198 protein-coding genes and 2 pseudogenes (1 of these 200 cut by a window edge) are annotated in these 230,686 nt (G+C 72.1%); 89 read left to right on the plus strand and 111 right to left on the minus strand.

All coding sequences use genetic code 11. From position 1 onward, the window contains the following. Positions 1 to 1,597: 1,597 nt before the first annotated feature. On the minus strand, positions 1,598 to 2,308 hold the full coding sequence (locus PWG71_RS15385) for a hypothetical protein (protein ID WP_274810408.1): 711 nt from the start codon (positions 2,306 to 2,308) through the stop codon (positions 1,598 to 1,600). A gap of 45 nt (positions 2,309 to 2,353) precedes the next feature. Further along, the gene (locus PWG71_RS15390) at positions 2,354 to 2,977 is read right to left on the minus strand and encodes a helix-turn-helix domain-containing protein (RefSeq protein WP_274810409.1); all 624 of its coding nucleotides are present in this window, start codon (positions 2,975 to 2,977) and stop codon (positions 2,354 to 2,356) included. A gap of 243 nt (positions 2,978 to 3,220) precedes the next feature. Here PWG71_RS15390 and PWG71_RS15395 point away from each other — a divergent pair, with 243 nt between their 5' ends. After that, positions 3,221 to 3,940 (plus strand): Clp protease N-terminal domain-containing protein, encoded by a 720-nt coding sequence (locus tag PWG71_RS15395; protein WP_274810410.1) that lies wholly within the window; start codon positions 3,221 to 3,223, stop codon positions 3,938 to 3,940. A 44-nt stretch (positions 3,941 to 3,984) separates the two neighbouring features. On the opposite strand, the gene PWG71_RS15400 is transcribed toward PWG71_RS15395, so the two are convergent. Beyond that, positions 3,985 to 4,755: a MerR family transcriptional regulator gene (locus tag PWG71_RS15400; RefSeq protein ID WP_274810411.1), complete on the minus strand. Its 771-nt coding sequence runs from the start codon at positions 4,753 to 4,755 to the stop codon at positions 3,985 to 3,987. A gap of 338 nt (positions 4,756 to 5,093) precedes the next feature. On the opposite strand from PWG71_RS15400, the gene PWG71_RS15405 reads away from it, so the two are divergent. Further along, positions 5,094 to 5,609 (plus strand): GNAT family N-acetyltransferase, encoded by a 516-nt coding sequence (locus tag PWG71_RS15405; protein WP_274810412.1) that lies wholly within the window; start codon positions 5,094 to 5,096, stop codon positions 5,607 to 5,609. A gap of 68 nt (positions 5,610 to 5,677) precedes the next feature. Here PWG71_RS15405 and PWG71_RS15410 read toward each other — a convergent pair whose 3' ends face one another. Beyond that, positions 5,678 to 7,051 carry an FAD-binding oxidoreductase gene (locus PWG71_RS15410; RefSeq protein WP_274810413.1) on the minus strand — a complete coding sequence of 458 codons (1,374 nt, stop codon included), beginning with the start codon at positions 7,049 to 7,051 and terminating at the stop codon, positions 5,678 to 5,680. A 261-nt stretch (positions 7,052 to 7,312) separates the two neighbouring features. On the opposite strand from PWG71_RS15410, the gene PWG71_RS15415 reads away from it, so the two are divergent. Together PWG71_RS15415 and PWG71_RS15420 are read left to right on the plus strand one after the other, a co-directional pair. After that, positions 7,313 to 7,723 (plus strand): DNA-binding protein, encoded by a 411-nt coding sequence (locus PWG71_RS15415; RefSeq protein WP_274810414.1) that lies wholly within the window; start codon positions 7,313 to 7,315, stop codon positions 7,721 to 7,723. A 165-nt stretch (positions 7,724 to 7,888) separates the two neighbouring features. Next, positions 7,889 to 8,098: a hypothetical protein gene (locus PWG71_RS15420; RefSeq protein ID WP_274810415.1), complete on the plus strand. Its 210-nt coding sequence runs from the start codon at positions 7,889 to 7,891 to the stop codon at positions 8,096 to 8,098. 79 nt (positions 8,099 to 8,177) lie between these two features. Here the strand turns inward: PWG71_RS15420 and PWG71_RS15425 are convergent, their stop codons facing one another. Then, positions 8,178 to 8,720, minus strand: coding sequence for an MOSC domain-containing protein (locus PWG71_RS15425; protein WP_274810416.1), 543 nt, complete (start codon positions 8,718 to 8,720; stop codon positions 8,178 to 8,180). Between the two features lie 456 nt (positions 8,721 to 9,176). Here PWG71_RS15425 and dnaE point away from each other — a divergent pair, with 456 nt between their 5' ends. Then, positions 9,177 to 12,305: a DNA polymerase III subunit alpha gene (gene dnaE / locus PWG71_RS15430; RefSeq protein ID WP_274810417.1), complete on the plus strand. Its 3,129-nt coding sequence runs from the start codon at positions 9,177 to 9,179 to the stop codon at positions 12,303 to 12,305. Positions 12,306 to 12,429: 124 nt separating this feature from the next. Here the strand turns inward: dnaE and PWG71_RS15435 are convergent, their stop codons facing one another. The 4 genes from PWG71_RS15435 to PWG71_RS15450 all read right to left on the minus strand — a co-directional run bounded on the left by PWG71_RS15435 (position 12,430) and on the right by PWG71_RS15450 (position 15,203). Beyond that, positions 12,430 to 12,837: an arsenate reductase ArsC gene (locus PWG71_RS15435; RefSeq protein ID WP_274810418.1), complete on the minus strand. Its 408-nt coding sequence runs from the start codon at positions 12,835 to 12,837 to the stop codon at positions 12,430 to 12,432. A gap of 279 nt (positions 12,838 to 13,116) precedes the next feature. Then, entirely contained in the window at positions 13,117 to 13,761 is a 645-nt protein-coding gene (locus tag PWG71_RS28700; RefSeq protein WP_342455982.1) for an arsenate reductase ArsC, read from the minus strand. Next, positions 13,758 to 14,438, minus strand: coding sequence for an arsenate reductase/protein-tyrosine-phosphatase family protein (locus PWG71_RS15445; RefSeq protein ID WP_274810419.1), 681 nt, complete (start codon positions 14,436 to 14,438; stop codon positions 13,758 to 13,760). Before PWG71_RS15445 ends, PWG71_RS28700 begins: the two co-directional genes overlap by 4 nt. A gap of 135 nt (positions 14,439 to 14,573) precedes the next feature. Further along, a complete protein-coding gene (locus tag PWG71_RS15450; RefSeq protein WP_274810420.1) occupies positions 14,574 to 15,203 on the minus strand; it encodes a hypothetical protein in 630 nt (209 codons plus the stop codon). Positions 15,204 to 15,606: 403 nt separating this feature from the next. Between PWG71_RS15450 and PWG71_RS15455 the strand changes: the two genes are divergently transcribed. Then, positions 15,607 to 16,332: a Mut7-C RNAse domain-containing protein gene (locus PWG71_RS15455; RefSeq protein WP_274810421.1), complete on the plus strand. Its 726-nt coding sequence runs from the start codon at positions 15,607 to 15,609 to the stop codon at positions 16,330 to 16,332. Positions 16,333 to 16,841: 509 nt separating this feature from the next. Here the strand turns inward: PWG71_RS15455 and PWG71_RS15460 are convergent. Then, positions 16,842 to 17,903 (minus strand): DUF6924 domain-containing protein, encoded by a 1,062-nt coding sequence (locus PWG71_RS15460; protein ID WP_274810422.1) that lies wholly within the window; start codon positions 17,901 to 17,903, stop codon positions 16,842 to 16,844. A 207-nt stretch (positions 17,904 to 18,110) separates the two neighbouring features. On the opposite strand from PWG71_RS15460, the gene PWG71_RS15465 reads away from it, so the two are divergent. Together PWG71_RS15465 and PWG71_RS15470 are read left to right on the plus strand one after the other, a co-directional pair. Then, on the plus strand, positions 18,111 to 18,503 hold the full coding sequence (locus PWG71_RS15465) for a DUF4158 domain-containing protein (protein ID WP_274810423.1): 393 nt from the start codon (positions 18,111 to 18,113) through the stop codon (positions 18,501 to 18,503). Positions 18,504 to 18,650: 147 nt separating this feature from the next. Next, positions 18,651 to 19,190 carry a pyridoxamine 5'-phosphate oxidase family protein gene (locus tag PWG71_RS15470; protein WP_274810424.1) on the plus strand — a complete coding sequence of 180 codons (540 nt, stop codon included), beginning with the start codon at positions 18,651 to 18,653 and terminating at the stop codon, positions 19,188 to 19,190. A 174-nt stretch (positions 19,191 to 19,364) separates the two neighbouring features. On the opposite strand, the gene PWG71_RS15475 is transcribed toward PWG71_RS15470, so the two are convergent. After that, positions 19,365 to 20,270, minus strand: a complete 906-nt coding sequence (locus PWG71_RS15475; protein WP_342455983.1) for a recombinase family protein — start codon at positions 20,268 to 20,270, stop codon at positions 19,365 to 19,367. A 550-nt stretch (positions 20,271 to 20,820) separates the two neighbouring features. After that, the gene (locus PWG71_RS15480; protein ID WP_274810426.1) at positions 20,821 to 21,810 is read right to left on the minus strand and encodes a YihY/virulence factor BrkB family protein; all 990 of its coding nucleotides are present in this window, start codon (positions 21,808 to 21,810) and stop codon (positions 20,821 to 20,823) included. A 576-nt stretch (positions 21,811 to 22,386) separates the two neighbouring features. Between PWG71_RS15480 and rox the strand changes: the two genes are divergently transcribed. The 6 genes from rox to PWG71_RS15510 all read left to right on the plus strand — a co-directional run bounded on the left by rox (position 22,387) and on the right by PWG71_RS15510 (position 27,810). Next, positions 22,387 to 23,829: a rifampin monooxygenase gene (gene rox / locus PWG71_RS15485; RefSeq protein ID WP_274810427.1), complete on the plus strand. Its 1,443-nt coding sequence runs from the start codon at positions 22,387 to 22,389 to the stop codon at positions 23,827 to 23,829. 228 nt (positions 23,830 to 24,057) lie between these two features. After that, positions 24,058 to 24,702 carry a TetR/AcrR family transcriptional regulator gene (locus PWG71_RS15490; RefSeq protein ID WP_274810428.1) on the plus strand — a complete coding sequence of 215 codons (645 nt, stop codon included), beginning with the start codon at positions 24,058 to 24,060 and terminating at the stop codon, positions 24,700 to 24,702. 112 nt (positions 24,703 to 24,814) lie between these two features. Next, positions 24,815 to 25,972 (plus strand): alpha-hydroxy-acid oxidizing protein, encoded by a 1,158-nt coding sequence (locus PWG71_RS15495; RefSeq protein ID WP_274810429.1) that lies wholly within the window; start codon positions 24,815 to 24,817, stop codon positions 25,970 to 25,972. Positions 25,973 to 26,052: 80 nt separating this feature from the next. Beyond that, the gene (locus PWG71_RS15500) at positions 26,053 to 26,982 is read left to right on the plus strand and encodes a ribonuclease Z (RefSeq protein WP_274810430.1); all 930 of its coding nucleotides are present in this window, start codon (positions 26,053 to 26,055) and stop codon (positions 26,980 to 26,982) included. A gap of 124 nt (positions 26,983 to 27,106) precedes the next feature. Continuing rightward, on the plus strand, positions 27,107 to 27,469 hold the full coding sequence (locus PWG71_RS15505; protein WP_274810431.1) for an ArsR/SmtB family transcription factor: 363 nt from the start codon (positions 27,107 to 27,109) through the stop codon (positions 27,467 to 27,469). Between the two features lie 149 nt (positions 27,470 to 27,618). Beyond that, positions 27,619 to 27,810: a hypothetical protein gene (locus tag PWG71_RS15510; protein WP_274810432.1), complete on the plus strand. Its 192-nt coding sequence runs from the start codon at positions 27,619 to 27,621 to the stop codon at positions 27,808 to 27,810. Between the two features lie 22 nt (positions 27,811 to 27,832). Here the strand turns inward: PWG71_RS15510 and PWG71_RS15515 are convergent, their stop codons facing one another. Then, complete coding sequence (locus tag PWG71_RS15515) at positions 27,833 to 27,967, minus strand: hypothetical protein (RefSeq protein WP_274810433.1); 135 nt, start codon at positions 27,965 to 27,967, stop codon at positions 27,833 to 27,835. Between the two features lie 296 nt (positions 27,968 to 28,263). Between PWG71_RS15515 and PWG71_RS15520 the strand changes: the two genes are divergently transcribed. Beyond that, positions 28,264 to 28,623 carry a hypothetical protein gene (locus PWG71_RS15520; RefSeq protein ID WP_274810434.1) on the plus strand — a complete coding sequence of 120 codons (360 nt, stop codon included), beginning with the start codon at positions 28,264 to 28,266 and terminating at the stop codon, positions 28,621 to 28,623. 499 nt (positions 28,624 to 29,122) lie between these two features. Here PWG71_RS15520 and PWG71_RS15525 read toward each other — a convergent pair whose 3' ends face one another. Then, on the minus strand, positions 29,123 to 30,091 hold the full coding sequence (locus PWG71_RS15525) for a phosphotransferase family protein (protein WP_274810435.1): 969 nt from the start codon (positions 30,089 to 30,091) through the stop codon (positions 29,123 to 29,125). 264 nt (positions 30,092 to 30,355) lie between these two features. Between PWG71_RS15525 and PWG71_RS15530 the strand changes: the two genes are divergently transcribed. After that, the gene (locus PWG71_RS15530) at positions 30,356 to 31,090 is read left to right on the plus strand and encodes a class I SAM-dependent methyltransferase (RefSeq protein WP_274810436.1); all 735 of its coding nucleotides are present in this window, start codon (positions 30,356 to 30,358) and stop codon (positions 31,088 to 31,090) included. Positions 31,091 to 31,137: 47 nt separating this feature from the next. On the opposite strand, the gene PWG71_RS15535 is transcribed toward PWG71_RS15530, so the two are convergent. The 4 genes from PWG71_RS15535 to PWG71_RS15550 all read right to left on the minus strand — a co-directional run bounded on the left by PWG71_RS15535 (position 31,138) and on the right by PWG71_RS15550 (position 33,671). Beyond that, on the minus strand, positions 31,138 to 31,524 hold the full coding sequence (locus PWG71_RS15535; RefSeq protein ID WP_446725034.1) for a pyridoxamine 5'-phosphate oxidase family protein: 387 nt from the start codon (positions 31,522 to 31,524) through the stop codon (positions 31,138 to 31,140). A gap of 25 nt (positions 31,525 to 31,549) precedes the next feature. Continuing rightward, complete coding sequence (locus PWG71_RS15540; RefSeq protein ID WP_274810437.1) at positions 31,550 to 32,401, minus strand: transglutaminase-like domain-containing protein; 852 nt, start codon at positions 32,399 to 32,401, stop codon at positions 31,550 to 31,552. A gap of 5 nt (positions 32,402 to 32,406) precedes the next feature. After that, the gene (locus PWG71_RS15545; RefSeq protein WP_274810438.1) at positions 32,407 to 33,213 is read right to left on the minus strand and encodes a MerR family transcriptional regulator; all 807 of its coding nucleotides are present in this window, start codon (positions 33,211 to 33,213) and stop codon (positions 32,407 to 32,409) included. 104 nt (positions 33,214 to 33,317) lie between these two features. Further along, complete coding sequence (locus tag PWG71_RS15550; protein WP_274810439.1) at positions 33,318 to 33,671, minus strand: hypothetical protein; 354 nt, start codon at positions 33,669 to 33,671, stop codon at positions 33,318 to 33,320. Between the two features lie 120 nt (positions 33,672 to 33,791). Between PWG71_RS15550 and pip the strand changes: the two genes are divergently transcribed. Both pip and PWG71_RS15560 read left to right on the plus strand, forming a co-directional pair. Beyond that, positions 33,792 to 34,721, plus strand: coding sequence for a prolyl aminopeptidase (pip, locus tag PWG71_RS15555; RefSeq protein ID WP_274810440.1), 930 nt, complete (start codon positions 33,792 to 33,794; stop codon positions 34,719 to 34,721). 476 nt (positions 34,722 to 35,197) lie between these two features. Beyond that, entirely contained in the window at positions 35,198 to 36,172 is a 975-nt protein-coding gene (locus PWG71_RS15560) for an adenosine deaminase (protein WP_274810441.1), read from the plus strand. 124 nt (positions 36,173 to 36,296) lie between these two features. Here the strand turns inward: PWG71_RS15560 and PWG71_RS15565 are convergent, their stop codons facing one another. Then, positions 36,297 to 37,262, minus strand: a complete 966-nt coding sequence (locus PWG71_RS15565; RefSeq protein ID WP_446725038.1) for a DUF2332 domain-containing protein — start codon at positions 37,260 to 37,262, stop codon at positions 36,297 to 36,299. 567 nt (positions 37,263 to 37,829) lie between these two features. Then, entirely contained in the window at positions 37,830 to 38,399 is a 570-nt protein-coding gene (locus PWG71_RS15570; RefSeq protein ID WP_274810443.1) for a TetR/AcrR family transcriptional regulator, read from the minus strand. Positions 38,400 to 38,501: 102 nt separating this feature from the next. On the opposite strand from PWG71_RS15570, the gene PWG71_RS15575 reads away from it, so the two are divergent. Beyond that, a complete protein-coding gene (locus PWG71_RS15575) occupies positions 38,502 to 39,413 on the plus strand; it encodes an alpha/beta hydrolase family protein (protein ID WP_274810444.1) in 912 nt (303 codons plus the stop codon). A gap of 284 nt (positions 39,414 to 39,697) precedes the next feature. On the opposite strand, the gene PWG71_RS15580 is transcribed toward PWG71_RS15575, so the two are convergent. After that, positions 39,698 to 40,846 (minus strand): Tn3 family transposase, encoded by a 1,149-nt coding sequence (locus tag PWG71_RS15580; RefSeq protein ID WP_274810445.1) that lies wholly within the window; start codon positions 40,844 to 40,846, stop codon positions 39,698 to 39,700. 19 nt (positions 40,847 to 40,865) lie between these two features. Continuing rightward, positions 40,866 to 41,816, minus strand: coding sequence for a GlxA family transcriptional regulator (locus PWG71_RS15585; protein ID WP_274810446.1), 951 nt, complete (start codon positions 41,814 to 41,816; stop codon positions 40,866 to 40,868). Positions 41,817 to 41,964: 148 nt separating this feature from the next. Between PWG71_RS15585 and PWG71_RS15590 the strand changes: the two genes are divergently transcribed. Further along, positions 41,965 to 42,684 carry an ABC transporter ATP-binding protein gene (locus tag PWG71_RS15590; RefSeq protein WP_274810447.1) on the plus strand — a complete coding sequence of 240 codons (720 nt, stop codon included), beginning with the start codon at positions 41,965 to 41,967 and terminating at the stop codon, positions 42,682 to 42,684. 37 nt (positions 42,685 to 42,721) lie between these two features. After that, positions 42,722 to 43,210: a redox-sensitive transcriptional activator SoxR gene (soxR, locus tag PWG71_RS15595; protein WP_274810448.1), complete on the plus strand. Its 489-nt coding sequence runs from the start codon at positions 42,722 to 42,724 to the stop codon at positions 43,208 to 43,210. A gap of 53 nt (positions 43,211 to 43,263) precedes the next feature. Here soxR and rnhA read toward each other — a convergent pair whose 3' ends face one another. Further along, entirely contained in the window at positions 43,264 to 43,719 is a 456-nt protein-coding gene (gene rnhA, locus PWG71_RS15600; RefSeq protein ID WP_274810449.1) for a ribonuclease HI, read from the minus strand. A gap of 205 nt (positions 43,720 to 43,924) precedes the next feature. Here rnhA and PWG71_RS15605 point away from each other — a divergent pair, with 205 nt between their 5' ends. Next, complete coding sequence (locus PWG71_RS15605; RefSeq protein ID WP_274810450.1) at positions 43,925 to 44,272, plus strand: VOC family protein; 348 nt, start codon at positions 43,925 to 43,927, stop codon at positions 44,270 to 44,272. A gap of 58 nt (positions 44,273 to 44,330) precedes the next feature. Here PWG71_RS15605 and def read toward each other — a convergent pair whose 3' ends face one another. After that, positions 44,331 to 44,990: a peptide deformylase gene (gene def / locus PWG71_RS15610; RefSeq protein WP_274810451.1), complete on the minus strand. Its 660-nt coding sequence runs from the start codon at positions 44,988 to 44,990 to the stop codon at positions 44,331 to 44,333. Positions 44,991 to 45,081: 91 nt separating this feature from the next. After that, positions 45,082 to 45,525, minus strand: a complete 444-nt coding sequence (locus PWG71_RS15615) for an SMI1/KNR4 family protein (RefSeq protein WP_274810452.1) — start codon at positions 45,523 to 45,525, stop codon at positions 45,082 to 45,084. A gap of 207 nt (positions 45,526 to 45,732) precedes the next feature. Here PWG71_RS15615 and PWG71_RS15620 point away from each other — a divergent pair, with 207 nt between their 5' ends. After that, positions 45,733 to 47,004 (plus strand): sensor histidine kinase, encoded by a 1,272-nt coding sequence (locus PWG71_RS15620; protein WP_274810453.1) that lies wholly within the window; start codon positions 45,733 to 45,735, stop codon positions 47,002 to 47,004. After that, complete coding sequence (locus PWG71_RS15625; RefSeq protein ID WP_274810454.1) at positions 46,956 to 47,603, plus strand: response regulator; 648 nt, start codon at positions 46,956 to 46,958, stop codon at positions 47,601 to 47,603. The genes PWG71_RS15620 and PWG71_RS15625 overlap by 49 nt, the downstream gene beginning before the upstream one ends. 46 nt (positions 47,604 to 47,649) lie before the next feature. Here the strand turns inward: PWG71_RS15625 and PWG71_RS15630 are convergent, their stop codons facing one another. The 5 genes from PWG71_RS15630 to PWG71_RS15650 all read right to left on the minus strand — a co-directional run bounded on the left by PWG71_RS15630 (position 47,650) and on the right by PWG71_RS15650 (position 53,457). Next, on the minus strand, positions 47,650 to 49,617 hold the full coding sequence (locus tag PWG71_RS15630) for an AMP-binding protein (protein ID WP_274810455.1): 1,968 nt from the start codon (positions 49,615 to 49,617) through the stop codon (positions 47,650 to 47,652). Between the two features lie 207 nt (positions 49,618 to 49,824). After that, positions 49,825 to 51,096, minus strand: coding sequence for a multidrug effflux MFS transporter (locus PWG71_RS15635; protein WP_446725035.1), 1,272 nt, complete (start codon positions 51,094 to 51,096; stop codon positions 49,825 to 49,827). Positions 51,097 to 51,266: 170 nt separating this feature from the next. Then, positions 51,267 to 51,707 (minus strand): DUF3037 domain-containing protein, encoded by a 441-nt coding sequence (locus tag PWG71_RS15640; protein ID WP_274810456.1) that lies wholly within the window; start codon positions 51,705 to 51,707, stop codon positions 51,267 to 51,269. Continuing rightward, the gene (locus tag PWG71_RS15645) at positions 51,704 to 52,369 is read right to left on the minus strand and encodes a HipA family kinase (protein WP_342455985.1); all 666 of its coding nucleotides are present in this window, start codon (positions 52,367 to 52,369) and stop codon (positions 51,704 to 51,706) included. Before PWG71_RS15645 ends, PWG71_RS15640 begins: the two co-directional genes overlap by 4 nt. 371 nt (positions 52,370 to 52,740) lie before the next feature. Further along, entirely contained in the window at positions 52,741 to 53,457 is a 717-nt protein-coding gene (locus PWG71_RS15650) for a hypothetical protein (protein ID WP_274810458.1), read from the minus strand. A gap of 154 nt (positions 53,458 to 53,611) precedes the next feature. On the opposite strand from PWG71_RS15650, the gene PWG71_RS15655 reads away from it, so the two are divergent. The 5 genes from PWG71_RS15655 (at position 53,612) to PWG71_RS15675 (ending at position 58,283) form a co-directional block, all read left to right on the plus strand. After that, complete coding sequence (locus PWG71_RS15655; protein WP_274810459.1) at positions 53,612 to 54,676, plus strand: AAA family ATPase; 1,065 nt, start codon at positions 53,612 to 53,614, stop codon at positions 54,674 to 54,676. 7 nt (positions 54,677 to 54,683) lie between these two features. After that, a complete protein-coding gene (locus PWG71_RS15660; protein ID WP_274810460.1) occupies positions 54,684 to 55,652 on the plus strand; it encodes a DUF58 domain-containing protein in 969 nt (322 codons plus the stop codon). A 34-nt stretch (positions 55,653 to 55,686) separates the two neighbouring features. Beyond that, positions 55,687 to 56,634, plus strand: a complete 948-nt coding sequence (locus PWG71_RS15665) for a VWA domain-containing protein (RefSeq protein ID WP_274810461.1) — start codon at positions 55,687 to 55,689, stop codon at positions 56,632 to 56,634. A gap of 141 nt (positions 56,635 to 56,775) precedes the next feature. Further along, positions 56,776 to 57,504, plus strand: a complete 729-nt coding sequence (locus PWG71_RS15670; RefSeq protein WP_274810462.1) for an HAD family hydrolase — start codon at positions 56,776 to 56,778, stop codon at positions 57,502 to 57,504. Continuing rightward, positions 57,501 to 58,283, plus strand: coding sequence for an NUDIX hydrolase (locus tag PWG71_RS15675; RefSeq protein ID WP_274810463.1), 783 nt, complete (start codon positions 57,501 to 57,503; stop codon positions 58,281 to 58,283). The genes PWG71_RS15670 and PWG71_RS15675 overlap by 4 nt, the downstream gene beginning before the upstream one ends. Before the next feature lie 40 nt (positions 58,284 to 58,323). Here the strand turns inward: PWG71_RS15675 and PWG71_RS15680 are convergent, their stop codons facing one another. Continuing rightward, complete coding sequence (locus tag PWG71_RS15680) at positions 58,324 to 59,595, minus strand: APC family permease (protein ID WP_274810464.1); 1,272 nt, start codon at positions 59,593 to 59,595, stop codon at positions 58,324 to 58,326. Between the two features lie 237 nt (positions 59,596 to 59,832). After that, positions 59,833 to 60,339: a dsRBD fold-containing protein gene (locus PWG71_RS15685; RefSeq protein ID WP_274810465.1), complete on the minus strand. Its 507-nt coding sequence runs from the start codon at positions 60,337 to 60,339 to the stop codon at positions 59,833 to 59,835. Positions 60,340 to 60,477: 138 nt separating this feature from the next. Between PWG71_RS15685 and PWG71_RS15690 the strand changes: the two genes are divergently transcribed. The 4 genes from PWG71_RS15690 (at position 60,478) to PWG71_RS15705 (ending at position 64,508) form a co-directional block, all read left to right on the plus strand. After that, on the plus strand, positions 60,478 to 61,128 hold the full coding sequence (locus PWG71_RS15690; protein WP_274810466.1) for a class I SAM-dependent methyltransferase: 651 nt from the start codon (positions 60,478 to 60,480) through the stop codon (positions 61,126 to 61,128). 163 nt (positions 61,129 to 61,291) lie between these two features. Next, positions 61,292 to 61,852, plus strand: a complete 561-nt coding sequence (locus tag PWG71_RS15695) for a TrmH family RNA methyltransferase (protein WP_274810467.1) — start codon at positions 61,292 to 61,294, stop codon at positions 61,850 to 61,852. 266 nt (positions 61,853 to 62,118) lie between these two features. Further along, positions 62,119 to 63,501, plus strand: coding sequence for a hemolysin family protein (locus tag PWG71_RS15700; RefSeq protein WP_274810468.1), 1,383 nt, complete (start codon positions 62,119 to 62,121; stop codon positions 63,499 to 63,501). Then, positions 63,498 to 64,508 carry a hemolysin family protein gene (locus tag PWG71_RS15705; protein WP_274810469.1) on the plus strand — a complete coding sequence of 337 codons (1,011 nt, stop codon included), beginning with the start codon at positions 63,498 to 63,500 and terminating at the stop codon, positions 64,506 to 64,508. The genes PWG71_RS15700 and PWG71_RS15705 overlap by 4 nt, the downstream gene beginning before the upstream one ends. A gap of 183 nt (positions 64,509 to 64,691) precedes the next feature. Here PWG71_RS15705 and PWG71_RS15710 read toward each other — a convergent pair whose 3' ends face one another. The 3 genes from PWG71_RS15710 to amaB all read right to left on the minus strand — a co-directional run bounded on the left by PWG71_RS15710 (position 64,692) and on the right by amaB (position 67,329). Beyond that, the gene (locus PWG71_RS15710) at positions 64,692 to 65,120 is read right to left on the minus strand and encodes an organic hydroperoxide resistance protein (protein WP_274810470.1); all 429 of its coding nucleotides are present in this window, start codon (positions 65,118 to 65,120) and stop codon (positions 64,692 to 64,694) included. 60 nt (positions 65,121 to 65,180) lie between these two features. Continuing rightward, positions 65,181 to 65,648 carry a MarR family winged helix-turn-helix transcriptional regulator gene (locus PWG71_RS15715; protein WP_274810471.1) on the minus strand — a complete coding sequence of 156 codons (468 nt, stop codon included), beginning with the start codon at positions 65,646 to 65,648 and terminating at the stop codon, positions 65,181 to 65,183. Between the two features lie 136 nt (positions 65,649 to 65,784). Further along, complete coding sequence (gene amaB, locus PWG71_RS15720) at positions 65,785 to 67,329, minus strand: L-piperidine-6-carboxylate dehydrogenase (RefSeq protein ID WP_274810472.1); 1,545 nt, start codon at positions 67,327 to 67,329, stop codon at positions 65,785 to 65,787. A gap of 192 nt (positions 67,330 to 67,521) precedes the next feature. On the opposite strand from amaB, the gene PWG71_RS15725 reads away from it, so the two are divergent. Further along, a complete protein-coding gene (locus tag PWG71_RS15725) occupies positions 67,522 to 68,583 on the plus strand; it encodes a pyroglutamyl peptidase (protein WP_274810473.1) in 1,062 nt (353 codons plus the stop codon). Positions 68,584 to 68,666: 83 nt separating this feature from the next. Here PWG71_RS15725 and PWG71_RS15730 read toward each other — a convergent pair whose 3' ends face one another. After that, entirely contained in the window at positions 68,667 to 69,125 is a 459-nt protein-coding gene (locus PWG71_RS15730; protein ID WP_274810474.1) for a hypothetical protein, read from the minus strand. Between the two features lie 167 nt (positions 69,126 to 69,292). Between PWG71_RS15730 and PWG71_RS15735 the strand changes: the two genes are divergently transcribed. Both PWG71_RS15735 and PWG71_RS15740 read left to right on the plus strand, forming a co-directional pair. Next, positions 69,293 to 70,831 (plus strand): polysaccharide deacetylase family protein, encoded by a 1,539-nt coding sequence (locus PWG71_RS15735; RefSeq protein WP_274810475.1) that lies wholly within the window; start codon positions 69,293 to 69,295, stop codon positions 70,829 to 70,831. 133 nt (positions 70,832 to 70,964) lie between these two features. Beyond that, positions 70,965 to 71,699, plus strand: a complete 735-nt coding sequence (locus PWG71_RS15740) for a polysaccharide deacetylase family protein (protein WP_274810476.1) — start codon at positions 70,965 to 70,967, stop codon at positions 71,697 to 71,699. A gap of 1 nt (position 71,700) precedes the next feature. Here PWG71_RS15740 and PWG71_RS15745 read toward each other — a convergent pair whose 3' ends face one another. Continuing rightward, positions 71,701 to 73,158 (minus strand): aldehyde dehydrogenase family protein, encoded by a 1,458-nt coding sequence (locus PWG71_RS15745; protein WP_274810477.1) that lies wholly within the window; start codon positions 73,156 to 73,158, stop codon positions 71,701 to 71,703. 55 nt (positions 73,159 to 73,213) lie between these two features. Here PWG71_RS15745 and PWG71_RS15750 point away from each other — a divergent pair, with 55 nt between their 5' ends. The 7 genes from PWG71_RS15750 (at position 73,214) to PWG71_RS15780 (ending at position 78,699) form a co-directional block, all read left to right on the plus strand. Further along, positions 73,214 to 73,834, plus strand: a complete 621-nt coding sequence (locus PWG71_RS15750) for a TetR/AcrR family transcriptional regulator (RefSeq protein ID WP_274810478.1) — start codon at positions 73,214 to 73,216, stop codon at positions 73,832 to 73,834. Positions 73,835 to 74,309: 475 nt separating this feature from the next. Beyond that, positions 74,310 to 75,521 carry a hypothetical protein gene (locus tag PWG71_RS15755; RefSeq protein ID WP_274810479.1) on the plus strand — a complete coding sequence of 404 codons (1,212 nt, stop codon included), beginning with the start codon at positions 74,310 to 74,312 and terminating at the stop codon, positions 75,519 to 75,521. 267 nt (positions 75,522 to 75,788) lie between these two features. Beyond that, on the plus strand, positions 75,789 to 76,898 hold the full coding sequence (locus PWG71_RS15760) for a helix-turn-helix domain-containing protein (RefSeq protein ID WP_274810480.1): 1,110 nt from the start codon (positions 75,789 to 75,791) through the stop codon (positions 76,896 to 76,898). Positions 76,899 to 76,914: 16 nt separating this feature from the next. Next, complete coding sequence (locus tag PWG71_RS15765; protein ID WP_274810481.1) at positions 76,915 to 77,436, plus strand: hypothetical protein; 522 nt, start codon at positions 76,915 to 76,917, stop codon at positions 77,434 to 77,436. 413 nt (positions 77,437 to 77,849) lie between these two features. Continuing rightward, positions 77,850 to 78,026 carry a hypothetical protein gene (locus PWG71_RS15770; protein WP_274810482.1) on the plus strand — a complete coding sequence of 59 codons (177 nt, stop codon included), beginning with the start codon at positions 77,850 to 77,852 and terminating at the stop codon, positions 78,024 to 78,026. Beyond that, positions 78,023 to 78,262 carry a hypothetical protein gene (locus tag PWG71_RS15775; protein ID WP_274810483.1) on the plus strand — a complete coding sequence of 80 codons (240 nt, stop codon included), beginning with the start codon at positions 78,023 to 78,025 and terminating at the stop codon, positions 78,260 to 78,262. Before PWG71_RS15770 ends, PWG71_RS15775 begins: the two co-directional genes overlap by 4 nt. 119 nt (positions 78,263 to 78,381) lie before the next feature. Further along, on the plus strand, positions 78,382 to 78,699 hold the full coding sequence (locus tag PWG71_RS15780; RefSeq protein WP_274810484.1) for a hypothetical protein: 318 nt from the start codon (positions 78,382 to 78,384) through the stop codon (positions 78,697 to 78,699). A gap of 298 nt (positions 78,700 to 78,997) precedes the next feature. On the opposite strand, the gene PWG71_RS15785 is transcribed toward PWG71_RS15780, so the two are convergent. Then, positions 78,998 to 79,552 (minus strand): AAA family ATPase, encoded by a 555-nt coding sequence (locus PWG71_RS15785; RefSeq protein ID WP_274810485.1) that lies wholly within the window; start codon positions 79,550 to 79,552, stop codon positions 78,998 to 79,000. Positions 79,553 to 80,140: 588 nt separating this feature from the next. Continuing rightward, on the minus strand, positions 80,141 to 80,497 hold the full coding sequence (locus PWG71_RS15790; protein ID WP_274810486.1) for a hypothetical protein: 357 nt from the start codon (positions 80,495 to 80,497) through the stop codon (positions 80,141 to 80,143). Between the two features lie 527 nt (positions 80,498 to 81,024). On the opposite strand from PWG71_RS15790, the gene PWG71_RS15795 reads away from it, so the two are divergent. The 6 genes from PWG71_RS15795 (at position 81,025) to PWG71_RS15820 (ending at position 85,878) form a co-directional block, all read left to right on the plus strand. Continuing rightward, positions 81,025 to 81,417: a hypothetical protein gene (locus PWG71_RS15795; RefSeq protein ID WP_274810487.1), complete on the plus strand. Its 393-nt coding sequence runs from the start codon at positions 81,025 to 81,027 to the stop codon at positions 81,415 to 81,417. A gap of 361 nt (positions 81,418 to 81,778) precedes the next feature. Continuing rightward, positions 81,779 to 82,609: a SecDF P1 head subdomain-containing protein gene (locus PWG71_RS15800; protein ID WP_274810488.1), complete on the plus strand. Its 831-nt coding sequence runs from the start codon at positions 81,779 to 81,781 to the stop codon at positions 82,607 to 82,609. A 166-nt stretch (positions 82,610 to 82,775) separates the two neighbouring features. Continuing rightward, the gene (locus PWG71_RS15805; RefSeq protein ID WP_274810489.1) at positions 82,776 to 83,153 is read left to right on the plus strand and encodes a VOC family protein; all 378 of its coding nucleotides are present in this window, start codon (positions 82,776 to 82,778) and stop codon (positions 83,151 to 83,153) included. Positions 83,154 to 83,415: 262 nt separating this feature from the next. Further along, a complete protein-coding gene (locus PWG71_RS15810) occupies positions 83,416 to 84,054 on the plus strand; it encodes a CHRD domain-containing protein (RefSeq protein WP_274810490.1) in 639 nt (212 codons plus the stop codon). A 349-nt stretch (positions 84,055 to 84,403) separates the two neighbouring features. After that, a complete protein-coding gene (locus tag PWG71_RS15815) occupies positions 84,404 to 85,204 on the plus strand; it encodes a metal-dependent hydrolase (RefSeq protein ID WP_274810491.1) in 801 nt (266 codons plus the stop codon). A 263-nt stretch (positions 85,205 to 85,467) separates the two neighbouring features. Beyond that, positions 85,468 to 85,878: an ester cyclase gene (locus PWG71_RS15820; protein ID WP_274810492.1), complete on the plus strand. Its 411-nt coding sequence runs from the start codon at positions 85,468 to 85,470 to the stop codon at positions 85,876 to 85,878. Positions 85,879 to 86,088: 210 nt separating this feature from the next. On the opposite strand, the gene PWG71_RS15825 is transcribed toward PWG71_RS15820, so the two are convergent. The 9 genes from PWG71_RS15825 to PWG71_RS15865 form a co-directional block, all read right to left on the minus strand. Continuing rightward, positions 86,089 to 86,724, minus strand: a complete 636-nt coding sequence (locus tag PWG71_RS15825; RefSeq protein ID WP_274810493.1) for a maleylpyruvate isomerase family mycothiol-dependent enzyme — start codon at positions 86,722 to 86,724, stop codon at positions 86,089 to 86,091. Positions 86,725 to 86,983: 259 nt separating this feature from the next. After that, positions 86,984 to 89,560, minus strand: coding sequence for an FtsX-like permease family protein (locus PWG71_RS15830; protein ID WP_274810494.1), 2,577 nt, complete (start codon positions 89,558 to 89,560; stop codon positions 86,984 to 86,986). After that, positions 89,557 to 90,375, minus strand: a complete 819-nt coding sequence (locus PWG71_RS15835; RefSeq protein WP_274810495.1) for an ABC transporter ATP-binding protein — start codon at positions 90,373 to 90,375, stop codon at positions 89,557 to 89,559. The genes PWG71_RS15830 and PWG71_RS15835 overlap by 4 nt, the downstream gene beginning before the upstream one ends. A gap of 506 nt (positions 90,376 to 90,881) precedes the next feature. Beyond that, positions 90,882 to 91,157, minus strand: coding sequence for a hypothetical protein (locus PWG71_RS15840; RefSeq protein ID WP_274810496.1), 276 nt, complete (start codon positions 91,155 to 91,157; stop codon positions 90,882 to 90,884). 269 nt (positions 91,158 to 91,426) lie between these two features. Then, the gene (gene fahA, locus PWG71_RS15845) at positions 91,427 to 92,647 is read right to left on the minus strand and encodes a fumarylacetoacetase (RefSeq protein WP_274810497.1); all 1,221 of its coding nucleotides are present in this window, start codon (positions 92,645 to 92,647) and stop codon (positions 91,427 to 91,429) included. A 76-nt stretch (positions 92,648 to 92,723) separates the two neighbouring features. Then, on the minus strand, positions 92,724 to 93,569 hold the full coding sequence (locus PWG71_RS15850; RefSeq protein ID WP_274810498.1) for a hypothetical protein: 846 nt from the start codon (positions 93,567 to 93,569) through the stop codon (positions 92,724 to 92,726). Then, a complete protein-coding gene (locus tag PWG71_RS15855) occupies positions 93,566 to 94,771 on the minus strand; it encodes a homogentisate 1,2-dioxygenase (protein ID WP_274810499.1) in 1,206 nt (401 codons plus the stop codon). Before PWG71_RS15855 ends, PWG71_RS15850 begins: the two co-directional genes overlap by 4 nt. 31 nt (positions 94,772 to 94,802) lie before the next feature. Beyond that, complete coding sequence (locus tag PWG71_RS15860) at positions 94,803 to 96,479, minus strand: FAD-dependent monooxygenase (RefSeq protein ID WP_274810500.1); 1,677 nt, start codon at positions 96,477 to 96,479, stop codon at positions 94,803 to 94,805. A 170-nt stretch (positions 96,480 to 96,649) separates the two neighbouring features. Beyond that, positions 96,650 to 97,612 carry an MBL fold metallo-hydrolase gene (locus tag PWG71_RS15865; protein ID WP_274810501.1) on the minus strand — a complete coding sequence of 321 codons (963 nt, stop codon included), beginning with the start codon at positions 97,610 to 97,612 and terminating at the stop codon, positions 96,650 to 96,652. A gap of 475 nt (positions 97,613 to 98,087) precedes the next feature. On the opposite strand from PWG71_RS15865, the gene PWG71_RS15870 reads away from it, so the two are divergent. Together PWG71_RS15870 and PWG71_RS15875 are read left to right on the plus strand one after the other, a co-directional pair. Beyond that, positions 98,088 to 98,627: a MarR family winged helix-turn-helix transcriptional regulator gene (locus tag PWG71_RS15870; RefSeq protein WP_274810502.1), complete on the plus strand. Its 540-nt coding sequence runs from the start codon at positions 98,088 to 98,090 to the stop codon at positions 98,625 to 98,627. A gap of 121 nt (positions 98,628 to 98,748) precedes the next feature. Beyond that, the gene (locus PWG71_RS15875) at positions 98,749 to 99,801 is read left to right on the plus strand and encodes an aminotransferase class V-fold PLP-dependent enzyme (protein WP_274810503.1); all 1,053 of its coding nucleotides are present in this window, start codon (positions 98,749 to 98,751) and stop codon (positions 99,799 to 99,801) included. A gap of 60 nt (positions 99,802 to 99,861) precedes the next feature. Here PWG71_RS15875 and PWG71_RS15880 read toward each other — a convergent pair whose 3' ends face one another. Genes PWG71_RS15880 through PWG71_RS15890 form a run of 3 tightly spaced genes read right to left on the minus strand, consistent with a single transcriptional unit; the run spans position 99,862 to position 103,721 of the window. Then, entirely contained in the window at positions 99,862 to 101,136 is a 1,275-nt protein-coding gene (locus PWG71_RS15880) for a GNAT family N-acetyltransferase (RefSeq protein WP_274810504.1), read from the minus strand. 42 nt (positions 101,137 to 101,178) lie between these two features. Beyond that, the gene (locus tag PWG71_RS15885; protein WP_274810505.1) at positions 101,179 to 102,426 is read right to left on the minus strand and encodes a GNAT family N-acetyltransferase; all 1,248 of its coding nucleotides are present in this window, start codon (positions 102,424 to 102,426) and stop codon (positions 101,179 to 101,181) included. A gap of 17 nt (positions 102,427 to 102,443) precedes the next feature. Beyond that, on the minus strand, positions 102,444 to 103,721 hold the full coding sequence (locus PWG71_RS15890; RefSeq protein WP_274810506.1) for a GNAT family N-acetyltransferase: 1,278 nt from the start codon (positions 103,719 to 103,721) through the stop codon (positions 102,444 to 102,446). A gap of 358 nt (positions 103,722 to 104,079) precedes the next feature. Here PWG71_RS15890 and PWG71_RS15895 point away from each other — a divergent pair, with 358 nt between their 5' ends. Beyond that, entirely contained in the window at positions 104,080 to 105,087 is a 1,008-nt protein-coding gene (locus PWG71_RS15895) for an N-acetylglucosamine kinase (RefSeq protein WP_274810621.1), read from the plus strand. 300 nt (positions 105,088 to 105,387) lie between these two features. On the opposite strand, the gene PWG71_RS15900 is transcribed toward PWG71_RS15895, so the two are convergent. The 3 genes from PWG71_RS15900 to PWG71_RS15910 all read right to left on the minus strand — a co-directional run bounded on the left by PWG71_RS15900 (position 105,388) and on the right by PWG71_RS15910 (position 110,653). Further along, a complete protein-coding gene (locus tag PWG71_RS15900) occupies positions 105,388 to 106,746 on the minus strand; it encodes a dihydrolipoyl dehydrogenase family protein (RefSeq protein ID WP_274810507.1) in 1,359 nt (452 codons plus the stop codon). A gap of 81 nt (positions 106,747 to 106,827) precedes the next feature. Continuing rightward, positions 106,828 to 107,352 carry a pyridoxamine 5'-phosphate oxidase family protein gene (locus tag PWG71_RS15905; protein ID WP_274810508.1) on the minus strand — a complete coding sequence of 175 codons (525 nt, stop codon included), beginning with the start codon at positions 107,350 to 107,352 and terminating at the stop codon, positions 106,828 to 106,830. 34 nt (positions 107,353 to 107,386) lie between these two features. Next, positions 107,387 to 110,653 carry an AfsR/SARP family transcriptional regulator gene (locus PWG71_RS15910; protein ID WP_274810509.1) on the minus strand — a complete coding sequence of 1,089 codons (3,267 nt, stop codon included), beginning with the start codon at positions 110,651 to 110,653 and terminating at the stop codon, positions 107,387 to 107,389. 124 nt (positions 110,654 to 110,777) lie between these two features. On the opposite strand from PWG71_RS15910, the gene PWG71_RS15915 reads away from it, so the two are divergent. After that, the gene (locus PWG71_RS15915; RefSeq protein WP_274810510.1) at positions 110,778 to 112,352 is read left to right on the plus strand and encodes an MFS transporter; all 1,575 of its coding nucleotides are present in this window, start codon (positions 110,778 to 110,780) and stop codon (positions 112,350 to 112,352) included. Positions 112,353 to 112,525: 173 nt separating this feature from the next. After that, positions 112,526 to 113,158 carry a trimeric intracellular cation channel family protein gene (locus tag PWG71_RS15920; RefSeq protein WP_274810511.1) on the plus strand — a complete coding sequence of 211 codons (633 nt, stop codon included), beginning with the start codon at positions 112,526 to 112,528 and terminating at the stop codon, positions 113,156 to 113,158. Between the two features lie 9 nt (positions 113,159 to 113,167). Here PWG71_RS15920 and PWG71_RS15925 read toward each other — a convergent pair whose 3' ends face one another. Then, positions 113,168 to 114,088 (minus strand): LysR family transcriptional regulator, encoded by a 921-nt coding sequence (locus PWG71_RS15925; RefSeq protein WP_274810622.1) that lies wholly within the window; start codon positions 114,086 to 114,088, stop codon positions 113,168 to 113,170. A gap of 97 nt (positions 114,089 to 114,185) precedes the next feature. On the opposite strand from PWG71_RS15925, the gene PWG71_RS15930 reads away from it, so the two are divergent. From PWG71_RS15930 to PWG71_RS15945, 4 genes are all read left to right on the plus strand, one after another. Then, on the plus strand, positions 114,186 to 115,106 hold the full coding sequence (locus PWG71_RS15930; RefSeq protein ID WP_274810512.1) for a threonine/serine dehydratase: 921 nt from the start codon (positions 114,186 to 114,188) through the stop codon (positions 115,104 to 115,106). 187 nt (positions 115,107 to 115,293) lie between these two features. After that, positions 115,294 to 115,791, plus strand: a complete 498-nt coding sequence (locus PWG71_RS15935; RefSeq protein WP_274810513.1) for an ASCH domain-containing protein — start codon at positions 115,294 to 115,296, stop codon at positions 115,789 to 115,791. Between the two features lie 464 nt (positions 115,792 to 116,255). Next, entirely contained in the window at positions 116,256 to 118,112 is a 1,857-nt protein-coding gene (locus PWG71_RS15940) for an FHA domain-containing protein (RefSeq protein WP_274810514.1), read from the plus strand. Positions 118,113 to 118,269: 157 nt separating this feature from the next. Next, on the plus strand, positions 118,270 to 118,938 hold the full coding sequence (locus tag PWG71_RS15945; protein ID WP_274810515.1) for a lysophospholipid acyltransferase family protein: 669 nt from the start codon (positions 118,270 to 118,272) through the stop codon (positions 118,936 to 118,938). 510 nt (positions 118,939 to 119,448) lie between these two features. On the opposite strand, the gene PWG71_RS15950 is transcribed toward PWG71_RS15945, so the two are convergent. Continuing rightward, on the minus strand, positions 119,449 to 120,009 hold the full coding sequence (locus PWG71_RS15950) for a TIGR03086 family metal-binding protein (protein ID WP_274810516.1): 561 nt from the start codon (positions 120,007 to 120,009) through the stop codon (positions 119,449 to 119,451). A 174-nt stretch (positions 120,010 to 120,183) separates the two neighbouring features. Next, positions 120,184 to 121,659 carry an MDR family MFS transporter gene (locus tag PWG71_RS15955; protein ID WP_274810517.1) on the minus strand — a complete coding sequence of 492 codons (1,476 nt, stop codon included), beginning with the start codon at positions 121,657 to 121,659 and terminating at the stop codon, positions 120,184 to 120,186. Positions 121,660 to 121,886: 227 nt separating this feature from the next. On the opposite strand from PWG71_RS15955, the gene msrA reads away from it, so the two are divergent. After that, the gene (msrA, locus tag PWG71_RS15960; RefSeq protein ID WP_274810518.1) at positions 121,887 to 122,393 is read left to right on the plus strand and encodes a peptide-methionine (S)-S-oxide reductase MsrA; all 507 of its coding nucleotides are present in this window, start codon (positions 121,887 to 121,889) and stop codon (positions 122,391 to 122,393) included. A 142-nt stretch (positions 122,394 to 122,535) separates the two neighbouring features. Here msrA and PWG71_RS15965 read toward each other — a convergent pair whose 3' ends face one another. From PWG71_RS15965 to PWG71_RS15975, 3 genes are all read right to left on the minus strand, one after another. Next, complete coding sequence (locus PWG71_RS15965; RefSeq protein ID WP_274810519.1) at positions 122,536 to 123,036, minus strand: hypothetical protein; 501 nt, start codon at positions 123,034 to 123,036, stop codon at positions 122,536 to 122,538. Between the two features lie 282 nt (positions 123,037 to 123,318). Continuing rightward, complete coding sequence (locus tag PWG71_RS15970; protein ID WP_274810520.1) at positions 123,319 to 123,765, minus strand: hypothetical protein; 447 nt, start codon at positions 123,763 to 123,765, stop codon at positions 123,319 to 123,321. A 222-nt stretch (positions 123,766 to 123,987) separates the two neighbouring features. Further along, positions 123,988 to 125,685, minus strand: a complete 1,698-nt coding sequence (locus PWG71_RS15975; protein ID WP_342455984.1) for a LamG domain-containing protein — start codon at positions 125,683 to 125,685, stop codon at positions 123,988 to 123,990. A gap of 587 nt (positions 125,686 to 126,272) precedes the next feature. Here PWG71_RS15975 and PWG71_RS15980 point away from each other — a divergent pair. After that, positions 126,273 to 126,950, plus strand: coding sequence for an IS5 family transposase (locus tag PWG71_RS15980; protein ID WP_274810522.1), 678 nt, complete (start codon positions 126,273 to 126,275; stop codon positions 126,948 to 126,950). Then, complete coding sequence (locus tag PWG71_RS15985; protein WP_274810523.1) at positions 126,947 to 127,108, plus strand: hypothetical protein; 162 nt, start codon at positions 126,947 to 126,949, stop codon at positions 127,106 to 127,108. Before PWG71_RS15980 ends, PWG71_RS15985 begins: the two co-directional genes overlap by 4 nt. Before the next feature lie 312 nt (positions 127,109 to 127,420). On the opposite strand, the gene PWG71_RS15990 is transcribed toward PWG71_RS15985, so the two are convergent. After that, the gene (locus PWG71_RS15990; protein ID WP_274810524.1) at positions 127,421 to 128,305 is read right to left on the minus strand and encodes a hypothetical protein; all 885 of its coding nucleotides are present in this window, start codon (positions 128,303 to 128,305) and stop codon (positions 127,421 to 127,423) included. Between the two features lie 768 nt (positions 128,306 to 129,073). Beyond that, complete coding sequence (locus tag PWG71_RS15995) at positions 129,074 to 129,517, minus strand: polymorphic toxin-type HINT domain-containing protein (protein WP_274810525.1); 444 nt, start codon at positions 129,515 to 129,517, stop codon at positions 129,074 to 129,076. Positions 129,518 to 129,610: 93 nt separating this feature from the next. On the opposite strand from PWG71_RS15995, the gene PWG71_RS16000 reads away from it, so the two are divergent. Beyond that, a complete protein-coding gene (locus tag PWG71_RS16000) occupies positions 129,611 to 130,099 on the plus strand; it encodes a winged helix-turn-helix domain-containing protein (protein ID WP_274810526.1) in 489 nt (162 codons plus the stop codon). Positions 130,100 to 130,145: 46 nt separating this feature from the next. Next, positions 130,146 to 130,667, plus strand: coding sequence for a transposase (locus tag PWG71_RS16005; RefSeq protein ID WP_446725036.1), 522 nt, complete (start codon positions 130,146 to 130,148; stop codon positions 130,665 to 130,667). Between the two features lie 7 nt (positions 130,668 to 130,674). On the opposite strand, the gene PWG71_RS16010 is transcribed toward PWG71_RS16005, so the two are convergent. The 3 genes from PWG71_RS16010 to PWG71_RS16020 all read right to left on the minus strand — a co-directional run bounded on the left by PWG71_RS16010 (position 130,675) and on the right by PWG71_RS16020 (position 142,411). Further along, positions 130,675 to 130,932: a hypothetical protein gene (locus tag PWG71_RS16010; protein ID WP_274810527.1), complete on the minus strand. Its 258-nt coding sequence runs from the start codon at positions 130,930 to 130,932 to the stop codon at positions 130,675 to 130,677. A 675-nt stretch (positions 130,933 to 131,607) separates the two neighbouring features. Then, positions 131,608 to 138,834 carry an RHS repeat-associated core domain-containing protein gene (locus tag PWG71_RS16015; RefSeq protein ID WP_274810528.1) on the minus strand — a complete coding sequence of 2,409 codons (7,227 nt, stop codon included), beginning with the start codon at positions 138,832 to 138,834 and terminating at the stop codon, positions 131,608 to 131,610. Positions 138,835 to 138,928: 94 nt separating this feature from the next. Further along, a complete protein-coding gene (locus PWG71_RS16020; protein ID WP_274810529.1) occupies positions 138,929 to 142,411 on the minus strand; it encodes a LamG-like jellyroll fold domain-containing protein in 3,483 nt (1,160 codons plus the stop codon). Between the two features lie 526 nt (positions 142,412 to 142,937). On the opposite strand from PWG71_RS16020, the gene PWG71_RS16025 reads away from it, so the two are divergent. Continuing rightward, positions 142,938 to 144,218 (plus strand): alpha/beta hydrolase family protein, encoded by a 1,281-nt coding sequence (locus PWG71_RS16025; protein WP_274810530.1) that lies wholly within the window; start codon positions 142,938 to 142,940, stop codon positions 144,216 to 144,218. A gap of 66 nt (positions 144,219 to 144,284) precedes the next feature. Here PWG71_RS16025 and PWG71_RS16030 read toward each other — a convergent pair whose 3' ends face one another. Continuing rightward, the gene (locus PWG71_RS16030; RefSeq protein WP_274810531.1) at positions 144,285 to 145,283 is read right to left on the minus strand and encodes a LacI family DNA-binding transcriptional regulator; all 999 of its coding nucleotides are present in this window, start codon (positions 145,281 to 145,283) and stop codon (positions 144,285 to 144,287) included. Between the two features lie 160 nt (positions 145,284 to 145,443). Between PWG71_RS16030 and PWG71_RS16035 the strand changes: the two genes are divergently transcribed. From PWG71_RS16035 to PWG71_RS16055, 5 genes are all read left to right on the plus strand, one after another. Next, positions 145,444 to 145,983: a TRAP transporter small permease gene (locus PWG71_RS16035; RefSeq protein ID WP_274810532.1), complete on the plus strand. Its 540-nt coding sequence runs from the start codon at positions 145,444 to 145,446 to the stop codon at positions 145,981 to 145,983. Then, positions 145,980 to 147,254, plus strand: a complete 1,275-nt coding sequence (locus tag PWG71_RS16040; RefSeq protein WP_274810533.1) for a TRAP transporter large permease — start codon at positions 145,980 to 145,982, stop codon at positions 147,252 to 147,254. Before PWG71_RS16035 ends, PWG71_RS16040 begins: the two co-directional genes overlap by 4 nt. Positions 147,255 to 147,291: 37 nt before the next feature. Further along, entirely contained in the window at positions 147,292 to 148,296 is a 1,005-nt protein-coding gene (locus PWG71_RS16045; RefSeq protein ID WP_274810534.1) for a DctP family TRAP transporter solute-binding subunit, read from the plus strand. Between the two features lie 68 nt (positions 148,297 to 148,364). After that, a complete protein-coding gene (locus PWG71_RS16050) occupies positions 148,365 to 150,251 on the plus strand; it encodes a sugar phosphate isomerase/epimerase and 4-hydroxyphenylpyruvate domain-containing protein (RefSeq protein ID WP_274810535.1) in 1,887 nt (628 codons plus the stop codon). Continuing rightward, positions 150,248 to 151,132 (plus strand): shikimate dehydrogenase, encoded by an 885-nt coding sequence (locus PWG71_RS16055; protein WP_274810536.1) that lies wholly within the window; start codon positions 150,248 to 150,250, stop codon positions 151,130 to 151,132. Before PWG71_RS16050 ends, PWG71_RS16055 begins: the two co-directional genes overlap by 4 nt. A gap of 15 nt (positions 151,133 to 151,147) precedes the next feature. Here the strand turns inward: PWG71_RS16055 and PWG71_RS16060 are convergent, their stop codons facing one another. From PWG71_RS16060 to PWG71_RS16090, 7 genes are all read right to left on the minus strand, one after another. Further along, positions 151,148 to 152,152 (minus strand): hypothetical protein, encoded by a 1,005-nt coding sequence (locus PWG71_RS16060; protein WP_274810537.1) that lies wholly within the window; start codon positions 152,150 to 152,152, stop codon positions 151,148 to 151,150. 42 nt (positions 152,153 to 152,194) lie between these two features. Further along, entirely contained in the window at positions 152,195 to 153,364 is a 1,170-nt protein-coding gene (locus PWG71_RS16065; RefSeq protein ID WP_274810538.1) for a PP2C family protein-serine/threonine phosphatase, read from the minus strand. Positions 153,365 to 153,775: 411 nt separating this feature from the next. Next, positions 153,776 to 154,588 (minus strand): ABC transporter ATP-binding protein, encoded by an 813-nt coding sequence (locus PWG71_RS16070; protein ID WP_274810539.1) that lies wholly within the window; start codon positions 154,586 to 154,588, stop codon positions 153,776 to 153,778. After that, positions 154,585 to 155,664, minus strand: coding sequence for a FecCD family ABC transporter permease (locus tag PWG71_RS16075; protein WP_274810540.1), 1,080 nt, complete (start codon positions 155,662 to 155,664; stop codon positions 154,585 to 154,587). Before PWG71_RS16075 ends, PWG71_RS16070 begins: the two co-directional genes overlap by 4 nt. After that, a complete protein-coding gene (locus PWG71_RS16080) occupies positions 155,661 to 156,704 on the minus strand; it encodes a FecCD family ABC transporter permease (protein ID WP_274810541.1) in 1,044 nt (347 codons plus the stop codon). Before PWG71_RS16080 ends, PWG71_RS16075 begins: the two co-directional genes overlap by 4 nt. Further along, complete coding sequence (locus PWG71_RS16085; protein ID WP_274810542.1) at positions 156,701 to 157,726, minus strand: iron-siderophore ABC transporter substrate-binding protein; 1,026 nt, start codon at positions 157,724 to 157,726, stop codon at positions 156,701 to 156,703. The genes PWG71_RS16080 and PWG71_RS16085 overlap by 4 nt, the downstream gene beginning before the upstream one ends. Before the next feature lie 211 nt (positions 157,727 to 157,937). Beyond that, complete coding sequence (locus PWG71_RS16090; RefSeq protein ID WP_274810543.1) at positions 157,938 to 158,747, minus strand: helix-turn-helix domain-containing protein; 810 nt, start codon at positions 158,745 to 158,747, stop codon at positions 157,938 to 157,940. Between the two features lie 330 nt (positions 158,748 to 159,077). Here PWG71_RS16090 and PWG71_RS16095 point away from each other — a divergent pair, with 330 nt between their 5' ends. Next, on the plus strand, positions 159,078 to 160,286 hold the full coding sequence (locus tag PWG71_RS16095) for a cysteine desulfurase-like protein (protein WP_274810544.1): 1,209 nt from the start codon (positions 159,078 to 159,080) through the stop codon (positions 160,284 to 160,286). Between the two features lie 175 nt (positions 160,287 to 160,461). Here PWG71_RS16095 and PWG71_RS16100 read toward each other — a convergent pair whose 3' ends face one another. The 9 genes from PWG71_RS16100 to PWG71_RS16140 all read right to left on the minus strand — a co-directional run bounded on the left by PWG71_RS16100 (position 160,462) and on the right by PWG71_RS16140 (position 170,114). Continuing rightward, positions 160,462 to 161,094 carry an MBL fold metallo-hydrolase gene (locus tag PWG71_RS16100; RefSeq protein WP_274810545.1) on the minus strand — a complete coding sequence of 211 codons (633 nt, stop codon included), beginning with the start codon at positions 161,092 to 161,094 and terminating at the stop codon, positions 160,462 to 160,464. After that, the gene (locus PWG71_RS16105; protein WP_274810546.1) at positions 161,091 to 162,173 is read right to left on the minus strand and encodes an S-(hydroxymethyl)mycothiol dehydrogenase; all 1,083 of its coding nucleotides are present in this window, start codon (positions 162,171 to 162,173) and stop codon (positions 161,091 to 161,093) included. Before PWG71_RS16105 ends, PWG71_RS16100 begins: the two co-directional genes overlap by 4 nt. Before the next feature lie 55 nt (positions 162,174 to 162,228). Beyond that, complete coding sequence (locus PWG71_RS16110) at positions 162,229 to 163,431, minus strand: cytochrome P450 (protein ID WP_274810547.1); 1,203 nt, start codon at positions 163,429 to 163,431, stop codon at positions 162,229 to 162,231. A gap of 22 nt (positions 163,432 to 163,453) precedes the next feature. Next, positions 163,454 to 164,443: a PDR/VanB family oxidoreductase gene (locus PWG71_RS16115; RefSeq protein ID WP_274810548.1), complete on the minus strand. Its 990-nt coding sequence runs from the start codon at positions 164,441 to 164,443 to the stop codon at positions 163,454 to 163,456. 167 nt (positions 164,444 to 164,610) lie between these two features. After that, positions 164,611 to 165,420 carry an IclR family transcriptional regulator gene (locus tag PWG71_RS16120; RefSeq protein WP_274810549.1) on the minus strand — a complete coding sequence of 270 codons (810 nt, stop codon included), beginning with the start codon at positions 165,418 to 165,420 and terminating at the stop codon, positions 164,611 to 164,613. A 76-nt stretch (positions 165,421 to 165,496) separates the two neighbouring features. Beyond that, positions 165,497 to 166,714, minus strand: coding sequence for an MFS transporter (locus PWG71_RS16125; RefSeq protein WP_274810550.1), 1,218 nt, complete (start codon positions 166,712 to 166,714; stop codon positions 165,497 to 165,499). Positions 166,715 to 167,127: 413 nt separating this feature from the next. Next, positions 167,128 to 168,372, minus strand: coding sequence for an ABC transporter substrate-binding protein (locus PWG71_RS16130; RefSeq protein ID WP_274810551.1), 1,245 nt, complete (start codon positions 168,370 to 168,372; stop codon positions 167,128 to 167,130). Between the two features lie 63 nt (positions 168,373 to 168,435). Continuing rightward, positions 168,436 to 169,260 carry a carbohydrate ABC transporter permease gene (locus PWG71_RS16135; protein ID WP_274810552.1) on the minus strand — a complete coding sequence of 275 codons (825 nt, stop codon included), beginning with the start codon at positions 169,258 to 169,260 and terminating at the stop codon, positions 168,436 to 168,438. Beyond that, positions 169,257 to 170,114, minus strand: a complete 858-nt coding sequence (locus PWG71_RS16140; protein ID WP_274810553.1) for a carbohydrate ABC transporter permease — start codon at positions 170,112 to 170,114, stop codon at positions 169,257 to 169,259. Before PWG71_RS16140 ends, PWG71_RS16135 begins: the two co-directional genes overlap by 4 nt. Before the next feature lie 486 nt (positions 170,115 to 170,600). Here PWG71_RS16140 and PWG71_RS16145 point away from each other — a divergent pair, with 486 nt between their 5' ends. After that, positions 170,601 to 173,198, plus strand: a complete 2,598-nt coding sequence (locus PWG71_RS16145; protein ID WP_274810554.1) for a glycoside hydrolase family 78 protein — start codon at positions 170,601 to 170,603, stop codon at positions 173,196 to 173,198. 140 nt (positions 173,199 to 173,338) lie between these two features. Next, positions 173,339 to 174,313 (plus strand): LacI family DNA-binding transcriptional regulator, encoded by a 975-nt coding sequence (locus PWG71_RS16150; protein ID WP_274810555.1) that lies wholly within the window; start codon positions 173,339 to 173,341, stop codon positions 174,311 to 174,313. 70 nt (positions 174,314 to 174,383) lie between these two features. Here the strand turns inward: PWG71_RS16150 and PWG71_RS16155 are convergent, their stop codons facing one another. Then, positions 174,384 to 175,325 carry a LysR family transcriptional regulator gene (locus PWG71_RS16155; RefSeq protein WP_274810556.1) on the minus strand — a complete coding sequence of 314 codons (942 nt, stop codon included), beginning with the start codon at positions 175,323 to 175,325 and terminating at the stop codon, positions 174,384 to 174,386. Positions 175,326 to 175,439: 114 nt separating this feature from the next. On the opposite strand from PWG71_RS16155, the gene PWG71_RS16160 reads away from it, so the two are divergent. The 6 genes from PWG71_RS16160 to PWG71_RS16185 are packed head-to-tail and all read left to right on the plus strand — an operon-like array spanning position 175,440 to position 181,415. Then, positions 175,440 to 176,432, plus strand: a complete 993-nt coding sequence (locus PWG71_RS16160) for a fumarylacetoacetate hydrolase family protein (RefSeq protein ID WP_274810557.1) — start codon at positions 175,440 to 175,442, stop codon at positions 176,430 to 176,432. After that, positions 176,432 to 177,391 carry a cyclase family protein gene (locus PWG71_RS16165; protein ID WP_274810558.1) on the plus strand — a complete coding sequence of 320 codons (960 nt, stop codon included), beginning with the start codon at positions 176,432 to 176,434 and terminating at the stop codon, positions 177,389 to 177,391. Before PWG71_RS16160 ends, PWG71_RS16165 begins: the two co-directional genes overlap by 1 nt. Positions 177,392 to 177,401: 10 nt before the next feature. Continuing rightward, positions 177,402 to 178,529 carry an FAD-dependent monooxygenase gene (locus PWG71_RS16170; protein ID WP_274810559.1) on the plus strand — a complete coding sequence of 376 codons (1,128 nt, stop codon included), beginning with the start codon at positions 177,402 to 177,404 and terminating at the stop codon, positions 178,527 to 178,529. Next, positions 178,526 to 179,524 carry an amidohydrolase family protein gene (locus tag PWG71_RS16175; protein ID WP_274810560.1) on the plus strand — a complete coding sequence of 333 codons (999 nt, stop codon included), beginning with the start codon at positions 178,526 to 178,528 and terminating at the stop codon, positions 179,522 to 179,524. Before PWG71_RS16170 ends, PWG71_RS16175 begins: the two co-directional genes overlap by 4 nt. A 2-nt stretch (positions 179,525 to 179,526) precedes the next feature. Then, the gene (locus PWG71_RS16180) at positions 179,527 to 180,465 is read left to right on the plus strand and encodes a VOC family protein (protein ID WP_274810561.1); all 939 of its coding nucleotides are present in this window, start codon (positions 179,527 to 179,529) and stop codon (positions 180,463 to 180,465) included. A 14-nt stretch (positions 180,466 to 180,479) separates the two neighbouring features. Beyond that, a complete protein-coding gene (locus PWG71_RS16185) occupies positions 180,480 to 181,415 on the plus strand; it encodes a fumarylacetoacetate hydrolase family protein (RefSeq protein WP_274810562.1) in 936 nt (311 codons plus the stop codon). 101 nt (positions 181,416 to 181,516) lie between these two features. On the opposite strand, the gene PWG71_RS16190 is transcribed toward PWG71_RS16185, so the two are convergent. The 6 genes from PWG71_RS16190 to PWG71_RS16215 all read right to left on the minus strand — a co-directional run bounded on the left by PWG71_RS16190 (position 181,517) and on the right by PWG71_RS16215 (position 188,953). Then, complete coding sequence (locus tag PWG71_RS16190) at positions 181,517 to 181,921, minus strand: cupin domain-containing protein (protein ID WP_274810563.1); 405 nt, start codon at positions 181,919 to 181,921, stop codon at positions 181,517 to 181,519. A 319-nt stretch (positions 181,922 to 182,240) separates the two neighbouring features. Continuing rightward, positions 182,241 to 184,037: an ABC transporter ATP-binding protein gene (locus PWG71_RS16195; protein WP_274810564.1), complete on the minus strand. Its 1,797-nt coding sequence runs from the start codon at positions 184,035 to 184,037 to the stop codon at positions 182,241 to 182,243. Positions 184,038 to 184,072: 35 nt separating this feature from the next. Next, positions 184,073 to 185,845: an ABC transporter ATP-binding protein/permease gene (locus PWG71_RS16200; RefSeq protein ID WP_274810565.1), complete on the minus strand. Its 1,773-nt coding sequence runs from the start codon at positions 185,843 to 185,845 to the stop codon at positions 184,073 to 184,075. Positions 185,846 to 186,000: 155 nt separating this feature from the next. Continuing rightward, positions 186,001 to 187,029, minus strand: coding sequence for an ABC transporter substrate-binding protein (locus PWG71_RS16205; protein ID WP_274810566.1), 1,029 nt, complete (start codon positions 187,027 to 187,029; stop codon positions 186,001 to 186,003). After that, a complete protein-coding gene (locus PWG71_RS16210) occupies positions 187,026 to 187,838 on the minus strand; it encodes an ABC transporter ATP-binding protein (protein ID WP_274810567.1) in 813 nt (270 codons plus the stop codon). Before PWG71_RS16210 ends, PWG71_RS16205 begins: the two co-directional genes overlap by 4 nt. Continuing rightward, complete coding sequence (locus tag PWG71_RS16215) at positions 187,835 to 188,953, minus strand: FecCD family ABC transporter permease (protein WP_274810568.1); 1,119 nt, start codon at positions 188,951 to 188,953, stop codon at positions 187,835 to 187,837. The genes PWG71_RS16210 and PWG71_RS16215 overlap by 4 nt, the downstream gene beginning before the upstream one ends. A 237-nt stretch (positions 188,954 to 189,190) precedes the next feature. Here PWG71_RS16215 and PWG71_RS16220 point away from each other — a divergent pair, with 237 nt between their 5' ends. Genes PWG71_RS16220 through rpsN form a run of 4 tightly spaced genes read left to right on the plus strand, consistent with a single transcriptional unit; the run spans position 189,191 to position 191,142 of the window. After that, a complete protein-coding gene (locus tag PWG71_RS16220) occupies positions 189,191 to 190,300 on the plus strand; it encodes a CobW family GTP-binding protein (protein ID WP_274810569.1) in 1,110 nt (369 codons plus the stop codon). 2 nt (positions 190,301 to 190,302) lie between these two features. Then, entirely contained in the window at positions 190,303 to 190,563 is a 261-nt protein-coding gene (rpsR, locus tag PWG71_RS16225) for a 30S ribosomal protein S18 (protein WP_274810570.1), read from the plus strand. 35 nt (positions 190,564 to 190,598) lie between these two features. Continuing rightward, positions 190,599 to 190,835: a 50S ribosomal protein L28 gene (gene rpmB, locus PWG71_RS16230; protein WP_274810571.1), complete on the plus strand. Its 237-nt coding sequence runs from the start codon at positions 190,599 to 190,601 to the stop codon at positions 190,833 to 190,835. A 1-nt stretch (position 190,836) separates the two neighbouring features. Further along, on the plus strand, positions 190,837 to 191,142 hold the full coding sequence (gene rpsN, locus PWG71_RS16235) for a 30S ribosomal protein S14 (protein WP_274810572.1): 306 nt from the start codon (positions 190,837 to 190,839) through the stop codon (positions 191,140 to 191,142). Between the two features lie 129 nt (positions 191,143 to 191,271). On the opposite strand, the gene PWG71_RS16240 is transcribed toward rpsN, so the two are convergent. The 15 genes from PWG71_RS16240 to PWG71_RS16310 all read right to left on the minus strand — a co-directional run bounded on the left by PWG71_RS16240 (position 191,272) and on the right by PWG71_RS16310 (position 217,617). Continuing rightward, on the minus strand, positions 191,272 to 191,583 hold the full coding sequence (locus tag PWG71_RS16240; RefSeq protein WP_274810573.1) for a threonine dehydratase: 312 nt from the start codon (positions 191,581 to 191,583) through the stop codon (positions 191,272 to 191,274). A gap of 299 nt (positions 191,584 to 191,882) precedes the next feature. Further along, positions 191,883 to 193,298: an ABC transporter ATP-binding protein gene (locus PWG71_RS16245; protein ID WP_274810574.1), complete on the minus strand. Its 1,416-nt coding sequence runs from the start codon at positions 193,296 to 193,298 to the stop codon at positions 191,883 to 191,885. Further along, entirely contained in the window at positions 193,285 to 194,103 is an 819-nt protein-coding gene (locus PWG71_RS16250) for an ABC transporter permease (protein WP_274810575.1), read from the minus strand. The genes PWG71_RS16245 and PWG71_RS16250 overlap by 14 nt, the downstream gene beginning before the upstream one ends. Continuing rightward, on the minus strand, positions 194,100 to 195,098 hold the full coding sequence (locus tag PWG71_RS16255) for an ABC transporter permease (RefSeq protein ID WP_274810576.1): 999 nt from the start codon (positions 195,096 to 195,098) through the stop codon (positions 194,100 to 194,102). The genes PWG71_RS16250 and PWG71_RS16255 overlap by 4 nt, the downstream gene beginning before the upstream one ends. Next, positions 195,098 to 196,612, minus strand: a complete 1,515-nt coding sequence (locus PWG71_RS16260) for an ABC transporter substrate-binding protein (protein WP_274810577.1) — start codon at positions 196,610 to 196,612, stop codon at positions 195,098 to 195,100. The genes PWG71_RS16255 and PWG71_RS16260 overlap by 1 nt, the downstream gene beginning before the upstream one ends. A 35-nt stretch (positions 196,613 to 196,647) precedes the next feature. Next, positions 196,648 to 196,911, minus strand: coding sequence for a ferredoxin (locus tag PWG71_RS16265; protein ID WP_274810578.1), 264 nt, complete (start codon positions 196,909 to 196,911; stop codon positions 196,648 to 196,650). Further along, positions 196,908 to 198,140, minus strand: coding sequence for a cytochrome P450 (locus PWG71_RS16270; RefSeq protein ID WP_274810579.1), 1,233 nt, complete (start codon positions 198,138 to 198,140; stop codon positions 196,908 to 196,910). The genes PWG71_RS16265 and PWG71_RS16270 overlap by 4 nt, the downstream gene beginning before the upstream one ends. A 43-nt stretch (positions 198,141 to 198,183) precedes the next feature. Beyond that, positions 198,184 to 199,929: an ABC transporter ATP-binding protein gene (locus tag PWG71_RS16275; protein ID WP_274810580.1), complete on the minus strand. Its 1,746-nt coding sequence runs from the start codon at positions 199,927 to 199,929 to the stop codon at positions 198,184 to 198,186. Next, positions 199,926 to 201,743: an ABC transporter ATP-binding protein gene (locus PWG71_RS16280; RefSeq protein ID WP_446725037.1), complete on the minus strand. Its 1,818-nt coding sequence runs from the start codon at positions 201,741 to 201,743 to the stop codon at positions 199,926 to 199,928. Before PWG71_RS16280 ends, PWG71_RS16275 begins: the two co-directional genes overlap by 4 nt. Further along, positions 201,740 to 202,474: a class I SAM-dependent methyltransferase gene (locus PWG71_RS16285; protein ID WP_274810581.1), complete on the minus strand. Its 735-nt coding sequence runs from the start codon at positions 202,472 to 202,474 to the stop codon at positions 201,740 to 201,742. Before PWG71_RS16285 ends, PWG71_RS16280 begins: the two co-directional genes overlap by 4 nt. A 27-nt stretch (positions 202,475 to 202,501) precedes the next feature. Next, entirely contained in the window at positions 202,502 to 203,287 is a 786-nt protein-coding gene (locus PWG71_RS16290; RefSeq protein ID WP_274810582.1) for a thioesterase II family protein, read from the minus strand. Continuing rightward, on the minus strand, positions 203,284 to 204,396 hold the full coding sequence (locus PWG71_RS16295; protein WP_274810583.1) for a Gfo/Idh/MocA family oxidoreductase: 1,113 nt from the start codon (positions 204,394 to 204,396) through the stop codon (positions 203,284 to 203,286). The genes PWG71_RS16290 and PWG71_RS16295 overlap by 4 nt, the downstream gene beginning before the upstream one ends. Then, entirely contained in the window at positions 204,393 to 205,523 is a 1,131-nt protein-coding gene (locus PWG71_RS16300) for a saccharopine dehydrogenase NADP-binding domain-containing protein (RefSeq protein WP_274810584.1), read from the minus strand. Before PWG71_RS16300 ends, PWG71_RS16295 begins: the two co-directional genes overlap by 4 nt. Then, positions 205,520 to 211,012: a non-ribosomal peptide synthetase gene (locus PWG71_RS16305; RefSeq protein WP_274810585.1), complete on the minus strand. Its 5,493-nt coding sequence runs from the start codon at positions 211,010 to 211,012 to the stop codon at positions 205,520 to 205,522. The genes PWG71_RS16300 and PWG71_RS16305 overlap by 4 nt, the downstream gene beginning before the upstream one ends. Before the next feature lie 74 nt (positions 211,013 to 211,086). Then, positions 211,087 to 217,617 (minus strand): non-ribosomal peptide synthetase, encoded by a 6,531-nt coding sequence (locus tag PWG71_RS16310; protein WP_274810586.1) that lies wholly within the window; start codon positions 217,615 to 217,617, stop codon positions 211,087 to 211,089. A gap of 187 nt (positions 217,618 to 217,804) precedes the next feature. Between PWG71_RS16310 and PWG71_RS16315 the strand changes: the two genes are divergently transcribed. Further along, a complete protein-coding gene (locus tag PWG71_RS16315) occupies positions 217,805 to 219,412 on the plus strand; it encodes a (2,3-dihydroxybenzoyl)adenylate synthase (protein ID WP_274810587.1) in 1,608 nt (535 codons plus the stop codon). A gap of 42 nt (positions 219,413 to 219,454) precedes the next feature. Here the strand turns inward: PWG71_RS16315 and PWG71_RS16320 are convergent, their stop codons facing one another. The 3 genes from PWG71_RS16320 to PWG71_RS16330 are packed head-to-tail and all read right to left on the minus strand — an operon-like array spanning position 219,455 to position 221,354. Further along, the gene (locus tag PWG71_RS16320) at positions 219,455 to 220,099 is read right to left on the minus strand and encodes an isochorismatase family protein (protein ID WP_274810588.1); all 645 of its coding nucleotides are present in this window, start codon (positions 220,097 to 220,099) and stop codon (positions 219,455 to 219,457) included. A 42-nt stretch (positions 220,100 to 220,141) separates the two neighbouring features. Further along, complete coding sequence (locus PWG71_RS16325) at positions 220,142 to 220,921, minus strand: 2,3-dihydro-2,3-dihydroxybenzoate dehydrogenase (RefSeq protein WP_274810589.1); 780 nt, start codon at positions 220,919 to 220,921, stop codon at positions 220,142 to 220,144. Next, a complete protein-coding gene (locus PWG71_RS16330; RefSeq protein WP_274810590.1) occupies positions 220,908 to 221,354 on the minus strand; it encodes a Fur family transcriptional regulator in 447 nt (148 codons plus the stop codon). Before PWG71_RS16330 ends, PWG71_RS16325 begins: the two co-directional genes overlap by 14 nt. Positions 221,355 to 221,716: 362 nt before the next feature. Here PWG71_RS16330 and PWG71_RS16335 point away from each other — a divergent pair, with 362 nt between their 5' ends. Beyond that, positions 221,717 to 222,451 carry a class I SAM-dependent methyltransferase gene (locus tag PWG71_RS16335; RefSeq protein ID WP_274810591.1) on the plus strand — a complete coding sequence of 245 codons (735 nt, stop codon included), beginning with the start codon at positions 221,717 to 221,719 and terminating at the stop codon, positions 222,449 to 222,451. 4 nt (positions 222,452 to 222,455) lie between these two features. After that, entirely contained in the window at positions 222,456 to 223,667 is a 1,212-nt protein-coding gene (locus PWG71_RS16340) for a GTP-binding protein (RefSeq protein ID WP_274810592.1), read from the plus strand. A gap of 260 nt (positions 223,668 to 223,927) precedes the next feature. Here the strand turns inward: PWG71_RS16340 and PWG71_RS16345 are convergent, their stop codons facing one another. Further along, positions 223,928 to 224,845, minus strand: coding sequence for an alpha/beta fold hydrolase (locus PWG71_RS16345; RefSeq protein ID WP_274810593.1), 918 nt, complete (start codon positions 224,843 to 224,845; stop codon positions 223,928 to 223,930). After that, positions 224,842 to 226,341: a flavin-containing monooxygenase gene (locus tag PWG71_RS16350; RefSeq protein WP_274810594.1), complete on the minus strand. Its 1,500-nt coding sequence runs from the start codon at positions 226,339 to 226,341 to the stop codon at positions 224,842 to 224,844. The genes PWG71_RS16345 and PWG71_RS16350 overlap by 4 nt, the downstream gene beginning before the upstream one ends. A 91-nt stretch (positions 226,342 to 226,432) precedes the next feature. On the opposite strand from PWG71_RS16350, the gene PWG71_RS16355 reads away from it, so the two are divergent. Together PWG71_RS16355 and PWG71_RS16360 are read left to right on the plus strand one after the other, a co-directional pair. Further along, positions 226,433 to 227,674 (plus strand): PucR family transcriptional regulator, encoded by a 1,242-nt coding sequence (locus PWG71_RS16355; RefSeq protein ID WP_274810595.1) that lies wholly within the window; start codon positions 226,433 to 226,435, stop codon positions 227,672 to 227,674. A gap of 297 nt (positions 227,675 to 227,971) precedes the next feature. Beyond that, positions 227,972 to 228,386: pseudogene (locus PWG71_RS16360) on the plus strand (transposase); the annotation flags it as partial. On the opposite strand, the gene PWG71_RS16365 reads toward PWG71_RS16360, so the two are convergent. Further along, positions 228,387 to 228,899 carry an AAA family ATPase gene (locus tag PWG71_RS16365; RefSeq protein ID WP_274810596.1) on the minus strand — a complete coding sequence of 171 codons (513 nt, stop codon included), beginning with the start codon at positions 228,897 to 228,899 and terminating at the stop codon, positions 228,387 to 228,389. 285 nt (positions 228,900 to 229,184) lie between these two features. Here PWG71_RS16365 and PWG71_RS28820 point away from each other — a divergent pair. Both PWG71_RS28820 and PWG71_RS16380 read left to right on the plus strand, forming a co-directional pair. Then, positions 229,185 to 229,355 (plus strand): annotated as a pseudogene (locus PWG71_RS28820) (IS5/IS1182 family transposase); the annotation flags it as partial. A 194-nt stretch (positions 229,356 to 229,549) separates the two neighbouring features. Then, positions 229,550 to 230,017 carry a carboxymuconolactone decarboxylase family protein gene (locus PWG71_RS16380; protein ID WP_274810597.1) on the plus strand — a complete coding sequence of 156 codons (468 nt, stop codon included), beginning with the start codon at positions 229,550 to 229,552 and terminating at the stop codon, positions 230,015 to 230,017. Positions 230,018 to 230,101: 84 nt separating this feature from the next. Here PWG71_RS16380 and sigJ read toward each other — a convergent pair whose 3' ends face one another. Further along, positions 230,102 to 230,686, minus strand: the 3' portion of a protein-coding gene (gene sigJ, locus PWG71_RS16385) for an RNA polymerase sigma factor SigJ (protein WP_274810598.1). 300 nt of this gene lie beyond the right edge of the window; the window shows 585 of its 885 coding nt (coding positions 301-885); its start codon lies beyond the right edge, outside the window; it ends in the stop codon at positions 230,102 to 230,104.

Consider the following 230,686-nt stretch of genomic DNA (forward strand, 5'->3'; position numbering starts at 1 on the left):
CTTGGTCGCACCACGCACACCTTCATGCCGCTTGACACCAAACGACATGGGGTGTCTGACCCGCCGGCGGCCCCGGGGCCGCCCCCCGCGACCGGCCGTCGGAGCGGCGGCGGAATCCCGTGCGGTCGCGATCGCGCACCGACCGGGCACGTGAGGGGCGGACGGATCCGGCGGCGTCCCCTGGCAGGCCCCGCGTGTTCGCCGCCTTCGGGCGGGGCGCCCCGCCCGAAGGCGGCACGGGCGCCACCGCACGGGCGACCTACAGGCATACGGAAAGGTCCCCGCACGACGAATCGTCGTGCGGGGACCTTTCCGTATGCCGCCGGACCCTGCGAATCCCCCGATATCGGCGGTCCGGCGCGGGCCGCGCGCCATCCCCCGGGCGCTCGACCCCGCACCCGCGCCGTCGTCTCCTCGGGCCGTGCGGCCTTGGCGGCCGCCCCCGTGGCCCTCGGGCCGTGCGGGTGCTCATCGGGACTTCTACCCGATCCGTCGCGGGTAAACGTCGGATCCGCCCCTTGTCCCCGGCGGGCACCGCCGCAAGGCGGGCCGAGGAGGCTCTTCCCCCGAACTCGCGTCCCCGGGGCGCGCGGCCCGCGCGCGGGTCCGACACCTCCGCGGCCCAGGGCCACGGAGGTGTCGGTGTCCTCACGGTTCCCCGCGTCGGCGATCGGTCCGCCGACGGTGTGAGGGGGCGGCCCTGGGGTCGCGCCGCGGCGTGGGCCGAGGCGTTGCGAGCGGACGGGGACCCGGGGCGGGGTCTTCGACGCGCCTTTGGACCGCGATGACCCTTCCTCGACGGAAGCCGGTCCGTTACCCCCGAAGCGCCTTACGGAGAGCCCACTCGAACAAAGAGGGATTAATACATCATGCGGGGGTAGTAGGCCATAGAACAAGAAAAAAGTGTTCGATTCGTGATCATCGACTGGGTTTTCCAGACCGAACACCACTCGTGTTCCGAGCCGGTCGCGCGAGGTCCCGGTGCCGCCCACGCCAGGTGACGGCGAGGGCCGCCGGGCCGACGACCGTGCCGCGCACGGGAGTCGCGCAGGACACGGACTTTGACATCGACGAGGAGATCGACATGAGGAACCCTCTGAAAAAGGCACAACGCCTGGCGAAGTCCCCTTCGACGAAGGGGCGCTCCAAGCCCGGGAACCCCCTGTCGGGAGGCCGGCGAGCCGCTGGACCCAAGGGCGGGGGGAACCCGCTCACGGGCCCCGGCGGCGGAAGCGGAAACCCCCTGAAGAGGCTGGCGAGCGGCAAGGACCCGTTGAAGGGCCCGGGCGGCCGGACCTCCCCGGGAGGCCGACGGAACCGCAAGAACCCCCTTCAGTGGCTCGGCGACCTGGGCAGGAAGCGCAAGACCCTCTGATCCCCGGACGGGATCGGACCTGAAGGAGAGGGGCCGGGGCGGACCGAGCGAACCCGAAAGGGGCGGTGCCCGACCCCGGGCCATGATGAAGGCCCTCACCCCGGCAAGCGGGGTGAGGGCCTTCAACGTCGTCCGTGGACGCGGCGCGCGACCAGCCCCCGTAGGGGCGGATCCGTTCGTACGGGATGGCCTCGGCGCCGTGGGCGCGGGTGTCCGGCGGGGTCAGCCGAGGGTGTCGTGGCGGTCGCGCCAGGCGGTGTCGGGGACCCGCTCCAGCAGATCGATGAGGGCGTCGGCCCGACCCACCACCCGTTCGGGGTCCAGTTCCCGGTCGTCCCACGACAACAGGTGGGTGCCGGCGAACCGGAACGGCACCGGCGCGTCGGCACCGCGTTCGGACAGTGCGGCCCGGACCCGCTCGCCCAGCACCGCGCGGGCGAAGTCCGCGTCGTCGGTGGCGATGAAGAACCTCCCGTCGAAAACGGGATCGCCCACCTTCAGGTCGCGCACCCCCACGGCCCCCAGGTGCAGGTGCCCCACGTCCTCGGTGCGCACCTCCACCATCGGGGAGCGCGCGGGCAGGGCCACCGCCACGATGGTGTGGACGTGGTCGGTCGTGGTGGTCCGCCGGCCGTCGTGGTGGGAGGTGTTGTAGGAGTACTCGTAGGCCATCACCCGGCGGCCGCGCACCTGGGCGCACAGCACGTGCCGGGTGTGGGCGTTGGAGCGGCGTTCCACGAAGGGGTGCCCCGCGAACCGGTCCACCAACTCGGGGCGTTCGCGGTCGTAGCTCCACCCCTGACGGCGCGCCCGGGCGGCCAACTTCTCGCAGTGCCTGCGCTCGGGGACCGTCCCCACGACACGGAAGGCGATGACGGCGACGGCCAGGACGACCACCGTCCCCAGAACGACGGCCTCCACGACGATATCCACGGGGAACTTCCTTCCACCCAACGGCTCTTGTCAGTGAGACGACCGTCACCGCCCTTCCGGTTCCCGTTCGTTCTCCCCCCGCTTGCGAGAGGACTCGGTGGGCCGCACCCGGACATGGGCACGTTCCCCTTGCGGACCGAACAGGCCCAGGTAGGAGACCGGCCCCGGCCCGGGGTTGAAGAAACCGTGCGGGATGCGGGTGTCGAACTCGGCGACCTCCCCGGCGGTGAGGACCATGTCGTGCGGTCCCAGCAACAACCGCAGCCGCCCCTCCAGCACGTAGACCCAGTCGTGCCCCTCGTGGCTGCGCTGCTCGGCCTCGACGTACCCCTTGGGCGGCGGGATGGTGATGCGAAAGGCCTGGATGCCACCGGGGTTGCGCGACAGCGGCAGGTACTCGACGCCGTCGCGGGTGAAGGGCGGGGTCCGCACCCGCGGGTCCCCCGTTCGGGCGCCGACCAGTTCGTCCAAGGGCACCCCGTGCACCTTGGCCAGCGGCAACAGCAGTTCCAGGGTGGGGCGCCGCCCGCCGGACTCCAGCCGGGACAGGGTGCTCACCGAGATGCCGGTGGCCTCCGACAGCCGGGTCAGGGTGACGCCGCGTTCGCGCCGCAGCTCGCGCAGCCGCGGTCCGACCGAGGCCAGCACCGGGGCGAGTTCATCGTCCATGGGCGCCAATGTGCCACAGACCGTCCCTTCCCCGAAGGACGGACGGGGCGGGTGGCGGGCCTCGGGTCACCGGGGGCGTCCCCACGGTGTGAACGGCCCCTTCGACGGGGACCGCGCGCGGCATCTCACGGGCGCGCGATCGACGGCATACGACAACCCCCACTGGGGGTGCAAGGGGGTTAGCCGGAACCCAGTGGGGGTAGTGCGGGGTTACAGCATACCCCCCCATAAAAGGGCGATTCGATGCCGAAGATCAACGTCTACCTGCCCGAAGACCTCGCCGACGCCGTGCGCGAGAGCGGGATCCCCGTCTCGGCCGTGTGCCAGCGCGCCCTGGAACAGGCGGTGCGCCGCCTCCTCGCCGCCCGCGAGGCCGTGCGCGGCCCGATCCGCGCCGAGGACCTCGACGCCCTCTTCCCCCTGTTCACCGCCCCCGCCCGCACCGTACTGCGCCTGGCCGCCGCGCGCCGCGACCGGGACGCCCACATCACCACCGCCGACCTGCTGGCCGCCCTGGTGGAGCAGGGCGGCGACCTCGCCCTCCAGGTGCTGCGGGCCATGGAGATCGACCCCTCCCACATCACCCACGTCCTCACCGGCCGAGGCGCGGCCGAGGCGCCCGGCCCCAGCGCCCCGCCCGCCTTCAGCGCCCCCGCCACCCGCGCCCTGGAGGCCACCCTGGGCGAGGCCACCGCACTGGGCCACAACCACGTGGGCTGCGAGCACCTGCTGCTCGGCCTGGTCGCCGAGGAGGAGGGGGCGGGCGGTGACGTCCTGCGTTCCCTGGGCGCCGAGTCCCGGCTCACCCGACGCGCGGTCACCGCCGCCCTGGCCGGGTACCACTCCCGTTCACCCCGGGCCGACCCCGGGCCGGGCGCCCCGGCCGACGCGCTCGACTCCCGGCTGGCGCCCCTCCTGGCGCGGATCGAACGCCTGGAGGAGCGGCTCGACGCCCGGGACTGAGCGGGGCCGGGCCGCACCGCGACCCCGGACGGCCGCCGGGACGCTCAGACCTCCTCCGGGCGGGCGAGCAGGTCCAGGTACTCCTGTAGGCGCGCCACCCCCTCGGTCAGGGTGCGCGCCCGCGCCCGCAAGGCCTCCTCCCTGCGGTGGAGCGCCTCCAGCGGGCCACGGCCGCCGCCCTCCCCGCGCAACTCCTCCATCACCGGCCCGATCTGTTCCAGCCCGTACCCGCTGCGCCGCAGCTCCCGCACCACCCGCACGTCGCGCACCTGCTCGGGCCCGTACACCCGGTACCCCGTGCCCGCCTCGCGCACCGGCACCACCAGACCGGCCCGCTCCCACACCCGCAACGTCGAGGGACGCACCCCCACCAGCCGCGCCACCCGACCGATCCGCAGCGCGTCCGACCCCGCCCGCGGCACCCGCACCCCCGCCAGCAGGTCCCCGGACTCACGGGCGGCCGCCCCCTCCTCGGAGACGGCCGCGGCCACCACCGCCAACGCCCGAGCCGCCTCCCGCACCGCCCGACGCTGTTCGTACGCCCGCGCGTAGGCCGCCTCCACCGACTCCAGGGCCCGATCCACCCCGGCGGTGTGCAGCGTCCGCATCACCTCCCCGGCCGCGGCCACCCCCATGCCCGACGCCAGCGCCCGGTAGGCCACCAACGCCGCCAGATGCCGACGACCGAACCGACGCTGCCCCGACTCCGTCCACCGCGCCGGCGGCACCACCCCCGAGGCCTCGCAGTCGCGCACCGACTGGGTGGAGACCCCCACCGCCCGCGCCAGGTCCACCGGCCGCAACCGTTCGACCACTCCCCCGCCCCCGTCCCGAAGAACCGCACCAGAGAACCCATGATCACGCAGCCGGGCCCGGACGCCCACCCCGCGACCGCCGCCCAGGAGCGGGTCCGCCGCCCGAAGTGATACCGCGACCGCGCCCACCGGTGTTAAAATCCCGACCGTTCCCACGGACACGAGGCGAAACGGGAGGTGGGGTCGATGACCGTGGTGCGAACCGCCATCGCGAGCGGTATCCCCCACACCCACTTCTCCCGGGTCCCCGTCCGACCGCATCCGCACGCGCGGCACCCTCCGCGCGCCCGAAGCGCCACCGCCGTCGGACCGGACCCCCGCTCCTCGGAGGGTTCCCCGTGAACACCACCCGCCTGTGGAACACCCGCGTCGAGACCGACGCCGACATCACCGCCGTGCACGCCGTCAACACGGCCGCGTTCGACACCCCGGCCGAGGCCGACCTCGTCGACGCCCTGCGCGCCGACCCGGCCTGGATCGACGGCCTGTCGATGGTCGCCGTCACCGACGACGACACCGTCATCGGACACGCGCTCATCACCCGCTGCCACATCGGCGAGGTCCCGGCCCTGTGCCTGGCCCCGTGCGCCGTCCTGCCCGGGTACCGGCGCACCGGCGCCGGATCGGCCGCGATCCGCGCCGTGCTGGACGCCGCCCGCGCCCGGGGCGAACGTTGGGTCACCGTCCTGGGGCACCCGACCTACTACCCGCGCTTCGGGTTCGGCCGCGCCTCGCGGTACGGGATCGGGCTGGGCATCGAGGTCCCCGACGAGGCCCTCATGGTCCTGTCGTTGGACCCCGACGACGTTCCGCCCGCCGGCACGATCCGCCATCCCGCACCGTTCGGCATCTGAGACGGTAGGGCCCCATGGAGGTCCGACCACAGGGGGTGTGCGGGGACGCGAACGTCCCCGCACACCCCCTACCCGAAGACCTTGCCGGGGTTGAAGACGCCCGCCGGGTCCAGCGCGTTCTTGACCGCGCGGTGCATGTCCAGCACGTCCGGACCCAGCTCCCGGGCGGCCCCGCCCCTCTTCAGCAGGCCCACGCCGTGCTCACCGGTGACCGTGCCGCCCAACGCCAACGCCTCGTCCACGATGACCTCGAACGCCTCCTTGGCCCGCTTCTTCGCCTCCTCGTCCCCGGCCGGGACGATGAACAGCGGGTGCAGGTTGCCGTCACCGGCGTGGGCGATGTTGGCGATGTGGACCCGGAGGCGGCGCCCCGTCTCCTCGATGCGCTCCAACATGTGCGGGACCAGCGCCTTGGGCACGCACACGTCCTCGGTCAGCAACGGGCCGAGCCGCTCCAGGGCCGGGTAGGCCAACCGGCGCGCGGCGAACAGGGCCTCGGCCTCCTCGGCGTCGGTGGAGCGCACCGCGTAGCCGGCGCCCTCGGCCTCGAAGCAGGCCAGGATGGCGTCGGCCTCCTGCTCCCCGGCCGCGCCCGGCTGGTCGCTGCGGGCCAACAGCAGCACCTCGCCCTCCGCGGACAGACCCATGTTCTTCCACTCGTCGACGGCCTGGAGGCAGAACCGGTCGATGAGTTCCAGGGCGGAGGGGATCACCCCCGACGCGGCCACCGCAGCGACCGCGCGCCCGGCGTCGGTGAGGGAGTCGAAGTAGCCGATCACGGTGTGCTCCACACCGGAGCGCAGCGGGCGCATCCGCAGGGTCACCTCGGTGATCAGGCCCAACGTGCCCTCCGAACCCACCATCAGCCCGGCCAGGTCGTAGCCGGTCACCCCCTTGGCGGTACTGCGGCCCAGGCGCACCACCCGTCCCCGGCCCACCACCGCCTCCATGCCCAGCACGTAGTCGCGGGTGACCCCGTACTTGACGCAGCACAGGCCGCCGGCGTTGGTGGCGACGTTGCCGCCGATGGTCGACCAGGGGGCCGAGGCCGGGTCCGGCGGGTACCACAGGCCGTCCTCGGCGACCCGTCGACGCAGGTCGTCGTTGACCACCCCGGGTTGGACGACGGCGCTCTGCTGAACGGGGTCGACCCTCAGCACCCGGTCCATCCGCTCGAAGGAGACCACCACCCACCCGTCGACGGCGTTGGCCGCGCCGGACAGGCCGGTCCCGGCACCACGCCCCACCAGCGGGACGCCGTGCTCGGCGCACAGGGACACCACGGCGGCCACGTCGGCGGTGTCCCGGGGGCGGACCACCGCCTCGGGCCGCCCGTGGGGGGCCCACTCGGCCTCGTCGTGGGCGTACCCCTCCATGATCTCGGGGTCGGTGACGACCTGGTCGGCGCCGATCGCGGCGACCAACCTCTCGGCGATGGACATGGTCCTCCTCGATGCGATGGGCCGGCCCCGGGATGGACGCCGCCGACCAGCACCCTAACGATCACCCCGGCGGGGCCCGCCGCGCACCCGGGAGGGAGCGGACGACGGTCCCGGTCACCGGTGGCACGGGTGGGGTCTTTCGGCGGTGTCCCACCCGGACGGGCGGACTCGGTCGGCCGCGGACGGACCGCGCACCTCTTGTAAACATTTCGTTGAAAATTTTATGTTGACAACCTTGGGTTGTGCTTCGATGCTGGAGGCATGACCTCGACCGGACTCACCCCGCCCGACCCCGACCAGGCCCGCAAACGGCGTACCCACCAGGCCCTGACCCGCATCACCGAACGCCACGCCACCGGCGAGGACCGCGCCCGCTGGGAATCGCACTCCCGACCCATGGCACCCCTGGACGCCCTGCGCCGCGTCTGCGACCTGGCCGCCGGCAGCGCCATCCCCGACGAGGACCGCCCCGGTGTCGACACCGAGGACCTGATGGCCGCGCTCACGCTGCTGCCCCTGGCCCGCGCCGAATTCGACCAACTCGAACTCGGCCTGCTCCAGATGACCAAGGGACGCGACATGACCTGGCAGGACATCGCCTTCGGCCTGGGCCTGGGATCGGCCCAGGCCGCCCGCCAACGCCACGACCGCCTCACCCGACGCACCCCGTGAACCGGTGCGGGCCCCCTCGGGAGCGGTCCCCGCCCCCCGCTCACCCCAGGACCGGGTGAGCGGCCCGCACCACCCCGCCCACCGCGACCCGGTGGTGGAGACGGTCCTGTCCGCTTCCCGGGGCGGCGACCGTCCCGGACCCCGACGTGACCCGCCCGCGCCGACGTGTCCACCCGTCTGCGCGGGGACACCGGAGCCCACCCGCGGGGGCGCCGCCGCCGGGCAGGCCCTCCCCTCGCCCGCCCCGCCCAGGACACCCGTCCCGTCGTCGACGGCCCACCCGGATTCGTCCCCCGCCCCGGGGGCGGCCCCGCGCCGCTGTTCACCGTCGCCGACGGCAGGATCCTCGGCACCGACATCCGGGCCCCCACCTGATCGCCGCCCCGGCCCGAGGACGGCGGTGGCCGCACCCCCACCGGGGTACGGCCACCGCCCCTCGGAAGCGAAGACGTCCTCAGACGCGCTCCAAGGGCAGGTGCGGACCCTCGGGGGCCACGGCCTCCACGGCCATCCCCGGTTCGACGACCCCGCCCGCCACCACGATCCCCATGATCCCGGCCCGACGCACGATCCCCCCGTCCGGGCCGCGCCCCACCACCTTCTTCAACAACCCCGGGGAGAACGCGTCGATCTGCGCGCACGGGTTGCGCAACCCCGTCACCTCCACCCGCGCCCACGGCCCCAGACACAGGACCGTCCCCCGGGACAGCCCCAACAGGTCGATACCGCGCGTGGTGACGTTCTCCCCCAGTTCCCCCGGAGCGACCGCGAACCCGGCGGCGGCCAGTTCCTCCAGCAACTCGGCGTGGATCAGGTGCACCTGGCGCAGGTTGGGCTGCGTCGGGTCCACCGCCACCCGGGACCGGTGCTTGACCCTCACCCCCAAGTGCGCGTCGCCCTCCACACCCAGCCCGGCCAGCAACCGCACCCGTTCGCGCACCGGCTTGCCGAAGGTGTGCTTCGCGCCGCTGCTCACCGATTCCACGATCGCGCCCACACGCCCCGCCCTTCGCCGTCCCGACATCCGAACGCCACCCTAGACCCGCCCGGTGTCCCCCCACCGGGCCGACCGTCCCCCGGGGGAACCCGCCAACGGTCCCGGAGCGGACTTCCACGGTGATGGGGGCCGCCGGCGGGGGGCCGGGCGTGTGCGGTTCCGGCACCCGCCATCGTCCCGGCGACCGGACGGCGCACCGACATCAGGATCCGGCGGGTGGGCACGGCGGCCCCGCGTCCGCACTGGAGACGGGCACCGACGAACCACCGGAGATGTTCGACGTCCCCTCGGCGTCCGTGAGCCCCCACCCCGCAAGGGATCCCTGTGCGATCAGGGGCTCCGGTGCAGGTCACCGGGTTTTCCCCGAGTCCGGACAGCGCTATGGTTTTCGAACACAGATTCGATTTCTGCGGCGTTCTTCCCCGGGACGCAGCATGGGAGGGGAGGGGTGTCGGCGTGCACCTGCGGGTCGCCTCGCACTACTCGTTGCGGCACGGCACCGCCGCCCCGGCCGCGCTGGTGGCCGCGGCGGCGGCCGCCGGACACACCACGGCGGCCCTGACCGACCACGACACCCTCATCGGCGCCACCGAACACATCGCCGCGTGCCGCGAGAGCGGGCTCGGCCCGGTACTGGGCGCCGACCTCGCGTTGGCGGTGCCCGGCGGAGGACGGGCCACCGTGCTCGCCCGCGGCGGCACCGGGTGGACCGGACTGTGCCGCCTGGTCACCGCCGCCCACCACGGCCCCGCCCCCGCCGCCATCACCCCCACCATGGCGGGCGAACACCCCGACGGCCTGGTGGTGCTCCTGGGACCGGACTCCGACGTGGGCCGCGCCCTCGCGCACCGCGCCCCCACCCGCGCCCGCACCGCCCTGGACGCCTGGACCGCGACCGGCGCCGAGATCGCCCTGGCCGTCCACGACCACGGCGCTCCGGGACAGCGGCAGACCGCCCGTGCCCTGCTGCGCCTGGGCGATGAGACCCGGACCCTGGTGGTGGCCGCCAACGCCGTCCGCTACCCCACCCCCGACGGCGCCCCGCTCGCGGCCGCCCTGGACCGCATCCGCCGCCACGCCCCCGGAACCCCCGACCTGGAGCCGGAGACCGGCCGCGCCCACCTGTCCACCCCCGACGAGCTGCACGAGAGGGCGGTGGAGGTCTGCGCCGGCGACACCGCCCGGGCCCGCCGTCTCATCGCCCACACGAAGGCCGTGACCACCTCCTGTGTCCTGGACCCGGCCGCCGACCTCGGTATGGGACGGGCCCACCTGCCCCGGCGGGCCGACGCCCGCGCCGAACTGCGGGCCCGCGTCGCCGACGGCGCCGCCCGCCTGGGCCTGGACCGCTCCCCCCGCGCCCGGGAACGCGCCGCCTACGAACTGTCCGTCATCGACCGGCTCGGGTACTGGTCCTACTTCGTCTCGGTGGACGACGCCGCCCGCGCCATCGGGGAGAAGGGGATCCGGTGCGCGGCCCGCGGGTCGGCCGTGGGGTCCCTCATCGTGCACCTGTTGGGGATCAGCCCCGTGAACCCCCTGGAGCACGACCTGCTGTTCGAGCGGTTCCTCACCCCGTCCCGCGCCGCACTACCGGACATCGACCTGGACGTCGAATCCCACCGCAGGTCGCAGGCCTACGACGCGGTGCTGGCCTCCCACCCGGGCCCGGCCGGGGCGGTGGCGATGGTGGACACCTACCGCGCCCGCTCCGCCCTGCGCGACGCCGGGACGGCCCTGTCGATGCCCGCCGCGGAGGTCGACCTCATCGCCTCGACCATCCCCCCTGTGCGCGCCGACAGGATCCGGCGGACCGTCGCCGAACTGCCCGAGCTGCGCACCGTCCGGGGTATCACCGGCCCCCTGGTCGCATCGCTCTACGATCTGGCCGAACGTCTCGCCGGACTGCCCCGGCACCTGGCGATGCACCCCTGCGGGCTCGTCCTGGGCGGTGCGGACCTCGCCGATCGGGTGCCCTCCCAGCCCTCCCGCGCCGGTCACCCCCTCCTCCAGGCCGACAAGCACCACGTCGAGGCCTGGGGCCTGCTCAAACTCGACGTGCTGGGGGTGCGCACACAGTCCGCGATCGGCCACGCCCTGGACCAGATCCAGGCCACCACCGGCACCGCCCCGGACCTGGACGCCATCCCCGACGACGACCCGGCCACCCTGCGCCTGCTCGCCACCTCCACCACCCTCGGCTGCTTCCAGGTCGAGTCGGGCGGCCAGCGGGAACTGCTGTCACGCCTGCGCCCCCGGAACACGGCCGACCTCATCGCCGACATCAGCCTGTTCCGCCCCGGCCCGGTGGGGGTGGACATGGTGGGCGCCTACCTGGACGGCCGTGCGGGCCGCCCCCGCCCCGCGCCCCATCCCGACCTGGACCCCGTCCTGGCCGAGACCGGCGGCGCCGTCCTCTACCACGAACAACTCCTGCGGGTACTGGACGTGTTCACCGGGTGCGGGCTGGACACCGCCGAGGCGATGCGCCGCGCCCTGTCCACTCCCCCGGGCCTGGAACAGGTACGGCAGCAGTTCCACGCGGCGGCCGCCGAACGCCACCGTCCGCCAGAGGCCACCGCGCGGGTATGGGAGATCGTCGACGGCTTCCGGTCCTACGGGTTCTGCCGCGCGCACGCCGCGGCGTTCGCGATCCCGGCCCTCCAGACGACCTGGCTCAAAGCCCATCACCCCGCCGCGTTCTTCGCCGGGCTGCTCACCCACCACCCGGGCATGTACCCGCGGCGCACCTTGATCGCCGAGGCCCGCCGGATGGGCGTGCGCGTCCTGCCCCTGGACCTGCACGCCTCCGGAACCGCCTGGCGGGTGGAACGGGTCGGCGACCTGGTGTGGGGCGTGCGCCCCCCGCTCGGCGACGTCGGATCCCTGATCGACGCCGACCTCGACCGGATCCTCACCGAGCGCCCCTACACCGACCTGCGCGACGTCATCACCCGCACCCGCCTTCCCGTACGGGCCCTGGACGACCTGATCACGGTCGGCGCCCTGGACGATCTGTGCGGGGTGGGGGTCCCCGGCGGGCCCGGGCGGCGCGACGTCCTGTCGCACGCCCACACCCTGATCCGCGCCCGCGGCCGCACCACCACCGCGGGGGAAGGCCAGTTGGCCTTGGGCGCCGCCCCCGCCCCCATCCCGCGGGGACGGGCCGATCCGCCGAGCCACGCCGATCGGCTCACCGAGGAGGCCCGTGTCCTGGGGTACGAGATCAGCGGTCACCTGCTGGACGCGCACGTGGAGCGGCTCGGCGCCCTCGCCGCCTCCCCCGGCGGGCTGGTGCACGCCCGCGACCTGCACCGCTGCCCCGACGGCTCCCGGGTGACCGTGGCCGGGAGCCGGATCGGCTACCAGACCCCGCCCACCCGCAGCGGCCGCCGGGTCGTGTTCTTCTCCGTGGAGGACCGCACCGGCCTGGTCGAGTGCGCGATGTTCGCCGACACCGCCGTCCACGCCGCCCACGTGCTGGCGTCGGAGAAGCCGGTGGCCGTGCGCGGGCGGGTGCGCCGCTCCGCGCCCGGAGCGCTGCCCACGCTCACCGTGACCGGGGTGCGCCCCCTGTCCGGGTGATCCCGAACGGCCCTCGCGCCCGGCGGCGCAGGCCGGACGGCGGTCACGGTCCGGTCGGTGTCCGGGAGGACCCCGTCCCGGGATCGTCCGCTCGGCGCCGGCCCCGAGCGGACCCGGGGCGGGCTCAGACGGTGACGCCCAGTTCCTCCAGGAGCGTGCGGACGCGCTTCTCGATGTCGTCCCGGATCGGGCGGACCGCGTCCACACCCTGCCCGGCGGGGTCGGTCAGGGTCCAGTCCAGGTAGCGCTTGCCGGGGAAGACCGGGCACACGTCACCGCAGCCCATGGTGATGCACACGTCGGAGGCCTCGACGGCGTCGATGGTGAGGATCTTGGGCTTCTGGTCGGTGATGTCGATGCCCACCTCCTTCATGGCCTCGACCACGGCGGGGTTGACGGTCTCGGCCGGGGCCGAACCCGCCGAGCGCACCTCCACGCGGTCGCCGGCCAGATGCCGAAGCCAGGCGGCGGCCATCTGGGAGCGGCCCGCGTTGTGAACGCAGACGAAGAGCACGGACGGGGTGTCGGCCATGGGGGTTCCACCTTCTCTTACGGGTCCGACCCGGTCGTCGGTCCGGGGCGGCGAACGATTCGCATCAGCCTCGAATGATATGGCATCATCAGTGGGCGCTGACATCAGTGAATGCTGATCTGATCGGGGTGTCGGGCGACCCGCCGTGGATCCGGGAACGCGCCGAACGCACCCGTCCGACCATCCACGCGCCCCGCCCGGGGCCGGTGTACGTGTCGCCGGCCCTTTCCCGGGCGGGGGTCCGTCCGGCCCGGGAGCCGGACGGACCCCCGCCCTGTTTCAGACGGTGATCTCCAACTCGGCCAGCAGGGCGCGGACCCGCTCCTCGATGTCGTCACGGATCGGCCGCACGGCGGCCAGGTCCCGGCCGTCGGGGTCGTCCAGGGTCCACTCCTCGTAACGCTTGCCCGGGAAGATGGGGCAGGCGTCCCCGCAGCCCATGCTGACCACCACGTCGGCGGCGCGCACCACCTCATCCGTCCACGGCTTGGGGAACTCGGTGGAGATGTCGATGCCGACCTCGTTCATGGCCGCCACCGCGGCCGGGTTGACCTCCCTGCCCGGCTCGGACCCACCCGACCAGGCGATGGCCCGGTCCCCGGTCAGGTGCCGGAAGAAGCCCATGGCCATCTGGCTGCGCCCGGCGTTGTGCGTGCACAGGAACAGCACGACCGGACGACCGTCGTTCACCTTGTTCTCGACCCGCGCCAGCGCGCCCAGCCGCTGGCGGGCGAACCGCTCGGCCAGCAGGGGCAGGAACTGGGCGATGGTGGCCCGGGCGGCGAACTGGTCGTAGCTGGAGTGCAGGAACCGTTCGATGGTCTCGGTGTTGAACACCCCGGCGAACTCTTCGGCGAGCCTGCGTGAGGCCACTCCCAGGGCGTACTGCTGGTCGACGGTGAACTGGCGGGGCTGGGCGGTCATGGTGTTCCTTCCGGGTGGACGGCGGGGGCGAGCCGCTCGACGCGGTCGCTGATCTGGGAGAAGGCGTCGTCGAAGGCCGCCTCGGTGCCGGCCCGCACGGGGTCGGGGACCGACCAGTGCAGGCGGGCGCGGGTGCGGGGCAGCTCCTCATGGGCGCTGTCGCAGACCGCCACGACCAGGTCGTCCTGACGCAGCACGTCCTGGACGTGGGCGGTGTTCTCGGCCTTCAGGTGCAGGCCGTGGCGGTGGGCGACGGCGACGGCGCCCTCGTGCACGCGCTCACCGGGACGGGTCCCGGCCGAGACCGCGGGCACCGGGCTGCGGTGCCGCCACAGGGCGGCGGCCAACTGGGAACGGGCCGAGTTGCGGGTGCACACGAACACCACACGCGGGGCGCGCAACAGAGAGGTCGGGACCAGGGCCCCGAACGCCTCGGGCAGCAGGCGGATGTAGACGCGGCGGTGGTCGGCCTCGGAACGGGTACGGGTGGTGAGCCCGGCCTCGGCCAGGACCCGCAGGTGGTGGGCGATGAGGTTGGAACGCATCCCCAACCGTTCGCCCAGCTCCGAAGGCGAGGCGTCCCCGGTGCACAGGGCGTCGGTGATGGCCAGGCGGGCGGGATCGGCCAGGGCGGCGTGGAGCGCGGCCCTCCGCTCCAAAGAAAACTCAGCGTTCATTGACTCAATGATCACTGAGTAAAATCGGGTGGTCAACCGCCTTCACCGCGAATACCTCCCGTGTTCACGCACGGGTCACTTCGACCCGCCGACGCGAACGACCCGAAGAGACCCACACCCCCCCGACCCACCTCATCACGGGAACCGCCAAGCCCCCCGCCACGGACCGGCCTGAGCGGACCAGACCACCACGGCACCCGCCACCAGGGCCGCCTGATAGGGACGGACGGCAACGCCCTCGGCCAGGACCTCCAACGGCGAGGTGTCGCGCAACCGGACGTGGGCGGTGGAGCACAACCCCGCCTGAGCCGCCAACGGATCGGCGTCCGCGCGCACGGACAACAGGTGCGCCCACCGGGCCGCGTCCGGCGCCCCGGGCAGGGGTTCGCGCCAGGCCCGGTACAGGACCACCCCGCCATGAGCGGGCGCCACCTCGGCCCACACCCCGCTCAACGGCCCCGGATCGGGGGCATCGGCCGGACCACGGGGAGCGAACCGGTAGAACGGCCCCGGGGCCCGCTCCACGTGAGGGACCCGCGCCAGATCGGCCAGACCGTCCGGGTCCAGGGTGGGCGCCAGCAGAGCGCGTTCGGCCCCGGTCAGACCGATGCCCTCATAGGCCAGGGTCAGCACCAACGCGGATTCGGCCAGGTAGGGCTCACCGCAGGCGTAATGGGTGCGCACCGTCTCCAACAGATCGTCACCGACCCGCCCCGCCAACCGGGCGCACAGGTCGGTGATCGCCGCGTAGGTCGCCGTGTCCACCGCCGCACCCTACCGGCCCCGAGGAACCGGGCGACGGCGGCGACCGAGCCACCGAGGAGTACCCGTTCGCGACCGCCCTGTTCGACGACCGGGGCCCGCACTACCGTGGGGGATCGCCGATCGATGAGCAGTGGATGCTCACCGCCGCGACTTCGACCCGCTCCAGAGCGAGAACGTGTCCGTGCGCGTGGGCAGCGACGACTCGGCGAAGGACGGATACCGCGCTGCCCGATCGCCCCGAGCACGGTCGGTTCCGCGGGCATCACCCCCACACCGGTGTTCCAGCGCCGGCACACCAGGCGGCCCCGACCGGCGGGACGTCGCCTCCACCGCAGCCCACGAACCCCGGCGCCGGCGAAAAAAAGGGGAGTGGCGGAGCACGCACGATGGCATACTCAGGCCGATGGAAACCACCCTGGAACTGCGCTTCGCGCCAGAACTACGGTTCTTTCTGGCCCCGCGCCACCGGAACGGAACCCTGCACGCGCGCGCCGACTCCACCTCCACCCTGGCCCACCTGGTCCAGTCGCACGGCGTGCCCATGACCGAGGTCGGCACCCTGCTCCTGGACGGCCTGCCCGTGTCGCCCGGCACCATCCCCGCTCCCGGACAGACCGTGGACGTCGCTCCCCCGGACCCGCCCCAGGCCGTCCCCTTCCCCTTGCGCTTCCTGCTGGACGTGCACCTGGGCACCCTGGCCCGGCGACTGCGCCTGCTGGGCCTGGACACCGCCTACGACAACGACCGTGACGATCCCTCGCTGTTCCGGCAGGCCAACGCCGAGGAGCGGGTGCTGCTCACCCGTGACCGCGGACTGCTCAGCCGCACGGGCCTGCGCGCAGGCGCCCACGTCCGGCACACCCGCCCCGACGACCAACTGCGCGAGGTGCTGCACGGGTTCGCACCGGACCTGGACCCCTGGACGCGCTGTCCGGCCTGCAACGGCGTGCTGGTCCACGCCGAGAAACAACAGGTCACCGGCGACCTGGAGGCGGGCACACGCGCCGCCTACGACGCGTTCGCCCGCTGCCCGGACTGCGATCGGGTGTACTGGCCCGGGGCCCACCACTCCCACCTGGCCCAGATCGTGCGCCTGGCGCAGGAGACGGTCTGCGCCCACCGGCCCTGAACCCATCCCGCCGCCCGGGAGAACACCGTCCAGCAGATCGCCGACCTGTTCAAAGTGCCCCGTTCGACCCCCGGTCACGGTGTGCGCGTTCACCACCCCTGGTCGAAGAGGACCGACGGTGACCTCACAGGACACGTTCTCGGTACTCGACTCCGAAGAGGTGACCACGACCGAACCGGCACAGCGGCTCCTGCCCGGCGCCCGGACGTTCCCCCGGATAATGGGCATCTCCGAGGACCAGGCCCGGCCTCCCTCCCGGCCGGGCAGCGCGCCCCCCGCATCCGCACGGCCTCGCCGACCTGATCCCCGGACCAGCGGTGCGCACCTGCGCACCGCGCCGGCCCGTGCTCCAGGCCCCGCACCGGTCATCGCCCAGGCGCCGGGGCACCACGACAAGACCACCACCCGGGTCGTTGCCCAGTCCGGGGGGAACCGGGAACCGCTACGCCCCCGGCGACCGCTCACCGTGATCGCGGTGGCGGAAGCCACGGAGAACACGGATCACTCGATCACCGGCTCCACCAGGACCGCCTCTCCCTCTCCGTCATGACCGCCGGCCCGTCCGGCGAGCCCTGACGCATCCAGTCCGAGATGTCGTTGTTGCCGATGAAGAGGTTGGCCGCCATGCTCCGCACCTTGTCCGGGGGCAGGCGGAAGGACCACCCGACGTTGTCCTCCAGGGGCACGACCAGGACGGTGCGGTCGGAGCCGCCCATGGAGGCCTGGTCGGCGATCACCACCACTGCCTCGCCCGTCTCCTCTTCTTCGTCCTCGTTCGGGCGGACGATTGCCATCACCTGTTCCGGTGTGGCCCCCGCAAAGGCCGGGTCGTCCACGATCTGCACGTAGGGCTGGTGGTCCTCGGGGGTCTCGATCCGGGGGTCGAGGCGGTCCGCGTCCGCCGCGAGCGCGGCCCACGCGCGGTCGTCGCTGAAGTCGGTGCGCACGAGCAGCCCCCAGTTGTTCTGGGTGATCACGGGCAGGGGCGCGGCGGGCGGCTGGTAGCAGGGCGGGTGGTCCGCGGTCTCCAGGACATCGCCCATCACGTCGGGGGAGCCGTCCAACCAGTCCTCGTAGGACTCGCCGGGTTCGAGTTCGACCTCGGCGGCGCCGCACTCCTTGTGGTGATCCAGGGTGTCTTCGATGCCGGGGCGGTGCATGACCAGGTAGGTCATGGCCACCTGGCGGGGCGTGATGCGAAATCGGTAGAGGTCGTCGTCGCTGGGGAGGAAGGCCGTGAGCGGGCGCAGGGCGGGATCGCGGGTGGTGCCGCGGTCGGCGATCAGGACCAGGTCGGGCAACCAGGCGCCCTCGCCGCTCAGGGCCTGGGACACCTCCACGGGGACGGCGCCCCGCCAGGCGGGGTCCTGGGCCACGAGCAGGCGCCGGGGGATGGGCCCCCGGGCCGGGGGCAGGGGCTGTCCGGGGGTGTGGGCGACCATGCCGGGCAGTGCGCCCATACGAGAGAGCACGTCGTTCCAGGTGGTGTCGTCGCAGTCGCCGCGGACCAGCAGCGCGCCGGGCACGCGCCCGGTCTCGCCGTCGGGGGGCAGGGGCAGGGCGGGGTGCATCAGGGGGCCTCTTCACGGTCGCGGTGTGCGGTCCGTCCCCTTTTACCGGGCGGGCCCGACAAACCGGCGCCCCCGCGGGGTCTGGGAGCGCACGACCACCGAGCCGCGTTCGTTGGGGTGCCGTTAACGAACGTGTCACCAGCCGCAAACGAGGCCGGTTTTGCTGATTGACCCCCGCGAACCGCGAGCGTTCGGCATGATGCGGTCATGGCGCGCCGATCCGTGGGCATGGACGAACTGGTCGAGCACTGGACCCTGCTGGACGAAGAGCAGCACCTGCTCTTGGGCAAGCGCGACGCGACCCGGCTCGGGTTCGCCCTGCTGCTGAAGTACTTCACCGGCAACGGCCGCTTCCCCCGCGGCCGGGTCGAGTTCGGAGACGAGGTGGTCGCCTTCGTCGCCCGGCAGGTCAAGGTGCCCGCCGCTGACCTCGGGTTCTACGAATGGTCCGGGCGCACGATCGAGTACCACCGCGAGTGCGCGCGCTGCTGGTCGAGCGCGAACGCGAGGCGACTGTTCTGGAGCCACGTGCGCCCCTACGGGGAGGTCCGCCTCGACCTGCGATCGCGCCTGGACATCGGCCAGACGGTATCGGGGTGAAAGCGGGTCCGCCGCGGGGATCCTCAGGCGGCCTTGAGTGCGGTGGGTGCGCGCCCGGCACGCCGTCGAGCGGTACCGGCTGGCGGCGACCGGTCGGCGACTGCGCACTGAGCCGACACTGTCAGTGGGAGCCGATTAACTAGCCCAATGTTCGAAACTCCCGACGAGCTCCACAGCCTCCAAGTCCTGCTCGACACCTCTTTGGCTGGCTCCAGCAGCCACCTCAAATCGATCATCCGGCCAGGTGAAAGCACCTTGGACGCCGATCAGGTTGTCCGAGTCCGCCAAGGCATGTGCACCCTGGCCATCGCCACAGTAACCCGGCGCGGTGAGCCACGCATCAGCGGCGTCGACGGGCACCTCCTGCACGGCCGTTGGATCGTCGGCACCCACCGCCAGGCCGCTAAAGCCCGTCATCTCGCGGCGCGGCCCGGCATCAGCGCGACCTTCATGCGCGGCGAGCAGCTCGGCATTTTCACGCACGGACACGCCGTTCCGCTGAACCCCGAGGGGACGAGCAGCGACCCGACTTGGCCGAGCGTCCGTGACTACCTCGTCAACCACTACGACGGCGACGGCGATGATCCGTTCTGGGACGAGAACGTGTGGTATCGCATCGACCCCAGCTGGATGGTCGCCTACAGCGCCGACCCCGTCGGGCTGTTCGACCAACAACCGTCAGTCTGAAGAGAGCTCGCGCGGGTCCACCTCAGGCCGTCACGGGGCTTGAGCAGCAACCGAACGGCCAGTGGCGATTGGCCGCGCCCCGACGGTTCACTAACGCCACTGGCCGTTCTGATCCAGGCGGCCGCGCGCAACCGCTGGCCGTGAGGCACGAACTCCTCCGGCGGCACACGGTCCTCAGCGCGCGCCCGGATCCTTCCCCGCGGTCAGGGCGGCGCGGCCGCCGGACAGCTCTGGGACGTTCTTGTAGATCGTGGAGCGCGATACCCCGAGCAGGCGGGCGATGGAGGCGACGCTGTTGTCGGGGCGGGTGAGCAGGTCGCGGGCGTGGCGGACCTGCTCGGCCGTCAGGGCCGGCGGGCGGCCCAGCCGCTTGCCCGCGTCGCGTGCGGCCTCCAGGCCCTCGTGGGTGCCCTCCACGATGAGTTCGCGGATGAACTCCGCGAGCGCGGCGAAGACGTGGAAGATGAGGCGGCCGCCGGGGGTGGTGGTGTCCAGGGCCTCGTGCAGGGAGCGGAACCCCACCTGCTCGCCGCGCAGTTCGCCGACCAGGGCGATGAGGTCGGCCAGGGAGCGGGCCAGGCGGTCCAGGGCGGGCACCACCAGGGTGTCACCGGGGCGCAGGTAGGCCCGGCACGCCTTCAGTTCGGGGCGGTGGGCGTCCTTGCCGGACTTCTTGTCGGCGAAGATCCTGGCGCACCCGGCGGCCTCCAGCGGATCTGGCGGTCGAGCTTCTGATCGCGGGTGGAGACGCGGGCGTAGCCGATCAGCGCACCACCGCCGTGGGCGGGCGCGGGGGCCAGCGGGTCGTCGGGGAGGATGCGAGCGCGGTCCATCCCGGAAGCGTAGGGAAAACCCCGTGGCGCGAGTTGGTGAACACCGCAGGTTTCCACCACGTTTTTGCGACAGGAATCCGCCGGACGGGCCCCTCCGGCGACCCTCTGGGCGACCTGTCTGAAAAACGTTGGTTTTCTGAAGACCCCGGACGCTCACCGGTCCGTCGGCGGAGCCGTGTCCACCCCACGGTTCATGACACTCTCCTCGTTGACCGCGCCCGGCCTTCGCCCGGACCGGACCCCGCACAATATCGTTTCGTTGTAAACGTTAGTACTAAAACGTATTTGATTACGTTGACCCCAGGGGGCTCCGAGAACCCCGGAATCCTGACCCACGATAAGTGGGCCTTATAATGATGTACATCTTGTATTGCTACATAGATGGCACACAGCGACCGGATTACGTTGGCGCCCCCACCCCACCCCTCGCGCGAAGGGGCGAAAACGAGATGGGTACAGCCACTGCTGTACCCATCGGGGCGGGGTCCGGTCACCGCCCGCCGAGGGCGGCCCGCACGCGCCGTGGTCGCGGGGGCCGACCCGTGCTCACGGCGGGCGCCCCCTGGAAACCGGCCCTGACGGGTCCGCCCCCGGTGCGCGGTCGGCGTCGCCCGCGCACCGGCCGCCTCCACGGCCCGCGCCCCCGCGACCACGGCGGAGAGCGACCGCCGGGGCGAACGGCCGCCCCGGAGCGGCGCGCCGTCACCGGGCGTCGCGTGAAGCGGATCGCCGGCCCGGCCCGCGCGGTGACACCACCCCGCCCGCACCGACCGCACACGGCCCGTGGTGCGCGACGCCTACACCGAGCGCTGCCTCCCCGGGGCGGGACGGCGCTGCTCGGGCACATCGCGCATCTCGACGTAGGGTTCCTCGCCCTCCGGCAGGCCCGCCTCCACGGCACGGCCCCGCTCGACCTCGGCGTTGAACTCCTCGCCCAGCAGGATCGCGATGTTGGTGATCCACAGCCAGACCAGGAAGATGATCAGCGCCGCCATGCTCCCGTAGGTCCGGTCGTAGTTGCCGAAGTTGGCGACGTAGACGGCGAACAGGGCCGAGGCGACCAGCCAGATCCCCACCGCCAGCAGGCTGCCGGGGCTGAACCAGCGGAACCCGTGCCGGGCGTTGGGGGAGGCCCAGTACAGCAGCGCGATCATGAAGACCACGATCAGCAGGAGCACCGGCCACTTCGCGATGTCCCACACCGTCGCCACGACCGGCCCCAGACCCAGCACCTGCCCGATCCTCTGCGAAACGACGCCCGTCGCCGCGATGGCCAGCACCGTGAACGTCAGCAGGACGACCAGCAGCAGGGTGACGCCGACGCGGACGGGCAGCGTCTTCCAGACGGGCCGCCCCTCGGGGACGTCGTAGACGATGTTGGACGCCCGCATGAAGGCGGCGATGTACCCGGAGGCCGACCACAGGGCGATGGCCAGGCTGATCAGACCGACGATCCCGGCCGCGGCCGGGTTGCCCTGGAGGTTCTGGATCGCGGAGGTCACCACCTCGGCGACGTCCGCCGGGAGGACCGCTTCGGCGTTGTCGGTCAGGGTCCGCGTGGCCCCCGGACCGGCCAGGCCGAGCAGGGACACCAGGACCAGCAGGGCCGGGAAGAGGGCCAAGAGCCCGTAGTAGGTGAGTCCCGCCGCCAGGTCGCTCAGGTTGTCCTCCCGGAACTCCCGGAACGTCCGCTTCAGGGCCTCCCACCAGGAGAACGTCGCCGTCCCGGTCGGGGCCGCCGCCGGCTCCGGCGCACCGGCGTTGTGCTCGTTCGACTGTCGCGTCATCGGTCGCTCCCTTCCTCTCGCCGCCCCACGCCCCGCCGCACGGGCGCCGACGCATCGCGCCCCCGACCGGGACGACGGGCGCCGGGGCGGACCTCGCGGATCGTGGCCCTGTGCCGGGAGGTCCGCCCCGACCCCGCCCACCAGTGCTGTGGGCGCATGCACGACCCGCCCGGTCCCGATCGGCGCCCTCCCTGTGCCGCGCCGTACCCCGCACGACGCCACGGAAGCGGCCGGACACGCCCCGGTGCCCAATGATGGGAACGCCTTTCCCCCGCCTTGGGGTCCTCCCGGCCCACCGGCGTCGCTCCGACCGGGACCACGGACCCCGACCGCACCGCAGCGACCCTCACGACGGCGGCTCCCCCGCGCGCACCGGGCGCACACCGCGCCCCGGGTCCGGGAACGACGAAGGCGAGGGGTTCTGGGAACCTCTCGCCTCTCTCAATCTATAGCGCACCCCGGGGCTTGCGGCAAGACCCCGGTCAGGGCGCACAATCGTCGATCGTGACCGTCGTCCGCGCAGATCAGGACCCTGCGGGGACCGACCGCCACACGAACCGAGAACGGGGAGGCTTCATGATCGACGTGATCATCACCGGCGGGGGACCGACCGGCATGATGCTGGCCGCGGAACTGCGGCTGCACGGCGTGCGCACGCTCGTGCTGGAGAAGGAGACGGAGCCGACCACCCAGGTCCGCGCCCTGGGACTGCACGCGCGCAGCATCGAGATCATGGACCAGCGCGGCCTCCTGGAACGCTTCCTCGAACACGGCCGCGAGTACCCGCTCGGCGGTTTCTTCGCGGCCATCCCCGCACCCCCGCCGGACGGGCTGGACAGCGCGCACGCCTACGTCCTGGGCATCCCCCAAACGACCACCGACCTCCTGTTGTCCGAGCACGCCGCCCGGGCCGGCGCCGAGATCCGGCGCGGCGTCGCACTGGTCGGTCTGGACCAGGACGAGGAAGGGGTGACCGTGGAGCTGTCCGACGGCGCACGGCTGCGCTCGCGCCACCTGGTCGGCTGCGACGGCGGCCGCAGCACGGTGCGCGGTCTCCTGGGCGTGGGTTTTCCCGGCGAACCCACCACGACCGAGATGCTGCTGGGCGAGATGGAGGTGACCGCGCCGCCGCAGGAGGTGGCCGCCGTCGTGGCCGAGATCCGCAAGACCCACCTGCTGTTCGGCCTGGGCCCCTTGGAGGACGGGGTGTACCGGGTCCTCGTACCCGCCGAGGGTGTGGCCCCCGACCGCACGGTCCCGCCGACCCTGGACGACTTCCGGCGGCGGTTGCGGGTGTTCGCCGGCACCGACTTCGGCGTGCACTCACCACGCCGGATGTCCCGGTTCGGCGACGCCACCCGTCTGGCCGACCACTACCGGGTCGGCCGGGTGCTGCTGGCCGGGGACGCCGCGCACATCCACCCCCCGGTCGGCGGGCAGGGCCTCAACCTCGGCGTCCAGGACGCGTTCAACCTCGGCTGGAAGCTCGCCGCGCAGGTCCGGGGGTGGGCGCCCGAAGGACTGCTGGACAGCTACCGGGCCGAACGCCGCCCGGTGGCCGCCGACGTGCTCGACAACACCCGCGCCCAGATGGAGCTGATGTCCTCCGAACCGGGACCGCGGGCGGTACGCCGGCTGCTGTCGGAGCTGGTGGTCTTCGAGGAGGTGAACCGGCACCTGACCGAGAAGATCATCGCGACCGGCCTGCGCTACGACTTCGGTGAGGGCCACGACCTGCTGGGGAGGCGGTTGCGGGACATGGAACTGGCGCGGGGCGGGCGCCTGTACGAACTGACGCGCGGTGGCCGCGGGCTGCTGCTGGACCCGACCGGACGCCTCTCGGTGACAGGGTGGCGGGACCGGGTCGACCACGTCGCCGACACCGCCCGGGAGCTGGAGGAGCGGGGTGTGCCCGCCGTGCTGCTGCGCCCGGACGGCCACGTGGCGTGGGTCGGCGACGACCAGCGGGACCTGCTCGCCCACCTGCCCACCTGGTTCGGAGCCGCCCGGGCCGGGTGAGCGGCACCCCTGGTCGGTTCTTCGGCGCCGGCACCGAAGAACCGACCAGGGGCCGGGCGCGTCGTCCCCGGAGCACGGACACCGCACCCGTTGACCCGCTCACGGAACCGGGGCCCGCCCGGCCCCGCGACCGGTGACGGGCGACGAGGGGAAAAGGACGGCGGACCCCCGCACCGGCCCCGGCCCGATACGCCCCACCGACGCGGCGGCGCCCGCTACCGTGAGGGCATGACACGACCCCGGGTGGAACTGGTGCGCCCCTGGCGGGGGATGACCCCGCACGAACGCCAACAGGCCCGACGCCACCGCCTGCTGGAGGCCGCGCTGGAGGAGTTCGGCACCGTCGGGTTCCGGGCCGCGACCGTCGGCGCGATCTGTGTCCGCGCCGAACTCACCAACCGCTACTTCTACGAGCACTTCGCCGACCGCGAGGCCGCCCTGCGCGCCGTCTACGACGACCTGCTGACCCGCGCCCTGGAGCACATGGGCGCCGCGTTGGAGGGCGGGGGCGACTTCCAGGAGCGGATCATGGCCGCCCTGGACGCCTACCTGTCCTTCGTCATGGCCGACCCGCGCCGCCCCCGGGTGATCTCGGTGGAGAGCGTGGGCGTCAGCCCGGCCATGGAGGAGCGCCGCCGCGCCGCCCGCCACACCATCGCCGACCTGGTCGACACCCACTACGCGCGCGGCGTCGCGGCGGGGGACCTGGTGGACCGGCCCTTCCGCAAACAGGCCCTGGCCCTGGTGGGGGCCGCCAACGAACTGGTCATCGACTGGGTTCTGGGCGAGCGCACCGCCACCGTCGCCGAGGTGTCGGCCGACATCGCCGAGGTGTACCTGCCGCTGCTGCGCTCGCGCCGCGCCCGCCCCTGACCCCCGCCCGCCCCCGGGGCCGCCCCGCCCCACTCTTGACACACCATCATGTCAACTTGCAGGCTGTGAGCCACGCCATACCCGCCCCGCATCGACCCCCGAGGGGACCCCCATGAGCCCGCGCTACGGCGACCACCAACTCGAAATCCACCTCAACGGCCTCACCGGGGTCGTCCCCGAGCACCCCATGGCCTTCGCCGACCTGGCCGAACGCGCCTCCCACGCCCTACCCCCGGGCCTTTGGTCCTACGTCGCCGGCGGCGCCGGAGACGAGAACACCCAGGACGCCAACGCCCGCGCCTTCACCGACTGGGGCCTGTACCCGCGCATGTTCGTCGGCGCCGTCGAACGCGACCTGTCGGTGGACCTGTGCGGCATCCCCCTGGCCTCACCCCTGCTCATGGCCCCCGTCGGCGTCATCGGCCTGTGCTCCACCGACGGCCACGGCGACATCGCCACCGCCCGAGCGGCCGCCGCCACCGGGGTGCCCATGATCGCCTCCACCCTCACCCAGGACCCCATGGAGGACGTCGCCCCCCACCTGGGCGACACCCCCGGCCTCTTCCAGCTCTACACCCCCACCGACCGCGACCTGGCCGCCAGCCTGGTGCACCGCGCCCAACGCGCCGGATTCAAGGCCATCGTCGTCACCCTGGACACCTGGATCACCGGGTGGCGCCCCCGCGACCTGGCCACCGCCAACTTCCCCCAACTGCGCGGCCACTGCCTGGCCAACTACACCTCCGACCCCGTCTTCCAGAGCATCGTGGGCCCCGACCCCACCCCCGACCGCGTCGTCGCCACCTGGGCCGGACTCTTCGGCAACCCCCTGACCTGGGACGACCTCCCCTGGTTGCGGTCCCTCACCGACCTTCCGCTCATCGTCAAGGGCATCTGCCACCCCGACGACGCCCGCCGCGCCACCGACGGCGGCGTCGACGCGATCTACTGTTCCAACCACGGAGGCCGCCAGGCCAACGGCGGCATCCCCGCCCTGGAGTGCCTGCCCGAGGTCGCCGCCGCCACCGACCTGCCCGTCATCTTCGACTCCGGGGTGCGTTCGGGCTCCGACATCGTCAAGGCCCTGGCCCTGGGGGCCACCGCGGTCGCGGTGGGCCGCCCCTACGCCTACGGGCTGGCGGTGGGCGGCACCGCCGGACTGGTGCACGTCCTGCGGTCCCTGTTGGCCGAGGCCGACCTCTTGATGGCCGTCAACGGTTACCCCTCCCTGGCCGACCTGACCCCCGACGCCCTCAAACGCCTGCGCTGACCGCCCCCGCCGCGGCGGGCCCCGGCGCGGCGGAAAAAAGGGTTCCGCCACAGGCCACGTCCCATGACAGGATCCACCCCATGTCGGTACGCGAACTCGTCGTCCTGGGCACCTCCAGCGCGGTGCCCACCCCCAGACGCAACCACAACGGGTACTTCCTGCGCTGGGACTCCCACGGCGTCCTGTTCGACCCCGGCGAGGGCACCCAACGCCAGATGCGCCTGGCCGGACTCTCGGCCACCGACATCACCCGCATCTGCCTCACCCACTTCCACGGCGACCACGCCCTGGGCCTGCCCGGCACCATCCAGCGCATCGCCCGCGACAGGGTCGCCCACCCGGTGCGCGTCGCCTACCCCGCCCAGGGCCGGGAGTACTGGGAACGGCTGCGCCACGCCACCCCCTTCCACGACACCGACGTCATCGTGCCCCAACCCGTCGCCGGCACCGGCGCCTGCCCGCTGGGCGAGGACGACCTGCGCCTGACGGCGCTGCCGCTGCGCCACTCGGTCGCCGCCTACGGGTACCGACTCGCCGAACCCGACGGGTGGCGGATGCTCCCCGACCGGCTCGCCGAACACGGCGTCACCGGCCCCCTCATCGGGGCCCTGCACCGCCGGGGGTGGGTGGACGCACCCGACGGCCACCGGGTGGACCTGACCGACTGCGCCCTGCCCCGCCCCGGCCAGACGCTGGCGTTCGTCATGGACACCGCGTACTGCCCACAGGCCGTGGAACTGGCCCGCGACGCCGACATGCTGGTCATCGAGTCCACCTACCTGGACTCCGAGGAGCACCTGGCCGACCCCCACGGTCACCTCACCGCCCGCCAGGCCGGGCGCGTCGCCGCCGAGGCGGGCGCCCGCACCCTGGTGCTCACCCACATCTCCGAACGCTACGACGCCGACCGTGACGCCGACTTCCTCGCCCAGGCCGCCGCCGAGTTCGACGGGCCCATCACCCTGGCCCAGGACCTGGACCGGATCCCGCTGCCGCCCCGGAGCCGTTGACCCCGGGCGGTCTCGGGGCGCCGGCGACGACCGATGTACGTTCAATGTCGTACTGCGTCGCTTGTCGAACTACGACGATCTTCGTACATTGTGGTGGGAGCCGCACGGCAAGGAAGGTCGGAGCATGACCAGGACCACCCGCACCACCCCTGCGCGACACCCGGAACACCCCGAGACCGCCCGGATCCGCCTGGAAGAGGTGCTCAGCGCACTGTCCGACCCGATCCGACTGCGCATCGTGCACGAACTGGGCCGGGGCCACGACGACATGGCCTGCATCGCCTTCGAACTCCCGGTCAGCAAGTCGACATCGACCCACCACTTCCGGGTCCTGCGCGAAGCCGGAATCATCCACCAGTACTACGAGGGCACCTCCCGCATGAGCCGACTGCGCACCCAGGACCTGGAAGAACGCTTCCCCGGACTGCTGCCGGCCGTGCTGCGCGCCCGAGCCATGGACACGACGGAACCCGACCGGACCACCTGAGCGACGGCCCCGAACGGGCACCCCTCGACGCATCGGCCGGACCGCTCACCCCCAGGACCCGCCTCAACGACCGCGACGGGCTCCGAACAGCGTCACCGTCAAAGGCCGGAGAACCGACGCCCCGCCCCCGGCCCGGTGCCGAAAACGCCATGGCGGAACCCCCGCGCATCGACGCCACCGTGACCCGACTCCGGACGGACGTGTTCCCCGCCACCGAGGAGGGATGCGCCCGCCCCTTCCCGCCGGGCCTTGACCACATCGACCCCCCGTGCTCCCCCACCGACCCCATCGTGGAGAACCTGCGACCGCCGCCGGACCCCGGCCGGGCGGAGGTCGGGTGACCGGACGCCACCGAGGCGGTGTTCAGGCGCGGACCCGAGCACCGCGCACGGCCTGCCGTGTGGCCATGATCAGACCGTCCAAGGTAGGGCGTGCGCGGGCGGGCTCCTCCACCTGGGCGTCGATGTGTCCGCGTTCGGCGGCGAGTTGACGCAACACGGCCGGCGGACGACGTTCCCCGAATCCTTGAGGTGGGCGGCAACGCGACGATGGCCTCGCCGCTCATCGCCGAGCGGTTCCCGCCCCTTCACCGCCCCCCGGCCCACCGAGGCACCGCTCGGCCATGAGCCACGGATCCCGACCACCGCGAAGCCGTGACGAGAACGTTCAGCGAAATCAGGACCGATTACAGGGACAACGGAAAGTGACCGAAATCGGACATCTGCTCGCTTTGAGCGACCACATCGGCGAAACTTTCCCACGCCATTCACGAAGAAGACGAAGGTTGGTCCCACATGAACACCATGGTCCGCCGTGTGGGCGGTGCCGCTTCGGCACTGCTGCTGTCCGCCGGTATCGTCCTGGGCTCGGCACCGGCGGCGGGTGCCGAGGTCGAGGCACAGGTGAACCGCAAGAGCGTGAGCTGCTCCAGCCCGTCCGGGAACAAGGTGAACTTCTCCTGGGACAACGGCGGCCTGGTCACCACCACGCTCTACTACAACAACCACTGCAACCACGATCAGAGGGTCACCGTCAACCTGAAGAACGCCGCGTTCGACCGGGTGTGTCTGGTGACGAAGAAGAAGACCAAGACCAACATCCGCTACAACGCCAGCTCCATCAGCAGCGTGACGAAGGGCTGCCCCTGGCTGTAGGAGGCGTTCGCCTCTACGACCGGCCCGGCCCTGCGGGAAACCCACCGCGGGGCCGGGCCGCTGCCCACACCTCACCGGAGCCCCCACCGCCCCTCGGGAAAGAAACGTCTCCGCGACCCGGACCCCACCGGCCTCGGTGTCGTACAGGTGGAACGTCACCCGGGTGCGACCCCCGCGCACGGCACTGACGACCCCCGCCCGCGCCGACCGCGCACATGCGCTCGCCCACCACCGGGGCCGACCACCCCGGCCCCTCGGGAAGGGACACCGCGACGGCGCCCGACAACCGGAGACCGCCGCACCCAAGACGACATCACCGGCGGGCGCACCCGACAGGGCGCTCGACCCGACCCGCGCCGCCTCGATGGTCACCGACCAACGGCCCGGCACCCATGGCACGCGCCCAGGAACCCAGGTGCTCGGTGAGGGCGTCATGCGCGGTGTTGCGCCGAACGGCGTCGGTGCGCCACAGACAGCGGAGACCATCCACGGGACCGCCCTACCGGAAAGTCGTGGCCGACACCCGGCGCAGAGCGTGCTCGACGATGCCGAGCATGACGTCGCGCTCGGGACAGGGACCGTCCAACAACCGCAACGGCCCCGCCACCAGGGACAGACCCAACGCCAGGTCGTACAACCTCACCCGATGCGGATCCAAGGGAAAGGTCGCCAAACGCCGATGGCGGTCACCGAACCGCAACCGCACGAAGACGTGCTCCCACTCGACATCGAAGAACATGAGCCCCTCGATGTCGATGAGCACCCCCTCATCGTCACCGGTGACCAGAACGTGGTCGGGCCCCAACTCGCCGTGGATCAGACGGTGCCCGCCCTCGCGGGGCTCCACGCGCGCGGCGAACGCGTACAACATCTCGGCCAGACGGTCACGGTCGACGCGCACCCGCTCCTCACGGCGCGCCGCCTCCTCCAGGTCGACCAACGCCCGCCCCAGGACGACTTCATGACAGCTCCCACCATGGGGGCCACCGCCCGACGCCAGATGGGCGACCTTACCGAAAGAGGCATGGGTGCGCCCGTGCAGGGTGCGCAGGGTCCCCGCCAGATGGTCCAGCGCCCTGACGGCGCGGGCCGGGTCGGTGACCATGAGGTGTTCCAGGGTGGGCCCGACGTCCTCCACCACCGCCAACGCCCCCGGACCGTGGGCACCGGTGGCGTCCAACGCGAGCAACTCCGGAACACGCACCCCCTCCCGCACCAACAGGGAATGGGCGGCCGTGAACAGGTCCGGCCCGCTGGCGTTGGAGAACGGGTCGGCCGGGTCGGGCGGCGCCTCCCCCACGGGCCAATGGTCATGGTCGGGGTGCCACCGGTAGGCGACGACGCAACCGCCGTCCGGCAAGGTGACACGCCAGACGCCCTTCTTGGTACCACCGCGCAACGGACGCACCTCCAAGGGCGGGCGGGGGATCCCCAACAACGCGGTGACGGCTCGGCCGACGGGGTGCATACGAGACCTCCTGTGGTGGGAAGGAGACATCCTTCCACGGCCCTCCCCGGCTGGCCCACGGCACGAGGGGTCACTCCGCCTTCACCCGACGCACGTCCCCGCGACCGCCAACGCCACAAACCGGTGCCGCCCCTGACGGCGCTCCACCCACACCCCACCCTCGACCAACCGGCCCGGACGCGCGCTCATCGTGGACGCCGCCACGTTTCGTCACCCACCCGAACACCCGATGCGCGCCCCACCCCGCACCGCCATACTGCGCCGATGCACAACCCCTACGACGACCCCGCCGTCGCCGCCCTCTACGACCTCCTCAACCCCTGGGCCGCCTGCGACGACTTCTACCTCGACCTGGTCATGGCCGCCCCCACCGCCCTGGACGTCGGCTGCGGCACCGGCCTCCTCCTGCGCACCGCCCGCGCACACGGCCACACCGGACACCTCCTCGGCCTGGACCCCGCCGACGCCATGCTCGACATCGCCCGCGCCCACGCCACCGACGTCACCTGGACCCGCGGCGACCTGACCACCCACACCTGGGACGGCGCATTCGACCTGGTCACCATGACCGGCCACGCCTTCCAGGAACTGCACACCGACCACGACATCGTCCATGCCCTGACCGCCATGCGCACCGCCCTCACACCCACCGGCCTGATCGCGTTCGAGACCCGCAACATCACCGCCCGCGCCTGGGAGAACCGGACCCCCGACCACCCCTGGACCGGCACCCTGCCCGACGGCACCCCCCTCACCGACGTCAACGACGCCCACCCCATCACCCCCCAAGGCCTGGTGACGTTCACCTCCACCACCACCTCCCCCTCCTGGGACACCCCCCTCACCACCCACAGCACACTGCGGTTCCTCACCCCCGACCACCTCGACACCCTCCTGGCCGCCGCCGGACTCAAAACCGTCCAACGCCACGGGAACCGGGACCGCACCCCCCTGACCCCCACCTCCCCCGAGGTCATCACCCTGGCCCGACCCACATGAAAAAAGGGGGGCGCCGCCCACCGGGCGACACCCCCCTTCCCCCACGGTCAGGGACGCACGTTCCCCAGCACCCGCTCCACCGCGATCTCGATGACCACCCGCCCCGGGTTCGGCCGCGGCGGCCGATACCGCTCGGTGTACCGGCGCACCGCCTCGGCCACCCGCTCCGGATCATCGGACACGGTCGCGGCACCCTCCACCGTGCACCACCGCCGCCCCTCCACCTGCGACACCGACACCCGCGTCCCCGGCCGCGCCGCCAGATTGCGCGCCTTGTAACTGCCCCCGTCCGCGATCACCCGCACCAGACCACCGTCCGCGTCATAGGTCGCCCCCACCGGCACCTGATGGATCGACCCGTCCGGGCGCGGCGACGCCAACACGCACAACCGGTACTCGCCCCAGAACTCCACGAAACCGCTCTCCACCACCACGAACCCCCCTCGACACCCGACCCCCTCAGCATCCCACGCCCCTCACCGGCGCCCCCCGCGACCCGAGCCCCACCCACCCCCGAAACCCCGACGGCGACGCACACCACACCCGACCCCGCGGACGCCACCGATCCCACAACACCTCCAACGCCTCCTGCGCCCCCACCTCACCGGCGTCGGCCGCCATCACCGCCGCCGCCATCACATCGGTCCGCCCGGCGTCCGCCCACGGCCCCATCACCTCCCAGGAATCCCACAACAACACCTCCCACCCGCACCGGTGCGCCGCCTCCAACCACACGTAGTCGCCGACCAGCCACCCGCCCCGCAACGGCAGGGACGCCGACACCCCGAACGCGTCCGCGTCCCACCGCCCCGCCCGATACCCCGCCCACACCAGCGACGCCGAGACGAACACCGCCGGATCGTCCAACGGCAGATCCCCCAACCCCACCCCCGCGACCGACCCCGGCTCGAACTGGGTGTCGCACCGCACCCACCGCCCCCCATCGCGGTACTCGACCACCACATGGTCGGTATGGAACCCCGGCTCCAGATACCCCGCGAACCCCACCCGGGTCCTGGCCGCCACCCCCTGGGCGCGCAACGCCGCCACCGTCAACAACGCGAAATCCCGACAACACCCCACCACGGGCGCCCCCGCCCCGACCGCACCCAGGATCGCCTCCGCCCACCGCAGATCCACCCCGGCATCGGCCACCGCCACCGGACCCGCGCCCCGGTAATGCACCACCATCTCCCGCACCCGGGCGCCCACCCGACCCACGTCCCCGACCGGCAACGACCCCCCGTGCCCGCCCGGATCACTGAACGGGCTCTGCCGCACCCACCGGTCCCCCACCATCGACCCCGCCACCGCCCTCACCCCTCCACCAACGGCCGCGCCACCCAGGCCGCCACCTCGTCCTCGGCATCGCCCCACACACCCGTGTACACCTCGCACCCCACCCCCGACGCACGCCCGGCCACGGCCGCCACCGCCCGGTGCGCGCCCATGATCCGCGGATGGAAACAGTCCCGCCGCGCCACCGCGCACACCGCCCACCGGCCCCCGCCCACCACCCGCACCACCGTGTCCCCCACCGGATCGGCCACCCCCGAGAAAGGCACCGCCACCTCGATCTCCCCCACCGTCTCCACCCCGACCACCGTCGGATAGAACACCCACATGCCCGACTCCGGGCACGCCCCCTGCCCGGTCAGGACCTCCCGCAACCGGGCCGCCCGCTCATGGAAGGTCGCCACCAGACCCGCCTGGTCCGTGCGCGCCCGCACCGCCAACGCCCGCACCGGATCCCACCACCGCTCCCGCACCCGCCACAGCACCTCCTCCTCCACCCCGCCGTCCCACCGCCGCCCCAACTCCTCCAACACCCGCCGATGGGCGCGCAACGTCTCCTCCCGCCCCGCCCACCACGCCCCGACCCGCTCCCGCGCCGCCCCCTCCTCCAACCCCAACACCTCACCGATCAGCGCCAACGGCATGTCCATCTGACGCAGCAACCGGATCCGCACCGCCCGCTCCACCTGATCGGGCCGATAGAACCGGTACCCGTTACGCGCGCCCACACGGTGCGGGACCAACAACCCCGACCGCTCGTACAGGCGCAACGCCTTCACCGTCAGACCACTACGGCGGGCGAACTCCCCACGCGTCCACTCCTTCATGAACCCCAGTGCACACCCCGCCCCAAGGGCACGGTCAACCCCCACCCCACCCACGAAAAAAAAAGGGGGGCGGACCGCCACCGGCCCACCCCCGCACCCCACCCTCACCCCAACGCCCCCGCCGCCGCCCGATGCCGCAACCGGATCCGCAACGCCCGCCGCGCCCGGGGATCCAACGTGTGCAACACCGACGCCACCTCCGCCACCTGCTCCAACGCCGCCAACGCCCGCTCGGCCCCCACCGGATCCACCCCCGCACCCGACCGGGCCCCCACCACCGCCGCCACCAACACCCGCGCCAACCCCTCGGCGTCCACGAACTCCTCCACCGGCGTCCCCGCCAACACCCGCGTCAACGCCCGCTCCACCACCACCCGGTCCGGTACCGTCGCACACCCCGCCACCGCACGCACCACCTCACCCAACGTGCGCGCCCGATCCACCGACACCCCACCCATCGCCCGCACCCTCCCTCCACGCCCCCGGAACACCCCGAGGCCGCCTGACACGGACCCTACGCCCGCCCCCACCCCTCTCGAACGCCACGGAAAGCCCGCGCCACACCACCCAGGAGCACCATGTCGATCCCGCACGCCCACGGCCACCTGCCCGTCACCGACGGCAACACCCTCCACTGGGAAGAACACGGCACCCCCCACGGCACCCCCTGCCTGGTCCTGCACGGCGGCCCCGGAAGCGGATCACACCCCCGCCTCGTGCGCTTCTTCGACCCCGCCCGCCACCGCGTCCTCCTCTTGGACCAACGCGGAGCCGGCCGCTCCACCCCCGACGCGGCCCACCCCGACACCGACCTGACCACCAACACCACCGCCCACCTCATCGACGACATCGAAGCCCTGCGCGTCGCCCGCGGCATCGACACCTGGCTGGTCCTGGGCCTCTCCTGGGGCTCCACCCTGGGCCTGGCCTACACCCAGGCCCACCCCGACCGGGTCCGCGCCCTGATCCTGGCCGCCGTCACCACCACCTCCCCCACCGAGGTGCACTGGCTCACCCACGACATGGGCCGCGTCTTCCCCGAACGATGGGAGGCCTTCCGCGACGCCGCGGGCCCCGGCGCCGACCCCCACCGGCTGCCCGCCGCCTACGCCCGCCTGCTCGCCGACCCCGACCCCACCGTCCGCGAGGAGGCGGCCCGCGCCTGGTGCCGGTGGGAGGACACCCACATGGCCACCACCACCGACTTCACCCCGTTCCTGTCCACCCGCCCCGTGGACTTCCAGCTCCGCTTCGCCCGCCTGGTCACCCACTACTGGGCCCACCACGCGTTCCTCCCCCCAGGCCACCTGCTGACGAACACCCACCGCATGGCCCACGTGCCCGGCGCCATGATCCACGGCCGCCTCGACATCAGCGGCCCCGCCGACACCGCCCACCACCTGTCCCGCCGCTGGCCCGCCGCCACCCTCACCATCGTCGAGGGCGCCGGACACACCAAGGGCCTGCGCGAAAGCGCCGTGCGGGCCATCGACCGCCTCACCCACTGACCGCACCCGGCCACCGGGCGGGGCCCGCCCACCCCTGATCAGCGCACCGGCCCCGCCCGCAACACGAACACCACCGGTCACGCCCGATCCCACGCCCCCACCGTGCCCGTCACCCACCGCACACGGGTACGCCCCATCACCGGGGGCACCATCACCACGACCCGCCCCACCGACCGGGCACACCCCCGACCCGGCCACCCCCTGGGGACACGTCCCGCCGCCCTTCGCGCCCCTGGGAACACCCGTGTCCCGCCCACCGCTCACCACGGCCACCGCCACGTTCGTCCTCCCGCGCCGCCACGGCACCGGACCACCCCCGCCCACACCCTCGGCCTCCCGGCCCACGGCGACGCCACCACCCGACAGGACCACCCCCGCGACGCCCCTGACCAGCACCCTCACCCGCACGCCCCTGTGCCCACCACGACACCGCGAAACGGACGGACCATCACCGAAGGTGCACCACAATGGCGTCCATGCCTCTACCCAAAGCCGAACTCCACCTGCACATCGAAGGCACCCTCGAACCCGAACTCGCCTTCACCCTCGCCCACCGCAACGGCATCACCCTGCCCTACACCACCGTCGCCGACCTGCGCGCCGCCTACGACTTCACCGACCTCCAGTCCTTCCTCGACCTCTACTACTCCCTCACCGACGTCCTGCGCACCGAGGCCGACTTCACCGACCTCACCCGCGCCTACCTGACCCGCGCCGCCGCCCAAGGGGTCCGCCACGCCGAGATCTTCTTCGACCCCCAGGCCCACACCGCACGCGGCATCACCATGGACACCGTCGTCAACGGCATCACCGCCGCCCTGGACACCTCCGAGACCGACCACGGCATCAGCACCCACCTCATCCTGTGCTTCCTGCGCGACCGCCCCGTCGCCGAGGCCATGGACACCCTCGACGCGGCCCGCCCCCACCTGGACCGCATCATCGGCGTCGGCCTGGACTCCGCCGAGGTCGGCCACCCCCCGACCACCTTCGCCACGGTGTTCGCCGCCGCCCGCGAAGCGGGCCTGCGCCTGGTCGCCCACGCCGGCGAAGAAGGACCCGCCGACTACATCCGCCAGGCCCTGGACCTGGGCGTGGAACGCATCGACCACGGCATCCGCTGCCTGGACGACCCCGACCTCGTCGCCCACCTGGCCGCCACCCGCACCCCGCTCACCGTGTGCCCCCTGTCCAACGTGCGCCTGCGCGCCGTGGACACCCTGGCCGACCACCCCCTGCCCGCCCTCATGGACGCCGGCCTACTGGTCACCGTCAACTCCGACGACCCCGCCTACTTCGGCGGCTACGTCGACGACAACTACCGCGCCCTGGCCCGGCACCTGCACCTGGACCCGGAACGACTGCGCACCCTGGCCCGCAACTCCTTCGAGGCGTCCTTCCTGCCCCGAGGCCGCAAGGACGAACTCATCGCCCTCGTCGACGCCCACTGACCGCCCCGCCGGCCGGCGCACCCACGAGGCGGACACACCCCGCCCCGGGCCGGCGCGCCGGCCCGGGGGCACAGGAGACGCCCCGAACGCCCCTCCACCCCCGAACCGGTACGGGACCCCCGCCTCAGGCCCAGGTCAACGAATGACCGTGCTCACCGGCCCAGGCCACCACCCGCCCGTCCACCGCCACCGTCATGTCCGTGTCCACCGGCCCACGACCACCCTCCAACTCCGGGAACACCCGCCACCCCTCACAGGACACCCAGTGCCCGGGCAACTCCCCCATCAACGCCGCGAACCGTTCCCGCTCCACCACCGGCAGGTAGGTCAGCACCGCACTGTGCACCACCACCGGCGTCACCCCCCGCGGCACCCGTGAGACCAGACCGGCGACCTCCTCCACCAGGTCACCGGCCACGATCGGCGCCGGATCGGCCACCGCCACCGACGCCGCCGCCCGCAGCCGCGCACGCCGCACCCCCTCCTGGGCCCCGGGCCAGATCAGCGCCTCCAACCACCGCACGTCCTCCTCATCGGCGACGTTCAACGGGTTCAGGTCCACCCCCGCCCGCCAGGCCACCTCCGGCACCCTCCCCGGCACCGGCACACCACCCGAGGTCGAACACTCCAGCAACACCGGCGAATCCAACGGACCGATCGGGGTCGCCCCGTCATAGGAGTACCGGTACCGGTCCGGGTACAGGCACAACCCCGCCGAGGCCCCCACCTCCACCAACCCCAACGGACCCGCGAGGGTCCCCAGCACGGGCACCAACGCCGCGCACCGGCGCACCTCGTTGGTCTGCGTCATCCGCTCCAACACGACCTCGCGCACCGCGCCCCAGTGCTCCACCACCCACGCCCGGAACCCCTCCCAGTCCTCGACGGGACCGCCCAGGAACCGCACCGCCCCCAACAACAGGTTGGGCTGGCGCTTGTTGCCCCGCGGCAACCCCAACACCAGACCCACCACCTCGTCATCGGTGGCCAACGCCCGCGCGATCCGCGCGTAGGAGGCCGCACCCCCCGCCTCGTAATGCTCGGCGAACCGCCAGTACCACGCCCGCACACGTTCGACCTCGTCCAGCACCGGGTCCACACCGACCTCGTCTCCTACAGGGAAAGGGGCGGACCACACATACCCATGACAGCCCGGTGTACCACGTGACCCCCCTCACGACCGGTCCGGCCGATCCCGCTCCCACGACGGGAACCGCGCGTTCTCCCGCACCGACCCCACCACCTCCGCCGAAGCCGGCCTCGGGGAACATCGGTACAGCCGTTGGCGCCGAGAACGATCATGGTCCGATCGGTGCGAGCGTACTGACGGGATTCTCGTACTCGCGGCGGGCCTTACGCTGTGCCGGGACCGCCGGGATGCCCTGGCCGCCGTCGAGGGGCCGGCGGTGGACGGCCGGGGTCGGTGCTGACGCGCAGGGTGTGGCCCTGGCCGCGCCTCACGGTGACGCCCTGGTCGAGCGCGGCTCGTTCGACGGGCTCCGACTCGGCGGCCCGCAGCCCGTCGTAGGTCGGCTCTCGCCGGAGGCATCGTTCACCGGCAGGCGCATCGCCTCTCAGGTCTCATTCGAGGCTGGTCCCTGGCCGGACCGAATCGAGCAGCGGTGACGTCGCGTGTCACGGTCCCCCGAGGCAGCCGTCATACCGTGCTGCGGCATCCGGCGAGGAGGAGGGCGACCATGCCCTTGGCATCAGCCTGGCCGTAGTCGGGGCCGGTGATGCAGAGGTTTCCGATGGCGCGCAGGAGCGTGTACGCGGTGACACCGGGGCGAAGTTCCTCGGTGGCGGCGCAGGCGTCCAGCAATGACGCGCAGGCCGGGACCAGGGTGTCGAGCATGAGGGTGTGGAGGTTCTCCAGTCCTGGCTCGCCGGACCCCAGCGCCGCGCCGAGGCCGTGCTTGGTCACCAGGAAGTCCACGAACGCGTCCGTCCACAGGGCCAGAGCGGTGAACGGCGAGGCGGATTCCTCAAGAAGTCGGGGCGCGAGAGCGGTGCAGGCGTCGATCTGGTGCCGGTAGACGGCAGTGACGAGATCCGCGCGGGTCGGGAAGTTCCGGTAGACCGTGCCGACACCGACGCCGGCACGTTCGGCGATGTCGCGGACGGGTGCCTGGATGCCCCGGTCCACGAAGACCGCCGCAGCGGCCTCCAGCACACCACTGCGGGTGCGCTGAGCCTGTGCCCGGCGTACCCCGACCGACTCCGGCACGGATGCCTCCCATTGCTCGCGGAACAATGTTCCGCTAGTTTGGCGGAACGACGCTCCGCCAAATTATGGCATCCCGGTACTCATGGAAAGTGCAGGACCCTCATGTCCTCGTCCCACTCCCTCGACCAGCAGATCGTCTCGGTCAAGCCCATCGTTGTCCCCTCGCCCGGGCGCGGCATCGACCTTCAGGTGAAGGTCACCGCACCCCGGTCGGGCCAGAACCTGCCTGTGATCGTTTTCTCCCACGGGAACGCGTGGTCACTGGACGGGTACGAGCCCCTCGTCGACCGGTGGGCCGCCGCCGGATTCGTCGTGGTGCAGCCCACCCACCTGGACTCCCGGCGCAACGCCATCACCTGGGACGACCCGCGCTTCGCCACCATCTGGCGCGTGCGGATCACCGACCTGCACGCAATCCTCGACCACCTCGCAGACGTCCTGGCCCAAGCCGGCCTGGAGACCCGCGCCGACCGTGAGCGCACTGCCGTGGTCGGCCACTCCTGGGGCGCCCAGACCGCGAGCGCCCTCCTCGGTGCGCGCGTACTGGACGCCGAGGGTGTCGCGGGAGAGGACTTCTCCCACTCCGCGGTTTCGGCCGGCGCGCTGATCGGGGCGACGGGAACCGGCGACACCCTCACCCCGTTCGCCGCCGAGAACCTTCCGTTCATGAAGCCGGACTTCTCCACCATGACCGCCCCGACCCTGGTCGTCGCGGGCGGCAAGGACGACTCGCAGCTCTCCACCCGCGGGCCGGAGTGGTTCACCGACGCCTACCACCTCAGCCCGGCGCCCAAGAGCCTGCTCAGCATCACCGAGGCCGAGCACACCATGGGCGGAATCGCCGGCGAGAAGGTCGCCGAGACCACCGACGAGGACCCCGCCCGTGTCGCCCTCACAGCCGATGCGATCTCCGCCTACCTCCGCGCGGCCCTCGACCTCGACGACACCGAGTGGACCGCCCTCAACAACACCACCGAAGGCAGCGACGGTACGTGGAGCCTCGCCGGCAAGTGAGCTCAGCCTGACCGCCGGGGCACACCCGGCGGTCAGCAACGAGCGGGGCGCAGTTCGACACCGAGGCCGCGCCGACACCCACGCTGGACCGGTTCGAGGCGCGCGTTGACGCCGCCCGGCCCGTCGGCGCTCCCCTGGAGGACTTCCAGGCCTCCGAGTTCCGCTTCCCGACGCGCGGCGGGACCGTACCACTGGAGCGACCGGTACCCGCTCTCGTGCGTGCCGCTGTCGGGGCCGCCGAGCGGTACGACGCCGCTCTGGTACCCGTCGGCTGACCTCTCACCTCACTCGGCGTCGTCGCCCTCGTCCAGCTCGGGCGCGTCCGGGTCACGCAGCGGGCGCAGGGCGCCGGTGGCCGGGACCTGGGCGGTGAAGCCGTAGCGGCCGAGCAGGTTCGGGTTCTTGTGCCTGAGCGGGGAGAGTCGGGCGACGTCCTCATCGCGGATCTCGTGGGCCTCGGCGCGGAGCTGGGCGACGGCGGCGTCGATGTACTTCGTGGTCCACAGAACGATGGCGTTGAGGACCAGGCCGAGCGCGCCGAACCGGTCCCGCATCCCGTCCCGGTACACCTGGTGGATGGTGCCGCGCTTTCCATCGCACACGTCCCTCGCCGGCCTGTGGCGGGACTCCCGCACGGCGAGCCGCCGGTTCATCTGACAGCGGTAGGTGTCGTCGACCGGGTCGACCACGCGCAGCAGGTGTTCGGTCCTCACGATCCGCCCGTACTCCGCGAACACCGCACCCAGCGGAGTGGGGCGCCCCTCGCGTCCGAACACGCGCAGCAGGTCGTAGGCACGGACCTGGTTGGTGACCAGGGGACCGGCGACCCTCAGCATGTCCGGCCAGCGCGTGATCACCTTGTTCGGGTTCACGCGGTTGCGGGCCAGGTCCTCCACCGCGCCGTACGTGCCCGTCCCGACGCCGGGCATCGCGGCCCGCCAGAACCGCTGGTCGTCCAGGTCGCGGAACCGGGGTGAGAAGTTGTGGCCGAGGATCTTGAACAGGCCGAACACCATGTCGGAGTAGGAGGCGTCGTCGGTGGCCACCATCTCCGGCTCGCGCCCGCCGTCCAGGTTCGACAGCGCGTCCAGGATGTGCGGGGAGTCGCGCGGGGTACCCGGGACGACCATCCGCCCGAGGCCCACGACCTGGTCGTTGCTCGACGGACACCTTCGCCGCCGGCCCCGCTTCTTCCACCCGGCGACCCGGCCCCGCACCAGCTCCGCCAGGTGCTCCTCCACGGGCATGTCCAGGCTCAGCCCGGCCAGCACGTCCTCCTCGACGGCCTCCCACTCGGGACCGTCCAGCAGACGGGCGCGCGGAGCGGACCAGCGGTGCGAGGGGGAGGCGAAGACGTCGCGATCGGCTGTACCGATGTTCCCCGAGGCCGAAAGCCCTCTCCGGCGACCCGGCACCGCGACCGCGCGTCCCACTCCACCGCCGACCGCCCCCTCACCCGCCCTCCACCCCGTGGAACCTGCTCCGATACCCCGCCGGAGAACACCCCAACGTCCGCACGAACACCCGCCGCATCACCTCCGCCGACGCGAAACCACTGCGCCGCGCCACCGACTCCACCCCCAGCCCCGAATCCTCCAACCACCGCCGCGCCGCCTCCACCCGCACCCGCTCCACGTACCGGCCCGGCGTACACCCCACCTCCCGGGCGAACACCCGCGAGAACTGCCGCGGCGACAACCCCACCCGCCCCGCCAACCCCTCCACCGACAGATCCCCCGCCGGATGCTCCACGATCCAGTGCTGCACCTCCCGCACCGCCGGACGCTGCGCCCACTGCGCCGCCAACGGCGCCGAGAACTGCGCCTGACCCCCGGGCCGGCGCAGGAACACCACCAGGTGCCGGGCCACCCCCAACGCCACCCGCCGCCCCAGATCCTCCTCCACCAACGCCAACGCCATGTCCACCCCCGCGCTCACCCCCGCCGACGTCACCACCCGCCCCTGACGCACGAAGATCGGATCCGGATCCACCTCCACACCCGGGAACCGACGGGAGAACTCCTCGCAGTGCGCCCAGTGGGTCGTGGCCCGCAACCCCTCCAACACCCCCGCCCGCGCCAACAGGAACGCCCCCGTGCACACCGACGCCACCCGCCCCGCCCGCCCGCACTCCCCCGCCAACCACTCCACCAACCTCGGATCGGCGCCCTCCCGAGCCCCCACACCCCCGGCCACCACCAGGGTGTCGATCCGCCCGGCCTCCTCCAACGCCACCGACGGCACCAGCCCCAACCCGCTGGAGGTCCGCACCGCCGCCCCGCCCAACGACCCCACCCGCACCCGGTAACGCGCCCCCGACGCCCCCGCGAACACCTCCAACGGCCCCGTCACGTCCAGACTCTGCACACCGTCGTAGACGACGATCACGACCTCATGTCCCATGCCCACCACCCCACCACCGCCCCACGGCGTCCGCAAGGTCGCACACCCCACGGAAAAAGACACCCCGCCCCGGGGTTGCCACCGCCACGAGAGGAAAGACACGAACAGATAACGAGAACTCTCACGCACCCACGACGATCACAGCCCCATGACAGCCCACCACCACGAACGGACACCCGTGAGGCTCACCGACCGCGGAGACCTGCGCCGCAGCCCCGCCACCACCGCACCCAGCGCCCGGCCGCTCGTCGCGTTCCACGACGTGTCCCTCACCCTGGCCCGCACCCCCCTGCTCACCCACCTGGACCTGACCGTCCACCCCGGCGAACACGTCGCCCTCATCGGCCTGCCCCCGACCCACACCACCACCATCGCCGACCTGCTCACCGGCCGCACCACCCCCACCCGCGGCCGCGTCACCACCCACACCACCCTCCACGTCCACCCCGCCACACCCACCACCACCCTGGCCCGCACCATCACCGGCCACCCCGAACCCGACCCCGACGACCCCCACCTGCACACCGCCCTGACCACCGCCGACCTACCCCACGACCCCACCACCCCCCTGGCCGACCTGCCCCACGACCTCACCCACCGCCTGCACCCCGCCCGCAGCCACTACGCCCACCTCACCGACACCCACCTGCTCGTCCTCACCCACCCCGCCCCCGGCGAACACCTCACCCCCACCCCCACCACAGGCCTGCTCCAACTCACCGACCGCCCCACCCACACCCACACCGCCGACCGCGTCCTGCTCCTGCACCGCGGACGCGTCGCCGAGAGCGGCACCCACCACCAACTCCTGGTCCGCGGCGGCGCCTACGCCCGCCTGTACGCCCTGCGCGGCACCCACCGCCCCTGACCCCGCCCCGGGCCGAGAACGCCCTAGGATGAGGACCGTGCCGCCCATCGTCAAGGAACTCACCGTCGGACAGGTATCCCAACGCTCCGGCGTGGCCGTCTCCGCCCTGCACTTCTACGAACGCCAGGGGCTCATCCACAGCCGCCGCACCGCCGGCAACCAACGCCGCTACCGCCGCGACACCCTGCGCCGCGTCTCCTTCATCCGCGTCTCCCAACGCGTGGGCATCCCCCTGGCCCGCATCCGCCAGGCCCTGGACCGGCTCCCCGACAACCGCACCCCCAACCGCGCCGACTGGGCACTGGTCTCCGAACAGTGGCGCGACGAACTCGACGCCCGCATCGCCCAGCTCGTCCGCCTGCGCGACGACCTCACCGGCTGTATCGGCTGCGGGTGCCTGTCCCTGGAATCGTGCGTGCTGTTCAACCCCGACGACGCCCTGGCCGCCGACGGCTCCGGACCGCGCCGCCTGCTCATCGCCGACGACCCCGAGAACCACGAGGGGGCACGGGCCGAGACCGCCTGAGAGCACACGAAAGGGCACCCCGCCCGGGGTGCCCCCTACCGGTGCCCGCCGACTCAGCGCGGCGCCGCGGCCTCATCACGCCCGCGCCGGGCCAGTTCGTCGGCGCGCTCGTTGCCCTCGTCGCCGCTGTGCCCGCGCACCCACCGCCACTCCACGTCGTGCCCTGCGGCCACCTCGTCCAGCCGCTGCCACAGGTCCACGTTCTTGACCGGCTTCTTGTCCGCGGTGCGCCACCCGCGCCGCTTCCACCCGGCCACCCACGACGTGATCCCGTTGCGCACATAGGACGAATCGGTGTAAACCACCACCGGCACCGGTTTGGTCAGGCTCTCCAGCGCCCGGATGGCCGCCATGAGCTCCATCCGGTTGTTGGTGGTCTGCCCCTCACCGCCGTAGATCTCCTTCTCGTGCCCGCCGTAGCGCAGCCACACCCCCCACCCGCCGGGGCCGGGGTTCCCGCTGCACGCCCCGTCGGTGTACACGATCACTTTGTGTTCCCCGTCGTTCATGCCGGGCAATCTACCGCCCCGCACGGTAACAAAAAGACCACACACCTTCTCAAAGGGGCCACTTTCGGGGCCAAAACACCCAGTGGAGCCCCATCGGACCCCCTCCCGGCCCCGAGAACCCGCCAAAGGCACCCCCGCGCACCCCCACCCGGGTCCACCCCACCCACCACCATCGAATCGAACACACGAACGAAAAAGGCCCGACATGCAGATCCACGCCCTCACCCTCGACTGCACCGACACCCTCGCCCAGGCCCGCTTCTGGTCCGCCGCCCTCCACGCACCCATGGCCCCCGACAGCGACGACGAGGAGGCCTACATCCCCGCCCACGACACCACCCCCGCCCTCCTCTTCGTCCGCGTCCCCGAGACCAAGACCACCAAGAACCGCCTCCACCTCGACCTCCAGGCCCCGCCCCACTCCACCCGCGACACCGAGATCACCCGCCTGCGAACCCTGGGCGCCCGCCTCCTGGCCGACCGCCGCCACCCCGACGGCACCGGCTGGGCCGTCCTGGCCGACCCCGAGGACAACGAGTTCTGCGTCGGCTGACCCCGCACGAAAAAAGGGCGGGGGGCCCTCAGGCCCCCCGCCCCCATGACTTCACGGACTAGCCGGCGAACTCCCGCTCCAGCTCGGCCGCCCGCTCCTCACGACGCGCGAACACGTCGTTGGACATCTCGTCCATCTTCTTCAACACCCGCTTGCGCTCACGCGCCGACAACCGATCGATGTACAACCGACCCAACGTGTGATCGGTCTCGTGCTGAAGACACCGGGCGAAATACCCGCTCCCCCTCAACACGACCTCCCCACCGTCCCGGTCCACACCCCGCACCGTCGCGTGCTCGGCCCGCCCCAAATCCGCGTGCGGACCCGGAACCGACAGACACCCCTCGCCCTCCACCACCACGACGTCCTCGGGGTCCCGCTCATCCAGCACCGGATTGACCACATGCCCCACATGACGCACACCGTCATCGTCCGGGCAGTCATAGACGAACAGACGCAGATCCACACCCACCTGATTCGCGGCCAACCCCACACCCTCGGCCGCGTACATCGTCACGAACATGTCGTCGATCAGCCGGTGCAGCTCCTCGCCGCCCAACATCTCCGCCGGCACGTCCCGATTACGACGGTGCAGCACGTCCTCACCCGTCACCGTGACCCGCCGCACCGACCCCCGCGCCGCCTCCGGCGCCAACTCCGGGAAGTCCGCCACCTCACGACCCTGAACGACGGCGGCCACCTGCGACTGATCCGGCATGTCCCACTCTCACAAAGCGATCAACGGCGGCGAACACCGCCGCACCACCCCGCAAAATAGCACGGAACACCAGGTAGCCGACCACACACCGTCAACGGAACCACGCGTTGCCCTGCAACAGACACCGCGCCAGATAGTCCCGCAGCGACACCACCACCAACCGACGACGATCCGTCTCATGATCCCACACCACGACCCCCGGACCGTAGTCGGTGTGCACGTAGGCGAACTGCGGCCCCATGTCCGAATCACCGAAGAAGATCATCTCATCGAACGGCGCGTACAACTCCAGATAATCCGGCTCCTCCCGCATCGCCAGATTGTCCTCCACCAGCCGGGCAGCACTCCACACCACCGCATCCCCGTACTCGTTGACCACACCATCGGTCTCCCGCAGCAATGACGCCAACTCGAACGGCAACGGCAGCGTCAAACGCTTCTCGACCTCGGCCAAGGTCGCCTCATCGGCCGGATCACGCAGATCGGCCTCCGGATACAACTCCAGGATCAGTTCACGCCACACACTCCCGATCATCACAGGTCATGCCAACCCACGGGAAATCGCCGGCGGCGAGTTGCGCCAAAAACCCACACCCACCGAGCCCACAACCCCCCAAACCACCTCAGTAGCGACACCTCCGCACACCCGCCCGCAGGGGAGCCACCACCACCGACCACTCCGCCGCCCACACGCCACAATGAAAGAGACCACCACCCGCCACCGGAAGAGGCAGCGAACACCATGGCCACCGCACCCCACCACCGCGCAGGCCCCCTCACCACCTTCGCCCACCTCTTCCTCCTCCTCTCCCAGAACGTCGCCGCCCTCCTGCTCCTCCCCCTCGTCATCGTCTCCGCCGTCCTCACCCTCATCTGGGTCGGCCTCCCCTTCGTCATCCTCACCGGACACCTCCTACGCACCCTCGCCGAAAGCCAACGCCGCACCATCGGCCACCTCCACCACCAACCCCCCATCCCCTCCGGCTACCGCCCCCTCCCCACCACCGGCATCAACCGCCGCGCCAGCACGATCATCACCGACCCCGCCACCTGGAAAGACCTCCTCTGGCTCATCACCGGCACCGTCAACATCCTCATCATCGCCATCCCCGTCTCCCTCCTCGCCGACGGCATCCACCAGGCCCTCCACGCCCTCGGCCTCCCCCCCGGCGACAACGGCCTCTACGGCACCAACATCCCCCACAACCTCACCGAACAACTCCTGCTCATCATCCCCGCCACCCTCTTCACCACCCTCGGCATCACCCTCCTCAACCCCGCCGTCCGCCTCTACACCGCCTTCAACCGACTCCTCCTCCAACCCTCCGAAAAAGCCCGACTCACCGCCCGCGTCGCCCACCTCGCCACCAGCCGCGCCAACACCATCGACACCCAGGCCTCGGAGATCCGACGCATCGAACGCGACCTCCACGACGGCGCCCAAGCCCGCCTCGTCGCCCTCGGCATGCACCTCGGCATGGCCGAACAGATCGTCGAACACGACCCCGCCACCGCCCGCACCATGCTCACCGAAGCACGCGAGACCACCCGCACCGCACTCATCGAACTCCGCGACCTCGTCCGCGGCATCCACCCACCCGTCCTCGTCGAACGCGGACTCCACGGCGCCGTCCACGCCCTCGCCCTCACCCACCACCTCCCCGTCACCGTCACCATCGACCTCCCCGGCCGCCCCGCCGACCCCGTCGAATCCGCCGCCTACTTCGCCATCGCCGAACTCCTCACCAACACCGCCAAACACGCCGACGCCACCCACGCATGGGTCCACGTCAACCACGGCCTCGACCGCCTCGTCATCACCGCCACCGACAACGGCCACGGCGGCGCCGACGCCGCACCCGGCAGCGGCCTCTCCGGCATCCGCCGCCGCATCGACGCCTTCGATGGCACGATGAACATCACCAGCCCCCCGGGCGGACCCACCATCGTGACCCTGGAGATCCCATGCGCGTTGTCATCGCCGAAGACCTCGCCCTCCTCCGAGAAGGACTGATCAAACTTCTCCAATCCCACGACTTCACCGTCGTCGCCGCCGTCGACAACGGACCCGACCTCCACAAAGCCCTCACCGAACACCGCCCCGACGTCGCCGTCGTCGACGTCCGCCTACCCCCCACCTTCACCGACGAAGGACTCCAGGCCGCCATCTCCGCCCGCGCCCAGATACCCGGCCTGCCCATCCTCGTCCTGTCCCAGCACGTCGAACAGCTCTACGCCCGCGAGCTCCTCTCCGACGACACCGGAGGCGTCGGCTACCTCCTCAAGGACCGCGTCTTCGACATCGGCCAATTCATCGAAGCCGTCCGCCGCGTCGCCGCCGGCGGCACCGCCATGGACCCCGCCGTCATCTCCCAACTCCTCGCCCGCCAGAACAACCAGGGCCCCCTCGGACAACTCACCCCCCGCGAACGCGAAGTCCTCTCCGAAATGGCCGAAGGCCGCTCCAACTCCGCCATCGCCGGACGCCTCTACATCACCGAGAAAGCCGTCAGCAAACACATCAACAACATCTTCACCAAACTCGACCTCCCCCCCTCCTCCGACGACAGCCGCCGCGTCCTGGCCGTCCTCGCCTACCTCGACGGACAATGACGAAAGGGCCCCGGGACGACCGCACCCCGGGGCCCTCCCCCACGAACTACTGATCCCGCCGCACCCGGTACAACCCGTCGATCTCCTCAGAGAAAGCCCGCAACACCGCATCACCGCGCAACTCACCCGACGGATGCACCAACCCCGACTGCACCGTGAACTCCTCCGCCAACACATGGAACGACCGCACCGCCAAATGCCGCGGCACACTCCGATTGGCCTCGTACACCAACCCCTGCACCTCCCGCAGAAGATCCCGATCCCCCGCGATCTCCTCCGGCGCCATCGACAACGGCCGCCCGTTCACCAACCGCCAGTACTCCAACTGATCCCGCACCAACGTGATCAACGCACTCGCGAACGGCCGCCCCTCCACGATCACCAACACCTGACTGATCAACGGATGCGACCGCAACCGCGCCTCGAACCCCGCCACCAACTCCGCGTCCGAACGCACCTCCGGCTCCACCACCGCCGGCAACGCCTCCGTCACCGCCACATCCGCGTCGGCCACCACCTCCACCTCCACCTCCGACTCCGGCGCAGCCTCCACCGCGGCCACCGCCCCACCACGCTCCCCCACCGAGAACCGCCCCGGCACCTCCACCACCGACGCCTGCGGCCGCACCCGACCACTCACCGACACGAACCCGTCACCATCCACCGACGCCGCCACCCCCGTGGCCAACCACCCCTCACGGAACGCCGACGACGTCGCCTCCCCATCCCCCCAATAACCCGAGAACACCGCACCACCCCGCACATGGGCCTCACCCTCACGCGAGACCCACACCTCACGCCCCTCCAACGCACGCCCCACCGAACCCGGCACCCGAGCCCCCACCGCGTTCGCCGCGAACACCCCCGCCGTCTCCGCCGTACCGAACACCTGCATCACCGGAACCCCCACACCCCCATAGAAGGAGTCCAAACGATCCGACAACGCCCCACCCCAACACACCACCAAACGCGCACGATCACCCAACACCTCGCGCACCTTCGCGAACTGCCAGTCGTACATCGACCGCGACAACCGCTGCCAGGCACCCTTCTTCGGCGACCGATCGAACTGCACCGCCGCCTCCACCGCCGAATTGAACGTCCCCAACGAGTCCCACCCCGTCGACCGGGCGCTCCCCCGCTCCCCCTCGAAGACCTCCTCCAACAACGAACTCCCGCACACCAACACCGACGGACGCACCACCCGCACCCGCTCCAAGAACCGACCCGAGCCCCCCAACCCCAACCGGACCCGACCCACCACACACGCCACCAACGACGCCAGACCTTGGATCTGCGACAACGACACATCCGCCAACGCCGACGCCTGACCCGAACCCGACCCCGCCACCTGCGGACCCAACCGATCCACCAGATCCGCCGCCGCCGACAACAACGCACCGTGCGACAACGCCACACCGCGCATCCACCGCGACGCCGTGCTCATCGGATACAGCACCACCGCCGCATCCTCCGGAGCCGTCGCATCCCGACGGAACCGCACCGACGAGGCGTCCATGTACGCCCCCAACGACACGATCTCCCCCGACCCCGCCTCACAACGCCACACACGGCCCAGATCCGGCAACTCACGCTGCAACGCCGTCACCACCCGCAGCGCCCGCTCACCCTCCACCACGGCCGCGGCGGGACGCGTCTGACGCACCGCGTGCACCACACGCTCCGGCGAAGCCGACACCGGCAACGGCACCAACACCGCCCGCACCGACCACACCGCGAACGCCATCCGCACCCACTCCAGGCGATCCGAGCACACCAACAACACCCGATCGCCCTCACCCACACCGGCGGCCACCAGCCCCTTGGCCACCGCCGTCACATCCGTGGCGAACGCCCCCGCGCTCACCCGCGCCCACCGATCGCCCCGGCCGCCCTCCTCCGGAACCGAGAACAACTCCGCATGCGCGTCGTCGGTCGCCATCTCGTAGACCAGGTCGCTCAACCCGGACAACCCCCGGGCCCATCCACCGGGGCCGACACTCGCCTCGCCCATGACCACAGACCACTCATCCTCAAAGCCGCGTCGAAAAGCACGGACCACACCGGCCCGCACAGGAAAGACATCCCGCACCAAGGGGGGAGATAGTTCCCCTACAATGCCCAACCTCACCACCACACGGCAACATGGAGAGAACTACGAACAAAGGCCCCATGACCCCCCTCTACATGGGGTCATGGGGCCTTTCCGTGCCCGCGACCATCACACCCGAACACGCACCGCCGACCGCACCGTCCACACGTACGACACCATCGCCAACACCGCCGCGCCCAACATCACCGCCGCCATGCTCACCAACGACGCCTCACCCGACGGGGTCAACCCCGCCAACACCGCCACACCACCACCCAACGCGAACTGCAACGCACCCATCAACGCCGACGCCGTACCCGCCACCGCCGCGGGCTGACCGTCCAACGCCGTCACCGTCGCGTTCGGCATGATGAACCCCGTGCTGAACATCATCAGCGCCAACAGACCCACCACCAACCACAACGAAGCCGCACCCACGACCGCCGACACCAACAACGCCGACACCGCACCCAGCCCCAGGACCAGACCCAACCCCAACCGCCGCAGCGTCTCCATCCGACCCACCAGGAACCCGTTCACCTGCGTACCCGCCAACATCCCCAACGAGTTCACCGCGAACAACCACGCGTACGTCTGCGCCGACACACCCAGCTCATGCTGGGCCACGAACGAGAACGCCGAAACGTACGTGAACAACATCCCGAAGCTCAGACCCAACGTCAGCACCGGCCCCAGGAACCGCGACTGCCGCGCCAGGGCCGCCACCGTCGACGCCAACACCCGCGGCCCCTGCGCACGACGCTCACCCACCGGCAACGACTCCGGCAGCCAGAACAGCACCAGCACGAAACTCACCGCCGACATCACCGCCAGCACCCAGAAACTCAACTGCCACGGACCCACCAGCAGCAACTGCGCACCCGCCAACGGAGCCAACAACGGCGCCAACATCATCACCAGGGCCAACCGCGAGAAGAACCGCACCGCGTCATCGCCCTTGAACAGGTCCCGCACCACCGCCCGCGAGATCACCGCACCCGCGGCACCCGCCATGCCCTGCACGAACCGCAACGCCACGAACAACGTCACGTCCGGCACGAACACGCACAACACCGACGTCACCGTGAACACCGCACCGCCCACCAGCAGCGGAACCCGCCGCCCCCAGGCGTCGCTCATCGGACCGATGATCAACTGACCGACCGCCAACCCCAACATGATCGAGGTCAACGTCAACTGGATCTGCGCCTCAGAGGCCGACAGATCCTCCGCGATCTGCGGGAACGCCGGCAGGTACATGTCGGTCGCCAACGGACCGACCGCCGCCAGCACACCCAGCACCAGGACCAACAACACCACCGACCGCCGCGCGCGGGGCGCCGCCGCGTTCTCGACGAGCACCGGCCGGGAAGCCGTGTCGGGGGAGTTCGGGGATAGCACAGGACACTCCAAATCTCGACGGGGTCGAGCCAGAAGGAACGGGACACGGAAAAGGGCCCCGGCGCGTGGGAGCGCGCCCAAAGGGACCACTCCATACCAACACCGAGACCCGTGGAATATCTCCTCGATTAACCCCGGAAGGCCTGTGACATCCGTTACTGCACGACCCGCTACCTTACGAGCCGGTCCAGCAACCGCTCCAGCTCGGCCTCCGGATCCTCCGTCAACCCCCCGTGGATCGGCCCCGGCTGCACGATCGTGCTCCGCGGCGCCGTCAACCACCGGAACCGCCGCCCCGGCCGCTCCCGACCGGCCGCACCCGCCGACGCACCGCCCCGGCACAACGCCTCCACCGCGGCCAACGCCCGACGCACCCCGTCCACGTCCACCCCGGGGTCCAACGCGGACAACCGGGCCTCGTCCAGCTCCGCCCGGGCCCCCAGGAACGCCCGCTCCTGGCAGTACACGATCACCCCGGCGTTGACGCACTCACCGCGCTCCACCCGCGGGATCACCCGCAACAACGCGTACTCGAACACCGCCCGGTCGCGCTCCTCACCGACCCGACCGGTCGTCACCGCGTCGCTGTACCTGCGCACGCCGCCGCTCATCGACCCACCTCCGGCAACCACGAACGATCGGTCGTACGGGCCGCCAGGTGGCGCACATAGGCCTCCCGGACCTCATCGGGCGAGGCGAACCCGGGCTCATCCGCCAACCACACGTCGGGCACCAGACCCACCACGTCGCGCAGCAGCCCCTCGGTGACCAGCGGCGCGAACGCCGCGTCGGCGGCGGCCACATCGGGCGCGGACGACGACAGCACGTGATCGGAGGCGTCGTAGGCCCGCCCGACGAACCGATCGGCGTTGGCCCACGAGTGGTGGAAGATCAACGTGGCCCCGTGGTCGATCAGGTACGGCTCACCGTGCCAGACCACCATGTTCGGGTTGCGCCAGGACCGGTCGACGTTGCCGGTCAGCGCGTCGAACCACAGCACCCGTCCGGCGAGGTCGGAGTCCACCTCGAAGGCGAGCGGATCGAACCCGAGCGACCCCGGCAGGAAGTCCATGCCGAGGTTGAGCCCACCGCTGGCCTTGAGCAGCTCCTGCACCTCCTGGTCGGGTTCGCCGCGCGCGATGACCGCGTCGAACTCCACCAGGGCCAGCTCGGGAACGGGCAGCCCGAGCGCGCGCCCCAGTTCGCCGGTGATGATCTCGGCGACCAGGGTCTTGCGCCCCTGCCCGGCTCCGATGAACTTCACGACGTACATACCGAGGTCGTCGGTCTCGACGAGCCCCGGTAGCGAACCGCCCTCGCGCAGCGGCAGGACGTACCGCGTCCCCGTCACTTCTCTCAGCGCCTTCAACACGTCGCCCAGCCTAGGACCTCGCCGGCCCTTCCCATCACCGGCGGAGTCCGCTCCAGGGCCCGCTGCGGGACGCTGAACACGTTCCAGCCCCGAACGGGGATCGGCCACGACACGCCGACGCCCCTCCGGGGCGGAACCATGGGAGGGGTGTGCGGCGTAGCCGCACACGATCTCTCTTTCGGGGCTTTTCACAGAAAAGACCCGCCGCCTTTACGACGTAGATTAATAGGACGATCACGGGTTCCCCCGACGAGCACGGGCCGCGCCCGCCGTCAGAGGTTGTCCTGGGGATCCTCGCCCCACCCCTCGCCGCCCTCGCCCTCCCCCGGGGACGGGAACACCGGGACGGCGGGCTCCTCCCCCTCTCCGTCATCCTCCGGTTCGGCGCTCGGGTCCTCCCCCGGCCCCGAGGACGGCCCCTCCTCCGGCACCGGCTGTCCCGGCGCCGGCATCTCCGGCTGCGGGAACTGCAACATGAACCAGTACAGCAGCGCCACCAGCGCCAGGATCAGCAGCAGGACCGCGCCCAGTCCGCCGATGAGCCACCAGTTGCCGCGCCCCTCCTCCACTGCGCTGTCGCGCCGACCCGACCAGGGTTCCCACGGCACCGCCGTGCCCGCGCGGCTCCCCGCCCAGTGCGGCATCACCGTCGGCCCCCGGCCGGCGGTCCGCCCGGGGGTGCCGGCCTCGGTCAGGAACTCCGCGGCGTCCGGCCCCTCTCCGGCGACCGCCACCCACAGCACCGAACGGCCCTTCGTGCGCGCCGACAACACACGGGGGTCGGCGCGCACCGCGTCCGCGAACCGCTCCCTGGCCCGGGGGTCGGCCACCGCGCCCGCGTCGAGCACGGCCACCTCCACCCGCCCGCCCTCGCGATCGCGGCCCGCGTAGACCACGCCCAGCGCGGACTCGTGCACCCGGCCCTCCAGCCGGAAGGCACCGAGCTGGCGCGGGTCCCCCGCGTTCAGACCCATCAGGGGAGCCGTCACGCTCCCACCCCCTTCATCGCCCCGCGTCCGCTCCGTCCCCTTCGGCGCGTTGTGCACCGGACCGATGGTCCCGGAGCGGGTAGTCTCGCCCACAGGTGAGTGATCCACAACCTATCCGGCGTCCCGGCGGGGCGGCGGGCCTGGAAGGCGGAACATGGCACAGTCCTCACCCGGCAACGGCGCCTCCCCACCGGGGACCGAGAGCGCCCCGGGCGAGCCCACCCGACTGCTGCGCGCCGCGCTGCACGAGGTGTCCACGGTCATCGTCGGGCAGGAGCGCATGGTCGAGCGCTCCCTGATCGCGCTGGTCGCCAAGGGCCACTGCCTCATCGAGGGCGTACCCGGCATCGCCAAGACGTTGGCGGTGTCCACCCTGGCCAAGGTCACCGGTGGCTCGTTCGCCCGCGTCCAGTTCACCCCCGACCTGGTCCCCTCCGACATCGTCGGCACCCGCATCTACCATCCCTCCACCGAGAAGTTCGACGTGGAGCTGGGCCCGGTGTTCGCCAACTTCGTGCTGGCCGACGAGATCAACCGCGCCCCCGCCAAGGTGCAGTCGGCCCTGCTGGAGGTCATGGCCGAACGGCAGGTCTCCCTGGGAGGGACCACCTATCCCCTCCCCTCCCCGTTCATCGTCATCGCCACACAGAACCCGGTGGAGTCCGAGGGCGTCTACCCGCTGCCCGAGGCCCAGCGCGACCGCTTCCTGATGAAGGTGGAGGTCGGGCACCCCAAGGCGCACGAGGAGATGGAGATCCTGCGCCGGATGTCCGCCACTCCGCCCACCGCCCACCAGATCCTGGACCCGGTCACCCTGGGCGAGTTGCAGACCGACGCCGAACACGTGCACGTCCACCAGCTCATCGCCGACTACGTGGTGCGCCTGGTCATGGCCACCCGCGAGCCGGAGGCCCACCAGATGCCCGACCTGCGGGGCGTGCTGGAGGTCGGCGCCAGTCCGCGCGCCACCCTGGGTCTGGTGGCGGCCGCACGCGCCCTGGCCCTGCTGCGCGGGCGCGACTACGTGCTGCCCGACGACGTGCGGGTGCTGGCCCGCGACATCATCGCGCACCGGTTGGTGCTCAGCTTCGACGCCCTGGCCGACGGGGTCACCGCCGCGCAGGTGGTGGACCGCATCCTGGCGACCGTGCCGGCGCCCCGGGTGATCTGGGACGAACCCCCCAGCGGGGAGACCGCCTCCTTCGCGCCCCAGAGGTGATGGGACCGTGACCACCCCCGTTCTGGGCTCCGATCCGCGTATCCGCGCCGCGCTGCGCCGGTTGGACCTGCGCGTCGTGCACCGGTTGGACGGTCTGCTGCACGGCGAGCACCTGGGCCTGCGGCTGGGTCCGGGCTCGGAGGCCGCCGAGGCCCGGCTGTACCAGCCGGGCGAGGACGACGTACGGCGCATGGACTGGGCGGTGACCGCCCGGACCGACACCCCCCACGTGCGCGACCTGGTCGCCGACCGTGAGTTGGAGAGCTGGACCTTGCTGGACCTGTCGGCGAGCATGGACTTCGGGACCGGGCTGCGGCTCAAACGCGAGGTGGCCGTGGGCGCCATGGTCGCCGCGAACCTGCTCACCCAGCGGGTGGGCGACCGGTTCGGCGCGCACTTCCTGCACCGGGGGGTGATCCGCCGTTGGCCGGCCCGGTCGGGCAACGAGGCCCTGCTGTCGTTGTTGGCGACGGTGGCCGCCGCCCCCACCGGCGACGACCCGGACCCCCCGCCGCACCGGGCGGGGCTGGCCGACGCGATCGACGACCTGGGGCGCACCCGGCGCCGACGCGGTCTGCGGGTGATCGTCTCCGACTTCCTGGACACCCCGGCCTTCGACGGCGAGGTGCCCTGGGAGCGGCCGATGCGTCAGGTGTCCTCTCGGCATCAGGTGCTGGTGGTGGAGGTGATCGACCCCCGGGAGCTGGATCTTCCCGAGGTGGGCGACGTCACGTTGCGCGACCCGGTGAGCGGGATGGTGCGCGATGTGCGGTTGACCCGTTCGGTGCGCGAGCGTTACCGGGCGGCGGCCCGGGCCCAGCGGGAGCGGGTGCGCGACGCGCTGCGCGGATGCGGGGTGCACCACCTGGTGCTACGGACCGACCGCGATTGGGTACTGGACATCGCACGGTTCGTGATCCATCAGAGACGTACCGCGCATCGGCTGTCCCGGCACACGCCGGGGGTGGCGCGGTGACGGCGGGTCGTGGCTGGAGACGGGGGAACGGGCGATGACCTTCCTGGAACCGGAGCGGCTGTGGTGGCTGCTCCTGCTCGTGCCGCTGCTGGGTGCGTACGTGTTCGCGCAGACGCAGCGGCGCGAGTACACGGTGCGGTTCACCAACCTGTCCCTGTTGGACCAGGTGGTCCCGCACCGGCCGGACGTGCGCAGACACGTGCCCACGGCGTTGTTCACCCTGACGCTGGGGGTGTTGATCGCCTCGATGGCGCTTCCGGCGATGCCGGTGGAGCAGCCGCGCGAACGTGCCACGATCATCGTCGCGGTCGACGTGTCGTTGTCCATGGCGGCCACCGACATCGAACCGGACCGGTTGCGGGCGGCCAAGGAGTCGGCGCAGGGGTTCGTGGCGACGTTGCCGGACCGGTTCAACGTGGGCCTGGTGGCGTTCTCGGCGCAGGCGACGGTGGTCTCCTCGCCCACCCATGACCATCAGGCGGTGATCGGGTCGATCGAGAACCTCCAGCTGGGTCCGGGGACCGCGATCGGCGAAGGTGTGTTCGCCTCGCTGGACGCGATCCGCGGGTTCGACGAGGAGTCCCAGGACGATCCGCCTCCGTCGGCGATCGTGCTGCTCTCGGACGGGGAGAACACCAGCGGCCGGGAGATCGCCCAGGCCTCGGCGGCGGCCCGGCAGGAGGGCGTGCCGGTGTCCACGATCGCGTTCGGTACCGGGGCGGCGATGATCGAGATCGACGGCTACCAGGTCCCGGCGGACATCGACAAGGAGGCGTTGCAGGAGTTGGCCCAGGTGACCGAGGGTCACTTCTACGAGGCCGAGAGCGAGACCGAGCTGGACGACGTCTACGAGGACATCGGGTCGTCGCTGGGCACCGAGACGGTTCACGAGGAGATCGTCACACGGTTCGTGCTGATCGCCATCCTGTTGGCGTTGGCGACGGCGGCGACCTCGTTGCTGTGGTTCCAGCGCCTTCCGTAGACTCGTGACGTGCGGCGGACAGGGGCGAACTCCGATGTTCGTGTCCTGGGTCACATCCCTTTGGGTGGGGCTTGCCCCTTTCCCGTCATCCGCACGGGTTAGCGTTGGCATGTTTTGTCATGCTCACTCAGTTGAGGAACGATGCCGAACATGCCCGCCACTCCGACCGCCATCTGCTTCGATCTGGACGACACCCTGATCGACGACGTCGCCGCGTCCTCGGCCGGGCTGCGCGCGCTCATGGAGCGGCTCGGTCACCCGGACTTCGGCGCCGCCCGAATGCTGTGGGACGTACAGACCGAGATCTCCTTCGGCGCCTACCTGCGCGGCGACCTGAGCCTGGAACAGCAGCGCCGCGACCGCGTGCGGGCCCTGGCCGTCCAGGCCGGTCACTCCGGCATCGCCGACCCGCACTGCGACGAGCTCTACCGCCTGTACCTGGACGCCCACCGCAGCGGTTGGCAGGTCTTCCCCGACACGATCCCCGCCCTCAACGCCCTGGCCTCGGCCGGCTACCGCCTGGCCGTCCTGACCAACGGCATCGAGGCCCTCCAGCACGCCAAGCTCCAGGCCCTGGAACTGACCCCCTACTTCCACACCGTGGTCTGCGCCGACACCGCGGGCGCCGGCAAGCCCGACCCCCGTATCTTCCACATCGCCGCCCAGCGCCTGGGCGTGAACACCACCGCCTGCTGGCACGTGGGCGACCAGATCCAGGCCGACGGCGTGGGCGCGGTGGCCTCGCGCATGCGTCCGGTGCTCATCGACCGCCACCACGGCCGCCGCTACCCGGGCGTCACCACCGTCCACAACCTGGACGAACTGCTGCGTCTGGTCGGTCTGCCCTCCCTCACCGCGGGGTCCCTGTGACACCGGTCCCCGAGCCGCTCCCCCGCCGGGTCACCGTGCACCTGGTCACCGGTGGACCGGCCGGGCCACGACTGTTCGGAGCCCGGGTGCTCTTCGGACAGGACCCGGCCGACGTCGCCCGCCGGTTGGGCGGCCTGTCCGACGAGGCGCCGCTGATCGCCCTGGACGTGATCACCGAGGTCGCCTCGACCCCCGGCCGCGCCCCGACACCGCTGCACGTGGACCGTGTGATCTTCGCGACCCCCCGAGCAGTCGACGCCTGGCCGGCCGTCCTGCCGCCGCACGGCATGGAACCGATGCTCGCCGACCTGGTCGCGGACGAGCCCGCCCCGGCCGTGGACCGGCCCCGGCTGCGCCGTATGGCCTCCTACGGGATCGTCACCGACCCGACGGGCCGCATCATGCTCAGCCTCATCGCCGACGGTTTCCCGGGCGCCGGCACCTGGCACCTGCCCGGCGGAGGTGTCGACCCCGGCGAGGACGTGCGCTCGGCGCTGCGTCGCGAGGTGTGGGAGGAGACCGGTCAGCAGGGCGTGGTGGGCCGGTTGATCACCGTCTCCAGCCACCACCGTGTGCCGATCACGGGACACGAGGTGTACGCGGTGTGGGTGTTCTCCCACGTGCACGTGGCCCACCCGGGCCCGGCCCGGGTGCTGGAGGAGAACGGGTCGACCGCCGACTGCGCCTGGTTCACCCCCGAGCAGCTGGGGGGAGTGCGCCTGTCCGCCACGACCCGACGCGGGCTGGAACACCTGGTCGGAGAGGCCCGCCCGGCCTGACACGCCCCACCGCGAGGGCTCCGGTGGGAGATGGGAGGACTCAGTCGCCGGTCCGGGCGCTCAGACGCTCGCGCACCCACCACAGGGCGGCGCCCGACGCCAGCACGACGGCCCCGATACCGACCACGGGCAACGGCAGGCTGCACGCCAGCACGACACAGCCCACCAGGCCGCCCAGGGGCACCAGGAGCGGGGGACGGGGCTCGTCGGGTCCCAGGCGCAGCGCCGAGGCGTTGGTGATGGCGTAGTAGACCAGCACCCCGAACGCGGAGAAGGAGATCGCGCCGGTCAGGTCGGTGAACAACACCAGGACCACCACGACCGCGGCGATCGCCGCCTCGGCGTACACCGGCACCCCGTGGCGGCCGCTCCTCAGGGCCAGGACCCGGGGCAGATGCCCGTCGGCGGCCATCGCCGCGGTGGTGCGCGTGATCCCCATCAGGAGGGCGACGAGGGCGCCCAGGCTGGCCACGGCCGCGCCCACGGCCACGATCGGCACCGCCCACTCCAGCCCGGCGACCCGCACCACGTCGATCATCGGGGCGGTGGAGGTGATGAGCCTCTCACGGCCCAGGACGATGAGCGTGCCGGTGCCCACCACCAGGTAGATCAGCAGCACCCCGCCCAGGGACAGGGCGATCGCGCGGGGGATGGTGGTCTCGGGGCGGCGGACCTCGCCGCCCAGCGTGGCCACCCGGGCGTATCCGGTGAACGCGAAGAAGATCATCCCGGCGGCGCCCAGCACCCCGAAGGACCCCGGCCAGGGGCCCAGACCGTCGATCTCGGCCACGGCGGCCAGACGGCCGCTCATCGACATGGCGACCACGATCCCGGCCAGGACCGCCAGGACCACGACGAGCAGGCTCTTGACCACGAACGTGGACCGTCGGATCCCCCGATGGCCCACCACCGTCATCGCGATCACGGCGGCGGCCGCCACGGGTCTCTCCCAACCGGGGAGGACGTAGGTGGCGAAGGTGAGCGCCATGGCGGCACAGGAGGCGATCTTGCCCACCACGAACGACCACCCGGCCAGATAGCCCCATAGGTCGCCCAGACGCGCCCGCCCGTACACGTAGGCGCCGCCCGACTCGGGATGGCAGGCGGCCAGACGGGCGGAGGACACCGCGTTGCAGTAGGCGACCAGCCCGGCGATGAGGATCGCCACGGGCAGCCACGCGCCGGCGTGCTGCGCGGCGGGGGCGAACACGGAGAAGACCCCCGCTCCCAGCATCGCGCCGGCGCCGATGGCGACCGCGTCGACGGTGCCGAGCGCCCGTGCGGGTCCGGTCTGCGGTGATGAGGTGGTCAACGGGCGTCTCCTTGCCTGATGGACGTCGATGGCGGGCGCTCGGGCCCGGGGCCTCCCTCCCGGTCGACGTTTCGAGTGTGCCCGATGCCGGTGACCGCCGAGTGCGTTCCTCCCGGGGTGGGGGTGGCCACTTCCGGTCCTGCGGGCGCCCACGGGACCGGAGCGGAGGGGCCGGACAGGGAAGGACCCCCGACCCGTGGGGTCGGGGGTCCGGTGCCTCCCGCTCGCCGCACCCGATCAGGTGGGACGCCACGGGGTGCCGGTGTTGTCGTTGATGTCCTCCGCGGCGACCTGCCGGAGCTGACGTGAGAGATCGGACAGGGCCCGGGAGACGGCGAGTTCCTCACCGATCTCGGGGACGTCCACGTCCATCGGGTGTTTGCGGGCCATGCCGTGTCCGCGCAGCGCCGTACCGTCGTCGGCGACCATGCCCACCTCGGCCCAGGTCCGCGCGGCATCGCCCTCGTTCTCCTCGGCGATGACGACGTCGACGTTCCAGCGCTTGGTCGTGTGCATCTGCGCCCCCTCCGTGATCGTCCCGGCCCCCGTGCCGGGTGGGTGTTCGATGTGCGCGTCCGGTCCCGGGTAGACCAGAGCGTCGTGTCCCCGCTCGGCGTCGAGCCAGTGCACCCGGTACGGGGGCTCTCCACCCGACCCCCGGACACCCGTGACGATCCCGGTCCGACGGTGCGTGTCGGCACGCCGGCCCTCGACGACCAGACGATCTCCTACCTGTGCTCGCATGGGTTCCCCCGCAAACCTCGGCTACCTCCATCTTCGGTACCCGCCACCGGGTCGTGGCGGGGCTTGGCGTGTCGTTTCCCGCGGCATGTGAGGTTTTTACCCGGCCCCGACGCCCGTCGGTGCTGGTAGCGTCACGGCGTGGCCCAGCACTACTTCGACTCCGACCCGGACGCCGCCAGCCGTCCCTCCACCGCCGACCTGGTCCTGCCCGACCTGCACCTGAGGTTGCACACCGATCGCGGGATCTTCTCGCCCGACAAGATCGACCTGGGCACCCGGGTCCTGCTGGAGACGGTGCCGGCGCCCCCGCCCGAGGGTCGGCTGCTGGACCTGGGCTGCGGTTACGGTCCGATCGCCCTGACCCTGGCCTCGCGCGCCCCCGCCGCGACCGTGCTGGGGGTGGACGTCAACTCCCGCGCGGTGGGACTGGCCCGGCGCAACGCCTCCGGGCACGGACTGGACAACGCCCGGTTCGCGCTGATCACCCCGGAGGGGGAGGCCGCCGAGGACGACGGCCCCGTCCTGGCCGGGCCCTTCGACGCGATCTGGTCCAACCCGCCGATCCGCGTCGGCAAGGACGTCCTGCACACCCTGCTGCGCGTGTGGCTGGGCCGGCTGTCCGTCGAGGGGGTCGCCCACCTGGTGGTGCAGCGCCATCTGGGCGCCGACTCCCTCCAGAAGTGGCTGGACGCCCAGGGGTTCCCCGCGGAGCGGGTCGCCTCCCGGGCGGGCTTTCGCGTGTTGGCGGTGCGCCGCGCCGGGACCGACGGGGACGCCGCGCTCCGGTGAGGGACCGCGCGGCGCGGCCCGCGCGGAAACCGCGCCTTGGACACGTGTGCCCCGTTGTGTCCGGGCACACGTGCATGGTGGCCCCCCTGCCGGTAACCTGTGGTGCGAGCACCCGACGGGTGCCGACACCCATCCACGGATCCCGCTGAGGAACACACCGCAGTTGAGCACGCAGTTGCGCCCTACGGACGTCAAACGCCTGAACCGCCAATGGCGCAGGAGCACCGAGGGGCGCCTCGCCCTGATCGTCGAATCGGTCACCCAGCCCTACAACCTCGGCTCGATCCTGCGCACCTGCGCGACCCTCGGGGTGGACCGGCTCTGGCTCACCGGCAACAGCGCCGACCCCTTGGACCCCAAGGTCGGCAAGACCGCCCTGGGCACCGCCGCCAAGGTGGCCCACGTCCGGGTCGACTCCACCGCCGAGGCGCTGACCGCCGCCCGCGGTGACGGGTACAAGGTGGTCGCCCTCGAACTGGCCTCCGGGGCCGTGCCGTTGCACGCCGCCCCGTTGGAGGCCGACGTGTGCCTGGCCGTCGGCGCCGAGGACCACGGTTGCTCCCCCGCCCTCCTGGCGGGCGCGGACGCCATCACCTATATTCCCCAGATCGGGCGGGTGGGATCGCTGAACGTGGCCGTGGCCACCGCGATCGCGCTCGCCGAGGCCCGCCGTCGTGAGTGGGCCTCCCTCGGTGGTGAGGCCGACGCCGTGATCGGGAACTGATCGGATGAGGCGGGGAACTTTTCCCCGCCCTCCTTCGTCCTTGATCGCGGACAGGTCTCCCACCTGTCACAGCCGTACCCGAAACGGCGAAATCCTGAGCGCATGAGCGCAGAGAGAGGAACAGTGGACCCGTCCCGAAGTACCGGCGGCATCCCCAAGGGATGCTGCGGCTCCGAAACCGACGAGCCTCCTTCTCCAGGGGGCACGCGCCCTCACAGAACCGTTCCCGGTGACACCGGGAACACCTCCCAGGCGGTGCGTGTCCGATGATGAGCACCGTTCTCAGTATCGGCCTGGGGATCCTGGTGGTCTTCCTGATCACCGTGGCGACGGGATACTTCGTCGCCCAGGAATTCGGCTACATGGCCGTGGACCGCTCCCGTCTGCGGGCGCGGGCCTCGGCGGGTGACGCCGGCGCCCAACGGGCGCTGAACATCACCAACCGCACATCGTTCATGCTCTCCGGTGCCCAACTGGGCATCACCGTCACCGCGCTGCTCGTCGGCTACGTCGCCGAGCCACTGATCGGCGAGGGCATCGGCGAACTCCTCGGCGGCGTCGGGGTGCCCACCGGCATCGGTGTCGCGCTCGGCACCGTTCTGGCGCTGTTGTTCTCGACCGTCGTGCAGATGGTCTTCGGTGAGCTCTTCCCCAAGAACCTGGCCATCGCCCGACCCGAACCGGTCGCGCGCGCCCTGGCCCTGTCCACGGGGATCTACCTGAAGGTCTTCGGCCCGGTCATCTGGCTGTTCGACCAGGCCGCGATCCTGCTGCTCAAGCTGGCGCGGATCGAGCCGGTGGAGGACGTCCAGCACGCGGCGACCCCGCGCGACCTGGAGAGCATCATCGCCGAGTCCAAGCAGAGCGGGGACCTTCCCGCCGAGCTGTCCACCCTGTTGGACCGCACCCTGGACTTCCACGAGAGCACCGCCGGGCACGCGATGATCCCGAGGCCCGAGGTGACCACCGTCGAGGAGGGCGATCCGGTCAGCCGGGTCGTCGAGCTCATGGCCTCCGACCACTCCCGTTTCCCGGTCCTGGGCGACGGCGTCGACGACATCGTCGGCGTCATCTGCCTGCGCGACGTGCTCGCGCTGGGCGACCGGGACCTGAACGAGGTCAAGGTCAGCGAGGTGGCCCGCCCGACCGTCATGGTGCCGGCGTCGCTGCCGCTGCCGGGCGTGCTCGACCAGTTGCGCGAGGCGAACGAGGAGTTCGCGTGCGTGGTGGACGAGTACGGCGGTCTGGCCGGTGTGATCACCACCGAGGACCTGGCCGAGGAACTGGTCGGCGAGATCGCCGACGAGCACACCCCGGAGGAGGAGATCCCCGCGCACCTGGAGGCCGAGGGCTCCTACCTGGTCCCGGGCGCGCTGCACATCGACGAGGTGGAGCGGCTCATCGAGCACGAGCTGCCCGAGGGCGACTACGAGACCCTGGGCGGTCTGGTCATCCACGAGCTGCACCGGTTGCCGGAGGTGGGCGACACCGTCGAACTGGCGTTGCCGCGTCCGGGCAGCGCCCACGATGAGGACCCCGACATGGCCCTGACCCTGCGGGTGGCCTCCGTCCAGCGGCACGTGCCGCACACGGTGGAGGTCCGCCTGCACGAGGCCGGCGCCGATCAGGCCGCGGAGGTGCGCGCATGAGCGACATGAACATCTGGGTGGCGGTGACGCTGACCGTCATCATCATCGCGTTGAGCGCGTTCTTCGTCGCCATCGAGTTCGCGCTGGTCGCGGCCCGGCGGTACCGGTTGGAGGAGGCCGCCAAGACCAGCGCCTCGGCGCGGGCGGCCGTCAAGAGCGCCCGGGACCTGTCGCTGTTGCTGGCCGGTTCCCAGCTGGGCATCACGCTGTGCGCGTTGGCCCTGGGCGCCATCTCCAAGCCGGCGGTGCACCACCTGTTGGAGCCGCTGTTCGGGGGTCTGCCCGGCGCGCTCGGCTATGTGGTGTCCTTCGTGCTGTCGCTGCTCGTGGTGACGTTCCTGCACCTGGTCGTGGGCGAGATGGCCCCCAAGTCGTGGGCGATCTCCCACCCGGAGAAGTCGGCGATCATGCTGGCGCTGCCGATGCGGGCGTTCATGTGGTTCACCCGGCCGCTGCTGTTGGCCCTCAACGGGATGGCCAACTGGTTCCTGCACCGGTTCGGGGTCGAGGCCGTGGACGAGATGAGTTCGGGTCACAACCCCGAGGACGTGCGGGAGCTGGTGGAGCACTCGGCCAAGGCCGGTGCGCTGGACCCCGAGCGCCGTGACCAGCTGGCCACCGCCCTGGAGGTCAACTCCCGTCCGGTGAGCGAGATCGTCACCCCGAGTGGGGAGATCGCCTCGGTGGGCCCCGACGCCGGTGTGGAGGAGATCAAGCGGGTCTCCCGCGAGTCCACGCACCTGCGTCTGGTGGTCATGGACGGCGGTGAGCCGGTGGGCGTGCTGCACGTGCGCGAGGCGCTCGTGGGCCCGCCCGGGACGACCGCCGCGGATCTGATGCGCCCGGTGCTGACGCTGCCGGCGAACACGCCGATGTACTCGGCGATGAGCATCATGCGGGAGAGCCGCAGCCACCTGTCCCTGGTCGAGGAGGACGGTCGGACCATCGGTCTGGTCACCCTCCAGGACATCCTGGACCGGTTGCTGCTGCTGGAGGTCGCCGCCTGAGGGTGACGTCCGCGGGGGCCCGGGGTCGTACGACCCCGGGCCCCCGCTCGTACACCCGTCCCATGCCCGGTCGGCGATGGCGTCGGCCCGGCGCGACGGGCGGCGAGGAGCCGCCGACGGTCTCGACGGCGACATGACGAGGGGAGGGGCGCCGAGCGGCGCCCCTCCCCCGTCGTCCGTCGGTCAGGAGGTCTTGACCGACAGCTTCACCTCGATGTTGCCGCGGGTGGCGCGGGAGTAGGGGCACATCTGGTGGGCGGCCTCGACCAGTTCCTCGGCCTTCGCCTGGTCGATACCGGGGATGGTGACGTCCAGCTCCACTTCCAGGTCCAGGCCCTCGTCGGACTTGCCGAGGCTGACGTGGGACTCGATGGTGGAGCCGTCGACGTTCGTCTTGGCCTTGCGGGCCACGGCCTTGAGGGCGCCGTGGAAGCACGCGGCGTAGCCGACGGCGAAGAGCTGTTCGGGGTTGGTGCCGGGGCCGTCGTCGCCGCCCATGCCCTTGGGCACGGACAGGTCGACGTCGAGGCGCCCGTCGCCGGTGCCGCCGTGACCCTTGCGCCCTTCACCGGTGACGGTGGCCTGGGCGGTGTACATGACGTCGTATGCCATGGATTCCTCTCTTGACGGCCCCGCTCGACGGGGCCGATGTGACGTTGGTCCGTCGGTCCGTCATTCCCCGCAGGGGCGGCGCGCGGACAGTGCCTCGACCGAGCGGGTGAGCTCGTCGAGGGTGGCGTGCAGTTCGCGGATCCGCCCGGTGGGCAGGTCCGAGGCGCGCAGGAGCCGGGCGGGGATGCCCAGGGCCCGCCCGCGAAGCGCGGCGCCGTTGTCGGTGAGACCGATCTCGACGACGCGTTCGTCGGCGGAGCTGCGGGTGCGGGTGATCAACCCGGCACCCTCCAGTCGGCGCAGCAGGGGCGACAGGGTGCCCGAATCCAGGTGCAGGACCCGGCTCAGCCCCTTGACGCTGAGGGTGCGGTGCTCCCACAGCGCGAGCATGACCAGGTACTGGGGATAGGTCAGGCCCAGGTCGCCCAGCAGTTCCCGGTAGAGCCCGGTCAGGGCGCGGGAGGCCGCGTAGAGGGAGAAGCACAGCTGGTTGTCCAGGGCGAGCGGATCGTCCTCGATGGTGGCCATGGTCCCTCCTCCGTTCTCGGGGCGGTCCCACCGTAACAGAGATCAGTTGTGTGCAACAATATTGAGTGCAAATCTTTTTCGGGCGTGGTGGGGCCCGACGGGGCGGGCCGCCACCGGCGACCCGCCCCACCGTGCCTCACAGGAAGCGGACGCCCTGCGCCAAGGGCAGGTCACCGCTGAAGTTGACGGTGTTGGTGGCCCGGCGCATGTACGCCTTCCACGAGTCCGAACCCGACTCCCGGCCACCGCCGGTCTCCTTCTCCCCGCCGAAGGCCCCGCCGATCTCGGCACCCGAGGTGCCGATGTTGACGTTGACGATCCCGCAGTCGGACCCGGCCGCGGACAGGAACCGCTCCGCCTCCGCCTGGTCTCCGGTGAAGATCGCCGAGGAGAGCCCCTGCGGAACCCCGTTGTGCAGCTCCACCGCCTCCTCCAGCGTGCGGTAGGTCAGCACGTACAGGATCGGCGCGAACGTCTCCTCGCGCACCACCTCGGTCTGGGCCGGCATGCGCACCACCGCGGGCTCCACGTAGTAGGCGTCCTTGGCCGCCTCCTCCAGCCGCCGCGCACCGCCCACCAGGACCCGACCGCCGTCGGCCTCGGCGCGGGCCAGCGCGTCGCGCATCGCCGTGTGGCCGCGCTCACCGATCAGCGGACCCACCAGGGTGTCCTCGGCGAAGGGGTCCCCGATCCGGTCCCGCAGCCGCCCGTAGGCGGCCGTGATCCGCTCGACGACCTCCTCCACCACGTCCTCGTGCACGATGAGCCGGCGCAGCGTCGTGCAGCGCTGCCCCGCCGTGCCCGCCGCCGCGAACACACTGCCGCGCATCACCAGGTCCAGATCGGCCGAGGGCGCCACCACCGCGGCGTTGTTGCCGCCCAGCTCCAGCAGGTACCGGCCCATCCGCGCCGCCACCCGCGGCGCCACCGCCTTACCCATCGCCGTGGACCCGGTCGCCGACACCAGCGCCACCCGGGCGTCGTCCACCAGCGCCTCGCCCACCTCGCGGCCCCCCAGCACCACCCGGTGCACGTCGGCCGGGGCCCCGGTCTCCCGCGCGGCGCGCATCAGCAGCGCGTGACAGGCCGACGCCGTCAACGTCGTCAGCTCCGAGGGCTTCCACACCACCGTGTCACCGCACACCAGCGCGATACAGGTGTTCCACGACCACACCGCCACCGGGAAGTTGAACGCGGTGATCACCCCGACCACGCCCAAGGGGTGCCAGGTCTCCATGAGCCGGTGCCCGGGCCGCTCCGAGGGCATCGTCCGCCCGTACAACTGCCGGGACAGCCCCACCGCGAACTCGCAGACGTCGATCATCTCCTGTACCTCGCCCAGCGCCTCGGAACGGATCTTGCCCGCCTCCAGGGTGACCAGCTCGGCCAGGTCCTCCTTGTGCTCGCGCAGCAACTCGCCCAACCGCCGCACCAACGCCCCGCGCACCGGAGCCGGGGTGTCACGCCAGGCCGGGAAGGCCCCCTGGACGGCGGTGATCGCCCGCGCCGTGGAGGCGGCGGTGTCGAACTCCACCGGGAAGAGGATCCCCCCGGTCACGGGGGTCCGAGCGGTCCCGGCCGCACCGACCGGCTCGGGCAGCCGCTCGACACCGCACCGGGCCAGCGCCTCCTCGGCGCGTTCGGCGAGGTGCCCGGTGTCGGGGAGTTCGGAAGTGTTCATGTGAGACTCTCTTCGTCGAGAGGGGGCAGGACACTCAACACCCTGTCAAGCGCGGCGCCCTCGGTCCAGCCCCATCGTCGGGTTTCACCGCACCCCCGATCCCCCTCCCCGGCCCCGGCGTCGCCGGCGTTAGACTCGGGCGCCCGTGCCCCGGCCGCCGCCGGGGCCGCCTCCGAGACAGACAGCGATCCCTTGCACCACGACATCACCCCCGAAGAGGACCGCGCCACCCTCGACGTCCCCCGGAGGCTCCTCGCACGTTCGGGTTTCGGAGCCGCCGATCCCCTTTTCGGTGCCGACCTCAACGACGCCGGCGACCCGGAGGAGGCCCGCCAGACCGTCGCCTCCCACGCCTCACGTCTGTGGACGGAGGCCGCCCGCACCGACGTCGGAACGGTCGACGACCGCCCCCTGTACTGGGCACGCCTGCTCCTGGCCGCCCGGCTGCGCACCTGGAAGCCGACCTTCGACCTCACCGAGGCCGACCGCGCCGGGCTGCTCCACCTCTTGGAGACCGCCTCGCGCGGCATCACCGAACTGGTCTTCCCACCCGGGGAACGCCTCCTGCGCGTCGTCGTCACCGGGTTCGACCCCTTCCGCCTGGACGAGGACCCGGCCTGCGCCAACCCCTCGGGGGCCGCCGCCCTGGACCTGAACGGGTGGATCTTCCCCGTGGGCGAGCGCACCGCCGTGGTGCGCACCGCCGTCTTCCCGGTGCGCTGGAGCGACTTCGACGCCGGGCTGGTGGAGGAGGCCCTGGGCCGGGCCTACGGCGAGGCCGACGCGGTCCTCACCCTCAGCCGCGGCCGACCCGACCGGTTCGACCTGGAGGTGTGGAACGGGGTGTGGCGCGGAGGCGGGACCGACAACCTGGGCGTGGCTCGCACCGGGCGGGCCCTCGCCGCCGACGCGCCCGAATGGACCCGCTCGTCCCTGCCCCTGGACCTGATCGCCGACCGGGTCGGGGGACCCGTCGTGATCAACACGGAGGTCACCGAGGTCCCGGCCGGCGCCGAGGAACCGGTCGTACGCCCCCAGGGCCCCACCCAGGGTTCCACGGCCAGACGCGGGGGCGGCGGCGACTACCTGTCCAACGAGATCGCCTACCGCAACACGCTGCTGCGCGACCGGGCCGGCTCGTCGATCCCCGCCGGACACGTGCACCTGCCGCGGACCGACTCCATCGAGGAGCACGCGCCGGTCCTGGCCCGGGTCCGCGAGATCGTGGCGACGGTGGCGGCCACCGTCGCCTGACACGCCGACGGGCGCGCGGCCCTCGGCCGCGCGCCCGTTCCGGCGTCCCCCGCGATCGACGCCTCCGGCGGGGAACCGCGCACCTACATGTAGGCGAGGATCCCGGTCGCGCCGTACATGATCAGGACGAGCACGAAGCCGACGGCCCCCAGGGCGAACAGCACCCAGGAGATGATCGTGCACACCTTGGCGGCCTGGGGGCTGCTGGTGGCGATCGCCGCACCGATGATGCCCAGGACCAGGCCGACGACCGATATCCACGTGCACAGGCACAGGCCGATGACGTTGGCGATGATCGCACCGATGGGCGCGCCGATGCCGAAGGGCGGTTCCCGGTCTCCGTACCCCCCGCCGGGGGGAGGCGGGGGGTGACCGCCCCCGGGCGGGGGATAGCCGCCCGGACCTCCGTAGGGAGGGGGCGGGTAACCGCCCGGACCACCCGGCGGTGGTGGCGGGTACCCGCCACCACCCGCCGAAGGCGGGGGGAAGTACCCTCCGGTGCCGCTGTTCGGCGGCCAGCCGGGTCCTGGACCGTGATTCATGAGTCCCTTTCACACGTGTGCGCGGGCGTTCCCACGTCATGCCCTTGGACGCCCGTCACGGACCCGGGGTTCTGCGAGGTCCGGACTTCACCAAAAGGTGACACAGAGTCCCCATCCGGGCGCGTTCCGATTCCACCCGGGGGGTCCACCTCCGATATGGTCCCCTCGTGCTTGTCACCTCACTTCGCCGAAAAGTCGCGATCACAGCCGCTCTGGGGCTGCTCCTGGTACCGGGCTGCCACGCAGCGGAACAGGCCCTGCCCTACGCGGAGGCGGTGCGCATCCCGCTCGACGCGTGGCCCGGAATGACGGTGGGCGCCCGCTCGGTGACCACCGACACCAGCATCGTCGGGTACCGCTACCCGGTCCTGGGAGCCGATCATCCGCTGACCACGGAGATCCACACGTCGATGGCCGAGCGCCAGACCGCCTTCCTGGAGGACCTGCCCGACCGGGGCACGCCCGAACTGTTCCAGGACTCCACCGTCCTGGCGGCCTCGCCCCGGGTCGTGGGGGTCCGTGTCACGGAGACCCTCAAGGCCGGGGTCAACGAGACCTTCGAGGCCCGCACCCTGTGGTACGACGTCGAGAACGACGCGATCGTCCCCTGGACGTCGCTGTTCCGCGACGAGGCGGCCATCGAGAGAGCCCACCTGGCCGTCGCCGCCGTGCTGGAGGAGGGCTACGACATGCCGACCGAACAGCTGCCCGGTCTGGTCGGCGAGGTGGCTCTGCGCGTCACGGGGACCGAGTCCGACCCCGGGGAGGCCGCCGCCGGCGACGCCTCTCCCGCACCGGAGGACGGCGAGGGGGAGCCCCTGGACCTGTCCGATCCCGAGCAGGCGCTGCGGGCCGCAGAACTGTGGGAGGGCTCGCCCCTGGCCGACCTGGCCTTCAGCACCGCCGGCGGGTTGGCGGTGCGCATGGAACCGGGCGAGGTGCCCGGCGCGGGCCGGGTCAGCGAGGTACTGCTGCCCGTGGAGGCCGAGGAGACCGAGGACCTGCTGTCGGAGCTGGGCTACCACGCCCGCGAGGCGGCGCTGGACGAACCCGACTTCCCCCTGGACGGCGAACTGTCCGCCGAGGGCGACTCCCTGGACTGCGTCCGGCTCAAGTGCGTCGCGCTGACCTTCGACGACGGACCCGGTGAGGACACCGGGCGGCTGCTCGACATGCTCGCGGACTACGACGCGCGTGCCACGTTCTACGTGCTGGGCTCGCTGGTGGAGGAGTTCCCCGAGGTGGTGGAGCGGACCCACGCCGAGGGCCATGAGATGGGCAACCACTCCTGGAAGCACGACGACCTGGCCGGCATGTCCGAGCAGGGGGTCGCCAAGGACATCGGCCGTACCAACCAGGCGGTGCGCGCGATCACCGGGTCGGACCCGTGGACCATCCGTCCGCCCTACGGGTCGCTCAACGGGACCGTCCGCAAGGCCGTGGACCAGCCGTTGATCCTGTGGGACGTGGACACCATGGACTGGCAGAGCCGCGACACCGCCAAGGTCGCCGAGCACGCCCTGACGCACACCACCTCCGGCAGTGTGGTGCTGTTCCACGACATCCACCCCACCACGGTGGACGCCGTCCCCGAGGTGCTGGCGGGACTGCACAGCCAGGGGTACCACTTCGTCACCGTGACCGACCTGTTCGGCCTCCAGGCGCTGTCCCCGGGCGACGTGTACACCGACGCGCGCGTGGGCTGACCGGCGGGAACGCGTGAAACCCCGCCGAGGCGGGGTTTCACGCGTTTCATTCCCCGATGAGCGCAAAGAGTGCTTCGTCACTTCATGGGCTTTTCCCTTTTCCCAGGTCATGGGCTCGCATACATTCACGTGCGTGAACGTTACGCTTCCGAAACACAAAATCGCCCTGGGAGCGACCGGCGGACTCGCCGTCGCCGCGTCCGTGCTCCTCTTCCCCGCCGCCCCCGCCGCGGCCGACACCACCCTCTCCGCCGAGGCGAAGAACCTGGACTGCGCCCAGGTCGAGTGCGTGGCCCTCACCTTCGACGACGGCCCCGGCCCGCACACCGACGAGGTCCTGGACGCCCTCGACGACCACGACGCCAAGGCCACCTTCTACGTGCTCGGCTCCAAGGTCGGCGACTTCACCGACACCGTCGAGCGCATGGCCGACGAAGGCCACGAGGTCGGCAACCACACCTGGGACCACGACGACCTGGCCACCCTGTCCGGCGACGCGATCAGGGACGACCTCGCGCGCACCGACAAGGCCATCGAGGACGTCACCGGCGAGACGCCCACCACCATGCGCCCGCCCTACGGCTCCCTGAACGACACCGCGCGCGAGGCCATCGACAAGCCCATCGTCCTGTGGGACGTCGACACCCTCGACTGGCAGAGCCGCGACAGCGACGCCGTCACCGACGTGACCCTCCAGGAGACCGACAAGGGCAGCGTCGTCCTCTTCCACGACATCCACGAGAGCACCGTGGACGCCGTCCCCGACATCCTCGACGGCCTGGCCGAGGACGGCTACCGCTTCGTGACCGTCTCCGAACTCGCGGGCGAGGACATGGAGCCGGGCACCGCGATCACCGACGCCCGCTGACCTACAGCATCCGCCGCAGGATCTTCTCCTTGAGATCGGTGATCGGCGCGTAGGCGAGCCGCATGGTGTCCAACGCCAACGACTTGTCCAGCACCGACTTGACGTGCGAGAAGGTATCGATCGACGCCGACGAGTGGTAGGCGCCCATCCCGCTCTCGCCCACCCCGCCGAACGGCAGGTCGGGCACGGCCAGGTGGGCGATGGGCAGACCGAACCCGAGGCCACCGGAAGAGGTCTCGGTGGTCAACCGGCGCTTGGTGGTGTCCGATTCGGTGAACGCGTACAGGGCCAGCGGCTTGTCGCGCTCGTTGACGAAGGCGATGGCCGCGTCCAGGTCGGGGACCCGGAGCACCGGCAGGATCGGCCCGAAGATCTCCTCGGCCATGACCGGGGTGTCGGCGGTGACGTCGCCCAGGATCGTCGGTGCGAGGTACAGGTCCTCGCGGTCGCCGCGACCGCCCGCCACCACGGTTCCACCCTCCAGCAGGGCCGTGAGCCGGTCGAAGTGGCGCTCGTTGACGATGCGCCCGTAGTCGGGGCTGGCCTTGGGGTCCTCACCGAACATCTCGGTGATGGCTGCTCCCAGCTCCTCCTGGAGGGCGTCGGCGGTGTCGCCGATGGCCAGCACGTAGTCGGGGGCCACACAGGTCTGGCCCGCGTTGGTGAACTTTCCCCACACCAGACGGCGGGCCGTGGTCGCCAGGTCCACACCGGGCTCCACGATCGCGGGACTCTTACCGCCCAGCTCCAGGGTGACCGGGGTCAGGTGCTTGACCGCGGCGGCCATGACGATGCGGGCCACCTGGGCGTTGCCGGTGTAGAAGATGTGGTCGAAGTGCTGCTCCAGAAGCGCGGTGCTCTCGGGCACCCCGCCCTCGATCACGGCGATCGCCTCGGTGTCCAGGTAGCGGGGCAGCAGCTCGGCCAGGAGCGCCGAGGTCGCCGGGGACAGCTCGCTGGGCTTGAGCACCACGGTGTTGCCGGCGGCGACGGCGCCGACCAGGGGGGCCAGCGCCAGGTTGATCGGGTAGTTCCACGGGCTGATGACGAGCACCGTGCCGAGCGGCTCGCGGACCGTGCGGGCCTTGGCGGGGGCCATGGCCATGGGCACCGCGACGCGCTCGGGGCGCAGCCACGAGGCGAGGTGCTTGAGGGTGTGGTCGATCTCGTTGACCACGAAACCGATCTCGGTGGTGTGGGCCTCGACGGGGCTCTTGCCGAGGTCGGCCTTGAGCGCCCTCTCCAGAGCGGGGCGCTCCTCCACCAGCAGGGCGCGCAACCGCCGCAGCTGGGTGCGCCGCCAGGCGATGGGCTTGGTGCGGCCGGAGGCGAAGACGGCGCGCAGATCGCGCACCCGCGCGGCGATCTTCGCGCCGGTGCCGTCGTCGATGGGCGCGGGGACCGCGCTCTGGATCGTGGCCTGCTGGACCGTGGGGGTGCCGGGGGTGTCGTTGGTCATGGCCGAATACTAAACGAAACCTTTTCGTTTTGAACAGGGCCCGTAGGATGCCCCCATGACCACGGACCATCTGCCGGAGACGACCCCCCGCCGAGGAAGGCCGAGGGACGCCGCCCGGGATCGCGCGCTGATGGACGCCACCCTGACCGAACTCCAGCTGCACGGGTACGGGGGACTGACCACCGCCGCCGTCGCCCGTCGCGCGGGGGTCTCCACCGCCACCCTGTACCGGCGGTGGCGCTCCAAGGAGCACCTGGTGATCGGCGCCGCCGGGGTCTGGGCCGAGGATCTGGGGCCCGACCGCGACACGGGGGGCCTGCGCTCGGACCTGCGCACGCTGCTGCACGACAAGGCGACCGCCCTGGACGGGCCCTCGGGGCGGCTGCTGCGCGCCATCCTGGGCGAGGCCGCCCACAACCGGGCTCTGGCGGACGTGCTGACGCAGGAGTACGTGGCGCCGTTGCAGGACCGCGTGGCGACCCTGCTGACCCGCGCGGTCGCCCGGGGGGAGATCCCGCCCGTGGAGGACCCGGTGGTGGTGGGCGAGCTGGTGATCGGGCCGATGATCACGCACACGTTCCTGATCCCGCACACCCCCGACTCCCGACCGGGGGCGGAGGTGGCGGAACGACTGCTGCCCTACCTCCTGCGCGCCCTGGGCGCCCGGACGGAGTAGGGCCCGACTCCCCCGTCGGCCACGACACGCCGGACCCTTTCGAGGCGGGGCCGTGGAGGGGTGTGCGGCGGCGTAGCCGCACGCGAATCGGTGGTCGTGGGTGTGTCGTTTCCGGAACCCCCGCCTTTACGACGTAGATTCATTAATGTCGAGGGGGGAGGGCCGTTCCGACCGCGCGGACACCCGCGGCGGCGCGCGGAACCTCAGCCGTAGTCAGGGGTCGAACATGGATATGACGTTCGGGCCCGCAACGCCCGGGATCACGCTAGGCTGCCCCCATAACTCCACCCCGTGACTCCCCCACCACGGAAAAGAGCGGGGCCGCCCGGTGCTACCAACACCGAACGGCCCCTGACCAACCGACCTGAAAGCAGCAGGAAGGCGGCTAGGGATGCATCCTAGTGCCACGATGTCGTGCGCCCGGAACCGGGACACGCGAGAGACCCCTCCCCCGCGCAAACGGCCCGAGAAGGCCATGGAGGGGATCGGGTTCGTCCCGGCCATCTGGGTCCTTGAGGCCCTCAGGAAGGGGCTGTTCCCCAACACCCGCGCGCACACGGCCGCCGCGATCATCGCCGACGCGGCCGACCTCGACGGACGCTGGTGCTTCCTGCGCCTGCGGACCCTGGCCGCCCGCTCCGGCGGCACCCTCAGCGAGTCCACGGCCAAGCGCGCCCTCAAGGACCTCGTCGCGGCGGGACTGGTGCGCAAGCTCTCCCGCGAGGAGCGCCACGCCTTCTTCGCCGCCGACCTCGCCTCCGGACGGTTCCGCGCCGACCTGCTGCCGGACGTCCTGGAACTCCTCATCCCCGCCGACGCCTTCAAGGGGCCGGTCCTGGAGGAGATCAACGAGGTCCGCGCCCGCCTGGGCGAGGAACCCCTCACCCCGCAGAGCAGGCCCGAACCCACGACAGGTCACATCGACCCGTCGCGAGAGGTCAAGATGACCTGTGGCGAGGGGTCAACATGGCCTGAGGACCCTTTCTCTTCCGACCCCTGCCCCGAAGACCCTTCTCCGACCTCCGTCCGTGGGCGCGAAACCCCAGGGCGCGCGGCCGTCGCGCCGCCGTGGGCGCTCGCCCTCCTCGCCCGGATCCCGGACGGGGCCCTGCGCTTCCCCGTCCGCGACCGCGCCGCCCTCGCCCGCCGCCTCGTCGCGCTGCGCGCCACCGGCGTCACCGAGGACGAACTCACCCGCGTCCTGACCGGCTGGGAGGACACCGTCCGGCCCTTCGCGGCCCTGCGCGAACGCCTGGCCTCACCGGAGACCGTCCGCGCCTGGAACGACCACGCCCTGGGCACGGTGTTCGAGGGGGACGCGTTCTCGCGGCGTCCGACGTTCGTCCTCGACTCGACGGGCAGAGCGGCCGACACCTGCCCGGAGCATCCGAGCGTCCGCAACGTTCCGGGCGGGGCCTGCGCGCTGTGCGGCGGGGTGTGCCGAAGCGAGCCGAACGAGATCGTGCACCCACGCCGTCCGTCCGCCGGCGTGCTCGTGGGGACCTTCGGCGGAACGTCGGTGGACGACCCGTTCACGCGCCCGAAGTGCGAGGACGAACGCTGCAACGCCGACAGGACCTCGCCCCGCTACAGAACGGTGCTGCGCCTGGACCCCACGGGCGCGGGCGTCATCGCGGTGCCCTGCCCGACCTGCGGCCACCGCACGGCCTCGGAGGCGGCGGCTTGACCTCCGGCCACGCGCTCGGGGCACCTCCGCGCACCGGAACCGGTGCCCCACCGACCGACGCCCGCCCCCCGGAAGGCCCCCACGCGGCCCGTGTTCCCACCTGAGTCGCCGACCTCGACCGCAGCCGTCCGACCGCCCCGGAGCGATGGTGTCCTACCGATCGACCTCCCCCCACGAACAGGCCCTCTGGTCGATGCGACGTCCCGACAGCGCATCGAAGATCCGTGTTCTTTCGACAGGGCCGTCCGCCATGTGTGAAAATCACACATGGACAAGTTGGCTCTTGGGAAGCGCATCGCCGAAGCCCGTGAGGACGCGGGCATGACCCAGGAAGACGTCGGCCTCGCTGTGGGGCTCGACCGGAGCGCGATCAGCCGGCTGGAGAAGGGCGAACGCAAACTGAGTGTTCCCGAGCTCGTCGCGGTCGCGAACACACTCGGGCGCCCCTTGGCCTACTTCGTCTCGGATCCCGTTCCCTCCGTGGTGAGTCGACGACGTGGCACGGCCCAGGTCCATGACACGACTCGGACACTGGACACAGAGCTCGAACAGTTCGCGGCGGATGTTCGATCGTGCATCGAGATGCGGCTCCTCACGCCGGTGGAACGTCATCCGCGGGCGTGCACTCCGCAAGACCATGAGACCTCTGAGCAGATGGCCGGGGAGACCCGACGCCGCCTCGACCTGAACGATGCTCCCGTCCGAGATCTCGGCGCGGCGTGTGAGCGCCTGGGGTTGTACACGTATTCCGTCCCTCTCGGGAAGAACGGCCCCGATGGAGGTTGCGTCGAGGTCGGCGACGCTTCGCGGACTCTCGGCGTCGCCGTGATCAACGGCGACGCGCCCCATGGGCGCCGACGTATGACCTTGGCCCATGAACTCGGCCACTGGCTCTGCGGTGATGCCTATGACGCACAGGCGACTGCGGTGAGCGAGAGGATGATCAACTCCTTTGCGATCCATTTCCTCGCCCCACGTGCGGGAGTTCACGCGGTCTGGCGTGAACACGCGCACTGGAGCGTTCGCGATCGGGCACTCGCCGTGGGCGCATCCTTCAGACTGAGTTGGTCGGCGGCGATCGGACAGCTGAGAAATCTCGGTCTCATCGGCCAGGACGAACACGGGTCTCTGGGACGGGAGGAACCGAGATCCGGTGATTATCTGCGCTTGGCTCTTTCCTGGGACAATGAGCTTTCCAGCCCTTACGTCTCGCCCGGCTACGCCTCGGCCTGTGTGAACGGCTACACCTCGGGCCGCCTGACAGCCGATCGTACGGTCGAACTGATGCGCGGAACCCTCTCCGTCGATGAACTTCCCCGCCGGAACGTTCCATCGCTGGATGACCTCCGCAGGTCGTTTGCCGGGCACGATGACTGATCCGCGCAGGTGGGTAATGGATACGAGCGTCTACACGCATTTTTGCCGAGCGGGTCACGCGAACATCATCGAGAAACTCGCCCCCGGCGGGGTCGTGCTCGTACCGGACGAGGTGAACCAGGAGATCGAGCGAGGCCGAGCAACATACCCGGACATCCCGGACGTGGCTTCCGTCGGCTGGGCCGAGATAGCCGTCCTGAGCGATGACGAGGTCTGGACTCAATTACAGGTCAAAGCCCAGATGAGCGGAGGTCCCAACCAGCACCTCGGCGAATGCGCGGTCATCGCATGTGCCAAACATCGGAATATGGCCGCGATCCTGGATGAGCGCGCCGCGGTCGCTCAAGCGGATCGGTTCGGCGTTCCCACATACGACACCTTGTGGATCGTGATCGAGGCGTACAAGAATCTTTACCATCGGGACCGTGCCTCCACCGCCCGCGTAGTGGACGACCTGTTGGGAACCGACATGTTCCTGCCGGTTGATTTGGGGGAAAGTCTGTTGTCCTGGGCATATGAGTCGGGCCTTCTGCCCTAGTCCTCCCCCAGGGACGAAAACCGGGCACAAAGGGGCTGTTCACTCCTCGCGGATGCGATGATCTCTCTTTTCCGACCGAACGCTGAACATCGTCCTCGCAGAAGGTTCCGAGCGAGTTCGCCCTACCCGTATCCGATGCACCCTCTTGAGGACGCGCTCGAAGTCGACCTCCGTCGCCGGCACCCGGAATCGGACCCGACGGATCCGCCCCGTGCCCTCCCACCGATCGATGACCGCCATGCCTCGACCTGCGCGTGGTGCCTCCACAGGCGTGCCGTGCACCCTCCGAAAAGGCCCGTCCTCGCCCATCCCAGGACGGCCGCCACCGCAGTCGGCGATGCGACATCGAGAAGGAGACGGTTTGATACCGTGAGCCCACGAGCGCCCGGACAGCCCTCCGAGAGGACCCGTCGATGGAACCCCGAGCCACCGCGAACGAGGCCGAGCTGATCGCCCACGCCAGGGAACGCGCCGACTCGGGACTGGTCCCGGAGGGGTACACCATCCCGGCGGGAGAGCCCGAGGAGATGCGCGAGGAGCTCATGGCCTTGTTGCTGACCGACGCCGAGGAGAACGGCCGCGCCGCTTGAAGCGCAGCCTGACCCTGACCAACGCGGCCCGCGCCCACCTGCGGCACCTGCCCGCCCGACTGCGCATCCGCGCGGGCGAGGCCCTGCTCTCGCTGGCGGCGGCCGACGACCCCGAGGTGCCGACCATCGCGCACCCGGACGACCCGTTCGTGCGCCACCTGCGCGGCGTCGGTTTCGTGTGCACCGTGCTGCTCTACGACCACCGGGTCGTGGCCGTCTCCGTCCGCCCCGACTGAGCCCGCCCCGCGCCGGATCAGGCCCGTGTGTTCGGGGCCTGCCCGTCCGAGCCGTCATCGGCCCCTCCCGGTCGGACACCGCCCGCAACCCCGTCCGCGGGCCCCGCATCTTCCCTTCCATGAGACGCCTGCTCGCGACACTCGCCCCGGTCTTCGCCCTGGCCGCCACCGGATGCGCCGGCGAACCCCCGCCACCCGAACCTGAGGCCGTCGAGTTCTTCGAGTCGCCTCAGACCGCCGAACCACCCGAACGGCCCACCGGAGACGAGTACACCGCCACCGCCGACGGCAACGTGATCGTCCTACCCCCCGAGCCGGACCCGCCGGTCGCGGACGACGGTGTGCCCTCCATCGAGGAGCAGATCCGGCAGTGCACAGAACAGACGGGGCACCCCGAGGAGTGTCGCGACAAGATCGAGTACGGCATCGTCGACTGACGACACCGCCGGTCGTGGAAGGTCTCCGGGTACCCGAAGGCCGTGTTCGCCGCCCCCGACGCAACCGGCACGGGACAGGGGACGGGCCGGCCGGACCGTCGCGGTCGGCGATCTCCCGGTCGGCGCGTGTCCGTGTGCGGCGGTCGGGACACGGATCACGGCCACGATCGTGCCTTGCGTCGGGGCGGGGGCACAGGAGACCTTTCGCCTGTACCGGTGCTGGTGGGCGGGCATGGTGAGCGGTCCCGACGATGGCCGGTGCTGAGAAGCCCCGGTGCTTCGGAAGCGAAGGAGGCGATCAGACGTGGACCTGTGTCGCCAGGCCGCAGTCGTCGAGGATGCGCGTCATGCTCTGTTCGACGCTGTTGTGCTCGTCGATGATCTCCTCCACCCCGCCGGGGAGCAGATCGCGGGGCCGCCACCACCGGCGCATCTCGGCTTCCCCGAACGCGTCGGCGACGGGTTCGGTGGCGTGCCGCTCCAGGGTGGTCTCGAAGGGGATGTCGAAGTAGTAGCAGTGCCCCCGGTGATCGCGCACCAGACGGGTGAGCATCTCCCCGTAGTGGGCGACGTGGAAGATGCCCTCCAACACCACGTGGAAGCCGCCGGCCAGGCAGTGGCGGACCATGAGGTCGATGAGCCCGACGTTGACGGCCCCCGGCCGGTCCTTCTCCTTGAGGACGTCCCGACGCACCACGTCCTGGGAGATGATCGCGAGTCCCCGCCCGTACCTCGCCCGCAACGACCGGGCCACGGTCGACTTGCCCGAGGCGGAGTTGCCCCGCAGGACGATCAACCGCGAAGACGACGGGGAACCGGTCCGGCCGGGATCGTCGCTCGTCCACGAGGTCATGGACGCGCCCCTGACCGACACGACACCCGTTGACGAGCACGGTGACGGGTGCCGGCACCGATCTCGTGGTGCGGTGACGGTCCGCCGCTCGGATGGGGTGGAGGACTCGGGTGCGCAGGAGGCCCGCCTTCCCCGGGAGCCGGGCGACTGTTGGCGTGCGGCTGTGTGAACGAGGGTGTACACGGGGGAAACGCGGGCCAGGACGCGGTGCTGGACCGAGGGTGGCTGCTCGGCCACTTCAAAGACGCGACGGCCCTCGTCACGGTGAGGCCGTGGAGATCGGGTGGGGCGTCCACCGGCGTGCGGAGACCAGGGCGCAGTGGGTCAGGGGCGAACAACGGACGGCTCTCCCGGTGCTCATCAGCGGCCGTTTCCGCGTCGAACTTCCCGACCGTGACGTCGTCCTGGAACACCAGGGCGACCACATCGCGCGCGGGCGCGGGCGCGGGACCGACCCGCTCCCGGGTCGCGGAAGAAGAATCGGTGGTGTCGACGGGATGGCCCTCCGTGCCCGGACACGCGGTGACCGCGGTAGAGCGGTGAAGCGCGTGCCGAAGGCGCACCTGCGGGAAGGCCACACGGGGGTCGTCAGGAGAAATTGATGTCCCCCTGGACGTCGCCGCCGGTCTGGAAGAGGGTCCCGGCGACGTCGCCGTGCACCTCGTTCCGGGCTCCGTCGGGCGACCGCCGGAGCCGGAACTCCGCGCGGAACCCCTCGTCGGTGTACCGCTCCAGCAGATCGCCGTCGTGGACCAGCCAATCCCCCGTCTGCAAGGTGATCGACTTCCAGCCCGTGGTGACGACCAGTCGTCCATCGCTCTTCTCGCGGGTCTTGGAGCCCGCGCCGTACGCCAACTCGACGACGTCCGCGGCGGCGGCCCGGTCGGTCGGGTGCCACTGGGCGGCGGTGACGGTGCGGGGGACGGTGGTGTACTGCTCGGCCACGTCGTGCGCCTCCTGGAGCGGTCGCGGTGGTCGGCCGGCCTCCGCGTGCGCGGGGCTCGCGCCTCCCTTGTCCGTGCAGGGTACGCCCCACCCTGTCCGGCCCGAGCGTAGGGGGTTCCCGCCCGGTGGGCGGCCGATGCGTGGGCCAGCCGCGCGGTCGGAGAACGATCGCCGGACGGGGAGGCGAGCAGGACGCCGACGCTCACATCGTGAGCGCGAGCCACATGATCGACCCCGCCCGGCGGGGCCGGGGAGCGGGCGCGCGGAGGGTTCCCGGGCCGTACGGTTCAACGCCGTCGTGGAGACCGACCCGCAGGCGGTGCGGCTGTACCGGTGCGCTCGGATGCGAGGTGTCGGGGCCCCCGACCGGGGGCTTCACCCACCCCGAACACGGCCACGTCGGCTTGCACCTCGTGCACCGGCGACCGGCCCCCACCTCGCCACATCCAATCGACACACTCCCTAAAAATCCTCATGCTTCTTTATATTCTTGCAAAACAGGGATGTTTAGCATACTTTTCACTATCATGAACACGACACCCATGTCCCGACCGCCCCACGACGCGCAGGCGCTGCGCTCGATGATGCGCACCGACCTCGTCGCCGCGATGAAAGCCCGTGAGCCCGAGACCGTCTCAGCGCTGCGCACCGCCATCGCCGCCATCGAGAACGCCGAGGCGATCACGGCGCCCGCGCACACGGACGGCGGCGCGTCGAGCGAACACGTCGCCGGCACCCGGGTCGGCGTCGGCTCGACCGAAGCGGAACGCCGCACCCTGTCCGCCGAGGAGGTCCGGTCCCTCCTGCGAGAGCAGATCACGGACCGCGTCGCCGAGGCCGACCGCTACGACGCCCACGGCAGGCACGACGCGGCGGATCGGCTCCGGCGCGAGGCCGACACCCTCGGAAAGTACGTGTAGGGATCCGGCCCACCGGGAAGGACGCGCGGCCGGGGGGGCGCCCTCGCTCTCGGGCCTCCCGCCGGCCGGCACGGTGCACGGGGGCCCCGCCCGGGGTACTCGGGGCGGGTAGGGCCGACCACGCGTTCGGCACAGGGGCCATCTGGCCGACCGTCCGTACGGGCGATGTCGAGGACCGCCGACGCCTGTGCGCTCCGGGAGCCGGAAAGCCCACCGTCGCGCGTCGTCGGTCCGTCCCGACCGGCCCCGCATCGCCCTGTGCGAAGGGCTCGCGTGTTCGACGCACTCCTGCGGGCTGTCGCGTGTTCGAGGGTTCTGGAAGGCTGGACGCACCCCCGTCCCCCCGAGGAAGAGGACCCCCGTGGACCCCCACTCCGTACCGCCGCCCGCGCGTCACCCCGAGCGGACCCCCTCGCCGCGCCCACGCACCCGGCTCCACCTCGTCGTGGGCGCGGGCCTGGTCCTCCTCCTCGTCGCGGGCGGCGTGGTCGGCTGGGTGCTGTGGTCGGGCGGGCCCGGAGGCGGCGAGACCGTCGAACTCCGTGTCGGAGGCGGGGAGGTCGCGGCCGACTCGGCGGAGATGGACCGGGTGGTGGAGATCCTCGGGCGGCGCATCGCCGGTATGGGGCACGGTGAACCGGCGATCACCCCGGGGCCCGGGACCGTCACCGTCGAGCTGCCGCCCGACGTGGACACCGCCGAGGCGGTCGCCCTCATGGAACGCCCCGGGGCGATGACGATCCACCCGGTGTCGGGCGTGGTCGACGAGTCGGCCGAACCGCCTTCCGCGGACGAGCCGGTCCTGGCCGCCCCGGATTCGTCCGAACGGTTGCGCCTTGGCCCGGCTCGGCTCGGCAATGAGCGGGTCGAGTCCACCACCGCCGAGTTCAACGCGTCCTTCTCGCAATGGGAGGTGCTCGTGGAGTTCACCGACGAGGGCGCCGGGGAATGGGCGCGGGTGACGGGTGAGGCGGCGTGCCTCCCTCCCGGCGACCCGGGGCGCCGCATCGCGATCGTGGTGGACGGGGAGGTGGTCTCCGCTCCGGAGGTCGGCCCCGACGTGGCCTGCGAAACCGGTCTCACGAGCGGGGCCACGGTCATCAGCGGCGACTTCACCCGGGACGACGTGGTGACGCTGGCGAACCTCATCGGCGCGGATCCGCTGCCGGTGGAGGTCGCCGAGGCGTCCTAGGGTCGGCCGCCCCGCCCGGCGGGGCGGTCCCGGCCCAGGGCCCGAAATCTCCTTGCCCCCGCTCACTCCGCCCGTTACGGTCCCGAGGGTGTTCTCGCCGCGGGAACCCACGAGGATCCGCGTGCGGGCATCCCGCCGGTCCCCACGTTGAGAGCAGGTCGCTTCCATGGCATGCCGTATCAGTGAACTCGTGCTCGAATGCCACGATCCCGAGGCGCTGGCGCGGTTCTGGTGCGAGGTCCTGGACTTCGTCGTCCTCGATCGCGAGGAGGACGCCGTCGAGATCGGGCCGCGCGAAGGGTTCGGCGGCCCGCAGCCGACGATCATCCTGAGCCGCAACGACGAGCCGAAGAAGGAGGGACTCCGGCTCCACATCGACGTCAACGCCACCGACCGCGATCAGGACGCCGAGCGCGAACGCCTCTTGGCCGCCGGGGCCAGACCCATCGACATCGGTCAGACCGGGGAAGAGTCCTGGCACGTCCTCGCCGATCCCGAGGGCAACGAGTTCTGCCTGCTCAAGGCCCGCCTCGACCCGCTCTGACGGCCCTCGTTGACGCGGGCCGCGACCGGGTGGAAGGCGATGCGGCCGACCCGGGGGACAGGAGGGGCACCGTCAGCACGAGGTGTCGCGAACACCTGGATCATCCCGGCGTCGTCCGGCAAGGGGAGGGGGCGCATTGCTCGCTCCCGCCGGTGGACGGATCGACCGACACGAATTCATGATCACTGAAAGTTTTAATGTTATTACTTAGAGTGATGTTATGTTGTGGTCAGCCCCCTCTGTCCATCGAGAGAGGAACATCGTGCAGATCCGTCGAGCGACCACCTGCGCCGCCCTGGCCACCGCCGTCCTGATTCCGTTGAGCGCCGTGGGCGCTCACGCCGACGACGTTCCGGGCTACCCGGGGATGGAGAAGTACACCGCCGATTTGGCGCCCGTCACCGTCAACCGGTCGCAGGCCTCGGGCACGGCCACCATCTGGCTGGACGACACCACCGCTCACGTCCGGATCACCGTGGACGACGTGCTGGCCGACCACCCGCACGCCCAGCACATCCACATCGGTGGTCGCGGTGAGTGCCCCACCGACTACGACGCGGGCATCCACAACGGTAAGCGCGCCCTGAGCACCCTGGACGGGCTGGAGGCATACGGCGGGGTGGAGACCTCCATCACCACCGAGGGCGACACCTCCGCCGCCAGCGCGCTGGCCATCGACAGGTTCCCGACGGCCCCCGACGGCATGATCGACTACGACAGGACCTTCGAACTGTCGCAGGCCGCGGCGGACGCCGTGCGCGCGGGCAACGCCGTGGTCGTCATCCACGGCATCGACTACGACGGCGACGGCACCTACGGCGACGTGCTGGGCCCCAGTGACCTGGACCCGAACCTTCCCATGGAGGCCACCAACCCGGCGGCCTGCGGACCGCTGGTCTGACACGGGCGACCGGTGGGGCGGCCTCCCCACCGGCACGAGACCGCTACGGGCGTGCTCCGACCGGGGGCGCGCCCGTAGCGGTGTGACAGGACTTCGGTGGCGTCGCACGGCGTCACGGCGATGCCGCCGTGCGGCGGCGAGGGGGATCACGACGGCGGGGCGCCGCGCCGAGAGCGCGTCCCGGTCCCGCCTCCTCGGGGACCGCCGACGAACCGCCGCGCACGCCGACCCTCCACCGCACGGCCCCGCCCCGCCTCCGGGCGGACGGAACGCGCCCGTGAAGGGGACCCGGTTCCGGGGATGTCCGTGCCGCATGGCATGTTCGTCGGCGTGGGCGGAGCGGTACCGGGTGTCCGAGAGGAACCGGGGACGCTCCCCCGCGTCCCGCCGCCCCCTGTCCCTGGAGTCGCCGATGATGGGCACCAGCCATGCCGCCACCGGGTTGTCGACGGGGGTGATGGCCGGTCTCGTGTTCGGCTCCCACGAGTGGGACGTGCTGGTGTGCGCCGCGGTCGGCGCCGGTGCGGCGCTGCTCCCCGACCTCGACGAACCGGGGAGCACGGCGGGCAGGTCGCTGGGGCCGGTGACGGAGGGCGTGTCGCGGCTGCTGCGGTCCGTGTCCCAACGCGTGTACCGGGCGACCGGCACGCCGGGGGAGCTCAAGGCCGGCAGGGACGGCGGTCACCGTCACCTCACCCACACCCTTCCCGCCGTGCTCGTGTTCGGGCTGCTCGCGTGGGGCGTGTCCGCGAGCGCGCCGTTCGGCACGGGGCTGGTGGTGTTCGCCCTCTCCGCCTTGGGGCTGGGAACGTTGATCCGGCCCATGACGTGGGTGGGGTCGCGGCGGAGAAGGTCTTTGACCGCCTCCGTCGTCGCCCTGGTCTTCGCCGGGGCCGCCGTGGTGTCGGAGGGCGGCGCCCCCTGGCTGGTCGGTCTGACGGTGGGCATCGGCGCCTTGACGCACCTTCTCGGGGACTGGCTGACGAAGAGCGGCGTGCCGCTCGCCTGGCCGTTCACGGTGCGGGGCAAGAGGTGGTGGATGTTCCACTCGCCGGCCCCGTTCCGCACCGGGGAGAGCATGGTGGAGAACGCGATCCGCTGGGGCTGCCTCGTCGGCTCACCGATCATCGTGGCTCTGACCTGGGGTTGAGGGAGGAACACCCGGCCTCGGAGGACGGCGGGACGGATCCTCTCCGAACCGCCCCGCGTGTGCGGGGCTCACGGCCCGCCGGTCGTTCGTTTCGAGGCCGGACCGGGATCGTTCCCCGCCCCTCCCGTCCGCGCTCCGGGGAGAACATCCTGGAGCGCGTCGCCCGGAGATGGCCGAAAGAGGCCATGACCTGCTTCGATGTTCGACCTTGTGCGACGATCGAGGGTCAGGTTCCTTCACCGTCGTAGAAGGAGGAGAGTTCCATGGGCATGGCCGCCGACATCCAGCGCGCGTACTTCGACGCCATCCGGTCAGGGGACGTGGACGCGGTCCGCGCCCTCTTCCACACCGAGTACGAGTTCGTCGACGAGGAGGGCGTCACGCACGGCGTGGACGGCTCCGTCGAGAAGGTCCGCGTGTACTCGTCCGCGTTCCCGGACATGGAGTTCGACATCCACCGCCAGCTCGAACTCGGCGACGTGTGCGTGATGGAGGCGACCGTCATCGCCACGCACACCGGAACCCTCTTCGGCGTCCCGGCGACGGGCAGGCGTATCAGCATGGAGTACTGCAACGTGATCGAGGTCCGCGACGGCCTGATCTACCGCGAGCACGACTACAACGACAACCTGGCGGTGATGCGTCAGCTCGGCGTGGTGCCCGCGCAGGCGTGACCGGCGGCGCGGCCCGGGGGCGACACGACCGTCGGGGTGCGCGGACGTCCGGGTACGGCCGGGACCGCCGCCCGGTGCGGCGTCACCGTGATCGGCGACGCCGCAGGGCTCGGTACCCGGGAGGCGGCCGTGGCCACCGGATCGGGCGGCCACGGCGCGTCGTCTCGTCGGCGGGCGACCCCTCGGTCGGCCCGGAGCCCGTGCCCCGGGTCATCCGTCCATGCGGCCGCGCAGGACCTCCACGCCCTCGCCGGTGAGTTCGTCGAGGTGATCGGCCCGGCCCGTCATCGCCATGATCAGGGCGAGCGTGCTCCCCGACACGAGCGGCCCCTCGCCCCCGGAGAACGGCCCGTCGGTGGCCTGGAGCCGCAACCCGCGCACCCGGGTCCTGGCGACGACGACCTGGTCCGACCCCCGGTAGTACTCCGCCACCCGGGTCAGGGCGTCGATCGGCCGGTCTCCTTTGATGCCCAGGGGCCGCCTGATGTCCTCTCCGTGCACGATCACCTCCCCCAGAAGGGCCGGCTTCGGCAGGGGAGGCGACGTCGTGCTCGTCACGACCGAACGGAAGCGCGCGAGGGTGTCCGCGCCGGAATCGCCCATCTGCTCCGCCAGGCGCATCGCGACCTGGGCGTCGAAGTCGAATCGGCGGCGGACGACTCCGGCGAACCACCGGAACCCGTTGAGGCTCCCCGACACCGTCAGGTGGGCGAGCACCTCGCGTACCGTCAGGCCCGCGCACAGGGACGGCGTCGTCCAGCGCTCCTCGGACATCGTCGACAGGTCCTCCGCCAGCGCCCGGCGTTCCTCGTGGATCAGCGGCCACGGGTCCGCGCGCCCGGTCATCGGTGATGTCCCGGTACCGGAGGGGAAGGTGATGTCATGCGCCGCTCCTCGCACTGCGCGGGGCCGTCCCGGTGAGGCCCGCAGGGATACGGCGATCATCTCCCCCGCCACCGACGAACGGGGGAACGCGAAGCGCCGTTCCCCGGCTGTCGGTGGCGAGGGCCCACCGCGCGTGCCCTCATCGGGTTCCCGGAGCGGGGCTCACAGCGTTCGCCCTCACCGGGCTTCCGGCGTGGGGCGGGGCCCACCGCGCGTGCCCTCACCGGGTCTCCGGGGCGGGCGCGGGGTCGGTGCGGGCGGCGTCGCGGGCCGGGACGAGGGCGGCCAGGGCGCCCGCCACCGGGGCGAGCGCGATCACCGCCCCCAGCAGCCCGTAGGGGACCGCCAGCACCGTCATCCCCCGCCCTTCCAGCGCGCCCTGCACCACGGACGCGAGGAGCACGCCCGTGAGGACCCCCATGGCCCCGCCGAACGCCGAGATCACGACCGTCTCCAGCAGCACCACCCGCCCGGTCTGTCCCCGGAACATCCCCGCCGCCCGGAGCGTCCGGAACTCCCCCGCCCGTTCGCGCACCGATCGGGAGAGCAACGCGGCGGTCGCCACGAGTGCGAGCGCGACGGCCGGCACCAGCGCCCACCGGACCAGCGCGGCGCGCTCGGCCGACCACCGTTCCCCCTCCCTCGCGATCGCGTCCCGGTCCAGCAGCACCACACCTTCGACCTCCCGCACCGCCTCGGCCAGCGCCTCTCCGCCCGCCTCGGCCCCGTCCGTTCCCGCGATCACGTGGACCGACGCCGTCACCGGCTCCGAGGCGCCCGCGGCCGAGCGCTCGAACGCCGTGTCGGACATCAGGTAGTCCGCTCCCAGCAACGGGTTCGCCCGATGGATCCCCGCGATGGTCAGTTCCGTCCACGACCCGCCGGCGAAGGTCGCCTCCAGGCGGTCTCCGACCTCCCACCCCTCCCGGGCGGCGACCGCTCCGTCGACCAGGACCTCGCCCTTGCCGTGTCGGGCGCTCCCTTCCTGGAGGGTCCAACCGAGGGCCTCGGCGAGCCCCTCGGTGTCGGCGACCGCCAGGACGCCCGGTTCGCCGTGCACCTCGATGCCGGTGGTGGCGACGGGCACGACCCGGTCCACCGCTTCGGCCTCCTCGATACCGGCCAGGAGCGCCGTGGGCAGCGGCAGCGACGTGTCCTGGGAGCGGACGAGGTGGTCGGTGCCGATCCCGTGGGCGATGCGATCGGCGTGGGAGGCCTGCGCCGACCGGTCGAGTGTGCCGAGCAGGACGACCGCACCCGCCCCGATCATGAGCGCGGCGATGGCGGCGACGGCGCGCCGGGGGTCGTCGAGGGCGTTGGCCCGGGCCACCCGCCCCGGCACCCCGGTCACGGCGACGACCGGCGCGAAGAGCACGCGCAGCACCGGCGCGCAGACCAGGGGGACGATGACCACGACCCCCAGGAGCACGGCGGCGGCGCCGCCGATCGCGGCGGGCAGCGCGGAGGGGCCGTCGCCGAGCAGTCCGTGGACGATGGCGGCGCCGCCCGAGACGATCAGGAGGGTTCCCGCCACCGCGTTGACGTGCGCCGACCCGGGGACCGCGGCGGCGTCGGCGACCGGCACCGGGGGTGTCCGGGCCGCCCGGCGCCGGGAACGGTGGGCGGACGCCGCGGCGAGGACCGGACCCGTCATCGCCCCCGCGGTGATGACGAGCGGTCCGAAGACCGGGGCCCCCGCGAACGCGCCCGCCCCGAGCGCCTCCATCGGTCCCGCTCCGTATCCGGCAAGGAGGATGCCGGCCGGGACCCCGAGGAGGGAGCCGAGGGATCCCACGATGAGGGCCTCGGTCAGGAGGATCCGCCGGATCCGGTCGGCGCCGGCCCCGACGGAGCGCAGCAGGGCGAACTCCCGGGCGCGCCGGTGCGCGGCGCGGGAGGCGATCGCGGCGAGCAGTGTGCCGCCGACGGCCAGGGCGGTGGCGGCCGCCGCGATCAGGGCCGTGTGGGCCAGGGCCGCCCGGTCCCCCAGTCGTGCCGCCCTTTCCTGACGAAGGCGTTCCATGGGGACGACCGCGACCTCCCCGTCCGCGCCGCCGACGGCCATCGCAGCGCCCTCGTCGGGCTCTCCCGTCGCTTGGGCGAGGCCGGTGACGATGGTGTCGGCGAGGGCCCGCTCGTCCACACCCGGTTCCCCCGCGACGAGGAGCCGGTCCGCGCGGGTGGGTGTGCCGGTCAGCAGGTTGCGGGCGTTGGAGGCGCTGAGCAGCGCTCCGGTGGTGTCGTCGGGCCCGGTTCCCCCGACCTCCTGGAAGGACCCCGTGACGGTGAGCCAGTTCTCGCGGTCGCCGACCCGCATGAGGACGGAGTCGCCGATCAGGACTCCGGAGGCCTCCACGACGGGGCTCGGCAGGGCCACCTCGCCTCTGCGTTCGGGCGCCTCGCCGGCGGTGAAGGTGTAGGGGGCTCCGGCGCGGTCGTGCCAGGAGACGGCGTCGCGGTACCGGTCGGTGTCGCCGAGGCGACGTCCGTCGTAGTCGAAGAGCTCGACGGGCGCGGACACCATCGGGTACACCTCGGCGACACCGTCCATGCGGGAGATCCGCCGGGCCAGTTCCACCTCGATGCTGTCGGGGGTGGCCCCGGCTCCGGGTCCGACGATCACCGTGATGTCGTGGTCGGCCTTCTCGACGAACGCGTCCGCTCCGCGTTGCACGCCGGTACCGACGGCGAGCGCCGCGACGACACAGGCCGTGGTGAGCGCCGCCACGACCACGGCGGAGACCGTGGCCGTCCCCTGGGCGCGGAGGCCGCGCAGCGCGGCGATCGGGGCGATCACCGCTCCGCCCGGCGGTGACGGGCGGGGGCGGCGCTCTCGGACCGACGCATCCGCAGCAGGACCTCGTGCTGGTCGGGCGCGGAGAGCCGGTCGAGGACCCGGCCGTCCCCCAGGAAGACGACGATGTCGGCACGGGAGGCGACGTAGGGGTCGCGGGTGGCCGTGAGCACCGTCCGGCCCATGTCGGAGACGGCCAGACGCAGGAGGGCGAGGACCTCGTCCGCGGCCCGGGTGTCCAGTCCGGCGGTGGGTTCGTCGGCGATGAGGATCTCGGGGCGGCCGATGAGGGCCCGTGCGCAGGCCGCGCGGCGCCGCTCGCCCGGGGTGAGTTCCCGGGGGCGACGGTCGAGTCGGTTCGCCGGTCCGAAGGCGGTGATGACGCGGTTCGACCACACGGCGTCGACGCGTCCGCGTCCGGCCAGGTCGATGGGGAGGGTGATGTTCTCCCGGACGGTGAGTGCGGGGACGAGGTCGAATCCGGGCAGGAGGAGGCCGATCCGGTCGCGGCGCAGTCGGGTCAGCGCGCGTTCGTTGAGCGTCGTCAGGGAGGTCTCGCCGATGTGGATCCCGCCGGAGTCGGCGGGGGTGAGGCCGGAGGCGCAGTGGAGCAGGGTGGACTTGCCGGCGCCGGAGGGTCCGATGACGGCGACCATGGTGCCCGTGGGCACGGCCAGGTCGACTCCGCGCAGGGCCTCCACCGCCGGTCCGCCGGGGGCGCGGTGGGACTTGCGGACTCCGATGAGGCGGGCGGCGAACCGCCCGGGGGAGGCGTTCCCGAGGGCTTTGCGGGTCAGGGCGGAAGTCGTTCTGCTCATGATCGTGCGGTCCTGTTCGGGGGTCGCCTGGGCCGGGGGGTCGAAGGGCGGACACCGATGTTCCGGAAAGCGTGTTCGGATGGCGCATTTCGTCGATCAATGCCGCCCGAAAAAGGAACATAGCACCGGGTGATCGAAAAATCACGCCGCGACTATGACTCTTCCCCCAAAGAACCCCCGGGTAAAATCAGAATACCTTTACGGCCGCCAACCCCCGTGGAACCCAGTTCCCCAAAAAATGCGTGAAATGCGCCACAGAGAATACGTGGGATCAACGGACGATCTTCGGTAAACCTTGGAGGCGAGGCGTTCTGTTGCGAACGATTCCCCACCGGGATCGACGAGGGAAATCGTCCCCGAAGGCCGGGAATTCACCATCCGGCGTTCTCGGAAACGACACCGGATCAGGCCGTCCGGATACATCAACAGCGTTTATCTCTCCGCACCGCCTCGGTGCGGAGATCTTTTCCCGCGCCGCCATGGAATAGGATTCGCCTCGGTCTCGCTCAGGGGGCGAGCCCGGAGATCCGGGTCCGCGCGTCCGAGGCGACGGTCTCGAAACCCTCCGGGGCGAGGTCCCCCAGGCCCGAGGCGAACACCGGAGACACCGGGTCCCCCGTCCGCTTCGGGAGGCCCCGCCCGCCGCTGTCGTCACCGACGAGCGGGTACCCCGGCGCGTACTCCGCCACCTCGTAGGCGGTGTTGCGCTCTTCGAGGTCGGCCGCCGCGTACACGTGCGCGCCCGCCGCCGTGAGCGGTCCCTCTTCCGATCCCACGTTCATGGGGACGTCCTGCCCCCTGAGACGCCCTCGCCCTCCGGGCCCGCCCGGACCCCGGGGCGGATCCCCGCGTTCCCCACCCACGACAAAAGCCGGACGCGCCCTCGGGGCCCACCGACGGTCGGCGCCACCCCGACTCGGGAACGCCCACGGCGGGCGCCCGACCGGGGTGTTCCGGACGTGCGCCCGACCGCAGGCGACCGCCGGTCGTGTCGCGACGATCCCCGGAACCCACCCCACCCGACCGGGCCCGATGGTCGCCGGGCCCGTTCCTACCTCGCGGGCAGGATGCGCCCGGTGACCTCGCCGAAGTGGACGGTCCCCCCGTGCGCGCCCGGCGCGGTCGCCGTGATGGTGACCTCGTCCCCGTCCTCCAGGAAGGTGCGTTCGGTGCCGTCCGGCAGCCGGATCGGCTCCTCGCCGCTCCAGCTCAACTCCAGGAAACAGCCCCGCTGTCCCACCTCGGGTCCGCTCACCGTCCCCGACGCGTACACGTCGCCGGTGCGCAGCGACGCCCCGTTGACGGTCATGTGGGCGAGCTGCTGCGCCGCCGTCCAGTACATCTGCGCGAACGGCGGCCGCGACACCACGTGCCCGTTGAGCCGCACCTCCAGCCGCAGGTCCAGCCCCCACGGCCGCTCGCCCCTCAGATAGGGCAGCGGCTCGGGGTCCTGGACGGGCTGGTCCACCCGGGCCGCCTCCAGCGCGCCCAGCGGCACGACCCACGGCGAGACCGACGTGGCGAACGACTTGCCCAGGAACGGCCCCAGGGGAACGTACTCCCACGCCTGGAGGTCGCGCGAGGACCAGTCGTTGAGCAGGAACACCCCGAACACGTGGTCGGCGAAGTCGTCCACGCCGACCCGCTCCCCCATCGCGCTGGGGGTGCCGACCACGAACCCGACCTCGGCCTCGATGTCCAGGCGCGCCGACGGGCCGAACACCGGGACGGGCTCGGTGGGCGGCTTGCGCTGCCCGGTGGGCCGGACGATGTCGGTGCCCGACACCACGATGGTCCCGGACCGCCCGTGGTAACCGATGGGCAGGTGCTTCCAGTTCGGGGTGAGCGGCTCCTGGTCGGGCCGGAAGATCCGGCCCACGTTCGTGGCGTGGTGCTCGGAGGCGTAGAAGTCGACGTAGTCGGCGACGGTGAACGGCAGGTGCAGCCGCACCGCGTCCCGGTCCACCAGGTGGGGGCGCACGGCCGCCTCGTGTGCGGGGTCGGTGAGCCACTCCACCAGCTCGGCGCGCACCCGTTCCCACACGGGGCGGCCGGCGGCCAGCAGCGCGTCGAGGTTCGGGGCGCCGAGCACGTCGGCGTGGGGCGAGCCCACGGCGCGGGCGGCGGCGCCGAGGTCGAGGACGTGGGGGCCGATGGCGGTGCCGACGCGGGTGCCGGCCCCCTCATCTCCGCCGACGTCGAAGACCCCGTAGGGCAGGGTGTTCAGGTCGAACCCGGTGTCCGGGGACGGATCGATCCAGCTGTCGGGCATGGGATGTGCTTTCTGCGTGCGGATCCGGGGTGGGGCCGTCGTCCCGGCCCCGCCCCGGACGGTGGTCGGACGGTGGTCAGAAGGTGAGCGCCCCGAGGACGATGAGGTCCTCCAGGGGTTCGGTGACGCTGCACGTGCCGAAGGACCGGAACCCGGCGCGGACCGCCTCCGCCTCGGCGTCGGTGAGCCCGCCGGCGCGGGCGGCCAGGGCACGCCCGTCCCGGTCGGCGAGGGTCGCGGCGGCGTCCTGGGCCGTTCCCCCCTTGAGGAGGGTGTCGGTGGCCAGCAGCACGTTGAGGAACCCGTGCTGTTCGAACCCCTGGACGGTGGTGTGCCGGACGGCGTGGTGCAGTCCGGCGGTGCACTTGAAGGGCGTTCCGAGTTCGACGGCGGTGTACAGGGTCCCGGCCAGTTCGGTCTCGGTGGGGTGGGCGTCGGCGGTCGTCCCACCGGTGCGGAACTTGGCGTTGCGCCCGGCCCCGGCGAGCGCCGCCAGATCGGCGCGGATCCCCTCGGCCCCGCCCTCGCGGGAGACCTCCACGTACCCTTCGACGTCGTCGGGCAGGTGGGCGTCCAGCGCGGCGGTGACGTCGGCGGTCCCGCCCGGAGACGCCGCGACCTCCAGGCCCTTGAGGCGCAGTACCGGGTCGGCCAGGACGTTACCGACGGCGGCCGCGACCCCGCCGGCCCCGCCGGGGACGGTGACCACGACCTCCAGCGGCGGGTGATCGCCGTCCTCGCGGGAGAGCACCGCGCGCAGTTCCCCGACCCGGGCGTCGGAGACCAGGAAGGGTCCGACGTGGCGCGCCCGCGCCGAGGCCCGGTGCCCGCGGTGGGCGGGCAGTGCCTCGCCCATGGGTGCGTTGCCGGGCGGGAACAGGGCCGCGTCGTCGAACAGCGCGCGGTACAGGACGTCGCTCATGATCGGCGCCTCCCTCCGGCCCAGGTCCAGGCGTAGGTGCCGTCGTCGGAGGCGATGCCGCCCTCGCCCAGGTCGAGGGGGCGGAAGGTGTCGACCATGACGGCGAGTTCGTCGAAGGCCTCCGCGCCGATGCTGCGCTCGTAGGCGCCGGGCTGGGGGCCGTGGGAGTGGCCGCCGGGGTGCAGGGAGATGGAGCCCTGGCCGATCCCGGAGCCCTTGCGGGCCTCGTAGTCGCCCCCGCAGTAGAACATGACCTCGTCGGAGTCCACGTTGGAGTGGTAGTAGGGCACCGGGATGGCGCCGGGGTGGTAGTCCACCTTGCGCGGTACGAAGTTGCAGATGACGAAGTTGTGGCCCTCGAACACCTGGTGCACGGGCGGCGGCTGGTGGACGCGGCCGGTGATGGGCTGGAAGTCGTCGATGTTGAAGGCGTACGGGTACAGGCACCCGTCCCAGCCGACCACGTCGAACGGGTGCGTGGGGTAGGTGTAGCGGGTTCCGGAGATGCCGCCGGGTCCGTCGCCGCGGTGCTTGATGAGCACGTCGACGTTCTGGCCCTCGGCCAGGAGCGGCTCGGAGGGGCCGCGCAGGTCGCGTTCGCAGTAGGGGGCGTGCTCCAGGAGCTGGCCGTACCGGGACAGGTAGCGCTTGGGCGGGGCGATGTGGCTGTTGGCCTCGACCACGTAGGCGCGCAGCGGTTCGTCGCCGGTGGGCACCCAGCGGTGGGTGGTCGCGCGCGGCAGGATCACGTAGTCGCCGCGGCCGACCTCCAACAGGCCGAACACGGTCTCCACGCGGGCGCTCCCGGACTCCACGTAGACGCACTCGTCGCCGATGCCGTTGCGGTAGAGCCGCGAGGGCGCACCGGCCACGACGTAGGAGATGCGCACGTCGTCGTTGCCCAGCACGAGGCGGCGCGACTCCACGACGTCGGCGGCCTTCCACTCCTGGTCGCCGAAGAGCGAGTGGAGCCTGAGGTGGCGCGGCACCATGGGCGCGTTGCGGGTGCGGCCCTGGTCGGGGACCTCCCACTCGGCGGCGTCGACGATGGCCGACGGGATGGCGCGGTGGTAGAGCAGGGAGGAGTCGGCGGAGAAGCCCTCCTCCCCCATCAGCTCCTCGTAGTAGAGGCCGCCCTCGGGCGTGCGGTGCTGGGTGTGGCGGGTGCGGGGCACCTCGCCGACCTGGCGGTAGTAGGCCATGACGTGTCCTTCGGCTTGTGGGCGTCGGTGGTCAGAGGGTCGGTGCGGGACGTTCGCCGGCCGGGGCGGTCGTCCGTCCCACGCAGGTGCGCACGGCGGCGGTGACGGTCGCGGGGTCGTCCGCGCCGACGACGGCGGCGATGTGGGCGTCGGGTCGCAGGATCCACACCTGCCCGGGGTCGCCGGCCAGGGCCTCGGTGAGCGCGCCGGTGGCGTCGATGTCGGTGAGGTGGAACGCGGCGACGGGGGCGTCGGTGGCCTCCAGCGCGGCGGCCAGGGCGCGCTCGCGCAGCCCGGCGGGGTCGGTCCCGGCGGGGGCGGGACCCAGCAGCAGGGTGATGCCTTCGCGGAGCAGGGGGCGCAACCGGGCGGGGGCGTCCTCGCCGGGCAGGTCCACGGGGGCGTCGGGGGCGATGACACCGGGGCAGGGGGCGGGAGCCCGGCCGCGGGGCGGGCGCCCGCCGAAGGGCCGGTCCGGGCAGGGGGTGGTGAGCGCGGAGTCGACGTACCAGAAGGGTTCGGCGAGGCGGCCGGAGTCGACGTGGGCGCGGGCGTCCTCCTCGGTGAGGGCGCGTTCCAGGACGGTGAGGCGGGTGGTGTGCTCGGTCTCGTCCTGGGGGACGAGGAAGCGCATGGTGGCGCTGGTGACGTCGGCGTTCTCCAGGGCGGCCGCGTGGCGCTCGGTGTGGTAGGTCTCCAGGAACTCCTCGTCGGCCCAGCCGGCGCGGACGTAGGCGATCTTCCAGGCGGCGTTCTCGGCGTCCTGGACGCCGGAGTTGAGGCCCCGGGCGCCGAAGGGGGCGACCAGGTGGGCGTTGTCACCGACCAGGAGGACGCGGCCGGAGCGCATGCGGTCCACGACGCGGGTGTGGAACCGGTACACCGAGTGCCAGACGATCTCGTAGGGCTCGTCGCCGATGATCTGTCGGATGCGGGCGTCGAGTCGGCCGCTGGTCTCCTCGGCGTCCAGGTCGAAGTCGGCGGGGACCTGCCAGTCGATGCGGAACACCGAGTCGGGGCAGGGGTGGATGAGGACCTGACGGCCGGGGTTCCACTCGGGGTCGAAGTAGAAGCGGCGTTCGCGGGCCCACTCACCGAGGTCGGCGCGGATGTCGCAGATGAGGAAGCGGTCCTCGAAGCTGGTGCCGTCGAAGGTCAGGCCCAGGGCGCGGCGGACGACGCCGCCGTGGGCGCCCAGGCAGGACAGGGCGTGGGTGCCGCTCAGGCGGACGGGCCCGGTGGGGGTGTCGCAGGTGACGGTGACGCCGTGCTCGTCCTGGACCAGGTCGGTGACGGTGTGGTCCCAGGAGATGTGGACGCCGGCCTCGACGAGGCGGCGGTCGAGGATCTCCTCGGTGCGGGACTGGGAGATGTTGACGAAGGGCGGCAGGGGGGAGGCGCCCGGGTCGGCGAGGCGGACGCTGAACAGCTCGCTGTCGCGGTAGAAGGTGCGGGCGGTGTCCCAGGTGAGGCCCTCCTCGGCGACCTCGCCGGCGCCCACCCAGTCCCACACGTCCAGGACGTCGCGCTGCTGGCAGATGGCCTTGGAGCCGATGGCGTCGCGTTCGGGGCGGGAGTCGACGATGCGGACGGGGACGCCGCGCCGGGCCAGCAGCAGGGCCGCGGTCTGGCCGACGGGGCCCGCGCCGAGCACCAGGACGGGCTCGGCGGAGGTGTCGGCGGGAGGGCGTGGAGCGGGAGGTCGCATGTCGGCTCCTGGGCGTCGGCGCCCCGGGGGGCGATGGTCGTCGGTGGCTGTGTCGGGCCGTGGGGCCCGGGGTCGGTGGGCCCCGGCGGGCGCGCGGAGCACCGCCGGGGCGGACGGCGCGGGGCGACGGGAAGGGCCCTCCGGAGAGGGTTCCCCGCCGCCGGGGAGCGTCAGCCCTGGAGCAGGTCCCAGACCTCGCGGTCGCGTTCGGCGGTCCAGATGACGGGGCGCTCGATGCCGGAGAACTCGTCCCACAGGCGGGAGACGTCGAAGGGCAGGCAGTGCTCGAAGATGGGCCAGTGGCCGTAGTCGTCGACGAGGGCGGCGTGGGTGGCCTCGAAGGCCTCCTTGAGGGTGCCGCCGCGTTCGTGGACGGCGCCGACCTCGCGGATCATGACGTCGAGGAAGCCGCGGGTCTGCTCGATGGCGGCGTCGACCTCCTCGCGTCCGCGGCTGACGGCGCCGCGTCCGCCGACGAGCATCTCGGCGCCCAGGGCCTTGACCTTGTCGAGGGTGGCGCCGGCCCAGTCCTTGTGGAAGGCGTCGCCGGTGTAGAGGGCGGCCTGGGCCTCGACGAGGTCGCCGGCGAAGAGGATCCCGTGCTTGGGCAGCCAGGCGACGATGTCGCCCTCGGTGTGGCCGCGGCCGAAGTACTCCAGGACGAGTTCGCCGCGGTCGCCGCCCAGGTCGATGGTGGTGCGGTCGGCGAAGGTCTGGGTGGGCCAGGTGAGGCCGGGGACGGAGTCGGCGTCCTTGGCCAGGCGGGGCATGCGGCCGAACTCGCTGGCCCAGTCCTCCTTGCCGCGTTCGCGGATGAGTTCGTGGGTCTTCTCGTGGGTGATGACGATCTCGGCGTCGAAGGCGCTGGCCCCCAGAACGCGGACCGCGTGGTAGTGGGAGAGCACGAGGTAGCGGACGGGCTTGTCGGTGTGCTCGCGCAACGTGGCCAGCCACTCGCGGGCCGCGGTGGGGGTGGCCATGGCCTCGAACGCCACGAGGAAGTCCTCGCCCTCGATGGCGCCCACGTTGGGGTCTCCTTCGGCCGTGAGCGCGTAGACGCCGTCGGCCAGGACCTCCAGGGTCTGCTGCTTGGCCTCGGTATCGGCGGACGAGGCGAACGGCTTGGCTGCCATGGTCGTGGGGACCCCTTCACTCGCTGCGGGCGACTGCCGCCGCCCAATTGATCAAACGTTTGATGATTCGCACCATAACGTGCCCCGCGCCACCCGACCAAGAGGCGCAGAGCCATCTCATGGGTGATACAGATCACACTCTACGTCCTCCGACCGCGACCGCCCATCCTCCGACCTGCCCGTCTCCCCCGCCCTCCCCTCCGACGGCGCACCGTCACCGCCGACCCACCCCGGGTCACCCACCCCCGGGACCGCAGCCCGAAAAGGCTCCGACATCACCCGAAAAAGACAGCGGAACGACACCGGACAACGCATGGAGAACGGAACGTCACACAACTCCCACCCGACCCCCGAGAGGCGACGCCCGCGTGATCGTCGCTATCCGTTCACCCGGCATCACTCCTGAACAACACGGGCACGGAAAAAGGAAAACAGCGGTAAACGCGGCCCGGAGCCCAGGTATTACCCTGGTCCCGTGACCCATGACACCGCTCCCCCCCATGACCTCACCTTCTGGTCGTTCGTCGACTACGCGGTGCAGAAGGCCGAACAGGAACTGCCCTCCGTCAACGCCGACGCCATGCGCATGGTCCTGACCCTCAACCGGGCCACCAGCATGGTCATCTACGACCTGGAATCCACCGTCCACCGCCCGCGCGGGCTCACCTGGCCCGGATTCCGGGTGATCTTCGCGCTGTGGCTGGCCGGACCCATGGAGGCCAAGACCACCGCCGAGATCTCCGGTATGAGCCGGGCCGCGCTGTCGGCGCTGCTCAACACGCTCGAACGCGACGGGCTCATCCTGCGCGAACGCGCCGTCCACGACCGCCGCGCCCTCCAGCTCAGCCTGACCGAGGCGGGCTACCGGGCCATCCTCGGCGGATTCCGCGCCCACAACCGCCGCGAATCCGCCTGGGCCGACGCGCTGGAACCCGACGAACGTCGCGAACTGGTCCGGCTGCTCAACAAGCTCATGGCCGGCTCCACCGACGCCCAGGCCAAGTTCCGCAACTGACCCGCCTCACCCCGCCGGCCCCCGACGGACACCCCTCGCGCGGCGGCACCCCCCTTCAGAGGCCAATCCCGACCGGATCGGCCCTTGAACCCGGTTCTCGGGCACTGTGAGCATGAGGGGCATGGACGATTCCACCCGTGCCCGGCTCGACACCGCACGACGGCGCTTCTCCCCCGAGACCGTCTACCTCAACACGGCCACCCACGGCCTGACCCCCGACACCGCGCTGGCGGCCACGCTCCGGCTCACCCACGATGTGGCCGGCGGCCTGTTCTCGCCCGCCGACGCGGACCCGGGCATCGAACGCGCCCGCGCCGCCTACGCCCGGCTCCTCGGGGTGCCCGCCGAACGCACCGCCATCGGATCGCACACCTCCCAGTTCGTCGGGACCATCGCCGCGTCACTGCCGTCGGGAGCCGAGGTGCTCACCGCCGAACGCGAGTTCAGCTCGGTGGTGCACCCGTTCCTGGCCCGGGAGGACGTCACCGTCCGCGAGGTGCCGCTGGAGCACCTGGCCGAGGAGGTCGGCCCGAACACCCGGCTGGTGGCGGTGTCGGCGGTGCAGTCCTCCGACGGGCGCGTCGCCCCACTGGAGGACCTGCTGGCGGCCCGTACCGCGCACGGGGCCCGGTTGATGGTCGACGTCACCCAGGCCGCGGGATGGCTGACACCGGACGCCGACCGGATCGACTACACGGTGTGCAGCACCTACAAGTGGCTGCTGGGGTCGCGCGGCTCGGCGTTCCTCACCGGCACCGACGAGGCGCTGGCGGAGCTGTCCCCCCTGGCGGCGAACTGGTACGCCGCCGAGGACCCGTGGCGGAACCTGTACGGCGGGCCGCTGCCGCTCGCCGCGGGGGCCCGCCGCCTGGACCTGCCCCCGATATGGCCGGCGTGGGCGGGCCTGGAGCACTCCCTGGCCCTGTTGGAGGAGGTGGGGGAGGCCGCGGTGCGCGAACACGACGCCGCGCTCGGCGACCTGCTGCGCACCTCGCTGGGCCTGGAGCCGACCGGGTCGGCGATCGTGTCCGTCCCGCTCCCGGCCGGCGGGATGGAACGGGTGACCACCGAGGGCATCATGGTGGCCGCCCGGGACGGGCGGCTGCGGGCCTCGTTCCACCTGTACAACACCGAGGAGGACGTGCACCGGCTGGTCAAGGCCCTCACCTCGTGAACGGCGGCGGCCCGCGACGCGTGCGCGTCGCGGCCCGCCCCGCGGGGGCTCGGTGCCCTGCTAGAAGATGACGCCGTTGAAGGCCGCGTCCGGGCGGTACAGGGCGGCGTCCAGCCGGGCGAGGGCGCCCGGGGTGTGCTCGGTGGCCAACCCGGCGGCCGCGTACCCGGTGAGCGTGGTCCGCCCCAGGTAGGCGGCGCCCAGGTGGGCCACGTCCAGGGACACGTCGGGAGCGGCGTCGGTCGCCTCCACCCGGGCCCCCTCCAGGCCCGCCTTGAGCGACCAGGTCCCCGCGTTCCACGGCGCGTACCGGTCGGTGACCGCCAGCACCGTCTCCACCGGGGCCGTGTAGGTGCGTTCGGCCAGGGCGCCGGGGACGTCCACCAGCCGCACCCAGAGGCTGGTGAAGATCTCCCGGACCAGCCGGTCCGGGTTGGCCAGCAGGTGGACGAGCGGGTCGTCGACGGCCATGAACTCGAACTCGATCCTGGCGATCAGGTCCCGGTCGAGCAGGTGCTCGTAGAGCAGGGTCCAGGCGGCCGGGACGGTGGCCCGTACCTCTTGGACGTGGAGCGTGCCCTGCGGACCGCCCGATTCCCACTTGCCGGTGGTCCGGTACAGCGCGTAGCCCACGGGCCCCCGCGGGCCGCGCACCACGACGGCCAGCTGCCGGCCCTTGCCGCCCCGTTCCTCGGGCTTGTCGCGCAGGGCCCGGTCCCACCACGGCGCGGTGCGCGAAATCTGGCCGAGCCGGGTCCGGACGACCTCCCCGTGCACCGCCTCCAGGTCGGCGCGGACCTCCGAGGAGTGCGCCAGGTGGACGGTCAGGTCGGGGTCGCGGGGGGCGTCGGGACGCAGCGCGGCGTGGGGGCGCTCCACCCACGCCTCGGTCTCGGCGACCGCGGGCCCGTACCCGAACCGGCCGTAGATGGCCCCCTCGGAGGCCCACAGGGCGGCGTACCTACCGCCGACCTCGTGGAGGTCGGCGAGCTGGCGGCGCATGAGGGAGCTGAGCACGCCCCGGCGTCGGTACGTGGGCCACACGCCCACCCCGGTCACCCCGGCCACGGGACGCAGGCCGCCGGGCAGGTGCATCTCGAAGGGGAAGTGGTTGGTGGAGCCGATGACGCGTTCCGTGCCGCCGGTGTCGTCCACGGCCACGCGGACGCGCTCGTAGCCCTCGAAGTCGTGGATCGGACGCACCCGCTCCAGCACGGTGTCCGGGTCCTCGCCGACCAGGAGGGCCTCGCCGATGACGCGGGCCGCCTCGCCGTACTCCTCCCGGTCGGTGCCGCGCACGGTCCACTCGGTGGTCCTGCGATCGGATGTGGTCATGTTCGCCTCGTCGTTCGGTGCTGTCGGAAACGGTCGGGTGGCTCAGAAGTCGACGCCGCAGTGCGGTTCGAGCGGCTCGTACAGGGCGGTGTCCAGGCGCCGGGCCGCGCCGGGGGTGTGCTCGGCGACCAGGCCGGCGCCGACGAAACCGGCGAGGGCGCGCCGGCCGAAGTAGGCGGCGCCCAGGTGGGACACGTCGACGGTGAGGTCGGCGGGTCCCGCGTCGGGGACGCAGCGGGCGCCCTCGTCGTCGACGGTGAGCCGCCAGGTCCCGGCGTTCCAGGGCGCGCACCGGTCGATCACCGTGAGGGCGACGTCGACGGGGGCGGCGTAGGCGCGTTCGCCCAGGGCGCCGGGCAGGTCGACGAGCCGGGTCCACAGGCCGTCGAAGGGGGTGACGGCGGCCTGCCCGCGGTCGACGAGCAGGTCCGGGAGCGGGTCGTCCAGGGGTAGGTCGTGGAAGACCGTCTCCACCGTGAGGTCACGGGAGAAGAGGTGCTCGTACAGGGCGACCCGGGCGGCGGGGGTGGTGGTGACGACCTCGGTGACCAGCACCCGCGCCCGGGGCGTGCCCAGCTCCCACCGGTCGCGCACCCGGTACAGGGCGTAGCCCTCGGGACCCTCCGGCCCGGTGACCAGGGCGGCGAGCAGGTGTCCGGCCTCGCCCCGGGAACGCTCGTCGTCGCGCAGCAGGTGCGGCCACCACTTGTCGGCGCGGACGAAGCGGCCGTTGCGGTCGGCGACGGTGCGCCGGTGCACCTCGGCGAGGGCGGCGCGGGCCTCCCCGGGGGCGAACAGGTCGACGGTCAGGGCGGGGTCGCGGGGGGCGTCGGGACGCAGGGCGGCGTGGGCGCGCGACACGGTGATCCGGGCCTCACGGGAGGAGAGGCCGTACCCGAAGCGGCCGTAGATGCCGCCCTCGGAGGCCCACAACACCGCGAGGTTCTCGCCGCGGGCGCGCACGTCGGCGAGCTGGCGGTGCATCAGGGCGGTGAGGACGCCGCGCCGCCGGCGGGTGGGCCACACGCCCACACCGGTCACCCCGGCCGCCGGACGCGGCCCGCCGGGAACGGTGAGGGTGAGGGCGTAGGAGGCCGCGGTGCCGACGATCCGGTCCCCGTCCAGGGCGACGAGCGTGCGGTCGTGTTCGGCGAGGGGGTCCCGGCGCTCGTGCTCCACGAGGGTCTCGGCGGGGAGGAGCAGGGCCTCCCCCAGGACCCGGGCGACCTCGGGGTACTCCTCGGCCGTGGTGCCGCGCACGGTCCAGGGGCACGGTTCGCGGACGGTCATGGCGGTCGTTCCCGAGGTCAGAAGCCGGTGTCGCACAAGGGCGCCCGGGGTGTGTACAGGGCGGTGTCGAGGCGTGCCGCGGCGCCGGGGGTGTGCTCCACGGCGGTGCCCGCGTCCACCCGGGTGGTGAGGGGGCCGCGCCCCAGGTGGGCGGCGCCCAGGTGGGACACGTCGACGGTGAGGTCGGGGGCGGTGTCGGTGGCCTCCACCCGGGTGTCGGCGCCGTCGGTCTTGAGGTGCCAGCGGCCGGCGTTCCAGGGGGCGTGCCGGTCGGCGACCTCGATGACGGTGTCCACGGGGTGGGCGTAGGAGCGTTCGGCCAGGGCGGCGGGCACGTCGACCAGGCGCAGCCACAGGGCGCCGGTGGTGCGGCGGACCGCCTGGGCCGGGTCGGCCAGCAGCGCGGGGAGGGGATCGTCGTCGGGCAGGCCGACGACCACGGTCTCCACGGTGAGGTCGGTGGCGAACAGGTACTCGTACAGGGCGGTGCGGGCGGCCGGGGTGAGCGCGATCGGCTCATGGACGGTGACCTTCCCCGCCGGGAGACCGTCCTCCCCGTCCTGGGTGGTGACCCGGTGCAGGGCGGAGCCGAGGAGGGCGCCGTCGGGCCCGCGCACGAGGGCGACGCGCAGGTCGGATGTGTCGGGTCGGGGCCGGGAGAGCATCCACAGGCGCACGCCCCACCAGTGCCCCTCGCGGGGGAACCCGCCGGGCCGACGGGTCAGGGCGGCGCGGTGGAGGCGGTCGAGTTCGGGCAGGACGTCGGCGGGCGCGGCCAGTTCGACGGTGAGGCCCGGGTCGCGGGGGGCGTCGGGGCGCAGGGCGGCGTGGGCGCGGCGCACGGCGACGGTGTGCTGGTGGGCCGCGCGACCGTAGCCGTGGCGGCCGTAGATGCCCCCTTCGGAGGCCCACAGGATCGCGAGGTTCTCTCCGCGGGCGCGGACGTCGGCGAGCTGGTGGCGCATGATCGCGGTGAGGACGCCGCGTCGCCGGTGGGTGGGCCACACGCCCACACCGGTCACCCCGGCCGCCGGACGCGGCCCGCCGGGAACGGAGAGGGCGAAGCGGTGGGAGTTGGCGGTGCCGACGACACGGTCCCCGTCCAGGGCGACCAGGATCCGGTCCGGGTCGTCGACGGGGTGGTCGCGTTCGACGCCGAGCAGCTCCTCCATGGGGATGTTGATGGCGGTGGTGAAGACCCGGGAGGCGTCGGGGATCTCCGCCTCCGTCGCCGTTCTGACCTCCCATCCGGGGTCGCCGGTACGGGACGTCGAAGGGTGCCTCTCCACTGCCATGGGCCGACCTTCTCAGGCCGCCGACGAACGCGCCACTGCTTTTTCGCGTGTCCCGGACTCCGTCCGTCCGAAGGGTCGCTCCCGACCGGCGGACCCCGGGGTCCGCCGGGGTCCGCCGGGGCCGGTCGGCCTCGGTGGCCTCGGAGGGGGACCCGGCCGCTCCTCACGGGACGGCTCCGCCCGCGTGGACCCGCCTCACGGTGACGGCTCCCCGGGTGAACGTCCCGGGACCACCACCGGGCGGGGTCGGTCGGCCGCGCGAAGAGTATTCGGGCCGTGAGAGGGGCAGGTCTTCCCTGTGACTCCTGTGACCTCCTCTGTGAAGCAACGATCCGACCGGCCCCGCCTGGTGGTGGGGGTGGACGCGGGCGGCACCGTCACCCGTGCCCTGGTCACCACCCTGACCGGGACACGCCTGGGGCAGGCCTGGGCGGGGGGCGCCAACCCCAACGCGCACGGACCGGATCAGGCCGCCGAGGAGTTGGCCCGAGCGGTCGGCGCGGCCCTGGACCGGGTGGGTCCCCGCGCCCGCGAGGACGTGGTGGCGGGAGTGATCGGTCTGGCCGGGGTGTCGGCGCTGCGCGATGAGACGGTGCGCGCCCGTGTGTCGGAAGGACTGGCCGCGGTGGACGCGCCGGTGGACCTGCTGGAGTTCGTGGGCGACGACGAGGTGGCGTTCGCCTCCGGCACCCCCGAACCCGACGGGACGATCCTCATCGCGGGCACCGGGGCGATCGCCGGCCGGATCGAGGACCGCCGTCGCAGCCGTTCCGCCGACGGGATGGGGTGGCTCATCGGTGACGAGGGGTCGGCGTTCTGGATCGGCCACCAGGCCGCCCGCGAGACCGCCCGGCAACTGTCGCGCGGCACCGAGCTCAGCCCGTTGGCCAGGTCGGTCGCCAAGCAGGTCATCCCCGGTCGGCGCCCGGTGGAGGGCCGCGAGCACCAGCCGGAGGAGCACGCGCGCGACTTCGCCCGCACCCTGACCGGCGGGCCGCCGATCGCGTTGGCCGCGCTGGCCCCGCTGGTGTCGGAGGCGTACGGGCTCGGGGACCCGGCGGCCCAGGTCATCGTCGACGCCGCCGCCGGGCACCTGGCGCACTCGGTGCACCAGGTGCGTTCGCCCGGCGAGCGACGGCCGGTGGTCCTGTCCGGCGGGGTACTGCTGGGTTCGGTGCCGATGCGCGAGGCGCTCACCCGCAGGCTGGCGTTGGGCGCGGTGGGTGCGCCGTTGTCGATGGCGGGGTGCACGGCGGGCGCCGCGGCCTGGCTGGCGGCGCTGCGCGCCGGCGCGCCCGCCGACGACGTGGACCTGCACGCGGCCTTCACCCTCCCCGAACGGGGCGACCGCAGCGACGCCGCCTGAGCGGCCGTCGTACGCCCGGAGCGGCCCGGATCGGGACCGGCCTCGCGACGCAACCGACCCGAGCGGCCCTCGTGCGCGCGGGGTGGCGGTCGTCCGGCCGCCCCCGTACCCGGCGCCGCGCGAGCGGCCCCCGTGCGCGGGATGGCCGCGGGGCCCGACCGGTGGGCGGTCTCCGCCCCGCGCGCTCCCGTCCGCGAGCCGTGCGGAACCGCCCGGCGGAGGACGGGGAGAACGCCGCGCCGTCCGGCCGCGAGGCGTGAGGCGGCGGGAGCGGCCCGGGATCGCACCGTCCCGGCCGTCTCAGAGGTCCAGCCGTTCCAGGGCGATGAGGTAGCCCTCGTTGAACGTGGGGAACTGCGGTGTGGAGTCGATGAGGTCGCGCACCGGGATCCTCGAACGGATGGCCACCGCGGCGGTGTTGATCCATTCGGAGACCATCGGCCCGAACGCCCACGCACCCACCAGCACCCCGTGCTCCCGGTCGGCGATGACGCCGAGCGTGCCGCGCGGGTCGGTGGCGTGGGTCCAGGGCCGGGCGAGGTTCGCGGCCAGGTCCACCTCGGCGGTGACCACGTCGACGCCCTGGTCGCGGGCCTGCTCGGCGGTCATCCCGACCCCGGCGATCTCGGGGTGGGTGAACACCACGCGGGGCACCCCGGTGTACCGGGCCCGCCGGTCCCCGCCCAGGATGTTGGCGGCCGCCAACCGCCCCTGGTACTTGGCGACGTGGGTGAACATGAGGCGGGCGGTGACGTCGCCGACCGCCCACAGTCCCGGGGCGACCGCGCAGCGGTCGTCGACGGGCAGGGCGGTGCGGTCGAGTTCGACCCCGAGTTCGGCCAGTCCGAGTCCGTCCCCGCGGGGCCTGCGCCCCGACCCCAGCACGATGACGTCGGCGTGCACGCGCTCCCCGGTGTCGAGGGTGGCGACGACGCCGTCGCCGTCGGCGGCCGCCGACGCGACCTGGGCGCCGAGGTGGACGGTGACGCCGTCCCGGTCGAACTGCTCCGAGACGAGCTCGCACAGGCGCGGGTCCTCGCGGTCCAGGAGCCGGTCGCCGCGTTGGACGACGGTCACCCGTGAGCCCATGTGGGCGAGGAACTGCCCCAGTTCGACGGTGACCGCGCCACCGCCCACCACCAGCGCCCGCCCGGGGATCTCGGTGAGGGTGGTGGCCTCCCGGTTGGTCCACACCACGTCGGGACCCAGATCGTCCAGGCCGTCGATGGGCGGGCGCACCGCCTCCGATCCGGTGGCGACCACGACGTGGTCGGCGGTGTACTCGTCGCCGTCGACGGCGACCCGCCAGGGGTCGCGGCCGACGACGCGCGCGGTGCCCTTGAGGACCAGCGCCCCCTGTTCCTCGTACCCCTCGACCTGCGCGGAGTCGTCGAGGTGGCGGATCATCCTGTCGCGGTAGGCGCGCAGGGCCGGCCAGTCCAGACCGGGGCGGTCCAGCCCGGCGGCCTCGACGGCGCTCTGGCGGGCCTCGGGCGGACGGATGAGCGTCTTGCTGGGGACGCAGGCGTAGTAGCCGCATTCGCCGCCGATGAGTTCGCGTTCGACGACGGCCACCCGTTTCCCGGCGTCGAGGAGCCGGCCGGCGACGGTCTCGCCGCCCGGCCCCATTCCGATGACGATGGCGTCCAGGTGTTCCATGTCGTTCCCCCACTGCCCGTGGCCCGCCGGATCCCCCCGATGGTGGACCCTGGGCGGCCGCGGTGGCGGAACGACACGCGGTCACCACCGGGGTTCTCGGGTCCAGATCCGGGCGGGGACGCCGGAGAGCAGGTCACGGCCGCGCAGCACCTGGATGCGCCGGGGTTCGACGCGCAGCACGGCCATCTTCGGGTCGTCGGGCCCCTTCCAGAAGCGGGACGGGTCGTAGCCGGCCCCGGGCGGGCTGCCGTACCGGTACAGGTCCCATACCCGGCGGCGTTCCCCGGGGTCCTCGGTCCAGGCGGCGGTGGCGTCGACGGAGGCCGTGTTCTGGGTCGGGTTCCAGTAGGAGAAGCTGACGTGCGGGTTGTTCGCCAGGTGGGCGACCTTGACCGGGGTGGGATAGGTGACCAGCCAGCCGAGGGGGTCCTCGCCCTCGGTCTCCCAGACGGGGATGAGGACGCGGGTGCGGGGCCTGTCCTTCGCGTCGACGGTGACCATGGTGGCGTAGTTGACGGATCCGACGATGGCCTCGAAGTCCTCCCGGAGGTCGGCGAAGGCGTGGACGTGGCCGCGTCGGCGGGCGGTGGTGCCGTCTTCGTTCATGGCACCACCGTGCGCCCCCGCTCTCCGGGGATCCTCAGGGTCGGCTCAGGACGGCCTCGGGGTCGGCTCCCTCGCGGGCGCCGCGGGCGGTCTCGGCGGCCAGGCGGTCCGGGCCCAGCGCGACGGTGAGGCGCTTCTCGACGCGGGCGACGTCGTCGCGTTCGGCCTCGGGCAGCGGTGCCCCCACCGAACGGCGCAGGGCGTCGGCGGCGCCGAGCAGGCGGGCGGCGGACACCGAGCCCCCGGCCAGGGAGCGGGCCCCGGCCAGGCCCTCCAGTGCCAGCGCCAGCGCCCGGGGGTCGCCGGTGCGGCGGGCCGCCTCCAGTCCGCGCAGGTGCAGGCGTTCGGCCTCGGCGGCGTCGCCCTCCGCCTCGGCCGTGAACCCGAGTTCGGCGAGGATGAGCGCGGCCCCGAAGTCCGACCCGGCCTCCAGGTGCCAGTCCAGCCAGGCGCCCAGGTGGGCGCGGGCGGCGGGCAGGTCGCCGCCACGCCGGGCGATCAGGCCCAACCCCAGCACGGCGGACTCCTCCCCCACCACGTGACCCTGTTCGACGGCCACCTGTCGGGCGCGCTCGTGGAGTTCCCGGCTGCGCGGGAGGTCGCGGCGGAGCAGGGCGATGCGCCCCAGGGAGTTGAGGCGTTCGCCGACCTCGGTCCACAGTCCGAGCTCCTCGGCGGTGCCCAGGGCCTCGCGGTGGTGGTGTTCGGCGGCGTCCAGGTCACCGAGGGCCTCGGCGCGGCCGGCGAGCAGGAAGGAGGTCAGCGCCGGCCCCCACCGGTCGCCGAGGCGGACGAACAGGGCGCGGGCGCGCTCGCCGTGGCGCAGCACGGCGTCCAGGTCGCTGCGGCCGAAGGCCCGCCGGGCCAGCGTCGCCGCGGTGGCGGCCTCGCCCCACGGATCCCCGGCCCGGACGGCTCGGGCGTGCAGGTCCTCCGCCTCGGTGCCCTCGCCCCCGCCGAACCCGGTGCGCACGTGGGTGAGGAACCAGCGGGCTCGGGCCTCGCCCTCGGTGGGGTCCTCCCCGGGTGCGGGGACGGGGCCCGGTTCGCGGCCGAGCCCGTTGCCCAGGGCGGCCCGCCACAGCACGGCGGTGCGGTGGTCCGGATGCTCCGAGGCCCCGGGCAGGTCCAGCGCGGTGTCCAGGGCGCGCACCCCCTCGGCGAGGCGACCGCGCATCACCCGGTACCAGGCCAGGGCGTTGGCCAGGCGCAGGGCCGCGTCGGTGTGGCCGCCCAGGCGGGCGGTCTCCAGGGCGCGGCGCAGGTCGGCGCCCTCGGCGTCCAGGACGCCCAGCCAGCGGCGCTGGGCCGCGGTTCGCAGGTGGGGGTCGGCCCGCTCGGCGAGGGCGACGTAGTGGTCGAGGTGGCGGCGACGGACCCGGTCCTCCTCCCCGGCGTCGCGCAGCCGTTCCGTCCCGTAGATCGCGATCGACTCCAGCAGCCGGTAGCGGGGGCGGGGGTCGTGGGAGACCTCGACCAGGGAGCGGTCGACCAGGCGGGCCAGCAGGTCGGGGACCGTGTCGCGGGGGACGCCGTCGCCGGATACCACCTCCTCGGCGGCGGCCAGGGAGGCGCCGTCGGCGTGCACGGCCAGGCGGCGCAGCACGGACCGCTCGGCGTCGGTGAGCGGTTCCCAGCTCCAGTCCAGGGCGGCGCGCAGGGTGCGGTGCCGGTCGGGGGCGTCGCGGTAACCGCCGGTGAGGAGGGCGAACCGGTCGTCGACGCGGTCGGCGAGTTCGTGCACGCCCAGGGCGCGCACCCGGGTGGCGGCCAGTTCCAGGGCGAGGGGGACGCCGTCGAGGTGGCGGACGATCGAGGCGACGGCGTCGGCGTTGTCGGCGGTGACCGCGAAGCCGGGGGCGGAGGCGGCCGCGCGGGCGGTGAACAGGCGCACCGCGTCGGGGGCGGGCAGGGGCGTCACGGTGTGGAGGTGCTCGGCGGCCAGGCCGAGGGGGACCTGGCTGGTGACCAGGGCGCGCAGATCGGGGGCGGCGGCCAGCAGGTCGGACAGGACGCGGGCGAGCGGGGCGGCCACGTGCTCGGCGTTGTCCAGCAGCAGCAGGACGTCGCGGGCGCGCAGGGCGTCGGCCAGGCGGGTGGTGCGGGTGCCGGGCGGGGCGGGGAAGGGGCTGGTCCCGGAGGAGTCGTCGCGTACCCCGAGCGCGGCCGCGAGGACCTCCACGACCGCCGCCTCCGCGCTGTCCCCTCCCTCGCCCGGACAGGCCCCGGCCAGGTCGACGGAGTGGACGCCGCCGGGTGCGGTCTCGGCGGCCACGGCCAGGGCCAGGCGGGTCTTGCCGACCCCGCCGGGGCCGGTGAGGGTGACCAGGCGGGTGCGCGCGAGCAGTGCGCGCACCCGTGCGATGTCCGCCTCCCGGCCGACCAGCGGGGTGGCGGGCCGGAACGGCGCCGGGACCGGCGGCAGCGGGGTCGGCGACGGGGGCCGGGCCGCCGTCCCCGTCGGCGGGGCGGACGGGAGCGCCGCGCCGGGGAGGGGGTGCGTCACCTCCGGACCCGAGGTCGGGTCCGGGGCGGGCGGAGGGGCGGGCGCGTCCAGCTCCGGGTCCTGGGTGAGCACGGCGTGGTGCAGGGCGGTCAGCTCCGGGCTGGGGTCCAGCCCGAGTTCCTCCCCGAGGTGGTCGCGCAGGCGCCGGTAGGAGTCCAGCGCCTGGATCTGACGGCCGGACCGGTACAGGGCGCGCATGTGGGCGGCGCGCAGGCGCTCGCGCAGCGGGTGGGCCTCCACCAGGTCGCCCAGCTCGTCGGCGACCGCGGCGTGTTCGCCCAGGTCGATGCGCGCCTCGGCCTGCTCCTCCAGCGCGGTGAGTCGCCGCTCCTCCCACCGCAGGACGGCGGACCGGGCGAAGTCGTGGTCGGCGAGGTCGGCCAGGGCCGGCCCGCGCCACAGGGCCAGGGCGTCGGTGAGCAGCGCCGCCCGGGCGGCCGGGGCGGCGGTGTCGCGGGCGCGGTCGAGGAGGTCCTCGAACCCCCCGGCGTCGATGGCCCCGGGGACGACGTCGAGCAGGTAGCCGGGCCGCCGGGAGACCAGCAGGGCGCGACCGCCGGGTTCGGCGGTCTCCAGGACGCGGCGCAGCTGGGAGGCGCGGGTCTGGAGGGAGGCGGTGGGGTCGGCGGGCAGGTCCGCGCCCCACAGGTCGTCGACCAGCCGGTCCGCGGGGACGACCCGGCCGGGGTCGACGAGCAGCGCGGCCAGCAGCAGGCGGACCTTGAGCTCGGGCACCCGGACGGGCTCGCCCCGATCGCTCCACACGGCCAGCGGCCCCAGCACCCCGAATCTCATGTCCCGAACTCTAGGGGTCCCGGGGTGTCCTCAGGGCGTCGGTCCTGAGTCCTCCCGAAGGGTTTCCGAAGCCCGGTCGACCACGGTGGTCCTCGTCGGAATCCTCTCCTCGAAGAAGGTCACCATGTCAACGGATGTTCCTCCCCGGGCGAATGCCCGGACCTGGGCGGGGCTCGCGGTACTGATGGCACCCACGGTGCTGCTGTTCCTGGCGATGACCGTCCTCTTCCTCGCCACCCCCTACATCGCGGCCGACCTGAGCCCCACCGGCGGCCAACTGCTGTGGATCAACGACGTCTACGGGTTCGTGATGGCCGGTTTCCTGGTCACCATGGGCACGCTGGGCGACCGGGTCGGGCGGCGCGGCCTGCTGCTGGCGGGCGCGGCGGTGTTCGCCGCGGCCTCGGTGGCGGCGGCCTACGCCCCGAACCCGGAGATCCTCATCGCCGCCCGCGCCCTCATGGGATTCGGTGCCGCCGCGATCATGCCCGCCACCCTGTCGCTGATCACGGTGATGTTCGCCGATCCGCGTCAGCGCGGCACGGCGATCGGGCTGTGGGCGGCGTCGGTGTCGGCCGGTGTGGCCCTGGGTCCGCTGGTCGGCGGTCTGCTGCTGGAGTCCCTGTGGTGGGGCGCGGCGATGCTCATCGGCGTCCCGGTGATGGCGGTGGTCCTGGTCGCCGCGCCGTTCCTGATCCCCGAGTACCGGGCGGAGCACGCGGGCCGGCTGGACCCGGTGAGCGTGCTGCTGTCCCTGGCCGCGCTGCTGCCGTTCGTGTACGGCGTGAAGAAGCTGGCCGAGGAGGGCCTGACGGCCGTCGCGGTGGTGTCGCTGGTGGCGGGTGTGGTGTTCGGTACCTTGTTCGTGCGCCGGCAGCTCCGGACGGCGGACCCCCTGCTGGACATCCGCCTGTTCGCGAACCGCGTCTTCACCGGATCCCTGGGTGTGTACCTGCTGGCGGCCATGGCCGTGGGCGGGGTGTACCTGCTGTTCACCCAGTACCTGCAACTGGTGGCGGAGCAGTCGCCGCTGCGGGCCGGGCTGTGGATCCTGCCGGCGGCGATCGGCCTGGTGATCGTCTCGACGGTGACCCCGGCCATCGCCCGCCGGGTGCGGCCCGCCTACGTGGTGGCCGGCGGCCTGGTGCTGTCGACGGTCGGCTACCTGATGCTGACCGGGGTGGACGCCGTCGGCGGGCTGCCGCTGCTGGTCGCCGCGTTCTACGTGCTCTACCCGGGGATCGCGCCGACGATGGCGCTGGTGCCGGGGATGGTCGTCGGCGCGGCCCCGCCGGAGAAGGCCGGTGCGGCCTCTGCGGTCAACAGCACCGCGAGCGACCTGGGCGTGGCCCTGGGCGTGGCGCTGCTGGGCAGTGTGGGCACGCTGGCCTACCGGGCCGGGATGACCGGTGCCGACCCGGGGGCCGCCCACACGCTGCCGGGCGCGCTGGAGACCGCGGCGGGTCTGCCGTCCGAGGCCGGCGCGGCGCTGGCGGATTCGGCGCGGGTCGCGTTCACCGACGGCCTGAACACGGCGGCGTGGGTGGCGGCGGCGCTGTCGGCCACGGCGGCCGTGCTGGCGGTCGCCCTGCTGCGGCGGATCCCCGCGGCCGGGGCCGCCGAAGAGCCGGAGTCGGTGGCGGAGCCCGCCACGGCCGAGGCGGGCGGACCGGCGGACCGGGAGAACGCGGGCCGCTGAGCGACGGTGCGGGGCCGGCCGGGGTGATCCCCGTGCCGGCCCCGCACCGTTGTCCGGACCCGGGCGGGCACGACGTGCGGCGCGTCACCCCCGGGAACGTGCGTGCGGGCGTCCGGGGCGTGATGGAATGGCCGGTCGGCACATCGTCCACACCAGAAACCCTCGCACCGACCATGTCCACGCAGACCGTCCTCCTGATCCTCGACCTCGTCGGGATCTTCGCCTTCGCCGTCGACGGCGCCCTCACCGCCATCCGCACCGCCCGGGTGGACATCGTCGGTGTCCTGGTCCTGGGGGTGGTGACCGCCATCGGCGGTGGCATCCTGCGGGACGTGCTGCTCGGGGTGACCCCGGCGACGTTCCAGGACTGGCGCTACGTGACCGTGGCCCTGCTCGGTGGAACGGTGGCCTTCTTCCTCAGCACCCGGCTCACCCGGTTGTCCAAACCGATCCTGCTGTTCGACGCGGCGGGGTTGAGCCTGTTCGTGGTGATCGGCGCCGCCAAGGCGATCGAGCTGGGGTTCGGGCCGTTGCAGGCGGTCCTGCTGGGGGCGATCACCGGCGTGGGCGGCGGCACCATCCGCGACGTGCTCCTCAACCGGGTGCCGACGGTGCTCAGCGCCAACTCGCACCTGTACGCGATCCCGGCGATGTTGGGCGCGGGAACGGTGTCGGTGGCGCACCTGCTCGGGTTCGACGCCGGATGGGTGGCGGTGGTCGGCGCGCTGCTGTGCTTCACGATCAGGCTGCTGGCCCTGCGTTACCGGTGGAACGCCCCGCGTCCGCCGGGCGCCCCTCCCTTATAACCGACGGGGTCAGGGCGGGGCGGGGGCCTCCTCCAGGGCGCGGGCGGCGACCCCGCGCAGGGTGGAGACCAGTTCGGGCAGCGGCTCGGGGGGCCGGCGCCGGTGCACCACGTAGACCTCGCGGGCCAGGCGGGCCCCGTGCAGCGGGCGGCTCACCCAGCCGCCCCGGCGGGCGGCCCCCAGGATGGTGGAGGGGATGAGCGCCACCCCCACGCCCACCTCGATCAGGGCGAGCGCCACCTCGTAGTCACGGGTCTCGTAGGCGACGGTCAACCGCACCCCGGCCGCCGCCGCGGCGGTGTCCAGGGTGGTGCGGTTGGCGATCCCGGGGGCGCCGCAGATCCATTCCTCGTCGGCCAGGTCGGCCAGGGACAGGGGCCGGTCGGCGACGGGGTGCCCGGTGGGGGCGACCACCATGAGCGGGTCCACGAGGACGCGTTCGCGGTGCAGACCGGAGGCGCGCGGCAGCGGCACCGCCGGGTAGCGGTGGGTCACGAGGAGGTCGAGGTCACCGGAGGTGACCAGGTCGTGGCCGCCGGGGGGCTCGATGTCGGCCAGGGACAGGCGCACGTGCGGGTGCTCGCGGCCGAAGGCGGCGAGGGTCTGGGGGAGCAGGATCTTGCCTGCGCTGGCGAACGCGCCCAGGGACAGGTGGTCGGGCGGGGTGCCGGTGTGGGCGCGGATGGCCGCCTCGGCGTCGCGCAGCTCCCCCAGGACGCGTTCGCCGTGTTCGAGGAGGACGCGCCCGGCCTCGGTGAGGGTGGCACCGGTGCGTCCGCGTTCGACCAGGACGCAGCCGACCTCGCGTTCGAGCTTGGTGAGCTGCTGGGAGAGGGCGGGCGGGGTGAAGGAGAGCCGTTCGGCGGCGGCGGCGATGGAACCGGCGTGCGCGATCTCCACGAGCACGCGGAGACGGTTGGCGTCCAGCACGACGGCCCCCTCGAACAGGATCTGACGCAAAGTTCTACTTACCCATCTTTAGCAGACCCAACTTTAAGTTAATCGTCAGTAGGGGCAGCATGGTCCCATGACCAGGACCGCGCACGCAGTGCCCACGGCCATCGACGTCCGCGCCGCAGCCGAGCGCATCGCCCCGTACGCCCGCCGCACCCCGGTGATGCACACCGAGATCGACGGCAGAGCGGTGTCCTTGAAGTTGGAGTACCTCCAGCTCACGGGCGCGTTCAAGGTGCGCGGGGCGCTCAACGCCCTGCTCGGCGGGGAGCCCGCGGACCGGGTGGTCACCGCCTCCGGCGGCAACCACGGTCTGGGGGTGGCCACCGCCGCCCGCCTGCTCGGAGTGCACGCCACGGTGTACGTGCCCGAGACCGTCCCGCAGGCCAAGGCGGCGCCGTTGGCCGAGACCGGGGCCGAGATCGTCCGGGTCGGCGAGCACTACGCCGTCGCCGCCGAGGCCGCCCTGGCGCACGCCGACCGCGAGGGGATCCGCTACCTGCACGCGTTCGACGACCCGCTGGTGGTGGCCGGGCAGGGCACCCTGGGCCTGGAGATCGCCGCCGAGGCCCCCGAGTGCGACACGATCGCCGTCGCCGTGGGCGGTGGCGGCCTGGTCGCCGGGGTGCGGCTGGGCGCCGACGGGCGCGAGGTCGTGGGCGTGGAGCCCGAGGGGTGTCGGAGCCTGCACGCGGCGATGGAGGCGGGCCGCCCGGTGGAGACCCCGGTGGACTCGGTGGCGTCCTCCGCGCTGGGCGCGGCGACGCTGGGCCGGGTGCCGTTCGAGGTGCTGCGCGAGAACCCGATCTCCCGGGCGCTGGTGAGCGACGCCGAGATCATCGCCGCCCAGGACCGGTTGTGGTCGGAGCTGCGCATCGCGACCGAGCCGGCCGCGGCGGTGCCGTTCGCCGCCTGGCTGGCCGGCCGGGTGCCGGGCGAGCGTCCCTGCCTGGTGGTGTGCGGGGCCAACGCCCGATGGGACCGGATCGCCTGAGACCCGACCCCGAAGGCGACGGGGTCCGTTCGTGAAGGCGGACCGACACGGACCCGGGGGATCCGCCACGCACCGCGCGAAGGCGCCCGATCCCCCGAGACCCGGCCCCGAGAACGGCGATGTCCGGCCGCCACGGGCGGACGCCGGCCCGCCCCGTGCCATCCCCCTCGTCTGGGAGGCTTGCCCCATGGAGAACGCACCCGTGGACCGGACCGCCGCACTGCGCCTGTGGGAGGAGTACCGGTCGGCCCGACCCGCTCTGGCGACCGACCGCGAACCGCCGTCCGTCGAACGCTTCGGCGACCACCCGGCGCTCACCGACGAACTCCTGGGACTGGTGTTGGCCGGGACCAAGCGGGCGACCGCGTCGCTCCTGATCGAGTTCGCCGCCGAGGGGGCGCCGGCGCCCGGGATCGGTGGCCACTGGATCGCCTGCGACTCCACGGGGCGGCCACGCGCGGTCCTGCGCACCACCGGGCTGCGCCTGGGCGTCTTCGGCGACGCCGACGAGGCGTTCGCCCGCGACGAGGGCGAGGACGACCTGTCGCTCGCGTCGTGGCGGGAGGGGCATCGGCGGTACTGGACGCGCCTCGCGCCGGCACTGGGCGCCACCTGGACCGAGGAGCACGAGATCGTCTTCGAGCACTTCTCGGTGGTCTGGCCGCCCGAGGTCGCCGACCGCTGACCGGGCCCTCTCCCACGTTCCCGAAACGCCGTTACCCCGATCGGCCCCGCCCGGAACCCGTCGTGCGCACAACGTATTCTTCCGTGTACGCGCCCCGGGGTCGGTGCCGATCGGAATTCCGCTCCATGAATACGGATGAATGCGCTTCGCGGTTCACCCCTTTCGATTCCGATCGGGAAAAGAAGTCCCCCCCGACACATCCGAGCACTGTGATCAGCGCTTTCACACCCGCACCACCGGTACGGCGGCCCGAAACCGAACCCCCTCGAAACCTCCGATCACCGAGCGGGGTTCCGGTCCTTCCGAATGTGCGGATCAGAAGCTTTTTCCGTAAAATTCCGATCCGAATGCACGACGGCCGCATCCCATCCAGGGAAACAGCGGAACGGGCGTTCACATCCCCCCGATCATCCCCTCACGATTCACACCCCCGGTCACTCCCCCATGACAGAGAGAAGCAGGTCGTGTCATTCGAGATCGTCGGACGCGAAGGCCCCTTCGCCGATCGGACCTTTCCCGTCGGTGAGGCCCCCCTCACCTTCGGCCGCCACAGTGACAACCGGATCGTGGTGGGCAGCAGGGCCGCATCGCGCTTCCACGCGGAGATCTCCCGAGAGGGGGACGGCCACCTCCTGAAGGATCGCGGCAGCAGCAACGGAACACTGGTCAACGGCGTGCCCGTGGACGTGCACGTCCTGGTCCCCGGCGACGTGATCGAGATCGGCGAGGAGTCGTTCGTCTGGCAGGCCGTGGAGCGGCCCGGAGCCGCCGACGTCCCGGTGACCCAGATGTTCGTCCGGGCGGACGTCTCGGGCCCCAGGCTCAACGTCACCGTCGCCGGGGGCGGTCCCGTCGGACTGTCCTTCGCCCTGCTGTTGGAGCACCTGCTGGGCCCGCAGGTGTTCGTGACCGTGTACGACGCGCGGTGGACCCGTGACGGGGCGCGGGTCGTGTGGAAGAACGCGCAACAGGGCAACGTCCGGCGCCGACAGGTCGTGACGATCCAGAGCCGACAGTTCCTCAACCTCTCCGAGGAGATGCGCGAACGCCTGTTCGCCGAGGGCGAGTACAGCGAGATGTGGCCCTCGGGCGCCGACTCCATCCGCGGCCAGGGGCCGCGCAACATCCGCATCTCGCGCGTGGAGGACGTGCTGCTGGAGATGTGCGGCGAGCGGCCCGACCGCATCCGGCTGGTGCCCGAGAAGTTCGTCGCGACGGCGCCCGGGGCGTGGGAGGAGAGCCACGTGCTCGCCGTCTGCGAGGGGTCGCGCTCGCGCACCCGCGAGCACTTCAGCGACAAGTTCGGGCAGGCCGACAGCGGCATCTACTCGTTGAACGGCGAGCACGTCGAGGACGTCGTGCTGGGGTTGCAGGTCAAGTCCGACCTGCCGGATCCCATGACCGTGCTGCTGACCGTGGCCCAGAACCGCTTCCTGTTGAACTCACTGCGCGGCGAGGGCTTCCTCAACATGCGCCTGACCGACGAGGAGGCGGCCGAGGTCGTCGGCATCGACCCCGTCCGGCGGTCGTTCGAGGAGTGCGTCGGCTCGCGTCCGTGCGTCATGGCCCGCGGCGAGGAGGGCGACTTCACCTGCTCCACGCACAGCACCCTGTTCCTGCCGGCCCTCGTCGGGGGTTCCAAACTGTGGAAGCGGGTGCGGCAGGGGCTGGAGTTCTTCGGGGTCGCCGAGAAGAACCTGAGCGCCGTCACCGCCTTCCGGTTGAGCATGGTGCAGCGGCCGCGGTTCACCGCCCAGTTGCGGGGGGCGACGCCCACCACCCCGGGCACCTACGGGTTCCTGCTCGGGGACGCCGCCAACGCCATCCACTTCTGGCCCGGTCGCGGCCTCAACAGCGGGCTGGCCTCGGCCATCTCACTGGCCCGGTCGCTCAGCAGCTCGTGGAACGGCCGCCCCTTCCGCGACTCCGACTTCATCCGCCACGAGGCGGCCATGTCGATGTTGCAGTACCGGCACAAGAGCCGGGCCTGGAAGGCGATGGTGACCACCGACGAGAACGGTGAGACCGGCACCATCAAGGAGCTGATCGGCCGGAGCCTGGACGAGGAGGGCGCGGGCCGTGAGGCGGACACGGCGACGCTCATGGAGCGGCTGGGGTCGATCCGGGACCGGCTGGCCACCCGGATCACGGGGCTGCCCGACGACGACGCCCTGCGCGCGCACCTGGAGGGCCTGACCGACGAGACGCTGCGTTCGCTGGTCGCCGGCGGGGCGTGGGACACGCTGACCGTCGGCGGCGAGGAGGTCGACATCGACATCTTCTACCGGGAGGAGGCGTCGGCGCGGCCGATCGGGGTCTGAGCCCCTCGTCCGGGGCGGTCACGGCGCTCAGCCGTGTCCGTCCCGTCCGTGTTCTCCCTGTTCGGTGAGCTGGAGCACTCTCGACCCCCCGGCCACTTGTTACCGATGGGTCGCCCTTACATTGGGTTCGGACACCACCGGAAGTGAGGGAGACCACGTGCTCTACGATGCGTTGCGGCAGACGGCGTCGCTCCTGGCCCGATCGCTGTGCCGCCCGACCATCGAGGGCCGCGAGAACGTCCCCGCCACCGGCCCGGTGCTGCTCGCCAGCAATCACCTGTCCTTCGTGGACAGCGTCGTGATCCCGTTGTCGGTGACCCAGCGACGGGTGCGTTTCCTGGCCAAGAGCGACTACTTCGAGGGCAAGGGCGTCAAGGGGCGCGTCACCGGGACGGTGTTCAGCGCGCTGGGGGCGATGCCGCTGGAGCGCGCCAACGCGCGCGACGCCATGGCGACCCTGGAGATGATGCTGGACCGGTTGCGCGACGGCGAGGCCTGCGTGATCTACCCGGAGGGCACCCGTTCGCGCGACGGCCGCCTGTACCGGGGGCGCACGGGGGTGGCCCACCTGGCGTTGGAGTCCAAGGCACCGGTGGTGCCGGTGGCGCTGTCGGGCACCCAGGAGGTACAGCCGGTCGGGGCGTCGATGCCCCGACCGCGCCCGTTCACGGTGCGCTTCGGCGAGCCCATGGACTTCTCCACCGGGTACGACCACCTCGCCCCGGGCAAGGCCCGCCGGGTGATCACCGATCGGGTCATGGACGCCATCCACGCCCTGTCCGGGCAGGAGCGCGCGGGCCACTACAACGATCCGGGCGGTCGCTGACCGCCGGACGCGTCCTCCGGGGCCGGGATTCCAGGTTCCGGAGCCACTTTTTTCATGAACCTCGCACGCGAGGTGATCACGTGTGGTGACATGGTGATCACGGAAGCGCGGAGGCCGGTGTGCTCATCGGCCTCAGCCCCGTGCCCGGGCACGGTCGTCTTCCCGGACCGTCCCCCGGCCCTCTCTTCGGGCGACGGTCTTCGGCCGTCCCGCCCCGCCTCCCTCCGCGCGACGGGGCGGCCACCCCCGTTCTCCGGCGGACGGCCTCCGCCGTCCGCCGGAGAACGGGACCGACGTCGGCGCGCCCGGACCGCCTGCCGCGGACGCCGAGAGACGGCGGCCGGCATGGTCGCCGGAAGCCTCCCCGGGTCGCCCGGAACCGTCGCCGGTGCGACGCGAGGGACCTTCCGGTCCCGGTGATCCCGTGCCCGCGATCGACACCGGCGCCCGAGACCCTTCACGGGTACGCGATCGCGAAGGAGCGGGCGCGCCGGTGACCGTGTCGGCGGTTCACGGGGCGCGGCCGGTGAGGGCCAACAGCCGCTCCTGTGTCCCGACCCCCTCCCCGACGGGGACGGGGGGATCGAACATCGGTCCCGGTCCCAGGTCCTGGCGCCGCGCCCAGTCGTGGAGTTCGGCGACCAGGTCGGGGTCGAGCGCCTCGTCGGCGCCCAAGGCGCGGGCCAGGTCCCAGGCGTGCACGGCGAGGTCGAAGGTCATCTGCCACAGGTAGAGTTCGCCCGGCGCGTCACCGAAGGACAGATGCACGGTGCGGCCGAGCGCCGAGGGCGCCAGCCAGGCGGCGCGGGCCTCCCTGGCCGCGATCTCCCAGACGGCCAGGGGTTCCTCACCCAGGACGTCGCCGTCGAAGCGGTCGCCGACCTCCTCGACGGTCGCCCCCGCCAGGAGGGACGGGACCCACAACTGTTCCGTGGTGAGGTGGTCGACCAGGTCGTGGACGTCCCAGTCGGCGCAGGGCGTGGGCAGCGCCCAGTCGGTGAGCCGGACCTGCCGCACCCGGCGGTCGAACTCCTCCAGCGCGACGCCGTGCAGGTCGATCAGCCGTTCCATCCTCGCCCTCCCTCGTGCTTCCTCCCGTGCCGGGCGCCCTACCCGCGTCGGGACGGTGTGAACACTCCCCCGTCCGTTCAGAGCGCGGACGAGCGGGGAGGACACGGCCGGTCCCGCGACGGGAACGACGTCGGCCGGCCCCGAGAGGGGACCGGCCGACGTGTGCGCGGGTCGTCAGTGGGCCGCGGGGGCCGCCTGCGGCGTCCCGGTTGCGGCGCGGCGCACGAAGAACGTGGCCGCGAACCCCAGCACCGAGATCGTGGCGCCGAGCAGGAAGGCGACGTGGATGCCGCCGGCCATGGCCTCGATCTCCGGCATGCCCTCTCCGACGAGGTTCGCCGAGGACGCCGACATCACCGCGACGAACGCCGCCGTGCCGGCCGCGCCGGCGACCTGCTGGACGGTGCCCACGACGGCGCTGCCGTGCGAGTACAGCTCCGGCCGCAGGGACCCCAGGGCGCCGGTGAGCAGCGGCGTGAACATGAGGCCCAGGCCGACGGTGAGCATCACGTGCGTGCCGATGATGAACCAGAGCGGGGTCTGGGTGTCGAACAGCGTCATCCCCCACAGCGTCAGCGACACCAGCGCGCCGCCGGGGATGATCAGCGGCCTGGGGCCGACCTTGTCGTAGAAGCGGCCCACGAACGGGGCGATCAGACCCATGGCCAGCCCGCCGGGCAGCAGGGTCAGACCGGTGGTCAGGGTGTCGTGGCCCAGCACGTTCTGCATGTACAGCGGCAGCAGGATGAGCGTGCCGAACAGCGCCATGAAGCTGACCCCGACCAGGGCGATGGAGATCGAGAACTGGGTGGAGCCGAACACGCGCAGGTCCAGCAGGGCGCGGTCCCGGCTCTGGAGACGCAACTGCCGCCACACGAACACCACCAGCGCCACCGCGCCGATCGCGATCGCCGCCCCCGGGGGGATCGGGCCGCCGCCGTGGCCACCCAGGCTGGAGAACCCGTACACCAGGCCGCCGAACGCGAACGCCGACACCAGCACGGAGGGCATGTCGATGCGGGCCGGGCGCGGCTCGGTGACGTTGCGGATGAACAGGGCGCCCAGCCCCAGGCCGATCAGGGCGATGGGCAGCACCAGGCCGAACATCCAGCGCCAGTCCAGCACGCTGAGGATCAGGCCGGCCAGTGTCGGGCCGATGGCGGGCGCCACCGAGATGACGATGGAGATGTTGCCCATGGTCCGGCCGCGCCGTTCGGCGGGCACGGTGTTGAGGATGGTGGTCATGAGCAGCGGCATCATGATCGCCGTGCCGACGGCCTGCACGATCCGGCCCGTGAGCAGGAACGTGAAGCCGGGCGCCAGGAAGCACAGCAGGGTGCCGACGCTGAACAGCGTCATGGCGGCGATGAACACCTGCCGGACGTGGAAGCGCTGCAACAGGAACCCGGTCGCGGGGATCACCACGGCCATCACGAGCATGAAGGCGGAGGTGAGCCACTGGCCGGTGGAGACGGAGATGCCCAGGTCGGCGTTGAGGGCGGGCAGCGCCACGCCCATGATCGTCTCGTTGAGGATGACGACGAACGCCGAGACCAGGAGCAGCGGGATGACCAGGCGTTCGGCGCGCGGCGCCGTGGGGTCGGCGGTGGATTCCGACGCGCGGTCGGGTGGTGTGGGTGTCCCGGTCACAGGTGTCCTCGTGTCAGCGTGATCGTGCGGATGCGCGGGGGATGCAGGGAGTGCAATTTTCTCCCGAACAAACCCCAACCTCCCACACCAACAGGACATTCCCGCATCGGGAGTGTGGTCTGGGTCCCACGTTCGGGCCCGTTACGGGGCCGGGTCCCGGCGCGGGAACGCCACGGCCCCGACCGACGTTGTGGGAGAAGCCGCACGCTGGAGAAGAAGGAGGCACGATGGCGACCGAACGCGCCGTTCTGGCCGGAGGCTGTTTCTGGGGCATGCAGGACCTCATCCGCAGGCAGCCGGGGGTGACCGGCACCCGGGTGGGCTACACCGGCGGGGACGTGGAGAACGCCACCTACCGGAACCACGGCACCCACGCCGAGGCGATCGAGATCCTCTTCGACCCCGAGGCGACCTCCTACCGTGAACTGCTGGAGTTCTTCTTCCAGATCCACGACCCCACGACGGTGAACCGTCAGGGCAACGACATCGGCATGAGCTACCGGTCGGCGATCTACCACGTCGACGACGCCCAGCGGAAGGTGGCCGAGGACACCATCGCCGACGTGGACGCCTCCGGCCTGTGGCCGGGGCCGGTGGTGACCGAGGTCGAGCCGGTGGGTCCGTTCTGGGAGGCCGAGCCCGAGCACCAGGACTACCTGGAGAAGTACCCGAACGGGTACACCTGCCACTTCCCGCGCCCGGGGTGGCGTCTGCCCAGGCGCGACACCGTCTGACCGACGAACGAGGGGAGGGTCCCCGGCCACGAGGGCCGGGGACCCTCCCCTCGTTCGCGCGGCGGGCGCGAGGAGTCCCCGGCAGAGCCCTGCGGACGGCGCGTCGGGCGAGGTCGGAGGGCGCGGGACGGAGGGAGGGGGTTCAGCCCGCCTGGCGGTGGGCGTCCGCCAGGACCCCCCGGATCCGGTCGGCGCACTCCAACAGGTCGCCCATGACCGAGGCGACGGGGGCCTCCCGGTCGGGTGGGAGTTCGGTGACCAGTCCGCCCCAGTCGGGGACGGGGACCACGAGCACCCACCACGGCGACGGCCGCTCCCCGGTCTGCGGGTCGATCCCGGCGCGGTGGCGGAGCAGGAGGTGGTCGGCGTGCAGGGGACCGGCGGGTCGGCGTTCGGCGGGCCAGGTGGCGGCCACCCCGGTGCAGAGCGAGGCGAGCATGTAGGAGCTGGAGGCCGACTGTTCGGCGCGCACCTGCGCGCGCTCGTCCTCGGGGTGTCCGGCGTGGCCGAGCAGGACACCGTCGAGGCCGAAGGCGACCGTGTGGGCGGCGCCGGTGCGCCCCTGGAAGTCGGTCAGGAGTTCGCCGACCAGGGCGGGGCGTTCGTGGCGCAGCGCGACCCGCCCGATCCGATTGTTGATCATGGTCGACCAGTATGGTGACGGACCGTTGGAATGAGAACACGGTGTGCCCTAGAGCACGTCGTTCGGGCTCCGAACAGCGCTTTCGAGGAACGGGGTCCCATGCCGGGCTCGACGAAAGACCAGTTCAGGACCGCTTTCGAGATCGGACCGCGCTCCGGCCCGGCCCGGGTTTCGGTGGACCGGAAGGCGGGGACGGATCACTCCCCCTTCACCGGTCCACTGTCCGAATCAGCACGCTTCCCCGGCCGGACTCCGCAACGCCGTCCCCCGAGGTGGGGCGGGTCAGTTCTCACGGGTGAGACCCCTGACCGCGGCGCCGGCGACGGCGAGCGCCACCGCGTCCTCGATGAGCGCACCGGCGGTGTCGGGGCCGACCCTGCCCCACACCTCCCGCCAGGTGACACCGGCCCAGGCGCCCACGGGCGCGGCGATCCCGGCGATCAGGACGGCGGGGGGCAGGGGGACACCGGCCGCCCGGGCCAGAAGACCACCGCCGACCATGGCGCTGGCCACCCGGGGGATGAGCCCCGCCCACTCCAACCGGTTGGGGGCGAACGGCGTCTTGTCGCCGATGAACTCTCCGACGGTGCCCAGGACCGTCAACGTCGTCAGCGCCGGCCCGCCCCCGGGGACGGCGCGCAGCGCGGTCCCCGCGCCCAGGCTCGCCCGTGATCCGGCCGCCAGGCCGAGCAGGCAGGCCCGCACGGGGATCCCCTTCCGTTCCTCCATGACTTCCCCTTCGGTCGTAGGTGCTCGGAATCGGACCCGTTCCCCGGGAGGAGGACTTCGACACCCCTCGTCGGCTCCGAGGGGCAGGGGGACGAGCGGGGCGTCGGCGGGAGGACGTCGGACGACACGGCCGCCTGACGAGGGGGCGGGTACAGGCCGGCCCCCGCGTCCACGGGGGCGCGGGGGCCGGTCACCGGGGGTGGAGGGATGTGCGGCGAGAATTCAGACCTGGATGTTGGGGAACTCGCCCATGTACACCCGGTCCCTGTCCCGTTCGTTCAGAACACCTTGGTAGGCGTGGACGTCGTCGATGTCACCGTTCCAGTGGTGGGAGATCGCCCCCTGCTCCCGGGCGGCGCCGATGTACACCGGACCGTCGGCGTGCCAGGCGTGGGTGACGGCGACACGGCCCTCTTCGCGCCCGTTGACGTACAGGATCGTCTCCTTGCGGGTGTGGTCGTAGACCCCCACCAGGTGGGTCCACTCCCCCAGGCGTGCCGGGGCGGTGGAGGTCGCGGTGGTGCCGGCGCCCGAACCGCCGTCGGAGGTCAGGGTGAACGTCCACCTGCCGTCCGAGCCCCGGTGGCCGAGGCGGAAGGCACTGTCGGTGGGTCCGGACTGGGCCAGCGCGGTGGCGTCGATGGCCCCGCCGGTCTCGTCCAAGCGCACCCAGGCGGCGACACTGAAGCTGCGGTCGGTGCGCAGCGCCGGGTCCGCGGTGGCGATGTACTCGTCGACGCCGTTGAGCCGCACACCCGGTGAGGCCGTGACACCGTTCTCCGCGAAGTTCCACGCGGTGAGCGGATCGCCGTGCAGAGTGGCGTCCAGCCCGTGGTCGGTGGAGTCGGCGACCACGGTGCCGTCGTACTCGTCGAGCGTCCAGCGACCCTCGGGAGCGACGGGACGGTTCGCCAGGCGCCACACCTCGGTCTCGATCTCGTGATCGGTGACGATGTGGTCGAGAACGACACGGTCCCACACCCGGACATCGTCGATCGACCCGGGCCAGTGGTGATCGTCGACACCCTGGACGAGGCCTCGACCCACGGTCAGCGGCCCGGGGGCGTCCCAGGCCCCGGTGTGGGCGGCCTCGCCCTGCTCGACTCCGTCCACGTACAGGGTGATCTCGTGGGTCCGGGAGTCGTGGACACCGAGCAGATGGGTCCACACGCCGACCTGGGCGGAGGCCGTGGAGGTGACGGCGGTCCACGGAAGCGGGCCGTCACCGTCCTCGGGGGACATCTCGAACACCCAACGACCGGTGTCGCCCTCGTAGCCGAGGTGGAAGGCGCTCTGTCGCGTGCCCTGCTGGGCGACTGCGGTGTGGTCGGCGTCGGCCCGGTCGAGCCGGACCCAGGCCGCGACGGAGAAGGTGCCGGAAGTGTCCACCGCGGGGTGGTCGGCGGTGACCCGGCCGTAGGTGCCGGGATCCCCGTCCATGGGGACACCGAGGTGGACGGCGGTGCCGTTCATGCGCGGGGTCGGGTTCGTGCCTGGATTCTCGGTGGCACCGAGACGGCCGCGCACCCAGTCGACTCCGTCGGAGAGGGTGGCGCCGCGTTGGGGGTCGATCGCGTCGACGACGCGGTTCCCCTGGCCCTCGTCGAAGGCCAGGTGGACGACCGGACCGCTCAGGGGTGCCACGAGGAAGGAGTGGACCAGTTCGCAGTCGGAGGATCGACCGGAATCGTCCATCGTGCGGGCGTAGATCCAGTTGGGGCCCTCCTGGCGGGGGGTCAGCGTCACCGTGACCGACCCGCCCTGCTCATCGGGGGTGAGCCTGGTGGTGCAGGAGTCGTCGTTGAACCCGTAGTAGTAGTCCGTGGCGGTGGGCACACCGTTGTCGCTGAAGGTGAACTCGCCCGGCAGCCCCGGGGAACCGTGGAAGGTGTCCCCGGCGGGATAGTCGGTGGAGGTCACCGCCGGTCCTCGCTCCGGGCGGGAGGTGTCGGGTGCCTGTTCCGCGTGGGCGGTGGCGGGCAGGAAAGGGACCAGGAGCGCGGGGACCAGTGCGATGGCACCCCACGTCCGAGCACGGCGGGGCATGGCGGGGCATGGCGGGACTCTTCCTCTCCCAGGACCGGGGGGATCACCGAGCAGGGGTGCCGCGTCATGGGGACGCGACCGGTGGTGGTCGTTCTGGGACGGAGCGAGACGTTAGCAATCACAAGCGAACAAAGGAACCGTGACCCACTTCACTTTTCCAGCGTCCCCGACACGCGACATGCGCCTTTCTCGACAAGCATGAGGTCAGATTTCCACTTGTCCTCATGTGGACATATATGAGGACGTTTGATGGTGATGCACTCGGGGATCGTTCAAGGTTTACTCATCTGCGAGGCCCTTGGGGCGTACGAAGACACGGCCGAGCGCCAGGGGTGGGGTTTCGGTCGTCGGCCGAGGAAACGCGTATTCCGGCCAGGGTGTGAAAGCGGGTTTGAGAAGGGTGGGTAACGGTCCGAGCACTTCGCTCTTACCCGGCCGCAGGCCCTGTGAGCCTGGCCTTCATGAGCCGTGAGCCGACCTACCCCTCGGACCTGACCGATGACCGGTGGGCGTTGATCGAGCCCCTGCTCCCCCCGGCCCACACCGGCGGCCGCCCGGAGGAACACCCCCGCCGTGACGTGGTCGACGCGATCTTGTACGTGGTGCGCACCGGCTGCTCTTGGCGCCACCTGCCCACCGACCTGCCGCCCTGGCAGACCGTGTACTGGCACTTCACCCGCTGGAAGGAGGCGGGGGTCACCGACCGGATCACGGGCGCCCCGCGCCCGCAGGTACGCGCGGCCGCCGGCCGCGACCAGGAGCCCTCGGCGGGGATCATCGACTCCCAGAGCGTCAAAGGAGCCGACACCGTCCCCCAGGCCGGCCGGGGCTATGACGCGGCCAAGAGGATCAACGGCCGCAAGCGGTTCATCGTCACCGCCACCCTCGGGCTGTTGCTCGTCGTGTGCGTGATGGCCGCCTCCGTTCCAGGCCGCGACGGGGCCAAGACCACGCTGTTGAGCCTGTATTTGGCCACGCCGGTGCGGTTCGTGTTCGCCGACACGGGGTTCGCCGGCGCTGGTGGTCTGGACGTGCAGGCTGCTGTCCACGGCGCTGTACATCGTGCGCAAGGACCTCGCCCAGGTCGGGTTCGCGGTGATCGGGCGCCGGTGGGTGGTGGAGCGGACCGGCCTGGTTGACCTCCCACCGGCGGCTGGCACGGGACTACGAGCGTCAACCCGGGGTGGCCGAGGAGATGGCGCGCTGGGCCGCGATCGGGCAGATGGCCCGCCGTCTGACCCGTGGCCGCGACGCGACCCGTCAGCCGGCATGGACGAGTCAGGGTCCTGTTTCCTGACCCTTCTCAAACACGTTCTGAGTCTGGTCCGCAAACGCACCGATCTGTTTCGGGGGTTCATCGATTCGGTCGGCTTGGAACTCTCTCCCTTACCGTCAACTGAATGATCAAAGATCAGTAGACACCTTCATGATCTTGGGTTCCGTGCCTGCTTTTGTGCGTATCGTTCCGTGGCAAAACGGATGAACTACGTGATCCAGGAACTTGAACGAGCCCTGCCTCTACACCCCACGACACAACAAGTGCTCGCCTTCGTAAAACCAACCTCACACATCAGCAGGACTTGCCCCCCAGGAGCCCTCATTCTAATTTCTACTCAAGGCGCATTACATACAAGTGATCCCTGTCGCCAAAATGCATGAAAATAGAATTTTCAAAAGAAAGTACTTCTTTTGGAGTCCCAGGAATGTCGGAGCCGCGAATCTTCAGAAGTCGAACTTCCTTGAACTTGACAGAATAACCATTTATTTCAAAAATGAAAACTTCGCGATCCCGATACCCCCTCCTTTCGGCCAGTTCATACTTCCCGAGGAACGCAAAGGTTTTCCCCTTTACTGCAATGCCCAGCGGCGCGAGAACTGGAGTTTCAATTTCACGAACTTCTCCGTTCATGCCAATCGAAACTACTGAGTTTCCTTGATCAACCAAGGCAAGAACTCTATCTTCACAGAAGCCAATTGCGTGACAATGAAGAAATCTACCTGAATATACATCGTGATCTTTCATCCTCCAGGAAACTACACCAGATTCGTTCCAGCAAACCACTCCCGGAAAATCATACCCGCTGCCTTCAGATTCAAATCCAGACAAAGAGCTTCCCACATCTGGAATTGGCAGCGATCCACTGTCAGAATACCCAACCCAGACCCTTGAATATGGATCCACAAGGATCTTTGAACACGGCCCGCTTATTTTTATCTGACTGTCCATACGCCCTGAGTCATCAATGATGAAAACCGGGGTCGCCCCCCAGGCGGACGCAGGGGACCTCCTCGACAGGAAAAACTTTCCCTGAGAACGAGAGATGTAGTTTATGCCATCAAAATTCCCGTCAAGCCCTATTAGCTCCCCTGCAAGGTAGATGAAGTAAGACCCGCCACCGACCAATAGGCGCACAATTTCACCATCGGATGCCAGGCCGTACGCTTGCGTGCGGAGGCTACTGATACCGTGCCACCCCACTTCAGTGAGGGACACTCTCAATTTTTCCAAAATCCAGACCCAGATGTTTTTTCTATTCAACCAACCAAAACCGACAATTCACCGAATTTGGTAATCCCCCATTCCCCATGGAGAGCCTCGATACAGCATCACGGGAGATCCCCGCCGCCTCGCCAGCGATGCGCGGCATCACAGCATCGAAAATATCCTTTATTTCACCAAGGCTTCTTTGGCGTCGTAGTCAAAATTCCCTCACCTTCAGCTCCGAGAAGCAGGATGAAAAAGGCTCACTGGTCCCATCCTGTACGCTCACTCACCCAGATCTCGCTATTTCTTCGAGATCATCGAAATGCCACCGCTCGCAAGGGAGAAAATCCGAATAAGAACCTTCCGAACATCCGGGTCTCGATCAAGCCGCTCCAAAGATTCAAACCTCGCCGGATCAAGATCGATCGTGGCAACTCCGCCAGAATTTCCATCATCCACGGTGGAGAATAGGAGAAGGCATCGGTAAGCCCGAATACCCCCTCTCTCTTCACGCATTAGCGACTGAAGGACAACACTTCCTTCCTTGACCTGGCTGCGGAGTGCTTCTACCGAGGACCACCGAGTTGCCCAGCCACGACCCTCCGCCTCCAACTGAATCGTCAGCAGCGCATCGAAGCTGATCTGACACACACGGAATTCAGGGTCGGATGAATTAATCAGTGGCATCAGGAATTACTCCCCTTCGTAGACTTGAATACGGATTGGCACGTCTGACCCAATACGCCCTTTATTTACCCTTACTTGGAGCTCATCCTTTCAATAATGACCACCAAGAATCGTTCCGTCACGCGAAACGATAATTCCGTCTCCTGCGCCAGCGTTGTTGATCCCATCTAGGAGTTCCTCATTGCTCAGCTCCTCGTGATACCACTGCGACGCCGGATCTCTGGTCTTCTGCCCATCGGTATATTTGCCGATGTCACCAGCCTTCTCGTTACGTGTCGATATTTTCGGCCCACACTTGCCATTGCTGTTGTGAACGAGGGCCGGAGTCTTACCCGCGAGTACATGGTAGGTGTGAACGCCCTGGACGGTCAGGTTGTGGACCGTGGCGGGCTGGGACCAGGCCTGGATCGCGTTGATCTGGACCCAGGTGCCGGCTGAGGTCTGCAACCACATCCCCGGCGCGAGGTCGATCGCGTCCACCCACGACTTCGACTCCGGAACCCAGAACGCATGACCATCGGTTGCAACGATCACGTTCCCGCCCGCCATTGGTGGGGGCTTCGATCGGATCGCTACTGATCTTTGATGTGTGGGTTGACGTTCGAGTGAGCTGGGAAAACCCTGCTCATGGAGCTTCCCCTCTCCTCTCCTCGCACCCCTGCCGAGTACGAGAAACGGCGCCTGTTCGCCGCGGAGCTGTTCGACCAGGGCGAGCTGTCCCAGGCCGCGATCGCCCGCCTGCTCGGCGTGAGCAGACAAGCCTTCCACAAGTGGCACACCACCTGGAAGAGCGAGGGCCCCGCCGCGCTGACGGCCCACCCCCGCGGCGCCGAACCCTTCCTGAACGGCGCCCAGGAACGCGCCCTGGCCGCCCTGCTGGACTCTGCCCCCACCAAGCACGGATGGCCCGACCAGTCCTGGACCCTGGAGAGGATCAACCACCTCATCCGTGAGCGCTTCCACGTCGCTTACGCCGATCCCTCCAGGGTGTGGCGCCTGCTGAAGCGGATGGGCTTTTCCCACCAGGCGCCCGCGATGCGGGCCGCCGAAGGAGACGAGGAAGAGGTCGACCGGTGGCGCACCCAGGTGTGGCCCTGGACCAAAGGAGGGCGCTGAAACCCATGGTGCGTAGATCGTCTTCGCCGATGAGTGCGGGGCGAGCATGTCCCCGCCCACCCGCCGCACCTGGGGGCACAGGGGGCGCACCCCGCTGGTGGCCACCCGCCGGGGCCGACGGGAACGGGCCAACGCCGTCGGATGGCTGTGCGTGCACCCCGCCACCGGAGCGGTGAAGCTGTTCCACACCGTGCGGTGCTCCTCGATCACCGCCGCGATGCTGCCAACCCTGCTGGACCGGCTGCACCGGGCGCTCCAAGATCCGGTGGTGCTGATCTGGGACAACCACTCCTCGCACTCGGGCAAGCGGATGACCGCCCAGATCACGGCACGGGACCGGGTGCGGGTGGTGTTCCTGCCCCCCCGGTACGCGCCCGAGCTGAACCCGGTGGAGACGCTGTGGGCGCACCTGAAGCGGGTGCTCAGAAGCCGTCTGTTCCGGAGCCTGGAGGAGCTGGAGCAGGTGATCAACGCGCATCTGCGTCTGGTGCGCAAACGTACCGATCTGCTGCGGGGGTTCATCGACTCGGTGGGCTTGGAGCCCTCACCGTTTCCGTCAACCGCATGATCAAAGATCAGTAGTCAGTTATTCCAAGCCCCTCGGGCAACTGCTGAACAATCTCCCTCCTGCGAAGATTTTCTTCAGATTGCACAAGAGAAGCAATGGTAGAACATATCCCCCTCTTGCCTTCTGCGGAAATTCGATCGAGATCCACAACAATCCCATCCAATATATCTGCAGCAAGATCAGGACTAAGGTCGTCGTCGTCAGACATCTCCATCAGAACAACAGCATCGACAATTGCTCGCACAAGGAAATCAAAGTCTCTCACGGAATCACCTTCCTGACTGATATGTCAGTTACAGCAAGTCCGCTTATGAGCCTACTAGCCCTATTGTAGGCCCGTTGATTCAACACTTCCCAAACCCCAGTATGCCCATTCTGTTCGAGTGCCAGAGACTGCCGAATTATCGCACCCCTTGTCTTATCTGTTGCAGAGACCCCAACTTTTCTGTCGACCATGACACCATTGGCCTCATCAAAACCATCGAATTTAACAGCCTTGGCTTCCCCCTTGAGATCTATATAGTCAAGGGCAGGAACCTCTCTGAGGCCGCTCGAAATTCACGACCTCGCACCGATTGCCCCATCTTCATAGGCTTGGACACCTGCCTTCTTTGATGCATCCTCTTGAAACCAATCGACATGCCCATCACAGTTGTGATTGAGGGAGCCGAGGGACCCCGTGGCACATGGGTTAAATCTCAAGCCCAGAATTAATCAGAGCCCTCAAGTCTCGACTTGATTCTATACAATTCAGCCTCACGCCTCGCCTTTTCTGCGTCGCCCCAGAAAATCAGCACTTCCGACAGAGCCTCCAGTGCGTCAGCCATCTGTCCACACCACAGATAGTATCCCGCTTCACCCTCACCACTCGGCTTCGAGTTCCTCACTTTGCGCAAATTTCTCGTTGCCTTTTTCAGTTCCGGAGGAACAGAATCAACCACTACCCCACTCCTCCAATTAGCGGAAGAAACCTCCGACAAGCCGGACAAGGCCCGATATCCGTGAGATGCTCGTCCATGGAGAACTTGTTTCCCCCAATTCTCACCGAGTAGAAAACAGCTCCCCTAAGAGAAGCTCCCTGGCGTTCAAGTTGCGCCGCACAGTTGACTTCACCACATCCACCATGATGATCCGAAAAAGCCACGGCATTGGCCGTCTCAGAAGGCATGCTCCCGATTCTAGAATCCTGAGCGTAAGCCCGAACCTTGGCAGTATTACCGTCGACTTCAGATATAGCCATGGTCGCGACGTTCGGTCGCTGTTCAGCCTTAATACTAAGGGCTGCATCAGCAAAATCAAGCAACTCTTCTGGAGGCTCGCCATTGCAGTTGTGGTTGAGGGCATCCAGGTCTCCAGCAGCCACGTGATATGTGTGGACGCCCTGGACGGTCAGGTTGTGGACCGTGGCGGGCTGGGACCAGGCCTGGATGGCGTTGATCTGGACCCAGGTGCCGGCGGAGGTCTGCAACCACATGCCCGGGGCGAGGTCGATCGCGTCGACCCACTCCCTCAGCTCCGGTACCCAGAAGGGGTGTTCGTCGGTCGCGATGACCACGTCACCGGCCGCCACCGGGCCTGGGATACCCGCGTCCTCGGTGTCGATCTGAACCGCACCCTCGGAAAGGGCCTCACCCTCGGGAGCATCGCGCTCGGTGGTCGGGTCAATGGTGATCTGTACCAGGACCTTGGAACCCGAACCGATGATCGTGGCCAACACGGTACGAGCGGACTGCTCGCCCGTCTCGGGGTCGGTGGCCAGGACCTCATCACCGGTCTCGACCTCCTCGATGGGCTTGGTCGAACCGTCGGCCATCACCACACGGGTACCCGGAACGAAACTGTTCGGCCGGAGACAGGATGTAGGACTCGCGGGCCTGGGATCGGGTAGGGCATCGAGTTTCCTCTTCGCACCGATCAGGTCCTTGATCCCGGAGACCAGATCACCACCCAGAGCCGCGATCTTGCGGCCCAGCTCCACCGCCTTGCCCCACCGCAACCCGTACTTCGCCGCGATCTTCGCCGGCAGCCCGCCCACGAACATCAACGCCACGTTCAACGCGGTCTCACCGCACGCCGCCAGGTTGCCCGTGGTGAAGCACTCCAGCCCCGCCGTGATCCCCAACTCGTCCGCGACCAACTGCGCCAACCCGGTCGCGGCCTTGATCAGCTTCTGCTTGGCCTCCTGGATCTCCCGCTGCGCCGCCAAATGCTCGGGCGAGGCCTGGGACTGGTACGACGACCCACCCGACCCGCCGCCGCGCGAGACGACGTTCGGCTTGGAGTACCACTGCGTCCACCCCGTCTGCGGACTGTGGTACTTGATCTGCTGGTTGGAGTAGTCGTACATCGAACCCGGCCGGTTCGCGGTCGGCGGGCTCATCAAATAGCCGCCGGGCCCGCACACGTCGATGCACAGCATCAACCCAGAGGAGTCCTCGAACGTCGCCGGGTTGTTGTTCGCGTAGGAGTACCCGTGCATCTGCTGGTGGTCGGTCAGGTCCATCAGCGGGTCCACCGAGATGAACCGGCCCAGCGACGCGTCGTAGGCACGTGCGCCCAGCTGGGTCAGCCCCGTGGACTCGTCGATGGTGCCGCCCACGAACCCCTTCTCCGAGGGCCACTCACCTTGGGCCATGCGGTCCTGGCCGAACACCGTCATGTACCGGTGCGCCTCCGCACCGGTGCGCGCGTCGACGGCCACCTGGCCGGTGCCGTGGTGGTCGGAGTGCAGCCACGACAGGGTGCCCTCGTTGTCGCGCACCGCCACACCCTCACCATTGAAGGCGTAGAAGCGGGTCGCCTCCTTCAACAGGGAGGTCTTGTCCAGCCTGAGTTCCATGCCCGGCAGGTACAGGGTGGAGGCGTCCGGCGCGTGCCGGATCAGCCGGCCGCCGTCGGCGTCGTAGACGTAGGAGGTGACCGAACCGTCTTCCTCGGTCACCGACGCCAGCTTGCCCTCGGCGTCCCACTCCAGGTCCTGGTCCCGGGCTGCCGTGGTGCGCCCCGTCATGTTGCCGGACTCGTCGTAGGTGTAGGACTCCAAACGGTCGCCCGCCGGGCCGCTCTCCTCCACCTGGGACAGCATCTGGGGTCGCAGGCCCGCGGCGTCGCCGTGGGTGTAGGTCCGTACCGTGTCACCGATCTGGTCGTGGCGGGTCTCGGTGGTGCGGTTGCCCAGGGTGTCGTAGGTGTAGGAGTGCCAGTACGGGGACGCCCCGCCCAGGCTCTCCTCCGATGGCGCGGCCTGGCAGGCGTTCTCACCGCTCGCGTCGGGCGTCCACACGTCGGTGAGGCGGCGCATGTGGTCGTAGTCGTAGCACTGCACGTCCGCGTCGAGGTGGTCGGCGGTGGGCTCGTTGCGCAGGTTGAGGATGTTGCCCGCGTCGTCGTAGGCGTAGTGCTGGTGGGCCAGGGAGCCGGTGACGCCGAACTGCGGGACCATGCTGGTCTCCGACATCCGCCCTGTGGTCGGGTCGTAGTTACGGGTGATCCAGGTGGCGTGGAAGGTCTGCCCGGTGTCCAGGTCCATGTTGCGCTGGGTGAGCTGGCCCAGGTTGTTGTACGTGGCCCCCGTGACGAACTGGCCGAGCGACGACGCGGCCGTGAGAGGAAGGCCGAGATCGTTGTGCGAGTACGCGACGGATTCACTGCCCATCGCCCCCGCCGCGGGGTAGGTCTGGGACTGGACGCTGCCATCAGGGTTGTAGACGGTGGTGAAGCGATAGCGCCCGGACAGGCCGGTCTCGGTCGAAGGGATCAGGACCTCGGTCGCGGTGGGTCGGTAGAACCTGTCGTAGGTGACGACACGGTTGGTGTAGGCGCTGCCGTCGACGTACCGGGTGGCAGAGGTCGGGTGTCCCTTGGCGAGGGTGTCGTACACCCACGAGGCCCGCAGCTCACCCTCCGCACTGTCGTCGCGCAGTTCGGTCTGGCGCCCGACGGAGTCGTAGACGTAGGCCAGGGTCTCCCCACGAGCGTCGGTCCTGGTGACCATCTGGTCGAGGTGGTCGTAGGTCATCGTGGTGACACCGGCGACGGGGTCCTCGGTCTCCACCAGGCGACCGCGCAGGTCGTAGGTGTGGGTCCAGGTGTTGCCCTCGGGGTCGGTGACCGTCTCCAGCTGGCCCTGCGGGGTGTACGCGTAGGTGATGGCGTCGAAGTCACCCTCGGGGGTGCCCCCGGTGTAGGTGCGCGACTCCACCAGGCGCCCGTGGGCGTCGCTGATGGACGCGGTGGCGATACCGCCGTCGGCCGGGGTGAGCAGGGAGAGCTCTCCCCGGTACTCGGTGCTAACGCGCCAGCGCTCCTCACCGAACGCGACGTGGAGGACGTCGGTGACGCGCCCGTGCCCGTCGTAGACCGTTTCGCTCTGCTGGGGGATCTGGGCGTCGTTGGCGACGACGAAGAGTGTGTCGGAGGGCTCCTGTGTGTTGTGGTAGCTGCTCCGGACCTTGACGACCTGACCGCGGCTGTCGTGGAAGGTGTCGGTGATCAGGCGACCGTTGTTGACCGCCGGGGCCTGGGTCTGACGGGGCCGCAGATGCGCGTCGAAGATCTCGTAGCCCGTCGTGTACCCGCCCTGGGCGTTGAGGGTGTGGGTGACGATGGAGGTGGGCGCGTCCTGGCGGATGTGGTACTCGAACTTGGCGGTGGGGGTGTCCACGTCCCGGCGTCGGTCGGGTAGCCACACCGAGGTGAGCCGTCCCAGCGGGTCGTAGGCCATGTGCATGGTGCGGCCGTTGGCGTCGGTCTGGGACAGCGGCAGGCCGCGGGTGGGGTCGATGACACTGCTGTTCACGTGCCCCAGCGGGTTGGTCTCGGTGACACCGTTGGGCAGCCCGGCGGCGGTGAACGAGTACTCGGTGGTGCTCACCCCACCGTTGGCGTCTGTCTCGGAGACGGTGTTGCCGCGGACGTCGAAAGCGGCCTGGGACACGGTCTGGTAGACCGGGTTCCCGCTCGTGTAGGTGTCGAGCTTCTCGGTCTTGGTGGGCAGGCCGCGGGTCGGGACGGCCCCGTGGGCTCCGCCGTCGTAGAACACCCGCTCGTCGGTGACCACGTCCCCCGGACGCTGGGCGGTCTGCTGACAGTCGATGGAGAGGGTCTCGCTGCGCGAGACCAGGTTGAGGATCCACTTGTCGGTGTTGTGGACGTAGGTGGTGTTGACGCACTTCTCGTCGCCGGTGACGTCCACATCGCCGAAGTCGCGGACGCGCGTCACCGCGCCGCGGTCGTTGATGGTGTTGTCGAGGCGGGTGTGGAACCAGGTGCCGTCGGCCTTGGCGGCGAAGCGGTCCACTCGCTGTGTCTGGATCATGTGGGCGGACTGCGAGCCCCAGGAGTGGGTGACCTCGGCTGTCTTCTTCAGCCACGGGGTGGTGATCTCTCGGGAGATCACCTCGCCGCCCGCGCCATCGCGGACGATGGTCTCGCGCAGGGTGCCGTTGAGCTCCTTGTGGTCGGTGTGCGAGACACCCCGGGAGTCGGTGACCGAGACGCTGCGGGTACCGCTGGGCTGCTTGTCGCCGTCCATGCCCTGGAAGTACAGGTACTCGGTCTCACTGATGGGGTCCTCACCGCGGCCGGTGCGGACGATGACCCGGTTGTAGCCGCGCCAGTCGCCCCAGGTGCGGTACTTGTCCTTGACCATCCCGTCGGCCTCGGTGTAACGCCAGGCCGGGGTGCCCACGTAGTCGTAGGAGGTGGTCATCGCGGGCTGGTCGGTGACCAGGTCGAGTTCGTTGACCTCGGTGACGACGTACTTGTGGAACCAGTCGGTCAGCTCCACCCCGCCCTCGGGGGTCCACTTGACGGGATAGCACCGTTTGGTGTTGTTGTGCGGCTGCGGGGTCTTGCCCGGTTCGCACTCCGGTTCGGAGTAGGTGACGTCGAGGTGGCCGCCGGTCTCGGTGTAGATCGAGGTGATGCGCCACCGCAGCATCGGCGCGAAGTCGTCGGTGGGCGAGTCGACGCGGTTGGGCAACTGGGTGCCGGCGAAGGTCACCTTGGGCAGGGTCTCGGTACCGCCCACGTGGCCGGTGTGCTCGACGGAGTCCAGCCACAGGGTGGGCCCGGTGCCGTCCCCGGCCTCGGGGAAGGAGTGGGCGAACGCCCAGCTGTCGACCTTGGTGTACTCGCTCCCCTGGCGGATCTGGGTGGTGATCGCGTCCAGCTTCTTGGTGGACCAGAAGGTGGGCGTGTGCCGTCCCGCGCAGGAGGTCCCCGACTTGCAGTCGAGGTCCAGGGGGACGTCGGGCCAGTGCCGGGCCTGACCGGAGGTGCGCTTGTCGGCGGCGCAGTCGAAGGAGGAGGTCGGCAGGCAGCGCTCGGAGGTGGAGAACACCACGCGGGCCGGGGCCGTGGCGTACACGTCGCTGCTGCGCAGCCCGTACTCGATGCGGGCGATGTTGGCCGCGCGCACGTAGGGGGTGGCGGTGGTGGTGAGGTTGCGGCCGTAGTGGTTGGTCTCGGGGGTGTAGTAGAACGTCATGACGTTGCCGTGCACGTCCACGACGTGGTCGAGGTTCCACTTGTAGGCCTGCTGGCACCAGGACTGGGAGAACGTGGCGTTGTAGCAGGGCTGTCCGGATTCGGCGGCGTAGACCGGCATGGTCTGCGCCGATTTCGTCTCGGGGTCGCCGCTGGTCCATCCGGGCAGTCGGTTTTGGCCGAAGAAGTACCGGGTGCCGTCGGGGGTGGTGACCTTCCAGTACTCGCCCTGGTGGGCGCCGTTGGTGGCGCCGGTGAGGCGTTCGACCTTGGTGCCGTCGTCGTTGGAGAGCCGGTAGGAGCCGTCGGAGTGCTTGATGAGGGCGCCGGAGTGGCCGCTCATCGACAGGGTGACGTTGTCGGTGTTCCAGCACAGGTCGCCGGTGTCGTGGCCGGCGTCGGAGCAGGCGGCGTAGCGGCGTTCGATGGCGCCGGGGGCGTAGGCGAAGCCGTCGCCGATCCAGGAGGTCTGGTTGTTGGAGGTGGCGATGCGACCGTCGACACCGCCCGAGGAGTAGCTCAGGCCGAGGGAGGGCGCGAGCCGGCTGGGGGCCGGGGGCACGTTCATGCCGTAGGACCAGGAGAAGTCGCCGGCCTGGGCGTTGACGTTCCAGGAGGAGGAGGAGGAGGCCGAAAGCTGGGTGGCAGCGTAGTCGCCGTTGCCGCCGGACGGGGCGGCGGCCAGCGCGAACAGGGCGCCCTGGGCGGGGGCGGCGGTGACCACGGCGGCCAGGCTCTGCTCGGTGGTGTCGTTGTCGAGCAGTTCGGGGGAGTCGAACACGACGGTGTCGTCGCCGGCGCAGGAGTCGTCGAGCACACACGGGTCGAGTTCGACCACGCGCAGGCGGGATGCGTAGTCGCCGCCGAACGCGGCGGCGAAGTCGGAGTAGTCGACGTCCATCCGCACCGGGGCCAGGGAGGCCGAGTCGTCGGTGCGGGTCAGGTGCACCAGCAGGCCGTTGACCCCCACCTGTTCGGTGGCCTCGCGGTCCAAGACCTCCACCTCGACGGCTTCGACCGGTTCGGGGTCCAGGGTGGGGTCGAGAACGGGCTCGGAGCCGGTCGTGTCGGGGGTGACGGGCTCGCGGCGGTTCTCCTCACGGGTGGGTGAGGGTTCCGCGCTCGGGGAGGGCTCGGCGTCGCCGTCACCGTTCTCTCCCCACTCCGGTGAGTCGGCGTCGGGTTCGGTACGATCTCCCGCATCGTCGTCGGTGTCCGGGGCGGAGGGTTCCGCATCGGGCTCGGGCTCCGCTTCCGGATCGGGTTCGGGCTCCTCCGGCTCGGGGGCGAACTCCTCCCAGTGCCCGGGAACCTCCCAGTCGGTGAGCTCCTCCCCCGTCAGAGCGGTCACCGTGACCGGCGAATCCTCCTGGACGGCGAAGCTCCGCGCACGGTCCCCCGCCAGGTCGACATCGACGGAAACACCCTCGGGCCAGTCGACCTCCTCCGGCTTCGTCACCGCGGCCTCGGCCACCGCGTCGTCCTGCGCGATGGCGGCAGAGACCAGGTCGGATCCCTCCACCGAGGGGACCTCTTCGGTCTCAGGGCGCGGGTTGAACGTCAGGGCGGAAGCCGGGAGGACATTCAGCAGTCCGGCCACCACGACGAGGGCGGTGGTGTAGGTCAGGCTCTTGCGGATCCGGCCGGGGCGAACGGGGGCGTCACCGTGGGGGGTCACAGCGTTTTCCATTTCCTCTAGTCCTCGGGGCCCGCAGGGCCCTGGGGACGATCGCGGGGGAAGGAGTCAGTTCTGTACTGCGGGGAACTCGCCGTCACGAACCTGCCGGAGAGAGGAGGCTCAGGATTCCCTGGTAGGTGTGGACGTCATCGATGTCTCCGGACCAGTGGTAGGTGTTGGTGCCGGTGTGCTGGGCGCTGCCGATCCGCAGCGGACCGTCGGCGTGCCAGGCGTGGTCGACGGGTGTTCGGGACTCTTCGAGCCCGTTGACGTACAGGACCAGTTCACCGCGGGTGTGGTCGTAGACGCCCACCAGGTGGGTCCACTCCCCCAACCGGGCCGGGGTGACCGAGAAAGCGTAGGTCCACCCGTCGGACCCGGAGGTCGGGCTGTCGTCGTGGGGCGCCATCTTGAACGTCCACGCGCTGCGCGAGCCCTGGTAGCCCAGGTGGAAGCCGCTCTGGAAGGTTCCGGCCTGGCTGACGGCGGAAGTGTTGAGCCCTTCGCCGATCTCGTCCAGGCGCACCCAGGCGGCCACGCTGAAACTGCGGTCACTGCGCAGGGCCGGGCCGGAGGCTTCGACGTATTCGTCGTCACCGTTCAGCCGCACACCGGGCGAGGCGGTGACGCCGTTCTCCGCGAGGTTCCACGCGGTGAGCGGGTCGCCGTAAAGAGAGGCTTCCAGCCCGTGATCGGTGGAGTCGGCGACCTGAGTGCCCTCGAACTCGTCGAGTGCCCAACGGCCCTGGGCGGAGAGGGGGGCGTTGGCCTGGCGCCACACCTCGGTCTCGGTCTCATGGTCGGAGACGGCCTGGTCGTAGACGACTCGGTTCCAGACCTTGACGTCGTCGATGGACCCGGGCCAGTAGTAGTTGCCGACGCCCTGGAACAAACCCCGGCCCACGGTCAGCGGTCCGGTGGCGTTCCAGGCGCCGGTGTGGGTGGCCTCGCCCTGCTCGACTCCGTCGACGTACAGGGTGAGCTTGCGGCTCTGGGAATCGTAGGTGCCCAGCAGGTGCGTCCACACACCGATCTCGGCGGGCTCGGAGGACATGACCGTGGCCCACGGGCGCGACCCGTCCCAGTGCTCGTCCTCCGGAGACATCTTGAACACCCACTGGCCGGTGTTGCCCTGGTAGCCGAGGTGGAAGGCGCTCTGCTCGGTGCCCTCCTGCGCCACCGCCGTGTGGTGGGCGTGGGCGCGGTCCAGCTTCACCCACACCGACACCGAGAACGTGCCGGAGGTGTCCACGGCCGGGTAGTCGGCGTTGATCTGGTCGTAGGGACCCGGGTCGCCGTCGGTGTAGCCGCTGGTGTGCACGGCGGTGCCGTTCATGCGCGGTGTCGAATCGAGGAGAGGGTCCACGACGGTCCCGACGCGTCCGCGTACCCAGTCGACACCGTCGGAGAGGGTGGCGCCGCGGTCGGGATCGATGGCGTCGGCGGCGCGGTCCCCCTGGCCCTCGTCGAAACCGATGTGAGCGACTGGAGCGCTGGGCGGGGCCACCAGGAAGGAGTACACCAGCGCGCAGTCGGAGGAGTTGCCGAAGCCGTCCACCGTGCGGGCGTAGATCCAGTTGGGGCCCTCCTGGCGGGGGGTCAGCGTCACCGTGACCGACCCGCCCTGAGTGGACGGAGTGACCTTGGTCGTGCAGGAGTCGTCGTTGAACCCGTAGTGGTACTCCTCCGCGGTGTCCACCCCGTTGTTGCTGAAGGTGAACTCGCCCGGCAGGCCCGGGGACCCGTGGAACGCGTCGCCGGTCGGGTAGTCGGTGGAGGCCACCGCCGGGCCCTGGTCGGGGCGGGAGGTGTTGACCCTGAGGTAGCAGTACGGGGACCAGCCCGACCACGAGGTGCCGTCGTGAGCGCGGACCCGGTAGGCGATCAGCACGTCCTCGGGCAGCGCGGTGGCGCGCGCCGAGCGGAAGGAGCCGGAGTTCCAGACGGCGACGTCGGTGGCCGGGCTGTCCACACTGCCGACCTGGGATCCGTCGACGGACCAGGCGAACTGGGCCTTGACCTTCTGGCGGCTGGCGGAGGTGGAGTCGCGGTCGCGCACGTAGGCGGTGAACGTGGGCCGGGTCTCGTTGATCAGCCTCGGGGCGGCGGAGTTGGTGGTGCAGCCGCCCCCGTGGGAGTCCGAGATCTGGACGGGCACCTCGGGCGGGTTGTTGTAGTCGACCTGCAACGTGGGGTTGGAGGCGAAGCGCCGCCAGTCGTGGTTGGAGGAGGACTTGGTCTCGTTGCCGCGCAGGCCCAGGGTGGTGGTCTGGTTCCCGGCGTCGCGACTCCACACGTACCCGTCGGTTGCGTCGAACTCCACCGTCGGAGAGGCCCCGCCCGGGCAGTTCGAACGCCCGGCGTTGACGGTCCTGGTGTCGAGCCTGGTCTTCCAGGCGGAGGTCTGGGAGTTCCAGGTGGTGGAGGAGGTGATGGCGTTGGTGCGCCAGAGCTGGACCTGGGCGTTGGTGCAGCCGTAGGCGTGGGTGACCTTGGCGCGGAACGTGGCGCGGGTGATGGTCGCGTTCTTGGTCCGCGAGTCGATGGAGAACCGCCAGAAGGCGCGCTTGGTGCTGCCCTGTTGGGGTTCGTAGCCCACGCCGGGGGTGTGGGAGGTGGCGTAGTTCCAGTACGACTGGCTCGGGAAGCGGGCGTTGACGTAGGTGCGGCTGTGCCGGCTGACCGCGACCGAGGGGTCGATGTAGACCGGGTACTCGGTGTCGGCGTCGGTGAGCATGGCCCGGTCCGGGACCAAACGGATCGCGGCGGGGGTGACGTCGACGTCGAGGAGTTCGCTGCGGGCCGCGGCCGGGGCCATCAGGGTCGGGTCCTCGCCCGTCTCCTCGACCCCGGCCGAGTCCCACATGGCAGGGGCGACGGCGGTGAACACGCTCTCGCCACCCCGGTCACCGACGGCGTCGAGGTTGCCGTTCTCGCCCTGGTGGACGGTGACGCCCTCGGAGGACAGGGCCATCTCCAGCTCGGCGAGGTCGGGGTGCAGCGCGGCCTCGGGGGTGTGCACGACCAGGACCTGGCCGAAACCGTCGACCCCGGCGGTCATGACCAGGTCGACGTCGGGCAGTACGTCGGGGTAGGTGGCCTGGGCGCCGTCGACGACCGGCGCGGGCAGGTCCTCGTGCCAGCCCAGGGAGACGTTCTTCGAGCCCAGGCCGACGCCGACCAGGTCCCGGTCGCCGCCGCCGGAGAAGACGAGGTCGGCGACCGCCGCCTTGGGCCGCAGTGCCCCGTCCGCGCCGACGACCAGGTCGGTGTCGACGAGGGTCCAGCCGTCCTGGTCGCGCACGCGGACCGGGAGGGCGTTCTGCTCCATGGTGAAGCCGCCGTCGGGGTTGGCCAGGTGCCGGGTGGTCTCGGTGGTGGCCGCGGTGATCTCGACCGGCTCGCCGGTCTCGGCTGCGAGGGTGAGGGCGGCCCGGTCGTCGATCAGCCCGGTGGTGGAGACACCCGGGGTGTCGGGATCGGGTTCCTGTCCCGCCTGGGCAGGGGCGGACAGGACGGGCAGCAGGAGCACGGGGGCCAGAACGGCGGCACCCCACACCCGAGCACGGCGGGGCATGGCGGGGCTCTTGCTCTCCCAGGACCGAAGGGGGAGCACCGAAAGGGGCCGCCGCGCCATGGGGACGCGACCGGTGGTGGTCGTCCTGGGACGGAGCGAGACGTTAGCAACCGTAAGTGAACAAGGGAACCGTGACCCACTTCACTTTCCCAGCGTCCCTCGACATACGACATGTACCTTCCACAACAACGATGGGACCAGATTCCACCTTGTCCTTATGTGGACACGTATGAGGGCGTTTGGCGGCTGATGTTCTCGGGGATCCCTCAAGGTTCTCCCGTCCACGGGGAACCCGGGGCGGACGAGGGCGTGGCCGGGAGCCGGGGCGGCGCGCCGGGTGGAGGCCGTCCCGAGGAGGAGGCGCGCCACGGCGGGCGGTGGGCCGTGCCCGCCCCGCACGTCGGCGGGGGACGCGCTCGGTCCGCGCACCCGGAACACCCAATATCATTGTTCGGGCCGACGTCCCATATTGGATCATCAATACATTTATCATTCGGGTGTCGGCGGAAAATCAAGGAGATCGTCCATGGGTTATCCCATGCCCGGCCTATGGGTCACCGAGCACACCGTCGCCGTTCCCCTCGACTGGTCGAATCCCGAAGGAGAAAGGATCGACGTCTTCGTCCGGGAATTGGTCGATCCCGAACGCCGAAACGAGGATCTCCCCCTGCTCACCTTTCTTCAGGGCGGTCCCGGCGGCGCGAACCCCCGCCCCCTGGAGCCGGGCGGGTGGATCGCCGAAGCGATCAAGGAGTACCGGATCGTGCTGGTCGACCAGCGGGGAACCGGCCTGAGCACGCCTCTGGACGCGCGGGCCGTCGCCGAACGCGGCGACGGCAGGGCCGGGGCGGATCACCTGGCGTGTTTTCGCGCCGATTCCATCGTGCGCGACCTGGAGCACGTCCGAAAGACCGTGTACGACGGTTCCCGTTGGGCGACCCTCGCGCAGAGCTACGGCGGTTGGTTGACCCTCGCCTACCTTTCGCACGCGCCCGAGGCGCTCAACGCCTGCTATATCTGCGGCGGGGTACCCGGAATTCCGGCGGACGTCGAAGAGGTCTACCGTCGCACGTTCACCCGGACCGAGCAGAAGAACGCGGAATACCGTCGCAGGTATCCGCGGGACGTCGACGCCGTGTCGGCGATCGCCGACCACCTGGCCGGGAACGACGTGCGCCTGCCCGACGGGGACCGGCTCACCGTGCGCAGGTTCCAGTCACTGGGCCTGGACTTCGGCATGAAGCCGGGCTTCGAGCGCATGCACTGGCTCGTGGAGGGCGCGTTCATCCGTCCGGGCCGCCTGTCGCCGGCGTTCCTCCAGGAGGTGCTGGTGCGCACGTCCAGCGCGGTGAGTCCGCTGTTCTGGACGTTGCAGGAGGCCATCTACGCCGACGGCACCGGCGGTGCCACGGCCTGGGCCGCCCAGCGCGAACGGGAGCGGCGTCCGGGTTTCGCCGAGGACGCCCGCCCGCTGCTGTTCACCGGTGAGATGGCCTTCCCGTGGATGTTCGAGGAGGTGCGGCTGCTGCGCGACCTGCGGCCCGCGGTCGAGGCGCTGGCCGAGCGCTCCGGCTGGCCCGCGCTGTACGACCGCGACCGTCTGGCCGCCAACGAGGTCCCGGTGGCGGCGGCCGTCTACCACGACGACATGTACGTCGACGCCCGACTCCAGTTGGACACCCTGAGCGGCCTGGGCAACTCCTGGTCGTGGGTGACCAACGAGTTCGAGCACGACGGCGTCCACTCCGGGCGCGTGTTCGGCCGCCTGCGCGCGTCCATGCGCGACCGCGGCGGCGAACCCCGCTGATCCCCGGCCGGACCGGGACTCTCCCCCCCGGGGCGTCCCGGCCCGGCGCCGGGAGCCGGGCGGGCGTCAGACGGCCGGGCCGGTGGAATCGCGGATCACCAGGTGGGAGGGGAGCACCACCTGTTGGGGCGCCGGCTGCGAGCGGGAGAGGGACCCCTTGCGGATGAGGAGTTCCACCGCGGCCCGGCCGGCCTCCTCCTGCGGGCCGGCGACCGTGGTCAGGGCGGGGACGCACAGGTCGGCGCCGAAGATGTCGTCGTAGCCGACGACGCTGACCCGCCCGGGCACCGGGATCCCCCGTTCGGTGAGCCGGCGCAGGACGCCGATGGCCAGCAGGTCGTTGTGGGCGACCAGGGCGGTGGCCTCCGCGGCCAGGGCGGCGTCCGCGGCCGCGCCGCCGCCGTCGACCTTGGGCGGGAAGGGGCCCAGGCGCCGGGCCGTCATGCCGTGCCGTTCGGCGGCCGCGCGCAGGGCCCGCCAGCGCTGTGAGGCCGTCCAGGACCGGTGCGGGCCCGACAGGTAGACGACGGAGCGGTGCCCCAGGGAGGCCAGGTGCTCGATGATCTGGCGGCTGCCGGACCCGTTGTCGACCACCGCGCCGGGCAGCCCCTCGACCTGGCGGTTGACCAGCGCGAGGTTGTACTCCCGGGCCAGTTCCCGGGTGGTGTCCTCGCGCAGGCGGCTGGCCGCGAGCACGAATCCGTCGACGGAGCGGGACAGGCGCTCGATCTGGTTGCGCTCGTTGTCCGCGGACTCCTCGGTGTTGGCGAGGATGAACGTCAGCCCGGCCTCGCTGGCGCGCTTCTCGGCGCCGCGGATGGTGCCGAAGAAGTGCGGGTTGGTGATGTCGGGGACCAGCATGGCGATCGTCGCCTTGTGCCCTGATTGCAGGGCGGTCGCCAGCGGGTCGGGGCGGTAGCCCAGGCGTTCGGCGACGGCGACGACGTGGTCGCGGGTGACCGGGTTGACCCTTCGGGGGTTGTTGAGGGCCCGCGAGACGGTGGAGGCGGCCACGCCCGCCTCCCTGGCGACGTCGTAGATGGTGGTGCGCCGGGGGGAGTTCATGGCCCCTGTCTACCGTCCTGCGGCAACATTTGGCAATCGCTTGCCATTCAATCCGCAGGAAACCTAGAGTTCACGGCACGGCCTCACGCGGCTGTAGCCCACGTCACATTCGCCGCGCTGATCAGCGCGGACGCCCTCCCCGAACCTGAAACCGACGCGTATGACATCGATTCCGCACCCTCCCGATCCGACGACACCGCGCACCCGCCCGGCCGTCCTGCGCCGGCTGGAGAGGGCCGAGCTGACCACCGGCGCCGTCATGCTCACGGTGATCTTCGCCCTGATGCTCACCCAGGCCGTGCAACGGCACCTGCCGCTGGCCGGCTGGGTCTGGACGGGCGAACTCGCCCGCTACGGCCTCGTCTGGCTGACCTTCTCCGTCGCCGGGTACCTGGTCGGCCGGGACGAGCACATCACCCTCAAACTCGTCGACTTCTTCCTGCGCGGGTGGGCGCTGCGAGCGGTGTGGATCCTCGCCAACCTCGTCGTGGCCGCGGTGTCCGCGGGCCTCGTCGTCGAGGCCTTCGCCCTGGTCTTCGGCGGCTCGCCGCAGACCACCCCCGCCCTGGGCATCCCTCTTTCCTGGACCTACGTGATCCCCATGATCGGCCTGACCCTCGCCGGGCTGCGCGCCCTGGCCAACACCCTGCTGCCCACGCCCCCGGCGCTGGAGACCCCGCCGCGGGAGGACGACCGATGAGCGCGACCCTGGTGATCCTGGGCATCCTCCTCCTGTTGGTCCTGCGCGTACCGGTGGCCTTCGCGATCCTGGGCCCCTGCCTGCTCTACATGTCCCTCACCGACCAGTCGACCGGGCTGAGCCTGCGCACCGCCGCCCAGGAGGTCAACAGCTTCCCCCTGCTGGCCGTGCCGCTGTTCATCCTGCTCGGCGTGGTCGCCAACCACACGGGCATCGCCGACCGCATCTTCGCCTTCGCGCAGGTGCTGCTGGGCCGGGTCCGGGCGAGCCTGGGCTACGTCAACATCGGCGTCAGCCTGGGGTTCTCCTGGATCAGCGGCGCGGCCATGGCCGACGTGGCGGGCATGGGCAAGATGATGGTCCCGGCCATGACCCAACGGGGCTACCCCCGCCGGTTCACCCTCGGACTGACCGCGTCGTCGAGCCTGATCAGCCCGGTGATGCCGCCGAGCATCCCGGCGATCGTCTACGCCTCCGTCGCGGCCGTGTCCACCGCCGCGCTCTTCGCCGCCGCCGTGGTGCCCGCCCTGCTCGTGGCCGGCGGACTGGCGCTGTACGTCTTCGTCTGGAGCCGCAGGCAGCCGCAGCTGGCCGGGCGGCGCTCCGAACCGGGAGAGCTGCGCCGGGCCGCCCTGCGGGTCATCGGCCCCCTGGGAGCCCCGGTCATCCTCCTGGGCGGCATCCTCAGCGGCCTGTTCACCCCGACCGAGGCCGCCGCCGTCGGTGTCGCCTACGTCGTGGTCCTGGGGCTGTGCTACCGCCGGTTGGGCCTGCGCTCCCTGTGGGGCATCACCGTGGAGACCGCCACCACGGCCGCCTCCATCGCGCTGATCCTGGCCGCCTCGGGCCTGCTCGGCTGGGTCCTGGCCCGGGAGCGCGTCCCCCAGGACATCGCCTCGTTCCTGCTCGGCTTCACCGACAGCCCCGTGGTCTTCCTGATCATGGTGAACGTCGCCCTGATCGTCATCGGCGCGCTGCTGGAGCCCATGGCGGCCCTGGTCATCACCGTTCCGGTCCTGCTGCCCATCGCCGTGCAGTTCGGCGTGGACCCGGTCCACTTCGGGGTGATCGTCATCCTCAACCTGATGATCGGCCTGCTCACCCCGCCCATCGGCGGCGTCCTCTTCGTGCTGGGGTCGGCCACGCGCACCCCGATGCACGAGGTCTTCCGCGGCACCGCCCCGTTCCTGATCCCGATCGTGGCCGTCCTCGTCCTGCTGACGCTGGCACCCGATCTCGTCCTGTTCCTCCCCGGACTGCTGGGTCTGTGACCCCGCTCCATCCCCCACCACCGAAGGAGACCCTCGCATGAACCGCATGCTCCGCCTGCCGCTGCCCGTCCTGGTGACCGTGCTCGCCCTCACCGCCTGCTCCTCGTCCTCCGACACCGACGACGCGGCGGAGGGCACCACCCTGACCTTCTCCAACAGCTACACCGAGGACCACCCGCACACCCGCTGCGGGATCGACCTGGTCGCCGAGCGCGTGGCCGAGGCCGACGTCGACCTGACCGTCGACACCTTCCCCAACAGCCAACTCGGCAACAACACCGAGACGTTCGCCTCGGTGATGTCCGGGGACATCGACATGGACGTGCAGGGATCGGCCGCGCTCGGCGCCGCCCACGGCCCCATCGGCGTCTTCGACGCCGCCTACGCCTTCGACGACGTCGACCACATGTTCTCCTTCTTCGACTCCCCTGCCGCCGACCCGATGAAGGAGGGCTTCAGCGAGGTCACCGACGCCCACATCCTCGACGTCTGGTACTTCGGCGAGCGCCACTTCACCGCCAACGAGGCCATCCGGTCCCCCGAGGACCTGGCGGGACTGCGGATGCGCTTCCCCGACTCACCCATCTACCTCGCCAACGCCGAGGCCATGGGAGCCAACGCCACAGCCGTCGCCTTCGAAGAGGTCTACATGGCCCTCCAGCAGGGCATCGTCGACGGCCAGGAGAACCCGATCGCCACCATCGCCGCCGACAACTTCGACGAGGTCCAGTCGCACATCAGCCTCTCCGGCCACCAGATCGGCTCGCAGATGATCGTGGTCTCCGGCGCCACCTGGGACGGCCTGAGCGAGGAACAGCAGGAGGCCCTCCAGGAGGCGGTGTCCTCGGTCCGCGCGGACAACCGCGCCTGCATCGAGGAGGCCGAGGCGGAGGTCCTGGCCGACTGGGAGGCCACCGGCGCCATCGAGGTCGTCGACGACGTCGACGTGGAGACCTTCCGCGAGCAGGTCCGGGAGTACTTCATGGAGAACCTGGAGGGCGAGGAGCTGGAGCTCTACCAGAGCTTCCAGGAAGCCCGCTGACACGCAGACCGCACCATCGTCCGGGCGCGTCCCGCTCGCGCCCCCTCACGGAATCGGAGTCCGTTCACATGCGGCGTTCCATCGCCACCGTCTGCCTCAGCGGCACCCTGGAGGAGAAGCTGAGGGCGGCGAGCCGGGTCGGCTTCGACGGGGTGGAGATCTTCGAGAACGATCTCATCGCCTCCCCGCTGCGCCCCCGGGAGATCCGTTCCCTGGCCGACGACCTCGGCCTGGACATCGATCTCTACCAGCCCTTCCGCGACTTCGAGGGGGTGGACGACGCCCGGCTGGCGGAGAACGTGCGCCGCGCCGAGGCCAAGTTCGCCCTCATGGTGGAACTCGGCGTGGACACCGTCCTGGTCTGCTCCAACGCCACGGCCACCGCCATCGACGACGACGGCCGGGCCGCCGCGCAGTTGCGGCTGCTGGCCGAGACCGCCGAACCCTACGGGGTGCGGGTGGCCTACGAGGCGCTGGCCTGGGGGACGCACGTGTCCACCTACGGGCGGTCCTGGGAACTCGTCCGGCGGGCCGACCACCCCTCGCTCGGTCTGTGCCTGGACAGTTTCCACATCCTGTCGCGCGGGGACGATCCCTCGGGCATCCGCGACATCCCGGGGGACCGGCTCTTCTTCCTCCAGCTCGCCGACGCGCCCCGGATGAGCATGGACGTCCTCCAGTGGAGCCGGCACCACCGCTGTTTCCCCGGCCAGGGCGGGTTCGACCTGGTGGCGTTCACGGAACACGTGCTCGCCGCCGGCTACGGCGGTCCGCTGTCCCTGGAGGTCTTCAACGACGTCTTCCGGGCGGCCGACCCCGAGCGGACCGCCGCCGACGCGCTGCGTTCGCTCACCGTGCTGGAGGACTCCCTCGCCCGCCGGGGCGAGGGGGTCCCCGGCGGGCGTGCCGCCGTGACGCTCGCCCGCCTGCCCGACCCGGTGCCGCCGCGCGGGTTCGGGTTCGTGGAGGTGGCCGCCACGCAGGAGACGGCGGTACGTGTCCGCTCCGTGCTCTCCGCGCTGGGGTTCGCGCACGTCCGGGACCACCGTTCCAAGCCCGTACAACTGTGGGAGCACGGGCGCGCCCGGATCCTGCTCAACGCGACCGACCCCCGGCTCGGACACACCTGGGACTCCGCTGCGGCCATCACCGCGCTGGGCGTGGACCTGGACGACCCCGAACGGGTCGGGGACCGGGCCGAGCTGCTGTGCGCACCGGCGCTGACCCGCCGGCGGGACCGGGCCGAGACCCCGCTGCGGGCCGTGGCCGCGCCGGACGGCACCGCCGTCTTCCTCTGCCCGGTCGGCGAGGGGGGCGAGGACCCGTGGCTGGCGGACTTCTCGGCGCCCGCCGTCGAGGACGTCCGTCCGGGCGGCGACACCCCCGTCACCGGCATCGACCACGTCGGGCTGCACCAGCCCTTCGACCACTTCGACGAGGCGTCGCTGTTCTACTCCGCCCTGTTGGGGTTGACCGCCGGTGAGAGCACCGACCTGGCCTCCCCCGACGGGCTGGTGCGCAGCCGGGCGCTGTCCCTGCCCTCCCCGGACGAGGGGCCGCGCATCGCCCTCAACGTCTCCGTCATCGGGGACGGTCCTCACCCGGACCCCGCCCAGGGCGTCCAGCACATCGCCCTGGCCTGCGACGACATCATCGCCGTGGCGGAGGCGGCGGTGGCGGCCGGGCTGCCCCTGATGCCCGTTCCGGACAACTACCACGACGACCTGGCGGCACGCACCGACCTGCCGCCGCACCGAAGAGAACAGGTGAGACGGCTCGACATCCTCCACGACCACGATCCCGACGGCGGGGGTGGGTTCCTCCACTTCTTCACCCCCCTGCTCGACGGTCACCTCTTCTTCGAGGTGGTGCAGCGCGTCGACGGATATCAGGGGTACGGGGCCCGGAACACGCCGGTGCGCATGACCGTCCACCGGACGGGGCGGGCCGCGTGAGGGGCACGACGGAGACGGATCGTCAGGGGCGTTCCTTCCTGGTCGGGTTGATCGGTTCGGGCATCGGCCCCTCCCTGACCCCGCCGATGCACGAACGCGAGGCGGACCGGCTGGGACGACGGCTGGTGTACCGGACGATCGACATCGACGTGTGGGGGCTGCCCCCCGAGTCCGTGGGGGAACTCGTCCGGTCGGCGCCGCGGTACGGCTTCGACGGCCTCAACATCACCCACCCGTGCAAACAGGCCGTCCTGCCCCACCTGGACGGGCTCACCCCCGACGCGGCGGCGCTGGGCGCGGTCAACACGGTGGTCTTCGAGGGGGACTCGGCCATCGGTCACAACACCGACTGGTCGGGGTTCCTGGAGGCCTTCGAGATCGGCCTGCCCGACGCGGCCCGGGAGCGGGTGGTCCTGCTGGGGGCCGGCGGGGCGGGGGCCGCGGTGGCCCACGCCCTGCTCACCTCGGGCACCGGGGATCTGGTGATCGTGGATCCGGAGGTGGACCGGGCGGACGCCCTGGCGCGCGCCCTGATCGCGCGGTTCCCCGGTCGGTCCTGTCGCGCGGCCCCTCCCGGGGACGTGGCGGCGCACGTGTCCCGGGCCGACGGTCTGGTGAACGCGACCCCGATCGGCATGGCCCACCATCCGGGTCTGCCGTTGCCGGCCGCGTTGCTGCGGCCTCCCCTGTGGGTGGCCGACATCGTCTACCGGCCCCTGCGCACGGCCCTGCTCGACGAGGCCGAGCGGCGCGGTTGCGCCACCCTGTCCGGTGGCGGCATGGCCGTGTTCCAGGCGGTGCGGGCCTTCGAGCTGATCACCGGGCTCGCCCCGGACAGCGATCGCATGAGGGCCCACTTCGCAGACCTCGCCGCCGGCTGACGGCCCCGGGGCCCCTCAGCCCGCCGAGGGGTCCCGGCGGGTCCCGGCGGGGTCGAGGACGTCCACGAACCGCCTTCGGACGTCGTCCAGGTCGGGCGACTCCACGAGGACGGCGAACGCGTTCTCCCGCTCCCCCGCCCGTTCCAGCAGGTAGCGGCCTTCGACCTCCCGGACCCGGTAGCGCTCCTCGGAGAACCCGAAGGTGACGCAGCGGCCGGACCCGAACCGCTGCGCGTCCAGGTGGCGTTCCCCGGCGAGCCGCAGGATCTCGGGGGTGACCAGGTCCAGGGCCGCGGCCTCCGCCAGGACGTCCAGCAGGGGTTCGCCGCGTTCGGCCCCGTAGGCCCGCGCGATCTCCTCGAACCCGGCCCCCGCCAGCCGCCGGGCCCGTTCCTCCCCCGACGTCCCGCGCGCGAACCCGACCAGGGGCAGGCCTCGGCGTCGCGGGGCGTCGCGGTCGCCGATCACCGACATGAGCACCCGGCAGGCGTCCTCCCACACCTCGGTGGTGTGGAAGGGCACTCCGACGGTCGGCGGCAGGTTCGACCGCCGCCGCAGCACGTACCGGTCCCCGACCCGGCTCAGACGGTGGGACTCCGACCCCCGCGAGGCGACGAACGGGTTCCCGAACAGGGTCCGGGTCGGCGCCCCTCCGCAGGACCGGATCCACCCGGCGACGGCCTCGGGGAGTGCGTCGAAGGCGATGTCGCGCACGCCCTCGGGGGCGTCGGGCCCGGACAGGATCTCCCAGAGGTGGGCGCACGCCTCCTCCTCGGTGCGGAACCCGGCGGGCTCGGGGCCCGTCGTGTCACGGGCGAAGCGGACGGGGCGGGTGAGGTCGCGGACGGTCACCACGTAGCGGTGTTCGCCCAGGTGGTAGAGGTTCCACGCGCCCCGGCAGTACCCGCCGCGCCTCGCGGACGGCCCGGTGGGGCGGAAGGGGTCGTGGCGGCCGTCGTAGGCGAGGTGGGCGTCGTGACCGGCTTCGCGCAGCCGGCGCTGGAGTTCGAGGAAGTCCACGAGGCCAGTGTCCCAGGGGGCGCGCCCGGGGGCGGGACCCGGTCAGCCGTGCCATTCGCAGAAGAGCACCGTGGCGTCGTCGTTGAGCCTGTCGTGGTGGTACCCCAGCACCGCGTGCATCAGGCGTCGCAGCGTCTCGGGGACCGGCATGTTGTCGACCTGGTGGCGGATGATGAAGTCCGCGAACCGGTCCACGCCGAACTCGTGCCCCAGGGAGTCGCGGGCCTCGATGATGCCGTCGGTGTACAGCAGCAGCCGGTCCCCCGGCTGGAGCGGTTCACAGCACACCGTCACCGGTAGGCCCAGGTCCATCCCCAGCGGGTGGGAGGGCTCGCACTCCAGTTCGCGGACCTGCCCGCCGCGGATGAGGATGGGCGGCAAGTGCCCGCAGTTGACCCAGTTCATCTCGCCGGTGACCAGGTTCAGCTCGGCCAGGATCGCGGTGGCGAAGCGGGTGCGGACGAACTCCTGGATCAGGGTGCCCTCCACCCCCTGGTGGATGTGGGAGAGCGGGGTGCCCTTGCGGCGTTCGTTGCGAAAGGCCCCCACCGCCAGGTTCGCGATGAGCCCGGCGGCGTTGTCGTGGCCCATGGCGTCGAAGATCGCCAGGTGGGCGGTGTCCCCGACGAGGGCGTAGTCGAAGGAGTCCCCGGCGTTGTCGTAGGCCGGTTCGGTGGCGGCGGAGATCGTCACCCGGGCGTCGGCGAAGGTGCCCGGGGGCATGAGCGTCCACTGCATCTCGGCCGACACCGACATGGGCTTGGTGCGGATCAGCCGGGCGTAGGCGTCGCTGTTGGAGCGTTTGGCGATGACGAGGAGCCCGACCAGGGAGGCCAGGTCCCGCATCGCCGAGCGGTCGGGGTCTCCCGGGAAGCACACGTGCAGCACGCCCAGCCGTTCGGCGCCCTCCAGGATCGGCACCCAGTAGCGCCCCTCCCTCTCCTCCCGGACGGTCACGCCCGTGACGTAGGCCTGCCCGGCCGGGGAGCCGTCCACCGGCAGGTCCCGGCCGCCCCGGCGGGCGTCGTCGCCCTCCCCGGTGACCTCGCGCAGGACCTGCTGTTGGTGGTCGGCGAGGTAGAAGCGGGCCTGGGAGAGGCCGGCGAAGTCGGCCTTCTTGGCCACCAGCGCCGGAAGCTCCTCGAAGGTGGCCAGGTGCCCGGCGCGGACCAGGGAGACCATCAACTCGTTGGACGTGTGCTGTACGGGCATCGCGACACCCCGGGATCCGGTGCGGAGGCCGTCCGTCCCGAGAACGCCCGCCCGCCACGCCATGTCGGCCGAAAGGTACATCTTCGCACGCCGGAGCCGGTCCGCACAGGATCCACCCGTCCCGGACCTTCGTGAGGCCGTGCCGGTCGGCCCTTCCGCCCCGGCGCGGAGAGGCCGGGAGGACCGCGTCCCGCCCCCGGGAACGGGCCGATCCGCCGGCGCGCGGGACCCGGGGCGCCGGCGCGGCCGGCGTTCGCCGCCGTCGTGCCGTGCGGTGCGGTGCCGGCCGGCGTGTCGCGGGACGGGGCCGCGCGCCGTCGCCGCCCTCGGGATCGACGCCGAGCACCGGAGAACGACCCCCCGTGCCCGACGACGCTTCGGATCCGGCGGCGGGGAGGGCTGGGCCCGGGGTCAGGCGGCCGGGGCCGTGTCGTGGTGACGGCCGATGGGCAGCATGAGCGGCCTGCCCGACACCGGGTCGGTGATGATCCGGCTGCGCAGCCCGAACACCGCCTCCACCGTCTCGGGTGTGAGCACCCGCGCGGGGTCCCCCTCCGCGTGCAGGCGTCCGTCCGCCAGGGCGATGAGGTGGTCGGCGTAGCGGGCCGCGAGGTTGAGGTCGTGCAGGACCATCACGATCGTCGTGCCGAGCGTCCGGTTGAGGTCGGTGAGCAGGTCCAGCACCTCCACCTGGTGACTGACGTCCAGGAACGTCGTCGGCTCGTCGAGCAGCAGCAGGTCGGTGCGCTGGGCCAGCGCCATCGCGATCCACACCCGCTGACGCTGCCCGCCCGAGAGTTCGTCGACGGACCGGTCGGCCAACTCCAGCGTCCCCGTCGCCTCCAGCGCGGCGGCCACCGCCTCGTCGTCCTCCCGGCTCCACCGCGCGAACCTCCCCTGGTGGGGATGGCGGCCACGGCCCACCAGGTCGCTCACGGCGATCCCCTCCGGGGCGATCGGGGACTGCGGCAGCAGGCCGAGCGTGCGGGCGACCTCCTTGGACGGCATCCGGTGGACCCGCTTCCCGTCCAGCAGCACGTGTCCGGCCCGGGGCGACAGCAGCCGCGACATGGCGCGCAGCAGCGTCGACTTGCCGCAGGCGTTGGCCCCGACGATCGCGGTGATCCGCCCCGGCGGCACGGTCAGGTCCAGGGACTCGATGACGACACGGTCCTGGTAGCCGAGGGTGAGGCCCTCGACGAGGAGTGAGTGGGCCGTGGTCACAGGGAGCCTCCCGCGCGGTGGGTTCGGACGATCAGGTAGACGAGGTAGGGGGCGCCGAGCACCCCGGTGACGACCCCGACGGGGTAGCGGACGCCGAACAGGAACTGGCCGGCGAAGTCCGCCACCAGCACCAGCAGCGCCCCCACCAGCGCGGCGGGGACGAGCAGGGAGCCGCCCGGTCCCACCAGGCGCGCCGCGATCGGCCCGGACAGGAACGCCACGAACGCGATCGGGCCCGCGGCGGCGGTCGCGAACGCGATGAGTCCCACGGCGGTGACGATGAGGACCAGTCGGGTGCGGTCCACGCGCACGCCGAGCGCCGAGGCGGTGTCGTCGCCCAAGCGGAGCGTTTCGAGGTCGCCGGCGCGGGAGAGCAGCACCGGGGCGAGCACGGCCACCGCGATCACCACGGGGACGACCTCGTCCCAGGTGGTGCCGTTGAGGCTGCCGGTCAGCCAGCGCAGCGCCTCCTGGAGGTCCCATTCGGCGGCCCGGTCCAGGATGTGGGCGGTGACGCTTTCGAGCATGGCCGCGATACCGATGCCGATGAGGACGAGCCGGCCGCCCGACACCCCGTTCCGGTACGCCAGCAGGTACACGAGCACGGCCACGGCCAGGCCCACGACGATGGCGAAGACCGACACCCCGGCGCCTTCGAGGGAGAGCACCACGATCGCGAACGTGGCCGCGGCACCCGCCCCCGCGCTGATACCGATGATGTCGGGGCTGGCCAGCGGGTTGCGGAGCATGGTCTGGAAGGTGACGCCGCCCAGGCCGAAGCACAGGCCCGCCACCACCGCCAGCGCCGCCCGGGGCAGCCGCAGCCGTCCGACGGTGAACGACGCCCCGGGCACGTCCTGGCCCAGGACGACCCGGACGACGTCGGCGGGCGGGTGGAAGGTCCGCCCGAACATCAGGGTCACGGCGAAGGCCGCGACGATCAGGACGCTCAGCACGACGACGACGGCGAGCCGCCGTCGGCCCCTGCGGTGCCGCCCCCGGGAGACGGTGTCGACGGCCCCGGCGGCCGGAACGGCCGGTGGGGTCTGCGTGGTCTTGGTGACGGAACCGCTCACAGTGCACGGACCTTGTGTCGGCGGACGATGAAGATGAAGAACGGGGCGCCGATGAGGGCGGTCACGATGCCGACGGCGACCTCCGAGGGGCGGGCCGCGATACGGCCGATCACGTCGGCGGCCGTCAGCAGGGCCGCGCCGCCCAGCGCCGAGAAGGGCAGCAGCAGGCGGTGGTCGGTGCCGATGAGCATCCGGAACAGGTGGGGGACCACGAGTCCGACGAACGCGATGGGGCCGGTGACGGCGGTGGTCGCCCCGCACAGCACGACGGCGCCCAGGGAGGCCCCGGCCCGGGCGGTGGCCACCCGGGTGCCCAGCCCGGCGGCGAGTTCGTCGCCCAGGGCGAGCAGGTCCAGTCCCCGGGCGGAGAGCAGGCACAGGAGGCCGCCGACGACCAGGAACGGCAGGACGTGGGAGAGGGAGTCGAACGTCCCGCCGCCGACGCCGCCGATCTGCCAGGAGCGGGCCCCGTCGGCGATGTCGTTGCGCCCCAGGATGACGGCGCTGACGAACGAGGCCAGCGCGGCCGAGGTGGCCGCTCCGGCGAGCGCGAGTTTGAGGGGGGTGGCGCCGCCCGTTCCCAGGGAACCGATGACGTACACCGACACGGCGGTGACACCGGCCCCGGCGATCGCGACCCAGATGAAGGAGGTGGGCGAGGCCAGTCCGAAGTAGGCGATCCCGGTGACGACGGCGAGGGATGCGCCCATGTTGACGCCCAGGATGCCGGGGTCGGCCAGCGGGTTGCGGGTCACGCCCTGCATGACGGCGCCGGCCAGCCCCAGGGCCGCCCCGGCGAGCACGGCGAGCAGGGTGCGCGGGACGCGCTTGGCGACGGCGGCCCGGTCGAAGCCCTCGGTGTCGCCGCCCAGTGCGGCGACGATGTCGGGCCAGGCGACGACGCGCGAGCCCACGGCGACCGAGGCGAGCATGAGCGCCAGGAGCACGACCAGGAGGAGCAGCAGCCACAGGGCCTTGGCGCGCCTGGGGCGCCGCACGATGGCGACGCCCGAGGCGGTGGAGGTGTCGTGCACGGTCACTCGGCCTTGTCGGCGGCCTCGGCCAGGAGCGACAGGTAGTCGTCGAGGACCCACGGGATCGCCAGCGGGGTCGGGTTGGCGGCGGTGCCCAGCGGGTCGCTGCCGGGCAGGGCGACGATCGCGCCGTTCTCGACGGCGGGCATCTGGGACAGCAGCGGGTCGCCCTCCAGCGCCTCGACGAGTTCGTCGCCGCCGTAGGTGACGATGATGTCGACGTCGGAGAAGGCGTCGGCCTGTTCGGCGCTGTGCGTCAGGGAGAACGCGTCGGTCTCGGCGGAGGCGGCGGCGACGCTCTCGGGGGTGAGCAGGCCCAGGTCCTCGAAGAACAGGGCGCGGGTGTCGTGGGTGGTGTAGAAACTGACCTGGCTCAGGTCGGTGGTGTCGACGTGGGTCAGGAACATCACCGAGCGGTCTTGGAGCACGGGGTGCTCGGCGGCGGACGCGGCGATCTCCCGCTCCAGCTCGGTGATGAGCGCCTCGCCCTCCTCGGCCATGCCCATGGCCTGACTGTTGAGCGTGATCATGTCCTGCCAGGGGGTGCCCCAGGCGGTCTCGGGGTAGGCGACGACGGGGGCGATCTCGCCGAGGGTGTCGTAGTCCTCCTGTGTGAGCCCGGAGTAGGCGGCGAGGATGACGTCGGGGGCGGTGTCGGCGACGGCCTCGAAGTCGATGCCGTCGGTCTCGTCGAACAGCACGGGGGGCTCGGCGTCGAGCTCTTCGAGCCTCTCGGCGACCCAGGGCAGGAGGCCGTCGCCGTCGTCGTCGCCGAAGTCGGCGGCGGCCATGCCGACCGGCACGACCCCCAGGGCCAGCGGGACCTCGTGGTTGGCCCAGTTGACGGTGGCGACCCGCTCGGGCCGGGAGTCGATGACGGTGCTGCCCAGGGCGTGCTCGATGGTGACGGGGGTCCAGTCCCCGGAGCCCTCGCCCTCCTGCGCGGTGGGGGACGACGAGCAGGCGGCGAGCCCGACGGTGAGCAGCGCGGCCGCGGCGACGGCGACGGGCGTGGGAACGCGGGACATGGGGTCCTTCCGGTCAGGGGACTGCGGCGGCGGCGCTGGGAGCGTCGGGGCCGGACTCTCGCGTCGGCGGCGCGTGCCGAGGGACCGCACGGGGCGCGACCACGAGAGATAAGGGTTGCCTAACCAAAGTTAGGGTGCATTCACCTGGCGCGCAATCGCGCAGATCCGACACCCTTTGTCGCGAAACGGACAGCGGATGTCCGGATCGCCGTCACCGCGCCCGGAACCGCCCCGGACTCGTCCCCGTGATCCGCCGGAAAGCCGTGCCGAACGCGCTCACCGAGTGATAACCGACACACGCGGCCACCTCTTCGATGTCCTCACCGTGCGCCAGCAGCGTGATCGCGTGCCGCACCCGCGCCGTGGCCACCCACCGGCTGAACCCCAGGCCGGTCTCGGCCCGGAACGCCCGCGTGACGGTGCGGCCGCTCACCCCCAACCGCGCCGCCCACGCCGCCAACGTCGTGGTGTCGGCCGGATCCTCCAGCACGGCCGACACGATGGGCGCCAGCAGCGGCGACTCGGGGATCCGCAACAGGATCTCGTTGCGGGCCGGTGTGATCAGGTCCAGGACCATCGCCTCCGTCCGGGCCCGCTCGTCCGCGCCGAGTTCCTCGCCGTCGAGCCTGCCCAGCAACAACCGCAGCAGCGGGGTGACCTCCACCGCGACCGGCCGGTCCGCGATCGAGGGCACCGCGTGCACCCCGAACTGCGCCGCCCGGTGCCAGGTCCCGGCGGGTGTCCACCCGCAGTGGCGCACCCCGGCGGGGATCCACAGACCCACCGTGGACGTGATGGTCCACACCCGCGGACCGATCGTCGCCGACGAGGCGCCGCGCTCGTTCCACAGCAGCTCGTGGGTGGGATGGGAGTGCTCCTCCCAGAAGGTGTCCCGGGCGATGACCTCCTCGGTCCCCCACACGACGAACGGCACGGCGATCTCACCGGCCTCGTAGGAGGGCAACCGGCGGTTGTCGAACGCCCGTTCCCGGGCACCGGCAAGGGCATCTCGTCTGACCACGTCGTTCAGGGTATGCGCCGTCCTTCCGACCCTCACCGGCCGGTGGTGCCGAAGAGCACGGCGGGCCCGGGGAGCGGAGGAAGGGATCGGCTCCGGCGTGAGCGGTGGCGGGCCCCTCGGCCCCGACCGGGGCAGGACCGGATCCGGCTCGTCCGCGACCCGGAGCACGACGGGCCCCCTGCGGTCGCCGGGGCCGAGGGCGGTCGGGCGCACGGCCTCCACGAAGGCTCCTCCGAGTGCGAGGACTTCCGTTCCTCACCGCCGAAGGGATACACCTGTACGGGGCCGCCGCACGACGGCGGGCCCGCACGCACTCGACGGAGGAGCCCCATGACGGCGTTCGACCTCACCGCGTTCCGCGCGCGATTCCCCTCCCTGGCCTCGGGGATCGCCCACTTCGACGGCCCCGGGGGCACCCAGACCCCCGCCCGGGTCGGGGAGGCGATCGCCCGGACCCTCACCGGCCCCCTCTCCATCCGGGGCGCGTCGGTGGCCTCGGAGGCCAACGCCGAGGCCGCCGTCGGGGCGTTCCGCCGGGCCTACGCCGACCTCCTGGGGTGCGCTCCCGAGGGGATCGTGTACGGACGCAGTGCCACCCAGCTCACCTACGACTTCTCCCGGCACCTGTCCCAGGGCTGGGGCCCCGGCGACGAGGTCGTCGTCACCCGCCTGGACCACGACTCCAACGTCCGCCCCTGGGTGCAGGCCGCCGAGCGCGCGGGCGCGACGGTGCGCTGGATCGACTTCGACCCGCTCACCGCCGAGCCCGACCTGTCCGACCTGAACGGCGTGGTCAACGGCCGGACCCGCCTGGTCGCCGTCGGGGCCGCCTCCAACCTGCTGGGCACCCGGTTCCCGGTGCGCGTCGTCGCCGACCGCGCCCACGCCGTGGGCGCCCTCGTGTACGTCGACGGGGTCCACCACGCCGCCCACGCGGTCGTGGACGTGCGGGAGCTGGGCGCCGACTTCTACGTGTGCTCCCCCTACAAGTTCCTCGGCCCGCACTGCGCCGTCCTGGCCGCCGACCCCGCCCTGCTGGCGACCATCACCCCCGACAAGCTGGTGCCCTCCCCCGACACCGTTCCCGAGCGGTTCGAGTACGGCACCCTGCCCTACGAGATCATGGCCGGCGCCACCGAGGCCCTTGACCTCACCGCCGAACTCGCCCCCGCCGGCGCCGACCGGCGCTCCCGTCTGGCCGCCGCCCGCACCCTGGTGGAAGAGCACGAGCAGGCGCTGCGCGGCAAGGTGGAGGCGGCGCTGGCCGAGCTGGGGGACGACGTGGTCGCGCACTCACGGGCCGCCGAACGCACCCCCACGCTGTTCATGACCTTCCCCGGACGCCGCAGCGCCGACGTCTCACGATTCCTCGCCGAACGCGACGTCCTCGCACCGGCGGGGAGCTTCTACGCCCATGAGGCGTTCGCCCGCCTGGGCGTCGACGACACCGCCGGGCTGCGCGTGGGCATGGCGCCCTACACGAGCGAGGACGACGTCGACCGCCTGCTGACCGGCCTCACCGACGCCCTGCGCGTCTGAGGTCCCGTGCCGTGAACGCCCTCCCGTGCCGCGGGGACGGCGAGGACGCCCCCCGGGGGCGCGGGCCCGGAGCGAACGTCCGGGGAACGAGGACGTCGACGCAGCCGCCGAAGCTCCCCGCCCCCGGGCGGCCTCGCACCGACCGGAGCACAGCGGAGGTTCGCGAAAACCCGGTCTAGTGGCCGCGGGCGATCCATTCCTGGAGGTGGGGAGCCTCGTCGCCGATGGTGGTGGACGGGCCGTGGCCGGTGTGCACGGCCGTGCCGGGCGGCAGACCGAGCAGCCGGTCCCGGATGGAACCGATGATGGTCGGGAAATCGGAGAAGGATCGTCCGGTGGCCCCGGGCCCGCCCTGGAACAGGGTGTCGCCGGAGAACACCGCGGCCAGGTCGGGCGCGTACAGGCAGACCGCGCCGGGACTGTGCCCCGGCGTGTGCAGCACCGTCAGCTCCGTGCCGGCCACCGCCAGCCGTTGTCCGTCACGGAGTTCCCCGTCCGGTCGGGTGTCGGGGTGCCGCGCCCGCCACAGCATCAGGTCGTCGGCGTGCAGGAGGACCGGCGCCCCGGTCCGGGCGGCCAGGTCGGGAGCCGCGTCGATGTGGTCGTCGTGGCCGTGGGTGGACACGATCGCCGACACCCGCCGACCGTTCACCGCGGCCAGGATCGCGTCGGCGTCGTGCGCCGCGTCGATGACGATCACCTCGGCGTCGTCCCCGACGATCCAGACGTTGTTGTCGACCTCCCAGCTCCCGCCGTCCAGGGTGAACAGGCCCGAGGTGACCACGTGGTCGATGCGCGCCCCGCTCACAGGACCACCACCGAACGCAGCACGTCGCCGTCGCGCATGGTGGCGAAGGCCTCCTCCACCCCGTCGAGCGGGATGGTCTCGGAGACGAACGCCCCCAGGTCCAGGCGTCCCTGGAGGTACAGGTCGATGAGCATCGGGAAGTCCCGCGAGGGCAGGCAGTCGCCGTACCAGGAGGACTTCAGCGAGCCCCCGCGCCCGAACACGTCCGCGAGCGGCAGTGAGAGGCGCGCGTCGGGGGCCGGCACGCCGACCAGGACCACGGTCCCGGCCAGGTCCCGGGCCTGGAACGCCTGCTCGTAGGTGGCGGGGGTGCCCACGGCGTCGATGACCACGTCGGCCCCGTGTCCGCCGGTGAGGTCGCGCACGGCGGCCACCGGGTCGGTGGTCGCGGCGTTGACGGTGTGCGTCGCGCCCAGTTCCCGGGCCTTGGCGAGCTTGCGCTCGTCGAGGTCGACGGCGACGATCGTGGTGGCCCCGGCCGTCCTCGACCCGAGCACGGCGGCGCTCCCCACACCCCCGCAGCCGATCACGGCGACCGAGTCGCCCCGGCCCACGCCCCCGGTGTTGACGGCGGCGCCCAGTCCGGCCATCACACCGCAGCCGAGGAGTCCGGCGACCTCGGGTTCGGCGGCGGGGTCGACCCTGGTGCACTGTCCGGCGGCGACGAGGGTCTTGTCGGCGAAGGCGCCGATCCCCAGGGCCGGGGAGAGTTCGGTGCCGTCCTCCAGGGTCATGCGCTGTGTCGCGTTGTGGGTGTCGAAGCAGTACCAGGGGCGTCCGCGCAGGCAGGCCCGGCAGCGGCCGCACACGGCACGCCAGTTGAGGACGACGAAGTCGCCCGGTCCCACCTCGGTCACCCCGGAGCCGACCGACTCCACGATCCCGGCGGCCTCGTGGCCGAGCAGGTAGGGGAACTCGTCGCCGATCCCGCCCTGGCGGTAGTGCAGGTCGGTGTGGCACACACCGCAGGCCTGCACCTTCACCACGGCCTCTCCGGGGCCGGGGTCGGGGATGACGATGGTCTCGACGGAGACCGGTGCCCCCTCGGCTCGGGCGATGACGCCGCGTACGTGCTGCATCGTTGTCCTTCCTGTGGCGTTCACGGCCCGCGGGGCGGGCCCGGACGGCGGTCGTTCAGACGGTGCGGACGCGCACCGGCATCGAGGACCAGGCACGCAGGGTGTTGTTGAGGTGGCGGACGGGCGTGTCCGCGAGTTCGATGTGCTCGACGCGCTCGGCCAGGGCGGTGAGCAGCGACTCGGCCTCCAACCGGGCGACGTGTTGGCCCACGCACTGATGCAGCCCCATGCCGAACCCTACGTGGGCGGAGGGGTCGCGTGTGAGATCGAAGGAGTCGGGGTCGGTCCAGTGTCGCGGGTCGCGGTTGGCGGCGCCCAGGAACATCAGGATCTTGCCGCCCTCGGGGATCGTCGTGCCCGCGATCTCGACGTCGCGGGTGGCCGTGCGGAAGAAGGTCTGCACCGGGGACTCCCAGCGCACCGCCTCGTCGAAGGCGACCCGCGCCAGGCGGGGGTCCTCACGCAGGCGCCGCCACTGCTCGGGGTGGGTGGCGAAGGCGTACAGGACGGCGGCCAGCCCGTGGACGGTCGTGTCCACCCCGGCGGTGAGGAGGGAGCGCACGATCAGGGGCGCCTGCCTCTCGGTGATGTCGCCCCGGTCGGCGGCCTCCCAGATCGCGGCTCCGAACCCGCCGGGCGCCAACCGTTCCCGGGCGCACTGCGCCTCGACCCACGCCGAGAGTTCGGCGACCCGGGGGGCTCCCTTGTCCACCAGCGCGTTCCGCGGGCCGAAGGCGTTGAAGGCGTGGTCGCCGTAGGGCAGGAGGTTCTCCCGCCCTTCCCGGCCCAGACCCACCGCGTCGGGGAAGACGCGCAGGGGGAAGGCCTGGGCGAGTCCGGTGACGGCGTCGAAGGAGGTGCGGCCCAGCACGCGGTCGACGAGTTCCCGGGCCTCCTCGGCCCAGGCCTCGCGCAGGCGGCGCAGCCGGGGTGGTCCCACGACCCGGGACAGCACGGTCCGAGGGGCGTCGTGCAGCGGTGGGTCGGCCTCCAGCAGCAGGCTCGGCGGACGCCAGGGCTTCTCATGGCGGAAGTTCGCCAGGCCCACCCCCGCCGCCGACTGGAAGGTCTGCCAGTCGGTCAGGGCGGCGTGGACGTGCTCGTACCGGGCCAGCGCGTGGACGCCGTAGCGGTCCAGACGCACCACGGGTCCGGCATCGCGCAGGCGCTCCTGCAACGGGAGGGGGTCCTCCAGGGTCTCCGGTGCGAAGGGGTCGACGTCCGGGTGGACGAGTGGGGAGGTGTCGGTCACGGCCATGTCGGCTCCTCGGGCGGCGGTGTCACAGGTCCAGGACGAGGCGTTGGGAGCGTGCTCGGGAGACACAGACGAGCATGCGGTCGCCGGCGGCGCGTTCGGCCTCGTCGAGAAGGGAGTCGCGGTGGTCGGGCACACCGTCGAGCACGGCGGTCTCGCAGGTGCCGCACAGGCCCTGCCGACAGGACGACAGCACCCGCGCCCCGGCCCGACCCAGCTCGTGGAGGAGGTTCTGTTCGGTGCCGACGGTGATGGTGATGCCCGAGCGGCGCAGCTCCACCTCGAACGCGCGACCGCCCGTACCGGGGTTCGGGTCCGTGGCCACGAAGCGCTCGGTGCGCACCCGTCCGGCGGGCAGGTCGGCGCAGGCGCGCGCCACCGCCGCGAGCAGGCCCGGCGGTCCGCAGCTGTACACCTTGGCGTCGGAGGAGGGCGCCGACAGCCATGCCGGGATGTCGGGGCGGCCGTGCTCGTCCTCGGCGACGACCGTGACGCGGTCGCCGTGCGCGGTGACCAGTGCGTCGACGAAGGCCATGGACGCGCGGGTGCGACCGCCGTAGAGCAGGCGCCAGGGAACGCCGAGCAGGTCGGCCTGGACGATCATCGGCAGTAGCGGAGTGATCCCGATGCCGCCCGCGATGAAGTGGTACTCCTCGGCGGGGGCCATCGGGAAGTTGTTGCGGGGGCCGCCCAGGCCGACCGGGTCCCCCTCGCGCAGGTGATCGTGGACGAGGGCCGAACCGCCTCGGCCCTCGGGTTCGCGCAGCACCGCCACCCGGTAGGTCCGGGCGTCCCAGCGGTCGCCGCACAGGGAGTACTGGCGGGTGAGCCCGCCCGGCAGCACGAGGTCGATGTGCGCTCCGGGGGCCCAGTCGGGCAGTCTGCCGCCGTCCGGCCGGGCGAGCGTCAGGGCCACCACCCCGTCCGCCTCCTCGGTCCGGCGGACCACGTGGAGAGACATCCCGGTGTGCGCCCCTCCGCCCTCCGGGGGCGGGGTCGCCGTCGTCGTCGCCATGGAACCTCCTCGTCGTGCCGGGGGTGTCGCCCCAGCATCGGACGGCGGCCGGTCCTGAGGCCACACGTCTTCCATTCAACGGAACACGGGATCCGGCACCGGTCACGGAAGATCGGTGCCGCAGGATCGCGGGACCGATCGCGGGCCGGTACGGGACCCGGGGCGGGTCACGGAGAGGCGGTGTCGGAGGACCACGCGCCCCGGCCACGGGAACCGGGCACCGGAGGCGTCACGGGACCGCTCAGGGACCGGCTCAGGGCCAGCCCGGCGAGCACGAGAGGCCTGTTGAGCGCCCAGGCGCCGTCGTCGTTGGGCACGACGATCCCCAGGGCCGCGACCACCTCGCCGTCACGGCGCACCGGGACCGCCAGCCCGGTCGCCTCGGGGCGGATGTGTCCGGGGCAGAAGGAGAAGCCGCGCCTGCGGATCTCGGCCAGCTCGGCGCGCAGCGCCCGGTCGTCGCCGAGGGTGTGCGGTGTGCGGGGGACCAGCGGGCCGCGCAGGACCCGTTCGCGCACACCGTCGGGCGCGTGGGCCAGGAGCACCAGCCCGGCCGAGGAGGCGTGCGCGGGCAACCGGCCGGCCACCTCGGTGACGTTGACGACCGCGCCGGGTGCGGTGAGTCGCTCGACGCACAGCACCTCGTCCCCTTGGAGCACCGCCAGCTGGGTGGAGTGGCCGACCACCGAGTGCAGGTCGCCCATGTACTGGAGGGCGGACTCCCTGAGGTCCTTCACGGGTGAGGCGCGCTCGGCCAGCTCCCACATGCGGGTGCCGATGAGGACCCGACGGCACTCGTCGCGGTCGAGCAGACCGTGCCGTGTCATCTCCTTGACCAGTCGGGCGGTCGTGGCCGGGGGCAGGCGGGCACGCCGGCCGATCTCGCTCAGGCTCAGTACCCGGGCATCGGGGCCGAAGGCGTCCAGGATCCTGACCGCGCGCGTGATGACGGAGTCCCCGTCGGGCGATCGTGCCATCGTCTTCCACTCCTCACAGGGGAGATGCCCGCGGGCCGCGCCGAAACGCGCTTCGGGGCGGCCCGCGACGGGCACCTCAGTGCCGTTCTCCCGACTGACGCGCCGTGGCGCGCAGGGTGAACACCAGCAGCAGCGCCATGGCCGCCGCGGCGGCGCCGAGCAGGCCCAGCGCCGACCTCAGATCCGCGCCCGCCGTACCGAGCGCGACGATGATGAGGGGGCAGGCGAACTGGCCGATGAACAGGGCCCCGGTCCACAGGCCGGTGCCGCGGCCGCGCTGTTCGAAGGCGAGCCGGTTGACGGCCCACAGCACCAGCGTGGGCAGCAGCAGGCCGGTGCCGAAACCGGTGATGACCGCGCCGACGATGATGATCGGCACCGACGGGGCCGCGAAGACGATGCCCAGACCGAGGGCGGACAGGCCGAACTCGATGGGGACGAGCACCCGGGGCGTCACCGCCGAGAACCGGCCGAACAGCCCCGCGCCGACGGCGGTGGCCAGCGACATGACGGCGCTGATCGCCCCGACCGTTCCGGTGGAGGTGACTCCCGCGCCGTCCAGGACGTAGGACAGGTGGACGATGAGCGCGTAGAACACCACCCCGCCGAAGAGGGTGACCGCGCAGGGGCCGAGCAGCAGGCGCCAGGGCAGGCCGCCCCGGCTCTCGCCCTCCGATCTCCGGGGCTGCCACAGGAAGGCGGCCATCGGCGCGACCAGGAGCACCGCGGCGAGGTAGAGCCAGAAGGGCGTCCGCCATCCCCACGCGCCGAGCAGTCCGCCGGCGAGCAGGAACACGGTGGCGGCACAGGTCGTGGTGAGCACCTGCAACCCGAGGTAGCGCGCCCGGCGGGTGCCGGACCAGTAGTCGCCGATGAGCGTGGTGCAGCAGGTCATGATGGCCGCTTCGAACAGGCCCAGCAGGACCCGGCTGGCGACGATCGCCTGGAGGTCGTCGAGGTACAGGGGTGCGGTGCCGACCACCGAGTAGCCGACCATGGCGAACAGCAGCACGCGCTTGCGGTCGACCCGGTCCACGAGCGCCCCCGCGAAGGGGGCGGTCAGGCCGATGACCAGGGCGGGGACGGTGAGCACCACCGGAACCAGGATGGCGGCGCCCGCGACCGAGGAGAACTCACGGGCCATCAGTGGCAGGATCGGGGCGATGAGGACGCTGCCGAGGATCGGCATGCAGCTGGCGGCCAGCAGGAGGACGAGCTGGACGATGCCGGCTTCGCGTCGGCCGTCCGTGGGAGCCCGCCCCTCGGCCGGGGGTGTTGTGGTCTTGTCGGGCACGGGGCACCTCGCTGTCGTAGGGGGATGAAGGGCACGCCGCGAAAGGCCGACGGCGCGCGGAAGGTGGAGAGGACGACGGGGAGGGGCGGGTCCTGCGCCCTGATGCTCCCTGGTCGTACGCCTCAAGCCTGCATGTGTTCCACGTCACTCGGAAGAGCGAATTCGCTATACCGACCATTCACCGGGTGGATGCGTCCGCGTTCACGCGCCGTCATCACCTCCGGTTTCGGGCGGGCCCCGGGACCCGCGCGGACCGCGGCGGCGGGGCGGTGCGCGGGGGGCCGGGCACGACGAAGGGCCCGGTCGGCCCCGCCCACGGTGGTGTGGGCGGGGTCGTCCGGGCCCGAACGAGGTCACTCGGTCGAGCGCGATGGTCCGCCCGGGGCGGGACACCGGCCCCGGGCGGTCGGGGTCTACTCGCTCAGGTAGGCGTCGTCCATCTCGGCCAGCGCCTCCTCGACGGTGATGTCACCGGCGAAGAGCTGCTGGATCACGTTGAAGTGGGTCTGCTGGACGCGGGCGTTGGGCCAGCGCTGGTCCATGAACGGAACCGTCCGCCCCTGGCTCTGGTAGTCGGTGAGGGTGGTGAGCGCCGGGTCGATCTCGCGGGCGTCGTCGGGCAGGGCGGTGAGGGTGCCGCCCTCGGTGGCGTAGATGTCCTGACCCTCGGCGGAGCCGAGGAACTCGACGAAGGTCATGGCGGCCTGCGGGTCGGAGGCCTCGGAGTTCACGCCGTAGGCGGCGGAGACGGACCCGGGCATCAGGGTCTGCTCGGGATCGTCGGTGGCGGGCAGAGCGAACATCCCCAGCTCGGCGTCACCGGCCTCGGACTGCACCTGGGACAGGGTGGTGGCCACCTGGACCAGGCCCACCGACCGCCCTTGGACCACGTTGGAGATGGAGGCCTCGTAGCCGGTGCCCAACGGGTTGTCGTTGAAGCAGCCCTCCTCCTCCATCTCCAGGTACTTCTCCATGGCGGTCTTCCAACCGGAGTCGGCGAAGGAGGTCTCCCCGGCCGCCATCCGCTCGTCGAAGTCGGGGGTGTCGGCGTAGACGGTGGTCCCCGCCAGGGCGTAGGTGATGAGCTGGGTCACCCACGGGGTCTGGTTGCCCAGGGCGAGCAGGCTCATGTCCTCCTCGGCGGCGGCGCCGCACAGGTCGATCAGCTCGCTCCAGGTGGTGGGCTCCTCGGCGCCCAGGCCGGTCAGGGCCGCCTTGTCGTAGATGACGCCGATGCCGCTGTAGGTGACCGGGACGATGTAGGTCGTGTCCTCGTACTCGGTCACGGGTCGGTCGCCCTCGGGGATGCGGCCCGCGAACTCGGCGTCGCCGAGGTCGGCCAGGTATCCGCTGGGCGCGAGGAGTTCCAGCGCCGCCGGGTTGCCGTTGCCGGGCCAGACCGTGAAGACGTCGGGGGCGGTGCCCGAGGACAACTGCGTGCGCAGGGTGCTCTGGAGCTGGTCGGTGTCGGCGTAGGTGACGGTGACCCCGATGTCGGGGTGCTGCTCGCGGAAGGCGGCGACCACCGCGTCCATGGGCACGCGGTCGGTGGAGTTCGCGGTGACGGTGAGGCCGCCGCCCGCCTCGTCGCCCTGCGCGGAGCAGGCGGTGAGGGCGAGGGCCGCGCAGGCCAGCGGGGCCAGGAGCTTCTTGGACATGGTTCTCTCCGGGATGAGGGAAGGAGGGGAGGGGATGACGCACGCGGACGGGGACGCAGGGGATCAGCCCTTCAGTCCTCCGGCGAAGCCCTGGATGACGCGCTTCTGCATGGCGAAGTAGACCGCGAGCACGGGGATCGAGCCGATGATCAGACCGGCGAAGACGAGCGGCCACTGGGAGACGTACTGTCCGACGAAGCCGAACAGGGCCACCGGGATGGTCTGTTCACCCGAGCCGCTGAGGTACAGCAGCGGGGTGAGGAAGTCGTTCCAGACGAAGATGACGTTGAGGATGATCACCGTTCCGGTGATGGGGCGCAGCAACGGCAGGACGACGCTGAAGAAGGAGCGCAGGGGGCCGGCGCCGTCCATCATCGCGGCCTCCTCGTAGCCGCGGTCCAGCCCGCGCAGGAACCCGGTGTACAGGAAGACCGAGAAGGGCATCTGGACGCCGGTGTAGTAGATGACCAACGACAGCGGGTCGCCGAGCAGGCCCAGGTCGCGCATGGTCTGGTAGAGCGGGATGAGCGCCAGTTGGAAGGGCACGAGCAGCCCGAGCATGAACAGGGCGAAGGTGACGCGGGACCAGGTCCGGGTGGAACGCGCGATGGGGTAGGCCGCCAGCGCGGAGAGCACCACCAGGAGGGCGATGCTGCCGACCGTCACCAGGGCGCTGTTGACGATGGCGGGCCCCAGGGACGCCTGGTTCCAGGCCTGGGCGAAGTTGTCCAGGGTCGGCCGGGCGGGCGGCACCAGGGGGGAGGCTCCGGTGTCGTCGGCGGGGCGGAAGGCCTGTACGAACAGGATGTAGACGGGGAAGGCGAAGATCAGGGCGGTGACGATCATGACCGCCTCCAGGACCCCGGTCCGCCATGTGTAGCGCTTCACGCGTTCTTCCTCTCCTGGCGGGCGAGGTAGCCGTACTGGGCGCCGCTCGACACGATCACGAACAGGGTCAGGACCACCGCCATGGCCGTGCTGTAGGCGAAGGCGTTGAACTGGAAGGCCTCGCGGTAGATGACGGTCGACAGGGTGTCCGTCGCCCCGCCGGGACCGCCCTGGGTCATGACCCACACCTGGTCGAACAGCTTCAGCCCGCCGATGAGGGAGAGCATCAGGTTGATGGTGAAGGCGGGTGCCAGCATCGGCCGCACGATGTGCCAGAACCGGCGGACCGGCCCGGCGCCGTCCATGTCGGAGGCCTCGTAGATCTCCCGGGGGATGGACTGGAGTCCGGCCAGGAAGATGACCATCGAGTACCCGGAGAACTGCCAGACGATGACCGCGACCACCGACCACAGGGCGATGCCGCTGTCACCGAGCCAGTCCTGGGCCCATGCCCCCAGCCCCAGGACGTCGAGCGCGGAGTTGAGCGCCCCCTGGGGTGAGTAGAGGTACTTCCACAGGTAGGCGGTGACCACCGGGGTGATCACCGCCGGGGCGAAGAAGAGGACCCGCAGCACGTTGCGGGACTTGATGGCGGTGTTGACGCCCAGGGCCAGCAGCAGGCCGACGAGGTTCTGCACGAGGGTGACCGCGAAGGCGATCACGAGCGTGTGCAGGAGCGCTCCGCGCGCCCCCTTGTCGGCGAGCAGGGCGCGGTACTGGTCGAACCCCACGAAGGAGTACTCGCGGGCCAGGCCGTCCCAGTCCGTGAAGGAGTACATCGCTCCGCGCAGGGCGGGCACCAGCACCACGAACGCGAAGAACGCCAGGGCCGGCAGGACGAACCACCAGGGCACGGAGAGGTGGTGGGGCCGGGTGCGTCCTCTTCCGCGGGGTGGGGGCGGGCCGCCACCCTTCGTGGGCGCTACGCCGGGGGCGTGCGGAGCCATGGCTGTCTCCATCGGTCTTCCTCAGGGGTGCGGGGGCGCCCTTGGGTCGCGCCACCCGTTCGACTCCGTGGTTTAACAGAGTTGAAACGATTCATTCAGTGGCCCGAAGTTAGGCGGGAAGAGTGACGTACGTCAAGTCCTCCGACTGAACGAAACCTCTTCGCAATCCCAGCCACCCATCGGACGCACATCCGACACGACACCACGAAAGGGTCTCTGAAGTGCGCTTCCATTCAATGAAATCGAGTTTGACACAGAGCTCGACCTCTCCCTCTCCTTGACGAGAGGGGTCCGATGTTCCTACGGTTGCGCTTGCTCACCTGATTGAAACGGTTCAATTATCTTTCGTCAGTGGTGGGCTGTCGCTACCGTCGCTCCCTTCAGGAGTCCCCTGTGTCCCCTTCCAGTCCGGCACCCCTGCCCGAGGCGCCCACCGCCGAGCACCACCGCGAGACCCTGGGCATCGGCGAATCGGCCCCCCGCCTCTCGTGGCGCATGCGCCATGCCCCGCCCGGCTGGCGCATGCGGGCCTACGAGATCGAGGTCGTCGACGACTCCGGCGCGACGCACCGGAGCGGACGCGTCGTCTCGGACGAGTCGGTGCTCGTGCCCTGGCCGGCGCCCGCCCTGCGCTCCGGGGAACGACGCTCGGTCCGCGTCCGGGTCTGGGGATCCGGGTCGGACGTCCCCTCCCCCTGGAGCCCCGCGCTGGAGGTCGAGGCGGGTCTGCTGGAACCGGGCGACTGGTGGGCCGGCATGGTGGGACCCTCCGACCGTGTGATGGAGAGGGAGCGCCCCGTCCTGATGCGCGGCTCCCTCACGCTGCCGGCCGCACCCCGGTCGGCCCGCCTGTACGTCACCGCGCACGGCGTGTTCGAGGCCGAGATCAACGGCGAGACCGTGGGGGACGAGGTCCTGGCGCCGGGCTGGACCGCCTACCCCTCCCGGCTGCGCTACCGCACCCACGATGTGACGCGACTGCTGCGCCGGGGTGAGAACGTGCTCGGGGCACACCTGGCCGACGGCTGGTACCGGGGCCGTTTGGGCTTCCACGGCGGCCGGCGGGACATCTACGGCGATCGGACCGGCCTGCTCGCCCAACTGGAGGTGGAGTGCGAGGACGGATCGATCGTGCGCGCGGGCACCGGGACGGACTGGCGGTGCGCGCCCTCCCCCGTCCTCACCTCCTCCTTGTACGACGGTGAGCGGCACGACGCCCGGCTGGAGCCGCGGGGGTGGTCCGAGCCGGGGTTCGACGACACCGGCTGGGCCCCGGTCGTGCCCGTCCGGCGCGCCCCCGCGACCCTGGTGGCCCCGACCTCCCCGCCGGTGCGCCGCACCGCCCGACTGGAGCCGGTGGAGATCTCCACGACGCCGTCGGGCTCCCTGCTGGTGGACTTCGGCCAGAACCTGGTGGGACGCCTGCGCCTGCGCCTGACCGCCCGGGCCGGCGCGGAGGTCACCGTGCGCCACGCGGAGGTGCTGGAGGACGGCGCGTTGTGCGTGCGCCCCCTGCGCCACGCCGCCGCCACCGACTCCTACATCGCGGCCGGCGGCGGAACCGAGGAGTGGGAGCCGCGGTTCACCTACCACGGATTCCGCTACGCCGAGGTGACGGGATGGCCCGGTACCCCGGCGCCCGGGGACATCGTGGCACGGGTCCTGCACACCGACATGCGGCCCACCGGCGAGTTCACCTGCTCCGACCCGCTGGTGGAGAGACTGCACGAGAACGTGCGCTGGAGTATGCGCGGCAACTTCGTGGACGTCCCCACCGACTGCCCGCAGCGGGACGAGCGGCTCGGCTGGACGGGCGACATCCAGGTGTTCGCGCCCACCGCCGCCTTCCTGTACGACTGCGCGGGGATGGTGCGATCGTGGCTGGCCGACCTGGCCGTCGAGCAGTACCCGGACGGCACCGTCCCGTTCGTCGTTCCCACCATCCACGCGCCGACCTGGACCCCGGCCTGGCCGGCGGCGGTGTGGGGCGACGCCGCCGTCCTCACCCCGTGGCGGCTGTACGAGCGCTTCGGCGACACCGGCGTGCTCCGCGACCAGTACGCCAGCGCCAAGGCGTGGACGGACCTGGTCGCCGGCCGGTTGGAGACCGACGGGACCTGGCGGCGCGACCGTCAGCTCGGCGACTGGCTGGACCCCTCCGCTCCCCCGGAGGACCCCTTCCGCGCCGAGACCGACCCCTCCCTGGTGGCCACCGCGTACGCCGCCGAGTCGTCCCGGGTCATGGCCGAGATCGCCGGTCTGCTCGGCGAGCACGAGGACCGGGTGCGATACCGGGCGCTGACCGGGCACATCCGGGCCGGATTCTGGAAGGCCTACTCCGCGGGTGAGGGGGGTCGGCTCATCGTGGACACCCAGACCGCCTACGCACTGGCGCTGTGCTTCGGCCTGATCCCGGAGGAGCACCGCGCCTCGGCGGGAGACCGGCTCGCCGACCTGGTGGCCGAGGCCGGGCACCGCATCGCCACCGGTTTCGCGGGGACCCCGCTGGTGTGCGACGCCCTGTCCCGGTACGGGCACGTCGACACCGCCTACCGCCTGCTGACGCAGCGCGAGTCGCCCTCCTGGCTGTACCCGGTACTGATGGGGGCGACGACCGTCTGGGAACGGTGGGACGGCATGCTGCCGGACGGCCGGGTCAACCCGGGCGAGATGACCTCGTTCAACCACTACGCCCTGGGGGCGGTGGCCGACTGGCTGCACCGCACGGTGGCCGGGTTGGCGCCCGACGCGCCGGGGTACCGGCGGCTCCGTCTGGCGCCCCGCCCCGGCGGGGGGCTGGAATGGGCGGGCGCGGTCCACGAGACGCCCTACGGCACGGCGAGCGTGCACTGGCGGCGGGTCGGCGACCGACTCCGGGTCTCGGCGTGCGTTCCGCCGGGCACCACGGCCGTCGTCGACCTTCCGGGGCGGGAGACGTTCACGGCGGAGTCCGGCGAACACGTCTGGGAGGACGCCTGGGCGTCGGCGTGACCGGAGCACCCCCGCAGGGCGGGCCCGGGGGCCGCCCCGCGCACTACCATCGGAGAGCCGGAATTGAAGCGTTACAAGACCCATACCTCAGCGGGAACCCGGGGAGCGCCGACACGGTGAAAACCGTCAACATCAGGGAAGTGGCACGTCAGGCGGGGGTCTCCGTGGCGACCGTGTCCAACGTCCTGAACCGACCGGAGATCGTCGCCCCCGCCACCCGCGATCGGGTCCGCGACACCATCGACGACCTGGGTTACCGGCCCAACCAGGCCGCCCGCCAGCTCAGCAGCGGGCATGGCACCGCGGTGGGGCTGGTGCTGTTCGACGTGCGCAACCCCTTCCTGACCGGCGTGGCCCGCGGGGCGGAGGACCACCTGCACACCGTCGGGCGGACCGTGGTGCTGTGCAACACCGACGTGGATCCCGCCAAGGAGGAGCGCTATCTGGAGATGCTGCTCCAGCAGCAGGCCCAAGGGGTGCTCGTCACCCCGGCGGCGCTGTCGCGGGAGTGGGTGGAGCGCACCCGCGAACGGGGGCTGCGCCTGGTCCTGTTCCACAATTCCACGGACCACCCGGACGTGTGCTCGGTCGCCGTCGACGACGTCATGGGCGGGGAACTGGCCGGGACCCACCTGTTGGCGCGCGGCCACGAGCGGATCGTCTGCGTGACGGGGCCGGCGCACATGCGCCAGTCCGTCGACCGGTTGGCCGGATGCCGGCGGGCCGCCGCCCTGGCGGGCCGTTCGGAGGAGTCGGTGGAGGTCGTGGAGACGGGCGCCTTCACCCTGGAGCAGGGGCGGCGTGCCGGGGAGCGGATCCTGGCCTCGCCACGGCCCCGCACCGCGGTGTTCTGCGCCAACGACCTGTTGGCCCTGGGGGTGATGCAGGCGCTCACCCGGGCGGGCCGGCGCATCCCCGACGACGTGGCCGTGGTGGGTTTCGACGACATCGAGTCGGCCGCCACGGCCGGGATCCCCTTGACGTCGGTGCACGTGGACGGGCACGCCCTGGGCACCGCGGCGGCGAAATTGCTGGTGGAGGAGGTGGAGGATCCCGATCATCGGCATCGCCGCCTGTCGTTCACCCCCCACCTGGTGGAGCGGGCCTCCAGCTGAGCCGTGCGCCCGGCCGTCGCCCGTCGCGAGCGGGCGCGTCCGATGGGTCCGCCGCGAGGCCGAACACGATCTACGCGCCCTCCGCCGCACCGACCGCCGCGTCGTGCGGGGCGTCCAGACCCGCGCCGATCCGCGCGGCGGTCCTGCGCAGCCAGATGTGGGCGGCGTCCTGGCCGTGCACGGGGTGCCACCACAGCGCCTCCCGGATGGGCGCGGCCGGGAAGGGGCAGGCCAGGACGCGCAACCCGGCGTGCCCTTCGGGGCGGTCGACCAGGCGACGCTGGACGAGCGCCACCCGGCGGGTGCCCCGGACCAGGTCGGGGAGCGACCGGAAGCTCTGGGCGGAGACCTCCACCCGGGGCTCCAGTCCCAGCATGCCCAGTTGGTGGGCGGCCGGGGCGTCGTAGGGCCTGCGGTAGACCGCCCACGGCGACCGCGCCAGGTCGTCCATGGTGAGTTCCTCCCCCACCTCGGCATTGGCGGCGTCGACCAGGCACACCCACTCGTCGCGGAACAGCTCCACGGCGGGGTGGCCGCTGATCACCCCGTGCAGCATCAGGGCGCCGTCGACACTGCCGAGCACGCTCTCGGTGGCCGAGACGATCGTGGCGGGCATCTGCTCGAAGTGCAGTCTGATGCCCGGCGCCGACCGGTGGAGCTCCTCGGCCAGCCGTGCCCCGAAGACGGTGACCGCGTAGTCCGAGGCCAGGAGGGTGAAGTCCCGCTCCTCGGTCTCGGGGCGGAAATGGGCCCGGCTGCTGAACAGGCGTTCCATGACGGAGCAGGCGTTGGCGGCCGGGCCCCGGAGCGCGTGCCCCAGCGGGGTCAGCTCGTAGCGGTTGCCCCGGCGCACCAACAGTTCGTCGGAGAAGTGGCGCCGTAGTCGGGCCAGGGCCGCGCTGGTGGCGGGCTGACTGAGACCGATGCGCTCTCCCGCCCGGGTGACGTTGCGCTCCTCCAGCAGGGCGCGCAGGGCGACGAGCAGGTTGAGGTCCAGATTCGCGATGTTCACGCGCGCACCTTCCGTCGGCCATTCACCGTGCGGATGCCATCCATATGAGAGATCTATTTCACAGATCTCTCCCGGTGGCCCAATGTTAGTGGCATCACATCGGAAGGAAACACCGTGGCAACAGATCCCTCTACAGCACCCTCCTTCGCCCTGGGCACCTTCTCCCTCGGAGGGGGGCTCCCCTTTCCCGGACTGGTCGTGAACGAGGAGGTCATCGACCTGCGCGGGGTCCCGGGACTGCGGAGCGCCCTGGGCTCGAACCCGGACGTGCGCGGGCTCCTGGAACGGTGGGCGAAGGTGCTGCCGGTGCTGAGGGAGACCGCCGCCGACCCGCACCACGCCCGGCAGCGGGTGGCGGACCTGCGTGTACACGCGCCGCTGCGACCCCGCCAGATCCTCCAGTCCGGCGCGAACTACCGCACCCACGTCATCGACCTGGCCGTCGCCCACGAACCCGAGGGCGGGCGCCCGGCCGAGCGGGTGCGGGCCGAGGTCGCCGCCATGATGGACCGCCGGGCCGCCGAGGACCTGCCCTACATGTTCACCGGCCTGCCCACCTCGGTGACCGGGCCCTACGACGACGTCGTGATCCCGGACTGGTGCGCCGAGCCCGACTGGGAGTTGGAACTGGTCGCGGTGATCGGCGAGCCGGCCTTCCGCGTCCCGGTGGAGCGGGCCCTGGAGCACGTGGCCGGCTACACCATCGCCAACGACATCACCGCCCGCGAACTGGTGTTCCGCCGGGACATGCCGGAGATCGGCACCGACTGGCTGCGGGCCAAGAACGCCCCCACCTTCACGCCGCTGGGCCCGTGGCTGGTGCCCGCGGAGTTCGTCGCCGACCCCGGCGACCTGCGCGTGGTCCTCACGCTCAACGGGGAGACCATGCAGGACGAGTCGACGCGGGACATGATCTTCGACGTCGCCCGCCTCGTCTCCTACGCCTCGCGGACGGCGGAACTGCTCCCCGGCGACCTGGTGCTGACCGGCAGCCCCGCCGGCAACGGCAAGCACTGGGGACGCCTGCTGCGGGCCGGCGACGTCATGGAGGGGACCATCACCGGCCTGGGCGCGCAGCGCAACACCTGCGTGGCCGAGGAGGCGTGATGCTCGACCGCACCGACCCCGAGGCCGCCATCGCCGAGGCGGCCCGCGTCTGCTCCAACTGGGGGCGCTGGGGCGAGGACGACGTCCTGGGCACCGTCAACCACATCGGAGAGGGCGAACGCCGGGCGGCCGCGGGACTGATCCGCCTGGGGGTGAGCTTCTCCCTGGCCCAGCGCTTCGACATGAACGGACCCCAGAAGGGGTGGCGTCGGCGGACCAACCCCGTGCACACCATGCTCGACACCGGTGTGGACGCCGCCCGCGGCACCCAGGGCTTCCCACACGGCATCGGCGGAGCCGACGACGTGGTGTCCATGCCCTTGCAGTGCTCCACCCAGTGGGACGGGCTCGGGCACATCTTCGACCACGGCAGGGCCTGGAACGACCGGGACGCCGCCGAGGTCGTCACCTCCGAGGGCGACCTGGTGACCGGCATCGAGCACCTGGCCGCGCCCGTGGCCGGCCGGGGCGTCCTGCTGGACGTGGGCCGGGTCCTGGGCGAGGACGGGGAGCTGCCCGACGGCTTCGCCATCACGACCGACCACCTGAGCGCGACCGCCGCCGCGCACGGCGTCACCATCCGGCGCGGGGACATCGTCTGCGTGCGCACCGGGCAGCTCTCCCGGGCGCGCCGCCGGGGGTGGGGGGACTACGCGGGCGGACCGGCGCCGGGGTTGTCGTTCACCACCGCTCCCTGGCTGCGCTCCAGCGAGATCGCCGCCATCGCCACCGACACCTGGGGTTTCGAGGTCCGACCCAACGAGTTCGATCACGCCTTCCAACCGCTCCACCAGGTGGCGATCCCCCACATCGGCCTGCTCATCGGCGAGATGTGGGACCTCGACGCGCTCGCCGCGCACTGCGCGGACGACGGCGTCCACGAGTTCTTCCTGACCGCCGCGCCCATCCCGTTCACCGGGGCGGTCGGCTCACCCGTCAATCCCATCGCCGTCAAGTGAGGTATCCCCCATGAGAGCAGTCGAACGTGTCCTGATCATCGGCGCCGGCACCTCAGGTCTCGCCGCGGCGATCCTGCTGGCCCGCGCCGGCGTGCGCGTGGACGTCGCGGAGCTCAAACCCTCCACCACGGCTCTCGGGTCGGGCATCACCGTGCAGGGCAACGCCCTGCGCGTCCTGCGTGAACTGGGCGTGTGGGAGAGCGTCTCCGAAGCCGGCCACGCCTTCGACAGCCTGGGCGTGCGCGCCCCTGACGGGACGCTGCTGGCCGAGATCCCCGACGTGCGCACCGGCGGCCCCGACCTGCCCGCGACCCTGGGCATGAACCGGCCCGACCTGGCCGCGATCCTCACCGAACGCGCCCTGGCGACCGGTGCGCGGCTGCACCCCGGCCTGACCGCACGCACCCTGACCGACCACGGCACCCACGTGGAGGTCCTGTTCTCCGACGGCTCCTCGGGTGACTACGACGTGGTGGTGGGGGCCGACGGCATCCGCTCCGACGTGCGGCGCATGATCGGCATCGGCACCGCTCCCGAGCCCAACGGCATGGGCATCTGGCGCATCCACACCCGCAGGCCCGCCTCGGTGGAGCGCACCGACCTGGTCTACGGCGGCCCGTGCTTCATCGCCGGGTACTGCCCCACCGGCCCCGACACCATGTACGCCTACCTGGTCGAACGCGCCCGGGAGCACACCGACCTGGACGCCGGTGAGCGGGCCGCGCACATGGAGGACCTGTCCAGGGGCTACGGCGGGGTCTGGGACGAGATCCGCGCCGACATCGCCGCCTCCGACCGGGTCAACTACACCTGGTTCGAGTCGCTGCTCGTGGAGCGCCCGTGGAACCGGGGGCGCGTGGTCCTCATCGGCGACGCCGCCCACGCCTGCCCGCCCACCCTGGCCCAGGGCGCGGCCCAGGGCCTGGAGGACGCGCTGGTGCTGGCCGAACTCCTGCTGAACGCCCCGGCCGTCGACGACGCCCTGTTCTCGGCGTTCATGGACCGTCGCTTCGAGCGGGCCCGCGCCGTGGTGGAGGCCTCCTGCACCCTGGCCCGCTGGCAGCTCGACGGGGTGCGCGACGCCGACGTGCCCGGCCTGATGCGCTCGATCTCCGCCCTGGTCTCGGAGGCACCGTGATCGTCGACGTGCACGCCCACGTGCTGCTCCCGGAGGTGGAGCGGGCGGTGGCCGGGCAGCCGGGACACGCCGAGCACCGCGCCCTGGACGCGCTCCGCAACAGCCCCGAGTCGCTCAGGGTGAGCGGGGGCATGATCGTCGAGCGGCTCCCCCGATTGACCGAGGTCGACGCCCGGTTGGCCGACATGGACCGGGCCGGCGTGGACGCGCAGGTGGTGAGCCCCTCCCCGTCCCATTACCACTACTGGGCCCCGCCCGAGCCCGCCGCCCGGGCGCACCGCCTGGCCAACGAGGGGGTCGCCGCCCACTGCGCCCAGGCCCCCGAGCGGCTCATCGGCCTGGGGCTGGTCCCCCTCCAGCACCCGGACCTGGCGGTGGAACTGCTCGACCACGCCCTGTCCCTGGGGCTACGCGGGGTGGAGATCTCCTCGCACGCCCCCGGGCGGGAGCTGTCCGACCCGGCCTACGAACCGCTGTGGGAACGGGCCGAGGCCACCGGTGCCGTGTTGTTCCTGCACCCGTTCGGCTGCACGCTCGACGAGCGGTTGGACCGGTGGTACCTGTCCAACATCGTCGGGCAGCCGACCGAGAACGCCGTCGCCCTGTCCCACCTGATCTTCTCCGGTGTCCTGGACCGGCACCCGGGACTGAGGATCGTCGCCGCCCACGGCGGCGGGTACCTGCCCACCCACATCGGCCGCGCCGACCACGGCTGGCGGGCACGGTCCGACGCCCGGGGGTGCGCCGAACCCCCTTCCGCCTACCTGCGGCGGATGTGGTTCGACTCCCTCGTCCACGACCCGGCCGTCCTGCGCCACCTGGTGGAGACCGTCGGCGCCGACCGGGTGCTGCTGGGGTCGGATCACCCCTTCGACATGGGCACCGACAGTCCGGTGGCCGCCCTGCGCGCCGCCGGGCTGGAGCCCGAGGAGCTCTCGGCCGTCGCGGGCGGCAACGCGCTGTCCCTCTTCCGATCGACCGTCAAGGAGACATGACCATGACCGACCGACTCATCACCCATGTCCGGCACGTCGCGCTGGCGGTTCCCGACTTCGAGAAACAGCGCGCCTTCTTCACCGACATGTGGCGGCTCACCGAGGACGAGACCGACAACGGCGTGTCCTTCCTGGCCGCTGAGGGCTCCCCGGAGAAGTACGTGGTGCGCCTGCGCCGGGCCGAGGAGAAGCGCATCGACCTGGTCTCCTTCGGCGCCGCCACCCCGGCCGACGTGGACGCGCTCGGCGACCGGCTCATCCGCGGCGGGGTCCGGATGATCTCCGAGCCGGGAGCGGTGGACACCCCCGGCGGCGGCTACGGGATGCGGTTCTTCGACGTGGACGGCCGCACCATCGAGGTGTCCGCCGACGTGGCGGTCCGCAGGCACCGCAAGGTGGAGGAGAAGGAGTCGATCCCGGTCCGGCTCTCCCACGTGGTGCTCAACACCCCCGACCTGGACCGCACCCGCCTCTGGTACGAGCGGCACCTGGGCTTCGCCCTGTCCGACACCCTCATGCACCCCAGGATGGGCGAGGTCATGCACTTCATGCGGTGCAACCCCACCCACCACAGCCTCGCCCTGGCCAAGGGACCGCACACCTCCCTGCACCACGTGTCCTTCGAGATGCGCGGCATCGACGAGTACATGCGCGGCACGGGCCGCCTGTTGCGGGCCGGGGTCCGGAAGATCTGGGGGCCCGGCCGTCACATGGCGGGCAACAACACCTTCTCCTACTTCATGGACCCGCACGGTAACACCCTGGAGTACACGACGGAGCTGGAGCGCCTCGACGAGGACACCTGGCACCCGCACATGTACGACTTCTCCGATCCCGAGGTCACCGACCAGTGGGGCACGGCCAATCCGATGGACGAGTTCGTCGCCAAGGAGTCCTTCAACGACCCCGACAACGGCTGCTTCGTCGCCCCTCCGATGTAGGGAGGGGAGCACCGATGCGACTGGCCGCCTACGAACACGAGGGGCTGCGCCGCTGCGGCGTGGTGGAGGGCGACGCGATCCGTCCCTTCCCCGAGGGGACCGACCCGCTCGACCTCGTACGCGGGACCCCGGTCCCCGCAACGGGGGGCGCCGTGCCCCTGTCGGAGGTGCGGCTGCTGCCGCCCCTGGAACCGCCCTCGGTCCGGGACTTCGTCACCTTCGAGGAGCACGTGGAGGGGGTGCGCCGCAGTGTGAGCGGGGAGAGCGGGGTACCGGACGCCTGGTACGACGCGCCCACGTTCTACTTCGCCAACCCCGCCTGCCTGGTGGGGGCGCACGACGAGGTCCCTGTACCGCCGGGATGCGACGTCCTCGACTTCGAGTTGGAGGTCGCCGCGATCGTCGGTGTCGCAGGGGGCGACCTGTCCCCCGAGGGGGCGCGGGGGCACATCTTCGGCTACACGATCTTCAACGACTGGTCGGCGCGGGACCTGCAATCCCGTGAGATGCGGGTGGGCCTGGGGCCCTGCAAGGGCAAGGACGCGGCGTCCACCCTGGGCCCGTGGCTGGTCACCGCCGACGAACTCGAACCGTACCGCGACGACGAGGGCTTCCTGCGCTTGGCCCTGACCGCCGAGGTGAACGGCGAGGTGGTCGGCACCGACCTGCTGTCCAACATGAGCTGGACCTTCGAGGAGATGCTCGCGCACGCTTCGCGGGGCACCCGGGTCCGGCCGGGCGACGTGCTCGGTTCGGGCACCTGCGGCAACGGTGGCTGCCTGGCGGAACTGTGGGGGCGGCGGGGGCACCGCGAACCCTCCCCGCTGCGCCCCGGCGACACCGTCACCCTGACGGTGGAGGGCATCGGCTCGGTGTCCAACACGGTCGTCCCCGGAACCCGGCCGGTCCCCCTCCCCCGGGGCCGCCGTCGGCCCCGCGACCGTCCGTGAACGGCCCGGCCCAGGAGACCCTGCCCCGGGGCCGGGTCTCCTGGGCGGCCCGTCCGACGGGGCCGTCGTGACGACCGGTGCCGCGCGCGGTCGGGGGCTGGCTACGCCGGGCGTTCCGGGTCGTCGGCCGGTGTCGGATGCACGGTGCCGTGCGGGTGCTCGGCGGGGGCGTACACCGAGTACAGCTTCAAGGGGACCTCGCCCGCGTTGACGATGTTGTGCCAGGTACCGGCGGGAACGAGAACGGCGGAACCGTCCCCCGCCTCGTACACGAGGTCCACCTCGTCCCGGGAGGGACCCATCTCCACCCGGGCCTCACCCGCCTCGACGCGCAGGAACTGGTCGCGGTCCCGGTGCACCTCCAGCCCCACGGCCCCGCCGGGTTCGATGGACATGACGGTGACCTGGAGGTTCCTCCCCGTCCACACGGCGGTGCGGAAGTTCCCGTTCCGCTCGGTCATGTCCTCGATGTCGAGGACGCACGGCTCCGGGCCCTGATCTTCCATGTCCGTCTCTCCCTCACTCGTCCGCACCCGGGAAGCCACGGGGCGCGATGGCGCGGACGGAGGCCGCGTCCCCGGGCGACGGGTGGCTCTCCAGGGATCACCGACGGCTCCGCTTCACCTTTCCTTGCCTTCCCACCGCGTTCTCACACCGCGTCGGCCAGGGAGATTCGCACCGTTGCCGCCCGACCCGCCCCGGTGACGCTCCTCCCACTCCGGCACGCCCCGGGGGAAAGAACGTCGAACGGCCCTCCCGGAGAAGGACCGCCGCCGTGACGCGGCCCGACCCGGCCGGAACCCCCTCCCTCGGCGGACAGGGAGGTCAGAGGACGGCGTCGAGCTGGGGGGCGACCAGACGGCGGTAGGCGGGGCAGTCCCGGAGCAGGTCGGCGTGGATGCCGTCGCCGACCGGACGCCCCTCGTCGAGGACGATGATCCGCTCCGCGTGCAGCAGGGTGGAGAGCCGGTGCGCGATGGTGATCGTGGTCCTGTCCCGCCGAGTGCCGGTGAGGGCGTCCTGCACGTCGTGCTCACCGACGGCGTCGAGCTGGCTGACCGCCTCGTCCAGGATCAGCACCTGCGCCGGGTTCAGCAGTGTCCGGGCCAGGGCCAGGCGCTGGCGCTCCCCGCCGGACAGGGAACGCCCGTTGTCGGCGAGCACCGTGTCCAGCCCCTCCGGGAGGCGTCGGACGACGGCGTCGGCGTGCGCGACCCGCAGCACCCGCCACAGGTCGGCGTCGGTGAGGGTCTCGTCGGTGGCCAGCATCAGGTTGTCGCGCACCGTCTCCTGGAACAGGGAGACGTCCTGGGGCAGCAGCGAGACCACGCGCGGCAGCGCGGATCTCGTGTACTCCCGCAGCGGCCCACCGCTCACGGTGACGTCGCCGCGTCCGGGGTCCACGCACCGGGCCAGCAACTGGGCGAAGGTGGACTTGCCCGATCCCGACCGGCCGGCGATCGCGATGTGCTCCCCGGGACGGATCCGCACGGTGAGGTCGCGGACCGCCGGACGGGTGGACGCCTCGGGGTCGACCTCGCTCCACGCGAACGCGATCCCGCGGGCGTGCGCGGCGCCGTCGCCCTCCGGCGCGGCCGGCCGTTCCCCGTGCGCGGCGATCGGCGGCTCGGCCGCCAGCAACGTCTCGATGCGCGCCGCGGCCTCCCCGGTGGTGCCGTAGTGGCGGGTCATCGCCGCCCACTGGAGGATCGGCGTGGTCGCCATGGTCGCCAGCACGATCGCGAACGGAACGGCTTCGGGGGCGAGCGTTCCCCGTTCCAGCTGCCAGCCGGCCACGGCCGAGGTGACGATCGCGGCGGCGAGGGAGACGACGCCGAGCACGGCGGTCTCCGCGCCGGCCCGGCGGGCGTTGCGGAACTGGGCGGTGAGCAGCCGGTCGTCGAGGGCCGCCAGGCGTTCGGCACGACGCCGCACCAGCCCGTAGCCGACGATCTCGCGGACGGCGCCCGCGTTCTCGGCGACCTCCCCGCCCAGGTCCGCCAGGGCGGAGCGGACGCGCTCGCCCTGCGGCCGCGCCCAACGCCGGGCGAAGAGGGTGATCGCGACGGAGGCGGCGAGCACCGGGGCCGTGAGCAGGGCGGCGGGCGGGCTCACGATGGCCAGCCCGGCCCACAGGACGGGGGTGGCCACCCACGCGCTGATCGTGTAGAGGGAGGAGTGCGCGTAGAAGATCTCCAACGCCTCGGCGTCGGACAACCCCGAGGTGAGCAGGTCTCCGGAGCGGCGACGGGACAGCCCGGCGGGGGCGAGCCGGGCGAGCGCGTCGTACACCCACAGGCGCACCCGGGCCAGCACCCGGAAGCTGAGGTCGTGGGAGAGCCAGCTCTCCAGCCACGACGTGATCGATCTCGCGACGACCGCGACCAGGGTGAACAGCGCCGGCGCCGCCAGTTCGGCCACCCCGCCGCCGGTGAACACCGTGACGACGGCCCACACACCGCCCAGGGCCGCGGCCGCCTGTGCCAGGAGCGCCAGGGAGTTGCAGGCGACACCGAGCACGAACACGCCCCGCCATCCCCTGATGGCCGCCCACATGCCCGGCAGCGTGGCCAGTCCCGCCTCGGGCGGGCCGCTCACGGCCGTTCCGTTCGCCGTGGTCATCGTGTTCCCCTTCTCCCGGCTCCCCGGCTCGGTGATCAACGTGTCCCCCCGATGCCCACGCGCTGTGCCGCGACGAGTTCCGCCCAGCGGCCGCCGGCCGCGGCGAGCCCGGCCGGCGGGCCGAACTCCGCGACGCGTCCGTGCTCCAGGACCAGGACCAGGTCGGCGTGCGCGACGGTGGAGAGCCGGTGCGCGATGACGACCATGGTGCGCGTGCCGCGTTCGGCGCGCAGGACCTCGGTGATGAGCGCCTCGTTCTCGGCGTCCAGGGCACTGGTGGCCTCGTCCAGGAGCAGCAGGCGCGCGTCGGCGGCCAGGGCTCGGGCCAGGGCGACGCGCTGGCGCTGTCCTCCCGAGAGCAGACGTCCGCCCTCGCCCACCGGGGAGTCGAGCCCGGCGTCCAGGTGCGCGGCCACGTCGTCCACCCGGGCCCGCGCGATCGCGGAGGCGACCCGCTCCCGCCGGGGTCCGGTGCCGTCCTCCCCCTCCGGGCCGGCGGCGAACGCGATGTTCTCCCGGATCGTTCCGGACAGCAGGACCACGTCCTGGGCGACCCGGGCCGTGCGGCGGCGCAGGCCGGTCAGGGGCAGGTCGGTGAGGTCGCGATCATCGAGCAGGATGCGCCCGGAGTCGGGATCCATGTCCCGCAGGAGCAGGCGGCCCAGTGTGGTCTTACCGGCGCCGGAGGCACCGACGACCGCGAGCGTCGCCCCGGCCGGGACGGTGAAGGAGACGTCGCGCAGCGCGGGCTCGGCGGCCCCGGGGAAGGTGAGGCCCACGTGTTCGAAGGTCACGGCGGGCGCGGTGTCCGGCCCCCTCTCCGGGGCCTCGGGGCCCCGGTCCCGGACCGGGGTCGGGGTGTCCAGCAGCCGGGTGATCGCGCCGATGGCGGCGATGCCGTAGAAGCCCTCGTGCCAGTAGCCGCTCAGCTCCTGCTGGGGGCGGAAGCACTCGGCGGACAGGAACAGGACCAGCAGCACGGACTCCAGGGGCAGGGTGCCGCGGGCGGCCTCGAAGGCGGCGGTGAGCGTCGCCCCCGCGGTCCCCACGGCCATCGCGGCCGACATCACCGCCGACACCCCCAGTGAGGCACGCATGTTGGCCGTGGTCGCCTCCCGCAGCTCCTCGGCGGAGGCGGCCAGGTGGGCGCGGCGCCGGCCCTGTGCGCCCAGGGCCACCAGGGTCGGCAGTCCCCGGACGGTGTCGCCGATCCGGTCGGCGAACGCCTCGTAGCGGTCCCAGTGGTCCCGGGCCCGGTCGCGCAGGACCAGGCGCCACAGGCGCTGGGCGAAGGGCACCAGGAGCACGCACACGAGCACGACGACCGCGACGGTCGGCGCGACCACGGTCAGGACGACCAGCAGACCGGCCGGCACGATCCACGACACCAGCAGCTGGGGGAGGTAGAACCCGATGTAGCCCTGGAGGTGCTCCACCCCGTCCACGGCGGTCGACTGCACCCCGCCGCGCCCGCCCGACCAGGTGTGGCCGGGGCCGAGTTCGTAGATCCTGCCCATCACCCGGGCCCGGACCGCGCGTTTGACCCGGGCGGCGGTGCTCATCGCCAACTGGTCGCGCAGCCACAGGCACAGGCCCCGGCCCACGGCGCAGGCGGTGGTGGCGGCCAGCGCCGCCGCCACGGCGGACGCTCCCCCCTCCTCCCAGCGCAGCAGCGCCCCGGTCACGTCGGCCAGGCCGAAGGCGACCCCGATGGAGAAGGCTGCCGCGGCCACGGCGGCCAGGGTGGTCGCGGCGACCCTGCCGCGCACGGGGAGCAGGAAGGGCCGGATCCCGCTGTTCAGGTACATGGTGCGCCTCTCATGCTCGGCGGGGTCGGGGCGGCTCGGGAGCCGGACGGAACGGGGTGCGCAGCGCCGGAGCCCGCGGGCCCGGGAGGAAGCCGGTCGGCTCCCGCCCGGGCCCGCGGTGCGCGTCGAAGCCCCTCAGAACCGGTCGGGGCCGGTCAGAACAGCTCGGGGTGCAGTTCCGCGGCGATCCGCTCGACGGCGTCGATGTTGCCGAGGGTCCCGGGGAACAGGTCCGAGTTGGGGATCGCGACCAGACGGTCCTCCGCGACGGCCGCCACGTCGGGGAAGGTCTCGGCCAGGTGCGCGCGGGTGGCGGCCTCGTGGTCGTCGTCGTTGACGGCGAACACGATGACGTCGGGGTCGCGCGAGGTGACCTCCTCCGGTGTGATGACGGCGGCGAAGAAGTCGGCGAACGCGGGTTCGTCGCGATCGAAGACGTTGGCGCCGCCGGCGCGGTCGATGATGTCGTACTCCACACCGCCGCCGATCGCCGAGACGGTCGTGCCCTCGACGTAGAGCTGGGCGACGCTCGTCCGCTCGGCGTCCCCGATCGTGTCGGTGACCGCCTCCAGGCGTTCACGCCCCTGGTCGGCGAGTTCCTCGGCGGGCCCGGGGACGGAGAAGATCAACCCCAGGTTCTCGATGTCGGTGAACAGGTCGTCGACCGTGCCGACGGCCCGCCGGTCGAAGCAGCCGCCGGTGGCGGTGTAGGCGTTCGCGCCGGCCTCGGAGAGCTGCTCGATGCTCGCGAAGCCCTGTTCGGCGGTGAACTCGTACCCGGTGGGCGAGTAGACGAAGTCGGGGGCGACGTTCAGCAGGTCCTCACGGGTGGGCGGGGTGTCCTCGCTGAGCACGGGCACGTCGGCGATCCGCGCGGTGACGTCGTCGTCGAGCTCGTAGTGGGCGACCTGGGCCTGGCCGACGAGGCGGTCGGCCAGGCCCAGCTCGACGAGGAGTTCGGTCTGGGAGGGGCTGAGGCCGACGACGCTCGTCGGAGCGGCCTCGAACGTCAGGTCCGTCCCGCAGTTCTCGACGGTGAGGGGGTAGCCCTCGGCGGTCTCCGCCTCCGGGGACGCCTCGGGGGCCACCGAGGTTCCGCAGGCGCTCAGCATGAGGGCGGCGGCGCCGGTGAGGGCGAACGCGGTGAGGGATCGACCGCCTCGGGTCGCGGACGGGTGGTTCATCGTGTGCCTTCCATGAGGGTGCGGGGGGCGGGGTCGGTGGCGGCGGGACGGGCCACACCGTGCAGGAGCAGGTGGGGGCGGTCCCGGCCCTGGACGATGTCGGCGTCGACGCGGAAACGGTCGCGCAGGACGTCCACGGTGAGGACCTCGGCGGGGGCGCCGGTCCGCTCCAGTCGGCCGTCGACGAGCAGCGCGACCCGGTCGCAGTGAGCCAGCGCGAGGTCGAGGTCGTGCAGGGCGATCAGGGTGGTCAGACCGAGTTCGCCGATGAGGTCCATGAGTTCGAGCCGGTGGGCGATGTCCAGGTGGTTGGTGGGTTCGTCCAGCACGAGCACCCGGGCCCGCTGGGTGATGGCCCGAGCCAGCAGGACCCGCTGGCGCTCTCCGCCGGAGAGTTCCGCGACCTGGCGCCGGGAGAGGTCGAGCACGCCCACCCGGTCCATCGCCTCCCGGGCGATGCGCAGGTCTTCGGCGGTGTCGGGCGAGAATCCGCGGTGGTGCGGGGTCCGGCCCAGCAGGACGGAGTCCAGGGCGGTGATCCCGAAGTCCTCGTGGGAGTCCTGGGCGACCACGGCGACGCGGCGGGCGACCTCGCGCGGTCGCAGAGCGCGTACGTCGTCGCCGTCGAGCAGGACCCGGCCGGCGATGGGGGGCAGCGCCCGGTGCACGGTGCGCAGCAGCGTCGACTTGCCGCTGCCGTTGGTGCCCAGGACCCCCAGGACCGATCCGGAGGGCGCCTCGACGGAGACCTCGTGCACGATCGTCCGGCCCCCGCGCGCGACGGAGACCCCCTCCAGTGCGACCCTCATCGGTCCATCCCCACGGTCGAGGCGCGGTCGCGGCGCAGGAGCCACAGGAAGAAGGGGGCGCCGATCACGGCGGTGAGGATGCCGATGGGGATCTCCACGGGGGCGGCGACGGTGCGGGCCATCAGGTCGGCCGCCGTCAGGAAGACGGCTCCGCCGAGCACGCTCACCGGGAGCATGATCCGGTGGTCGGTGCCCACCAGGATGCGGGCGATGTGCGGGATGATCAGGCCGACGAAGCCGATGCTGCCGCTCACCGAGACGACGGCGCCCACCAGCAGGGCGGAGACCAGCAGCAGGACGGTGCGCAGCCGGTCCACGGAGACGCCCAGGGAGGCGGCGGCCTCGTCGCCGACGAGCAGGGCGTTGATCCCGCGAACGTTCGCGCCGACGACGATCAGCGCGACCAGCAGCGCCAAGGCCGGCGCGAGCAGGGAGTCCATGGTCGCGGCCGACACCGAGCCGAGCAGGAAGAACATGACGCTGAAGACGTTCTGCGCCTCGGTGGTCAGGGTGAGGTAGCTGGTGATCGCGCTGAAGAGGGCGCCGAGGGCCACCCCGGCGAGGATGAGTCGCTGCGGGGCGATCCGGCCGTTCCTGCGGGCGAGGAGGTAGACGGCGGCGGTGGCCGTCGCGGCCCCGGCGAAGGCGGCCGTGGACAGCGACAGGCCGCCCACCGCCCCGCCGACGACGACGAGGACCGCGCCGACGCCCGCACCGGAGGAGACGCCGAGGACGTACGGCTCGGCCAACGGGTTGTGCACGACGGCCTGCATGAGCGCGCCGGCCAGGGCCAGCGAGGCTCCGGCCAGGGCGGCGAGCAGGGCTCTCGGGAGTCGGAAGCCCCACACCGCCTGGTCCTGGAGCACGGTGTAGGTCCCGTCGGTCATCCAGGGCATGCCGGGGACGAGGTGGCCCAGGAGGAGCCTGGCGGCGTCCAGCGGGCTCAGGTCGACCGCTCCGGTGGCGGTCGAGGCGAGTACGACGGCCACGAGTGCGAGCGCCAGGGCGAGGACGGCGAAGGCGGCGGTGAACCCTCGCCGGTCCCGGTCCGCTCGCCGCCGGGGGGCCCGGACGGGGGCCGAGGGCCCGGCGCGTTGCGGGCTGCGCGTGCTCATGGTCGGTGGGGGTTCCTCTCTTCGGGGATCCGCGGGGCGGGGCGAGAGCGCGGGACCACCCCGGCCGGTGGGGGTGCCGCCCCTGGGGGATAATGAAAACGGTTTTCGTTGCACGAGTATAGACCGACACGAACCCGCACGAACCGCGAGCCCGGTCGCGCACACTCCGTCGCGTTGCGCGTACAATCTAGAAACGATTATCGTTTTCACTCTTGGTAGAACATGAGAGGGGGACCCATGCGTGTGACCCTGGTCGTGGGCATGCACCGGTCGGCCCGTCGACACACGGTCGACGCCCTGCTGGCCGAATCCGACGGTTCCGTGGTCGTGCACCACGACATGTCCGAGATCGGAGAGGGAACGGTCCGCCGCCTCACCCGTGACGGCACCGGCGCCGTCGACGAACACGAGGTCGACCTCGTCCACGCGTGCGCCTCCTGCACGGTGCGCGAGGACCTGATCCCGTTCCTCCTGCGCACCGCCGATGAGGGGGCCCACGACCTGTGCGTCGTCGAGGCCTGGGACGGCGTCGAGCCGCGGCTGATCGCCGAGAGCATCGCGGACGAGGAGGCCCTCCACCTGACCGCGGTCATCGCGGCGGTCCGGTCCGAGGACCTCCTCGACGACCTGTACTGCCACGACCTCCTGGACGACCGCGAACTGGACATCGCCCAGGACGACGAACGCTCGGTGACCGAGGTGCTCTCCCGACAGGTCGAGTACGCCTCGGCGATCACCGTGCACGGCGCGGACGCGGAGCACGGCACGGACGGGATCCGGGCCCTGCTGGAACAGCTCAACCCCGCCGCCGCGGTCATCGGGGCCGGGACGGGCCTGGCCGGGTTCACCCGCGGGGCCTTCGACACGGAGGCCGCCCACGCCCGGTCCAACCCGGCCTGGGCCTGGTACGGAGACCGTGCGGACGGCCGGGTGCGGACCGTCACCTGGACCAGGACCCGGCCCCTGCACCCCGAGAGGTTCGCGGACGCGCTGGAGCGCGTCGTCTCCCTCGGATCGCGCGGCCGGGGCAGGTTCTGGCTGGCCGGCCGTCCCGACGACCTCCTCGTCTGGGAGTCCTACGGGGACCTGCTGATGGTGGAGCACGGAGGCCCCTGGCTGGCCGCCCTCCCCGAGGCGGCCCTCGAACTCGTCCCGGAGGCGCGGCGCGTCCGCGCCCGTCTGGACTGGAACCCGGAGATCGGCGACCGCCGCCAGCACCTCGCCTTCACCGGCGTCGACATGGAGGTCGACGAACTGATCGGCCTGCTGGACTCCTGCCTGGTGACCGACGAGGAATCCGGCCAGGAGTTCCTGACCGACCCCTTCGCAGAATTCTCAGAAAGGTGACCATGCCCGCCAACGAACGCCGATCCGCCGCCAAGCGCAAACCGGCCCGTAAGTTCGCCAACCCGCTCGGCGAGATGGACTACATCGACTACAAGGACATCGCCCTGCTGCGCAAGTTCATCTCCGAGAAGGGGAAGATCCGCAGCCGCCGGGTGACCCGGGTCACCGCCCGTCAGCAGCGCCTGATCGCCTCGGCGATCAAGAACGCCCGCGAGATGGCCCTGCTCCCCTACCCCTCCAACACCCCGTCCGCCCGGGTCTGAGGGACCCACCGGATCCACGAGAGAGAGGAACCACCGTGTCACGCGTCTGCCAGGTGACGGGGAAGGCACCCGCCTTCGGAAACGCCATCTCCCACTCCCACCGGCGCACCAAGCGCAGGTTCGACCCCAACATCCAGAGCAAGCGGTACTGGCTGCCCAGCGAGCAGCGGTTCGTCAAGCTCAAGGTGAGCACCAAGGGGATGAAGGTCATCGACGCGCGGGGGATCGAGCGCGTGGTCGCCGACATCCGCGCCCGCGGGGAGAAGGTCTGACATGGCGAAGAAGAGCAAGATCGCCCGCAACGAGCAGCGCAAGGCCGTGGTCGCCCACTACGCCGAGCGCCGGGCCGAGCTGAAGCGCCTCATCAAGAGCCCGCACACCGACGAGGAGGCGCGCACCGCGGCCGTGGCCGAACTGCGCCGCCAGCCCCGCGACGCCAGTGCCACCCGCGTGCGCAACCGGGACTCCGTCGACGGACGCCCCCGCGGACACCTGCGCAAGTTCGGGCTCTCCCGCATCCGGTTCCGCGAGATGGCCCACCGCGGAGAACTCCCGGGCATCACCAAGTCCAGCTGGTGATGGGAAGGAGGGCGGAGCGGGTGTTCCACCCCCGCGATGCCCGCCGACCGTGACGGCCCCGTCACGTCCCCGAGGGGACGTGACGGGGCCGTCGATCCGGTCGGGCGCCGTAGGTCCGGCGCGCACCGGTCAGGAACCGGAGGAGTGCTCGTCCCAGTGGTCCTCGTGCTCGCGGTGCAGGTGCCCGTCGTGCACGTAGTCCACGTGGTCCTCGTGCGGCACCGCCACGTGTCCACAACCCTCACCGTGACGGTGGTCGTGCCCCTCGTGGACGGTGTGCCCCTCTCCGGCGGCGCACTCGTCCCAGTGGTCCTCGTGTCCGTGGTGCAGGTGCCCGTCGTGCACGTAGTCCACGTGCCCCTGGTGGGGCACCGCCACGTGCCCGCAGGTGGCACCGTGCCGATGCGCGTGATCCTCGTGCACGAGATGTGCCGTTGTCATCTCTCCCCCTGAAGACGATCCGTCGATCCCGGCCCCGTCGTCGCGAAGCGCACGGATCGCGTACCCACCCAGTCGACCAGAGATCGTCTCCCAAGGGAACCGCCCGGCGGCGGGTCAGCGAATCCTTGACCCGCGCGCGTCACGTTCTCGCACGTCACGCTCCCGGCCTCCACCGACCACCCGCCCTCCGTGTGAGGTCCTCGAAACGACGCCGTATCCGAGAAGGGGGCCGCCCCTCCCCCGCGTCGTGGAAGGAGGGGCGGCCCCCGCCGTGTCCCGGCGGCCGGAGGGGACCCTCGTCAGCGGGCGCCGGAGACGGCCGGGGCGGGGAGCAGCGTCCGACGCTCGGGGTCCACCGTCAGGACCCGGTCCGCCCGGGCGGCGACCGCCCGGTCGTGGGTCACCAGCAGCACCGCCAGCCCCCGTTCGGCCCGCAGGGCGTCCAACAGGTCCAGGACGGTGCGGGCGCTGCGGGCGTCCAGGGCCGAGGTCACCTCGTCGGCGAGCAGCACATCCGGATCGGCGGCCAGCGCCCGGGCGATCGCCACCCGCTGGCGCTGCCCGCCCGACAACCCGCCGGGCGGACGGTCGATGACGTCGGCGGGCAGGCCGACCTCCGCGATCAGGGCGACGGCCCGGTCCCGGGCCTCCTCCCGCGACGCCCCCAGCAGGAGACGGGCGGGACGGGCCAGCACCGCGCCCACCCGATGGGAGGGATGGAGGGCGCCCATCGGGTCCTGGCCCACGAACTGCACGGCGCGCAGCAGGTCACGGCCGCGATCCGCGACCGCGACCGGCGCCTCCCCGCCCGCCACCGTCACGGTCCCCGCGCGGGGCGGGTGCAGGCCCGCGACGGCGCGCAGCAGCGTGGACTTCCCACTGCCCGAGGGCCCCACCACGGCGACGAACTCTCCGGGGGAGACCGCGAGGTCGACCCCTCCGAGGAGCGCCGGACCGCCACCGGGGGCGTCGACGGCCAGCGAGCGCAACTCCAGCACCGCCGCGCCCTCCCCGCCCGGGGCCGCGTCCGCCGGGAGCGGGGGACCCGGGGGGACCTCCCCGAGCACGACCACCGTGTCGGCCACCCGCTCGGCGAACGCCCGGTCGTGGGTGATCACGATCGTGGCCCGACCCGCCGCCCCCCTGCGGTCGGCGAGGACCTCGATCACCCTCTCCAGGGTCGCCGGGTCGAGCCCGCTGGTGGGCTCGTCCAGGACCAGGAGCGCCGGGTCGCCGACGATCGCCCGGGCCAAGGCCACCCGCTGGGCCTGCCCTCCGGAGAGCTCGTGCGGGCGCCGGTGTGCCACCTCGGCCGCGTCCAGTCCCAGACGGCCCAGGATCCGGTGGGCGGCTTCGACGCGCCGACGCCGCGGCCCCCCGGGCAGGCCCTCCAGCACCAGTCCCGTCACGGTGCGCAACGGGTGCAGGTCCGAGGCCGGATCCTGGCCGAGCAGACCGGCGCGGTCGCGCCGCCAGCGACGCGCGGCCCGGCCCGGCGGCACGGGGGAACCCTCCCACCGCACGTGGCCGCCGACCCGGCGCAGACCGGCGGGCAGCGCGTCCAGCGCGCCCAGGACGGCGCTGGTCTTCCCGCCGCCCGAGGCGCCCATGACCGCCACCACGCTCCCCGTGGGCGCGTCCAGGTCGACCGGGCCCACGATCGTCCGGCCGGACCGGTCCACGACGTGCAGCCCTGTGACCTCATAGCCCGACATGGACGTTCCTCCTTCTCCACCGGGGAGCGACGGGATCCCGGTCGGCGGCGAGCTGGACCGAGAGCGCCAGCAGCACCGTGGTCAGGCCGAGCGCCGCGGCCGGGGCGGCCACGGACCAGGGGTTCATCGCGACGCCGACCATGTTCTCGCGCAGCATCAGGGCCCAGTCCGGCTCGGGCGGGGAGGGCCCGAACCCGAGCACGTTGAGGGCGGAGGCGATCTGGAGCGCCACCACCAGGCGCAGCCCCAGGTCCGCCGTGACGACCCCCTTCATCGCGGGCAGGACCTCGCGGACCAGGATGGCCGCGCCGCTCTCGCCCCGGCAGCGGGCGGCCTCCACGTACCCTGCGCCGCTGATCGAGCGGACCGCGTCGCGCACCACCCGCAGGGTGAGCGGCGCCCCTCCGCACACCGTGGCCACCACGACGGCCGTGTGCCCGGGCAGGGCGACGGCCACGACGAGCGCCAGGAGAAGGGAGGGGACGGCCAGGAGGAGATCGGTGAGCGCGGTCGCCGCCCGGTCGAGCGCTCCGCCCGCCCAGCCGGCGGCCAGGCCTCCGGCCACGCCGACGAAGGAGGCGGTCAGGGCCGCGAGGACGGACACGGAGATCAGTCCGGCGCCCCCGGCCAGCACCCGGGACCACACGTCACGGCCCAGCGCGTCGGTCCCCAGCGGGTGTTCGGGGCCGGCGCCCCGCCAGGGTGCGCCCAGGGGCGCGGTCGGGTCGTGGGGGGCGACCCATCCGCCCAGGGCCGCCGTGGCCAGGACCACGGCGAGGAGGACGAACATGAGGATCCGGCTCACCACGTCCGCCTCCGAGGGTCGGTGCCGCCCGCCACCGCGTCGGCGAGCGCCAGGCCCGCCAGGACCACGGCCGCCGCGAGCAGTGCGACCGTCTGGACCACGGGGACGTCGCGCGAGGCGATGGAGGAGACCAGCAGGGAGCCCAGGCCCGGGTACCCGAAGAGGGTCTCGACGACCGTGGCGGCGGCGATGAGACCGCCGGCCGCCACCGCCAGCACCCGGGCGAAGGGGGCCATCAGGAAGGGCAGCACGTCCACCGCGGCGACCGCCCACGGCGGACGGCCCCGACGGCGCGCGTCCGCCACGTGGGGGCGGCCCACGACGTCGGCGACGGCTCCCGCGAGCAGCCCACCGCCGAACAGCGCGGTGGGCAGGGCCATGGACAGCACCGGCAGGACCAGCAGTTCGGGGCTCTGGATCGGCGGTCGTCCCGGCGGCAGCAGGGACACCGCCGGCACCCATCCCAGGGCACCGGACAGCAGGGCGGCCAGGCCGGCGGCGACCACCACCGTCGGCACGGCCGCGCCGCCGGTGAGGAGCGCGGTCGGTACCGCGCGTCCGCGCCGGGCCGACCCCGCCCACCCGCCGAGGAGGAGCATGGCGGGCGCGGCCAGGAGCAGCGAACCGCCGACGAGCGTGGCGGTGGCGGGCAGTCGCTGCGCCACCGCGTCCGCGACCGGGCGGCCGTTGACCAGGGACGTCCCCGGGTCGCCGCCCAGCAGTCCGCCGACCCAGGACAGGTAGAGCCGCCACGGCTCGGCGTCCTGTCCCAGTTCCTCGCGCAGGGCCCGGATCTGTTCCTCGGTGGCCCCCGGGGAGGCCCGCAACTCGGCGGCGTCCCCGGGAAGCAGGGAGGTGGCCGCGAAGACGACCACCGACACCGCGCACAGGAGCAGGACCCCCCGGGCCAGGGCCCACAGCGGCGCGCGGAGCGGGGGGACCCCGCTCCGGCGCCGGGGGGCGGCGCCCGAGGGCGCCGCCTGAGGGGGCCGCATCAGCCGGCCACCTCGACCTGCTCGATCTGCAAGCGGTGGAACCCGGGTCCGGTGGGCAGACCGGTGACCCCGGCGGCGGTCAGGTCGATACCGTCACCGATGCCCCAGACCACGTAGCCGCCGTCGTCGGCGATGCGCTGCTGGAGGTCGCCGAGGACGGCGTGCCGTTCCGCCTCGTCGGCGGTGGCCAGGGCCGTGTCGAAGTCGGCGTCCCACTCCTCGTCGGACCAGCCGGTCTCGTTGATCGGACCGTCGGTGACCAGCGCCATTCGGGAGAAGTCCACGAACCCGCTGCCGCCCAGGCTGTTGAGGTAGAACGACTCGACGTTCCAGACCTCGGTCCAGTAGGTGTCGGGCGGCCCGACCTCGACCCGCACCTCGATGCCCGCCTCGGCGAGCTGCTCGGAGACCAGTACGGCGGCCTCCTCCATGCCGGGATAGGAGTTGGTGGCGTGCAGGGTGAGGGAGACGTCGTCCTCGTGTCCGGCCTCCTCCAGGAGTTCACGGGCCCGGTCCAGGTCGCGGGTCACCGGGTCGGCCTCCGGGGCGAAGGGCTCCGAGGGGCTGACGATGTCCGCGCCCGGCTTTCCGTAGCCGAGGAACACGGTCTCCACCAGCGCCTCGCGGTCCAGGGCGAGTTTGACCGCCTCGCGCACCTCGGGGTCGTCGAAGGGGGCGACCGTCAGGTCCATCACCAGCGGGTAGTTGACGCCGCCGGGCCGGGTGACGACCTCCACCGCGTCGTCCTCGGCGTACTGCCGAGCGGTGGCGGGTGCGACGCTCCCGGCGACGTCCGCCTGCCCCGAGGCGACGGCGGAGGCGCGTGCGGACGGATCGGGCATCGCGGTGATCTCCAGCCGGTCCACCCCGGGTTCGGGCCCCCACCACTCCTCGTTGCGGGTCAGGGTGGCGGTGGTGTCGTCGGCGCCGTCCAGGACGAAGGGGCCGGAGCCGACGACCGGTTCGACGATGTCATCGCTGTCCTCGGGGACGACGAAGGTGAGGGAGGACAGGGCGACGCCGACCTCGGCGTAGGGCAGCAGGGTCACCAGTTCGAGTTCGTGTTCGCCCGAGGCCTCGGAGGACTCCAGGTCGAACACGGACAGGCGGCCGTTGTTCTCGGCGCCCTTGCCCTGGATGCGCCGCAGGGAGAACAGGACGTCGTCGGCGGTGACGGGTTCACCGTCGGAGAAGACGGCGTCCTCGCGCAGCGACACGTGCCAGTGGGTGAGGTCCTCGTCCTCGGACTCCCAGGACTCGGCGAGCCTGGGCTGCGCGACGCCGTTCTCGTCGAGGACGGTGAGGACGTCGTAGAGCATGGCGAAGCGCAGGTAGTCCGACTCGTTGCCGACCCGCCCGTGCGGATCGTTCGTGGTGGCCGCGGGCGCGCCGACCGCCGCGTAGCGCAGGGTCGACGTCTGCTCGGAGTCGCCCGGTCCGTCCCCGCTCGCGGCACAGCCGGAGGCCGCCAGGACCATCGCGGACAGGCCCGTGAAGAGGGCTTGTCGTCTCATCGGTGGATTCTCGTTTCTGTTCGGGGCCGTGACCGTCACGGCCCAGGGGGGATGTGGTTCTCCCGGCCGTCAGGGCGGGAGAGGACCCGGACGCCGATGGCGCCCGAGGGGCACAGGTCGACGGCTTCCCGGGCGCGTGCCGAGGAGGCGGCCGGTATCCCGGTGGTGAGCGCGACCACCAGGCCGTCGTCGTCCTGGTCGAAGAGTTCGGGGGCGGCGCGCACGCACTGGCCCGCGCCGGCGCACACGTCGGTGTCGGCGTGGAGCACGAGCCCGCCGCCGTCGGGATCGGTGGTCACCACGACACGGGCACCTCCTCCAGGCCGAAGATCGCCGAGGAGGAGCGCAGCGGCAGGTCGCCGACCGGCACCGCGGGCCGCAGGGTCGGGACCTTCTCGAACAGGACCCGCAGGGCGACCTCGATCTCCAGGCGGCCCAAATTCTGGCCGACGCACTGGTGGACGCCGTAGCCGAAGGCGACGTGGTTGCGCTGCGATCGCGCGATGTCGAGGCCGCCGGGTTCGGGGAACGCCTCCGGGTCGTGGTTGGCCGCCGCCAGCAGGGCGATGTACCCGTCCCCGGCGGGGATGGTCGCGCCCTCCAGCGGAATGTCCTCGGTGGCGACCCTCAGGGTGATGACATCGGCGACCGACAGGTGCCGCAGCAGCTCGTCGACCGCTCCCGGCCACAGTGAGGGGTCCTCGCGCAGCAGGTCCAACTGGTCGGGGTTGTCCAGCAGGTCCAGCGCGGCCAGGGGGATCATGTTGCGCGAGGTCTCGTGCCCGGCGTTGAGGGTGATGCCGATCTGGGACAGCAGCGAGTGCCGGGTGATCTCCCCTCGCTCCAGCGGGCCGTTGACCAGTCGGCTGATCAGGTCGTCCCCGGGGCTCTGCGCCTTCTCGTCGATGAGTCGGTCGATGAGCCCGAACAGGTCGGCCAGCGCGGCGCCCACCTCCTCGGCCGTGCTCGTGCGGGCTCCGGAGATGGAGGTGATGCGGCGGAAGAACTCCAGGTCCTCCATCGGAACGCCGAGCAGTCGGCAGATGACGGTGGTGGAGACCCGGTTGGCGTAATCGCCGACGAGGTCGGCCGGCATCGGCCGGGAGAGCAGGTACTCCACCTGTTCGCGGCAGATCTCCTCGATGGCGGTCCGCATCTCCCGGACCCGCTTGACCGTGAACTCGCCGACGAGCATGCGCCGCACCCGGGTGTGGTCGGGCGGGTCCATGCGGATGAACGGGCGCAGCTCCGCCGCGACCGCCTGTTCGCCGTCGCCCAGGGCCGGGAAGGCGGGGTGCCGGGCGTCGGAGCTGGAGGCCGGGTGGGACAGCGCGGCGCGCACGTCCTTGAAACCGGTGACGAGCCAGGCCTCCTTGCCGCCGGGGACGGCGACCTTGGTCGGGGTGCCCCGCTCGCGCATCGGCGCGTAGGCGTCGGGCGGGGAGAAGGGGCAGGAACGGGCGATCGGGAACTCGACGGGGTCGGCGGACGCCCCCGTGTCGGGGGCCTCGGGAGTGGACGGGGTCATGCGCGCGGTCCTCCTGGTGTGGGGCGGGGATGGTGGTCGGGGGTCAGGGACGGACGGGGTCGGCGGTCAGCCGCCACCCCAGCGCCCGTTCCCGGGCCCGGACGTAGGCCGCGTGGCGGCCGTTCGCGGCGAGGAGTTCGGCGGGGGCGCCCTGCTCGGCGACGCGGCCGCCGTCGAGGAAGACGATCCGGTCGGCGGCGGCCACGGTGGCGGGCCGGTGGGCGATGACCAGCACGGTCCGCTCCCGGGCCAGGTCGACCGCGGTCTCGGTGAGCAGCGCCTCGTTCTCGGCGTCCAACGCCGCGGACGCCTCGTCCAGGACGACGATCGGCGCGTCCTTGAGCAGGGCCCGGGCGATCGACACCCGTTGCCGCTGGCCGCCGGACAGGGAGGCACCGCCCTCTCCCACCCGGGTGTCCCACCCGTCGGGGAGTTCGGCGACGACCCGGTCCAGACCCGAGCGGGCGGCGACCCGGTCCAGGTCCTCCGTGGTGGCGTCGGGGTCGGCGATGCGGAGGTTGTCGGCGATGGTGGCGTCGAACAGGTACACGTCCTGGAAGACGATGGCCACGTGCCGGGACAGTTCCTCTCCGCCGATCTCGCGGACGTCGACCCCGCCGATCCGCACCGCTCCCCCGTCCACGTCGTGGAAGCGGGCCAGCAGGCGCGACACGGTGGTCTTGCCCGCCCCGGAGGGGCCGACGAGGGCCGTCAGGGTGCCCGGCTCGGCCCGGAAGGAGACCCCGTCCAGGACCGGGTCCGCGTCCGGGGCGTAGGAGAAGCGGACGTCGTCGAACTCCACCGAGGCGTCCCGGGGCGGCACGGGGGCGGACGGCTCGGGCAGGACCGGCGCGTCCAGGACGGCGTTGATCCGCGCCAGGCCGTTGACGGCCATGCGCAGGGCCGCCCCGCTCTCGGCCGCCCCGGACAGGGGGTGGACGAACCTGACGACCAGGACGAGCAGGGCCACGGCCGTCGCCCCGTCCAGGGTGCCGCCCACGGTGAGGTAGAGCGCGCAGACCAGGATCAGGGTGAGGGCCAGTCGGACCGTGAAGGAGTAGGCGACCAGGGCCGGGATCGCCTTCAAGAGCATCGACCGGACCGCGCCGTGTTCGGCGACCAGTGACCGGTCCAGGCCCGTGCGCCCGCGCTCCGCCCGCCCGAAGGCGCGGAGCACCGCCTGGGAGCGGGCGTACTCCAGCACCCGGTCGGCGGCCTGGTCGGCCACCGCGTCGCGGGCGGCGTCGCCGCGCGCCACGGCCTCGTTGGACAGGGTGAACACCATCCACAGGACGATCAGGCAGGCCGCGCAGGCCAGTGCGATCCGCCAGTCGAAGAGGAACAGGGCCGCCACCGCCACCACGGGGGTGAGGACGGCGTCCGCCAGCGGCGGGTAGGTGTGCACGGGCAGGCTGGTGGTCCGGGAGACGCCGTCGGTGACGATCCGGTTGAGCTCACCGAGCCGGGCCCCGGTGAACCAGCCCAGGGGCAGGCGCACGACGTGGTCGCCGATCCGGTGGTGCAGGGCGCGCGAGATGGAGCCGCCGACCCGGAAGTTGAGGTGGAGGCTCGCCGACCGCAGCACCGCGTACAGGACGGTTGCGGCGACCAGGGCGAGGACCCAGGGGCGGGCCGTCTCCGGTTCGGGTCCCAGGAACCTCGACAGGACCGGGACCAGCAGGGCGAACAGCACCCCCTGGAACGCGGAGACGAAGGAGGTGAGCGCCAGGCTCATCGCCATCGGGCGGGCGTATCGGGGCCCCATGGCCCTGAGGAGTTCGCGGATCATTCTTCTTCCCCCTGTCCGGCGCGGTGGTCGCGGCGGGCCCGCCACAGGTCCGCGTAGCGTCCTCGCGAGGCGAGGAGTTCCTCGTGGGTGCCCGACTCCACGACACGGCCGTCCTCCATGACGGCGATGCGGTCGGCGCCGGTGACGGTGGCGAGCCGGTGGGCGATGACCAGGACGGTGCGCCCCCGGGCGAGCCCGCTGAGCGCGTCCTGGATGTCGGCCTCGGCGACCGGGTCCACCGAGGCGGTGGCCTCGTCCAGGATCAGCACGGGCGGGTCGGCGAGGATCGCCCTGGCGATGGACAGGCGCTGGGCCTCACCGCCCGAGAGGTCGACCTCCTCCCCCACGACCGTGTCGTAGCCGCGCGGCAGCCGGGTGATCCGCTCGTGGATCCGGGCCGCGCCGGCGGCGGCCTCGATGTCGGCGCGGGTCGCGTCGGGCCGCCCGAGCGCGATGTTGTCGGCCACCGACTCGCGCAGCAGGCGCACGTCCTGGAAGACGAAGCCGACGGTGCGGTACAGCGCCTCGGTCGACAGCTCCCGCAGGTCGACCCCGCCGATGGAGACCGCCCCCGCGGTGGGGTCGTGGAAGCGGGCGGGCAGGGTGGCCAGGGTGGTCTTGCCGGCCCCGGAGGGACCGACGAGCGCCGTGACCGTCCCCGGTTCCAGGACCAGGTCGACGCCGCGCAGCACCTCCTCCGCCTCTCCGTCGCCGTCGGCGGGGTAGGCGAAGCGCACCCCCTCGAAGACGACGCGGGCGTCGTCGGGCTCCCCTTCGGAGCCCTCCGGCAGCCGGGGGACGGACAGCAGTGCGGCGACCCGTCCGGCCGCGGCCCCCGCCCCCTGGATCTGCTGGACCCGGGAGCCGATGACGTTCATGGGCGCGCACAGCGCCGGGGCGATCAGGGCGAAGGCCACCACGGAGACCGGGTCGCTCCAGCCCGCCGCCGCGAAGGCGACACCGGTGACGACCACCCCCACGGTCACCATCGGCGCCGACAGCAGCAGGAACGAGGCGACCGTCACCGGGGTGGTGGCGCGGGACCAGGAGGAGAAGAAGTCGGAGTAGGCGTCGGCCGCGTCCAGGAAGCGCCGGTGCGCCCTGCGGTGGCCGCCGAAGTGCTTGACCACCTGGATGCCGTCGACGAACTCCACGGCGGAGGCGTTGATGTCGTTCATCGCGCGCGAGGCCTCGGCCATCTTGGCCATCCCCCCGGCCATGGCCCGGGCGAACAGCACGATCCCGGCCGCGACCAGGGCCACCGCCACCAGGGCGAGCCGCCAGTCGACGATCGCCAGGTAGACGAGGGCGACCACCGGGACGCTCACCACCGCGGCCAGGTCGGGCAGGGTGTGCGCGATCAGGGAGTGCACCTCGGCGATGTCGTCGTGCAGGGCCTTCTTGACCCGGCCCGACCCCTTGCCGGAGAACCAGCCCAGGGGGACCCGGGACAGGTGCGCGGCCAGCGATCGGCGGATCGAGAGCTGCATGTCGTTGTCGGCCAGGTGCCCGATCAGGGTCGAGGCGGCGCCGGCGGCCAGGGCCGCGACGGCGCCGGCCAGGGCGAGGCCGACCAGGACCCACAGGCGTCCGGAGTCGACCGGGCCGGGGCCCAGGAGTACGCCGGCGATCTCGACGACACAGATGAGGGGGACGAGGCCGAGCGCGCCGGCCGCCCCTTGCAGGACGGCGGCGACGGCGATCCGGCCCCTGACGGGCTCCAGGAGCACCGACAGCGGTGAGGGCGCGCGCTCCTGCGGGACGGTGTCCGCGTCCCGGGGCCGCGCGGTGGCGACCGTGGTCCGCTCCGTCACTTGACCAGCACCCCGATCTCCGGTGTGGCCTCGCGTCCGGCCTGGACGAGGCGTTTGACGGTCAGTCCGGACTCCTCGGCGAGGCGGTCGACGCCGAAGGTCTCCCAGTCGTACTCGTCGGTGACGGTGCGGACCCGCTCCCCGTCGCGCAGGACCCGCCACTCGGTGCGCCAGCGCATGACGCCCTCTCCGGCGGGCTCGCCGGAGATCCACCACTCGTAGACCTGCTCGCCCACGCGCTCACGGCACATGCGCACGAACGGGATGGAGCGCGGGGTCTCCACCCCCATCAGCTCCACCACGATGGGGCCGCCCGGGGGCAGCCGGTCGGCGAGGCGTCTCCACAGTGCGACCCGCTCGGACCGGGGGATGTGGCCCGCCACACCGAAGATCACCACCGCCGACAGCGAGTCGGGCAGGGGCAGCTCCTGGGCCGGTTCGGGGAGGACGGTGACGCGTTCGCGCAGGGCGGGGTCGGAGAAGACCCGGCTGGTGAGGACGGCGCGCATCACCGGCGAGGGCTCGGCCGACAGGATCCGCGCCGACGGCAGGATCTCGGCGATGGTCGAGGTCACCAGTCCCGTCCCCGCCCCGATGTCCAGGACGGGACCGTGCGCGGTGTCCAGGCCGGTCAGCGCGGCGCGCAGGGCCGGGGCGCTGGAGACCAGGTGACGATGGCCGACGAGGTCGAAGAACTCGGCGGCCGGGGAGTAGTAGTCGATGGCCGACATGGTGTGCTCCAAGGTCCGTGAGGAGGGTCAGGGCGTGCTGGGCCACGGCGAGGAGGCCGCGAGCAACGCCGGGTCCAGGCGGCGCAGGAGCGCGGCGATGACGTCCTCCCTGCGGGGCGCCAGGTAGAAGTGGTCTCCCGGGAACACCTGGACGTCGACGCGGCCGGTCGTGGTCTGCGCCCACTTCCGGGCGTTGTCCGCGTCGACCTCGGGGTCGGTGTCCCCGAGGAAGACGCTCACCGGGCAGTCCAGCGGCGGCCCCGGGAAGGGGCGGTAGCGCTCGATGAGCCGGTAGTCGTTGCGGACCAGCTCCAGGACGGCCTCCCGCAGGCCCGGGTCGGCCAGCACCTCCTCCTCGGTGCCGCCCAACCGGAGCAGCTCGGACGCGATCGCGTCGTCGTCGGCCAGGTGGACCCGACCGGGAGGGGCGTCGGCCGGGGCCCTGCGACCCGAGGCGAAGAGGCGTTCGGGCCCGGGGGCGCCGCCGTCCCGCAGGGCCCTGCCCAGCTCGTAGGCGACCGCCGAGCCCATGCTGTGCCCGAACAGGGCGTAGGGGCGGTCCAGCCAGGGCGCGAGTTCGCCGGCCAGCCGGGACACGACCTCGCCCATGTCGTCCACCAGGGGCTCGCCGAAGCGGTCCTCACGGCCGGGGTACTGGACGCAGAGCAACTCCACCCCGGCGGGCAGCAGGGACGCCCATGATCGGAAGGCGCCCGCGCCTCCCCCGGCGTGGGGCAGGCAGACCAGGCGCGCACCCGCTCCGGGCCGGGTGCGGTAGCGGCGCAGCCAGGGGCTGAGCACGGTGTCCTTCATGACTTTCCCGTCGTCTCGTGGAGATCGGCGATCCCCCAGGGGTCGGGCCGTTCGGGTCGGATGATCTCGGGCCTGCCGAGCCGACCGGTGACGTCGTGCCACAGGCGGCACACGGACAGGTCGAACTGGCCGCGCGGCAGCGGATCGGTGCCCGCGCGCACGTCGGCGGCGAAGTCGCGCAGCGCCCGGGCCAGGGCCTCGGGCCACACACGGGCGAAGATCTCCCGGTGGGAGGGCGGCAGGGTGCCCTCCAGCACGGTGGTGGCCGGTTCGTCGAGGTGCTCGGTCCCCGGGCCGGTCGACCGCAGTCGGCCGTGGGCGTCCCGGGGGGCGTACAGCCGGGGATGCCACAGGACCGGACCGTGGGTGTCGGCCAGCGCCAGCACGCCGCCCTCCCCCACCAGGGACAACCGGTGCCACAGCAGGGCGTGGTTGTCACCGTCGGAGGGGTCCAACTGGTTCTGCACCCGCAGGGTCACCGGCACCCCGGCCACCGTCGCCTGGAGGACCCGGTAGGGCTGGGCCGTCGCGGCCAGGTGCGCCACCTCGGCGTCCCCCGGCAGCGGTTCGGTGAGCGCCCACGGGCGCACCCCTCCCAGTGCCCTGCCCAGCACGTCGAGAAGCGGGTACAGCACCTGCACGGCCGAGGTCGCGTCGACGGACAGCACCCTGCCCTTGCGCCGCACCTCCCGGGCCGTGTCCAGGAAACGCCGCACCGGTTCGACGTGCCGGTAGAAGGGGTTGAGGTGGTAGACCGTCCCCGACGCGCGCGCCGCCCGCAGCAGGACCGCCAGTTCGTCGTGGTGGACGGGGTGCTCCTGGATGACGTGGACGCCCCGGGCGAGCAGGTCCCGGGCTATCTCCGCGCCGGGCCCACCCGAGACGGCCGAGCCCACGACCACGCAGGCCGCGTCCACGTCCTCGGGCAGCTCCGCGACGGAGGTGTACAGGGGCAGCCCGTGTCGGCGGGCGTGCTCGCGGGAGAACCCCCCGCCCCGGGCCAGGACGCCGACCGGCTCGAAGTCCTCGGGCAGCAGTTCCAGGGCCCGCGTGTAGAAGCGGCCGAACCCGGTCCCGCAGACGATGGTGCGCAGCGGACGCCCGTTCACAGGACACCCTCCTCGACGCCCGGGGCGCCGTGGCGGGCCGTGTTCTCGTACTCCCGCAGGGAGCCGGTCCCCGGGTGGGCGAACAGCTCCGCCACGGCCCGTTCCGGATCCAGGACGTCGGCCGCGTGGTGCACCCCGGAGGGCACCCGCCCGGCGGCCACCTCCAGGGCCGTCCAGGCGCCCACGTGCCCGGTGGTGCGATAACCGTCGGAGGTGCGCAGCACGAGGGTGCGCTCCCCTCCCCGGCCGTCGGCCAGGTCCATGACGAGGAGGTAGTGGGGGTCCCGCCCGGCCAGGTCCAGGTCGGCTGCCCGGCGCAGCGCGGCGACCGCGCCGGGCAGGTCGGCCACGGGGCGGCCGGCCATCGAGGACAGCAGCGCCCGCGACCGCTCGCCGAGGTGGACGTTGTACCACTCCAGCTCGGTCAGACCCAGGTCGGCGGCGAGCCGGTGGGCCTCCCCGGTCAGGAAGGGCTGGACGAACCCGGGGGCGGAGAAGTGCGGTACCTGCACGGCGTCGGCGACGCGCAGGGCCCGCGGCGCCAACCGCCCCCGGTGCCAGGCGGCCAGCGGGGTGCCGAACACGGCCGCCTCGTCGGCCGCGCCGGGCAGGGACAGCAGCAGGTCGCCCGCCGCCGCCTCGGTGCACCGCTCCAGGCCACCGGCGTGGGCGCGCAACCGGGTCAGGCCGTCCCTGGCCGCCACCATGCGGGGCAGCAGCGCCGACAGGCCCGGCAGCAGCCCGGCCGACACCACCGCCACCCGGCCCTCCAGCGCGGGGGTGCCGGTCAGCGCGGCGCGCACCGGCTCGTCGCCGGTGACGTCCACGTAGTCGGCGCCGGCGGCCAGGGCCGCCACGGCGACCCGGTCCACCAGGGCGTAGGAGGGCCCCGCGCAGTTGAGCACCACGTCGCAGCCCGCGCAGAAGGCGGCCAGCGAGTCGGGGGAGTCGGCGTCGACGACCCGCGCCCGTGCCCCCAGCTCCTCGGCCAGGGCCGCGAGGGGGTCGGGGCGGCGCCCGCCCAGTCGCAGGCGGCTGTGGCCCAGGGCGTGCAGGAACCGGGCGGCGGGGGCGCCGACCGCGCCCGATGCCCCCACCACCCCGATCAGGGGGAGATCCCCGTTCACCGGATCACGTCCCCACCGGTGATCTCGTCCAGGTGCTTGAGGAGACCGGGCGCGTAGGGCACCGAGAGCATGCTGAAGTGGTCGCCCGGAACGTCCACGATCCTCAGGTCTCCCAGGACGAGCCGCTCCCAGTAGGAGGTGACGCTCTCCTTGTTCCCGGGGAAGGGGTAGGCGCCGCCGTGCCGCAGGAAGGTGATGTCACCCGCGTAGGGCTCGGGCTCGTAGCGGGAGATGGAGAACACGCTCTGGCGGAAGATGCGGAACATCTCGTCCAGGGCCTCGGGCTCGTAGGTGCCCGCCGAGGGCGGCACGGCCGCGCACATGCGCGCCACACGGGCCTCGCGCGGGACCTCCGCCAGGGCGCGGAAGCAGGCCGCCACATCGGCGTACTCCCCTTCCAGCCGGCCGATCGCCCCGTCCGGCAGCAGGCCGGGGGTGGCGTCCAGGAGGAGGTCGGAGGCGGCCGACACCCGGTTCTCGTCGGCGGGGAAGCCGACCGAGACCGGGTCGATGCCCATCATGACGGCGAAGGCGTACTCCGAGATCAGCTCGTCGTCCAGCCGGAAGGGCGGGCGGTGCGTGCTGATGGCGGTGAGGGAGGCGACCTCGGCGCCCGCCTCGGTGAGGCTGCGGGCGACCTCGGTGGCGATGAGTCCGCCCAGGCAGTAGCCCACGACGTGGAAGCGGTCGCCGCCGCGGTCCAGCAGCGCGGTGGCGTAGTCGGCGGCCCAGCGCTTGATGACCGTGGCCGGGTCGGCCTCCAGGAAGGCCGCCACGTCGGGCAGCTCCAGGCCCACGAGGGTGCCCCGTCCCGCCGAGCGCCGCCGGATCTCGGTGATGAGCGCGCGGTAGGGGATGAGCGTGCCGGTACCGGCGTGCACGAGGGCGGTGACCGTCCCCGCGCCGGGGCCGTTGAGCGGCACGTACGGGTCGCTCACCCCGTCCCGCGCGGCCCCCACCTGGCCGGACAGGTCGCGCAGGTAGGAGGCGAGCCCGGCGACGGTCGGCGTGCGCAGCATGTGGCGGAGCACGACCTCCCACTCGATGTCCTCCCCGGTTCCGGGCAGGACCTCGCCGAGCCGACCCACCATGCGGGCGACCAGGAGGGAGTCGCCGCCCATGTCGAAGAAGTCGTCGTCGCGTCCGACCCGGGCGCGCTCCAGGAGTTCGGCCCACAGGTCGGCCAGGGCGCGTTCCAGGTCGTCGGCGGGTGCGGCGGACAGGGACTCGACCGCGGGCGCGTCCTCCTCGCCGGGCAGGTCGCGGGCCAGGGCGGCGCGGTCGACCTTGCCGTTGCCGGTCAGCGGCAGCGCGTCCAGGATCCGCCACTGGGCGGGGACCATGTACTCGGGGAGGCGGGCCGCGGTGTGCCGGATCAGCTCTTCGGCGCCGACCGGTACCCGGTCCGTCTTCAGCCGGGTCAGGTACAGGGTCTGACCGGTCCGGGACAGCGGGTCGTCGGCCTCGGGCAGGACCAGAGCCGGCACGGCCCCCGCCCTCGCCAGGGCGGCGTCCCACTGTTCGCGGGTGAGGAAGGTCTGGTCGGCCTCGGTCCGGTCGTCGCGGTGGCCGCCGTCGAGGCCCTCCATGAACTCCATGGAGACCAGCAGCGCGGGGTCGTGCTCGATGGTGGTCTCGATGAAGAGCAGGTGGCCGCCGGGAACGAGCAGTTCCCTGAGGCGGGCCAGGGCCGCGTCGACGTCGATGGCGTTGTGCAGGACGTTCGCGGCGACGATGACGTCGAAGGAGTTGGGGGCCTGTCCCTGGTCGCGGGGGTCCCGGTCCAGGTCGTAGAGGCCGAAGGACACCCAGGGGAAGTCGGCGAACCTCTCCCGGGCCTCGGTGAGGAAGAACGGCGACAGGTCGGTGAACCGGTAGTCGACACGGTGACCGGCCAGGGCGTGGACGGCGGCCTCGGTGGTGCCGCCCACCCCCGCGCCGATCTCCAGGACCCGCAGGGGTTCGCCCCCGCCGCGCCGACGGGCGATCTCGGCCAGGGAGGCGGCCGCGGAGGCGTTGAGGTGGCGGATGGCGAGGTTGTCGCGGTAGGCGGCCCCCGCGGTGTCCAGCGCGGCCCCGGGGAAGAGGAGGGAACGCACGTCGAGGTCGCCGCGCAGGAGTTCGGGCAGCCGCTCGGCGCAGGTGCGCATGTAGTCCAGGACCTCGGTGCCGTAGTCGACCCGGGCCTCCAGTCCGGCCAGTTCGTCCCAGGCCTTCCGATATCCGTCCGGGGTGACCTCGGTGAGGCCGTGCAGCCTCTCCCCGTCCCGGGTGAGCCGGCCCGCGTCCGTCAGCGCCGTGATCCAGCGGCGGACGAGCCGGTGGTGGCGCCGGTCCGCGGCCAGGGCCGCGATGACCTCGGCCTCGGTGTGGGAAGCGCCCCGGAACAGCCCGGCCCCGATCAGGGTGAGGGTGATGGCGTCCAGCGCGGTGGAGCGCATCGACCGCAGGAAGGCGTCCAGGTCGTCACGGTCCAGGCCGGCCACGGCCTCGTCCACGGCGGTGCGGGCCGCGCCCGTGACAGGCTCCTCCACGGTGGCGTGGCGGCCGAGCCGGTGGACGGCCGTCTCCACGAACCCGGCCAGGCGGCGGTCCTGTCGACCGCCCGGCGCCAGGATCGCGGCGGCGGCCACGGCCGGGTGGGCCAGGACCGCGGCCTCGATCTCGGCCGGTTCGACCCGGTGCCCGCGGATCTTGACCTGGTCGTCCTCGCGGCCGAGGAATTCGATGTCGCCGCCGGGCCGGTAACGTCCCAGGTCGCCGGTGCGGTAGAGCCGCTCCCCGGTGCCGGGCCGGGTGACGAAGCGTTCCGCGGTGCGCGCCTCGTCGCCCAGGTAGCCGCTCGCCACGCCCGCGCCGCCGATGTACAGCTCTCCGGCGACCCAGTCGGGCCGGTCGCGCATCGCCCCGTCGAGCACGTGGAAGGTCTGGTTGGTGAGGGGGCGGCCGTAGGGGATGCTCGGCCAGGTGGGGTCGACCTCGTCGATGCGGTGGTGGATGGACCAGATCGAGCCCTCGGTCGCCCCGCCGAAGCCGTACAGTGCCAGGGTCGGCATGTGGGCGCGCACCCGCTCGGGCAGGGTCAGCGGGATCCAGTCCCCGGACAGCAGGGCCACCCGCAGCGTCGAGGGGGCCATCCCGGGGGCGGTGGCCAGGTAGTCGGCGAGCATGCCCATCTGGGCGGGCACGGAGTTCCAGAGGGTGACCCCGTGATCGTGGATCAGCTCGGCCCAGTGGGAGGGGTCGCCTCGGCGTGCGGCGTCGGGGAGCACCAGCGCGCCGCCCCGGCCCAGGGGGCCGAACAGGTCGTAGACGGACAGGTCGAACCCGAGGGCCGCCAGGCCCAGGATCCGGTCCGCCTCGCCCACCGAGAAGCGCAGGTCGACGTCGTCGATGGTGTTGAGGGCGGCGCGGTGGGTGATGACCACGCCCTTGGGCGTCCCGGTGGAACCGGAGGTGTAGATGACGTAGGCGGGGTCGTCCGGGGAGACGGGGCGCGGGGGGAGGTCGGCGGGGACCGTGCCCGCGGGCGCGGTGTCCACCTCGATGACGACGGTGTCCTCGTCCCAGTCGCCGATCTCGGCGAGCCAGGACTGGGTGAGCACGTGCCGCACACCGGCGTCACCCAGGATGGAGCGGCGGCGGGCGGCCGGCTGGGTGGTGTCCACCGGAATGTAGACCGCGCCGACCAGCAGGGCGGCGTAGGCGGCGACCACCTGCTCGACGCCCTTGTCCATGACGATGGCCACGTGGTCGCCCGGGACGGCGCCGGCCGCGCGCAGCCGGTCGGCGACCCCGGTGACACGGCCCCACAGTTCCCCGCGGGTGAGCGCGCCGTCCACGGTGAGGACGGCCGGCGCGGCCGGGGACTCCAGTGCCCGGGCGAGGGCGCTCTCGTGGAGCAGGGCGTCGGGCAGCGGGCCCTCCGTGGAGTTGACCCGGGCGCGCACGAAGAGCTGCTCGGCGGGGAGCGGGACCGGGTCCGCCGCGTCCCAGGCGGCGTCGGAGGCCGCCAGGCGGCGCAGCAGGTCATGGTAGGCCCGGAAGGCGTCGGCGGCGACCCCCTCGGGCAGGACGCCTTCGCGCACGTCCCAGCGCAGGGCCGGGGCGTCGCCGTTGAGGGAGACCTGGCAGTCCACCCACACCTGGGGGGTCTGGGAGAGTCCGTGGACCTCGCGGGCGACCCAGGCCTCGGGGGCGGGGGCGTCGTCCGCGCCCAGCGCGCCGGTGAAGACCACGGGCATCAGCACCGCCGTCTCGTCACGGCGCCGGGACAGCTCGGCCAGCACCTCGTTGCCCGAGTACAGGCAGTGGTCCATGTCCTCGATGAGGCGGGCCTGACGGGTGGCGGCGCGCTCGGCGAAGGTGGTCCCGTCGTCGGCGTGCACCGCCAGCAGGGTCAGCGCGGTGAAGTCACCGACGACCCCGCCCACCTCCGGGTGGAGCGGCAGGCGCTGGGACACCGGGAGGTTGAGGGTGAAGTCGGGTCGGCGCGACCACAGGGCGATCACCTCGGCGTAGGCGGCCAGGGCGACGGTGGAGGGGGTCAGGCCCCGTGCCGCCGCGCGATCGCACAGCGCCGTCCACTCGGCGGCGTCCAGGCCGGCGGACAGGCGGGTGAAGCGCGCCGAGGAGTCGGCGGCGTGTTCGGCCAGGGGGAGTTCGGGGGCCGGGGGCAGTTCGTCGAGGCGCTCCGTCCAGTAGGCGCGGTCCCGGTGCCGGCGGGAGCCGTCCCGCAGCGCCCGGTGCGCCAGTACGTAGTCGCGGAAGGTCACCTCCAGGGAGGGGAGCGCGTGGTCGGGGTCCTCGTACAGGTGGCGCAGCTCCTCCAGGAGCAGGCGCACGCTCGTGTAGTCGGCGACGAGCAGGTCGACGGACAGGTGCAGGACCGCCAGGTCCGCCCCGCGGGTGAGGTGCAGGCGCACCAGCGGCCAGGTGGAGGGGTCGGGCACCAGGTCGCGCAGCCGCTCCCGGGCCCGCTCTGCGTGCGGTCGGGGGTCGGCGTCCCCCACCTCGGTGACGGTCAGGGACTCCCCCGGCGCCTTGGGCAGGACCACCTGGTGCCCCTCGGGGGAGACCACGGCGCGCAGCATGTCGTGCCGGTCCACCAGGGCGTTCCACGCGGTGCGCAGCCGTGCGGGGTCGAGGTCGTCGAACTCCATCTCGGCGTAGGCGTGGCAGGCCACCCCGCCGTGGTCGTAGGCCGAGCCCCGGCCGACCAGGTAGGCGCCCTGGACGTCGGTCAGGGGGAAGGGCTCGTGGCGGGCGGCCGGGTCGGGGACGAGGGCCGGGGCATCGGACTCCCGCTCCAGCAGGGCCAGGACCCGGTCCCGGTGATCGCGCAGTGTCGCGCGCTGTGCGTCGGTGAGGGTGCCGGAGGGGGCGCGGAAGTGGATGCGCCCGTCCTCGGCCCACAGGTGCACACCGTCGGCTCTGAGCGCGTCGAGCAGGGAGGTCAGGTCGTCGGGGGTGGCCGGGGTGGACTGCACGATGGTTCTCCTCGCGGGGTCCGTGGTGGTGGCGGACCGGTCGGGGTACGGGAAGGGGGGTGGCGGGGCGGGGTTCAGATGACGCCGGTGCGCACGTCCCTGGGTGTGGCGGCGCGGACCTGGTCGGCGAGCGCGGCGAGGGTGGGCACGGCGAGGAACGCCCGGGTGGACACCCCCTCGCCCACCTCCCGGCGCAGGGCGGTGATCATGCGGATGGCCAGGAGACTGCTGCCGCCCAGGGCGAAGAAGTTGGCCTCGCGGTCGGTCACCGGCGCTTCGAGCACCCGCTCCCAGATCCGGGCGACGCGCTCCTCCACCTCGTCGGCGGGGGGTGTGCCCCCGGTGTCCGCCCTCGCGCGGGCCAGCGCCTCCAGGGCGGCCGTGTCGACCTTGCCGTTGGAGGTCAGCGGGACGGCCTCCATCAGGTGGAGGGATCCGGGCACCGCGTGGGCGGGAACCCGTCGGACGAGGTGTGCGGTGAGGTCGTCGAGAGAGGGTGTGCGGCCCTCGACGACCACGAAGGCGGTCAGCCTCCGGGAGATCCGCTCCCCCACCGCCACCACCGCCGCCCGGCGCACGGCCGGGTGGTCTTCGAGCGCGGCCTCGACCTCGCCGAGTTCGAGCCGGTGTCCACCGACCTTGACCTGCCGGTCGGTGCGGCCGAGGAACTCCAGCAGGCCCTCGGGGCGGTACCGTCCCAGGTCACCGGTGCGGTACCACCTGCGGCCGTCGACGGTGACGAACCTGGCCGCGGTGCGCTCGGGGTCGCCCCGGTACCCGCGGGCCACTCCGGCACCGCCGATCCACAGCTCGCCCGGCACCCAGTCGGGACAGTCCCGGCCGTGGGGGTCCACGACGCGGTACCGCTGATTGCGCAGCGGGGTGCCGTAGGGGACCGAGGGCCATCCCCGGGGCGCGTGTCCCCCGTCGAAGGCGTTGGACCAGATGGACGCCTCCGTGGCGCCGCCCAGGGCGACCAGGTGGGTGCGTCCGCCGGTGACGGCGCGCAGCCGTTTGGACAGGTCGGTGCCCACCCAGTCGCCGGAGACCAGGGCCAGGCGCAGGGAGCGCGGCGGTTCGGCGTCCTCGGCCTCCGCCTCGGCCAGCAGCATGTCCAGCAGCGCGGGCACGGTGTTCCACACCGTCACCCGGTGCTCCACGCACAGCTCCAACCACCGCCGGGCGTCCCGGCGCTCCTCCTCCTCGGGGACCACGAGCGCCCCGCCCACGCGGAGCAGGCCGAAGACGTCGTGGACCGACAGGTCGAAGTCGAGGGCGGACAGGGCCAGGACGCGGTCGCGGGGACCGATCCGGTAGCGGTCGTCGATGTCGACGACGGTGTTCAGGGCCGCGCCGTGGGAGATCTCCACGCCCTTGGGCTCTCCGGTGGAACCTGAGGTGAACACCACGTAGGCGGTCCGTTCCGGGGCGACCGGCACGGGGGCGGCCAAGGGGTCCGATCCGAGGAGTTCGGCCACCTCCAGGGATCGGGGGGCGGCCTCGTCCCGGCCGATCGTCACGACGGTGCCCGCGGCCTCGTGGATGCGCGCGCGCCGCAGGACCGGCTGCCCCGTGCCGATGGGCACGTAGGCGGCGCCCGCCGCCAGGATCCCCAGGACGGCGCAGATCTGGTCGGCGCCCTTGGGCAGGTGGACGCCGACGGTGTCGCCGGGCCCCACCCCGTGTCCGACCAGTCCGCCGGCGATCCTCAGGGCCCGTTCGGCGAGTCCGCCGTGGGTGAGCACGCCCTCGGCGGTGATGAGCGCGGGTGTGTCGGCCCGCCCCGGGGCGCCGGCGAAGACGGCGTCGTGCAGTGTTCCCGAGGGCCGGGGGGCGTCGGTGTCGTTCATGGACGCGCGGACCCGGGACTGCTCCCGGGGCAGCGGGTCGGCCACCTGTCCGGCCCACCCCCGGACCCCTTCGCGGGCCAGGCCGCGCAACAGGTCCAGGTAGGCGCCGAACATGACGTCCAGGACACCGGGGCGGAAGAGCTCCTCGACCGCGTCCCAGTACACGTCCAGCCCGCCCTCGCGTTCGAGGACCTGGTTGTCCAGGTGGACCTGGGGCGACTGGGACAGTCCCCAGACGCGCGCGGGGAACTCCGGGGACAGGTCCAGGGACACCCCGTCGCCCACGCCGAGGGAGCCGGTGAAGACCACCGGGACACCGGCCTGGGCCGTGCCGTCGCGTCGGGTCAGTTCGCGCAGGACCCGTTCGGCGGAGATCTCGCGGTGATCGAGGTCGTCGCCCAGTCGGCGCTGGAGGGCGCGGGCGGCCTCCAGCGGGCCCTGTCCCGGTGCGCGCTCGTAGGAGGTCAGGGACAGGGACGTGAAGTCGCCCAGGACCCGGTCGATGTGCGGGTGCGCGTCGTGGCGGTTGAACAGGGTGAGGGTGAGGCTGAGGCGGGTCTGTCCGCTCCAGGCGCCGAGCACCTCGCCGTAGCAGGCCAGGAGCAGGGTCGAGGGGGTGATCCCCGAGGACCGGGCCAGGCCGGTCAGGGCCGTCCACTCGCCGGGGGTGAGGTGGTCGGCGCGTCGGGTGAAGCGCGGTGCGCGGACCTCGGCCGGGTCCCGCGCCAGTGGTAGGGCGGGGGCGGGCGGGAGGTCGCGCACGCGGTCCCGCCAGTACTCCAGGGCCCTTGCCTCCCGTTCCGGGTCGTCCCGCACCTGGGTGAGGTAGTCCCGGAAGGTCACCTCCACCGGCGGCAGCGGTGCGTCCGGCTCGCGGTACAGCAGGTCGAGTTCGGTGTAGAAGGTCATGATGCTGAGCGCGTCCAGCACCAGGTAGTCCAGGCCCACGCCCAGGCGGACGCGCGCGACGCCCTCCTCGGTGTAGCGGACGGCCCGGATGTCGAACAGCGGCCAGCGGGCGGGGTCGAGCACCCGGTGGGACAGGGAGGCGCGCAGCGCTTCGAGCGCCGGCCGGGGGTCGGCGGGGTCGGCGTCGACGACGGGGACGCGGACCCCGGGGACTTCGGGCAGGACCCGCTGGTCGCCGTTGTCGTCGAAGACCGCGCGGAGCATGTCGTGCCGGACCACGAGCCGGTTCAGCGCCCGTTCCAGCCGCTCCAGGTCCACGTCGGAGCCGTCGAACTCGGTGTAGTGGTAGGTGCCCACCCCGCCCAGGGTGAACTCGGGGTCGCGGCCGGTGAGGTAGGCGCGTTGGACGCCGGTCGGGGGGAAGGGCTCGTACCGGGTGGCGGGGTCGTGGCCGATGACGTGCCCGGCGACGCCGTGCCCCCTCTCGGGCAGGGCGGCGGCGAAGTCGGCGAGGACGGGGGCGACGAACAGGTCGGCGACGCCCACCCGGGCGTAGCCGCGGGCGCGCAGGGCGGCCACCAGGCGGGTGGCCAGCAGGGAGTCCCCGCCCAGGGCGAAGAAGGAGGACGTGCGGCCGATGTCCGGTGTCCCCAGCAGCTCCGACCAGATCCGCGCCACCTCGTGTTCGCGTTCGCCCCGGAGCGGAGCGTCCTCGCTGGGGGTGCCGGCGGCGTGCCTCGCCAGCAGTGCGGCGAGCGCCCGGCGGTCGGGTTTGCCGTTGGGGGTGAGCGGGATCTCGGGCAGCACCGCCACGGTCGTGGGGACCATGTTCTCGGGCAGCAGTGCGCGCAGGTGTCCGGCGAGCGCCTCGGGGAGTCCGTCGGCGGGGGCGCCGGGAGCGGGGACCACGGCGGCGGCCAGGAGGGGGGCGGGGTCGGTGAGGGCCAGGGCGGCCGCCGACGCGACGCCGGGGTGGGCGGTCAGGGCGGCCTCGACCTCGCCGGTCTCGATCCGCACCCCGTTGACCTTGACCTGGTGGTCGAGGCGTCCGAGGAACTCCAGGGAGCCGTCGGGCAGGTGGCGGGCGCCGTCCCCGGTCCGGTACCAGCGTCGGCCGTCGACGTGCACGAACCGGTCGGCGGTGGTGGCGGGGGCTCCCCGGTAGCCCAGGGCCAGACCCGCCCCGCCCACCCACAGTTCGCCGGGGACCAGGTCGGGGCGGTCCCGCCCCTGGGGGTCCACGACCCGGCACCGCACGCCGGGCAGGGGTCGGCCCCACGGGACGTGGTTCCAGGAGGGGTCGACCTCGTCCACCTCCAGCAGGGTGGAGTGGATGGCGGCCTCGGTCATCCCGCCCAGGGCGAGGAAACGACACGCGGGGGCGAAGGCCCGCAGCCGCGCGGGCAGGTCGACGCCCACCCGGTCGCCGCCGAGCAGGACCGCCCGCAGCGCCGGGGCGGACGCCAGGCCCGACTCGACGGCGGTCAGGAGCATGTCGAGCAGGGTGGGCACGCAGTTGAGGACGGTGACCCCCGACCGGGCGGCCGTCTCGACCCACCGTTCGGCGTCCCTGCGCACGTCGGAGCCCACCAGGACGGCGGCCCCGCCGACGGAGAGGGGAGCGAAGAGGTCGAAGACCGACATGTCGAAGTCGGTCTCGGCGAGGGCCAGGGTGCGGTCCCCGGGGCCGGTGCCCAGCACGGTGTTGAGCACGTCGATGGTGTGGGCGGCGGCCCGGTGGGGGACCTCCACCCCCTTGGGGGTGCCGGTCGACCCGGAGGTGAACAGCACGTGGGCGACCGCGTCCGGGGACACCTCGGCGGGATCGGCCGGGGTCCCCGCCAGGGCCTGGGCCGGGGTCAGGGCGGGCACGGCCGACTCGGCCAGGACGGCGGGGTCGTCCGACAGCAGCAGCGCGGGGGCGCCCCGGTCCAGGATCGTGCGCCGCCGGGCGGGGGGCTGGTGGCGGCCGACGGGCAGGTGGGTGCACCCCGCGGCCAGGACGCCGAGCAGTGCGGCGACCTGGTCGACGCCCCGGGGCAGGTGCAGGGCGACGGTCCCCCCGTCGGGGAGGGTGTCGGCGATCGCTCCGGCGATGCGCAGGGCGCGGTCGGCGAGGTCGCCGTAGGTCACGGCCGCCCCGTCCGGTCCGACGAGGGCGACGGCACCGGGTGTGGAACGGGCGTGCTCGAAGAAGCGCCCGTGGAGGGTGCGGGGGGCGGGAAGGGGCAGGTCCACGGCCGTCCGGTCACGGGTGCCGTCGATCGCGGCGGGGATCCGGGGGCGGAAGGGGCGGCTCCAGGCCTCGGCGTCGTCGATGAGGGTGTCGATGAGGTCCCGGTAGGCGGCGAAGGCGGCCTCGGCGGTACCCGGGGCGAAGGCGTGCGCGCGCAGGTCCCAGTTGAGCAGCAGGCCGCCGTCGAGTTCGGTGACCTGGGCGTCCAGCAGCACCTGGGGGCCCTGGGAGATGATCCAGGAGGGCGCGCCGAAAGCGCGCTGGACGGTGTCGCCGAAGAGCGGGCCCAGGCCGATGGCGCTGGTGTAGACGACGGGCGCGGGCGTCATCGCGCCCCCGTCGAGTCGGGCCAGGTCGCGCAGGACCTCCACACCGCCGTAGGCGCCGTGGTCGACCGCGGCGTGCAGGTCCCCCTGGAGGGAGCGGGCCCGGTCGGTGAAGGACGTCACGGCGCCGGTGTCGACGCCGAGCAGCACCGAGCCGCTGAAGTCCCCGATCACCCGGTCGACGTGGGGGTGCAGGGGCGCACGGTCGAAGAGGGGCAGGTTGAGGGTGAAGGAGGGGGTGGCGCTCCAGGCGCCGAGCACCTCCGCGAACGCGGTGGCCAGCGCCGAGGCCGGGGTCACCCCGGCGGCCCGCGCGCGGTCGGCCAGGGCTCGGGCGCGTTCGGGGGTCAGGCGGTGGTGCAGCCGGGTGGACCGGGCCAGGGGGGAGCCCGCCGGGGTGGGGCGGGCGGGGTCGATGACGGTGGGGGGCTCGGGGGGCGGGGGCAGGTCGCGCAGGCGCTCGTGCCACCAGACCCGGGCCCGGTCGCGCTCTCCTGTGTCGCGCGCCCCGCGGTCGGCCAGGTACGCGGCGAAGTCGTAGTCCAGCGGCGGCAGGTCCCGCCCCTCGTAGGCGGCGCACAGGTCGTCGAGCAGCACCCGCAGGCTGAGGGCGTCGGCCACGATCATGTCCAGGTCGACGTGCAGGCGGGTGCGCCCGTCCGGCAGCAGGGACAGGGCCACCTCCAGGACCTCCCCGGCGGCGACGTCCATGCGCCGGTGGGTGTTCTCCTCGCGGAGCCGGTCCAGGGCGCGTTCGACCTCCTCAGGGTCGGCCGAGCGCAGGTCGTGGACCTTCAGGCGGGCCCCCTCTCCCGCGGGGGCGACGCGCTGGCGGCCGTCGCCGTCGAACCGGGCCCGGAGCATGGGGTGGCGGTCCACGACGACCTCCACGGCCGACGCGAGCGCGTCCCGGTCCACGTCCCGGCCGTCGAACTCGGTGTAGAAGTGCGCGGCCACACCGCCCAGGGGCTGCTCGTCCCCGCGTCCGACGAGGTAGGCGTGCTGCATGGTCGCCATGGGGAAGGGCTCGCCCTCCACCGGCCGGGAGGGCTCCCAGGTCGGGGCGGCCGAGACCGGCGCGGTCGGCGCCGTGCGCTCCAGCAGGGCCGTCCAGGCGGTCACGGTCGGGTTCAGGGCCAGGTCCTCGAAGGTGACGTCGTGTCCCTCCTCCCGCCAGCGTCCGACGAGCCGGATGAGGCCCAGGGAGTCCAGTCCGCACTCGAAGAGATCGTCGGTGTCGGAGAAGTCCTCCGTTGCGAGCACCGCGGCCGCGCGCTCTCGCACGCTCGCGGACCCGACCCCTCCGGCCCCGGCCTCCACGACACGGTGTGACACGAAACCCCACCCCTCCATGGTCGATTGCGACACGATCGACAATAATGAAAACCGTTTTCATTGTCGATATGTCCATGTGTAGCACCATCGGCTCTGCGGAGTCGAGCCCCGAAACCCCTACGGCAACGGAGATCACATGACACAGGACTGGCCTCGCCACCCCGCGGAGGCGATCCGCTCCTACCGCGAACGGGGATTCCGGGAGGATCGGACGCTGTCCGGCCTCCTGCGCGAGCAGGCCGCCCGGCGGGGCGACCGGCTCGCCCTCGTCTCCCGCTCGACCCGTCTCACCTACGCCGAACTGGACTCCCGGGTGGACCGGCTCGCACACGGGCTGGCCGCGCTGCCCGTCCGCGCCGGTGAACGCGTCCTGGTGCGCCTGCCCAACCGGGAGGAGTACGTCCTCACCCTGTTCGCCCTGCTGCGCATCGGCGCCGTCCCCGTGCTGGCCCTGCCCGCCCTGGGCCCGGCCGAAGTGGAGTCCCTGGCCGCCACCGCCGAGGCGTGCGCCCTCGTCGTGGCCGACCGGCACGGCCGCACCGACCCGCGGGCCGAGGCGCTCCGGATCGCCGAACGCCTCCCCCACGTCCGCCACGTCCTGGTGGCCGGCGACCCCGGGGACGCCCCCGCGCGCTCCCTGGACTCGCTGCTCTCCCAGGACGCCTCACCCCGACCGGAGGCCGCCCGGCCCGAGGACCTCGCCCTGCTGCTGTTGTCGGGAGGGACGACGGGCACCCCCAAACTGATCCCGCGCACCCACGCCGACTACGGCTACAACGCGCGGGCCTCCGCCGAGGCGTGCGCGGTGGACTCCGACACCGTCTACCTGGCCGTCCTGCCGGTGGCGCACAACTTCACCATGGTCTCGCCGGGGATCATGGGCGTCCTGGGCGCCGGAGGCACGGTCGTCCTGTCCCCCGACCCCAGCCCCACCACGGCCTTCGCCCTCATCGAACAGGAGGGGGTGACCCTGACCTCGCTGGTGCCCGCGCTGGTGCCCTCCTGGCTGGACGAGGCCCGACGGGCCCCCGACCGACCGTCCTCCCTGCGGGTGCTCCAGGTCGGCGGTTCCCGCCTGGACGAGGTCACCGCCCGCCGGATCGGCCCGGAGCTGGGCTGCACCCTCCAGCAGGTGTTCGGCATGGCCGAGGGGCTCAACAACTACACACCCCTGGACGCGCCCGAGGAGGTCGTGTGCACCACCCAGGGCAGGCCGCTCTCCCCCGCCGACGAGATCCTCATCGTGGACGAGGACGACGCCCCGGTCCCGCCCGGCACCCCCGGGGAGCTGCTCACCCGCGGCCCGTACACCCTGCGGGGCTACTACCGGGCCCGGGAAACGGACTCCCTGCGCTTCACCCCGGACGGCTTCTACCGCACCGGCGACCTCGTCACCCGCACCCCGGACGGGGACCTGGTGGTCGTGGGACGGGTCAAGGACCAGGTCAACCGGGCCGGGGAGAAGATCGCCGCGGTCGAGGTCGAGGAGCACCTGCTGGCGCTGCCCGGGGTGCGGGCGGCCGCGGTGGTCGGAATGCCCGACCCCCACCTGGGCGAGCGGTCGGTCGCGTTCCTGGTCGCCGAGGGGCCCGCCCCCTCCCGGGAGGAGATCCGGGCGGCGATGCTCCGGCGCGGCGTCGCCCCCTTCAAGGTCCCCGACGAGGTGCGCACGGCGCCGGCCCTGCCCCTCACCGGGGTGGGCAAGGTCGACAAGAGGCGCCTGCGCGAGGAGACGGGCCGCTGATCCGGCGGGGCGGGCGGCACGGGCCGCCCGCCCCGCGGGGCCTCACTCCCGGCCCGGGAGGGCCGCCAGCACCCGCTTCGTGGTCACCACGCTCGCGCACCGACGCGCCGCGTAGGACAGGGCCATCGTGTGGTCGGCCGCGGAGAAGTCGGCGACCGCGTCGGCCACCACGAACGTCTCCACGTCCCGCATGAAGGCGTCGCAGGCGGTCATCAGCACACCGATGTGGGCGTAGACACCGCAGACGATCAGCTGGTCACGGCCCAGGGCGCGGATCCGCGCCTCCAGGTCGGTCCGGGCGAACGCGCTGTAGCGCCACTTGGTGACCCGCAGGTCCCCCGCCCGGGGATCGAAGGGGGCCACGATGTCGGTGTGCTCGGGATCGTCCCGCAGACCCTCGCCCCACAGGTCCCGCAGCAGTCCCCGGTCGCGGGGCTCCTGCGCGCCGGGCTGGGCGGTGAAGATCCGGGGGACGCCCGCCTGGACGCAGGTCTCGCGGAGCAGGGCGATGTTGACCAGCAGGTCCGTCGTGGGCTCCCGTTCCGGGGGGAAGGCGTTCACGAAGTAGCGCTGCATGTCGTGGACCAACAGGACACAGCGGTCGGGGTCGACCGCCCACTCCATGCGGTTCTCCGGCAGGTCGGACTCGGTGGGCATGGGATAGGTGGGGATCAGGGGCAGGGCCATGGGGTTCGTCGACGTCCTCTCGTGTTCGGGCGCCGCGACGGTTCAGGAGCCGAGTCCGGCTCCCCCGTCCACGCGCAGGTCGTGCAGGGTGATGTGGGCGGCGCGGGGGGAGCACAGGAAGGCGACGGCGTCGGCGACGTCCTCCGGGCGCGCCAGGCGTCCCAGGGGGATCCCCGCCCGGAACTCCTCGGGCACTCCGGCGATGGCGGGGTGGAGCCGGTCGGAGCCGCCCCACCGGGCCCGGCTCATCTCGGTGTCGGTCGCCCCGGGGGAGACGATGTTGCACCGGATCCGGTGGGGGGCCAGTTCCAGGCCCAGGCAGCGGGTGAAGTGCGCGGCGGCCGCCTTGGAGGCCGCGTAGGCGGACATCCCGGCACGGGGCACCGTGCCCGCGTCCGAGCCGACGGTCACGATGGAGCCGCCGCCCCGGGGGATCATCCGCCGGGCGGCGGCCCGGCAGACGTGGAAGACCCCCAGGGCGTTGACGTCGAAGACCCGCCGCCAGTCCCGGGACGAGGATTCGGTGGCCGGACCCCAGCGCAGCACCCCGGCGACGTTGACGACGGACCGCAGTTCCCCGGGACCCTCCTCCACGGCACGGACCAGCGCCTCGACGTCGTCCTCGTCCGCGACGTCGACCCGGTGGGCCCCGACCCGGTGTCCCCGCGCCGAGAGTCCCCGGGCCAGGTCCGTCGCGGCCGCGCCGTCCAGGTCCGCCGCCGCGACCCGGTACCCCTCCTCGGCCAGTCGCCGGACGACGGCGGATCCGATGCCGCCGGCGGCCCCGGTCACCAGGACGGTCTCCTCCTCAGAGGACGGCATCGGCACCCCGCTCCTCCGGGTCCTCGCCGGTCGGCACGGACCGACCGCAGTCGGGGCACACCCCCGACAGTTGCAGGGAGCAGCCCAGTTCGGAGAAACCGCTCTGGTATCCGACCCGGTCGAGCACGGGGCGCAGTTCCCAGGCGTGCGGTATCTCCTCCACCCGACCGCAGACCCGGCAGAGCAGGTGATGGTGAGGGGAGGTCTCGCAGCGGCGGTAGAGCCGCTCGCCGTCCTCCGCGTGGATGGTGTCGATCTCGCCCTGGCGGGCCAGCCGGTGCAGGGTCCGGTACACGGTCGACAGACTCGGCGGGCGGCTCCCGCCGCCGCGGGCCTCGGCCAAGCGGGAGTGGATCTCCTGGCAGCTGCGGAACCGTTCGTCGCACTCCAGGGCGCTCAGTACCTCGCGGTCGTACTTGGAGGTTCCACGCATGTGTCGGCCTCTCGTCCCGGACGCGGGTCCCGGGGGCTCCGGAGCGCGGCCGGGGACGGAGGCGGCCACCATCACGGCAGCCTGCCGGGGGGCGGGCATCCGGTCGGTTTCTCCACCTGTGACTCCTCGGGAAGCGGCCCGGCGGCCGGGGGCGGGTCGGACGTGTCCCGGTGCGGCGGGGCGGGTGGCGCCGGGATCACTGGAGATTATTGATAATCGTTTTCATTTTCGCAAGGGAACGACGACCCCGGAGGGTCGCCGGGGGCGAGGCCGGACCCGGGGGTCGCCGGGGGTGCTACCGTACGAAAACGATTATCATTCTTATCAGATCCCGGGCCCCGAAGCCCCAGGAGGTGCGCCCCGTGACCGAGTACCACGATCCCTACCAGCGCTCCGGCCGGTACCTCGACATCATGATCGCCGGCTGGTGGGAGCACCACGGCGCGACCGTCGCCGAGGCCCTGCGCGAACTACCGGCGGGCCCCGTCGTCGACGCCGGGGCCGGAGGCGGCCACGGCACCCGGCTCATCGCACGCACCCTGCCCGGCACCCCGATCCTGGCCGTCGAACCCTCCCCCGTCCTGATCGCGGTCCTGCTCTCCCGCGTCGCCGACGACCCGGACCTGCGGCCCCGGGTGACCGTCGACGGCGACGACCTGCTCGCCGCCCGCCTGCCCGAGCGCATCGGCGGCATGATCATGGCCAACCTCATCGGCCACTTCAGCCCCCACGAACGCGACCGCCTCTGGGAGGACCTGGCCCCCCGTCTGGCACCGGGCGCGTTCATCCTGGTCAACCTGCCCCCGCCCACCGCACCCGCGCACGTCGAACGCGCGGCCATGAGCGAGATCCGCGTCGGCGACCGCACCTACCTCGGATGGGCCGCGGCCGAACCCGCCGGTGACGAACGCCTCTCCTGGCACATGACCTACGAGACCCGGGAGGGCGACCGGGTCATCTCCACCGACGACGTCCACTACGACTGGTGGACCGTCTCGGAGGACTCCCTGCGCGCCGAGACCGCGCCCCACCGCCTGACCGTCGTCCCCCACGGCCCCGCCGAGGCCGGCCTCCACAAGATCCTCCGGGAGTCCTGAGCCCATGAGCGCACTCACCGAACTACCGGTCACCGTGCTGTCCGGTTTCCTCGGCGCCGGGAAGACCACCCTGCTCAACCACCTCCTGAACAACCTCGACGGCCTGCGCGTCGCCGTCATCGTCAACGACATGAGCGAGATCAACATCGACGCCTCGCTGGTCCGCGACGCTGGGCACCTGACCCGGACCGACGAGCGCCTGGTGGAGATGACCAACGGCTGCATCTGCTGCACCCTGCGCGACGACCTGCTCGAAGAGGTCTCCCGCCTCGCCGAGCAGGGCCGGTTCGACCACCTGCTCATCGAGTCCAGCGGCATCTCCGAGCCCATGCCCGTCGCGGCCACCTTCGCCGTCCCCGGCCCGGACGGGACCCCCCTCCTGGAAGGGGCCCGCCTGGACACCATGGTGTCGGTGGTCGACGCGGCGAACTTCCTCACCGAACTCGACAAGGGCGACGACCTGGTCGAACGCGGACTGGACGCCTACGAGGACGACGAGCGCACCATCAGCGACCTGCTCGTCGACCAGGTCGAGTTCGCCGACCTGCTCCTGATCAGCAAGACCGACCTGGTCGGCGACGAGGAGGCCGACCGGGTGGAGGCCGCCGTGCGGCGCCTCAACCCCCTGGCCCGCGTCCTGCGCGTCGCGCACGGGCGCGTGGACCCCGCCGAGCTGATCGGGGCGGACCTGTTCGACCTCGAACGCGCCTCCCGCGCCCCGGGGTGGGTGGCCGAACTCAACGGCGACCACGTCCCCGAGACCGAGGAGTACGGGATCTCCAGCCTGGTCTTCCGGGCCGACCGCCCCTTCCACCCCGGCCGCCTGTGGGACCTGGTCTCCTCCGGCTTCGAGGACGGACGGTACGGCACCGTCCTGCGCGCCAAGGGCTTCTTCTGGCTGGCCACCCGCAGCCGGACCACCGGCCTGTGGTCGCAGGCGGGCCCCGTGGCCCGTTTCGAACCGGCCGGTGTGTGGGACCCCGCCGACGGGCCCACCCTCGGATACGAGCCCGAGGACCTGGTGGACACCGAACCGGTGGAACCCCACCAGGAACTGGTGTTCATCGGCACCGCCCTCCGGCGCGCGGAACTGGAGGAGGCCCTGCGCCTCTGCCTGCTCACCGATGACGAACTCGCCTCGCCGTGGCAGGGGCTCCCCGACCCCTTCCCCGTCTGGGACGTCCACGGCCTGCACGCCCACCACCAGCACGCCTGACCGTCGCGCCACCGGCCCCGCCGCCCGCCCCGACCGGCCGCCCGTCCCGGACGTGTCGGTCCGTTCGGGGAGATCGCCGCGGGCGACCGGACGCGCACCCGTGACCTCGGGGGGCATCCGAGCCGGCCCGCGCCCCGGTCACCGCGCACGAGGTGGTCGGCGATCGGCCCCACCGACCGGTCCACCACCCCCGGCGCGCGGCGGTGCACCGCGTCCTCGGGCGGGCCCGCGCTCCGGGGCGCGGGCCCGCCCGACCGCCGTCAGTGTCGGCCCGCGCCCCGGTCACCGCGCACGAGGTGGTCGGCGATGAGCCCCACCAGCCGCTCCACCACCCCCGGCGCGAGATGGTGCGCCATGCCCTCGACCTCCACGTGTCGGGCCCCCGGCACCGCCCGCGCCGTGGCCCGACCGCCGCTCGGATGGACCATCCGGTCGGTGTCCCCGTGGACCACGAGCGTGGGCGCGGTGATCCGGGCCAGCTCCGCCGTCCGATCCCCCGACGCGTGGATCGCCCCGATCTGCCGGGGCACGCCACCGCGTGACCGGACCCCTCCGGACCGCTCCCACGCCCGGGCGGCCCAGGCGACCTCCTCGTCCCGATCCGGCGGGAAGACCGCCGAACCGATGTGCGCCAACATCGCCAGATGCCGCTCCACCGACTCCTGGGCCGTGCGCGCGGGCCGCTTGCCCATGCGCGCCAGCGTCGACCACGCCACCCGCCCCACCCCTCGATCCCCCGTGGTGGAGAAGATCGAGGTGAGCGTGGCGACCCGGTCGGGGTGACGGGCCGCGACGGTCTGACCGATCATGCCGCCCATCGACATCCCCACCAGGTGCGCCCGCGCGATGCCCAGGTGGTCGAGCAGGCCCACCGTGTCGGCGGCCATGTCGCCCAGGTCGTAGGAGTCCGGGCGGGCGCGCCCGAGCAGGGAGTGCAGCGGGCTCGGCGGGGGCGTCGCGATCCGGGTGGAACGTCCCGCGTCCCGGTTGTCGAACACGATCACCCGCGACCCGCGTTCGAGGAGCCCCTCGACCATCCGCCGGGGCCACGACGTCAGGTCCAGGCCCAGCCCGGCGACGAGCAGCACCGGCGCCCCGTCCGCGGGCCCCTCCACGCGGTGGCAGATCCGCGGACCGCCCGGCAGGTCCGCGAACAGGTCCGGCCCGGCACCGGTCACGTCGTCACCGCCCTCGCGGACACCGCCGAGCGGGAGAAGCGCAACTCGGGGTCGACCACGTCGTCCACCCGCAACAGCGTCACGTCGGAGTGGTAGCTCATCGAGGTCAGCCACGGCATGCGATCCCCCTGTCTCGGCAACCCGTCCACCGCGCGGCGCACGTACCCGGCGGCGAAGTCCAACAGCGGCCGCGTCGCCATGTCCGGGTCGGCCGGCTCGGGACGGCACGTATCGTACCCGTGGGCGTCCATGTGCGTCAGCAGCCGACAGAAGTGCTCGCACAACAGGCCGATCTTCAACGTCCACGACGCGTTGGTGTACCCGATGGCGAACGCCAGGTTGGGCACCCCGGACAACATCATCCCCTTGTAGGCGACGGTGTCGGCGAGCCGCACCGGCTCCCCGTCGACCGTCAGCTCCACCCCGCCGAAGGCCTGGAGGTTCAGCCCGGTGGCGGTGACGATGACGTCGGCCTCGATCTCCCGCCCGGATTCCAGCATCAGGCCCCGCTCCGTGAAGGCGGCGATCCGATCGGTCACCACCGACGCCCTCCCCGACCGGATGGCCCGGAAGAAGTCACCGTCGGGGGCCGCGCACAACCGCTGGTCCCACGGATCGTAGGGCGGGTTGAAGTGCTCGTCGACCGGATAACCCTCGGGCAGCCGCGACGCGACGACCCGGCGGATGAGCCTCCGGGACGCCCTGGGGAAGCGTCGGCAGAAACGCCAGACCGCGGTGCCCTTCCAGATGTTCTTGCGCCGCGCCAGCCGGTAGCCCCGTTCCTCGCCGAACACCCTGCGCAACAGGTCGGCCAGGGCGTCGCCCCGGGGCACGGGCATGACGTAGGTGGGGGTGCGCTGCACCATCGTGACGTGCCCCGCGGTCCCGGCCATCGCCGGCACCAACGTGACGGCCGTCGCCCCACTGCCGATCACCACCACCCGCTTCCCGGCGTAGTCCAGGTCCTCCGGCCAGTGCTGGGGGTGCACGATCGTGCCGCCGAACCGTTCCCGCCCCTCGAAACGCGGGGTGTACCCCTCGTCGTAGCGGTAGTACCCGGCCGCCGAGAACAGCCACCCGGCGCTCAGCAGCACCCGCTCACCGGTGTCGACGCGCTCCACGTCGACCAGCCAGCGCGCCTCCTCGCTCGACCACGACGCCCCCACCATCCGGTGGTGGTGGCGGATGTGCGGCTCCAGGTCGTCCTCGGCGATCGCCTCGCGCAGATAGGCCAGGATGCGGTCCGCGTCGGCGATCGCCTGCCGGTCCCGCCACGGCTTGAACTCGTACCCGAAGGTGTGCAGGTCCGAATCCGACCGGATGCCCGGGTAACGGAACAGGTCCCAGGTGCCGCCCGAGGCCGCGCGGGCCTCCAGGATCGCGAACCCCTTCTCCGGGTGATGCTCCTTCAGGTAGTGTCCGGCCCCGATCCCGGAGATCCCCGCCCCGATGACGAGCACGTCCAGGTGCTCCACAGGTGTCCGCTCACCGCTCATGTACCGCTTCCTCCGATTCCCGCGCCGATACCACCTTGTGTGATGCGCTCCCTCTTGTGCCAGAGCACCGTGCACCACGATCCTGGTCGATGTGGTGCACAACGCTGCGGGCGACCCTCCCTGGCCCCGCCCCTCCCCTCGGACACTCCACCTGCTGCGACGCGGGGCGGAACTCGCCCTGGATCCCCCGGCCGCGTGGATCGACGAACTCCACGCCGCCTCCCTGGGCGGCGAACGCATGCGACCGGCCGCCGAGGACCCGGCCCTGGCCGAGGGGATCCGCCGCGCCAACGTGGCCAACCTGCGGCACTGGGCCGCGGCCAACATCGCCCGCCCCGGCGAACGGGTGCCCGCCAACACCGGCCCCGAACCCCTGGAGGCCGGCCGCGACCTGGTCCGACGCGGTCTCGACGAGGGCGCCCTGGACGCCTTCCGCGCCGGGCAGAACGTCGCCTGGCGCCACTGGATGAACGTCTGCTTCGGCCTGACCTCCGACCCCGACGAACTGCGCGCCCTCCTCGACGTCTCCGCCCTGTCCATCAACACGTTCATCGACGACACCATCTCCGCCCTGTCCGAACGTATGCGCGCCGAACGCGAGGAGCTCACCCGCGGCACCCACGCCGAACGCCGGGCCGCCGTCACCCTCCTGTTGGAGGGCGCCCCCATCGGCCGCGACCGCGCCGAGAGCCGGCTGCGCCACCCCCTGTCCGGGCCGCACACCGCCGCCATCGTCCGGGGCGACCCGGGGACCACGCCCGACCACCTGGAGGCCGCCGCCGAGGCCGTCGCCCGCGCCGGTGGCGCCGACCACCGGCTCACGGTCATCGCCGGCGCCACCGTCCTGTGGGTCTGGCTGCCGATCGCCACCGCCCCGCCCCGGGAGCGGCTGGCCGCCGAACTCACCGCCCACCCTCGGGTCCGCGTGGCCGTGGGCCGCCCGGGCAGGGGCGTGGACGGCTTCCGCCGCAGCCACTTCGACGCGGCCGCGACCCAGCGCATGCTCGCGGGCGCGCCGTCCCGACGGTTCGCCCGTTACGAGGACGTCCAGCTCGCCGCCCTGTTCGCCGACGCCGCGCCCGGGGTGGAGGAGTTCCTGCACGACACCCTGGGCGAACTCATGACCGCCGACCCCGCCCTGCGCGAGACGGCCCTGACCTACATACGGTCCCTGGGCAACACCACGCTCACGGCCGAACGCTCCTACACCCACCGCAACACGGTGGTACGCCGCCTGAACCGCGTCGACGAACTCCTGCCCCGGCCCTTGGACGAGAACCCGGTCGACGTCGCCGTCGCCCTCGAACTCCTACGCTGGCACTCCGTTCCGTGATACCAGCGGGTACAGAGAACAGAACATCCGCCTTTACGAGGTAGATTCACCAGATTCCACCCATACCGCCTCCTTCGAGGACCGCCCGGGAGACCTGTCGGCGAGCGTTCAGATGGGTTCCGGCACTGATTCGTGGTGCGGTGACAGTCCGTCGCCCAGAGGGGGTGGAGGACACGGATGCGCAGGAGGTCGAGGTCGGCTCGGCCGAACATCCGCCTCTTGAGCATCCTGATCTCTTTCACGGTGCCCTCCACCGCTCCGGAGCCGTGGGGCAGGCCCAGACCGGCGCGGACCGCCGAGCACGTGGCCTTCCAGGCTCGTGACTTGGCCGATTCCGATTACGTACATGTGTGGGCCGACGGAGTCCACCCCAAGATCCGCCTGTCCCAGACGCACTCCTGCCCCCTGGTCCTGATGGGCGTCCGCGTCGACGGGACCAAGGAACCGATCGCGATCGCCGAGGGCCGTGCGCGAGTCGACCGAGTCGTGGGCGGATCCGCTGCGGGACTGCCGCCGGCGCGGGATGCGCGACCCGATGCTCGTTGTCGGCGACGGAGCTATGGGATCGTGGCGGGCCCTGGCGGAGGTGTTCCCCGCCGCCAGGCACCAAAGATGCTGGGTTCACAAAACCCGCAACGTCATGAACGCGCTTCCGAAATCCGCGCACCCCGGCGCCAGGAAGGCCCTCCAGGAGGTCTACAACGCTGAGGATTCACGACGCCGGGGCCAAAAGTTCCAGGGCCCTCGCGACGTTCGACGGCACATCGATCACACTGTCCAACACCAACCGGTCACCGGCCCACGGGGCGAACTCCTCCCGCCGCCGCTCCACCGCCTCCCACGTCGGCTCATGGAAACCCTCAATCCCCCGGGACCGGCCTTCGAGCCGCCCGCGGTGCACCGCCGGATCCGAACACACCACCTCGATGAACACCACCGGCACACCATGACGAACCGCCAGCGACCGCCACTGCTCCCGGGCCTCCTCCACCGCGTTGACCGCATCGATGATCACTGTCTGGCCAAGGGCCAGCACACCGTCGGCCACGGCCTCGGCCACGGCATACGCCGCAAGACCCGTGGGCTGACCGCGAGCCACCCCCGCACGCCACATCGCCGCCTCGATCGGATCCACCGACACGACCGGAGCGGCCAACTCACGCCCCAACGACTCGGCGACCGAGCTCTTCCCCGCGCCAGGCAGCCCCGCCATCGCGATCAACATGAACACACCCTCGCATACCCAACCGGCCCGCCCATCCAGCGGCCGCACCACATCCACAGGATTTGACAATTGCTCGCCTTTCGGGCGTGGGCGTCCCCGCGGGGTCAGTGGCCCCGGCACGGTGAGGACGCGCGTGCGTTCGCGATGTGGATCGTCCTCACCTCCCCGGTCGTGGTCGCCCGCCCACGGTGGCGGCGGCCCCGTGGGCGGGCGACGGTTTTTCAGCGGGTGTCGGTGACGCGCTTGTCGTCGCCGTCCTTGTCGATGGTGAAGGAGTCCACCACGGTGCCGTCGGCGGTGCGGGTGCGCGGACCGGTGGGCCGTCCTCGCACCCGACCGGACGCGGCCGCCGCCGACACGGCGCACTCCTCCCGCGAGAACCGCGCCTACCTGCGCAGACGGGGCATCAAGGCGGTCATCCCGGAGAAGAGGGCCCAGGCCTCGCGACCACGGGAAGTCGCCCCGTGGTCGCGAGGCCTGGGCCTGTGGCCGGGCGTCGGCGACGGGTCCGGCTGGGAGCACCGGGGTGGCCGCGGACCTCCTCCGAAACCGGCGGATTCTTTTCCCGGAGCGGTCACACATCCACGGCGGGACTCGTCATAGGGGTGTCTCCAGCGAACGGCGCTGGACACGACGGCAGGAGAGAGACGATGCAGACCGTGCAGGCCCGCATGGGCAACCCGGCGATGACCGTTCCCGGCGCGATGCCTGCGCTGATGGCCCTGGGCAAGTCCGTACAGAAGGCGGGAGTACCCAAGACCACACTCGAACTGGTCAACTTGCGGGCCAGTCAGATCAACGGCTGCGCGGTGTGCGTGCACATGCACTCCAGCGACCTGAGCAAGGCGGGCGAGTCGAACGAGCGCGTCTTCGCGGTGGCGGCCTGGCGCGACGCTCCCTTCTTCACCGACGCCGAGCGCGCCGCGCTGGCGCTGGCCGAGTCCGTCACGCGTGTCGGCGACAGTTCCGAGCAGGTGTCCGACGAGGTCTGGGAGGAGGTCTCCCGCCACTACGACGAGGCGGCGGTCGCGGCCCTGGTCCTGGCGATCGCCACGGTCAACCTGTGGAACCGCGTGAACGCCGCTACCCGGCAGGTCGCGGGCGCGGCCTGGGCCTGAGGCCCACCCGCGGACTCTCCACCTGCGTCCGGGGCCCTCACTCCGCGAGGGGAGTGAGGGCCCCGTGCGCGGGACGGGCGCCGCTCAGCCCTCGAAGGCGGACAGGTCGAGCCGGGCCAGGCGGACAGGGTCGGCGAGCGACTGGATCTCCACGATCCTGTCGTCGATGATGGTGAAGCTCATGACGGAGTAGGGCCGCCCATCGCGGGTGGCGACGACCCCGGCGGCCCCGTTGACGAGCGCGGGGTGCGAGGACTGCGCCAGGCGCGCGTAGGTGATGGCCTGCCGGGCCACGACCTCGGCGCCGCGCACGACCGCGGGCACGCCCCCTCGTGCGGCGCCGAGGTCGACGCGCGTGATGACGTCCGGGTCCAGTACCGCGAGCAGGGCGTCGAAGTCGCCGCCGCGCGCGGCGGCGAGGAAGGCGTCGACCACCTCGCGCTGGCGTGCGAGGTCGGGGGCGGCGACCGTGCTCGCCCCCTGTACCCGGCGGCGGGCCCGGCTGGCGAGCTGGCGGGTGGCGGCGGGGGTGCGGCCCACGATGGGGGCGATCTCCTCGAAGGGCAGGGCGAACATGTCGTGCAGGACGAACGCCAGCCGCTCGGCCGGGTTCAGCGTCTCCAGGACCACCAGCAGGGCCAGGCCCACCGAGTCGGCGAGTACGGCCTG

This window comes from Nocardiopsis sp. N85, assembly GCF_028882275.1.
Lineage (GTDB): Bacteria > Actinomycetota > Actinomycetes > Streptosporangiales > Streptosporangiaceae > Nocardiopsis > Nocardiopsis lambiniae.

Bases quoted from the DNA above. Each gene is read 5' to 3' on its own strand.
- PWG71_RS16000 (WP_274810526.1), top strand. From the start codon at position 129,611: ATGGAGCTTCCCCTCTCCTCTCCTCGCACCCCTGCCGAGTACGAGAAA.
- PWG71_RS15585 (WP_274810446.1), bottom strand. From the start codon at position 41,816: ATGGGACATGAGGTCGTGATCGTCGTCTACGACGGTGTGCAGAGTCTG.
- def (WP_274810451.1), bottom strand. From the start codon at position 44,990: ATGCCGGATCAGTCGCAGGTGGCCGCCGTCGTTCAGGGTCGTGAGGTG.
- PWG71_RS15590 (WP_274810447.1), top strand. From the start codon at position 41,965: ATGACAGCCCACCACCACGAACGGACACCCGTGAGGCTCACCGACCGC.
- PWG71_RS15605 (WP_274810450.1), top strand. From the start codon at position 43,925: ATGCAGATCCACGCCCTCACCCTCGACTGCACCGACACCCTCGCCCAG.
- PWG71_RS16170 (WP_274810559.1), top strand. From the start codon at position 177,402: ATGAGAGCAGTCGAACGTGTCCTGATCATCGGCGCCGGCACCTCAGGT.
- PWG71_RS15770 (WP_274810482.1), top strand. From the start codon at position 77,850: ATGGAACCCCGAGCCACCGCGAACGAGGCCGAGCTGATCGCCCACGCC.
- PWG71_RS15930 (WP_274810512.1), top strand. From the start codon at position 114,186: ATGACCAGGACCGCGCACGCAGTGCCCACGGCCATCGACGTCCGCGCC.
- PWG71_RS16220 (WP_274810569.1), top strand. From the start codon at position 189,191: ATGCGTGTGACCCTGGTCGTGGGCATGCACCGGTCGGCCCGTCGACAC.
- PWG71_RS16325 (WP_274810589.1), bottom strand. From the start codon at position 220,921: ATGCCGTCCTCTGAGGAGGAGACCGTCCTGGTGACCGGGGCCGCCGGC.
- PWG71_RS16290 (WP_274810582.1), bottom strand. From the start codon at position 203,287: ATGAAGGACACCGTGCTCAGCCCCTGGCTGCGCCGCTACCGCACCCGG.
- PWG71_RS15670 (WP_274810462.1), top strand. From the start codon at position 56,776: ATGCCGAACATGCCCGCCACTCCGACCGCCATCTGCTTCGATCTGGAC.
- PWG71_RS15640 (WP_274810456.1), bottom strand. From the start codon at position 51,707: ATGAGCGGCGGCGTGCGCAGGTACAGCGACGCGGTGACGACCGGTCGG.
- PWG71_RS16115 (WP_274810548.1), bottom strand. From the start codon at position 164,443: ATGGCGACGACGACGGCGACCCCGCCCCCGGAGGGCGGAGGGGCGCAC.
- PWG71_RS16025 (WP_274810530.1), top strand. From the start codon at position 142,938: ATGGGTTATCCCATGCCCGGCCTATGGGTCACCGAGCACACCGTCGCC.
- PWG71_RS16210 (WP_274810567.1), bottom strand. From the start codon at position 187,838: ATGAGGGTCGCACTGGAGGGGGTCTCCGTCGCGCGCGGGGGCCGGACG.
- PWG71_RS15765 (WP_274810481.1), top strand. From the start codon at position 76,915: ATGGATACGAGCGTCTACACGCATTTTTGCCGAGCGGGTCACGCGAAC.
- PWG71_RS15750 (WP_274810478.1), top strand. From the start codon at position 73,214: ATGACCACGGACCATCTGCCGGAGACGACCCCCCGCCGAGGAAGGCCG.
- PWG71_RS16315 (WP_274810587.1), top strand. From the start codon at position 217,805: ATGACACAGGACTGGCCTCGCCACCCCGCGGAGGCGATCCGCTCCTAC.
- PWG71_RS15620 (WP_274810453.1), top strand. From the start codon at position 45,733: ATGGCCACCGCACCCCACCACCGCGCAGGCCCCCTCACCACCTTCGCC.
- PWG71_RS16215 (WP_274810568.1), bottom strand. From the start codon at position 188,953: ATGAGCACGCGCAGCCCGCAACGCGCCGGGCCCTCGGCCCCCGTCCGG.
- PWG71_RS16200 (WP_274810565.1), bottom strand. From the start codon at position 185,845: ATGTACCTGAACAGCGGGATCCGGCCCTTCCTGCTCCCCGTGCGCGGC.
- PWG71_RS15900 (WP_274810507.1), bottom strand. From the start codon at position 106,746: ATGGAACACCTGGACGCCATCGTCATCGGAATGGGGCCGGGCGGCGAG.
- PWG71_RS16240 (WP_274810573.1), bottom strand. From the start codon at position 191,583: ATGACAACGGCACATCTCGTGCACGAGGATCACGCGCATCGGCACGGT.
- PWG71_RS15715 (WP_274810471.1), bottom strand. From the start codon at position 65,648: ATGGCCACCATCGAGGACGATCCGCTCGCCCTGGACAACCAGCTGTGC.
- PWG71_RS15505 (WP_274810431.1), top strand. From the start codon at position 27,107: ATGACCAGGACCACCCGCACCACCCCTGCGCGACACCCGGAACACCCC.
- PWG71_RS15395 (WP_274810410.1), top strand. From the start codon at position 3,221: ATGCCGAAGATCAACGTCTACCTGCCCGAAGACCTCGCCGACGCCGTG.
- PWG71_RS15465 (WP_274810423.1), top strand. From the start codon at position 18,111: ATGGCGCGCCGATCCGTGGGCATGGACGAACTGGTCGAGCACTGGACC.
- PWG71_RS15835 (WP_274810495.1), bottom strand. From the start codon at position 90,375: ATGAGCAGAACGACTTCCGCCCTGACCCGCAAAGCCCTCGGGAACGCC.
- PWG71_RS16045 (WP_274810534.1), top strand. From the start codon at position 147,292: ATGAACCGCATGCTCCGCCTGCCGCTGCCCGTCCTGGTGACCGTGCTC.
- PWG71_RS15470 (WP_274810424.1), top strand. From the start codon at position 18,651: ATGTTCGAAACTCCCGACGAGCTCCACAGCCTCCAAGTCCTGCTCGAC.
- rnhA (WP_274810449.1), bottom strand. From the start codon at position 43,719: ATGAACGACGGGGAACACAAAGTGATCGTGTACACCGACGGGGCGTGC.
- PWG71_RS15970 (WP_274810520.1), bottom strand. From the start codon at position 123,765: ATGGAGGAACGGAAGGGGATCCCCGTGCGGGCCTGCCTGCTCGGCCTG.
- PWG71_RS15705 (WP_274810469.1), top strand. From the start codon at position 63,498: ATGAGCGACATGAACATCTGGGTGGCGGTGACGCTGACCGTCATCATC.
- PWG71_RS16380 (WP_274810597.1), top strand. From the start codon at position 229,550: ATGCAGACCGTGCAGGCCCGCATGGGCAACCCGGCGATGACCGTTCCC.
- PWG71_RS16065 (WP_274810538.1), bottom strand. From the start codon at position 153,364: ATGCCCGTACAGCACACGTCCAACGAGTTGATGGTCTCCCTGGTCCGC.
- PWG71_RS15825 (WP_274810493.1), bottom strand. From the start codon at position 86,724: ATGACCGGGCGCGCGGACCCGTGGCCGCTGATCCACGAGGAACGCCGG.
- PWG71_RS16190 (WP_274810563.1), bottom strand. From the start codon at position 181,921: ATGGAAGATCAGGGCCCGGAGCCGTGCGTCCTCGACATCGAGGACATG.
- PWG71_RS16350 (WP_274810594.1), bottom strand. From the start codon at position 226,341: ATGAGCGGTGAGCGGACACCTGTGGAGCACCTGGACGTGCTCGTCATC.
- PWG71_RS16105 (WP_274810546.1), bottom strand. From the start codon at position 162,173: ATGCAGCACGTACGCGGCGTCATCGCCCGAGCCGAGGGGGCACCGGTC.
- PWG71_RS15390 (WP_274810409.1), bottom strand. From the start codon at position 2,977: ATGGACGATGAACTCGCCCCGGTGCTGGCCTCGGTCGGACCGCGGCTG.
- PWG71_RS16270 (WP_274810579.1), bottom strand. From the start codon at position 198,140: ATGACCCCGTCCACTCCCGAGGCCCCCGACACGGGGGCGTCCGCCGAC.
- fahA (WP_274810497.1), bottom strand. From the start codon at position 92,647: ATGCCCGACAGCTGGATCGATCCGTCCCCGGACACCGGGTTCGACCTG.
- PWG71_RS15785 (WP_274810485.1), bottom strand. From the start codon at position 79,552: ATGACCTCGTGGACGAGCGACGATCCCGGCCGGACCGGTTCCCCGTCG.
- PWG71_RS15780 (WP_274810484.1), top strand. From the start codon at position 78,382: ATGAGACGCCTGCTCGCGACACTCGCCCCGGTCTTCGCCCTGGCCGCC.
- PWG71_RS15510 (WP_274810432.1), top strand. From the start codon at position 27,619: ATGGCGGAACCCCCGCGCATCGACGCCACCGTGACCCGACTCCGGACG.
- PWG71_RS15710 (WP_274810470.1), bottom strand. From the start codon at position 65,120: ATGGCATACGACGTCATGTACACCGCCCAGGCCACCGTCACCGGTGAA.
- PWG71_RS16040 (WP_274810533.1), top strand. From the start codon at position 145,980: ATGAGCGCGACCCTGGTGATCCTGGGCATCCTCCTCCTGTTGGTCCTG.
- PWG71_RS16185 (WP_274810562.1), top strand. From the start codon at position 180,480: ATGCGACTGGCCGCCTACGAACACGAGGGGCTGCGCCGCTGCGGCGTG.
- PWG71_RS16035 (WP_274810532.1), top strand. From the start codon at position 145,444: ATGACATCGATTCCGCACCCTCCCGATCCGACGACACCGCGCACCCGC.
- rpsN (WP_274810572.1), top strand. From the start codon at position 190,837: ATGGCGAAGAAGAGCAAGATCGCCCGCAACGAGCAGCGCAAGGCCGTG.
- PWG71_RS15625 (WP_274810454.1), top strand. From the start codon at position 46,956: ATGCGCGTTGTCATCGCCGAAGACCTCGCCCTCCTCCGAGAAGGACTG.
- PWG71_RS15525 (WP_274810435.1), bottom strand. From the start codon at position 30,091: ATGCACCCCGTCGGCCGAGCCGTCACCGCGTTGTTGGGGATCCCCCGC.
- msrA (WP_274810518.1), top strand. From the start codon at position 121,887: ATGGCGACCGAACGCGCCGTTCTGGCCGGAGGCTGTTTCTGGGGCATG.
- PWG71_RS15880 (WP_274810504.1), bottom strand. From the start codon at position 101,136: ATGACCACATCCGATCGCAGGACCACCGAGTGGACCGTGCGCGGCACC.
- PWG71_RS15730 (WP_274810474.1), bottom strand. From the start codon at position 69,125: ATGAATCACGGTCCAGGACCCGGCTGGCCGCCGAACAGCGGCACCGGA.
- PWG71_RS16085 (WP_274810542.1), bottom strand. From the start codon at position 157,726: ATGTCCCGCGTTCCCACGCCCGTCGCCGTCGCCGCGGCCGCGCTGCTC.
- PWG71_RS15665 (WP_274810461.1), top strand. From the start codon at position 55,687: ATGACCTTCCTGGAACCGGAGCGGCTGTGGTGGCTGCTCCTGCTCGTG.
- PWG71_RS16330 (WP_274810590.1), bottom strand. From the start codon at position 221,354: ATGCGTGGAACCTCCAAGTACGACCGCGAGGTACTGAGCGCCCTGGAG.
- PWG71_RS16365 (WP_274810596.1), bottom strand. From the start codon at position 228,899: ATGTTGATCGCGATGGCGGGGCTGCCTGGCGCGGGGAAGAGCTCGGTC.
- PWG71_RS15760 (WP_274810480.1), top strand. From the start codon at position 75,789: ATGGACAAGTTGGCTCTTGGGAAGCGCATCGCCGAAGCCCGTGAGGAC.
- PWG71_RS15965 (WP_274810519.1), bottom strand. From the start codon at position 123,036: ATGATCAACAATCGGATCGGGCGGGTCGCGCTGCGCCACGAACGCCCC.
- PWG71_RS15855 (WP_274810499.1), bottom strand. From the start codon at position 94,771: ATGGCCTACTACCGCCAGGTCGGCGAGGTGCCCCGCACCCGCCACACC.
- PWG71_RS15615 (WP_274810452.1), bottom strand. From the start codon at position 45,525: ATGATCGGGAGTGTGTGGCGTGAACTGATCCTGGAGTTGTATCCGGAG.
- PWG71_RS16180 (WP_274810561.1), top strand. From the start codon at position 179,527: ATGACCGACCGACTCATCACCCATGTCCGGCACGTCGCGCTGGCGGTT.
- PWG71_RS15480 (WP_274810426.1), bottom strand. From the start codon at position 21,810: ATGACGCGACAGTCGAACGAGCACAACGCCGGTGCGCCGGAGCCGGCG.
- PWG71_RS16245 (WP_274810574.1), bottom strand. From the start codon at position 193,298: ATGTCGGGCTATGAGGTCACAGGGCTGCACGTCGTGGACCGGTCCGGC.
- PWG71_RS28700 (WP_342455982.1), bottom strand. From the start codon at position 13,761: ATGACCGCCCAGCCCCGCCAGTTCACCGTCGACCAGCAGTACGCCCTG.
- PWG71_RS15445 (WP_274810419.1), bottom strand. From the start codon at position 14,438: ATGAACGCTGAGTTTTCTTTGGAGCGGAGGGCCGCGCTCCACGCCGCC.
- PWG71_RS16095 (WP_274810544.1), top strand. From the start codon at position 159,078: ATGACGGCGTTCGACCTCACCGCGTTCCGCGCGCGATTCCCCTCCCTG.
- PWG71_RS15490 (WP_274810428.1), top strand. From the start codon at position 24,058: ATGACACGACCCCGGGTGGAACTGGTGCGCCCCTGGCGGGGGATGACC.
- PWG71_RS16275 (WP_274810580.1), bottom strand. From the start codon at position 199,929: ATGATCCGCGAACTCCTCAGGGCCATGGGGCCCCGATACGCCCGCCCG.
- PWG71_RS16340 (WP_274810592.1), top strand. From the start codon at position 222,456: ATGAGCGCACTCACCGAACTACCGGTCACCGTGCTGTCCGGTTTCCTC.
- PWG71_RS15820 (WP_274810492.1), top strand. From the start codon at position 85,468: ATGGGCATGGCCGCCGACATCCAGCGCGCGTACTTCGACGCCATCCGG.
- PWG71_RS15890 (WP_274810506.1), bottom strand. From the start codon at position 103,721: ATGGCAGTGGAGAGGCACCCTTCGACGTCCCGTACCGGCGACCCCGGA.
- PWG71_RS16165 (WP_274810558.1), top strand. From the start codon at position 176,432: ATGCTCGACCGCACCGACCCCGAGGCCGCCATCGCCGAGGCGGCCCGC.
- PWG71_RS15630 (WP_274810455.1), bottom strand. From the start codon at position 49,617: ATGGGCGAGGCGAGTGTCGGCCCCGGTGGATGGGCCCGGGGGTTGTCC.
- PWG71_RS15920 (WP_274810511.1), top strand. From the start codon at position 112,526: ATGTCCACGCAGACCGTCCTCCTGATCCTCGACCTCGTCGGGATCTTC.
- PWG71_RS15805 (WP_274810489.1), top strand. From the start codon at position 82,776: ATGGCATGCCGTATCAGTGAACTCGTGCTCGAATGCCACGATCCCGAG.
- amaB (WP_274810472.1), bottom strand. From the start codon at position 67,329: ATGAACACTTCCGAACTCCCCGACACCGGGCACCTCGCCGAACGCGCC.
- PWG71_RS16320 (WP_274810588.1), bottom strand. From the start codon at position 220,099: ATGGCCCTGCCCCTGATCCCCACCTATCCCATGCCCACCGAGTCCGAC.
- PWG71_RS16120 (WP_274810549.1), bottom strand. From the start codon at position 165,420: ATGGCACGATCGCCCGACGGGGACTCCGTCATCACGCGCGCGGTCAGG.
- PWG71_RS15655 (WP_274810459.1), top strand. From the start codon at position 53,612: ATGGCACAGTCCTCACCCGGCAACGGCGCCTCCCCACCGGGGACCGAG.
- PWG71_RS15885 (WP_274810505.1), bottom strand. From the start codon at position 102,426: ATGACCGTCCGCGAACCGTGCCCCTGGACCGTGCGCGGCACCACGGCC.
- PWG71_RS15575 (WP_274810444.1), top strand. From the start codon at position 38,502: ATGTCCTCGTCCCACTCCCTCGACCAGCAGATCGTCTCGGTCAAGCCC.
- PWG71_RS15755 (WP_274810479.1), top strand. From the start codon at position 74,310: ATGGAGGGGATCGGGTTCGTCCCGGCCATCTGGGTCCTTGAGGCCCTC.
- PWG71_RS16285 (WP_274810581.1), bottom strand. From the start codon at position 202,474: ATGTCGGCCATCGACTACTACTCCCCGGCCGCCGAGTTCTTCGACCTC.
- PWG71_RS16205 (WP_274810566.1), bottom strand. From the start codon at position 187,029: ATGAACCACCCGTCCGCGACCCGAGGCGGTCGATCCCTCACCGCGTTC.
- PWG71_RS16110 (WP_274810547.1), bottom strand. From the start codon at position 163,431: ATGGCCGTGACCGACACCTCCCCACTCGTCCACCCGGACGTCGACCCC.
- PWG71_RS15560 (WP_274810441.1), top strand. From the start codon at position 35,198: ATGCCTCTACCCAAAGCCGAACTCCACCTGCACATCGAAGGCACCCTC.
- PWG71_RS15865 (WP_274810501.1), bottom strand. From the start codon at position 97,612: ATGGCAGCCAAGCCGTTCGCCTCGTCCGCCGATACCGAGGCCAAGCAG.
- PWG71_RS15980 (WP_274810522.1), top strand. From the start codon at position 126,273: ATGAGCCGTGAGCCGACCTACCCCTCGGACCTGACCGATGACCGGTGG.
- PWG71_RS15910 (WP_274810509.1), bottom strand. From the start codon at position 110,653: ATGAGATTCGGGGTGCTGGGGCCGCTGGCCGTGTGGAGCGATCGGGGC.
- PWG71_RS15455 (WP_274810421.1), top strand. From the start codon at position 15,607: ATGGAAACCACCCTGGAACTGCGCTTCGCGCCAGAACTACGGTTCTTT.
- PWG71_RS16020 (WP_274810529.1), bottom strand. From the start codon at position 142,411: ATGCCCCGCCGTGCTCGGGTGTGGGGTGCCGCCGTTCTGGCCCCCGTG.
- PWG71_RS16255 (WP_274810576.1), bottom strand. From the start codon at position 195,098: ATGCGGCCCCCTCAGGCGGCGCCCTCGGGCGCCGCCCCCCGGCGCCGG.
- PWG71_RS15935 (WP_274810513.1), top strand. From the start codon at position 115,294: ATGGAGAACGCACCCGTGGACCGGACCGCCGCACTGCGCCTGTGGGAG.
- PWG71_RS16130 (WP_274810551.1), bottom strand. From the start codon at position 168,372: ATGTCCAAGAAGCTCCTGGCCCCGCTGGCCTGCGCGGCCCTCGCCCTC.
- PWG71_RS15460 (WP_274810422.1), bottom strand. From the start codon at position 17,903: ATGCACCCCGCCCTGCCCCTGCCCCCCGACGGCGAGACCGGGCGCGTG.
- PWG71_RS15520 (WP_274810434.1), top strand. From the start codon at position 28,264: ATGAACACCATGGTCCGCCGTGTGGGCGGTGCCGCTTCGGCACTGCTG.
- PWG71_RS15410 (WP_274810413.1), bottom strand. From the start codon at position 7,051: ATGTCCATCGCCGAGAGGTTGGTCGCCGCGATCGGCGCCGACCAGGTC.
- rpsR (WP_274810570.1), top strand. From the start codon at position 190,303: ATGCCCGCCAACGAACGCCGATCCGCCGCCAAGCGCAAACCGGCCCGT.
- PWG71_RS15840 (WP_274810496.1), bottom strand. From the start codon at position 91,157: ATGAACGTGGGATCGGAAGAGGGACCGCTCACGGCGGCGGGCGCGCAC.
- rox (WP_274810427.1), top strand. From the start codon at position 22,387: ATGATCGACGTGATCATCACCGGCGGGGGACCGACCGGCATGATGCTG.
- PWG71_RS16195 (WP_274810564.1), bottom strand. From the start codon at position 184,037: ATGACCACGGCGAACGGAACGGCCGTGAGCGGCCCGCCCGAGGCGGGA.
- PWG71_RS16030 (WP_274810531.1), bottom strand. From the start codon at position 145,283: ATGAACTCCCCCCGGCGCACCACCATCTACGACGTCGCCAGGGAGGCG.
- PWG71_RS15645 (WP_342455985.1), bottom strand. From the start codon at position 52,369: ATGTACGTCGTGAAGTTCATCGGAGCCGGGCAGGGGCGCAAGACCCTG.
- PWG71_RS16260 (WP_274810577.1), bottom strand. From the start codon at position 196,612: ATGAGACGACAAGCCCTCTTCACGGGCCTGTCCGCGATGGTCCTGGCG.
- PWG71_RS15850 (WP_274810498.1), bottom strand. From the start codon at position 93,569: ATGAGCGACGTCCTGTACCGCGCGCTGTTCGACGACGCGGCCCTGTTC.
- PWG71_RS15860 (WP_274810500.1), bottom strand. From the start codon at position 96,479: ATGCGACCTCCCGCTCCACGCCCTCCCGCCGACACCTCCGCCGAGCCC.
- PWG71_RS15915 (WP_274810510.1), top strand. From the start codon at position 110,778: ATGTCAACGGATGTTCCTCCCCGGGCGAATGCCCGGACCTGGGCGGGG.
- PWG71_RS16050 (WP_274810535.1), top strand. From the start codon at position 148,365: ATGCGGCGTTCCATCGCCACCGTCTGCCTCAGCGGCACCCTGGAGGAG.
- PWG71_RS15745 (WP_274810477.1), bottom strand. From the start codon at position 73,158: ATGACCAACGACACCCCCGGCACCCCCACGGTCCAGCAGGCCACGATC.
- PWG71_RS15545 (WP_274810438.1), bottom strand. From the start codon at position 33,213: ATGAAGGAGTGGACGCGTGGGGAGTTCGCCCGCCGTAGTGGTCTGACG.
- PWG71_RS15530 (WP_274810436.1), top strand. From the start codon at position 30,356: ATGCACAACCCCTACGACGACCCCGCCGTCGCCGCCCTCTACGACCTC.
- PWG71_RS15500 (WP_274810430.1), top strand. From the start codon at position 26,053: ATGTCGGTACGCGAACTCGTCGTCCTGGGCACCTCCAGCGCGGTGCCC.
- PWG71_RS15550 (WP_274810439.1), bottom strand. From the start codon at position 33,671: ATGGGTGGGGTGTCGGTGGATCGGGCGCGCACGTTGGGTGAGGTGGTG.
- PWG71_RS15875 (WP_274810503.1), top strand. From the start codon at position 98,749: ATGGACGATTCCACCCGTGCCCGGCTCGACACCGCACGACGGCGCTTC.
- pip (WP_274810440.1), top strand. From the start codon at position 33,792: ATGTCGATCCCGCACGCCCACGGCCACCTGCCCGTCACCGACGGCAAC.
- PWG71_RS15685 (WP_274810465.1), bottom strand. From the start codon at position 60,339: ATGCGAGCACAGGTAGGAGATCGTCTGGTCGTCGAGGGCCGGCGTGCC.
- PWG71_RS16005 (WP_446725036.1), top strand. From the start codon at position 130,146: ATGTCCCCGCCCACCCGCCGCACCTGGGGGCACAGGGGGCGCACCCCG.
- PWG71_RS15795 (WP_274810487.1), top strand. From the start codon at position 81,025: ATGAACACGACACCCATGTCCCGACCGCCCCACGACGCGCAGGCGCTG.
- PWG71_RS15495 (WP_274810429.1), top strand. From the start codon at position 24,815: ATGAGCCCGCGCTACGGCGACCACCAACTCGAAATCCACCTCAACGGC.
- PWG71_RS15435 (WP_274810418.1), bottom strand. From the start codon at position 12,837: ATGGCCGACACCCCGTCCGTGCTCTTCGTCTGCGTTCACAACGCGGGC.
- PWG71_RS15950 (WP_274810516.1), bottom strand. From the start codon at position 120,009: ATGGAACGGCTGATCGACCTGCACGGCGTCGCGCTGGAGGAGTTCGAC.
- PWG71_RS15415 (WP_274810414.1), top strand. From the start codon at position 7,313: ATGACCTCGACCGGACTCACCCCGCCCGACCCCGACCAGGCCCGCAAA.
- PWG71_RS15905 (WP_274810508.1), bottom strand. From the start codon at position 107,352: ATGAACGAAGACGGCACCACCGCCCGCCGACGCGGCCACGTCCACGCC.
- PWG71_RS15700 (WP_274810468.1), top strand. From the start codon at position 62,119: ATGATGAGCACCGTTCTCAGTATCGGCCTGGGGATCCTGGTGGTCTTC.